At 60.9% G+C, this 230,686-nt stretch carries 170 protein-coding genes, 2 other RNA genes and 3 riboswitches (1 of these 175 only partly in view); of the genes, 84 read left to right on the top strand and 88 right to left on the bottom strand.

What is annotated here, in order from left to right:
• Positions 1–119, top strand: the end of a protein-coding gene (locus GGU46_RS22585) for a GNAT family N-acetyltransferase (RefSeq protein ID WP_183403360.1). The gene continues 139 nt to the left of window position 1, outside the view; 119 of the gene's 258 nt are visible here — the last part of the coding sequence; its start codon lies beyond the left edge, outside the window; the stop codon is at positions 117–119.
• Between the two features lie 128 nt (positions 120–247).
• Here the strand turns inward: GGU46_RS22585 and GGU46_RS09945 are convergent, their stop codons facing one another.
• Both GGU46_RS09945 and GGU46_RS09940 read right to left on the bottom strand, forming a co-directional pair.
• On the bottom strand, positions 248–1,306 hold the full coding sequence (locus GGU46_RS09945; RefSeq protein WP_183403359.1) for a PIN domain-containing protein: 1,059 nt from the start codon (positions 1,304–1,306) through the stop codon (positions 248–250).
• A 56-nt stretch (positions 1,307–1,362) separates the two neighbouring features.
• Entirely contained in the window at positions 1,363–2,751 is a 1,389-nt protein-coding gene (locus tag GGU46_RS09940) for a PIN domain-containing protein (RefSeq protein WP_183403358.1), read from the bottom strand.
• A 511-nt stretch (positions 2,752–3,262) separates the two neighbouring features.
• Here GGU46_RS09940 and GGU46_RS09935 point away from each other — a divergent pair.
• Both GGU46_RS09935 and GGU46_RS22580 read left to right on the top strand, forming a co-directional pair.
• Entirely contained in the window at positions 3,263–3,919 is a 657-nt protein-coding gene (locus GGU46_RS09935; RefSeq protein WP_183403357.1) for a recombinase family protein, read from the top strand.
• An 809-nt stretch (positions 3,920–4,728) separates the two neighbouring features.
• On the top strand, positions 4,729–4,938 hold the full coding sequence (locus GGU46_RS22580; RefSeq protein WP_221297347.1) for a DUF5675 family protein: 210 nt from the start codon (positions 4,729–4,731) through the stop codon (positions 4,936–4,938).
• On the opposite strand, the gene GGU46_RS09930 is transcribed toward GGU46_RS22580, so the two are convergent.
• Positions 4,933–5,673, bottom strand: a complete 741-nt coding sequence (locus GGU46_RS09930; RefSeq protein ID WP_183403356.1) for a hypothetical protein — start codon at positions 5,671–5,673, stop codon at positions 4,933–4,935. The two genes, GGU46_RS22580 and GGU46_RS09930, sit on opposite strands and share 6 nt — an antisense overlap.
• A gap of 766 nt (positions 5,674–6,439) precedes the next feature.
• Here GGU46_RS09930 and GGU46_RS09925 point away from each other — a divergent pair.
• Positions 6,440–6,892, top strand: coding sequence for a nucleoside deaminase (locus GGU46_RS09925; protein WP_281378801.1), 453 nt, complete (start codon positions 6,440–6,442; stop codon positions 6,890–6,892).
• 205 nt (positions 6,893–7,097) lie between these two features.
• Positions 7,098–10,049, top strand: coding sequence for a heparinase II/III domain-containing protein (locus tag GGU46_RS09920; protein ID WP_183403354.1), 2,952 nt, complete (start codon positions 7,098–7,100; stop codon positions 10,047–10,049).
• A 93-nt stretch (positions 10,050–10,142) separates the two neighbouring features.
• Here the strand turns inward: GGU46_RS09920 and ffh are convergent, their stop codons facing one another.
• Both ffh and GGU46_RS09910 read right to left on the bottom strand, forming a co-directional pair.
• Positions 10,143–11,492, bottom strand: a complete 1,350-nt coding sequence (gene ffh, locus GGU46_RS09915) for a signal recognition particle protein (RefSeq protein WP_183403353.1) — start codon at positions 11,490–11,492, stop codon at positions 10,143–10,145.
• A gap of 51 nt (positions 11,493–11,543) precedes the next feature.
• Positions 11,544–12,053, bottom strand: a complete 510-nt coding sequence (locus tag GGU46_RS09910) for a hypothetical protein (protein ID WP_183403352.1) — start codon at positions 12,051–12,053, stop codon at positions 11,544–11,546.
• 109 nt (positions 12,054–12,162) lie between these two features.
• Here GGU46_RS09910 and GGU46_RS09905 point away from each other — a divergent pair, with 109 nt between their 5' ends.
• Positions 12,163–13,482 (top strand): glycosyltransferase family 4 protein, encoded by a 1,320-nt coding sequence (locus GGU46_RS09905; RefSeq protein ID WP_317171892.1) that lies wholly within the window; start codon positions 12,163–12,165, stop codon positions 13,480–13,482.
• A 169-nt stretch (positions 13,483–13,651) separates the two neighbouring features.
• Here GGU46_RS09905 and GGU46_RS09900 read toward each other — a convergent pair whose 3' ends face one another.
• Complete coding sequence (locus tag GGU46_RS09900) at positions 13,652–15,469, bottom strand: hypothetical protein (protein ID WP_183403351.1); 1,818 nt, start codon at positions 15,467–15,469, stop codon at positions 13,652–13,654.
• 249 nt (positions 15,470–15,718) lie between these two features.
• Between GGU46_RS09900 and pseB the strand changes: the two genes are divergently transcribed.
• The 19 genes from pseB (at position 15,719) to GGU46_RS22440 (ending at position 41,831) form a co-directional block, all read left to right on the top strand.
• Positions 15,719–16,738, top strand: a complete 1,020-nt coding sequence (gene pseB, locus GGU46_RS09895; RefSeq protein WP_183403350.1) for a UDP-N-acetylglucosamine 4,6-dehydratase (inverting) — start codon at positions 15,719–15,721, stop codon at positions 16,736–16,738.
• Positions 16,739–16,835: 97 nt separating this feature from the next.
• Positions 16,836–18,008 (top strand): UDP-4-amino-4,6-dideoxy-N-acetyl-beta-L-altrosamine transaminase, encoded by a 1,173-nt coding sequence (gene pseC, locus GGU46_RS09890; RefSeq protein ID WP_183403349.1) that lies wholly within the window; start codon positions 16,836–16,838, stop codon positions 18,006–18,008.
• A 131-nt stretch (positions 18,009–18,139) separates the two neighbouring features.
• Positions 18,140–18,865 (top strand): cytidylyltransferase domain-containing protein, encoded by a 726-nt coding sequence (locus GGU46_RS09885; RefSeq protein WP_215906301.1) that lies wholly within the window; start codon positions 18,140–18,142, stop codon positions 18,863–18,865.
• Between the two features lie 42 nt (positions 18,866–18,907).
• On the top strand, positions 18,908–20,425 hold the full coding sequence (gene pseG / locus GGU46_RS09880) for a UDP-2,4-diacetamido-2,4,6-trideoxy-beta-L-altropyranose hydrolase (protein WP_183403348.1): 1,518 nt from the start codon (positions 18,908–18,910) through the stop codon (positions 20,423–20,425).
• A 149-nt stretch (positions 20,426–20,574) separates the two neighbouring features.
• A complete protein-coding gene (locus tag GGU46_RS09875) occupies positions 20,575–21,318 on the top strand; it encodes a hypothetical protein (RefSeq protein WP_183403347.1) in 744 nt (247 codons plus the stop codon).
• Between the two features lie 117 nt (positions 21,319–21,435).
• A complete protein-coding gene (gene pseI, locus GGU46_RS09870; protein WP_183403346.1) occupies positions 21,436–22,476 on the top strand; it encodes a pseudaminic acid synthase in 1,041 nt (346 codons plus the stop codon).
• 292 nt (positions 22,477–22,768) lie between these two features.
• Positions 22,769–24,058 carry a glycosyltransferase family protein gene (locus tag GGU46_RS09865; protein ID WP_246398819.1) on the top strand — a complete coding sequence of 430 codons (1,290 nt, stop codon included), beginning with the start codon at positions 22,769–22,771 and terminating at the stop codon, positions 24,056–24,058.
• A 71-nt stretch (positions 24,059–24,129) separates the two neighbouring features.
• Positions 24,130–25,593: a DUF7033 domain-containing protein gene (locus tag GGU46_RS09860; RefSeq protein WP_183403345.1), complete on the top strand. Its 1,464-nt coding sequence runs from the start codon at positions 24,130–24,132 to the stop codon at positions 25,591–25,593.
• A 132-nt stretch (positions 25,594–25,725) separates the two neighbouring features.
• Positions 25,726–27,204 (top strand): oligosaccharide flippase family protein, encoded by a 1,479-nt coding sequence (locus tag GGU46_RS09855; protein WP_183403344.1) that lies wholly within the window; start codon positions 25,726–25,728, stop codon positions 27,202–27,204.
• 177 nt (positions 27,205–27,381) lie between these two features.
• The gene (locus GGU46_RS09850) at positions 27,382–27,552 is read left to right on the top strand and encodes a hypothetical protein (protein ID WP_183403343.1); all 171 of its coding nucleotides are present in this window, start codon (positions 27,382–27,384) and stop codon (positions 27,550–27,552) included.
• Between the two features lie 94 nt (positions 27,553–27,646).
• A riboswitch (SAM riboswitch) is annotated at positions 27,647–27,738 on the top strand.
• A 313-nt stretch (positions 27,739–28,051) separates the two neighbouring features.
• Complete coding sequence (locus GGU46_RS09845; protein WP_183403342.1) at positions 28,052–28,837, top strand: phosphoadenylyl-sulfate reductase; 786 nt, start codon at positions 28,052–28,054, stop codon at positions 28,835–28,837.
• 218 nt (positions 28,838–29,055) lie between these two features.
• Complete coding sequence (gene cysD, locus GGU46_RS09840) at positions 29,056–29,967, top strand: sulfate adenylyltransferase subunit CysD (protein WP_183403341.1); 912 nt, start codon at positions 29,056–29,058, stop codon at positions 29,965–29,967.
• Between the two features lie 119 nt (positions 29,968–30,086).
• Positions 30,087–31,373: a sulfate adenylyltransferase subunit 1 gene (locus GGU46_RS09835; protein ID WP_183403340.1), complete on the top strand. Its 1,287-nt coding sequence runs from the start codon at positions 30,087–30,089 to the stop codon at positions 31,371–31,373.
• A gap of 175 nt (positions 31,374–31,548) precedes the next feature.
• Positions 31,549–32,352, top strand: coding sequence for a uroporphyrinogen-III C-methyltransferase (gene cobA, locus GGU46_RS09830; RefSeq protein ID WP_183403339.1), 804 nt, complete (start codon positions 31,549–31,551; stop codon positions 32,350–32,352).
• 50 nt (positions 32,353–32,402) lie between these two features.
• Positions 32,403–34,268, top strand: coding sequence for an assimilatory sulfite reductase (NADPH) flavoprotein subunit (locus GGU46_RS09825; protein WP_183403338.1), 1,866 nt, complete (start codon positions 32,403–32,405; stop codon positions 34,266–34,268).
• A 420-nt stretch (positions 34,269–34,688) separates the two neighbouring features.
• Entirely contained in the window at positions 34,689–37,586 is a 2,898-nt protein-coding gene (locus tag GGU46_RS09820; RefSeq protein WP_183403337.1) for a TonB-dependent receptor, read from the top strand.
• A gap of 82 nt (positions 37,587–37,668) precedes the next feature.
• Positions 37,669–38,445, top strand: a complete 777-nt coding sequence (locus GGU46_RS09815; protein ID WP_183403336.1) for a DUF2490 domain-containing protein — start codon at positions 37,669–37,671, stop codon at positions 38,443–38,445.
• Positions 38,446–38,449: 4 nt separating this feature from the next.
• Complete coding sequence (locus GGU46_RS09810; protein WP_183403335.1) at positions 38,450–40,156, top strand: NADPH-dependent assimilatory sulfite reductase hemoprotein subunit; 1,707 nt, start codon at positions 38,450–38,452, stop codon at positions 40,154–40,156.
• Between the two features lie 160 nt (positions 40,157–40,316).
• Positions 40,317–41,831, top strand: a complete 1,515-nt coding sequence (locus tag GGU46_RS22440) for a TSUP family transporter (protein WP_183403334.1) — start codon at positions 40,317–40,319, stop codon at positions 41,829–41,831.
• A 116-nt stretch (positions 41,832–41,947) separates the two neighbouring features.
• Here the strand turns inward: GGU46_RS22440 and GGU46_RS09800 are convergent, their stop codons facing one another.
• Positions 41,948–43,516: an amino acid permease gene (locus tag GGU46_RS09800; RefSeq protein WP_183403333.1), complete on the bottom strand. Its 1,569-nt coding sequence runs from the start codon at positions 43,514–43,516 to the stop codon at positions 41,948–41,950.
• 359 nt (positions 43,517–43,875) lie between these two features.
• A riboswitch (SAM riboswitch) is annotated at positions 43,876–43,968 on the bottom strand.
• A gap of 358 nt (positions 43,969–44,326) precedes the next feature.
• On the opposite strand from GGU46_RS09800, the gene GGU46_RS09795 reads away from it, so the two are divergent.
• The gene (locus GGU46_RS09795; protein WP_183403332.1) at positions 44,327–44,758 is read left to right on the top strand and encodes a hypothetical protein; all 432 of its coding nucleotides are present in this window, start codon (positions 44,327–44,329) and stop codon (positions 44,756–44,758) included.
• An 89-nt stretch (positions 44,759–44,847) separates the two neighbouring features.
• Here GGU46_RS09795 and GGU46_RS09790 read toward each other — a convergent pair whose 3' ends face one another.
• Positions 44,848–45,603, bottom strand: a complete 756-nt coding sequence (locus tag GGU46_RS09790; RefSeq protein ID WP_183403331.1) for an EcsC family protein — start codon at positions 45,601–45,603, stop codon at positions 44,848–44,850.
• Between the two features lie 395 nt (positions 45,604–45,998).
• Between GGU46_RS09790 and GGU46_RS09785 the strand changes: the two genes are divergently transcribed.
• Complete coding sequence (locus tag GGU46_RS09785; RefSeq protein WP_317171902.1) at positions 45,999–46,619, top strand: LytR/AlgR family response regulator transcription factor; 621 nt, start codon at positions 45,999–46,001, stop codon at positions 46,617–46,619.
• Between the two features lie 32 nt (positions 46,620–46,651).
• On the opposite strand, the gene GGU46_RS09780 is transcribed toward GGU46_RS09785, so the two are convergent.
• The 3 genes from GGU46_RS09780 to GGU46_RS09770 all read right to left on the bottom strand — a co-directional run bounded on the left by GGU46_RS09780 (position 46,652) and on the right by GGU46_RS09770 (position 49,885).
• Complete coding sequence (locus tag GGU46_RS09780) at positions 46,652–47,698, bottom strand: Gfo/Idh/MocA family protein (protein ID WP_183403329.1); 1,047 nt, start codon at positions 47,696–47,698, stop codon at positions 46,652–46,654.
• A gap of 121 nt (positions 47,699–47,819) precedes the next feature.
• The gene (locus GGU46_RS09775; RefSeq protein WP_183403328.1) at positions 47,820–48,629 is read right to left on the bottom strand and encodes a M48 family metalloprotease; all 810 of its coding nucleotides are present in this window, start codon (positions 48,627–48,629) and stop codon (positions 47,820–47,822) included.
• A 92-nt stretch (positions 48,630–48,721) separates the two neighbouring features.
• The gene (locus tag GGU46_RS09770; RefSeq protein ID WP_317171890.1) at positions 48,722–49,885 is read right to left on the bottom strand and encodes a DegT/DnrJ/EryC1/StrS family aminotransferase; all 1,164 of its coding nucleotides are present in this window, start codon (positions 49,883–49,885) and stop codon (positions 48,722–48,724) included.
• Positions 49,886–50,036: 151 nt separating this feature from the next.
• Between GGU46_RS09770 and GGU46_RS09765 the strand changes: the two genes are divergently transcribed.
• Complete coding sequence (locus tag GGU46_RS09765) at positions 50,037–50,963, top strand: hypothetical protein (protein WP_183403327.1); 927 nt, start codon at positions 50,037–50,039, stop codon at positions 50,961–50,963.
• 86 nt (positions 50,964–51,049) lie between these two features.
• Here the strand turns inward: GGU46_RS09765 and GGU46_RS09760 are convergent, their stop codons facing one another.
• From GGU46_RS09760 to GGU46_RS09735, 6 genes are all read right to left on the bottom strand, one after another.
• Positions 51,050–51,940, bottom strand: coding sequence for a glycosyltransferase family 2 protein (locus GGU46_RS09760; RefSeq protein WP_183403326.1), 891 nt, complete (start codon positions 51,938–51,940; stop codon positions 51,050–51,052).
• A 168-nt stretch (positions 51,941–52,108) separates the two neighbouring features.
• On the bottom strand, positions 52,109–52,816 hold the full coding sequence (locus GGU46_RS09755; protein ID WP_183403325.1) for a cell division ATP-binding protein FtsE: 708 nt from the start codon (positions 52,814–52,816) through the stop codon (positions 52,109–52,111).
• Positions 52,817–52,941: 125 nt separating this feature from the next.
• The gene (locus GGU46_RS09750; RefSeq protein ID WP_183403324.1) at positions 52,942–53,145 is read right to left on the bottom strand and encodes a fructose-6-phosphate aldolase; all 204 of its coding nucleotides are present in this window, start codon (positions 53,143–53,145) and stop codon (positions 52,942–52,944) included.
• 91 nt (positions 53,146–53,236) lie between these two features.
• Positions 53,237–53,893, bottom strand: coding sequence for a fructose-6-phosphate aldolase (gene fsa / locus GGU46_RS09745; RefSeq protein ID WP_110977476.1), 657 nt, complete (start codon positions 53,891–53,893; stop codon positions 53,237–53,239).
• 234 nt (positions 53,894–54,127) lie between these two features.
• Positions 54,128–54,224, bottom strand: an RNA gene (ffs, locus tag GGU46_RS09740) — signal recognition particle sRNA small type.
• A 123-nt stretch (positions 54,225–54,347) separates the two neighbouring features.
• Entirely contained in the window at positions 54,348–54,806 is a 459-nt protein-coding gene (locus GGU46_RS09735) for a carboxypeptidase regulatory-like domain-containing protein (protein WP_183403323.1), read from the bottom strand.
• A gap of 414 nt (positions 54,807–55,220) precedes the next feature.
• Here GGU46_RS09735 and guaA point away from each other — a divergent pair, with 414 nt between their 5' ends.
• Positions 55,221–56,753 carry a glutamine-hydrolyzing GMP synthase gene (gene guaA, locus GGU46_RS09730; protein ID WP_183403322.1) on the top strand — a complete coding sequence of 511 codons (1,533 nt, stop codon included), beginning with the start codon at positions 55,221–55,223 and terminating at the stop codon, positions 56,751–56,753.
• A gap of 239 nt (positions 56,754–56,992) precedes the next feature.
• Here guaA and GGU46_RS09725 read toward each other — a convergent pair whose 3' ends face one another.
• The gene (locus tag GGU46_RS09725; protein ID WP_183403321.1) at positions 56,993–58,876 is read right to left on the bottom strand and encodes a DUF4153 domain-containing protein; all 1,884 of its coding nucleotides are present in this window, start codon (positions 58,874–58,876) and stop codon (positions 56,993–56,995) included.
• 68 nt (positions 58,877–58,944) lie between these two features.
• On the bottom strand, positions 58,945–59,265 hold the full coding sequence (locus tag GGU46_RS09720) for a DUF6686 family protein (protein WP_183403320.1): 321 nt from the start codon (positions 59,263–59,265) through the stop codon (positions 58,945–58,947).
• A 205-nt stretch (positions 59,266–59,470) separates the two neighbouring features.
• Between GGU46_RS09720 and GGU46_RS09715 the strand changes: the two genes are divergently transcribed.
• Positions 59,471–62,698, top strand: a complete 3,228-nt coding sequence (locus GGU46_RS09715) for an AsmA family protein (RefSeq protein ID WP_183403319.1) — start codon at positions 59,471–59,473, stop codon at positions 62,696–62,698.
• Positions 62,699–62,713: 15 nt separating this feature from the next.
• On the opposite strand, the gene dgt is transcribed toward GGU46_RS09715, so the two are convergent.
• On the bottom strand, positions 62,714–64,135 hold the full coding sequence (dgt, locus tag GGU46_RS09710; RefSeq protein ID WP_183403318.1) for a dGTP triphosphohydrolase: 1,422 nt from the start codon (positions 64,133–64,135) through the stop codon (positions 62,714–62,716).
• A gap of 77 nt (positions 64,136–64,212) precedes the next feature.
• Here dgt and GGU46_RS09705 point away from each other — a divergent pair, with 77 nt between their 5' ends.
• Positions 64,213–65,070: a restriction endonuclease gene (locus GGU46_RS09705; protein ID WP_183403317.1), complete on the top strand. Its 858-nt coding sequence runs from the start codon at positions 64,213–64,215 to the stop codon at positions 65,068–65,070.
• Here GGU46_RS09705 and GGU46_RS09700 read toward each other — a convergent pair.
• From GGU46_RS09700 to GGU46_RS09680, 5 genes are all read right to left on the bottom strand, one after another.
• Positions 65,065–65,760, bottom strand: a complete 696-nt coding sequence (locus GGU46_RS09700; RefSeq protein WP_183403316.1) for a DUF1361 domain-containing protein — start codon at positions 65,758–65,760, stop codon at positions 65,065–65,067. The two genes, GGU46_RS09705 and GGU46_RS09700, sit on opposite strands and share 6 nt — an antisense overlap.
• Before the next feature lie 167 nt (positions 65,761–65,927).
• A complete protein-coding gene (locus GGU46_RS09695) occupies positions 65,928–67,376 on the bottom strand; it encodes a TolC family protein (RefSeq protein ID WP_183403315.1) in 1,449 nt (482 codons plus the stop codon).
• A gap of 122 nt (positions 67,377–67,498) precedes the next feature.
• Positions 67,499–68,899, bottom strand: coding sequence for an HlyD family secretion protein (locus tag GGU46_RS09690; protein ID WP_183403314.1), 1,401 nt, complete (start codon positions 68,897–68,899; stop codon positions 67,499–67,501).
• A gap of 42 nt (positions 68,900–68,941) precedes the next feature.
• Complete coding sequence (locus GGU46_RS09685; protein WP_183403313.1) at positions 68,942–70,669, bottom strand: peptidase domain-containing ABC transporter; 1,728 nt, start codon at positions 70,667–70,669, stop codon at positions 68,942–68,944.
• A 50-nt stretch (positions 70,670–70,719) separates the two neighbouring features.
• Positions 70,720–71,406: a TetR/AcrR family transcriptional regulator gene (locus tag GGU46_RS09680; protein WP_183403312.1), complete on the bottom strand. Its 687-nt coding sequence runs from the start codon at positions 71,404–71,406 to the stop codon at positions 70,720–70,722.
• Between the two features lie 330 nt (positions 71,407–71,736).
• On the opposite strand from GGU46_RS09680, the gene GGU46_RS09675 reads away from it, so the two are divergent.
• The 5 genes from GGU46_RS09675 to GGU46_RS09655 all read left to right on the top strand — a co-directional run bounded on the left by GGU46_RS09675 (position 71,737) and on the right by GGU46_RS09655 (position 77,605).
• Positions 71,737–73,728, top strand: coding sequence for an ABC transporter substrate-binding protein (locus tag GGU46_RS09675; RefSeq protein ID WP_183403311.1), 1,992 nt, complete (start codon positions 71,737–71,739; stop codon positions 73,726–73,728).
• A 116-nt stretch (positions 73,729–73,844) separates the two neighbouring features.
• On the top strand, positions 73,845–75,173 hold the full coding sequence (gene hemL, locus GGU46_RS09670; RefSeq protein ID WP_183403310.1) for a glutamate-1-semialdehyde 2,1-aminomutase: 1,329 nt from the start codon (positions 73,845–73,847) through the stop codon (positions 75,171–75,173).
• Between the two features lie 246 nt (positions 75,174–75,419).
• Entirely contained in the window at positions 75,420–76,283 is an 864-nt protein-coding gene (locus tag GGU46_RS09665; protein WP_183403309.1) for a hypothetical protein, read from the top strand.
• Positions 76,284–76,362: 79 nt separating this feature from the next.
• Entirely contained in the window at positions 76,363–76,899 is a 537-nt protein-coding gene (gene dcd / locus GGU46_RS09660; protein ID WP_183403308.1) for a dCTP deaminase, read from the top strand.
• A gap of 190 nt (positions 76,900–77,089) precedes the next feature.
• A complete protein-coding gene (locus GGU46_RS09655; protein WP_183403307.1) occupies positions 77,090–77,605 on the top strand; it encodes a hypothetical protein in 516 nt (171 codons plus the stop codon).
• 84 nt (positions 77,606–77,689) lie between these two features.
• On the opposite strand, the gene gldC is transcribed toward GGU46_RS09655, so the two are convergent.
• Together gldC and dnaN are read right to left on the bottom strand one after the other, a co-directional pair.
• Positions 77,690–78,028 carry a gliding motility protein GldC gene (gldC, locus tag GGU46_RS09650; protein WP_110977460.1) on the bottom strand — a complete coding sequence of 113 codons (339 nt, stop codon included), beginning with the start codon at positions 78,026–78,028 and terminating at the stop codon, positions 77,690–77,692.
• Between the two features lie 93 nt (positions 78,029–78,121).
• Positions 78,122–79,246, bottom strand: coding sequence for a DNA polymerase III subunit beta (gene dnaN, locus GGU46_RS09645; protein WP_183403306.1), 1,125 nt, complete (start codon positions 79,244–79,246; stop codon positions 78,122–78,124).
• Positions 79,247–79,486: 240 nt separating this feature from the next.
• Between dnaN and GGU46_RS09640 the strand changes: the two genes are divergently transcribed.
• Positions 79,487–79,930: a BLUF domain-containing protein gene (locus GGU46_RS09640; protein WP_183403305.1), complete on the top strand. Its 444-nt coding sequence runs from the start codon at positions 79,487–79,489 to the stop codon at positions 79,928–79,930.
• Between the two features lie 54 nt (positions 79,931–79,984).
• On the opposite strand, the gene gldG is transcribed toward GGU46_RS09640, so the two are convergent.
• The 6 genes from gldG to GGU46_RS09610 form a co-directional block, all read right to left on the bottom strand.
• Complete coding sequence (gldG, locus tag GGU46_RS09635; protein WP_183403304.1) at positions 79,985–81,703, bottom strand: gliding motility-associated ABC transporter substrate-binding protein GldG; 1,719 nt, start codon at positions 81,701–81,703, stop codon at positions 79,985–79,987.
• A 75-nt stretch (positions 81,704–81,778) separates the two neighbouring features.
• Entirely contained in the window at positions 81,779–82,504 is a 726-nt protein-coding gene (gene gldF / locus GGU46_RS09630; protein ID WP_183403303.1) for a gliding motility-associated ABC transporter permease subunit GldF, read from the bottom strand.
• Between the two features lie 15 nt (positions 82,505–82,519).
• The gene (locus GGU46_RS09625) at positions 82,520–83,083 is read right to left on the bottom strand and encodes a hypothetical protein (protein WP_215906300.1); all 564 of its coding nucleotides are present in this window, start codon (positions 83,081–83,083) and stop codon (positions 82,520–82,522) included.
• A gap of 51 nt (positions 83,084–83,134) precedes the next feature.
• Positions 83,135–84,043 carry a gliding motility-associated ABC transporter ATP-binding subunit GldA gene (gldA, locus tag GGU46_RS09620; RefSeq protein ID WP_183403301.1) on the bottom strand — a complete coding sequence of 303 codons (909 nt, stop codon included), beginning with the start codon at positions 84,041–84,043 and terminating at the stop codon, positions 83,135–83,137.
• Between the two features lie 50 nt (positions 84,044–84,093).
• On the bottom strand, positions 84,094–84,465 hold the full coding sequence (locus GGU46_RS09615) for a four helix bundle protein (RefSeq protein ID WP_183403300.1): 372 nt from the start codon (positions 84,463–84,465) through the stop codon (positions 84,094–84,096).
• A gap of 98 nt (positions 84,466–84,563) precedes the next feature.
• Entirely contained in the window at positions 84,564–85,256 is a 693-nt protein-coding gene (locus GGU46_RS09610; RefSeq protein WP_183403299.1) for an SDR family oxidoreductase, read from the bottom strand.
• Positions 85,257–85,266: 10 nt separating this feature from the next.
• On the opposite strand from GGU46_RS09610, the gene GGU46_RS09605 reads away from it, so the two are divergent.
• Positions 85,267–86,046 (top strand): GIN domain-containing protein, encoded by a 780-nt coding sequence (locus GGU46_RS09605; RefSeq protein ID WP_183403298.1) that lies wholly within the window; start codon positions 85,267–85,269, stop codon positions 86,044–86,046.
• Between the two features lie 7 nt (positions 86,047–86,053).
• Here GGU46_RS09605 and GGU46_RS09600 read toward each other — a convergent pair whose 3' ends face one another.
• Entirely contained in the window at positions 86,054–86,764 is a 711-nt protein-coding gene (locus GGU46_RS09600) for an SDR family oxidoreductase (protein WP_183403297.1), read from the bottom strand.
• A 102-nt stretch (positions 86,765–86,866) separates the two neighbouring features.
• On the opposite strand from GGU46_RS09600, the gene GGU46_RS09595 reads away from it, so the two are divergent.
• Both GGU46_RS09595 and GGU46_RS09590 read left to right on the top strand, forming a co-directional pair.
• Positions 86,867–87,598 carry an MlaE family ABC transporter permease gene (locus tag GGU46_RS09595; RefSeq protein WP_110977447.1) on the top strand — a complete coding sequence of 244 codons (732 nt, stop codon included), beginning with the start codon at positions 86,867–86,869 and terminating at the stop codon, positions 87,596–87,598.
• Between the two features lie 66 nt (positions 87,599–87,664).
• Positions 87,665–88,474 carry an ABC transporter ATP-binding protein gene (locus GGU46_RS09590; RefSeq protein WP_183403296.1) on the top strand — a complete coding sequence of 270 codons (810 nt, stop codon included), beginning with the start codon at positions 87,665–87,667 and terminating at the stop codon, positions 88,472–88,474.
• 259 nt (positions 88,475–88,733) lie between these two features.
• Here the strand turns inward: GGU46_RS09590 and GGU46_RS09585 are convergent, their stop codons facing one another.
• The 4 genes from GGU46_RS09585 to GGU46_RS09570 all read right to left on the bottom strand — a co-directional run bounded on the left by GGU46_RS09585 (position 88,734) and on the right by GGU46_RS09570 (position 92,069).
• Entirely contained in the window at positions 88,734–89,276 is a 543-nt protein-coding gene (locus GGU46_RS09585; protein ID WP_183403295.1) for a YfiT family bacillithiol transferase, read from the bottom strand.
• Between the two features lie 141 nt (positions 89,277–89,417).
• Positions 89,418–90,041 (bottom strand): bifunctional nuclease family protein, encoded by a 624-nt coding sequence (locus GGU46_RS09580; RefSeq protein ID WP_139923010.1) that lies wholly within the window; start codon positions 90,039–90,041, stop codon positions 89,418–89,420.
• Positions 90,042–90,241: 200 nt separating this feature from the next.
• The gene (locus GGU46_RS09575; RefSeq protein WP_139923012.1) at positions 90,242–91,219 is read right to left on the bottom strand and encodes an electron transfer flavoprotein subunit alpha/FixB family protein; all 978 of its coding nucleotides are present in this window, start codon (positions 91,217–91,219) and stop codon (positions 90,242–90,244) included.
• Positions 91,220–91,331: 112 nt separating this feature from the next.
• Positions 91,332–92,069 carry an electron transfer flavoprotein subunit beta/FixA family protein gene (locus GGU46_RS09570; protein WP_139923014.1) on the bottom strand — a complete coding sequence of 246 codons (738 nt, stop codon included), beginning with the start codon at positions 92,067–92,069 and terminating at the stop codon, positions 91,332–91,334.
• A 74-nt stretch (positions 92,070–92,143) separates the two neighbouring features.
• Between GGU46_RS09570 and GGU46_RS09565 the strand changes: the two genes are divergently transcribed.
• From GGU46_RS09565 to GGU46_RS09535, 7 genes are all read left to right on the top strand, one after another.
• The gene (locus GGU46_RS09565) at positions 92,144–92,485 is read left to right on the top strand and encodes a tetratricopeptide repeat protein (protein WP_183403294.1); all 342 of its coding nucleotides are present in this window, start codon (positions 92,144–92,146) and stop codon (positions 92,483–92,485) included.
• A gap of 104 nt (positions 92,486–92,589) precedes the next feature.
• On the top strand, positions 92,590–93,267 hold the full coding sequence (locus tag GGU46_RS09560; RefSeq protein ID WP_183403293.1) for a response regulator: 678 nt from the start codon (positions 92,590–92,592) through the stop codon (positions 93,265–93,267).
• A 112-nt stretch (positions 93,268–93,379) separates the two neighbouring features.
• Positions 93,380–94,729, top strand: coding sequence for a sensor histidine kinase (locus GGU46_RS09555; RefSeq protein ID WP_183403292.1), 1,350 nt, complete (start codon positions 93,380–93,382; stop codon positions 94,727–94,729).
• Positions 94,730–94,982: 253 nt separating this feature from the next.
• The gene (locus tag GGU46_RS09550) at positions 94,983–95,168 is read left to right on the top strand and encodes a hypothetical protein (RefSeq protein ID WP_183403291.1); all 186 of its coding nucleotides are present in this window, start codon (positions 94,983–94,985) and stop codon (positions 95,166–95,168) included.
• Positions 95,169–95,221: 53 nt separating this feature from the next.
• A complete protein-coding gene (locus GGU46_RS09545; RefSeq protein WP_183403290.1) occupies positions 95,222–96,508 on the top strand; it encodes a TolC family protein in 1,287 nt (428 codons plus the stop codon).
• A gap of 122 nt (positions 96,509–96,630) precedes the next feature.
• Positions 96,631–97,725, top strand: a complete 1,095-nt coding sequence (locus tag GGU46_RS09540; RefSeq protein WP_183403289.1) for an efflux RND transporter periplasmic adaptor subunit — start codon at positions 96,631–96,633, stop codon at positions 97,723–97,725.
• A gap of 148 nt (positions 97,726–97,873) precedes the next feature.
• Positions 97,874–101,038 (top strand): efflux RND transporter permease subunit, encoded by a 3,165-nt coding sequence (locus tag GGU46_RS09535; RefSeq protein ID WP_183403288.1) that lies wholly within the window; start codon positions 97,874–97,876, stop codon positions 101,036–101,038.
• Between the two features lie 173 nt (positions 101,039–101,211).
• Here the strand turns inward: GGU46_RS09535 and GGU46_RS22300 are convergent, their stop codons facing one another.
• Positions 101,212–101,343 (bottom strand): hypothetical protein, encoded by a 132-nt coding sequence (locus tag GGU46_RS22300; RefSeq protein ID WP_262890936.1) that lies wholly within the window; start codon positions 101,341–101,343, stop codon positions 101,212–101,214.
• Positions 101,344–101,635: 292 nt separating this feature from the next.
• Between GGU46_RS22300 and GGU46_RS09530 the strand changes: the two genes are divergently transcribed.
• Positions 101,636–104,107, top strand: coding sequence for a M1 family aminopeptidase (locus GGU46_RS09530; RefSeq protein WP_183403287.1), 2,472 nt, complete (start codon positions 101,636–101,638; stop codon positions 104,105–104,107).
• Positions 104,108–104,303: 196 nt separating this feature from the next.
• Positions 104,304–105,149 carry a transporter gene (locus GGU46_RS09525; RefSeq protein WP_183403286.1) on the top strand — a complete coding sequence of 282 codons (846 nt, stop codon included), beginning with the start codon at positions 104,304–104,306 and terminating at the stop codon, positions 105,147–105,149.
• 200 nt (positions 105,150–105,349) lie between these two features.
• On the opposite strand, the gene GGU46_RS09520 is transcribed toward GGU46_RS09525, so the two are convergent.
• Positions 105,350–106,684: a M20/M25/M40 family metallo-hydrolase gene (locus GGU46_RS09520; RefSeq protein ID WP_183403285.1), complete on the bottom strand. Its 1,335-nt coding sequence runs from the start codon at positions 106,682–106,684 to the stop codon at positions 105,350–105,352.
• A gap of 77 nt (positions 106,685–106,761) precedes the next feature.
• Between GGU46_RS09520 and GGU46_RS09515 the strand changes: the two genes are divergently transcribed.
• The gene (locus GGU46_RS09515; protein WP_183403284.1) at positions 106,762–107,232 is read left to right on the top strand and encodes an META domain-containing protein; all 471 of its coding nucleotides are present in this window, start codon (positions 106,762–106,764) and stop codon (positions 107,230–107,232) included.
• Positions 107,233–107,302: 70 nt separating this feature from the next.
• On the opposite strand, the gene GGU46_RS09510 is transcribed toward GGU46_RS09515, so the two are convergent.
• From GGU46_RS09510 to rhuM, 3 genes are all read right to left on the bottom strand, one after another.
• Complete coding sequence (locus tag GGU46_RS09510; RefSeq protein ID WP_183403283.1) at positions 107,303–108,046, bottom strand: hypothetical protein; 744 nt, start codon at positions 108,044–108,046, stop codon at positions 107,303–107,305.
• Positions 108,047–108,111: 65 nt separating this feature from the next.
• Positions 108,112–111,561, bottom strand: coding sequence for a pyruvate carboxylase (locus GGU46_RS09505; RefSeq protein WP_183403282.1), 3,450 nt, complete (start codon positions 111,559–111,561; stop codon positions 108,112–108,114).
• 197 nt (positions 111,562–111,758) lie between these two features.
• Positions 111,759–112,748 carry a virulence protein RhuM/Fic/DOC family protein gene (gene rhuM, locus GGU46_RS09500; protein ID WP_183403281.1) on the bottom strand — a complete coding sequence of 330 codons (990 nt, stop codon included), beginning with the start codon at positions 112,746–112,748 and terminating at the stop codon, positions 111,759–111,761.
• 147 nt (positions 112,749–112,895) lie between these two features.
• Between rhuM and GGU46_RS09495 the strand changes: the two genes are divergently transcribed.
• The 4 genes from GGU46_RS09495 (at position 112,896) to GGU46_RS09480 (ending at position 117,277) form a co-directional block, all read left to right on the top strand.
• Positions 112,896–113,609: an SDR family NAD(P)-dependent oxidoreductase gene (locus GGU46_RS09495; protein ID WP_183403280.1), complete on the top strand. Its 714-nt coding sequence runs from the start codon at positions 112,896–112,898 to the stop codon at positions 113,607–113,609.
• A 91-nt stretch (positions 113,610–113,700) separates the two neighbouring features.
• On the top strand, positions 113,701–115,023 hold the full coding sequence (locus tag GGU46_RS09490; RefSeq protein ID WP_183403279.1) for a cryptochrome/photolyase family protein: 1,323 nt from the start codon (positions 113,701–113,703) through the stop codon (positions 115,021–115,023).
• 188 nt (positions 115,024–115,211) lie between these two features.
• Positions 115,212–115,847 carry a TetR/AcrR family transcriptional regulator gene (locus GGU46_RS09485; RefSeq protein WP_139923043.1) on the top strand — a complete coding sequence of 212 codons (636 nt, stop codon included), beginning with the start codon at positions 115,212–115,214 and terminating at the stop codon, positions 115,845–115,847.
• A 116-nt stretch (positions 115,848–115,963) separates the two neighbouring features.
• Positions 115,964–117,277 (top strand): ABC1 kinase family protein, encoded by a 1,314-nt coding sequence (locus tag GGU46_RS09480; protein WP_183403278.1) that lies wholly within the window; start codon positions 115,964–115,966, stop codon positions 117,275–117,277.
• 132 nt (positions 117,278–117,409) lie between these two features.
• On the opposite strand, the gene phhA is transcribed toward GGU46_RS09480, so the two are convergent.
• The 4 genes from phhA to GGU46_RS09460 all read right to left on the bottom strand — a co-directional run bounded on the left by phhA (position 117,410) and on the right by GGU46_RS09460 (position 121,518).
• Complete coding sequence (phhA, locus tag GGU46_RS09475) at positions 117,410–118,168, bottom strand: phenylalanine 4-monooxygenase (protein ID WP_246398823.1); 759 nt, start codon at positions 118,166–118,168, stop codon at positions 117,410–117,412.
• Positions 118,169–118,693: 525 nt separating this feature from the next.
• The gene (locus GGU46_RS09470) at positions 118,694–119,428 is read right to left on the bottom strand and encodes a phenylalanine 4-monooxygenase (RefSeq protein WP_183403277.1); all 735 of its coding nucleotides are present in this window, start codon (positions 119,426–119,428) and stop codon (positions 118,694–118,696) included.
• 242 nt (positions 119,429–119,670) lie between these two features.
• Positions 119,671–120,990, bottom strand: coding sequence for a gluconate:H+ symporter (locus tag GGU46_RS09465; protein ID WP_183403276.1), 1,320 nt, complete (start codon positions 120,988–120,990; stop codon positions 119,671–119,673).
• Between the two features lie 18 nt (positions 120,991–121,008).
• Complete coding sequence (locus tag GGU46_RS09460) at positions 121,009–121,518, bottom strand: gluconokinase (RefSeq protein WP_215906299.1); 510 nt, start codon at positions 121,516–121,518, stop codon at positions 121,009–121,011.
• A 326-nt stretch (positions 121,519–121,844) separates the two neighbouring features.
• Here GGU46_RS09460 and gndA point away from each other — a divergent pair, with 326 nt between their 5' ends.
• From gndA to pgl, 4 genes are all read left to right on the top strand, one after another.
• Complete coding sequence (gndA, locus tag GGU46_RS09455) at positions 121,845–123,344, top strand: NADP-dependent phosphogluconate dehydrogenase (RefSeq protein ID WP_183403275.1); 1,500 nt, start codon at positions 121,845–121,847, stop codon at positions 123,342–123,344.
• Positions 123,345–123,424: 80 nt separating this feature from the next.
• A complete protein-coding gene (gene uraH, locus GGU46_RS09450) occupies positions 123,425–123,838 on the top strand; it encodes a hydroxyisourate hydrolase (RefSeq protein ID WP_183403274.1) in 414 nt (137 codons plus the stop codon).
• 150 nt (positions 123,839–123,988) lie between these two features.
• Complete coding sequence (gene zwf, locus GGU46_RS09445; protein WP_183403273.1) at positions 123,989–125,503, top strand: glucose-6-phosphate dehydrogenase; 1,515 nt, start codon at positions 123,989–123,991, stop codon at positions 125,501–125,503.
• Positions 125,490–126,233, top strand: coding sequence for a 6-phosphogluconolactonase (pgl, locus tag GGU46_RS09440; protein ID WP_183403272.1), 744 nt, complete (start codon positions 125,490–125,492; stop codon positions 126,231–126,233). The genes zwf and pgl overlap by 14 nt, the downstream gene beginning before the upstream one ends.
• A 145-nt stretch (positions 126,234–126,378) precedes the next feature.
• Here pgl and GGU46_RS09435 read toward each other — a convergent pair whose 3' ends face one another.
• From GGU46_RS09435 to GGU46_RS09380, 12 genes are all read right to left on the bottom strand, one after another.
• Entirely contained in the window at positions 126,379–126,924 is a 546-nt protein-coding gene (locus GGU46_RS09435) for a DoxX family protein (protein WP_183403271.1), read from the bottom strand.
• Positions 126,921–127,331, bottom strand: a complete 411-nt coding sequence (locus GGU46_RS09430) for a hypothetical protein (protein WP_183403270.1) — start codon at positions 127,329–127,331, stop codon at positions 126,921–126,923. Before GGU46_RS09430 ends, GGU46_RS09435 begins: the two co-directional genes overlap by 4 nt.
• A 122-nt stretch (positions 127,332–127,453) precedes the next feature.
• Positions 127,454–128,710 carry a helix-turn-helix domain-containing protein gene (locus GGU46_RS09425; RefSeq protein ID WP_183403269.1) on the bottom strand — a complete coding sequence of 419 codons (1,257 nt, stop codon included), beginning with the start codon at positions 128,708–128,710 and terminating at the stop codon, positions 127,454–127,456.
• Positions 128,711–128,799: 89 nt separating this feature from the next.
• Positions 128,800–129,813, bottom strand: coding sequence for a 3-deoxy-7-phosphoheptulonate synthase (gene aroF / locus GGU46_RS09420; protein WP_183403268.1), 1,014 nt, complete (start codon positions 129,811–129,813; stop codon positions 128,800–128,802).
• 104 nt (positions 129,814–129,917) lie between these two features.
• Complete coding sequence (gene trpA / locus GGU46_RS09415; RefSeq protein ID WP_183403267.1) at positions 129,918–130,697, bottom strand: tryptophan synthase subunit alpha; 780 nt, start codon at positions 130,695–130,697, stop codon at positions 129,918–129,920.
• A gap of 123 nt (positions 130,698–130,820) precedes the next feature.
• Entirely contained in the window at positions 130,821–132,017 is a 1,197-nt protein-coding gene (trpB, locus tag GGU46_RS09410; protein WP_183403266.1) for a tryptophan synthase subunit beta, read from the bottom strand.
• A gap of 104 nt (positions 132,018–132,121) precedes the next feature.
• Positions 132,122–132,751: a phosphoribosylanthranilate isomerase gene (locus tag GGU46_RS09405; RefSeq protein WP_183403265.1), complete on the bottom strand. Its 630-nt coding sequence runs from the start codon at positions 132,749–132,751 to the stop codon at positions 132,122–132,124.
• Position 132,752: 1 nt separating this feature from the next.
• Positions 132,753–133,568 carry an indole-3-glycerol phosphate synthase TrpC gene (gene trpC / locus GGU46_RS09400; RefSeq protein ID WP_183403264.1) on the bottom strand — a complete coding sequence of 272 codons (816 nt, stop codon included), beginning with the start codon at positions 133,566–133,568 and terminating at the stop codon, positions 132,753–132,755.
• Positions 133,569–133,707: 139 nt separating this feature from the next.
• On the bottom strand, positions 133,708–134,721 hold the full coding sequence (gene trpD, locus GGU46_RS09395; protein WP_183403263.1) for an anthranilate phosphoribosyltransferase: 1,014 nt from the start codon (positions 134,719–134,721) through the stop codon (positions 133,708–133,710).
• A gap of 96 nt (positions 134,722–134,817) precedes the next feature.
• On the bottom strand, positions 134,818–135,384 hold the full coding sequence (locus tag GGU46_RS09390; protein ID WP_110977406.1) for an anthranilate synthase component II: 567 nt from the start codon (positions 135,382–135,384) through the stop codon (positions 134,818–134,820).
• 117 nt (positions 135,385–135,501) lie between these two features.
• The gene (locus GGU46_RS09385) at positions 135,502–136,917 is read right to left on the bottom strand and encodes an anthranilate synthase component I family protein (RefSeq protein WP_183403262.1); all 1,416 of its coding nucleotides are present in this window, start codon (positions 136,915–136,917) and stop codon (positions 135,502–135,504) included.
• A gap of 320 nt (positions 136,918–137,237) precedes the next feature.
• Positions 137,238–138,677 (bottom strand): alpha/beta hydrolase-fold protein, encoded by a 1,440-nt coding sequence (locus tag GGU46_RS09380; protein ID WP_183403261.1) that lies wholly within the window; start codon positions 138,675–138,677, stop codon positions 137,238–137,240.
• Between the two features lie 957 nt (positions 138,678–139,634).
• On the opposite strand from GGU46_RS09380, the gene GGU46_RS09375 reads away from it, so the two are divergent.
• From GGU46_RS09375 to GGU46_RS09360, 4 genes are all read left to right on the top strand, one after another.
• Positions 139,635–142,613 carry a SusC/RagA family TonB-linked outer membrane protein gene (locus GGU46_RS09375; protein WP_183403260.1) on the top strand — a complete coding sequence of 993 codons (2,979 nt, stop codon included), beginning with the start codon at positions 139,635–139,637 and terminating at the stop codon, positions 142,611–142,613.
• An 11-nt stretch (positions 142,614–142,624) separates the two neighbouring features.
• Positions 142,625–144,295 carry a RagB/SusD family nutrient uptake outer membrane protein gene (locus GGU46_RS09370; protein ID WP_183403259.1) on the top strand — a complete coding sequence of 557 codons (1,671 nt, stop codon included), beginning with the start codon at positions 142,625–142,627 and terminating at the stop codon, positions 144,293–144,295.
• Between the two features lie 91 nt (positions 144,296–144,386).
• Entirely contained in the window at positions 144,387–145,421 is a 1,035-nt protein-coding gene (locus GGU46_RS09365) for a SusE domain-containing protein (RefSeq protein ID WP_183403258.1), read from the top strand.
• Positions 145,422–145,718: 297 nt separating this feature from the next.
• The gene (locus tag GGU46_RS09360) at positions 145,719–146,570 is read left to right on the top strand and encodes an N-acetylglucosamine kinase (RefSeq protein ID WP_183403257.1); all 852 of its coding nucleotides are present in this window, start codon (positions 145,719–145,721) and stop codon (positions 146,568–146,570) included.
• 105 nt (positions 146,571–146,675) lie between these two features.
• Here GGU46_RS09360 and GGU46_RS09355 read toward each other — a convergent pair whose 3' ends face one another.
• Positions 146,676–149,504, bottom strand: a complete 2,829-nt coding sequence (locus GGU46_RS09355; protein ID WP_215906298.1) for a DUF4961 domain-containing protein — start codon at positions 149,502–149,504, stop codon at positions 146,676–146,678.
• Between the two features lie 241 nt (positions 149,505–149,745).
• Here GGU46_RS09355 and GGU46_RS09350 point away from each other — a divergent pair, with 241 nt between their 5' ends.
• The 8 genes from GGU46_RS09350 to GGU46_RS09315 all read left to right on the top strand — a co-directional run bounded on the left by GGU46_RS09350 (position 149,746) and on the right by GGU46_RS09315 (position 162,566).
• A complete protein-coding gene (locus tag GGU46_RS09350) occupies positions 149,746–150,714 on the top strand; it encodes a DUF2279 domain-containing protein (RefSeq protein WP_183403255.1) in 969 nt (322 codons plus the stop codon).
• A 125-nt stretch (positions 150,715–150,839) separates the two neighbouring features.
• The gene (locus tag GGU46_RS09345) at positions 150,840–151,949 is read left to right on the top strand and encodes a Smr/MutS family protein (protein ID WP_183403254.1); all 1,110 of its coding nucleotides are present in this window, start codon (positions 150,840–150,842) and stop codon (positions 151,947–151,949) included.
• Positions 151,950–152,030: 81 nt separating this feature from the next.
• Complete coding sequence (locus GGU46_RS09340; RefSeq protein ID WP_183403253.1) at positions 152,031–152,945, top strand: metallophosphoesterase; 915 nt, start codon at positions 152,031–152,033, stop codon at positions 152,943–152,945.
• A gap of 334 nt (positions 152,946–153,279) precedes the next feature.
• Positions 153,280–155,142 carry a M1 family metallopeptidase gene (locus GGU46_RS09335; RefSeq protein ID WP_183403252.1) on the top strand — a complete coding sequence of 621 codons (1,863 nt, stop codon included), beginning with the start codon at positions 153,280–153,282 and terminating at the stop codon, positions 155,140–155,142.
• Positions 155,143–155,585: 443 nt separating this feature from the next.
• Positions 155,586–156,070: RNase P RNA component class A (rnpB, locus tag GGU46_RS09330), an RNA gene on the top strand.
• Positions 156,071–156,229: 159 nt separating this feature from the next.
• Positions 156,230–158,797 (top strand): cellulase family glycosylhydrolase, encoded by a 2,568-nt coding sequence (locus GGU46_RS09325; RefSeq protein WP_215906297.1) that lies wholly within the window; start codon positions 156,230–156,232, stop codon positions 158,795–158,797.
• Positions 158,797–161,229, top strand: a complete 2,433-nt coding sequence (locus GGU46_RS09320; protein WP_183403250.1) for a glycoside hydrolase family 2 protein — start codon at positions 158,797–158,799, stop codon at positions 161,227–161,229. Before GGU46_RS09325 ends, GGU46_RS09320 begins: the two co-directional genes overlap by 1 nt.
• Positions 161,230–161,387: 158 nt before the next feature.
• Entirely contained in the window at positions 161,388–162,566 is a 1,179-nt protein-coding gene (locus GGU46_RS09315; protein ID WP_183403249.1) for a sigma-54-dependent transcriptional regulator, read from the top strand.
• Between the two features lie 175 nt (positions 162,567–162,741).
• Here the strand turns inward: GGU46_RS09315 and GGU46_RS09310 are convergent, their stop codons facing one another.
• A complete protein-coding gene (locus tag GGU46_RS09310; protein WP_183403248.1) occupies positions 162,742–163,743 on the bottom strand; it encodes an acyl-CoA synthetase family protein in 1,002 nt (333 codons plus the stop codon).
• Between the two features lie 114 nt (positions 163,744–163,857).
• On the opposite strand from GGU46_RS09310, the gene GGU46_RS09305 reads away from it, so the two are divergent.
• Positions 163,858–164,430, top strand: coding sequence for a hypothetical protein (locus GGU46_RS09305; protein ID WP_183403247.1), 573 nt, complete (start codon positions 163,858–163,860; stop codon positions 164,428–164,430).
• An 89-nt stretch (positions 164,431–164,519) separates the two neighbouring features.
• On the opposite strand, the gene GGU46_RS09300 is transcribed toward GGU46_RS09305, so the two are convergent.
• Positions 164,520–166,943 (bottom strand): thiamine pyrophosphate-dependent enzyme, encoded by a 2,424-nt coding sequence (locus GGU46_RS09300; protein WP_183403246.1) that lies wholly within the window; start codon positions 166,941–166,943, stop codon positions 164,520–164,522.
• 313 nt (positions 166,944–167,256) lie between these two features.
• On the opposite strand from GGU46_RS09300, the gene GGU46_RS09295 reads away from it, so the two are divergent.
• From GGU46_RS09295 to GGU46_RS09280, 4 genes are all read left to right on the top strand, one after another.
• The gene (locus GGU46_RS09295; protein ID WP_183403245.1) at positions 167,257–168,030 is read left to right on the top strand and encodes a DUF1573 domain-containing protein; all 774 of its coding nucleotides are present in this window, start codon (positions 167,257–167,259) and stop codon (positions 168,028–168,030) included.
• A 269-nt stretch (positions 168,031–168,299) separates the two neighbouring features.
• Entirely contained in the window at positions 168,300–169,427 is a 1,128-nt protein-coding gene (gene ald, locus GGU46_RS09290) for an alanine dehydrogenase (protein WP_183403244.1), read from the top strand.
• 156 nt (positions 169,428–169,583) lie between these two features.
• The gene (locus GGU46_RS09285; RefSeq protein ID WP_183403243.1) at positions 169,584–170,180 is read left to right on the top strand and encodes an SMI1/KNR4 family protein; all 597 of its coding nucleotides are present in this window, start codon (positions 169,584–169,586) and stop codon (positions 170,178–170,180) included.
• A 259-nt stretch (positions 170,181–170,439) separates the two neighbouring features.
• On the top strand, positions 170,440–172,335 hold the full coding sequence (locus GGU46_RS09280) for an LTA synthase family protein (RefSeq protein WP_183403242.1): 1,896 nt from the start codon (positions 170,440–170,442) through the stop codon (positions 172,333–172,335).
• A 181-nt stretch (positions 172,336–172,516) separates the two neighbouring features.
• Here GGU46_RS09280 and GGU46_RS09275 read toward each other — a convergent pair whose 3' ends face one another.
• Positions 172,517–172,963, bottom strand: coding sequence for a type I restriction enzyme HsdR N-terminal domain-containing protein (locus GGU46_RS09275; RefSeq protein ID WP_183403241.1), 447 nt, complete (start codon positions 172,961–172,963; stop codon positions 172,517–172,519).
• Between the two features lie 187 nt (positions 172,964–173,150).
• Between GGU46_RS09275 and GGU46_RS09270 the strand changes: the two genes are divergently transcribed.
• Complete coding sequence (locus GGU46_RS09270; RefSeq protein ID WP_183403240.1) at positions 173,151–173,924, top strand: AMP nucleosidase; 774 nt, start codon at positions 173,151–173,153, stop codon at positions 173,922–173,924.
• A 386-nt stretch (positions 173,925–174,310) separates the two neighbouring features.
• Positions 174,311–175,969, top strand: coding sequence for an amidohydrolase (locus GGU46_RS09265; RefSeq protein WP_183403239.1), 1,659 nt, complete (start codon positions 174,311–174,313; stop codon positions 175,967–175,969).
• 92 nt (positions 175,970–176,061) lie between these two features.
• Here GGU46_RS09265 and GGU46_RS09260 read toward each other — a convergent pair whose 3' ends face one another.
• The 21 genes from GGU46_RS09260 to uxuA form a co-directional block, all read right to left on the bottom strand.
• On the bottom strand, positions 176,062–177,351 hold the full coding sequence (locus GGU46_RS09260) for a hypothetical protein (RefSeq protein WP_183403238.1): 1,290 nt from the start codon (positions 177,349–177,351) through the stop codon (positions 176,062–176,064).
• Positions 177,352–177,617: 266 nt separating this feature from the next.
• Complete coding sequence (locus GGU46_RS09255; protein WP_183403237.1) at positions 177,618–178,133, bottom strand: DinB family protein; 516 nt, start codon at positions 178,131–178,133, stop codon at positions 177,618–177,620.
• 129 nt (positions 178,134–178,262) lie between these two features.
• Positions 178,263–179,708: an MFS transporter gene (locus GGU46_RS09250; RefSeq protein WP_183403236.1), complete on the bottom strand. Its 1,446-nt coding sequence runs from the start codon at positions 179,706–179,708 to the stop codon at positions 178,263–178,265.
• A gap of 96 nt (positions 179,709–179,804) precedes the next feature.
• Positions 179,805–180,398 (bottom strand): nucleotidyltransferase family protein, encoded by a 594-nt coding sequence (locus GGU46_RS09245; protein ID WP_262890935.1) that lies wholly within the window; start codon positions 180,396–180,398, stop codon positions 179,805–179,807.
• Positions 180,399–180,531: 133 nt separating this feature from the next.
• Positions 180,532–181,722, bottom strand: a complete 1,191-nt coding sequence (locus GGU46_RS09240) for an XdhC family protein (protein ID WP_183403234.1) — start codon at positions 181,720–181,722, stop codon at positions 180,532–180,534.
• A gap of 154 nt (positions 181,723–181,876) precedes the next feature.
• Positions 181,877–184,216, bottom strand: a complete 2,340-nt coding sequence (locus GGU46_RS09235) for a xanthine dehydrogenase family protein molybdopterin-binding subunit (RefSeq protein WP_183403233.1) — start codon at positions 184,214–184,216, stop codon at positions 181,877–181,879.
• Positions 184,217–184,354: 138 nt separating this feature from the next.
• Positions 184,355–185,338: an FAD binding domain-containing protein gene (locus tag GGU46_RS09230; protein ID WP_183403232.1), complete on the bottom strand. Its 984-nt coding sequence runs from the start codon at positions 185,336–185,338 to the stop codon at positions 184,355–184,357.
• Between the two features lie 104 nt (positions 185,339–185,442).
• The gene (locus GGU46_RS09225) at positions 185,443–186,081 is read right to left on the bottom strand and encodes a (2Fe-2S)-binding protein (protein ID WP_246398826.1); all 639 of its coding nucleotides are present in this window, start codon (positions 186,079–186,081) and stop codon (positions 185,443–185,445) included.
• A gap of 485 nt (positions 186,082–186,566) precedes the next feature.
• Entirely contained in the window at positions 186,567–189,212 is a 2,646-nt protein-coding gene (locus GGU46_RS09220) for a glycosyl hydrolase 115 family protein (protein WP_183403231.1), read from the bottom strand.
• Between the two features lie 106 nt (positions 189,213–189,318).
• A complete protein-coding gene (locus GGU46_RS09215; RefSeq protein ID WP_183403230.1) occupies positions 189,319–190,434 on the bottom strand; it encodes an endo-1,4-beta-xylanase in 1,116 nt (371 codons plus the stop codon).
• A gap of 58 nt (positions 190,435–190,492) precedes the next feature.
• The gene (locus GGU46_RS09210; protein ID WP_183403229.1) at positions 190,493–192,088 is read right to left on the bottom strand and encodes an alpha-N-arabinofuranosidase; all 1,596 of its coding nucleotides are present in this window, start codon (positions 192,086–192,088) and stop codon (positions 190,493–190,495) included.
• A 260-nt stretch (positions 192,089–192,348) separates the two neighbouring features.
• Positions 192,349–193,680, bottom strand: coding sequence for a xylose isomerase (gene xylA, locus GGU46_RS09205; RefSeq protein ID WP_183403228.1), 1,332 nt, complete (start codon positions 193,678–193,680; stop codon positions 192,349–192,351).
• Positions 193,658–195,184, bottom strand: a complete 1,527-nt coding sequence (locus tag GGU46_RS09200) for a xylulokinase (RefSeq protein ID WP_183403227.1) — start codon at positions 195,182–195,184, stop codon at positions 193,658–193,660. Before GGU46_RS09200 ends, xylA begins: the two co-directional genes overlap by 23 nt.
• Before the next feature lie 418 nt (positions 195,185–195,602).
• Positions 195,603–197,477 (bottom strand): endo-1,4-beta-xylanase, encoded by a 1,875-nt coding sequence (locus tag GGU46_RS09195; protein ID WP_183403226.1) that lies wholly within the window; start codon positions 197,475–197,477, stop codon positions 195,603–195,605.
• Positions 197,478–197,729: 252 nt separating this feature from the next.
• Entirely contained in the window at positions 197,730–199,916 is a 2,187-nt protein-coding gene (locus GGU46_RS09190) for a glycoside hydrolase family 3 N-terminal domain-containing protein (protein WP_183403225.1), read from the bottom strand.
• Positions 199,917–200,079: 163 nt separating this feature from the next.
• Positions 200,080–202,038: a sialate O-acetylesterase gene (locus GGU46_RS09185; RefSeq protein ID WP_183403224.1), complete on the bottom strand. Its 1,959-nt coding sequence runs from the start codon at positions 202,036–202,038 to the stop codon at positions 200,080–200,082.
• Between the two features lie 99 nt (positions 202,039–202,137).
• On the bottom strand, positions 202,138–203,892 hold the full coding sequence (locus tag GGU46_RS09180) for a RagB/SusD family nutrient uptake outer membrane protein (protein WP_183403223.1): 1,755 nt from the start codon (positions 203,890–203,892) through the stop codon (positions 202,138–202,140).
• 47 nt (positions 203,893–203,939) lie between these two features.
• On the bottom strand, positions 203,940–207,098 hold the full coding sequence (locus tag GGU46_RS09175) for a SusC/RagA family TonB-linked outer membrane protein (protein ID WP_183403222.1): 3,159 nt from the start codon (positions 207,096–207,098) through the stop codon (positions 203,940–203,942).
• Positions 207,099–207,153: 55 nt separating this feature from the next.
• Positions 207,154–207,966, bottom strand: coding sequence for an SDR family NAD(P)-dependent oxidoreductase (locus GGU46_RS09170; protein ID WP_183403221.1), 813 nt, complete (start codon positions 207,964–207,966; stop codon positions 207,154–207,156).
• 31 nt (positions 207,967–207,997) lie between these two features.
• Positions 207,998–210,106 (bottom strand): alpha-glucuronidase family glycosyl hydrolase, encoded by a 2,109-nt coding sequence (locus tag GGU46_RS09165; RefSeq protein WP_183403220.1) that lies wholly within the window; start codon positions 210,104–210,106, stop codon positions 207,998–208,000.
• 47 nt (positions 210,107–210,153) lie between these two features.
• Entirely contained in the window at positions 210,154–211,404 is a 1,251-nt protein-coding gene (gene uxuA, locus GGU46_RS09160; protein WP_183403219.1) for a mannonate dehydratase, read from the bottom strand.
• A 334-nt stretch (positions 211,405–211,738) separates the two neighbouring features.
• On the opposite strand from uxuA, the gene GGU46_RS09155 reads away from it, so the two are divergent.
• Complete coding sequence (locus GGU46_RS09155) at positions 211,739–212,917, top strand: LacI family DNA-binding transcriptional regulator (protein ID WP_183403218.1); 1,179 nt, start codon at positions 211,739–211,741, stop codon at positions 212,915–212,917.
• A 68-nt stretch (positions 212,918–212,985) separates the two neighbouring features.
• Here GGU46_RS09155 and GGU46_RS09150 read toward each other — a convergent pair whose 3' ends face one another.
• A complete protein-coding gene (locus GGU46_RS09150; protein WP_183403217.1) occupies positions 212,986–213,300 on the bottom strand; it encodes a hypothetical protein in 315 nt (104 codons plus the stop codon).
• Positions 213,301–213,567: 267 nt separating this feature from the next.
• On the opposite strand from GGU46_RS09150, the gene GGU46_RS09145 reads away from it, so the two are divergent.
• A complete protein-coding gene (locus GGU46_RS09145; protein WP_183403216.1) occupies positions 213,568–215,661 on the top strand; it encodes an ExeM/NucH family extracellular endonuclease in 2,094 nt (697 codons plus the stop codon).
• Positions 215,662–215,686: 25 nt separating this feature from the next.
• On the opposite strand, the gene GGU46_RS09140 is transcribed toward GGU46_RS09145, so the two are convergent.
• The gene (locus GGU46_RS09140) at positions 215,687–216,970 is read right to left on the bottom strand and encodes a chloride channel protein (RefSeq protein WP_183403215.1); all 1,284 of its coding nucleotides are present in this window, start codon (positions 216,968–216,970) and stop codon (positions 215,687–215,689) included.
• A gap of 50 nt (positions 216,971–217,020) precedes the next feature.
• Positions 217,021–217,094, bottom strand: a riboswitch (Fluoride riboswitch).
• A 184-nt stretch (positions 217,095–217,278) separates the two neighbouring features.
• Here GGU46_RS09140 and GGU46_RS09135 point away from each other — a divergent pair.
• From GGU46_RS09135 to GGU46_RS09125, 3 genes are all read left to right on the top strand, one after another.
• Positions 217,279–217,830: a fasciclin domain-containing protein gene (locus tag GGU46_RS09135; RefSeq protein ID WP_183403214.1), complete on the top strand. Its 552-nt coding sequence runs from the start codon at positions 217,279–217,281 to the stop codon at positions 217,828–217,830.
• 60 nt (positions 217,831–217,890) lie between these two features.
• Positions 217,891–218,184 (top strand): hypothetical protein, encoded by a 294-nt coding sequence (locus GGU46_RS09130; protein WP_139923193.1) that lies wholly within the window; start codon positions 217,891–217,893, stop codon positions 218,182–218,184.
• Between the two features lie 168 nt (positions 218,185–218,352).
• The gene (locus GGU46_RS09125) at positions 218,353–221,238 is read left to right on the top strand and encodes an FG-GAP-like repeat-containing protein (protein WP_183403213.1); all 2,886 of its coding nucleotides are present in this window, start codon (positions 218,353–218,355) and stop codon (positions 221,236–221,238) included.
• A gap of 97 nt (positions 221,239–221,335) precedes the next feature.
• On the opposite strand, the gene galB is transcribed toward GGU46_RS09125, so the two are convergent.
• Complete coding sequence (galB, locus tag GGU46_RS09120) at positions 221,336–223,825, bottom strand: beta-galactosidase GalB (protein ID WP_183403212.1); 2,490 nt, start codon at positions 223,823–223,825, stop codon at positions 221,336–221,338.
• 484 nt (positions 223,826–224,309) lie between these two features.
• On the opposite strand from galB, the gene GGU46_RS09115 reads away from it, so the two are divergent.
• Positions 224,310–226,109, top strand: a complete 1,800-nt coding sequence (locus GGU46_RS09115; RefSeq protein ID WP_183403211.1) for a glycosyl hydrolase 53 family protein — start codon at positions 224,310–224,312, stop codon at positions 226,107–226,109.
• 135 nt (positions 226,110–226,244) lie between these two features.
• On the opposite strand, the gene GGU46_RS09110 is transcribed toward GGU46_RS09115, so the two are convergent.
• On the bottom strand, positions 226,245–226,787 hold the full coding sequence (locus GGU46_RS09110) for a hypothetical protein (RefSeq protein WP_183403210.1): 543 nt from the start codon (positions 226,785–226,787) through the stop codon (positions 226,245–226,247).
• A gap of 318 nt (positions 226,788–227,105) precedes the next feature.
• Between GGU46_RS09110 and GGU46_RS09105 the strand changes: the two genes are divergently transcribed.
• Entirely contained in the window at positions 227,106–230,576 is a 3,471-nt protein-coding gene (locus GGU46_RS09105) for a class I SAM-dependent DNA methyltransferase (RefSeq protein ID WP_183403209.1), read from the top strand.
• The last annotated feature ends 110 nt before the right edge of the window (positions 230,577–230,686 follow it).

Genomic DNA, 230,686 nt, shown 5'->3' with positions numbered 1-230,686 from the left:
AATCCGTACATACCCATCCCGAGTACTGGAGCAAGGGGTACGCCCGATACGTCCTCGGGGAAGCAATCAGGGAAGCTTACACGCTGGGTAAAACGATTATTGTACTCGGTGCCCACTAAGACAATAAAGCCGCCCGAACCCTATATGAAAGCATGGGGTTTATCAAATACTCAGAACCTAATCAGTGGGGAATAATCGATTACTATCTGGTAATTAACCCAGAACTATTAACAGATGTAACCCGAGATTAGTCCAGAGGAACTATCCGCAGATGCACATCGGATACATAAACTCTTTTCAGGTCTATATTGGTAAGTTTCTCGTTTTCGATGCGGTAACTAATCGGACAAGCAATTCTTAATGTCGTTACGTGCAATTCATATTCACTGTATTCTAAGAAATTTACATCCATAGCTACACTAATACTTAACCATAATGTTCCATTTAGAAAAGAGTAAATATTAGACCTAAATATCTTGGTAGTACCTTCTTTTACAACAGCCTTTTGAAGAACCAAATCAGTAGAATCAAATGGATAGTAATCAAGTTGCGCAAGCTTTTCCCTCAGATTTGAATTCTTCTTCGTGAGTACATATAACGCCTTAGCATTGAGTTCTTGATAATCAAGGTTAGCATGTATCCATTCCAGTGTCAGAGGTTTAACAGGCTCGTAATAGTCATCGAGGAATGACTTTAGAGAAGAATAATACTTGAATAAGTTTCTATTTAATTCATCCTGAACATCAGCTTGCAAGTCAGGGTGTAAGCTATTTCTGTCATTGGGTACATTAGCGAACTCATTAACGTTATCTGATATAAATACCAAAGAATCATACGCACCATCCCTGAGAAACTTCAGGATAGTAAACCAGATGATAGCGTCCCGGAATTCCTCTCCTTTGGCATTAAATGGCTTTTTACGGGCTATTGCTCGCTTCGCTATACTACCTAATGCGTTCTCCGGATAAGGTAGAAACACAGTATCAGGCCACATAATTTTGCCCTCTCGTAACGTATCCCGAAGGAAAGCCTGATATTCTTCTAATAATTGCTGATAGTCAAAACGAGGGATAACAATTCCTGGGGAATCAGGAAAGAATCTTTCAATGTTATCAGCAGTATCATTCAAGGATTTAACCTGAGGCTTCAGCTTCTCTAAGTATTGTCCCGCTACTTCATCCCAAATGACTTCTGGCATTAGGATTATTGCCCCAGTCCTTTCAACAAAGTCAAGTAAGGCACGGTGTTCTAATGATTCGAACTTCCAGCTCTTTTGAATGATGTTGGTATCAAGAATAATATACATACTGAAGAATCTATCAGAAGATAGAATTATAAGGCAGTACCCGAAGTACGGCAAAGTTATTTCTTCTTCTTTCTTGGCGTCCGATTAGAACCTTTGACAGGCTCAGGGCTCAAAGGAGGAAGTTTAACCGCTGGGGGTTCCATAACACTACTATTTAAGCCTTCAATCACTTTATCCGCCCTTTCAATCTGTGAAGTACTATAGAATCCTTTGTTGATGCGCTCAAATTCTTTGAGCATGTCACTAAATTTATTAAGCAATGCAAATTGTTTTTTCATTTCTTCCATAGATTGTGATACGTCACTGGTTTTGTCTATGGCCTTCAATAAAGCACTGATTTGATAACTATTATCAATAGCCAGTTTCTTTTCTCCCGTTAAGCCTACATGTTCAATCTTGATTTCACCCATTTCACCATCCTTGAACTGAATGCTTAAGCTTACCTGATAGGTAGCTATAGCAGAATGAACGCGAATAGATTCTGGGTTATCCAACGGAGCAAAGGTCAACGGAACTTCTATCGTCAGATATACACGACAGAATATCACAATCCGCTTCGTCTTCTCGAAGGTGTACACATTCAACGCGAATACGTCAGACGTATCAGTAACTACGTGCTTCGCTAAATCGGACTCAATTAATGGCAACTGATACTCCGGATTACGCAGTCTGGCAGCATTAGCAAAGTCTACCACATCTTCTTGCAGGGCAATTGCAAAGGCTGATTCTAATGCTGCCTTTTGTGCCCGTAGATACTCTCCTACGGATTCTTCAGTAATACCTTGGATTGGGAGACTGTGAGCGGATACGAAGTCTTCCAAGCTGGTGTAATAGTAAAATCCTTGCGTTTTACCCTTCTGACGTGCTTCCTCCGCCTCAGCTGCTAAATCAGAATGCAGAACCTTCTTTCCCCCACCTGAAGGAACAACACCAAAAGCGTTGCCATCGGAACTGATGAAAACAACTTCATCATGTTCTTTCCCGGCGGCACCGCTGATAACATCAAGAACATTTTCCCATATCAGGGTATCCTTGAATTCCTGCTGGTTCTTATCATTAAAGGGCCTACGCTTCACCAATGCTCGTGCCGCTACCCTTTCCAAGTAGTCCGGTTTGTGCTCTATGAACTGGTAGTCCTCTCGTATCTTCAACTTCTTGCGAAGCCACTCCATATAGGAAGCAACCTCGCTATCTATGTCAATCTTGAGAACCTTAAACTCGGGCATATTGATTAGCACGGCGGCCATGTGCTTGCAGGTTTGCACGTACTGATTCTGCCGGGTTTCCAAATCCTGACGGTAGTTCTTTTCTACCTCCTGCCAGACGATACGAGGGATATATATCACACTCTCGGTCTTCTCTACGAAATCCAGAAACGCCAAAGCCGTATTCGTCCGGAACATGTAGTTCGTCCTGATAGTGTTGGTATCGATAACAATGTTCATATAGCTACAGAAGCTGCTTTCCGTGTCGTTAAACTCGCTCCAAGTTACGGGGAATTACCGCTTATCGGGGTGGAAAAAAGCCTCGAAACTCGTACTCGGGTGAACTGCCCTCCTACCTGACTCCCCTACCTACCCCGTAACGAGGCTTAGGCCATTACCTACCCTACAGAATCTTGTCATACTCACTGGAATCCAAGTTTTCGGGTACTTACCTTCCCACCTACTCCCTACTTCCAGCTCCTAATAACCTTCCTCATAACTACATTATTAGTTATTAGAATCACTCCCTTGCTGCTCTCTACTTCAAAACAGGTCGATTCTCGAAGGCGGTTACCCCCTATCAGCCCCGAGGTAGCTGAAGCATATTCGTCCGAGCGGTTATTGGATTGAACCCATTTTGGTTGTACTAAATTGGAATCAACAATCTTGTTACATTGGAAGAATGGGCGTTGTACCATTGTAACAAAAGGTATATCTTCACGTATTCCCAGCAGATAAAATCCTATTTCTGATGAAGACCTACGTGACCTACCTCCGAGTATCAACCAAAGTACAAGGTGGTGATGGATTGGGTATCGGTGCCCAACGTTCTACCGTGAACCAGTTCGTAGGTAACTCGGGTACCATCCTGAAGGAATTCGTGGAAGTCGAATCAGGCAGTAAGAACGACAGGCCGCAGCTACACGCGGCTATTGCTGAAGCGAAGAGTACCCGTTCCCGGTTGGTCATTGCCAAGCTGGATAGGCTTTCCCGAAATGCAGCGTTCATCTTCACCCTACGGGATACCGGGGTTGATTTCGTTGCCTGTGATATGCCCGATGCAAACACGCTAACAGTAGGCATCTTCGCCGTAATAGCCCAACACGAACGGGAAACCATCAGCCTACGCACCAAGGCCGCGCTGGGGGCTAAACGAGCTAAAGGTGAAACACTGGGGAAGCCGGAAAACTTCACGCAGGTAGGCCGGGACAAAGGCCGGGAAACCCAACAGCAGCAAGCCAAGGAGGCCCTGAGTAACGTTCAGGCCGCACACCTGATACCCCTGCTTCTTCAGCAGAACAAGACCCTGAGGGAAGTAGCAAGCATCCTGAATCAAAACGGCTACCGAACCAGAAGGGGGAAGGAATTCACAGCTACCCAGGTCATGAGGTTAGCAGCAGCAGTATAATTCCGATAGGCTACCACGTATGACTACTGTAACATTCTTGATTGAAAAGGTACCGAACGGAATCATAGCCTATGCCCAGGGCTACAGCTTATTTGTTGATGGTGATACAATAGAGGAAACACGTAGGAAAGCTATTACGGAATTCGAAGACCAATGCCGCTTCTTGAAGGAAGACCCAGCAGACTATACCGTTACATTCCGATTCGATTTACCTACCTTCTTTGCGGCCCACGCATGGCATTAAAAAACCCCCTCGAATCAAACGAGAGGGTAGGCCGCATGTTCTTCCGGATGTAGGTGTAGTTATGCTACCATGCGCTGGTTCCGTTGACTGTCACTACAAGCAAGGCTTTAAAAGAACTATGTAGCCATGTGTCACAGATTCGATATGCGTACCTACCACACCAATCATCATGATGCAGCAATTGGTATAAATCCCTCGCATTTCGCGTAATACTCAAGCAATTGATTTCTCAATTTTATTAAAGTACAACTTAAAAATTATACCTCCCTTAATCAAGATTTACTGTACTATATGGTACTATAACCATACCTCATTAACTCATTCAAAATCATTGTTTCTATCCAAATCATACATATATATATATTAGACTATAAATGGGTCCTAATACTCTTAGTTCTCGCAGATTTGGAGTTGGTTGAGGTCCTTTTTACCCCCTCCCCTGCACCCGTATCCCGTACTTTACCTCCCCCCTCCCCCAAGCGAAGATTCTGTGGCTCTTGTCCACGAAATTTTTTTCAAAAAAATGTACTGCAAACGAATTAACAGCTCTTAGAATAAGGCTATCATGCCCCTTCTGGTAGTTGTTCGCGGCTTTCTGGGTATCCGGATACACTCGGGCAATACTGCTTCCGACAGTGATGGATGTTTGCTACTGGGTTCTACCAGAAGCAAGGACTTCGTAGGCGAATCCCGCAAAGCCTGTGACAAATTCTACAAGCTGCTGGATGACCTGCTGAAGGCTGGTAATAGCTGCTGGATTACAGTTACCTCATGAAGCCGATTGATTTCCTTGGAGTTCAGACAACACACTCTCCGGCATTTGGTCAGTAATATCCTCGAACAGGAAAACTGATGGTAAACCAGTGTTACTATCCCTCATTTGGAAAGAAACCGAATGCTTTCCATCTGGTAAGTGTACTAAGTGATAGTTGAGTAACCCCACTAACTTGTTAGCCCAGCTCTGAAACAAAGCAGGAAAAGGTGTCAAATCGATATCTTCTTTAAAGGAGTTTTGGGCGTGAATCAAGCCGCTACATGTATTGTACATGTCAATTAGCTCATCTTCTGTCATCCATTCCCCATCTGATAGCAGTTGAAGATGTTCTATTTGGTTAATATCCTTTGTTGGGTTCCTTCTGCGTGGACGAGGATAGTAACCGGGATTGATGCCCTTTATACGCTGAATAATTTCCTTTATTCTCCATTCCTGCTGGTACTTCGGGTATAGGTCAGCATACTCTCTCTCATGACCGGCAAGGTTTGCGAAGACAATCACTTCAGCAATCTTTCGATAGCTCAAAGCTATTGCTTCAAAGTTAAGTAGATAATTCTCCCTAAGGGTCAAATCGGTAATCATCGGGCGCAGAGCATCAATGCGTTCCCCGGCCTCCTTCATTAGCTTGTAATAAGCGTTACCGATTCTATGAAATGAGTCAGGGTTTTTTTCCTCCTTCCTTTTTTTCGCTACAGGTTCAACCTTCCTTCCTTTTCGGCTACGGCTCTTAGGCATATGGATACTTGCGGGAGTGATAGACTGAGCTTCAAATATTCACCAAATAGTTAGCACTATCTGAAGCATTTCAACCGAATGCAGAAAAGATTTCAACCCAGAATAATTTTGGCTCCCCTACCTATGCCCAGAATAATTTCCGGCTCTTTCCTTCCCTGATAATTTGGTCAGCCCAGAGAACAAATCAGGTCAGTACAGGTAATAAATCAGGTCAGTCCCGAGTAAATTTGGTCAGTACTGGGGGCTAAATGGTCAGTATTTGTGGCCGTATACTGACCAATTTTACAAATAAGTACTGACCAATTGTGGAGAACGATACTGTGAATAACAATCAAATGTGCCCTAACAACCTCCAAACGCACACTTTGGGCAACAAAAAAAGGGCTGCCAACGACAGCCCCCTTTTCCACAACCAAAACACCTAAAAAACTATTCTTTCGTTTTACAGACAACCAAATACCGGGCCAAATTACATTAGCACCAGTTGATTATCTGTTCGAAGAACAGCATTCGTAGTGTCTACACGATATAGAGTCGGAAGTGGGGCCCTGGGGTTGCATGGAGAAATAAATAAAAGAGAAATCGGGGGTACTAGCCCGCTATAATTTGTGCCGATTGGGGCAGAAGCCTCTTTCCGCGCGGTATGACGACTCGCGACGGAAAGGGTTGAATACTGTATTTTGCGCAGTTTTTGGCCGGTTTCTTCGGCTTTCACCTTTCTTCATTCCCTGACCCTACCCGTATGGAAGCGCCCAACCCTGAGTTTATGCGCGAAGCAATTCGCTTGTCCGTTGAAAAAATGCAGGCTGGCCACGGCGGACCTTTCGGGGCTGTAATCGTTAAGGACGGGCAAATTATTGCCCGAGGCTTCAACCAGGTTACCAGCACCCACGACCCTACTTGCCACGCCGAGGTAGATGCCATTCGCAAGGCCTGCGCCGCCCTGGGCACCTTTCAGCTCGATGGCTGCGACCTGTACACCAGCTGCGAGCCGTGCCCCATGTGCCTCGGCGCTATCTACTGGGCCCGACCCCGCCGCGTGTTTTACGGCAACACCAAGCAGGATGCGGCCGCTATCGGCTTCGACGACCAATTTATTTATGAAGAATTAGAGAAGCCGTTGGGCGCCCGCCATATCCCAATGGTGGAATTATTACGTGACGAAGCCAGAGCCGGCTTCCGGGCCTGGGAGCAGCAGGAAGGCCGTACCGATTATTAAACTTTATTTACATATTCAAGTCGTCGCCCCTTACATCCTGGGAATCCCGTCCTATTTCTGGAATAGGACGGGATTTTGTTTTTGCGGCTTCTTAACGCCCTAGTGGCTGTCGAAATAGAAGGAAACTCTTTTCTAGATAAAACTATTACCCCACTAAGCAGCCGAAACGAGCAGCGGCTTAACTATAATTAAACCAATATAAGTTTTGAATAAAAACTCTCTACTTTCTTTTGTTCTCTTCTGGCTTTTAGCATCTTCAGCATTTGCCCAAACGGGCAGCTGGAGCCCGGCGGGCATTACCGCTACTTACCCCCGCACCCTGCTCACGCCCGCCGCCGTACCGGGCGGCCGGGAGTTTCTGGCCGCACCGCAGAACCAGACGCTCTACGCCAGCTTGTACACCAGCATCTTCGCCGGCCCGGCCAACGGAAATGCTACTGCGGATGAGCGTCGTGGCAGGGCCACTTTTGCGAAAAATACCGCCTTTGTGCTGCTCATGGACCGGAAGCCGATTGGCGCTTCCCTTATTCCTCTACCCGGGCCAGAGCGCGCCCTGTACCAGCAGCAGGCGGTAGGAGCACTGGAAAGCCTGAACCCGGCGGTGGAGGCCTTTGCCAGCTTCTCGGGTACCACATACACCGAGTGGCAGTGGCGCTCCAAGGAGCTTATCGATTACCTGATTGCCTACGACCTACTTCGGGGCGCCGGAGTAACGGAGGCCGAGTTGCAGGTAGGTAAAACAAAGCTCCAGCAGTTCGCTGGTAATCTGTACCGCGAATCAAACCGGCCTTTCCTGGGCGTGTATTTCTTTCGCCAAGTCAAAAACAACCACACCCTGATGACCGCGGCCGCCTTGGGTATGGCGGCCGTGGTGCTGAATGACGCCACCAGCCCCGACGTGAATCAGCAGCCAATAAACTGGATAAACACCGGGCTGTTCCACCTCGATAACGTGCTGTGGGAAGACGCCCAGCGCCAGTCGGACCCAACGGCAGTAGCTGGCTACGCCGAAGGTCCGTATTACTTCAAGTATGCGTTTCTGAACTGTCTGCCGTTTTTTCGGGCTTTGGGCAACTTCGCTCCGGATATCAGTTTCTCTTGCACCTACAACGGCACCACACGCCGCATCCGCAACCCCTACTTTGACCCGCGCTACGACCAGCTATACGAGTGGATAACGGCTATTCTGATGCCGGACGGCCGTTTCCCGGCCTTGGAAGACTCGTACGTGGATATGGCCATGCCCGAGCTGGCGCTTACTGGCAAAAGCCGCTACGCGGTGCCGCTGCACCTGCGACGCCTGTCGGGGGGGCAGTTGAACTCGCTGAACGCCCAGCTCCGCGACGCGACGGTGGACATGCGCGCGGCCTACCTGGCCGCGCAGGTAACGCCTACCCCTCGCTCCCGCCCTACCCTTACCCACCTGCCCCACAGCGGCAACCTGATCCTGCAGGCTGGTCCCGATTCGGTAGCTACCTACCTCCATTTGTACGGTAAAAGCGGTGCGGTGCAAACCAACTCCGGCGGCCATAACCAGGCCGATGCCACCAGCTTCATCCTCCATGCCCAGGGCCAGCTACTGGCCCTCGATGCCGGCTACCTGAGCTATAGCCGCCGGGCGGAAGTAGGCCAGGCCGCCAACCATAACATGGTGCTGGTAGATGGCGCCGGTCCGGCCCTTGGCAACGCCGGCGCTGCTAATGAACCGAATGCTATCCTGCCCCGCGCTTTTGAGGCCGGAGGCCTGGCTTTCGGCGAAGCCCGCACCACGTGCCAGAATGCTTCCGTCACCCGCAAAGCGTTGTTTGTGCGGGGCCGCTACTACCTGCTGGCCGACTTCGTGCAGTCGGCGGGGCCGCGGCGCTACACCTGGCAGCTGCACGGCTACGGGCTAGCGGGAGGTACTGCGCAAACGGGTCTTTTCCATAACAGTCTGGCGCAGCAGGAAGGCTCCTGGGAGAAAAACGGAGCCCGGCTGACGGCGCACGTAGCTACTCCGGGCACTGCCGCTACGTACAGAACGGCAACGGGCGTGCACGAGCTGGCCTACAACTCAACCGAAAACCATACTACCCTGTTGGTTGAGCAAACTGGGGCAGCCCAAACGCAGTTTCTGGCCGCCCTCTACCCTGGCCCTGCTACTGCTCCCCCCGCCCAGATTGTCAGTACCAGCACGGCTGCCACCGCCGGCTTAACCACCACCGCCGATGGCTTCCGGGACGTGGCCTTCACCCAAACCGATACTATCCTGACTACCAGCCCCGGACCGGACCGCTCCATCAGTTCCGACGCGCTGCTGACTTTTCTTTCGGTTGATCAGGCAGGAAATCCCGTACAGGCTTTTCTGGATGAGGGCACGGAGTTGCGCTACGGCTCGGAGGTAGTGCTGCAGTCGTCGCGCCGGGCTACGATCAGCTGGCAGCACATGACGGAAAACCAATTCGATATATACGTGAGCCGCCCCACCACGTTAGCGCTGCGTATGCCCTCGGCTACGGTAGCGGCTACGGGGCCGGGAGTGGCTCACTCAAGCTACGACGCCGCAACGGGGCTGCTCACCATTGAGCTGACCAAGGCCTCATCCGTGGCAGTGCAGTCCATTGGCCGGCCTCTTCCGGTCGTGCTCACCTTTTTCACGGCCCGCCGACAGGCTACGAGCACAGAGCTAAGCTGGCAAACCGCAGCGGAACTGCAAAACCGGGGCTTTACGGTGCAACGCAGCCAGGATGCCGGCCGCACGTTCCAGAACATCGGGTTTGTGCCTGGCCAGGGTACCAGCGCCCAGGCCACCACGTACCGCTTCACCGATAAGGCCGCACCTACCACTGCCGTGCAGTACCGTCTGCAGCAGCACGACCAGGATGGCACCGCGCACTACTCCTCCGTGGTGCAGGTAGCCGCCGCCGTTGCAGCCGCCACGCTAACGGTGGCCCCCGTTCCGGCCCACGACTTCCTGACGGTTTCCTACCCCGATCCGCAACAACAAATCGAGCTGCAGGTCCTGGACCGCAACGGACGGGTAGTAATGCGGGAGCAGTTTCAGCAGCAAACCCGGCTCGACGTGCAGCGCTTAGCGCCGGGGTTGTACTACCTCCGGGCACTGAGCCCAACCGGCCAGCTGGTCACTACTCCGGTCAAGGTTTTGATTGAGAGGTAGGAACTGAATTTTCACCTTGCGCTAAAACCAAAAAGCCCGAACGCTAAAGCATTCGGGCTTTTTGGTGTATAAAGCTACGCAGTTCCTGGCTGCTTAGCGCAGGGGGCCTTTCATACCCATCATGCGGGCCATTTGCTGCATGCCGCCTTTGGTCTGGCTCATCTTGTTCATAGTGCGCATCACTTTGCGCATGTCCTCGAACTGCTTCATCAGGTTGTTGACCTGCTGGATGTCGGTGCCGGAACCTTTGGCCAGGCGGCGGCGACGGGAGCCGTTCAGCAGCTCCGGCTGGGCGCGCTCCTTGGGCGTCATGCTCTTGATGATGGCTTCAATCGGCTTAAAGGCGTCGTCGTCAATTTCCACGTCCTTCAGGGCTTTGCCCATGCCCGGAATCATGCCCACCAGGTCCTTCAGGTTGCCCATCTTCTTGATTTGCTCTAGCTGGGAGAGGAAGTCATCGAAGTTGAACTGGTTTTTGCGGATCTTCTGGTTGATGCGCTTGGCCTCTTCCTCGTCGAACTGCTGCTGGGCGCGCTCTACCAGCGAAATCACGTCGCCCATGCCCAGAATGCGCTGGGCCATGCGGTCGGGGTAGAACAGGTCGAGAGCTTCCATCTTCTCACCCGTCGAGATGAACTTGATGGGTTTCTCCACCACGGCCCGGATGGAGAGGGCCGCACCACCGCGCGAGTCACCGTCGAGCTTGGTGAGTACTACCCCGTCAAAGTTCAGGCGGTCGTTGAAGGTCTTGGCCGTGTTCACGGCGTCCTGCCCCGTCATGGAGTCCACCACGAACAGCGTTTCCGAGGGGTTGATGGCCCGCTTCACCCGCTCGATTTCGGCCATCATCTGCTCGTCCACGGCCAGGCGGCCGGCGGTGTCAATGATGACCACCTTCTTGTTGTTCTTGCGGGCAAACTCAATGGCGTTCTGCGAAATCTCCACCGGATTCTTGTTTTCCGGCTCCGAGTACACTTCCACGCCAATCTGCTCGCCCAGCACTTTCAGCTGGTCAATAGCGGCGGGGCGGTACACGTCGCAGGCCACCAGCAGCACGTTGCGCCCCTGCTTTTTAATGTGGCTGGCCAGCTTACCGGCGAAGGTGGTTTTACCCGAGCCCTGCAAGCCCGAGAGCAGCACTACGGCCGGTTCGCCCTTGATAACGATGTCCTGCTTTTCGCCGCCCATGAGCTGGGTCAGCTCATCATAGACGATTTTGGTCATCAGCTGGCCCGGCGACACGCTGATGAGCACGTCGCGGCCCATGGCCTCGTCCTTGATTTTGTCGGTTACCTCCTTGGCCACCTTGTAGTTCACGTCGGCGTCCACGAGGGCCCGGCGGATTTCCTTTACGGTGGAGGCAACATTGATTTCGGTGATGCTGCCCTGACCCTTAAGGGTTTTAAAGGCGCGGTCGAGTTTGGTACTAAGGTTATCGAACATGGAGTCGCAGATTTGCGCTGATTTTTTTGATTTTGCTGATTACGGCCGACGCTAAGAAGCTTTTCGCAACACGATGTTTTCCAGCACTTCCAGGCGGTGCAGCATATCGGCCTGCGTAGCCTGATTTTGCTCCACCCGCGCCAGGCGCTGGTCAATTTGTTGCACGTCGGTGCGCAGGCCGGCAACTTCCTGCTTCACGTTAGCCACTTCTTCCTTCACGCCTGCTACTTCTTGCTTTACGCTGGCAACTTCTTGCTTCACGCCCGCAACCTCTTGCTTTACGCTGGTTACTTCCTGCTTCACGCTGGCTACCTCCTGCTTCACACCCGCTACTTCTTCCTTCACGCCTTCGATCTTCTTTTCCATCCGGATAAAGCCGTCGGCTACGGCGGTAGCAAAGCGGTCGAAGATGGCTTCGAAACGAGCATCGGACTGCTCCATGCGTTGCTCGAAGCGCAGGCCCAGCTCCTGAATAGCTTTCTTGTTTTCCTCCGTCTGCCGGTCCACGGCACGGAGCACGTCACCCATCAGGGCTAGTAAATCGGTGTAATCGGCAGCCATAGAGAAGTGTACAGAGGAAAGGACCGGGTTCAGCCTCCAAAAGTAACCAGAAAACCCCGAAAGGCCGCAGGTGCTTACCTTCGCGGTTTCATTGCTACCCCCCCGCTTCGTGTCCGTGTCTGCTGCTCGCCCGCTTCGCCTGCTTGTTCTTACGTACTACTGGCCACCTTCCGGCGGCGCAGGCGTGCAGCGCAGCCTGAAGTTTGTAAAGCACCTGCCCCAGTTCGGGGTGGAGCCGACGGTCATTACCGTGGACCCCAGCCAAGGGGCCTACCCCGTGCTCGACCACTCCCTGGCCGCCGACGTGCCGCCCCAGGTGCGCGTAATTCGCACCCGCACCTTCGAGCCCTTCGACAGCTATAAACGCCTGACCGGCAAGCAGGTTCCTTACGGGGGCTTCGTGGGCGAAAGCAAAACCAGCCGCCTGCAGCGCCTGTTCAAGTTTGTGCGCGGCAACCTGTTCATTCCCGATGCTCGTCGGGGCTGGAACCGCTACGCCCTGCAGGCCGTGGCCGATTTGCTGGCGGCCGGCGAGGAGTTTGACGCCGTCCTGACATCTTCTCCGCCCCACTCTACCCAGCTGATTGGCCTGGAGCTAAAAAGCCGCTTCGGCCTGCGCTGGCTGGCGGATATGCGCGACCCCTGGACGGACATTTATTACTACAAAGAGCTGAACCATACCCCACTGGCCCGCTGGCTCGATGCCCGCTACGAGCGGCAGGTGCTGGAGCAGGCCGACGCCGTGCTGGTGACCAGTCCCCATACTAAACGGCTATTCCTGGGCAAATCGGAGCGAATTGCGGCCGACAAAATCCAGGTGGTACCCAACGGTTACGATGAGGATGATTTTCGGGCCTTGAGCATGCCGCCCCCGGATGCGCTGCTCATCACCCACACCGGCACCATTTCCGAAACCTACCATATCGAGCAGCTGCTGGCCGCCTGCGCCGAGTGTGCCCGCCGCCACCCCGCGGTGCCGCTGCGGCTGCGTTTCGTGGGGAAAGTATCGGATGGGCTGCGGCAGCAGGTAGTGGCGGCCGGGCTTGGTGAGCAGACGGAGTTCATTCCCTTCGTGCCGCACGATGAGTCGGTGGGTTACCTGCTGCAAAGCACGGTGCTGCTGATGGCCATACCGGACGTAGCCAACAACCTGGGCATTCTGCCGGGCAAAGTGTTCGAGTACCTGGCCGCCGGCAAACCCATCCTGTGCGTGGGTCCCGCTGGCTCGGATGCCGACCTGCTCCTGCGCGAGTGCGGCGCCGGCCAGGCCCTACCCTACGCCGACTACGAAACCATGCTGGCACATCTGGAAGCCCTAGCCGCGCAGTGGCGCATCAACCCCAACCTCGATTTGCCCGCCGGCCGCGCCACCGCCTACTCCCGCCGCGCCCTGACCGAGCGGTTAGCGAAGCTGGTGGCGGTGCAATAACGAGTTGTCATGGCGAGGGCACCGAAGCCATCCGTCCTGACCAAGGTGCTACCCCCTTGAAACGTGACAAGCCCTTGACGACTGTGTGAGCGTCAGGGGCTTGTCACATTATAGAGCTTGTCACTGAAGCGAGGAAGGATGGCTTCGCTCTGCTCGCCATGACAACTGGCTACTTAAACAACCCGCGCAGCTTGCTGAGCACCAGGCTGGTGGCGCGGGCTTTGAGGTCGGTCCAGGCGGAGTGGTGCAGGTGCTGGCCGTGCCACTCACCGATGGCGGCGGCCAGGCGCTGGGCCAGGGTGCGGTAGTGCTGGCGGTGGTAGTGGCGGAGGTTGTTGGTTACGTCGGCGGGCGTCTGCACAAAGTCGCGCACATCTACTACCTGGCAGTTTTCGGCGGAGGCGGCGAAATCGGCTAGCGCCTGATTCATTAGCTGGTGCCGTTGCTTGGCACCGGTTTCGCCCGAGCCGGGTACTTCTATTTCGGCGCCGTTTAACAGGAAGATGGGAACCTGAGTTGGTACTTGTGCCCGCAGCCAGCGTAGGTTTTCTGTGAATTGTTCAGGCGTTATCTGCCCTACTAGCTCAAACTCCTGCTGAAACCGGCGCAGAAAGGCTTCGTCCATACCCTGAAAACGACGCTGGGCGTACTTGGCGGCCTGCGTGGCGGGGTCCACGGCCGTGAGGTTCTGGTAGCCACCGAACGGAATTTCTAGACCAGAGGTCTTTTCACGGTACAGTTCCTGGGTGTAGTCCATGAGGGGGCTGTACACCAGCACGTCGTAGGTGCCGCTCCAGAGCTGCGTTTCGAAGGCTTCGCGGCCGAGGAAGGGTAGGAAGGACGCCAGGCGTTGCTGCTCGGCGGCGGGCCACTCGCGCCCGGCGCGTAATAGGGCCGTATGCTCCAGGTGGACCGGAATCTGATGCTCGTTGTTGTAATTGAACTCTTCCACTACGTCCAGCTCAAAGGCCTGCAAAAAGGGCGTGAGTTGCCCTAAGTCGCAGCCGCCTTTCAGCAGCACCCGCAGCCGCTCCCCAACCGGGGCGGAGGCCGCCGCAGCCGGAGCTCCGGTTTCAACAGTAATCCAGTCGGGTTTCTCCGTGTTGTTGAGGGTAGTAGCTACCTCGCCCTGCACCTCCAACGCGGGAAAACCGAGGTGGGCGTAGGTGAACTGCTCCACACCCAAATGCAGAATCCGGCAGGAAAACACCAGCTGTTCCAACTGATTAGTAGCCGTGTTCAGGCAATAAATTCCCACCAGGCCGTAGTCGCCGAACCGGTCGTGCACCCGCACGGTGCCCCAGCGGCGGGTGGCATCCGTGAAGCTGGCCCGCAACTCATCCCTGGTAACGCGGCGCTTGGTGAAATTGAGCTGGTTGGAGCGGTTGATCAGCTCCTCGATGCGGTCCAGATCGGGCCCTACCCCCGCTCCTTCACGGAACTCGATGCGCACCTGGGCGTCGCGCAGGAAGGCCAGGTTATCGTCGTAGGCGGCGCGGGCCTGCTGCTGGCGCTCCAGCAACCGGTACTGCTCCAGGCGCGAAAATGTAGGGTCGGGCTTACCGCTGGCGCGCAGCTGCGGGGCCAGCGCGGGCAGGTCGGCAGGGTCGGCTACCTGCAGCTCGGGGTTGTAGTACTGCGCCTCGGCCCGGTTCATGGAGTTATCATCCAGAAACAGGGCATTGGGAGCCCGCAGCTGCATCTGTTCCAGCAGCTGCTTGATAATCTGGCCTTTGGGCTGCCAGCTGATTTGCGGAAACACAAACAGGTCGCGGATGCCCAGCTCCACCAGCTTGGCTTCGGCCGGCGCGAAATCGTTCTTGCTGACGATGGTATGCACAATGCCGCGGGCCGCCGTGTCGCGCACCAGCTGTAGGTTATCTTCCAGCGCCTCCACTGCGCCTTCCGAGAGCGTACCCTTCCAAAACGTGTCGTCCAGGTCCCAGATGATGACTTTAATGGGTTGGATGGGGGTAGCAGCGGCCATAGTAAGCAAAAGGAAAGGCGGTCATCCTGAGTGCAGCGAAGGACCTTCTTACGGTTGAGCTACTACCCCTCCGATGTCGATCTGACGTGAGAAGGTCCTTCGCTGCGCTCAGGATGACAAGCAGGATCTGGTAAGAAGGACAAAAGTACGGAAGCTCCCGGCGGAATGTCTATTTTTGCCAGCCTTACCCCCCGGAGGTCGTGTTTGGGTGATGTCTCACCTGTTTTCCGCCTCCCCTCATTACTCCCAATGGCCCTCGACCTCAATCATAAATCCATTCTGGTAACCGGCGGCACCGGTTCGTTCGGCAAGCAGTTCGTGCAGACCGTGTTCGAGAAATACCCTCAGGTAAAGCGCCTGGTGGTGTACTCCCGCGACGAGCTGAAGCAGTTCGAGATGTCGCAGATTTTCCCCCACTCCAAGTACCCCGCTATTCGCTACTTCATTGGGGATGTGCGCGACGGAGAGCGGCTGAAGCGGGCCTGCGAGGGTATTGACGTGATTGTGCACGCTGCCGCCCTCAAGCAGGTGCCGGCCGCCGAGTACAACCCCATGGAGTGCATCAAAACCAACATCTTCGGGGCCGAAAACGTGATTAACGCGGCCCTGGACTGTGGCGTGAAGGACGTGGTAGCCCTAAGCACCGATAAAGCCGCCGCGCCCATCAACCTCTACGGTGCCACCAAGCTCTGCTCCGACAAGCTGTTCGTGGCCGCCAACAACATGAAAGGCAGTCGGGATTTACGCTTTTCGGTGGTGCGCTACGGCAATGTAATCGGCTCGCGCGGCTCAGTGGTGCCGTTTTTCCTGCAGCGCCGCCACACCGGCGTGCTGCCCATCACCCACCCCGATATGACGCGCTTCAACATTTCCCTGGAGGAAGGCGTGGACCTGGTACTGTACGCGCTGGAGCACAGCTGGGGCGGGGAGATTTTCGTACCCAAGATTCCGAGCTACAAGATTACGGAAGTGGCCAAAGCCATCGGCCCCGACTGCCGCCAGGAAATTGTGGGCATCCGGCCGGGCGAGAAGCTGCACGAGGAAATGATTACCGAAACCGATGCGCTGAGCACCGTGGAGCTGGAGAAGTACTACGTTATTCTGCCCTTCACCCCGCGCTGGGACGTGGACGACTTCATCAAGCACTTTGGGGGCCGCCGCGTGGAAGCCGGCTTCCACTACGATTCCAGCAACAATACCGAGTGGATGGACGCCGAGCAGATCCGGGAGGAGATCCGCCTGCACGTCGATGCCGATTTCACGGTGTAGCATCACGCTGGTTTGATAAAAGAAAAGGCTGCTTTCGTCAGGAAGCAGCCTTTTTTGCTTTTCGAGTTGTTACTGCACCAGCTACCTTTGATCTACTATGTCTGCACCTGCTTTCTCCCCTACCCGCCCCATCGCCTACGGCCGCCAGCACATCACCCCCGAGGATGTGCAGGCCGTAACGGAAACCCTGTATTCCGACTACCTTACCCAGGGGCCCAAAGTGGCGGAGTTTGAGCAGAAGTTTGCCGCTTACGTGGGCGCGAAATACGCCGTGGCCGTTGCCAACGGCACGGCCGCCCTGCACCTGTGCGCTCTGGCGCTGGGTGTGCAGCCGGGCCAGCGGGTTATTACAACCTCCATCACCTTCTCGGCCTCAGCCAACTGCGTGCGCTACTGCGGCGGCGAGGTGCACTTCGCCGACATCGACCCCGCTACCGCCCTCATCGACCTGAAGGCCGTTCGCCGCCTGCTGGAGAGTCAGCCCAAAGGGTACTTCCACGGCCTGATTCCGGTGGACTTCGCGGGCCTGCCCGTGAACCTGGAGGAAGCCCGCCAGCTAGCCGACGAGTTTGGCCTTTGGATGATTGAGGACGCCTGCCACGCGCCCGGCGGGTTTTTCGTGGATAAGGGGGGTAGGGAGCAGCGCTGCGGCAATGGGCAGTTTGCCGACTTAGCCATTTTCAGCTTCCACCCCGTCAAGCACATTGCTACCGGCGAAGGCGGCATGATTACCACGAACCGGCAAGACCTCTACGAGCACCTGCTGCGCCTGCGCACCCACGGCATCACGAAGGAGCCCGCGCTTATGAGTCGGAATGACGGCGGCTGGTACATGGAAATGCAGGAGCTGGGCTACAACTACCGCATGCCCGATATGCTCTGCGCCCTGGGCATCAGCCAGCTCACCCGTGCCGAGGAAGGTCTGCGGCGCCGCCGCGAGCTGGCCGCCCGCTACGATGCCGCCTTCGCCGATGCGCCCGGTGTGCAGCTCCTGACGCCGGCCGAAGGGCACGCCTACCACCTCTACGTCATTCAGGTAGCCGACCGCAAAGGGCTCTACGATTTTCTGCGGGAAAAGCAGATTTTTGCCCAGGTGCACTACATCCCGGTGCACACCATGCCCTACTACCAGCAACTGGGCTGGCAACCCGGCGACTTCCCCCTGGCTGAAACCTACTACGCCCACTGCTTGAGCATTCCGCTGTTTCCCAGCCTTTCTGATGAGGAACAGCTGTACGTGATTGACTGCATCCGGGAGTTTGTGGGGTAATTCGTTCAGACAGTTTTAGCCCGCAGAGGGCGCTGAGGTTTGCGCAGAGGTTCGCAGAGCTGTTCTGGCATAATCACGCCCCTTGCCGGGCAAAGCACCTTTTACCCTCCTACCCTTCTACCCCCATACCCTTGACCAACGTCGGTATTATCTCCCAGGCCCGCATGACCAGCACCCGGCTGCCGGGTAAGGTGCTTCATTTGGCAGCTGGCCGGCCTTTGCTGGACTACCACGTGGAGCGGCTCGCGTGGAGTAAGCTGCCCCTGTACCTGGCCATTACGGCCAACACCCCCGACGATGCCCTGGCCGCCTACGCCGAAACCCACCGCCTGCCCTACACGCGCGGCTCCGAGGACGATGTGCTGGCCCGCTTTCAGCAATGCGCTCAGGAGCACGACCTGGACGTCATCGTGCGAGTCACCTCCGACTGCCCGCTGCTGGATGGCAAGCTGATGGGGGAGGCCGTGCAGGAGTATCTGGCGGCAAAGAACCCGCGCCTCTATCTTTCCAATGTGTTGGAGCGCACCTACCCGCGCGGCTTCGATTTTGAGGTGTTTTCGCGGGAGCTGCTGGAGGAAGCCCACGCCCACGCTGTCCTGCCCGCCGACCGGGAACACGTCACGCCCTACCTTCACCAGAACCGCTCTGGCCGCGTGGAGTTTCGCCACGTCCGCCGCGCCGAGGACCGCAGCGCCTACCGCCTCACGGTGGATACGCCCGACGATTTCACCTTGATTAAAACGCTGATTGAAAACTACGGCGCGGCGAAGTTGTCGGGGGATGAGCTGATTCAGTTGCTGGATGCTCACCCCGAGTTGGTAGCCCTGAACGCCCACATAGAGCAGAAGAAAATCTAGGCCGCGGCCGGGGTATCGGGCGCGGGTGGCTACTTTCGGGCCATGCAAACGCCCGCGCCTACCCCTGCTCCCGTCCGCAACCCCGCCCCCCGCCTCGTGCTCCGGGCCGATGGCAACTCCCGCATTGGGCTGGGCCACGTGATGCGGCTGCTGGCTCTGGCGGAAATTCTGCAGCCTGACTTCAAGGAGCAGCTCTTCCTGATTCGGGAGCCAGACGCGGCGTTGGCGGAGCAGCTCCGGGCGGCCGGCCTGATGGTGCACGAGCTACCCGCGCAACTCCTGACCGAGGAAGCCGCCTGGCTGGTGCGCCACGTCCTGCGCCCTACCGACCTGCTGGTGCTCGATGGCTACGATTTCCGCTACGACTACCAGAACACGGTGCGCGGGGCCGTGGCGCGGCTGGTGTACCTCGATGACCTGCACGCCTACCCCCTCGCCGCCGACCTAATCCTCAACCCCGCCGGCGGCCTCACCCTCCGCGACTACGAGCTGCGCCAACCCGGTGCCCGCCTGCTCAGCGGTCTGGCTTTCGCCCCCTTGCGCGCTGCTTTCCGCACCCAGCTAACGGCTGAATCGGTAGCTCCCACCGATACCGTACTGGTATGCCTGGGCGGGGCCGACCCCACCCACCAGACCCAGCGCGTGGTGGCCGAGCTGCTGGCGCTGCCTTCCGTGCAGCAGGTGTACGCGGTGGTGGGCGGGGCCTACCTGGGCTGGGAGAGCCTGAGCGCCTGGGCCCAGGAGCAACCCCGGCTCCTGCTCCACCGCAACTTATCGGGCCCCGATCTGGCGGCGCTCATGCAAGAATGCGGCGCGGCCGTGTGCTCGGCCAGCACCGTGAGCTACGAGTACGCGGCGGCCGGGGGCGGCCTGCTGTTCCTGCTGCCCACCGCCGACAATCAACAGGATATTGACCGGTACCTGCGCGAAACGGGCCTGGCCCTACCCTACCCAGCCGCCGCCAACGTGCTGACCTCTCCCGAGGCCGGTCGCATTGCCGAGCGCCTGCGCCGGCAGCAACGGCAGGTGTTCGATGGACTCGCGCCCGTGCGCCTGCGCCAGGAGTTCCGGGCCCTGCTGCTGCCTCCGCCGCCGTTTTACCTCCGCCCGGTTGTGGCCGCCGATTCCGACCAGCTGCTGGCCTGGACCAACGAGCCGGCCGTGCGGCAGTTCTCCTTCAACCCTACCCCCGTGGAGCGCCCCAACCATGAGCAGTGGCTGGCCGCCCGCCTGCAAGACCCGAATGCCTTGCTCCTACTGGCTCAAGATGCCGCCACGGGCCGCCCGGCCGGGCTCATCCGGTTTGCCGTCGAGGAGGACAGGGCTACCCTGAGCTACCTGCTGGATGCCGCCTTCCGGGGCCGGGGGCTGGCGCCGCTGCTGCTGCTGGCCGGCACGCGGCGCGTTATGGAGCATTTCCCGCAGGTGCGGCAGGTGCTGGGCTATGTGCAGGAGGCCAATGTAGCGTCGGTGCGGGCTTTTGAGCGGGCAGGGTTTCAGCTGCTGTCCAGTGAAAGCTCCGATACTCTTGGCTTTCTTTGGTATACCGCTGGAGTTTAAGCTTCTTTAGAACTTAGCTTTCTTTAAGCAAAAATTAAAGGTCAAATATCTGACGCTTTGCTATTGAGAATGAAGCGGCCACAGCGGAGGACTAAGAGAGCCGATGTGGAATCAGTTAATCATTATTCCTACCATAACTTCTTACTTAGATGAAGTATATACTCACCGGGATTTTATTCTTCCTGATGCTTGAAGGGAACGGGCAAACTTCTACGGGTTTGATCAGAGTAGGCATTTCGGCTGGAGTAAACAGACAGTTGCTCAATACCTTGAACCACGCCGATTATGGAGAAGGTGAATCTCTTCAGGGCACAGGAACAGTTGGGTTTATCGGCAGTATATACGGGCAAAAAGCACTGGGAAATCGAACTAGCCTCTATGTAGCTCCAACCTTCTCTTATAACCACTTCGATGCTGCGCTTATCCAAACCATTCCCGGATATGCAGAAGTTCGTTACGGGTGGCTAATCAAGCAGTATATCTACTCGGCTGCAGTAGGTGCTACCTACCGGCTGCTGGCTCACAAGGACAAGCAGTTGTATTTGAAAGCCGGATTAATTAATAGTCTAGAATACCACAACACGCGTTATACCGGGGTTAGCTTCTCCTTTTCCAGCAACAGGTATAACTCGATTTATACTATGATGGACTATAATACAGCGCCAACTCCGCAGTGGCTGTCAGGGGCAGAGGCCGGATTAGGCTTGCGCCTGTATGATGGTGTTGACCTAGTTGTAGGATACACGCACAACTTCACGAGTTCACGTATCCTGACTTATACTACTGAGCTGGGCAGCGAACAAAGTGCCGCGGATGTGCGGGATACAATGGGCCGCTTCCAAACTCGCAATAGTTACATCTCAGCTCAGGTAACCTTTTGGCTGAACAAGTAAAGGAGATGGATGTCAATCTAGCTAAGAATAGCGACGAGAGGATGACATGTTGATACTTCATCACCTGCCTCCTAACTCAGACATCCCATTTCGGCGGCAGCTTCGTTTCTTTGCAGCATGAATTTCTCTCTTGGCTCCCGCCTCATCGGCCCCGATCAGCCGCCGCTTATCATTGCTGAGCTCAGCGGCAACCACAACCAAGACCTCAACCGTGGCCTGGCTATTGTGGATGCCATGGCCGCTGCCGGAGCCCACGCCATTAAGCTCCAGACCTACACCGCCGATACCATGACGCTGCCCGGCGCCTACCGCATCGACGACCCCAACTCTCTGTGGTTTGGCCGCGAGCTGCACGAGCTCTACCAGGAGGCCCACACGCCCTGGGAGTGGCATAAGCCCTTGTTCGACCGGGCCCGGCAGCACGGCATGCTGGCGTTCAGCTCGCCCTTCGATGAAACCGCCGTCGATTTCCTGGAAACCCTCGATGTGCCGGCCTATAAAATTGCCTCCTTCGAGAATACCGACTGGCCCCTGCTGCGCCGGGTGGCGGCCACCGGCAAGCCCGTGATTATGAGCACGGGCGCCAGTCAGCTCTCCGAGGTGGCTGAGGCCGTGCAGGTGCTGCGCGAAGCCGGCTGCCGCGACCTGGTGCTGCTCAAGTGCACCAGCACCTACCCCGCCACGCCCCAGAACACCAACCTGCGCACCCTGCCCCACTTCCAGCAGCTCTTCCCCGATGCTCTGGTGGGCCTTTCCGACCATACCATGGGGGTAGGCGCCGCCGTGGCGGCCGTGGCCCTGGGTGCCTGCGTGGTGGAAAAACACGTAACCCTGCGCCGCGCCGACGGGGGCGTGGATTCAGCTTTTTCGCTGGAGCCCGAGGAGGTAGCCCAGCTGGTAACGGAAACGGAGCGCGCCTGGCAGGCCCTGGGGCAGGTGCAGTACGGCGTGCAGCGCGCCGAGGAAAAGAGCCGCCTCTACAAACGCTCCCTCTACGTGGCCCAGGATATTGCCGCCGGCCAGGTCTTCACCAAGGACAACCTGCGCGTGGTGCGCCCCGGCGACGGACTACCGCCCCGCTACTACGACCAGTTGCTCGGCAAACCCGCTCGCCAGAACCTACAGGCCGGCACCCCCCTGACCTGGGACGCTTTGTAGGCTTCTGACAGCTCGATGTATTACCCAGCTGCCCCACGGTAGGGAGCGGGGCTTGCCCCCGCCCGCCACCGGAACGAGTCGTTGCAAGCAGCTATGCATGCAGCGCGGATAGCGGTTGTCCCAGTAAGGAGCGGGGCTTGCCCCCGCCCGGCACCAGCACAAGTCGTTAGAAGCAGCTATGCATGCGGCGCGGATGGCGGGTGGGGGCAAGCCCCGCCCCTACCGTGGGGCAGCTGAGCCGGAAATGGGGCAAATTCTTAGAGGCCAGCTGGGCGCGCTATTTTTGTACCTTATGCCCCATTCTGCCACCGCCCGCCTGCGCGACATCCTGCAGCTGCGTTTTACCGACTTGTTTGCCTCGCTGCCGGCCCACATGCTGGAAGCCATTTCGCCGGCCAGCCCCTGGAAGCGCCTGGCCAAGGTGGCCGGTTATGCGGGGCTGCGGCTGGTGGGCAACATGTTTCGGCCGGTGCGCAACCCCGAGCAGCTGCGCGGCGCGGTGTGGCTATACGTGGTCAGCCAGAACAACTACGACTCCCTGCACTTCCTGCGGGAAACTCTGCCAGGCGCGGTGCTGGTGGCGGGGCAGAGCAAACAGATTGGCCGCTACAACGGGGTAGTAAACCGGCTGTCGTTGCGGCGTAAGCTGCTGTACTACGGGCAGTTTCCTACCCTCTATTGGGGCCTGAAGCGCACGGAAGGCTGGAAAGCCTGGCGCTTTTTCGACTTGATTTTCAACGCCATTGGCTACTACGAGGTGTACGTGCGGGCCCTGCGCCACTACCGCCCCCAGGCCATCATCTTCGCTAACGACCACAACGACGACGCCCGGGCCCTGCTGCTGGCGGCCCGCACCTGCGGCGTGCCCACGGCCTACGTGCAGCATGCCAGCGTAAGCACCAACTTTCCGCCCCTGGGTTTCGACTTCAGCCTGCTGGAAGGCCAGGACGCCCTGGACAAGTACCGGCAGTGCGGCCCCGTAGCGGGCCGGGTGGAGCTGGTGGGCATGCCCAAGGCCGATGCCTTCCTGTCCCGCAAAAACCTGAACCCTACCGTACAGCGCGTGGCCGTGGCCATCAACACCCTCGACGAAACGGAAGCCGTAGCCGCTACCCTCGCCCATCTGCTGCAGGAGTTTCCGAACCTCACGTTCACCTTCCGCCCCCACCCCGGCGACACCCGCGACTTTTCGTTTCTGCGCCAGCGCCACCCGCGGCTGCAGTTTTCCGACGCCCGTCAGCAAACTGTTTTTGAGTTTCTGGCCGGGCACGACGCCCTGATTGCGGCCGACACCAGCACCCATCTGGAGGCTACCCTGCTCAACCTGGCCAGCATTTACTTTCGCTTTGGTACTCACGGCGTGGCCGAAGATTACTACGGCTACGTGGCCCACGGCCTGGTAGAACGGGCTCATACGCTGCCGGAGCTTTCGGCGCTGCTGCGGCGCCATCAGCAGCACAAGCCCACCGATTTGTACCGGCGGGCGGCCTACTACAACGCTACCCTGGGCACTGCCGACGAGGGGTACAGCCAGGAAAGAGCCGCCCGACTGCTGCGGGAGTGGCTGGCCGGGCAGGCGTAGGTTCCCGCAGAGGAGCGCAGAGGATTTCGCGGAGAAACGCAGAGTTGTTCAGGAGGGCGTATTTTGCCCCCATGACTGCCCCTGCCTTCCCCACTGCGCCGCTCCCCGTTTCCGCCGAAACTCGGTTAGCCTACGTGCTCCGGCATTTTCGTATGGCTTACGAGGCCGTGCCGGCGGTGTCCATTGGGTATGCCGGGTTGCAGCCGCAGGTAGAGGTAGCGGAGGCTGCCGGGCAGTTTTTCGGCGGGCAGCAGCCCTACCCCCCGCCGCCCACCCAAAGGCAGTGGCTGGGCCAGGGCATCCCTTTTTTCTTCGACCCCGAGCCCCAGAAGCCGCTGTTGGAGCTACTGCCGGGCGGCCGGGCCCTCATTCGCGCCGATATTATTTCGGCGGCTTTCTACCTGCTCAGTGGCTGGCAGGAGTACTTCTCGGCGGAGCGCGACCAGCACGGCCGCTTCCCGTACTCGGCCAGCGTGCAGCACCGCTACGGCTTCGTGGCGGTGCCGGTGGTGAACTACTACTTCGATGTGCTGAAAACCGCCGTGGAGCACGTCGCGGGCCAGCCGCTGCAGCCGCGCCGCTGGGCTAGCGGGGCCCTCTGGGCCGCCTTCATCACCCACGACATCGACAACCTGTACAGCGCCTGGAAAGCCCCCGCCAAAGCCGCCCTGCGCCAGGGCCGGCTTCTGCGCTTCGGGCGGCACCTGTGGCGCCACCTCACTACCCCCGACGCCTGGGACAACCTCCGGCAGGTGCAGGAAACCGTAGCCAGCTATGGCGCCAAAAGCACGTTCTTCTTCCTACCCGAGCACCGGAAAGCCCCCAACGGCACGCCGAATGCGGATTATAAACTGCGTAAGGTGTGGACAAAAATAGCCGCAGCTATTCAGGATGCAGAGGTAGGCCTGCACGCGGGTCTGGGTACTGCAGTACATGGCGGAAAGTTGAAGATGGATTGGCTTAAAATTCCGGTACCGTGTAGCGGCATCCGGTTTCACTACCTGAGTTGGGAGCCGCGCATTACGTCCACCTTGTTGAGTTTGGATGGTTTCACTTATGACTCCACGCTAGGGTTTGCGGAGCACTTTGGCTTCCGAAATTCCTACTGCCTGCCGTTCTATACTTTCAATTTCGATGCTGATTCTTTTACTGTCAATCCTCCCCACATGAGGCTTTATACCCTACCATCAGAAGCACCAGCTTTCTTCACTCCAGGACCAAAAAACTCTATTCAGACATCCACATTCCTCGAAATCCCGCTCAACGTGATGGATGCTACCCTGCACCACCCGCGCTACCTCCAGCTGGCTCCCGAGGAAATCCTGCCGGCCCTCACACCGATGCTGCAGGAAATTGAGCGGTTTGGGGGCGTGTGCACGGTGCTCTGGCACAACGAGAACTTCGACCCGGCCAACGAGAATACCGGCCCCCGCCAGTTCGCCGAAATCATGGAGTACCTTCGCAGCCGCAACGTGGCCTTTGTCAACGGCCGGGAAATTTGCGAGTTGTTTGTCTGGACCCGCTTGTCATCCTGAGCGGAGCGAAGGACCTCTACCGTGAGTAATTAATTACCGTCACAACGAAGCGGTAGAGGTCCTTCGCTCCGCTCAGAATGACAAACAGCGGGGTTGACCAACTCTCACTTCACCACTTCACTTATTCACCGTTTGGGTATCGTTCAGCGGCAGGGGCTGCGCAACACCATTATTTCCTACATCGGGCTGGCGCTGGGCTTCGTGAGCACGGCTCTGGTACTGCCCAACTTTCTGCAGCCCGAGCAATTGGGCGTTACGGCCACGCTCTCGTCGGTGGCTACGCTCTACGCCCAGGTGGCGGCCTTTGGCTTCGCCAGCGTGGGCATCCGGTTTTTCCCCTACTTCCGCCACCCCGAGTCGGGGCACCGGGGGTTTCTGCCGCTGCTGCTGGGCGTGCCGCTGCTGGGGTTTGCGGTAGTCACGGCCCTGTATTTCCTGGGCGAGCCTCTGTTGCTGCCCTGGTACGGGCATGATGCTCCCCTGCTGGCCCCGTACTACGCCTGGGGCGCCGTGCTGGCGCTGTTTACCATGCTCTACTCGGTGCAGGACGCCTACCTGAAGGCGCTGTACCACACGGCTTTCTCGTCCTTCGTGCAGGATATTCTGCTGCGGGTCCTGATTGTGACGGGAGCCTTCCTGTTTGGCTTGGGCTACCTGTCTTTTTCGGGCTACGTGCTGTGGTTTGTGAGCGTGAACAGCGCTATTGCCCTGCTGCTGACAGCCTACACGGCGGCCATCGGGGAGCTGCACTGGCGGCCCACGCGGCAGGTGCTTACGGTGTGGCCCCTGCGCGAAATGCTGGGCATGGGCGCTTTCACGCTGCTGGGCAGCCTGTCGGGCAGCATCATCATGTTCATTGATACCCTGATGGTGGGCGCCCAGGTAAGCGTGGCGGCGGCCGGCATTTACGTGGTGGCCGGCAACATCAGCACGGCCCTGGCTATTCCGGCCCGCTCCCTCAACAAAATAGCCTTTCCGCTCCTGGCCGACTACTGGAAGCAGCAGGACCTCCCGCGCATGGCCGACTTCTACCGCCGCGCTACCCGCCTCAACACGCTCATCGGCTGTTTGCTATTCCTGGGCATTGCCCTGAATCTGGACTTTATTTATTCCCTGATGCGCAACGCCCGCTACGCCGAAGGTACCGTGGTGGTGCTGCTCTTGCTGGGCAGCAAGCTCTTCGATGGCATCACGGGCGTCAATGGCCTGATGGTCGTAACGTCCCCGCGCTACCGCTTCGACCTGATTTTCAACGTGTCACTGGCGCTGCTCACTATTCTGCTGAACGGGCTGCTGATTCCGCGCCTGGGCATGGTGGGGGCCGCCGTGGCGGCCTGCATTGCGCAGGTCAGCATTAACGTGGCCCGCACTTGGTTTGTGTGGCACAGCTACCGCATGCAGCCCTTCACCTGGCGCATTCCCCTGATACTAGGCATTGCGGCCGTGGCGGGGGTAGCGGGCTGGCTGATGCCAGCTCTCAGCTCGCCCCTGCTTACCATGCTCCTGCGCTCCACCGTGCTGACGCTGGTGTACGGCACGCTGATTCTGGTGACAAACTCGGCCCCCGAAGCAACTGCTTTTCTCAGCAAACTCACACAACGAAAACACTAGTCGTCGTTATATATAGTATTCACTCTACAGACTGATATACGATATTTTATGAACGCGACGAAACAGTTTCTTGGGTCGATTTTAGCCATTGCTTTCTTCCTGTTACTGGTTGTGATTTTCAGGGAGCATATACCCGGAAAAAGAAACCAGCACAACTCTTATCTGGTCCGGGTAGGCATGCCTAAACAGCAGGCAGTGAGGGTAATGGGCGGCGCTCCGTCGCGCAGAATATCGGGCGTTTCTGCTGATTCAGCGTACGTGTATAAGGCCTCGCCGGCCGCCTCCGATAATATCTACCTGGGCATTGGGGCCGATGGCACAATTACGAGCGTCAGCCACGGCCAGTAAGTAGGATTTTTAGCAGACCAGAAAAATAAAATTTGGAAGTATAAAATTCTGGCCGCTACTTTTGCCCCATCAATTCTTTCCCCACAAAGGATTGTTTTTATACAGAGGCGTGGAGAGACAGGCTCGACGAAGCGCCGGCAACCAGCGGACCATCCGAAACGGTGCCAACTCCTGACCATATAAAAACAACTAGCCGTGAACCGCTTGTCTAACTCCGCCGCCGCATCCGCCACCCCCACTGCTCTACAGCATGGGTGTTGTGCTATGATGGGCATGGCGTGTTGTTGTCAGGCGTAACGCACCCCTCCTTTTTTTCCTGGTTTGTGCGCCTGGCCGCTCCGCTGACACGGTTTTTTGTGTAGCTGACTCTGCCCGCACGCCCGGCTTTTCGCCCTTGCCGCTGCTGGCTGCGCCCCCTTATTGGGCCGCCACCGCGGGGTAGGGCCATCCTGTCAGCTGAAGCTTGCGCCTGTGGGCCGGCTTCCCTCCCCTTCTTGTTATGTCCGCAGCAACTGCTGCGCCGGCCGTCCGCGCCTTGCTCGACGACCTGCGCCCCCGGCTGATCCAGGCTACTGCCCTGGAGCGGCTGCGCCTTGTGGCTGAGTTTTTCCCCGAACAGGCCGTTTTCTCGACCTCCTTCGGCCTGGAAGACCAGATTATCAGCCATTTGATTTTCAGCCACCAGCTTCCCATTCAGGTTTTCACCCTCGATACGGGCCGCAATTTCCAGGAAACCTACGCCACCTGGAACAAGACCCTGCTAAAGTACGAGCAGCCCATTGCGGTGTACTACCCCCAGCGGGAAAGCGTGGAGCAGTTGATGCTGGCCAAAGGCCCTAACTCCTTCTACGAGAGCGTAGAGAACCGTAAGGAGTGCTGCCATATTCGCAAGGTGGAGCCCCTGAACCGCGCCCTGGCCGGCCGGGCCGCCTGGGTCACGGGTATCCGGGCCGAGCAGTCGCAGAACCGCCAGACCATGGACCCGGTGGAATGGGACGCGGCGCACAACCTCGTGAAAGTTCACCCGCTCTTCGACTGGACCTGGGACCAGGCCGTGGCCTTCACCCAGGAAAACGGCGTGCCGGTGAACCCCCTGCACCAGCAGGGCTTTGTGAGCATTGGGTGCGCCCCCTGCACCCGCGCCATTCGGCCGGGCGAGGACTTCCGGGCCGGCCGCTGGTGGTGGGAAGACCTCTCGGCCAAGGAATGCGGCCTGCACGCTACGGCCCATCACAACGGCCCCGACCCGGTAGTGGAGCCGGTAACAAGCCCCCTGTCATCCTGAGCTTGCGAAGGACCTTTCTACGCCTGCCCGACTCAGCGAACCTCTGCGCCTGCCCGACTCAGCGAACCTCTGCGCCTGCCCGATTCAGCAAACCTCAGCGCCTGCCCGATTCAGCGAACCTCAGCGGGAAATATCGTTTGCGTGGTTTTCGTGCTGATGTGACCAGGTCCTTCGCTCCACTCAGGATGACAGATAAGAAACCGACATACGACCTTATGATGAGTACCCCTTCTTTCGATTACCTCGACCGGCTGGAAGCCGAAGCCATCCACATTCTGCGGGAAGTGGCCGGCCAGTTTGAGCGCCCGGCCCTGCTGTTTTCGGGTGGCAAAGACTCCATCGTGCTGACGCGCCTGGCGGAAAAAGCCTTTCGGCCCGGCCGCTTCCCGTTTCCGCTGGTGCACGTGGATACCGGCCACAACTTCCCCGAAGTACTGGCCTACCGCGACCAGCTAGCCGAAAGTCTGGGCGAGAAACTGATTGTGCGCCAGGTAGAAGACACCATCAAGCGCCAGCGCCTGCGCGAGCCGGGCGGTAAATATCCCAGCCGCAATCCGCTGCAAACCTACACGCTGCTGGAGGTCATCGAGGAGTTTGAGTTCGATGCCTGCATTGGCGGGGCCCGCCGCGACGAGGAAAAGGCCCGCGCCAAAGAGCGCATTTTCTCCGTCCGCGACGAGTTTGGGCAGTGGGACCCCAAGCGGCAGCGCCCCGAGCTGTGGAACATCTATAACGGCCGCATTCAGAAGGGCGAAAACGTGCGCGTGTTCCCGATTTCCAACTGGACCGAGCTGGACGTATGGCGCTACATTCAGCGCGAAAACATTGCCCTGCCCGACATCTACTTCGGCCACGAGCGGACGTGCGTGGTGCTCCCCACCGGCCAGCTGCTGGGCCTTTCGGAGCACTTGCGCCTCGATGAGGACGATGAAATCGTGACCCGGCAGGTGCGCTTCCGCACCGTGGGCGACTCTACCTGCACCGCCGCCGTGGAAAGCGACGCCGCCACCGTGGAGGATATCATTCAGGACCTGCTGCTGGCCAAAGTAAGCGAGCGGGGCGCCACCCGCCTCGACGACAACATCTCGGAAGCCGGCATGGAAGACCGCAAGCGCAACGGGTATTTCTAAGTGGGGTGATGAGGTGATGCAGTAATGAGGTGAAAAGAATGGTCCTGTAATGGCTTCCTCCCTCTACTCCATCATCCCACAACACATTTCACCTCATCACCTTTCACCTCATCACCAACATGGACTTACTTCGATTTATTACCTGCGGCAGCGTCGATGACGGCAAAAGCACGCTGATTGGGCGGCTGCTCTACGATTCCGAATCGGTGTCGCTGGACGTGCTGGCCGCCCTGGAAAAGCGGCAGGCTTCCAATGGCACCGTGGATTTGGCTTTGCTGACCGACGGCCTGCGGGCTGAGCGCGAGCAGGGCATCACCATTGATGTGGCCTACAAGTATTTTACTACCCCCCGCCGCAAGTTCATCATCACCGATGCGCCGGGCCACGTGCAGTACACCCGCAACATGGTAACCGGCGCCTCCAACGCCGACCTGGCCATTGTGCTGGTAGATGCCCGCCAGGGCGTAATTGAGCAAACCCGCCGCCACACGCTCATTGCCGCTTTGCTGGGCATCCGGCACTTTGTGCTGGCCGTGAACAAGATGGATTTGGTGGGCTACGATGAAGCAGTTTTCGCCCGGATTGCCAACGACTACGCCGAGCTGACCAACCACTTCAACCTGCCCGCGGCCACGGCCATTCCGCTCAGCGCCCTCAACGGCGACAACGTGGTGAAGCGCTCCGCCCTCTTACCCTGGTACACCGGCCCCAGCCTGCTCGAACACCTGGAAAGCGTGCCCGGCGCTTCGGAAACGGCCGCGCCAGGTCGGTTCCAGGTGCAGTACGTCATCCGGCCCCAAACCGCCGAGCTGCCGGATTACCGCGGTTACGCCGGCCAGATCCAGAGCGGGCAGTATCGCCGCGGCGACCGGGTAACGGTGCTGCCCTCGGGTCTGGAGTCAGAAATCGAAGCCATTGAGGTCAATCAGCAAGAAGTAGAATTGGCCTCGGCTCCGCAAGCTGTGGTTATTCGCCTGCGCGATGACGTGGATGTGAGCCGCGGCGACTCCATTGTGCCGCTGGCCGAGGCTCCTACCCCTACCCGCGAGCTGGAAGCCACCCTGTGCTGGATGAGCGAGCAGCCCCTCTGGCCCGGCCGCAAGCTGCTGGTCCAGCACCACTCGGCGCTGGTGAAGGCTGCCATTCCGGCCATTCTCTATAAGGTGAACGTGCACACCTTCGCCCGCAACGCCGCCGACTCGGCCCAGCTCAACGACATCGTGCGGGTGCGCCTGAAAACTGCCCTACCCCTGGCCGTGGATACCTACCTCGAAAACCGGGCTTCCGGCTCCTTTATCCTGGTTGATGAGCTGACCGGCGACACCGTAGCGGCTGGCCTCGTGGAAGCCGCCAACTCCGAGTACTTCACCCTGCCCGTGGGCCCGCCGGTGGCCTATTCTATTTAGTGCGACTGTAGCTGGACGACCTAATAGAATGCCATAAAGCACGGGGCATGCTGAGCGCAGCCGAAGCATCTCTCCCGCTTCGTCCTCATGAATGAGTTAGCCAGAGGGAGAGATGCTTCGACTGCGCTCAGCAGGACGTGCAAATAGTAACCAGATTTTCACTTTCCCTACCCCCATGCTCACCACTAAACTACCGCGCCTGACGGTGCTCGGGGCCGGGCCCGGCGACCCGGAGCTGCTCACGCTCAAGGGGGCGCGGGTGCTGGCCGAAGCGGACGTTATCCTATATGATGCCCTGGCCAATCACGCCCTGCTGCAACACGCCCGCCCCGAGGCCGTGACCGTGCCCGTGGGCAAGCGCCGGGGTATGCGCAGCCACTCGCAGGACGAAATCAACGCCCTGATTGTGAAGTACGCCCACCGCTATGGCCACGTCGTGCGGCTAAAGGGCGGCGACCCGTTTGTGTTCGGGCGGGGCCGCGAGGAAATGCTTTACGCCGAAGCCCACGGCCTGGCCACCGACTACGTGCCGGGTATTAGCAGCGCGGTGGCAGCGGCGGGCAACGTGGGCATTCCGGTTACGCACCGGGGGCTGAGCGAAGGATTCCGGGTGATTACCGCCACCACGGCCACCGGCGAGCTGTCGGGTAGCGTGGCCGAGGCCGCTCAGTCGCGCGCTACCACCGTGCTACTGATGGGCTTGGGCGAGCTGGAAAATATTGTGGCTGTGTTCCGCCAACACGGGCAGGCCGATACGCCGGCGGCCATCGTGCAGAACGGAACCCTGCCTCACGCCCAGTTGGTGACGGGTCCGGTGGCAGCGCTGCCGGCCCTGGCCGCGGCAGCGGGCATCGGCGCCCCGGCCATCATCATCATTGGCGAGGTAGCTCGCCTTGCCACTGCCGGCTGCCTGGCGGCTACGCTGCCGCCCGCCGCTTTTGCCGTTGCTACCCCGGCTTCCTACGCCAAGGTAGCCTGATTGCCCTTCTGTTCAGCCTCGCGCTTTTCACTGCCAGAATCCCTCTCGTCATGTCTTCCTTTTCCAGTACCCTACCCATTGGCTTTGATGAAGCCACGCTCCAGCAGCTGACGGCGGGGCTTTCTGACCGGCAACTGCTCTGGCTGAGCGGCTACCTCTACGGTCGGGCAGGCACCGACCCGGCTACCGCCGCCAGCGCCCCAGCCGCCGGCGCCGCTCCCGTTACAGCAGCGGCCCCTGTTGCGGCTCCCAGCCTCACCATTCTCTACGGCTCCCAGACCGGCAACAGCAAGAAGGCAGCGGGCCTGGTGGCCGAAGCGGCCCGGCAGCGCGGCCTCCCGGCTACGGTGCGCGACATGAACGACTACCCCCCCAAGGACCTCAAAACCGAGCGGCACCTGCTGGTGGTGGTGAGCACCCAGGGCGAGGGCGACCCGCCCATTGCCGCCGAAGAGCTACACCAGTTCTTACTAAGCAACCGCGCCCCCAAGCTGCCGGAGCTGCGTTTTGCGGTGCTGGCCCTGGGCGACAAAAGCTACCTGCAGTTCTGCCAGACGGGGTTTGAGTTCGACCAGCGCCTGGCCGAGCTGGGCGCCACGCGCCTGCTGGAGCGCGTGGACTGCGACGTGGAATTCGAAGCCGAAGCCCGCCGCTGGGCCGGACAGGTGCTGGGGCTGCTTGCCGAATCGTTGCCACAGGTAGCGGCGCCGGTGGCGGCCAGTGCAGCCGCCGCGCCGGTAAAACCAGTGGCGGTTTCGGTCGTGGTAGGCGGGGCGGAAGTGGAGTTGGAGGAACGGGTAGAATACCACAGCCGTAACCCATTCGAGGCCGAACTGCTGGAAAAGATTCAGCTCAATGGCCGCGGCTCCACCAAGGAAACCTACCACCTGGAGTTTTCCCTGGCCGACTCGGGCATCCAATACGAAGCCGGCGACGCCCTGATGGTGCAGCCCCGCAACCGCCCCGGCCTGGTGCAGGAAGTGCTGGATGCCGCCCGCCTGGAGGCTACCGCCCCCGTGCGCCTGGAAACCACGGAGCTGGACCTGACCACGGCCCTCACCGAGCGCCTCGAACTTTCCGTGGTGACCCGCGACGTACTGGAACGCTACGCCGCCCTGGCTCCGCATTACCCCAAGCTACGCGAAATCCTGGCCGACAAGGCGGCCCTGCCTACCTACCTCTACGGCCGCGACGTAGCCGATTTGCTCCAGGAGTTTCCGGTGGAGCTGTCGGGGCAGCAGCTGGCGGCGGTGCTGCGGCCCCTGCCGGCCCGGGCGTATTCCATTGCTTCTTCCCTGCTGGCCCACCCCGAGGAAGTGCACCTGACCGTGGGCGCGGTGCGCTACCAGAGCAACGGCCGCGCCAAGCACGGCGCCTGCTCCAGCTTCCAGGCCGATCAGCTGCACCTCGGCGACACGGCCCGGGTGTGGGTGGACCGCAACGAGTACTTCAAGCTGCCCCAGGACCCGGGCACCGACATCATCATGGTGGGGGCCGGTACCGGCGTGGCGCCGTTCCGGGCCTTTGTGGAGGAACGGGCCGAAACCGGCGCCACCGGCCAGAACTGGCTGGTGTTCGGCAACCCCCACTTCACCACCGACTTTCTCTACCAAACCGAGTGGCTGCAGCACCTCAAGCGCGGCACCCTCCACCAGCTCGACGTGGCCTTCTCCCGCGACCAGCAGGAGAAAATCTACATCCAGCACCGCCTGCTCCAGCAAAGCCGCCGCCTCTACGACCAGCTCGAAAACGGCGCTACCTTCTACGTCTGCGGCGACAAAACCCGCATGGCCGCCGACGTGCAGCGCGCCCTGCTCACTGTCATCAGCCAAGAAAGCGGCCAGGGCGAAACCTACGCCGCCGACTACCTCAAGCAGCTCCGCAAATCGCGCCGCTACCTCGAGGACGTGTACTAGCCTATTCCACTGAAACTAAAGCTAGAGCTAAAACTTAGCTCCCCTCCTCAGAGGAGGAGGGGTTGGGGGTGGTTGACCGCGCGTCTGAACATCCTTTTTAGAAACTAGCCCTAAAGACCGTCCTACCCCTCTCCTCCGGGCAAGGGATACTAATCCTAAAAACCGCCCTACCCCATCAACCACCCCCAACCCCTCCTTATCCAAGGAGGGGAGCCTAACTCTCACTTTTCCTACCTCTCCTCCCAATCTGATGATGCGCCTTCTGCCGAGACGATGTTGTTGTAGCCGGTAACTGCTGCCGCGCTGCCTGACGCGGGTATTCCCGCCTGCGCTTTTCGCGGCCTTTACGTGGGCAGAGTCTTTCCAAGCGCAGACCTGCTCCCTACCCCTTCTTCTTTCCAGAACCTCATCTGATTTGTCATGAAGCACGCATACGCTTCTCTGCTGCCGGCTCTGGTGCTGGCCAGCGCTACCTCCCTGCACGCCCAAGACGCATTGATTTCTGTGAGCGGCACCGTTCGCGAAAAAGGTACTCAGGAGCCATTGCCGGGCGTGAGTATTAGCGTGAAGGGGGGGTCGGCGGGCACGCTCAGCGACCAGAACGGGCAGTTTGCCCTCAAGGCTAAGCTGCGGTTTCCGTTTACGCTGGTGTTCAACATTCTGGGCTACGAGGCCCGGGAGCTGGAAATTGCCAGCGGCAGCCAGCCCATTGCCATGCAGCTGGAATCAAAGGCGGTGGCGATGAACGAGGTGGTGGTGTCGGCCTCGCGGGTGGAGGAGAGCCGACTGAAGTCGCCGGTAGCCATTGAGAAGCTGGATATCCGGGCCATCAAGGAAACGCCTGCGCCCAGCTTCTACGACGCCCTGGAAAACGTGAAGGGCGTGCAGATGACTACCTCCTCCCTCACCTTCAAAGTGCCCAACACCCGCGGCTTCAACATCCCGAACAACTTCCGCTTTATGCAGCTGGTGGACGGCGTGGATATGCAGGCCGCTACCCTTGGGGTGCCGCTGGGCAACGCCATTGGGCCCACGGAGCTGGATATTGCCAGCGTGGAAATTACGCCCGGTGCGGCCTCGGCCCTCTACGGCATGAACGCCATCAACGGCATGGCCAACCTCACCACCAAAAGCCCTTTCAGCTACCAGGGTCTGAGCGTGTACCAGAAGGTAGGCGTCAACCACGTGGATGGCCAGGACCGGGACCCGAGCGTGCTGACCGAAACGGCCGTGCGCTGGGCCCAGGCCCTGGGCGGCGCCCAGCGCTGGGCCTACAAAGTGAACCTGAGCTACCTGCGCGGCACTGACTGGCTCTCTGACACCCAGAACGACCAAAACCCCCAAAACCTGAGCTCGGCCAATCCGCGCTTCCCGGAGCTGAGCGGGACCAACAACCCGGCCGCCGACCTCTGGAACCGCTACGGCGACGATAACGCGGGCAACGTGAGCATCACCATTCCCTACCAGGGCCGCACCGAAACCTTTAACATCCGGCGCACGGGCTACTACGAGCGGGACCTCACCAACCCCATTGTGCGCAACATCAAGGCCGATGCTAGTCTGCACTACAAGCTTACCGACAAGCTGGAGCTGAGCTACGGCTACCGGTTTGGGCTCATGGATGGCGTGTTTCAGCGCGGCAACAAGATTCAGCTGGATGGCGTGACGGTGCAGAACCACAAGCTGGAGCTGCGCGGCCAGGATTTCACGGCCCGCGCCTACCTGCTGGTCGAAAACACCGGCGACTCTTACAACCTGAACCCGCTGGCCCTGAACCTGGACCTGCAAAACGGCTCGAACGCGGCCTGGGGCGCCAAGTTCCGCACGGAACTGCAGAGCCGGTTGAGTGCCGGCGTCCCCCTGGCCGAGGCCATGCGCCAGGCCCGCACCGTGGCCGATGCCGGCCGCGCCGTGCCCGGCACCGCCGCTTTTGATGCTCTTAAAAATCAGATTACCAGCACCAACAACTGGGACAGCGGCGTGAACGTGCCCGGCGCGCCCATTCCGGGCGGGGCCGCCCTCACCCAGCGCAGCCGCACCTACCACGCCGATGCCCTCTGGAACCTGGGCCCGCGGGTGAAGTTCGTGGATGTGGTGGTGGGCGCCGATGCCCGCCTCTACGAGGTTATTCCCGACGGCAACAATTTCGTGGACTTCAGCCGGCCCCTCTCGGAACGCACCCAGCCCGGCGGCCGCAACCAGTACTACCAGAAAATCGGAGGCTTCGGGCAGGCTACCAAGCGGCTGCTCCAGGACCGCCTGAAGCTCACCGCGTCCCTGCGCCTCGACTATAACCCCGAGTTCGACCCCAAGCTGAACCCGCGGGTAGCGGCCGTGTACACCCTGGCGGCCAAGCACAACTTCCGGGCGTCGTACCAGAACGGCTGGCGCTTCCCGTCCCTGTTCGAGGCCTTGTCTTTCGTGAACAACGGCAACGTGCGCCGGGTAGGCGGCCTAGCCCGCGTGAACGAAGGCCTCAACTACCTCGACAACTCCTACACCCTGGCTTCCATTTCGACTTTTAACGCCGCTGTGAATGCCTACGTGGCCGCCAACACCGGTACCACAGCTTCGCAAGCCGCCCTGCGCCCTGAAATCCGCAGCCTGCTGCAAGTCGGCAACCTGCCCACCGAGCAGCCCGAGCAAATCAACGCCTACGAGGTGGGCTACCGCAGCGTGCTGCTGGACAATCGGTTGTCGATTGATGCCGACGCCTACTACAACATCTACTCCGGCTTCCTGGGGCAGGTGGAAGTGAGCGTGCCCAAGAACGCCAGCGGCCAGCAGGTGCCGGTAGGCTCCGATGAGGCCGTGCTGGCCGCCCTGGCCGCCAACCGTGCCGCCCGCCAGGACCGGTACCGCGTGTACACCAACGCCCGCAACAACTACCACAGCTACGGCGCTACCCTGGGCCTGACCTACAACTTCTACCAGAAGTTTACCCTGGGCGGCAACGTGAACTACAACGCTTTGTCCGACAACCAGGAGGCCGACATCTTCGTGACCGGCTTCAACACCCCGCACTGGGTAACCAACGTGACTTTCGGCAACCGCGCAATCGTGCGCAACGTGGGTTTCAACGTGGTGTGGCGCCGCCAGAGCACCTTCACCTGGGAAAGCCCCCTGGCCAACGGCCGGGTGCCCGCCTACCAAACCGTAGATGCCCAGGTGAACGTGCGCGTGCCCAGCCTGAAATCGACCATCAAAGTCGGCGGGGCCAACCTCTTCAACAACCGCTACTTCCAGTACGCCGCCGGCCCCACCATTGGGGGGCTGTACTACGTGGCGTTAACTTTTGATAATACCGTGCTACGGTAGCTCCTTCACCCTTCCTCGTTGCCTCACCCCAACCCCTCTCCTTTTCCGGAGAGGGGTTGGGGTGAGGCGACTAGAACTAGCCATGAAACACCTCCTACCTCTCCTGGGCTTCCTCCTGCTCCTGAGCCAGCACGCAACGGCCCAGAAGCAGTACGTGCGCGAGCAGCAAACCTGGCTGGGAGTGTTCAACCAAACGCGCTTCTCGGACCGCTGGGGCACCTGGACCGACCTGCAGCTGCGCCTGCACGACCACTACGTGCGGGACCTCGCCCAGGGCTTGGCGCGGGTAGGCCTGACTTACTACCTCACCGATGAAGTGCGCCTGACGGCCGGCTACGCCTACGTGCACCACTTTCCCGAAGGCACCCGCACCATCAGTCAGGCGGAGCACCGGCCCTGGCAGCAGGTGCAGTGGTTTACCAAGTTTCCGCGGGCCCGCCTGATGCAGTGGGTACGGCTAGACGAACGGTTCCGGCGCACGATTCAGGGGGGCAATGAGCGTACCGACGGCTTCAACTTCAACTACCGCGCCCGCTACAACGCCGCCCTGTTTCTGCCCCTGACCAACAAGGGCTTTACGCCCGGCGGGCTGCAGTTTCTGCTCAACAACGAAGTGATGATGAATTTCGGCCGGGAGATTCGTCTCAACTACTTCGACCAGAACCGGCTGTTTGCCGGCCTGGTGTACCAGCTCAACCCGCACGCCCAGCTGCACGGGGGCTACATGCACCTGTTTCAGCAGCTGCCGACGGGTAGCAGCTACCGCAATCAGCACACCATCCGGCTGTTTTACTTCCACAACTTCGACCTGCGGCCGACCCCGCCGCCGGTCCCGCCTACCCCTACTACTGCCCCGTAACCTCATGGCTGATATTCAAAAACTGTCCGAAGTTGAGCACGTCAAGCAGGCCAGCAACTACCTGCGTGGCACCCTGGCCGAAAGCCTCGTCAACCCCATTACCGGGGCCCTCTACCCCGACGATACCCACCTGATCAAGTTCCACGGCTCCTACCAGCAAACGGACCGGGACCTGGACTCGGAGCGGAAGCGCCAGAAGCTGGAGCCCCTGTACTCGCTCATGATTCGGGTGCGGGTGCCCGGCGGCGTGGCCTCCGCGGCCCAATGGACGCGCATGGATGAGCTGGCCGACCAGTACGGCAACGGCACGCTCAAGCTCACCACCCGCCAGGCCTTTCAGCTGCACGGCGTGCTCAAGCGCAACCTTAAAAAAACCATTCAGGGCTTCAACGAGGCCCTGCTGGACAGCATTGCGGGCTGCGGCGACGTGAACCGCAACGTGATGTTCAACCCCAACCCGCACCAAAGCCGCGTGCACGAGCAGGTGTACGAGGTGTCCCGGCAAATCAGTGCCCACCTCACCCCGCGCACCTCGGCTTATTGGGAGCTGTGGCTGGATGGGGAATCGAAGTACAGCAGCGCGCCGAACGAGGGCGAGGAAGACGCCGAGCCCATTTACGGCAAAACCTACCTGCCCCGCAAGTTCAAGATTGCGCTGGCCGTGCCGCCCCACAACGACACCGACATCTTCGCTAACGACCTGGGCCTGATTGCCATTGAGGAAAACGGCCGCCTGCTGGGCTTCAACGTGGCCGTGGGCGGCGGCATGGGCATGACCTTCGGGATGCCCGAAACCTACCCCCGCCTGGCCAGCCTGATCGGGTTTGTGCCCGCGGAGAAAGTAGTGGACGTGTGCGAGAAAGTAGTCACCATTCAGCGCGACTGGGGCAACCGGGAAAACCGCAAGTTCAGCCGCCTCAAGTACACCCTGGACCGCGTGGGCCTCGACGTGTTCAAGGCCGAGCTGGACCGCCGCCTGGGATTTGCCCTGGAGCCCGTGCGGGCCTATGAGTTCAAAAGCTCCGGCGACGCCTTCGGGTGGAGCCAGGGCCCCGACGGTGCCCACCACCTCACCTTGTTCGTGGAAGGCGGCCGCGTGGCCGACCGGCCCGGCCACCAGCTCAAAACCGCCCTGCGCGAAATAGCGGCCTTCCACCGCGGCGACTTCCGCCTGACCGGCAACCAGAACCTGATTCTGGCTAACGTAGCGCCCACGGACCGGCTTACTATCGAGGCGATTCTGGCCAAGTACGGGGTAGCCGTGGCAACTTCCTCGGGGCTGCGGCGGGGCGCGCTGGCCTGCGTGGCCCTGAATACCTGCTCGCTGGCTTTTGCCGAAGCGGAACGCTACATTCCGCAACTTATTGATAGATTGGAGCCTATCCTGGCGGCTCACCACCTCACCCACGATGATATCCTGATTCGGATGACGGGCTGCCCCAACGGCTGCGCCCGTCCCTACCTCGGGGAAATCGGGCTGGTGGGGCGGGCCGTGGGCCGCTACAACCTCTACCTCGGCGCCGCTTTCAACGGGGAGCGGATGAACAAGCTCTACAAAGAAATGTTGGACGAAGACGGCATCGTGGCCGAACTCACCCCGCTCTTCGCCGACTACGCCCAACACCGCCAGCCCCAGGAGCGCTTCGGCGACTTCATGATTCGCCAGGGCTACGTGCAGGCCACCACCAGCGGCCTGACGTTTCATGAGTAGTTGTTCGCCTTAAATTAGAACGTCATTCCGAGCGTGCGAGGAACCTCGCGTGCTGACATTGTGGTGCTGTTTCGAGGGTCATCCGAGCGAGATGCTTCCTTCGTCAGCATGACGTTCTTTTACCGCTTCCTACCCTTCCGCCCTCAACCAACACCAACCCATGCCTCTTCCTTCCAACGAACTTCTTCCCCAACCGGAGCCGCCGCCGCACTTGAATAGCAACCGGCTGTTTCCTGTTTTTCTGAAGCTGGAGCAGCTGCACGTACTACTCGTGGGTGGCGGCTACGTAGGACATGAAAAGCTCGCGGCTCTGCTCTCGAACAGCCCGGGGGCCGCAGTAACGGTGGTAGCTACCTGGTTTTCGGCGGAGCTGAAAGCCTTGGCGGCCCGCCACCCGGGCGTGCAGCTGCGCGAGCAGCCCTACCAAACGACCGACCTCGTGGGCCACGACCTGGTGATTGTGGCCACCAACGACAAAGCCCTGAACCTGCGCATCAAGGCCGATGCTACCCGCCAGCGCCTGCTCTGCAACGTGGCCGACACGCCCGAAGCCTGCGACTTTTACCTGGGCTCCATTGTGCAGAAAGGCGACCTGAAAATTGCCATCAGCACCAACGGCAAGTCGCCGACCATTGCCAAGCGCCTGCGCGAAATGCTGACCCAGGCCCTGCCCGACGAGCTGCACGACGTGTTGCAGCGCATGTCCATCATCCGGGACAAGGTAGGCGGCGACTTTGCCCACAAGGTGAAGTCCCTGAACGCCGTAACGGCCGAGCTGACCGGCGGCCCGGCCTACGAGTCGCCGGCGGCGGCGCGGTGGCGGCGCATTGCCACGGCCTCGTTGCTGGCGTTTGCGGCCATGCTGGTAGTTAATATTCTTTCCTATTACTTCACCTGGCAGCAAGTGTGGGGGGCCGCCACGCACGCCGAAATGTTCTGGCTGTTCGTGGCTATCGGCTTTGGCGCCCAGCTGATTGATGGCCTGCTGGGCATGGGCTACGGGGTAGTCACGGCCATTAGTCTGATGAGCCTGAACATTGCCCCGGCAGCCGTGAGTGCCAGCATTCATACCGCCGAAATGTTTGCCAGCGGGGCCTCGGGCTACCATCACTACCGCTTCGGCAACGTGAACAAGCGCCTGTTTAAGGTCCTGCTGATTCCGGGCGTACTCGGGGCCATTACGGGGGCCTACCTGCTCTCGAAGTTCGGCGAAACCTACGCCGGCTACGTCAAGCCCCTGCTGGCCGCCTACCTGCTGCTGCTTGGTATTCGCATCATTTCCAAAGCTTTTACGAAGCAAGCAGCCCGCAAAAAGCACAAGAAACTGGGGCTGCTGGCCGCCGCCGGGGGCTTTCTGGATTCGTTCGGCGGGGGCGGCTGGGGGCCGCTCGTGACCAGCACGCTCATTGCCGGCGGGCGCACTCCGCAGTACGTTATCGGCTCGGTGAGCGTCACGGAATTCTTCGTCACGTTTGCCAGCGCCGTTACGTTTTTTGCCACCCTGGGCATCTCGCACTGGCAGATTATTCTGGGGCTGATTGTGGGCGGGGTGGCCGCCTCGCCCCTGGCCGCCCGCCTGGCCGGCCGCATTCCGGTGCGCTGGATGCTGGTGGGCGTGGGCCTGATGGTCATTGTCTGGAGCCTGTGGGCCCTGCGCAAGGTGTTTTTAACGTGAATCTAAAAAGCTACCACACGAACAAGCCCCGTTGAGTGCTCAACGGGGCTTGTTCGTGTGGTAGCTATATGGCCTAGAAAGTACCTCTCTGCCGTAGAGACCTTTTTGCCGATTACCTAGTAGTGCCCCCCGTTAAATGAGCTTAACACATAAGTTTGCAACAACATATACAGGCCGTACAATACCAGGGGGCTGATAATAAAGACTGATAACCGGGCAAGCGACAACTGTTGCTGGGCAGCACCTGTCAAGCTAAGCTGAAGCTTGCTGTTGCGTTGGCCGTAGATGTAATAGATGAGCAGTCCCAACACCAGCCACACGTACAGCCGCAGCCAGGTTTCCCAAGGCAAGGACACCATCATCACCAGGCAGGTCAGGATGCCCAGGATGGGCACCAGCGGCACGAGCGGGGTGCGGAAGCCGCGGGGGGCGTTGGGCTCCTTTTTGCGCATGATGAGCACACCCAGGCACACCATCACGAAGGCCAGCAGGGTGCCAATAGAAGTCATTTCGCCTACCACTGCAATGGGCACGAAGCCGGCAAACAGGGCAATGAACAGCCCGAGCAGTAGCCCCGACTGCAGGGGCGTGCCGAACCGCTCGTGGACGCGGGCAAACACGGGGGGCAGCAGCCCATCCTTGGACATGGCGAAGAACACGCGGGTCTGGCCCAGCAAATCCACCAGAATTACGGAAGTATAGCCCACGATGATGGCCAGTATGACGGCCGAGGACAGCCAGGCGTAGGGGGTTTTTTCGATGGCAATGGCCACGGGCGCGGCGCTGTTCTTAAACTCGGTGTAGTTGGCCAGGCCCGTGAGCACGTGCCCGAACAGCACGAACAGCACCGTGCAAATCAGCAGGGAGCCGATGATGCCGATGGGCATGTTACGCTGCGGATTTTTGGTTTCCTGGGCCATGGTCGCCACAATATCAAAGCCAATGAACACGAAGAACACAACGCCGGCTCCGCGCAGAATCCCGCTCCAGCCAAACTCGCCGAATACGCCCGTATTCTCCGGGATGTAGGGTTGGTAGTTCGTGGGGTCGATGTACTGCCAGCCCAGGGCAATGAACACGAGCACCACCGACACCTTCAGGCTCACGACCAGGGCATTAAACCAGGCCGAGCTTTTGGTACCCCGCACCACAACAAGCGTAATGCCGAGCACAATGAGCATGGCCGGAATATTGACCAGCCCGCGCACCACGCTGCCATCGGCCAGGGTGGCCGTCTCGAAGGGCGACATCACCAGCTGGGGCGGAATATGCAGGTTATACTTGCTCAGGAACTTCACCAGGTACTGCGACCAGCTGATGGACACGGCCGCCGCGCCCACCGAGTATTCCAGAATCAGGTCCCAGCCGATAATCCAGGCAAACAGCTCGCCCATGGTAGCGTAGGCGTAAGTGTAGGCCGAGCCGGCCACGGGCACCATGGCGGCAAACTCGGCGTAGCACAGGGCTGAGAAGGCGCACCCAATGGCCGCCACCACAAACGAGAGCGTTACGGCCGGACCGGCATTGTTGGCGGCAGCTAGGCCCGTGAGCGAAAACAAGCCCGCGCCAATAATTACCCCAATGCCAATGGCAATCAGGTTAAACCCGTTCAGGGTTCGTTTCAGGGTGCCGGCGCCGGTGGCGGCGGCTTCCTGCCGCAGCAGTTCCAATGATTTTTTTAGCATAAAAAAGCAGGTACCACCCCCGGGGTGGCTGGTAAGTAAAAAGCCCGGTCGTGGTGCTACCCCAGATTCGGGGCAGAAAGCCTGTCCCCGGAGCCCGGTGGGCAGCACTGCAGACCGTTACTTTGAGAAAGAAGAAAGAGGTGGCATACCGCCGGCTCCCGAGCGAGAGCCGCGTCGGAAAAGGGAGAAGGAAAGCGGGGGCCGTAGCCGCCCGGGTGCGTACCCAGGCCAGCCGCGTACTCTCAGTCGCAACAACAGCCGCTCCAACAGCCGGCCGGCCCTGGCCAGGCCATCCGGAAGCGGGCAGCAGAAACTACGGAACGGGTATTACGGCAGGGGCAAAAGTCCACGGCTTGTTGTTTTTATATGGTCAGGAATTGGCACCGTTCCAGCAGTTGCGGATGGTTGCCGACGCGTCAGTGAGCCTGTCTCTCAGCGCCTCTGTATAAAAACAATCCTTTGGGCTAGAAAGAATTGATGGCGCAAAGGTAGGGCCGGAAATCTACCGCTGCAAACGGCCCACCGGAAGCGCACCTCCCGCGCGTTGCGGACGGCGCGCAACGCTGCCAGGCCCCACGGTACGCGCCCCGCTACCCTGTACAACCAGCAGGCAAACAGCACTTTATCATCCACGATGAGAAGGGAGCCCCAAAGTTTAACCTGAAAATTTAAATATTTTCAGAGCGCCTGCGTCCGGAATTTGGCAAAAGTTGGCATCTGAGTTGCCTACTGATCATACAGAAACCCAAAAAAACCTGGTGGACACTGCCGGGCATCTGTTTTCCCGAATTTAACTCTTCCAACATAGCCATGAAAAAGCTTCTCGTTCTTCTCGCCGCTTTCGCCTTCTCAACTGCCGCTGTTTCGGCCCAGACTACCCCCGTAAAAGCCGCGCACAAGCAGCACCAAAAGGGCAGCAAGTCCGCCAAAACGCCCGAGCAGCGCGCTGACCACGCCGCCCAAAGCCTGGCCCGGAAGGTGGGCCTCTCGGCTGCCCAGACCGAGCAAGTGCGCCAGCTGAACCTCGCCCGCTTCCAGGAGCTGCAGGCCAAACGGGCCCAGGTTGCTACCGCCGCCGACAAAAAGCAGCGTCACCAGGCCCTGAAAGCCAGCAAGGACCGTTACGAAGCCCAGCTCAAGCAGATTCTGAGCGCTGAGCAGTACACGAAATACGCCCAGCTGCAGGCCGAAAAGCAGGCCAAGCACAAAGGCCGGCAGGAGCAGCGCAAAGCCAAAAGCTAAGTTGCCACACCCCGCCTACTGCACGCCTCGTTCCATCCGGAGCGAGGCGTTTGCTTTGTTAGTAAAGCCGGGGTTCGTGTTTGTTTCGCTCAGGCGAAAGAGGGTAGCGCTTTATCGTCTTTCTCGGGCGCGTTCAGCCAGCGCAAACGGTAGCAGTTCATGGCCGCGTCGCCGAGCTGCTCCAGCAGGCGGTAATTGGCCACGGCCCCCACGGCGGCCCCAATTACGGGTACTAATTGGGCCATTTTGGCCAGGTCGATGTAGTCGCGGTACTCCTGCTGAAAGGTGCGCCAGTCGAACTCCTGCACATCAGCGGGCAGAGTGTGGCGGTACGTATCCCAGGCAGCTACGCGCTGGTACACCTTATTGCGGGTATGCTGGCTGCTAAAGGCCAGTTGAAAGATGTGGAGCACAAACAGGCGCTCGGTGTAGTCGCGCACATCGTGGCCGTAGAGGGCGGCTACGTCGAACAGGAACTTGAGCTTGAGGCCCAGCAGCAGCGGAAAATCGGCCAGCCCCAGCAGAAAGCCTCCGGCCCCGGTTACGGCTCCTTCGGCCGCGGCCGTGTTGCGGTAGTAGCGCAAGGTAGTCCTGACGGCGGCCTCCCGCTCGGCTAGTGATGCCCTGGCCTCGGGGCGGCGGGTAGTATGGGTAGAGCCAAAGAGCACGCCGCGCACCATCTGCTTAATGGCGGCGGTAATGGCAGTGTGCACCTTTTCGGGTAGCAGGGCGTTCAGCCGCGTTTGCATACGCCGCGTCAAGCTGCCCAGCAAGGTGGGCTTCTGCTGCATGCGGCGCTGCCAGGCGCGCAGTTCGGCCAGAGGTTCTTCGTCGAGGGATGCCATAGTACAGGGCAGTGCGTGGACATAGGTACGAATATCTTTGGGTAAAAGCCGGGGGTAGGCCGTACCGCGCCTGTTGTACCGGCGGTACTGGCTCGGCTACGCTGCTTTTCTGGTGGTGGCCGTCGTAGGGGTGCTGGCGGTGCACCACCAGCTGGAGCGGGTACTAAGGCCACAACCTGACGCCGGCGCCCGTGCCCTGCCCCCGCCCCCCGGGTTGCGCCCTCCGCTAGCCCGCCCGAATGGGTTGCCCCCGGCCGCTTCTCACGGCATGGGGCCACTACGGCCCGGGGGCACCCATCGGTTTGGGCTGTTTAACCCACCTGTTTTTCTTGTCACGCTGCTGGCCCTGGGCCTGGGCACCAGTGTAGCGGCCGTGCAGCGGGGGCAGCGGGAGGCTGCAGGCCGCGCAGCCCATCGACCTGCTGTTTCTGGATATTCAGATGCCCGACCTGAACGGCCTGGAGCTGGCGCGGGTCCTGGACCGCGGCCCTGGGCCCGGCCACCGGCCGCGCGTCATCTTTACCACCGCCTTCAACCACTATGCCCTCGAAGGCTACAAGGTGGATGCGCTGGATTACCTGCTCAAGCCGTTTTCCTACGACGAATTTTTGCGTGCCGCCCAGAAAGCGCAACGCTACGCCGAGCTGCAGCACCCCCCGGCCCTACCCCTCGCCACGCCCCCAACCCCGGAACCGGCGGAAGATTTTCTGTATCTGAAGGTAGAATATCAGCTGGTGCGCGTGCCGTACGATGATATTCTCTACATCGAAGGGCTCAAGGACTATAGTAAAGTGTACCGCCGCAGCAAGCCGCGGCCCTTGCTTTCGCTGCAAAGTCTGAAGGCCCTGGAAGAGCGTTTGCCCCGGCAGTTCATGCGCATCCACCGCTCCTACATCGTGGCTCTCCACCAGATAACCGCCGTCGGCCGGGGCCTGGTGCAAATTGGCGCGGCCACTATCCCCATCAGTGAGGGCTACCGCGAGGCCTTCGACCAGTACATGCGCCGCTGGAAGTAACCCGGGTCCTCTCACCGGTGCGGGGGCCGCGCTTACCGCAGGCTGTAAATCCGCTCGATTATCTCTACCACTTTCAGGCCCTCCAGGGCATTGGTGGTAGCGTAACCGCCGTTGCGGAGGGTTTCTATTACATTCTCAATCACCTGCACGTGGTTGGCGGCGCTGCCCTGGTAGGCGCCGTAGCTGTTGGCTGGGTTGGTGGGGGGCAGCGCGGGCAGCTGGTACTCGTGCAGGTGGCAGTACTCCACCTTATCCAGGTACTGCCCCCCAATGCGCAGGCTGCCGCGCTCGGCCACTACCGTCAGGGAGCTTTCCAGGTTCCGGTCCCACACGGCCGTGCTGTACTGCAGCGTGCCGCTGCCCCCGCGCACGAGGTCAAAGGTTACCAGGCCGCTATCCTCAAACTCAGTGAGCCCCTGGTGATTGAAGTTGTGGAAGCGGGCCGTCAGATTGGTCACCTCCCCGAACACCCAGTAGAGCAAGTCCACGAAGTGGCTGAACTGCGTGAACAGGGTACCGCCGTCCTGGGCCTGGGTGCCGCGCCAGCCGCCGGGGCGGTAGTAGCGGGCGTCGCGGTTCCAGAAGCAGGTCAGCTGCACCAGATACACCTGGCCCAGGCGCCCTTCCTCATAAATTTGCTTAAGCCAGGCCGCCGGGGGCGAATACCGGTTTTGCATCACCCCAAACACTAGGCGGTGGGTGTGGGCCGCCGTGCGCACAATGGCTTCCGCATCGGCCGTGTGTAGGGCTATCGGTTTTTCGATAACGACGTGCAGACCGTGCCGCAGCCCGGCTATGGCCTGGGGCGCGTGCTGGTCATTTGGTGTAGCTATAGTCAGCACATCGGCCTCAGGGCCAGCAGCAAAGTAGGCGTTGAGGGAGGAATACAAGGGCACGCCAGGAAACTCGGCGGCCAGCCCGGGGGCCAGGGCCGGGTCGGAATCTACCAGGGCCACGAGCTGCGCGCGGGCATGCCGGGCCACCAGGGCCGCATGCCGCCGCCCGATATGGCCCACGCCACAAATTACAAACCGAACGGCTCCACTGCCGCCAGAATCAGATACTGCTCGGGATAACACGGCCGCAAGCTGCGAAAAAACCAGCGTTTAATTCCGCCAAAACAAAGCCCGGAGCACCATTTCTGGTATCTCCGGGCTTTGTTTTCCTTCGACCAAGGATGGCGCCTACTACGGGGGAGGCTTACAACAGCCGCTTCAGCTCATTGAAATTGCTGTTGCTGACACTCTTACCCGCGCAGCCCAGCTGCTGGGCGCTGCGCTGAATGTTCTGGATGCGCGAGCCGGGGTTAGGGTGGGTGCTCAGGAACTCCGGCGTGCCGGCCCCACCCTGTTTTTCGGCTTTGATAAAGAAGCCGGCGGCTCCGTCGCAGGAGTAGTAGCGGGTGCCGTTGAGGTAAATGGTGGAGTACTTGTCGGCCTCGGTTTCAAAGCTGCGGCTGAATTTGAGCTGCCCCAGGCCGGCCGCAATCTGCACCAACTGGTTGGAGGAGCGGTTGCCCAGAATCAGGCCCAGCAGCAGACTGGTGCCGTACTGCTGCTGCAGCTGCTGGGTGCTGTGGCGGCGGTCGGCGTGGGCAATTTCGTGGCCGAGCACCCCGGCCAGCTGGTTTTCATCGTCCAGGAACTTAATCAACCCCGAAAACACGTAGATGTGGCCGCCAGGGGTAGCAAAGGCGTTCTGGGTCTGGTCGTCTTTGATGATCTGGACATCCCACGGAAACTGCTTGCGGTACTTGATGTTGCCGTTGTCGAGCACGCGTTTCACTACCCCATCGAGCAGCTGGTAGGCCCGGGGGTTGCGGGAGCGTTCCAGGAGCTGGCCTTTGGCACGGTACAGGGAGTCGGTCTGCTTGGCCACCTGCGCGCCCAGGGCAATATCCTGGTTAATGGAGAACAGATTAAGGCCCTGCGCGGGCTTGTTCACGGCGGCCGTGGTCAGGCCAGCCACCGCGGCCAGCGGAAGAAAGAAGGTCAGGATGGTACGACGCATGAGAAATAAAGAGGGGAAACAGGACGGAACTACTACGCAGAAGAGAAAAAACAGTGCCAGTGTACGTGCAGCTTTTCAACTGTGGCCTGCGCCTAGCCCGCCGACAGGGCCCACTCCTGCACTACCTCCGCCACGTACGCTACCTGCTCGGGGGCCAGGGTTGGGTGAATAGGTAAAGACAAGACCGTCCGGCACAGGCGCTCGGCCACCGGAAACTGCCCCTGCTGGTAGCCCAGGTAGGCGTAGGCCGGCTGGGCGTGTACCGGCAGCGGGTAGTACACGGTGCTGGGTACGCCGTGGGCCGCCAGGTGCTGCTGCAGGGCGTCGCGGCGGCCGGGCTCATCGGCCAGGGTGATAGTGTACTGATGAAACACATGGGTGCTGTGCGGGTCGCGGGCCGGCGCCTGTACGCCGGGCACGGCGGCCAGGGCAGCATCGTACTGCGCCGCTATGCGCTGGCGGGCGGTGGTCCACTGGGGCAGGTAGCGAAGCTTTACCCGTAGCAGGGCGGCCTGCAGGGTATCGAGGCGGGAGTTAAGGCCGATGTGCTCGTGGTGGTATTTGCGGGTCTGGCCGTGGTTGGCCAATTGGCGCAGGGTAGCGGCCCGCGCCGCATCGGGGGTGAATAAGGCCCCCCCGTCGCCGAAGCCACCCAGGTTTTTGCTGGGAAAAAACGACGTAGTGCCTACCTCCCCCACCGTGCCGGCCCACCAGGTTGCACCTTCGCTGGTCGTAAACTGCGCCCCGATGGCCTGGGCATTGTCTTCAATCAGGGCTACCCCATGCTGGTCGGCGAGGGTCCGCAGGGCCTCCAGGTTGGCGCACTGCCCGAACAGGTGGACCACTACAATGGCTCCGGTGCGGGCAGTAAGAGCCGCCGCCACCGCGGCCGGGTCGAGGTTGAACGTCCCGGGCAGCACATCAGCCGGAACCGGGCGCAGGCCTAGCACGGCCGCAGCTTCCAGGGTGGCCACGTAGGTGAAGGCCGGCACAATTACCTCGGCCCCGGCCGGCAGTTGCAGGCTCATCAGGGCCAGCTGCAGGGCATCGGTGCCATTGGCGCAGGGCACTACGTGCGGGCCACCCAGGTAGGCACCCAGCTCCCGGGCAAACGCAGCCACGGCCGGCCCCTGAATAAAGGCGGCTTCCTCCAACGTATCGGCCAGGGCCGCCTGTAGCTCGGCCTGGAGGGGAGCATGCTGGGCGGCCAAGTCCAGCATCTGAATGGAAGGGCGCGAAACAGGAGGTGACGACACGGAAAACGGCTTGGCGTAAAAGAAGCAGGCACCAAAGATAGAAGGCTACCCCAAACCCGCCGGGGCGCAACCAGGCAAGCGCGTGTTGCGTTAAGCGGGCTAACGGCTACATTGTAGTAGTTCTATATTCTCTCCCCTTCACCTATTCGCCATGTTCAGGAAAACCCTCTCCCTGCACGCCCTCACCGCCCTGCTTTTGCTGGGCGGCGCGGCAGTTACTACCTCCGGCTGCAACCAGAATCAGCAAAATGAAGCCTCGGCCGAAGCCGACCAAGCCTATAACGACTTCAAAACCTTCGTGTCGGATACGGAAGCTAAAACCGACGCCGTAGCCTCGGAAGCGGAAGCCGACTACAACCAGGAAACGGCTCAGCTCAAAGCCGATTTTGACGCTAAAGTAGCCGCCGTTGACAAATATGCGGACCGTTACGATGACGCCCGCCGGCAGGAAATTGAGGCACTGCGCACCCGCTATACCACGGCCTACGACAAGCGCGAAATGGCCTGGAAAAGCCGTCCCGGCGCTACCAGCGCCATGTCGGGCTCGGCCAGTACCACAGCCGGCAGCGGCACGAAGATGGGCCAGTACTACAAGCCTACTAACCCGGCAGCCCAGCTTACGGCGGCCAACGCCCGCCAGACCTACGAGGCTTTTGTGCGCGACATCAAGGTCAATGAAAACAAGTACGACATTGACGATTGGCGCAACATTAACGCCGAGTGGCGGGCTCTCGACGAGGCCTACGACCAGGTAAAGAAAGATATTCCGGCCCGCGACCTGGCCGAGATTCAGAAGGAAAAGCTGAAGTACGCGGCTTTCAAATCTTATGACAAAGCGGAAGCCCGCGTAGCCCAGGGCGCCGACGCTACGGAACGCGGCGTCGAACAAGCCGCCGCCGAAACCCAGGATGAGCGCTCGGCCGTGGGCCGCGCTGCCAGCAACACCGCCGCCGATGTAAAAGAGGCCGGCAAAGATGTAGGCCAGGGGGCCGCGAAAGTGGGCAAAAAGGTAGGCAGCGCCGTGAAAGGTGCTTATAAAGAAGTAAAATCGGAGGTTAAAAACACCGATAACGACTAGCCAACATTCTTTTTCGGGCACGGCGCCGGCTCTTCTCTCTGAGGGGCCGGCGCTGTTGGTTTCAGGGAGTGCTGGGGCTTCTGCCGCTAGCGTAACTCGGTCAGCAGCCAGTACAGCTTCAGGGCATCCAGTTGGCGCAGGCTGGGCCGACTGGAGAGCAGATTACGCCGCACCTGCTCACGGCGCAGACTGAAGGCCGCGCGCACGGCCTCGCTTAGTCCCCAGCGTTGCAGGCGCAGGGCGGCCTGCAGCAGCTTGGTGTCGGCCCCCAGGCCCTCGGCGCGGTACAGCTGCACTAGGTTGCGCACGGCATCATGGGTTTTTTGCAAGAAGATGGGCGCCGGGTCCAGGCCGTTGTGCAGCACCGGATTATCCAGGTGCACCACCGGGGCCCCGGCGCGGCGCAACAGCCACCCGAATTTTGTGTCTTCGTGGCCGTAGCGAGTCAGGCTCTCATCGAGGCCCAACTGGCGGAACACCTCCGCCCGGATGAGCAGGTTATTGAGCGTGAGCTGCCCGTGGGGCGCACGCTGGCGCACGGCAGCCGACCGGGCCTCGCGCCGGCGGCCGTAGAGCCAGCGGAGCCGCAGGGCTTCTTCCTGGGGCGGCACCGCCTCGTAAGCCGTTCCGCCAGACAGCACCGGGGCCTTGGTTCGGGCGGCGGCGTAGCGGGCCAAAAAGCGGGCATCGGGGAGCAGGCTGTCGTTATCGAGCAGCAGCAGCCAGGGCTGCCGGGCTTCGGCGGCCAACTGGTTGCGGATGGCGGCGCGGCCTACGTTACGCTCCAGCTCGCGGTATTGCACGCCGGGCAGGCAGGCCACTTCCCGATTTTGCCGCCGGCAGGCTTCCTCCGAGCCGTCGTCGAGGCAGCGAACCTCTACCGGGCCGGGCCAGCCCGCGGTCTGCGCCAGTAATGCGCGCACCAGCGGCCGCACATCGTGGTTGTACACCGGAATCAGCACTGAAAGGCCAGCCATGCTTACTAGAGAAGAATTGGAAAGCAAAAATGCCGAAAGCATTGAATTTTCAGGCATTTTCTCCCGGGACCGAGCAGTAGCCGCATACCGCGACGCGCCCCCGCGCCCTGGGGCGGTACATAACGCTTCTTTGCGGCAGGTAGTGTAGCGGCGGCCCCCGGGCCCGGTTTACAAGGCCAGCTCGAAAGGCGTAACGGCCGAATCCAGCAACTGCCCGCCTTCGCACTTCAGCACCCGCTGCGGATACTGCCGGATAATCTGGTAGTTGTGGGTGGCCATCAGCACGGCCGTGCCCGCGTTGTTTATTTCCACGAACAGGCGCATGATGCTGTCGGCCACGTCGGGGTCCAGGTTGCCGGTGGGCTCATCGGCGAGCAGCAGCAGGGGCTCATTCAGCAGGGCCCGCGCAATCACCACGCGCTGCTGCTCGCCGCCCGAGAGCTGGTGGGGCATTTTGGCGGCGGCGTTGGCCAGCCCTACCCGCATGAGCACCTCCGAGATGCGCTGCTGCTTGCGCGCCTTTCCCGACCAGCCCGTGGCATTCAGCACAAACAGCAAATTGTCCGCCACCGACCGGTCAAACAGGAGTTGAAAGTCCTGGAAGATGATGCCCAGCTTCCGGCGCAGGAACGGTACTTTATCGGTGCTGGCGAGTTTGGGCAGCGGAAAGCCGGCTACCGTGCCCGTACCGGCCGGCAGGGGCAAGTCGGCGTAGAGGGTTTTGAGCAGGGAGCTTTTGCCCGAGCCGGTACGACCCACCAAATAGGCAAACTCGCCTTTCTCCAGCGTAAACGTGACCTTCTGCAGCACCGTGTTAACGTCCTGCATAATATAGGCGTCGTGCAGCTCAATAACGGGGACGGAAGAGGTAGGCATGGCAGTGAAGGTAGGTGAGGCAGATAAATCCCCAAAATAGCGTTCCGGGCAGCACAAGACCCCAGCCCCCCATGAGGTGCCGACAGGTTTCCTGCACTACCCGGAACAACAAGCAAATCAGCCAGCTAGAGGTCCAGCTTTTGCAGTTTGCCGAACTCAAGCCCTGCAATTACCGTGGCCAGCTCGTCTTCCTTGCCTTCCAGCCCGTAGCGGTGCAAATCCTTCAGGGGGCGGTCGGCGCGGAAGTAGGCAATCAGCACGAAGTGCTCATCGCGCAGCTGGATGTAGTCCGGAATCTTGGCCTTGCCTTTTACTTTGATGATGTACATGGTGATAATGTGGGAAATGTGAAAATGTGAAAAATGTGGAAATGGCCTTCCGGCACACTCTTCACATTCTCCACATTTCACACATTATAAATTACCCATTCACCTTCTTGTGGTCAGCCAGGAAGGTAGCGAGGCCTTTGTCGGTGAGGGGGTGGTTGAGCAGGCCGGTAATTACGTTCAGGGGGCAGGTTACCACGTCGGCGCCCAGCTCGGCGCACTGAATCAGGTGGGGCACGTGGCGCACCGAGGCGGCCAGCACCTGGGTGGGGTAGCCGTAGTTGGAGAAGATATCCACGATTTGCTGAATCAGCTGCAGGCCATCGTGCCCGATATCATCGAGGCGACCTACGAACGGCGACACGTAGGTGGCGCCGGCTTTGGCTGCCAGCAGGGCCTGTCCGGCCGAGAAAATCAGGGTGCAGTTGGTTTTGATGCCCTTATCGGAGAAGTAGCGGATGGCTTTTACCCCGTCGCGGATCATGGGCACTTTCACCACAATGTTGGGGTGCAGCTCGGCCAGAGCCTCGCCCTCCCGGATGATGCCCTCGTAGTCGGTGGCAATTACCTCCGCCGACACGTCGCCGTCCACGATTTCGCAGATCTGCCGGTAGTGGGCCATCACGGCATCGGTGCCTTTGATGCCTTCCTTGGCCATCAGCGAAGGGTTGGTGGTTACGCCGTCGAGCACTCCAAGCTCAACAGCTTCCTGAATTTCCTTCAGGTTGGCGGTATCAATGAAAAATTTCATGCGGGTAGATTGGAAACAACGATGCGCGCAAAGCTAATCACGGATTAAACGGATTTTTCGGATTGCGCGGATTTTGTACAGCGGCGGCGAGAATCCCGGGCTATTCTGCCGAAGCGCAGCCGCTTGCCAGGGCCCCTAAACACAGCAAGCGCCTCCCTCTGGGAGGCGCTTGCCGGTACTGAGCAGATACAGAAGCATCCGTAAAAGTCGGACGGCTCACCTGAATCCGTGATAAAAAAAGCGAGCCAAAATCGCACCGCTCAACCACCTACCCTTGCTACCTTCCGGTCCTGGGGGAGTTCAGCAGGAGCTGGTCGTTCTGACTCGCCGGGGCAAAGGTACGCAGCTATTGCGGCAGAAATCATACTTCCAGCAGATATTTTTTCACCCGGGGCAGTAGTAGCAAGATTATCAGCCTATTTAAATTTCTGAGCTCTTTGTTTCAGCTACCGGCTTAGTGCTTCCAGGCTTTGGTGGCAGCTTTGCTGCGCTTCTTCAGGTCGCGCTTGTAGCCCTGCACAGGCTCCAGCTTGAACAACAAATCAGCGGGGCCGCGTACTACCCGCTCGGCACTCTGGTAGCCCGCGAAGCTGACCTGAATAACGGGGGTAGCGGCGGTGGTTGGGAGCAGGTAGTTGCCCTCGGAGTTGGTGCTGACGGAGTGCTCCTTTTCCCCCACCACCATCACGGTGGCCCCCATCAGGGGCTTTCCCCACTCATCTACCACGCTGCCCGTCAGGGTTCGGGAACTGGGTTTACCCGACGTTCCGCTCTGGGGCGGGGCAGGTGGCAGCTGCACCGCTTTGGCCAAGGCCTCGGGGGTAGCATCGGGCAGGCGCTGGGCCACGGCCGGTGGGGGAATGGTGAGGGCACCTAGCAGCGACAAGGCCAGCAGAGGAAGAGCGGAATCCATAAAAAAAAGCAGGTAAGCTAACGGCTATAACACTGCTACAAAGTACTATCGGCCTCGGCGGGGTACAAAGGCAGATCATGCCCTTATTGTGACTAGCACTTGTTAGAGAAAACCATAGGATTATAGGCATACACTCGCACGTTTTCGGGGTTTATCAGCGGTTACAGCAGTTCAGCGGTTTCACTTCAGGCTTTATTTGTGACGTTATAATCAGGTAAACAAGTTATTTACACGCCGCACCGAAGGGCTCCGTGGGCGGTACTGTAACCAACTGGAGTCCAGCCGGAGCCTGTCGGATTTTACGGCCATCTCCGGCGGAAGCGCCCAGGCTTACCAAGGCCGGTCCGCAAGAAAAATGCGGTTACCGCGGCGGCGGGGTGCGGCAGGTCTGAAATCTGCGCCGTACTTTTGCCCATGCCTCAACAGATTCTCATTCTCGATTTTGGGTCGCAGTACACCCAACTCATTGCCCGGCGCATCCGGGAGCTGAACGTTTACTGCGAAATTCACCCTTATACGCACGCCCCGGACCTCACTGAGGACATCCGGGGCGTTGTGCTTTCGGGCTCGCCCTGTTCCGTGCGCGACGCCGATTCGCCCAACCCCGACCTCTCCCGCTACCTGGGCCAGGTGCCCGTGCTGGGCGTGTGCTACGGCGCGCAGCTGCTGGCCCACCAGCAGGGCGGCGAGGTGCTGCCGGCCACCATCCGGGAGTACGGCCGCGCCCGCCTCGCGCGCGTCCACCACAGCTCGCCCCTGCTGCACGGCGTACCCACCGAGTCGCAGGTATGGATGTCGCACGGCGACACGATTAAGACCCTGCCCGCCGGCTTCGACATCATTGCCAGCACCCCGGAAGTAGCCGTGGCCGCCTACCAGATTCAGGGCCAGGAAACCTACGGCATTCAGTTTCACCCCGAGGTGACGCACTCCACCGACGGCAAAACCCTGCTCCAGAACTTCGTGGTGAATATCTGCGGGCTGGACCAGAGCTGGACGCCCGAGCACTTCGTGGACAGCATGGTGGAAACCCTGCAGCGCACCATTGGCGAGGAAGACCAGGTGATTCTGGGCCTCTCGGGCGGCGTCGATTCGTCGGTGGCGGCGCTGCTGCTGCACAAGGCCATTGGCAAGCGCCTGCACGGCATCTTCGTGAATAACGGCCTGCTGCGCAAGAACGAGTACGAGGACGTGCTCCACTCCTACCAGGGCCTGGGGCTGAACGTGCGCGGCGTGGATGCCTCCCAGGAGTTCTACGATGCGCTGGTGGGCCTCACCGACCCCGAGCTGAAGCGCAAAGCCATTGGCCGCACCTTTATTGAGGTGTTCGACCGGGAAGCCCAGAAAGTAGAAGGCGCCCGCTGGCTGGCCCAGGGCACCATCTACCCCGACGTGATTGAGTCGGTATCGGTGAAAGGCCCGGCCGTGACTATTAAGAGTCACCACAACGTGGGTGGCCTGCCCGAGAAAATGAACCTGCGGATTGTGGAGCCGCTGCGGGCCTTGTTTAAGGACGAAGTGCGCGAGGTAGGCCACACCCTGGAGCTGCCCGAGAACATTCTGCACCGCCACCCCTTCCCCGGCCCCGGCCTGGGCATCCGCATCCTCGGCGACATTACGCCCGAGAAAGTGGACCTGCTGCAGCGCGCCGATGCCATCTTCATCAATGGCCTCAAAGACCACGGCCTCTACGACAAGGTGTGGCAGGCCGGCGTGATGCTGCTGCCCGTGCAAAGCGTGGGCGTGATGGGCGACGAGCGGACCTACGAGCGGGTAGTGGCCCTGCGCGCTGTAACCAGCGTGGACGGCATGACCGCCGACTGGGCCCACCTGCCCTACGAGTTCCTGGCTGACGTTTCGAACCGCATCATCAACCAGGTGCGCGGCATCAACCGCGTGGTGTACGACATCAGCTCCAAGCCGCCAGCAACCATTGAGTGGGAATAGAGAGTAGCTGAGTAACGGAGTAGTTGAGTAAAGTGACCTGGCCCCTACCCCTGCTAACTGCCCAAATCCCCGGAGGATCGACACACTGGTAGCAAACACTGGCTACATCGTGCCAAAGCCCCAGCAGGGCGACACCTATCGTTGAACGATGGATGTCGCCCCGTTGGGGCTTTGAGGGTTGCAAGGGGGTAGGAAGGCGGCCGGCGTGCGGCCGTGACGGGACTTTATTCTTTGCTCGTTCAGCGCTTTACCTCTACTATTGCCTGTCCCTCGAAGCTGTACCAGACGCTATCCTGGCGTTGGTGGCGGTTTAGGCCACGCAGGAGCAGCTGCAAACGCAGATTTTGGTTGGCGGCATGCAGGGTCAGAGCCGAGTTGGGCAAATCGACCCCGACGGAGGGGTTGCGGCCGTGGATGCGCACCAGGGAATCGGCGAGGGCGCCGGGTGCGAGGCTGAGCTGGGGCTGCCAGCTGCCGCCGGGGCGCTGTTGCTCCAGCTGCAGCTGGTGGCCGCGCCGCAGGGTGCGGAGCCGGAAGGAGCCCTCCGGCACACTCACCTCGGCCAATGCATCTTCGTTGGGCTCCCTAAACTGATACACATTCAGGTTGGTGAGCAGGTAGCGGCCGTTACCGAGAGGTAGCACATCAGGGTTTTTGACGCCGAAGGAGGCAGATACTTCCTCCTCATCGGCAGCACTGGCGTAGCGGCTGACGCGCTCCAGATTGCTCAGTGCAAACAGGCGGTCGGTTTGCCAGGATGTTTTTCTCCACGGATTATCCTGCAGCAGCGAATCGGGTAGTTGCAGGGAGGCGGCGAACAGGGGTTGTAGCTTATCGACGGCCTCGCGCTTGGCGAAAAAATTGAAAATGGACGTCAGCCGCTGCCTCACCACAAAAGGCAAATCCGGCACCCGCTGGCCGGCGCCGTCCAGCTTACCATCCTTCAGCAGCTTGTACTGGGCACTGATTTCGCGCAGCTGACTGAGCTGGCTGCGCTCGGCCGTAGCAAACGCGCCCCAGGGCCCGGCGACCGACAGCAAGGCTACCACCGCTAATGAAGCCGGAATCCAGATGATACCCTGGCCTTTGCGCACCAAAAAGTAAGTAGCCATTACCAGCAGCCAGGCAGCCAGCACCAGCACGAAGTAGCGCTCTTCGGTGATGCCGTAGGCCCGGATGCGGGTACCAATGGCTACGGCCAGCAGCCCCAGCAGCGGGAACAAAGCCAGGTAAAACCAGCGCGCAAACGTCCGGATCCAGGTGTTTTCGGCGGCGTTGCGAATGGGGTGAATCAGCAGCAGAGCCAGAATGCCGGCCACCGCCAGGGCCAGGACCAGAATGGAAACCCAGCCTTTTGGCAGCTCCCACTGCACCAGAATGCGCCCCAGGTAGGCGTACAGAATGCCCAAGTACAGCACCACCAGCGGCAGCAGCACAAACTGCGTGAACACCTTCAGGCCTTTGGGGTAGGTAGCCTCCTGCTCCAGGGCGGCAAAATTCTGGGGCACGCCGGCCAGGAAAAACCAGGTGTTGAACACCGTAGCCAGTACCGTGAACAGGTAGCCAAACAGGCGCTCATCCAGCTCGACATCGAACAGATTATCAATGGCGACCAACGCCAGCGCGCACCCCGCAAACAGCACTCCGGAATACAGACCCGAGATGAGAATGCGCAGAAACAACGTTTCGTTGTAGCGCCAGAAGCCGGGCGTGTCGGCGTTGCGGCGCAGTTCCGGCAGGTAAGGCACCACCGCCACCAGCAGGTGCAGGGCAACCAGCAGCACAAACAGCCGCAACCCCCAGATCAGATTGAGCTCCGGGGGGCACGCGGCGTACCACAGCCCCAGCAAGGCCACTACCCCCACCGCCGCGGCCAACCTCCCCCAGGCCGGCCAGCGGTACCGCTCGGCCGCCAGCGCCACCGCCAGACTAAAGCTAAGCCCCAGGCCAGCTGCCGACAGCACCGGCAATGTCCATTCCGGCTGAGCTTTTCCCGAGTCGGAAAGGTAAATCAGGTAGATACCCACGCCGCCCAGAACAAAGGCGCAGAGCAGGGTGAGCGGGAAGCGCCGGAGCACGGTGGCTGCCTCGGATACCAGGTGCTGCAGGGAAGGAAGTTTCATGAGTCACACGAAATAGGTGCGCCAAGAAACGGTTTTTCTATTGAGCAGCCTACCCCCTACTGCCGGGCTTACTCGTTTGGCTGCAGTAGCGCTTCTACCTCTAGCAGCAGCGCCGTGTTTTCCAGGATGTCGCGCAGCTGGGTCAGCTCAATCAGGGTGAACACCAGCGCCAGCTTGGCGGCCGACGTGCGCAGGGCAATGCACCGGGCCTCCGGGTCGTGGGTGCACAGGCAGTGCTGCTCCCAGGCCGCGCTTACTACCCCCCGAAACTCCTGAAACTCGGCCCCCGTGGTGGCCATGGCTACGTTGCCGAAGCACAGGTGTAAGTGGCGCGTGCGCGGGCAGCGGGCGCAGTACCCAAACTCGTTGTGATGAAAGAACTGAGCCATAGGAAAGCAGTTGCCTAGGTGATTTAGCGATGCAAGTATAACTATTTAGAATAATTCTAAAATAAGAAGTTTGTTTTGTTGAGCTCGGATAGCGGCGGGTTTTTGTGGGCCTTTTCTTTCAGCCTCAGCGCACTGGTCAGGCGGCCGTGCTACCCGGTTTCTGCGTAGAATGGGCTTCTGCCCCTGTCTTGTTGCGCCTGCTTCTATGAAACGACCCTCTATCCGCCAGCTACTTGCCCTCACGACGTTGGGGTTGCTGCTGGGGGTAGTAACGGGGGCTTGGCTACTGGGTACGCGGTGGGGGCAGCGCCAGCTGGAGCAGCTTATTCGGCAACGGCTGCGCCAGCACTCCGATTTGATGGTGGCCCCGTTTACCGTGGAGCTATCGGTACTGCGCCACTTTCCGCACCTGACGGCCTCCGTGCACCACCTGGCCCTTACCGATACTTCCTACGGGCGGGCGGTGCAGGTGCTGCGCATCAGGCGGGCCGACGCGCGCGTGGAGCTGGCACAAATCTGGCGCGGGCAACTCCGGGTTAGCCACCTGACGCTGCAGGACGGCGAGTTTCGGCAGTTTACTGATGCCCGGGGCCACGACTGGGGTCTGCGGGGAAAAGGGCCGCGCCGCGCTACCCCCCAGGGCCCGCCCGACTTCGACCTGGACTCCCTGGTGCTGATGAATGTGCGGGCCACCGACCGGAATGAGCTGCACCGCAGCGGGTTCTCGGCCTACGTGCGCGCTGGCCGCCTGACGGTGCGCGCCCGCCGGGGGGTAGCCCACACCAGCGGCCGGCTGGATGGGCAGCTGGAGTACCTGCGCAGCGGGCGCGGCAACCTCTTCACCCAGGAGCCTATTGTGGCCCTGATGCGTTACCGCTACGATTTCCGCCGGCGCGAAGGCACCTTCCTCCGGACCCGGGCTACGCTTAACGGCGACACCGTGCTGGTAACCGGTACGCACCGGGGCGCCGGGCCCGGCGAGGCGCGCGGCACCCGCCTGAACCTGCGCTTTCAGGGTACGCAGCCTTTGCTGGAGGTGCTGCACGTGGCCTTGCCGGCCGGGCTGCAGCGCTACCTGAAAGGCGCCCGCAGCCCCAGTCGGGCCAGCATCTGGTACACCATCCGGGGCGTGAGCGGGCCCACCACCCGGCCGCGCACGGTGCTGCGGTTTGCGTTGCGCGGGGCCCAGGTGCAGTGGGCCGACTCGGCCCGCCGGATTCGGCGCTGGGATGCGCGCGGCACCTTCGACAACGGCCCCGAGCACTCGCCCCGCTCCACTTCCCTTGCCTTCAGCCACTGCAAGATCTACTCTAAAGCGGGCCAGCTGGATGCGGCCCTGACGGTGCGCGACTTCACGCGGCCCCACCTGCTAGGCCATGTGCGGGGCCGCACCGAGCTGCAAACGCTGGCGGCCGTGGTGGCGCCCCGCCTCTGGAAAGCCCGCCGGGGCGAAGCCGCGCTCGACCTGCGCCTGGATGGCGCCGTGCCCGAAATTCCGGACCGCCAGGCCCGCCGCACCCTCCGCCCCGATACCCTCCTACCCCTGCTGCGGGCCCAAGGCACGGTGCGGCTGGAGCGGGCTTCTTTTACTATCCCGGGCCGGCAGGCCTCCATGAGCAACCTCAACGTGCTGGTGCGCCTGCACGACAGCATGTGGGCGCTGGAAAACCTGACGGGGCGCCTCAATGGCATGCGGGTGCGGGCCAATGCCACTACCACTTATTTGCTGGCTTACTTCAGTGGGCAGCAGCCCGTTACTACCATCCGGGGGGAGTTTGGGGTTGATGCCCTGGACCTGCGGGAGCTGCGGCGCCTGCTGGCCGCGCCGGGCGGGCGGGCCCGACTGGCCAAGGCCCGACGGCCGGGCTACACGCCGAATCAGCAGCTGGCCGCGCAGGTCCTGAATTTCCTACCCCCCGGGCTGCACCTGAACATCCGGCTGCACTGCGGGCAGCTGGTGGTGGCCTCCGACACCCTGCAGCACCTGGCGGCCACCGTGCGCCACGACGGGCAACGGGTGCAGCTGACGGAGTTACGGGGCCGCATGTGGGGCGGCGACCTGAAGGGGGTCGTCAGCTGGCCGACGGATACGCTGAATCTGCAGCCGGTAGCGGCGCAGCTGGCCGTGCACTTCCGTACCCTGCGCTACCACGAGCTCCTGGCCCGCATCACCCGCCCCTCGCGCCGCGACCCGGCCGCGCCCGCCGCCCCTACCCTGCGCGAAGTGCTGCTGGCCGCCAACGGCCAGGGCCTGATAACTATCGACCGGCTTGTATTCTCTGACAGTGAGCAATTTACCAACCTGCGGTTGCGGCTCGATAAGACCGGGCCCCGCTTCCTGATTCCGGCCCTCACCTTTGGCATCAGTCATGGGGGGAGCGGGCGGCTCAGCGGCAGCGCCGAACTGCGGGGCAGTCAGCTCACCAACCTGAACACCGACATCAACCTGCACTATGCCAGCCTGAATGTGCAGCACCTGCTGCAACTGCTGACGGGGCTGAGCTCCGGGGCTGCTAAACCTAATACCCCTACCCCCTCCCGCCCTGGCAACCCCCAGGACTCGCCGTTTCTGGATGGCACTGTTACCGGCCGGGTGCGCGTAACCGCCAATCAGATGCAGTACGGCAGTCTGCGGGGGCGGCAGTTTCGCCTGCTCAGTACCCTGCAGGCCGGGCAGGTGCAGGTAACCGAATGCAGCCTGCAGGCCCTCGATGGCTCGGTGCACCTGCGCGGCACCCTGCGCACCGACGCCGACACGGGCCGCTACCCTCTGCACACCCAGGTACGGCTGCGCCATATCCATCTGCCCAAGCTATTTGAGCTGGCCACCGCGCTGGGGTTTGATGTGCTAGGCCCGGAGAATATCCGGGGCAGTATGGACTGCGAGGCCGACGTGCACACGGAGTTGGGGGCCACTTTCCTGCCCCGACTGGCCAAAACCCAGGCTTTTCTGCGTACCGATGTGCAGGAGCTGGAACTGATTGAAGTAGAAGCGGCCATGCAGGCCATGAAGATTCTGAGCAAGAAACGCACCGGGCACCTCTACTTCGAGCCCGTGCAGCCCCGCTTCGTTCTGGATGGCAGCCGCCTGCTGATTCCGAGCCTGAGCCTGAGCAGTAACCTGACCGACATGAGTGTTACCGGCGAGTACTACCTCACGGGCCAAGCCAACCTGTACGTGGGGCTAAGCCCGCTGCAGGCCCTGTTCGGCAACAATGAGAGGCGCATTGCCCGCATCCGGAGCGGCGAAGCTGAGCAGCGCCCGAGTCGGGGGCTGGTGTATCTGAACCTGCGCCGGGAGCCGGGTCAGCCCTACAAAGTGCGCCCTTTCCAGAAGCAGGAACAGCAGTTGCAGCAGCAGGAGCTGCTCCGCGAGTATCATCAGCTCCTGCGGCGCCAGCCCCTGGATACTACCCTGCGCCTGCTGCAATAGCCGGAAGCGCCGCCGTTAGAATCCTTTTGGCAGATCAATCCCCCGAATGGTACGGAACAGGCTGATGGCATTCTGGTCCGTGAGGCCCCCAATGTAATCCGTCAGTAAAATAATCTGCTCGTAGGCGGAAACGCCCTGCTGGTGCCCGATGCCGCGAAACTGCTCGGGGAGCAGTTGCACCACTTTCCGGGACCGGGGGCTTTCCTGGGGGTCGAAGGTGGCGTGCAGGAAGGCATCAAGCAGGCCGGCCATTACCTCGAAGCCCGCCGCCTCAATTTCCAGCACCGGCCGGCTGCGGTAGAGGTGCTCCATGGTAAGCTGATGCATGTGCTGGAGCTGCTCCCAGCAGTCGAGCTGCTGCACCAGGGGCTCGTCGGAACGGCCGCGCAGCAGGTCGTCGGCGCGGTCGGCGAACAGGCGGGCGGTTTGCTGCACGAGGCGGTTGATGAGGCGGGCGCGCAGGTAGCCCAGTTCCTCGCGCCAGTCGCGCCACTCCAGGGAGCCCCGGCGACCGGGGGCGTCGCCGAGCAGCTCGCGCAGCACCCGCAGTCCGGTTTCGCACGGAATCAGCCCCAGCTTCAGGCCATCCTCAAAGTCGATGATGCGGTAGCAGAGGTCGTCGGCGGCTTCCACGAGGAAGGCCAGCGGATGGCGGTGGAAGAAGCCCCCGAGCTGGGTACCGGGCGGCTTGGGCAGCAGCCCCAGCTCGCGGGCCACCTCCTGAAACCGGTCGGCTTCAGTCTGAAAGTAGCCGTACTTTTTCTCGCTGGTGCCGCGCGTAAGCGAGGCTTCTTCCACAACGGAAGGCCGCGGATACTTGGTAAACGCCCCGAGGGTAGCATAGGTAAGGCCCAGCCCGGCCGAGCCGCTGCTATGGGCCGCGTAGGTGTGCGTCAGCGTGCGGAAGCCAGCGGCGTTGCCCTCAAACTGCTGCAAATCGGCGCGCTGCGCGGCGTTCAGCACCCGCACGAAGGGCTCGGCGGCCGGGCTGCGGAAGTAGGCCGAAATGGCGTCCTCGCCGGAATGCCCGAAGGGCGGGTTGCCGATGTCGTGGGCCAGGCAGGCGGCGGCCACAATATCGCCAAAGTCGCTGTCGAGGTGGGGCAGCTGCCGGGCCAAGTCGGGGGTTTCCTCCAGCAGCAGGCGCCCGCCCAGCCGGCCCAGGGAGCGACCCACGCAAGCCGTTTCGAGGGAATGGGTGAGGCGGGTGTGCACGAAATCGGTTTCGGGCAGGGGCATCACCTGGGTTTTGCGCTGCAGCCGCCGAAACGGCGAGCTGAACACCACCCGGTCGTAGTCCTGCACGAAGGCCCCGCGCACGGGCGGGGCATCCGTCACGAGGTGAAGCTGGGGCTGCTCGGGGTAGCGGCGGCGGCTCAGGAGCCGTTCCCAGGTCATGGTGGGGGTATCGGGCGAGTCGGGCTGGAGGTGCATCATCAGAAAGGCAAGGTAGGCGAAAAGGTATTTTATCCCTGTATGATGCGCTACCTTGCAAGTGCTTTTAATGTTCTCCTATGTCTTCAAAACCTCAACTTCCTACCTACGACAAGCTCATGAAGCCAGTACTACAGGCGCTTCTTTCTTTAGGTGGGTCCGGCACAATTGAAGAAATAAACGAGCGTGTTTATAATGACCTGCGGTTCACAGATTCCATCTTACAGGTACCACACGGGGAAACTGGACGTAGTGAAATAGAGTACAGGCTTGCCTGGGCCAGAACGTACCTTCGAAAGTCTGGTCTTATAGAAAATTCGGCCCGTAAAGTCTGGTCATTGGCTTCTCCAGACGTCAAAATTGCGACAATTGATGTCAAGCAAATAGTGCGGAATGTGCGTGCCGAATCCAAAAAGGCACAAGAATTCGACTCTCCTGGGCCATCCTCTTCTACTCAAACAGAAGCAGAGGAAATAGCCACTTGGAAAGAGCAATTACTCATAACTCTGCAGGGCATTGCTCCTGATGCCTTTGAACGATTAGCTCAGCGCATCTTGCGAGAAAGCGGCTTTGTTCAGGTCGAAGTGACGGGTAAAACAGGAGATGGAGGCATTGATGGAAAAGGCATCGTCCGAATAAATGGATTTCTAAGCTTTCACGTTATTTTTCAGTGTAAACGATATAAAGGCTCCATATCAGCCGGACAGATAAGAGACTTTCGGGGCGCAATGCAGGGTAGAGCTGACAAAGGCCTGTTTATTACAACAGGAAGCTTTACTAGAGATGCTGCCAGAGAAGCAACAAGAGACGGTGCACCACCAATTGACCTGATTGATGGTGACCTACTTTGCGAAAAGCTTAAAGAGTTACGGCTTGGAATAGAAGTAGAATTGATTGAAACAGTAACATTAAAGAACGACTGGTTCCTGAATCTATAATTCTGACTGTGGCTCCCGCTGCTGCCCCAGCAGCCGCACGGTGGCGTAGCCCAGCAGCAGGAACACCCCGTAAAGCAGAGTTACCCCCCAGGCGTCGCGGTAGGCGGTGGGGTGCAGAATTCGCGTCACGATATCGTAGAACAGCGTGATGGGGTTGGTGAAAATGTCCCAGCTATTGAAGCGCAGGTAGCGGCCCAGATACACCCCAAAGCTGCTCAGCAGCAGGGCTACGGTAGCAAACGCCCAGCCGGCCCACCACCCCAGGCGGCGCGCAACCAGCAGCTGCATATCGGTGAGGGAGGCGTAGGCCAGCATCAGCCCGTTCCAGGCGCAGCTCAGGATCAGGGCCAGATCGTACCAGTAGGGTACCTCGGGACGGGGCTCCAGGTGGAACAAGTCGGTGAGGATGTAGGGGGCGTTAGGGAAGAACAGCAGCCACATGGCCCCCACTGGCAGCAGCACCCGGGCCTTCAGGCGGCCGGCCGTGAGGCCCAGCATCGTGCTTAGCCCGAACGGAATCAGGGCCAGAAACAGGTTCCAGAGCAGAAAGACAAAGGAAATCTTGTGGGTAAGAAAGACCCGAAACGTAATCAGTACCACGCTCAGGGCCAGCGAGGCCCCCAGCACCAGCATCAGATTGAGACGCTGCCGCAGTTGGGGCACAGATAAAGTAGCTACGAACATTGACATAACACTATGTACGAAATTTTAACCAGGGGTAGTAACGGCAGGGTACGGGCCCTCATTGCCTTGCACTCCGGAAACAGTTTCCAGAAACGCTCTGACAGGAAACAAAAACCGTCATTCCGAGCTGATTGAGGAATGACGGTTTAATAATTACGCAAACAACCCCACTTCTATTCCGGCACGCCCCCGGCGGCCCAGCGCAGGGTGGCCTGGGTTTGGGCGTACTTGGATTGCAGCTCGGCCAGCTTTACCCGCGCCGACACCAGACTGGCTTCCCGGGAGTTGATCAGGAACACGGAGCTTTCCCCGTTTTCAAACCGGATTTGCTCGCCGTTGCGCAGTAGTTCCGCGTTGCGCACCACCCGCTCCTGCAGGCTTAGCTGCTCGCGCAGGGCCTCCCAGTCATTGGCCACGCTGCGCACGGTGGTTTGCACTTCGCGGGAATCTTGCTGCAGGTCCAGCTCGGCCTCGCGCGTTTTCAGGCGGTTAAGCTGCAGCTTGGCCCGCTCCTGGCGGAGCAGCAAGGGGTAAGCAAAGCTCACGCCCAGCTTGTAATTGTTTTCGAGGTAACTACCGCTCAGGCTGGCGGCCTTTTCCGGGTTGAAGGGCTGCCCAGCCTGCAGCAGGTTGTAATCGAGGGTCAGCTTGGGCAGGAGCTTGTTGGACAACAGCCGACGCTCCACGCTCAGCTGGCTGATTTTGGCGCGGCTTTTCTGCAAATCCGGATGAATCTGCTGGGCCTGCTGAGCCAGAACAGCCACCGAGTCGGGGGGCAGGGTGCGCCAGTCGGTGGGACCGGGCAAAGGCTGGGGCACGGCGGCCGGGGGCAAGTCAAGCGGCTGCTGCTGCTCATTCCAGAGGTAGTTGCTCAGCAGCAGGGTAGCGTTGCGAAACTGCACCCGCGCCTGGCTGAGCGTAGCCTGGCGGTTCTGCACTTCCGTGAGGGCCTCCACCGAGTCGATGGCCGCCAGGTCGCCGAGCAGCACCCGCTGCCGCACGGCCTGAAAGCGCACACTGGCCAGCCCGGCATTGCGGTCCAGCAGCTGCAGGCGCTGGTAGTTCAGGCTCCACTCCCAGTAGTCTTTGGCCGCCTGCAGCAGCAGCTTGTTCAGGGCGCCGCGTCGTTCGGCTTCGGCCAGGCCCTGCAGGGCCTGGGCCTGGCGCACGGCCGCCCGCCGCTCGTCAATCAGCAGCCCCTGGGCCAGCGGCACCGACAGCCCGATGTAGCTCAGGCCGGCCGGGGAGGTGTAGTTTTCGGGGTTGACGTAAGCGCCCACCCCCCGCTCGAAGCCGGCCTTCACATCCAGCCCGTACCACACCGGAATCCGGAGCTGGGTGTCCCAGTCGTGGAAATACTCCTTGCCCTTGAAGGTTTTGCCGTAGTACTTGCTGGTGGCAGCGGGGTCGAACAGGCCGCGGGCGTAGCGCACTTCCTGCAGGGCCCGCTCGGGCAGCAGCCCGGCCTGCCGGGCCACCGGGTGGCGCAGGGCCACATAGTTCAGTAGGTCGGTGAGGGTGAACACCTGCCCGGAATCGACCGGGGCCGAGGCAGCCGCAGCCCTAGGCTGGGCCTGCCCCGACGCGCTCAGCCACAATAGCAGTAGTGCTCCTACCCCCACGGTGCGCAGAAACCGGCTGAGGCACGCTAGCCGGCCGCGTCCAGGCCGCGCCGTGGCAAGTGCCCAGGCCGGCGGGCAGTGCCCTCCTGGCAACTGGCAACTGATAACTGACGACTCCTGACTCATTTGGCTTCCTCCTCTCCGCCGCTGTCGGCAGTTTTATCGGCTTTCTTGGCTTCTTTTCCGCCCTTACCGCTATCAGTGGGCAACCCCACGAAGTTGGGCGGGAAGCCGTTGAGCTGGCGCCAGAGCTCGTACCAGATGGGCACATCGTCCAGCAGAGCCCAGCCGTACACCCCGGAGCCCACCCGCAGGGGTTTGGGCCAGGGCTCCAGCCCGGGGTCGGGGGTAACCAGAATGCGGTACTGCCCCTGGGAGTCAATGTTATCGATGACGGCCACGCGGCCCCCGAACGTGCCGAAGCTGGTGCCGGGCCAGCCGCTGAATACCAGGGCAGGCCAGCCATCAAACTGCAGGCGCACCTTGCGGCCCACGCTCAGCAGCGGAATGTCCATGGGCTGCACGTACAGCTCGGCGGCCAGGGCCGGGGTGTTGGGCATTACCGTCACCACGGCCTCCCCTTCCTTCACAATTTCGCCCAGGCCTTCTTTCAGGGCCCGCACCACGTAGCCATCCTGGGGGGCTGTGATGTGGTAGTAGCCCGAGCGGATGCTGAGGTTGGCCAGCTCGTTGCGCAGTTTGGCAATCTGCCCCTCGGAATCAAACTGATACGCCACGGCCGAGCGGCGGTCCGATTCCGACTTGGCCAGCTTGTCCTGGTACTCGGCCTGCAGCGAGGAGAGCTCCAGCTGGGCGTTCACCAGCTCCTGGCGGGAGGCGCCCAGCTTGTTTTCCACGGCCTGGCGCTTGGCGGTGCTTTCCTGAAACTTCAGGCGGCGCTGCTCCAGCTCGGTGAGGCTCTTGAGGCCCTGCTGATACAGCGCTTCCTGGCGCTGCAGCTGCTGGCGGGCAATGTCGAAGTCGTTGTTGGCGGCGCGCAGCTCAGCCTCGTCGGAGTTCACCTTCAGCCGGGTCTGGGCTACTTTGTTGCGGGCCTTGTCGAGGCTTACGCTCAAGCCTTGGCGTAGGGCTTCCTGCTGAATGCCCAAGGCTGCGGTTTTACCCCGGTTTTCCTCCAGGGCCGCAATTTTGGCTTCCAGCTGCTCGCGGGTGCGCTGCAGCAGCTCGGGGTCAAAGTATTTTTCCTTGATTTCGGCAATTTCAACCAGCGTGTCGCCCTTTTTCACCTGCTGGCCCTCGCGCACCCGCCACTGCTGAATACGGCCGGCAATGGTGCTGGGCACGGTTTGGGGGCGGTCCTGGGGGCGCAGGGTGGTGAGGCGGCCGGTAGAGCGGATGTTCTGGGTCCAGGGCAGGAAGCCGGCCAGGAAAAGCAGGACGAACAGCCCGCCCAGCCAGCGGGCCAGGGTGCGGCCGGTGCTGGGCGTCTGGACGCGCTTAAACGAGTTAAACTGCGCCGTCAGGGGGTTGGTTTCTTCGAGCGGATGTTCAGCAAAAGGCATAGCAAAGGGTGCTGAGAAGTCGGGGGGAGTGAGACGCGGCGCTTAAATCAGCTCCTGCAAATCGGAGTGTTGCGAAAGGGTAGCAAACGGACCCTCGGCTACCAGGCGGCCTTCGCGCAGTACGGCCAGGCGGGGGCACAGCTGCAGGGCCCGCACGTCGTTGGAGGCCACTACCACCGTCCAGGGGTGCACCGGGTCGAGGAGGCGGGCCAGGGTGCGTAGCCGCTCGCCGGGTTCCACGCCGGGCAGGAAGGTATCGAGCAGCAGCAGGCGGGGGCGGCGCACCAGAGCGCGGGCCAGCAGCAGCTTCTGGCGCACACTGTCGGAGAGCGGCGTGCCAATGCCGATGTGTGAGTTCAGGCCCTGGGAGCGGGTGTAGAGGGCGTCGCGCAGGCCCACCAGCTCCAGGGCCCAGGCCACGTCCTCGGGGCTGATGCTGGCCTGGTCGAGGGTCACGTTCTGCAGCAGGGTGCCCTCAAACAGATGCTGGTGGGAGATATTGTCGCCGACGTGCAGGCCCAGGGCCTCGCTGGAAATGTCCTGCAGGGGCAGGCCGTCGTAGGCAATGACGCCCGTGTAGTCATCGAGCAAGCCGGCCATAATACGCAGCAGGGTGGTTTTGCCCGAGCCATCGAAGCCGGCCAGGCCCAGGTGCTGCCCCGGCTCCAGGCTCAGGGTCACCTCCTGAATGGGTTGCTTGGTGCTGCCGGGGTAGCTGTAGGACAGGTGGCGCACTTCCACGCGCAGCCCCACACGAGTATCAGACAGGGGCAGGGCTACCCCCTGGCGGGCGGGCAAGGCCGGCAAATCCAGTACGTGCCCGATTTTGTCGAGCGAGGTCAGGGCGTCGTACACCACGTCCAGCTTCAGCAGCACTTTTTCCACGGCCGAAATGGTCAGAATAATCACAATTTCAGCAGCCACAAACTGCCCAATGTTGATTTGCTTGCTGATCAGCAGCCAGCAGCCCAGAATCAGCAGGGCGGCCGTAATGAGGGTTTTGAAGGCCACGAAACCCCAGAACTGAGTCACCAGCACCCGGAAGTGGGTCTGGCGGGCCGTCAGGTAGCCTTCCACCAGCTTATCGGTGCGGCTAATGGCCATCTGCTGGCGCGGGGCGTGCCGGAAGGTGTGCACCGTGCGGGCCACGTCTTCCAGCCAGGCCACCACCCGATACTTATACTTCGACTCCGTCAGGCTGGACTCCAGGCCGTTGGGGCCGGTGAAGCGCACCATCAGGGCCAGCAGGAAAATCAGCAGCAGCCCGAAGGCGATGAAGACGTAGTGGTAGAGGGAAAGCAGAATCAGGCCGAACAGAATCTGGATGGCGGCGGCCGTAAACTCTACCAGCAGCGTGGAGAGGCCTTTCTGCAGGGTGGGCGTGTCGAGCAGGCGGTTGACCAGCTCCGGCAGATACTGGCCGTTCAACGACTCGGTGCGGACCCGGGGCAGGCGCACGGCAAAATCGAAGCTGATGCGGGCGAACAGGCGCTGCTGAATGTACTCGACCAAGTGGAGCTGCATCACCTGCAGAGCCCCCACCACAAACGTACCAAACACGATAAAGCCGATGAGCACCACCAGGGAGGTGCTCACGTCGCCGCTGCTCACAAACCCAATTACCGACTGCACGCCCAGGGGCAGGGTGAGGCTGATGAGGCCCGCCAGGGCCGCGTACACGTAGAGGTAAACAATGTCGCGGCGCTCGGCAGACACCAGGCGCAGCAGGCGCTGGCCCGGCGTAAGCGTAGATTCAGAATGATCGGCCATGAATGCAAAAAAGGGTTGAGGTGCAAGGAGGAGGTAGGAACCGAAGCGGGTCAGGCCGGCTCCGGCGGGTGCAGCGCCCCGAACAGCAGTCCTTCCAGAAAGCAGTAAATACACTGCTCGGTAGCGTCGGGCGAGGTATCAGTCAGGGAGGGCAGGTGCCGGGCGAAGAAGAGCTGCTTCTGGGCGGCTTCCACCACGGTACTGATCAGGGCGTGGGGGTAGGCGTAGGCGGGACTCAGCTCCTGCACCACGCGGGCAATATCGGCCACCAGGTACTTGTACTCCCGGAACAGCCCGGCCTGGTTGTCTTCATCCACCTCGTGGGTGAGGTAAGCCTTCGAGGACTCCCGGACCACGATGCGGTAGAGGGCAGCCTCGTCGAGCTCGGTGGTGGTGGGGTCGTCGCGGTGGGCGCGGGTCAGAATTTCCAGAATCAGGCGCAGGCGCCGGGCGGCAGCCGGTACGTTGTGGGTGTGAAACCGGATCTGAAACCGCAGCCAGGCCCAGTACCACGACACCAGGTAGCCTAGCAGCCGATGCTTGTTTTCGAAGTAGCGGTACAAGGAGGCTTCCGTGGACTGCATGCGCTGGGCCAGCTTGCGGAAGGTAAACTGCTCCAGCCCGATTTCGTCAATCAGCCGGACGCTTTCCGCTATCAGCCGACGCCCCAGTTCCGTTTCCTGGGGGTCGCGCAGGTACAGTCTGCAGTTTACTTCTATGCGCAGCGAGGTACTCATACAGGTAGGCAGTTGGCCCAAAGGGAAGCTACTATTGCCGTTGATAGTATTACTTTCATGTAAGGGTAGTATTCAGCCACTCAGGACCAGTTGAGTCCCGTTTTGCTGGCGGCGGATTCTACACTGCAAAGGTAGGTATTGCTCCTACTGCTGAACTTAAGACCAAATTAAATGGAGCTTAAGTTTCGATTAAAAATGCGCGGATCGGTCGCTTTTTCCGCTTTCCAGCCCTTGGTACATCTTCCCCGGCGTATCTGCGTACCTTTGCCCGGCGAGTTGCGGCGTTGCAACTCGTGGTTCCTCCTGCCTACCTGATTTGGCTCCTCACGTATGAGGCTTTACTCTCTCCTGTCTGCTGCCGTGCTCTGCGGCGGCCTTGCCTGGTCGGGGCCCGTGGGGGCCCAGCAGGCTCCCGCCAAGAAGCCGGCCCCTACCCCTGCTGCTACCGGCAAACCCTCTGCTCCGGCGCCTACTACCCGCCCGGCTTCTGCTACCCCAGCTGGCTCCGCCAAACCCGGTCAGGGTGCGGTTGCTAAACCGGGCGCGGCTAAACCGGCCACCACCGCCAAGCCAGCGGCCAAACCGGCTGCACCGGCCGCGACCAAACCGGCCACCACGGCCAGGCCGGCTACCCCCGTTGCCACGCCGAAACCGGCCGCCCCCACGGGACCACCTTTACCGGCCAACCTGGGCTCCGCCGACCCGGCCACCCGCTACCGCAACGGCAAAACCCTGCTCGACCAAACCCGCTACGAGCTGGCCCTGCAGGAGCTGCAGCCCATTACGGCCCCCGGCAGCCAGTTTCAGCGGGCCCCGGAAGCGGCCTACCTCTACGCCGTGGCGGCTAGCCGGGCTAAAAAATGGGCCGAAGCCGAGCAGATGCTGAACCTGCTGCGCACCGAGTACTCCCGGTGGCCCAACCTGCCCGAGGCCTTCTTTCTACAAGGTCAGGTGTCCTTCGAACAGGGCGACTTCGACAACGCCCTGCGCGTGCTGAGCCAGCTTCCGCCCGACCAGCTGACGACGGAGCGCGAGAACATGAAGGCCGTCTATCTGCCCCGCGTCAAGGACAAGGCTACCTTCCAGACGCTGCTAAAAGCCTACCCTCAGGATGCTGCGCTGGCCCGTGCCTACGCCGATAAGCTTGCCAACGGGGGGTGGTACACTGAGGCCGACAAGCCCCAGCTCGACCAACTCATTGCCCAGTTTACCCTCGACCGTACCCGCTACACGCCCCGCCCCCGGGCCCAGAAGAAGAGCACCTACAACATTGGGGTGCTGCTGCCCTTCGAGTTTGACGACCCCAGCTGGGAAACGCGGCGCAAAAACCAGTTTGTAACGGACCTGTACGCCGGCATGCGCCTGGCCCAGGATTCCTTGCAGCGTGAGGGCCGGCCCGTGCAGCTGTTCGCCTATGATACCGGCGCCGATACCCTGCAGCTGAAGCAGGTGCTGACCCTGCCGGAACTGGCGGGCATGGATATGCTTATCGGGCCGGTGTATAAATCGGGCAGCAAGATTCTGGCCCGCTACGCCCAGCAAAAGCAGATTGTGGTGGTTAACCCCCTCTCCCAGGACGGCGACCTGGTGCTGGATAACCCCTGGCACTACCTCTTTGAGCCCAGCACGGCTACGCAGGCCCGGCTGGCGGCCCAGTTTGCTTTTACCCGCCTGGGCGGGGCGCGCACGGCCGTGGTGCTCTACGAAGACAGCAAGGACGAGGCCGCGTTCGGGCAAGCCTACAAACAGGCCTACGAGGCGCTGGGCGGGCGCGTGCTGCAGCTGCGCCGCATCAACTCCGACGTGGAAGAATCCCTGGCCAGCGGCTTTGCGGGCGTTGATCTGAAAACGGTGGGCCACCTGGTGGTTGCTTCCGACGCCAAAAAGGCCGGCCCCTACACCCTCGGGGTACTGAAAGCCCAGGATGCCCGCACCCCCCTTATTACGTACGCTTCCTGGCTGGAAAATAACCGCATTGGTCTGGGCCAGCTGGATGCCCGCGACGTGTACTTCGTGCACCCCAAGTTTGTGGACCGCACCAGCCCCGGCGCGCGCCGGGTGCGCCAGCTTTACACCCAGCGCCAGAACCTGCCGCCTTCGGTGTTTGCCTTGTCCGGCTTCGAGCTGCTGTATTACTTCGCCAGTCAGCTTCACCAGCACGGCCCGGCCTTCCAGCAGCCGCTGGCCACCGGTGGCCCGGTTTCGGGCACCGTATTCCAGGGCATCGGCTACCCCGGCGGCAGCCACGACAACCAGTACGTGCCCCTGACCAAATTGGAGCGCCTGGAGGTAGAAGTGCTGAACCCTGTCGGCATCCGTTAGGTTTACCTTCTGGTCTCAAGCTGCTGTTGTGCCCCGGCACGGGGCAGCTACCGGGGCCGTTTATCCAGCATCATCCACGACTCACGAAGCAGGCGCTTCGCGCTACATCCCCACTTATGGAATCTTCCAACCTCACTACTACCCCCGAGTTGCACCTAAGCACGAGTGATGCTCTGTTTACCCGCGCCAAAAACCACATTCCGGGCGGGGTAAACTCGCCGGTGCGCGCGTTCCGGGCCGTGGGCGGCCACCCCGTGTTCATGCAGTCGGCCAAGGGCGCCTGGCTGACCGACGTGGACGGGAATCGCTACCTTGATTTTATTAACTCCTGGGGCCCCATGATTCTGGGCCACGCCCCGGAGCTGGTGCTGGAGGCCGTGCAGCAAGCCGTGCAGGGCTCCCTCTCATTTGGAGCCCCCACGCGCCGCGAGGTGGAAATGGCCGAGCTCATCAAGCAGATGGTGCCCAGCATCGAGAAAGTACGCCTGGTCAACTCCGGCACCGAGGCTACGATGTCGGCCATCCGGGTGGCGCGGGGCTTCACGGGCCGCGACAAAATCATCAAGTTCGAGGGCTGCTACCACGGCCACGGCGACTCCTTCCTGATTGCGGCCGGCTCCGGGGCCCTCACCCTGGGCGCCCCCGATTCGCCGGGCGTTACCCAGGGCGTGGCCCAGGATACGCTCACGGTCCCCTACAACGACCTGGCCGCCGTGGAAGCGGTTATTTCGGCCAACGAAGGCCAAGTAGCCGCCCTGATTCTGGAGCCGGTGGTGGGCAACATGGGCCTGGTAGCGCCCCAGCCGGGCTACCTGCAGGGCCTGCGCGAGTTGTGCACCCGCCACGGCATCGTGCTGATTTTTGATGAGGTGATGACCGGCTTCCGGCTAGCACGCGGTGGTGCCCAGGAGCTCTACGGCATCACCCCGGACCTGACGACGCTCGGCAAAATCATTGGGGGTGGCATGCCGGTGGGCGCGTACGGCGGCCGCCAGGACATTATGGACAACGTGGCCCCCGCCGGCAAGGTGTACCAGGCGGGCACGCTTTCGGGCAACCCCATTGCCACGGCCGCGGGCATCGCCCAGCTTTCCTACCTCAACGAGCACCCCGAACTCTACGACGAGCTCAACCGCATTACTACCCGCATTGCCGACGGCACCCGCCAGATTTGCCAGGAACTGGGCCTGAACTACACCGTAAATCAGGTGGGCTCTATGTTCAGCGTGTTCTTTACCAGCCAACCCGTTACCGATCTGGAGTCAGCCAAAACTTCTGATACGGAAGCTTTTGGCCGCTACTTCCGGGCCATGCTGCACCGGGGCATCTACCTGGCGCCGGCTCAGTACGAGGCCCTGTTCGTGAGCACGGCCATCACCGACGACCTGGTGGACCACTACCTCACGGCCTGCCGCGAATCCATGCAGGAAGCCCACGGCTTGTAGGTGAGTTGGTGAAATGGTGAAGGTGTGAAACACCGGGGCTGGTTGGAGTTACAAGCCGGCGGGCCCCTACCCTCTCCTTCCCTGACAAACCCTTACTTCCAACGCGGAGGTAGGGGTTTGCTCGTTTATCGGGGGTAGGAAACGGGGGATTGAGCTGGGGTTATGCACATTTTTGGCCTTTCCCGGCACTTCCTTCCGCAGTACATGCCCAAATTCCCGACCTTTGCCCGAAACCATTCTTGCCCTATGCCCCGATTCCGACAGTTGCTACTGCTGTTTCTGCTGCTGTGGCTTGCCGTGCCGGCCGTGTTGCTGGCACAAACCGAGACGCCCGCCGCGGCCAATAAGCGCCTCTTCGACCGCACGGTGGATGAGTTGAACTTCCGGACCATGGAAACCGTGTACGACAAGTCCTTCGCGCGGGGCAAATTCCCGGTGTCGCTGCGCACGGCCAAAGCCCGCCGGGAGTTCGATAACTTTCCCGGTCGCGACGACCTGAAAAAGCTGTTCCAGAACTACAACAGCGTTTCGGACCGCTTCAAAAGCCGCTTCGGCAAGGGCCGTACCGACCTGGTAGAGTTCGAGAAGCAGCTGAATACCATTCTGGTTGACCGCAACTTTGAGTTCTTTATCCGGGTGCTCCCCCGCGACGAGCGCATTGCCCTGATCCGGAGCCTGCAGCGGGCCATTAAGCAGGGCGCCGCCCAGTTCAACGCCTCCCAGGACCCGGCCCCTGAGGAGCTGGCCGCCGACGGCGCCGCCGTGCCGCCCGCCGATATCGACCCCGCCTCGGCGTCCTCGGCCAACACAACCCCGGAGGCCGTAGCCGCCGAAGATCCGCAGCCCGAGCCGGAGGTGGCGCTGGCCTCGCCCGCCACGGGGTATGCCGGGCCCCGCTCCCTCGACACGGCCCCGCGCCACGACTGGATGGATTACCTGAACCTATTGCTTTCGGGTAGCTCCCTGCTGCTGCTGCTCTACCTGGTTACCAGCGTTTTGCCCGACCTGCGCAGCCGCCTCGATGCCCTCACCGAAGACCAGGAACTTCCTGCCCCCCGTACCCGTAGGCCCGCCCCGCTGCCCGAGGACCGCTACGAGGATGAAAATTAAAGAGTAAGAAGCCTGGCCTGCTGGCGCCCGGTTTAGGCCCGGTTCTCACTTTTTAATTCCTAAATTTTTAACTGAACGCATGATCCTTACCGACCAGCAGATTCTCGCCGAAATGGAGCGGGGCAACATTGTTATTGAGCCCTACGACCGGAGTTGCCTCGGCACCAACTCCTACGATGTGCACCTGGGCCGCTACCTGGCTACCTACCGCGACGCCGTGCTGGACGCCCGCAAGCACAACGAAATCGACGTGTTTGAAATCCCCGAGGAAGGCTACGTGCTGCAGCCCGGCATCCTGTACCTGGGCGTAACCGAGGAGTACACCGAAAGCCACGCCCATGTGCCGTTCCTGGAAGGCAAAAGCAGCGTCGGCCGCCTGGGCATTGATATCCACGCCACGGCCGGCAAAGGCGACATTGGGTTCTGCAACACCTGGACCCTGGAAATCAGCGTGTCCATGCCCGTGCGCGTGTATCACCGCATGCCCGTGGGCCAGCTGATTTACTTTGCCGTGCAGGGCGACGTAGAAACCTTCTACAACCGCAAAGCCAACGCCAAGTACAACGACCGCACGGTAAAGCCCGTGGAGTCGATGATGTGGAAAAACAAGTTCTAGAAGCCCGCGTCTGGCCCGGGGCGTTGCTACCTAAAGCGCTGGGTAGCAATGCTCCGGGCCAGACGCTTTTTTTGGGGTGACTAAACTCACTGGCACAGTTTTTCGTTAAGAACAGACATACGGTGAGGTTTCGAGCAATCGGAATCCACTGTCTTTCTGTGACTTCGACCTGTCTTAAGCATCCTTTCCGATGAAAAAGAACCTTGCCGCTGCGGCTGCCTTACTCGTTGCTTCGCTGGGGGCGCATGCCCAGCAGAAGCCCGCCCAGGCCCCGCAGAAAAAACCAACTCCGGCCGCTGCCCGCCTCAACCCAGTGCAGGACCACGCCCGCAAGCTCTCGGAGCAGATGGCCCGCGACCTGCGCCTGAATGGCTACCAGAAAAATCGTTTGCAAGCCATCAACGAGGATAAGCAAGCTAAAATCGTAGCTATCAACCAGCGAAACGCCGGCAACGACAAGCTGATCAAGCAGCAGTGCGACGCCGTGTGCAAGGAGCGCGACAAGGAGCTGCAAGCCGTGCTCAGCACCGACCAGTACAGCGACTACTACGGCTCGCGCCCCACGTACAACGCGTTTAGCATGAACTACAACAAGGCGGCCGATGCTATCTTTGTAAACTCGGTGCAGAACCCGTTGCCGGCCAGCAGTAACGGTACCACCATTGGGCCGGCCCGCTCCGCGGCCCCTACCCCCGGCACTAAGTAGTACCCTTCCCGGAAGCCAAGTCCAAACCAAAAAGCCGCCCTCGGATATCCGGGGGCGGCTTTTTGGTGAGTATTGCTACCAGAACTAGCGCTGTTTGCGTTCTTCCTCTTCGATGTGGTCCATCAGCTGGCGGCACAGGTCGCGCATTTTGGTGGCCATTACCGAGTCGTTGGTGGCGGTTACAATGCTTTCGGCCATGGCGCCCATGGTGTCCACGTAGAAGCGCTTCATTTCATCAACGGGCATTTCCTTGGTCCAGAGGTCAATTTTCATGGTACCACGCTCGTCCCGGTCCCAAAGGGCAATGTTGATGGCTTTGGCAAAGTGAATATCGGGGCCCGCATCGGTAGCCGACCAGCTGATGGCCTCGGGTACCTTCTGATCGTCGAGGGCAATGCTGAAGCGGATTTCAGATTTTTTCATGCTGCGAAAAATTAAAAAAGAACGTCATGCTGCGCGAGTTTTAAGGCTTCGCACAGCATGACGAACTGCTTGGATTGTTCAGTCAAACCGTGATTAAACGTAGTTGTTCAGCATCACGGGCATTACCAGCATCAGGATGCTTTCGTTGTCGTCGGGGGTAGTAGGCATCAGCAGGCCGGCGCGGTTGGGCGTGCTCAGCTCCAGGGTAATTTCTTCGGAGTCGATGTTGCTCAGCATTTCCGTCAGAAACTTAGCGTTGAAGCCGATTTCCATGTCCTCGCCGTCGTACTGGCAGGCCAGCTTTTCGTTGGCTTCGTTGCTGAAATCCAGGTCCTCGGCCGAAACCGTTAGCTCCGAGCCAGCCAGGCGCAGGCGCACCTGGTGGGTGGTTTTGTTGGAGTAGATGCTGATGCGCTTCACCGAGTTCAGAATCTCCTGTCGGCTGATAATGAGCTTGTTGGGGTTGCTCACCGGAATTACGTTCTCGTAGTCGGGGTAGCGCTCATCAATCAGGCGGCACACCAGGCGCATCTGGTTGAAGCTGAAGAAAGCATTGGAGTTGTTGAACTCCACGCGCACGGTCGTCGCCTCAGAAGGCAGGGCACCTTTCAGCAGATTAAAGGCCTTGCGCGGAATGATGATGTTGGCCGTCTGGCCGGCACCCACATCGGAGCGGCGGTAGCGCAGCAGGCGGTGGCCATCGGTAGCCACGAAAGTCACCTGATTATCAGCCAACTGTACCAGAATACCCGTCATGGCGGGGCGCAGCTCGTCGGTGCTTACCGCGAAAATGGTTTTGTTGATGGCTCGCGACAACGAGGAGGACGGCATTTCCACGGGAGCCGAGCCCTTTACCACCGGCACGCGGGGGAAATCGGTGGCGTTTTCGCCGGCCAGCTTGTAGCGGCCGTTGGAGCTGGCAATTTCAATGGTGTACGTTTCCTCGTCCAGGGTGAAGGTCACGGGCTGGTCGGGCAGGTTTTTCAGCGTATCGAGCAGGATGCGGGCCGGGGCAGCAATGCGGCCACTTTCGCGGGCTTCTACGGGCAGCTCGGTCATCATGCTGGTCTCCAGATCGGAGGCCGTAATCGTCAGCTTGCCGTCCTCGATTTCAAAGAGAAAGTTCTCTAGAATCGGCACCACGGGGTTGTTCGTGACCACGCCATTGATGCCCTGAAGCTGCTTGAGCAGGGCGGAAGACGAGACGATAAATTTCATATAACGGGGCGGGTTTCGGTCGGTTTTTTCGAAGAGGACAAAGATAGGGAACGGCGGCGGGTTTGGAAACGGTGCAGGAAAGCAGTACCGACAATCCTTGCCGGTCGCGCACTGCTGCCCTCTATTGCCGCTTATTCCGGGCGCGAAACAAAATATAGTTAAACTCAGCTATTGAACTAAGCGCGGAATAGCTGCTATTTAGCGTCGTTGTATTTTCCGCCCCTGTTTCCACTACCCACTATGTCTTCTCTGCGGCTGCATCATCTTGTCTATCACAGCTCGGCTACTACCCCCATGAGCGAACAGGAACTAGCTGACTTGCTAGCGCAGTCCCGGCATTGGAATACGGCGCACCATCTTACCGGCCTGCTGCTCTACAGCCACGGCAATATTATGCAGGTGCTGGAAGGCCCGGAGCACGAGGTGGAATACATTTTCAGCCGCATCCGCCTCGACCAGCGCCACCAAAACGTGTTGAAGCTGGCCGACGGCCCCATCAGCTTCCGCAACTTTTCGCAGTGGTCCATGGGCTTCAAAGTTGTTGATCCGGCCGCCTTCCAGCAGCTTACCGGCTACCGCAACCTGACCAGTTCCTCCTACCTCTCCACCTACTCCGAAAACGAAAACGAGTCGCTGCACGCCCTGCTCACCAGCTTCGTCACGGAGGATGAAATTCGGCTGTAACTGCGGTAACTGCAACAAAAAAGGAGCCGCATCACGGCTCCTTTTTTGTTGCGGCTAGAAGGAGGCGTACCGCCGCTTCCGGCGCCAGGCGCGCACCAACCCGAATAGGCCCAGCAGCACCAGCGGCGCCCCCAGGTTTAGCAGCTGCCACTGGCGGCGCTCGGCAATGGCGCGCAGCTTGTCGAGGGGGCGCAGGGTGATTTGCTTGCCGCGCACGGCAATCAGGCCTGACTCATCCAGCATGTAGTCTACGGCGTTCAGGACCAGCTCGCGGTTGGCAAATTCGGTGTTAGCGAGGCGGTCGAAGCCGAGGCGGAAGGGCCGGCCGGTTTTGGGGTCCACGTCGTTGCGCACGAAGTCGCCATCGGAAACGACCAGCACCTTGGCCGGACGGGCCTGGGGCGAGGTTTCGGGCTGGAAGCGGGTAGTGCCGGGCTCGGCGCGGTTGGCAAACAAGGACCGGAACTGACCTTCCAGCAAGTAGCCCACCGGCTTAAACTGCGCCGTGTACAGCTTAGGATTGGGCTCCAGGCGGGCGTCGTTGAGGTTGACGGGCACGGGGGCAGGTAGCACCCGGGAGTAGCGCGAGGTGAACAGCAGGGGCGTTTTCCGAATCCCGACAGCCTTCACCGTGTCCATGCTGCTCACGAACTTGGTGTACACCGCATCGAGGTTGCGCGTGACGGGGTGCTGGCTGAAGTTGTTGATGAGCGGATAGAACTGCCAGGGCATGGGCTCTACCTTGGGCTTGTCGCCGAGGCTACCCGTCACGAGCGGAATAACCCCGGAGTTGAGGTCCAGGAGCAGATCGGGGTTCACGCGCACCCCGTACTTGAACAGCATATCCTCCAGGCCCAGCTGGAGCGGAAATGAGAGCATGCCGCCCCGGTTGGCGCTGTCGAGGTTGACGCGCATGGCATCCACGAAGAACAGCGCGTTGCCGCCCTGGGTAATGAACTGATCGAGCTTGAACTTCTCGGGCTCGGAGTAAGCCGTAGCAGGCTTGGCCACAATAATGGCACTGAGGGTTTTCAGGTCCTGGGGGCGGGCCTGGTTCAGGTTTACCCGGAACACGTCGTAGAACTGCTGGAGGGAGCCAATCAGGTCGCCGGCTTCCTGGTTCGACAGCTCGCCGTGACCTTCCAGCACCCCAATGCGCTTGCGCTGGCCGGGGTTCAGCTTACGGATGGCACTGGCCAACTCATACTCCAGGCCTTCAATGCTTTGGTTGAGGCGCACATCGGAGGGGGCGGCCTGGTTGCCGCGCAGCAGCAGTACCTGCTGCTCTTTGCCACCGGCGGCTACCGTGGCCCACGGGAAAATGATTTTCTCAACTCGTTTGCCGTTTTCGTTGGCTCCGAGGTTAGTGGGGCGCAGGCCTTTCTTGAGCAGAGTTGTGTAGTACTCGTTGCGGGCCTTTTCGGTGCCGGCGGCCGAAGGGTCCACGAACACGTAGTGCAAGTTGGCTCCGCCGTACACCTGCATTTCATTCAGGGTTTCGCGCACCGACTGCTGCAGGCGGCGAAAGGCCGGCGGGAAGTCGCCTTCCAGGTACACCGTCACGGTTACGGGCTGCTTCAGATTTTCCAGCAGCTGCTTGGTGGCCCCGGCCATGGTGTAGCGCTTTTCCTCCGTCAGATCGAGGCGGAAGAAAAACAGCCCGCCCAGAAAGTTGAGCAGCAGCAGCCCCAGCACGGCCACCCCAAAGCGCGTCAGGTCGCGGCGTTTGCGGGTGGTTACCGGGGTAGTAGGTTCGGGAGCAGGTGAAGCCATAAGGCGGCGTATTGCAGATCAGATAGTTAGAATTCAGCGCCCGGTTTGGGGCCGAATGAGGGGGTAGGGAAAGGATTACCAGTTGCGGCTTTGCAGCACCAAGCGAGTACCCAGCAATAACCCTACAATCAGGCTACCGAAGTACAGCAGGTCGCGGGAGTCGATGAGGCCCTTGCTGATGTCGCGGTAGTGAGCCGCAATGCCCAGCTGCCCGATGTAGTACGCCGGGGCACCATCAAACACCGAAGCCAGCGAATCGAAGCCTGAGTACACCAGAAAGCAGCCCACTACAGCTACCAGAAAGGCAATAATCTGGTCGCGGGTAAGAGCCGAAGCAAAGACGCCAATAGCCGCAAACACCGCCGCCAGCAGGGTCAGGCCCAGGTAGGAGCCCACGGTAGCTGCCGAGTCGATGTTGCCCTTAGGGTTGCCCAGTTGGTACACTGAGTAGTAATAAAGCAACGTGGGCAGCAGGGTCAGTAGGGCTAGCAGCAGGCAGGCTAGGTACTTGCCGCCAATAATCTGCCCGTCGGTAAGCGGGCGGGTGAGCAGCAGCTCCATAGTGCCGGCCTTCTTCTCCTCGGCAAAAGTGCGCATGGTAAGGGCCGGAATCAGGAACAGAAAAATCCAGGGCGCCATGTTGAACAGCGTCTGCAGATCGGCATACCCGTAGTCCAGCACCGAGCTATCCGGGAATACCCACACAAACAGCCCGGTAGCCACCAAAAACACCCCAATGACCACGTAAGCCACCGGCGAGTTAAGGAAGGAGTTAAATTCTTTGCGAAGAATAGTCAGCATCAGGGGAGGTGACAATTAAAGAAGATTAGCCTTTGTTAGCCGAAACTCACTACATAGATATTTATACAGTAACAAATACTGCAGAAAGCACATAACAAGTGACTTATTAAAATCAAATATATCACCGTGTAGAAAAATAAATCTTTCACTTACTTCATACAAAATACTCACCATCAAACAAAGTATAAATATTTTATTTATGAAGGCATCAGTTTTGGAAAGCAAAAATAAAAGACCTAGTACATTGATGAACACAAATACAAGTGAAACCCATTCTGCAAGAAATGAATTTTGATTCACAGGAATAACTCCGAGTGCAAACAGCAGTAAACCGGATAAAGTAAACACCCAAGAAGTTAGCTTGATTTTAGGAGCTACCGTACGCACTTGCTGCCACAAGACAATTATTGCACCACCTAACAAAATATATCCAAATAGCACAGGCATGAAACGATAATTAATACCATGAATATTATATTGAAACAAATTCAGCACACCTAACTCGTTAAATACAGCTCTGTTACTAGTAAAAAATATAACGAACACAAATACAAACACTACAGGAATTGAAATAGACAAGTAGCGAATTAGTTTTAAATTTTGCATATCAAACTTATATTATCATATTATTCATTTCGTCAGTGACTGGAAGACCTGCTCTAGGCTTTGCTCCTCCTGCCGCAGCCCCAGCAGCACCCAGCCTTGCTGAGCCGCCAAGCGGGAAATGGCGCCGCGCTGGTCGGTGCCGCCTTTCGCCTGAATGCGGTAGATGTTGCCTGCTTCGGCTTCTACCCTATTGATGCCCGGCAAAGCCTGCAGCGGGGCTACCTCAATGGGCTGCTCAAACTCAGCGCGAATAATAGTTTCGCCAGCGGCGCGGGCACCCAGCTCAGCTACCGGCGAGTCGGCCACCAACTGGCCGCGGTTAATGATAACGGCGCGGCTGCAGAGGGCCGCCACTTCAGGTAGGATGTGGGTGCTGAAGATGACCGTTTTGTCCTGACCTAGTTCCCGAATCAGGTTGCGGATTTCGCCAATCTGGTTGGGGTCGAGGCCGGTGGTAGGCTCGTCGAGGATGAGCACGCCGGGGTCGTGAATGAGAGCCTGAGCCAGTCCTACCCGCTGGCGGTACCCTTTGGAGAGGGCCCCGATCTGCTTGTTTTGCTCACGACCCAGCCCTACCCGCTCCACCATCTGCTGTACCCGCTGTCGGCGCTGGCTTCCTTTCAGGCCGTGCACGGAACCGATGAATTCGAGGTACTCGTGCACGTACATATCCAAGTAAAGTGGGTTGTGCTCGGGCAGGTAGCCTACGCGGCGGCGCACTTCCAGGGGGGCCGTCTGCACATCGAAGCCATCCACCACCACCGTGCCCGCCGAGGGGGGCAGGTAGCCGGTGGCAATTTTCATGGTCGTGGATTTCCCTGCTCCGTTCGGCCCCAGAAAGCCCAGGATTTCGCCCTTGCCCGCCGTGAAGCTGATGTTATTCACGGCTGCCTGGGCGCCGAAGGTTTTGGTAAGCTGTTGAACTTCTACCATGGTTGAGTTGCCAATTACCAGTTTTCAGTTGCCGGTTTTTGAGACAAGGGTTACTGGGTACTCGGCGGTAGTTCTTGAAAGTAATTAATGAATCCGCTGAGCATCCGTCGGCACTCCACCAACAGAGCTACGGCATCATCAAAGGCGGCCTGAGAAAGATATTGTTGGTCCAAAGAAATGTAAAGCTGCGTTTCCAACTCATATAAGGAGCCGCGAGCTATGAAGAACAACTGCAGCGAATCACGAGCATGGTTACGACCACATCCCTCTGCCAAGTTAGAGGGAACAGAAACCGCACACCGCCGCATCTGGCTAGCTAACCCAAAGACTTCTTCCCGAGGAAAGTCGCGCGTGAGCTGATAAACCAGATTCGCTAACGCTCGGGCTTTCTGCCAAACACCGAGTTGCTTATAATCCTTCATTTATGCGTTGTCAGTAACCCAGGTTCAAGGCAAATGATTCTTAACGCAACAGCCATACACTCTCTGCTCCTGACAACTCACAACTGGTAACTGGCAACTCATTTAGGTTGGGTGGGCCGCATCTGCAGCTCCGAAATCATAACGGTTTGCGGAGCTTCCAGGGCATGGATAATGGCGGCGGCAACGTCCTGAGGTTGCATCTTGTGGGGGTTGGGCTCCTGGCCGGGGGTAGCCCCGTTGAAGTTGGTTTCCACCGAGCCCGGCATCAGGCAGGTTACCCGTACTCCATCGGGGCGCACTTCCTTGAATAGGGCGTCGGAGAAGCCACGGACGGCATATTTGGTAGCGCAGTACCCCGCCAGATTGGCCGTGCCGGCCGTGCCCGCCAGAGAAGCCACGTTAATAACATGGCCCTCGCGCTGCTTTTTCATCTGGGGCAGCACGGCTTTGGTGCAATAGAACAGGCCGTGCACGTTCGTGTCAAACATAGCGTGCCAGTCGTCGGATGAAAAGCCATCTACGGGGCCAAAATTGCCAATACCAGCATTATTGACCAGTACATGGATTTCCTGGCCCAGCTCGCGCTGCGTGTTCATGTAGGCTTCCTGCACGGCAATTTCGTTGCGGATGTCGCACTCGAAAAACTGAAACCGCTCGTGCTGCAGGCCTTGCGGTGCGGTGCGCCCCCAGCCTGCCACCACCGCTCCGCGCGCCAGCAGCGCCTCGGCCGTAGCCAGCCCAATTCCTTTGCTGACACCTGTGATAATGGCTACCTTGCCGCTTAGGTCCATAGCTGTTGTGATGTCTTGGTTTGAAAGTTGGGCGCAAGTTAGCGCCCCCTGGCGGCTTTTACGTGTCGTGGCGGCCGGAGTGGCGGTAACCCTCACATTATCTGCCTGCCAGAAGGAAAACGAGGCTGGCTGCTTTACCAGCACGGGCAGTATCGTGACGGAGCGGCGCGCCCTACCCCCCTTCCGTGTGCTAACCTCCAACGACAACGTGCGCGTGACCCTGGTGCAGGACTCGGAAACCTATGCCGAGGTGAGGGCCGGTAGAAACCTGCAGGAAGACATCCGGCTGGGTGTGCAGAATGGCCACCTGACCATCCGCAATACCAGCCGCTGCAACTGGGTGCGCCGCTACAACACACCCCGCGAAGTAACCCTGCACACCCCCCGCCTCACTGATATATTTCTGCGTGGGCAGGCCGATATCCAAACGCAGGGCACTTTCAAGGCCGATACCCTATTTGCTCACCTCATCGGCTCCGGCGACTTTCACCTGACGCTGTCTAGTACCTACCTGGGTATGAGCCAGTATGAGCTAGGCGACATCTACCTTAGCGGCACTACCCAGGAATTGCACCACACCATTGGCGGCAACGGCAGTATGTACGCCCAGGACTTTGCCCTACAGGACCTATACCTACAAACTAACGCCGACAGCAACGGCAAAGGTTATGTTGCCCCTACCCGCCTGCTCACCGGCAACCACGCCGGCGCCGGCACGGTGTACTACCATGGCACTCCTAGCGCCGTAACGCTACGTGTGACGGGCAAGGGCAAGCTGACGCGGGAATAAACCAGCCCTACAAGTCGCCTAGTTGGGGCCGGATCAGCAGTTCTTCAACCACAGCTTGCGGCGAGAGGCTGTAGGTGGCAAAAATGGCTTCGGCTACATCTTCGGCTTTGATGAACCGCTCGGCGGGCAGGTCCACGCCTTCCCAGCTGGCGGTGAGGGTAGCCCCCGGCAGCACGGCCGTCACCCGAATGCCGGAGGTTTTCAGCTCTTCCCGCAGATTACGGGTCATACCCAGCAGCGCATGCTTGGCAATGCCGTAGGAGCCGCCGTTAGGATAGGCAGTCAGGCTGGCCGTGGAGCAAATGTTGAAGATGTGGCCCTGCCCTTGTGCCAAGAGGCCGGGTAGCAAAGCGAGCGTCACATCGTAAGCACTCAGCAGGTTCACATCGAGCATCTTGCGCAACTGACTACCGTCCTGGGGCTCGTCTTGCAGGCGGCCCGGAATAAAGGAACCCGTGTTGTTGATGAGTACGCCTACCTCTCCTACGCTTTGCACGAAATCGGTAAAGCGGCTGGTTTCTTCGCGCTGACTTAAATCGGCGGGTAGGGTGTGCAACACGGCGCCCGGAACCTGCTCCGCAGCAGCGGCTTGCAGCTCCTGCAAGTCCGTGGCCGAGCGGGCGCAGGTAACCACGGGGTAGCCAGCCTGCAGAAAGCGCAACACCAGGGCCCGGCCAATTCCTTTGGTGCCACCGGTAACAACGATATTTTTTTGCATTCCTTTGATTCCTGAAACGGTTTTTACGTAAGCAAGTCAGCTCAGCATTCGGCCGGCGGCTAACCGTCGCAAGTTTCCGCTTTTCTTTTCTTTTTCCTCTTTATGGTTAAATCCTTCGGTGAATTCCTGCTCTTTCTGCAGAGCATGCTCACGCGGAAAGAACGGGCCGTGGTATTGTGGCAACGCACACTGGATGAGTGCGTTATCATCGGCATCAACTCTATCTTCATCGTCGCCATTGTATCGGCGTTTATCGGGGCTGTAACCTGCGTTCAGATTGCGTACAACCTTACAAATCCGCTGATTCCCAAGAGCACCATCGGCTACATGGTGCGCGAAATGACCATTCTGGAGCTGGCCCCCACCATTACCAGCATTGTGCTGGCCGGTAAGGTAGGCTCCAGCATTGCGGGCGGGCTAGGCACCATGCGCATCACGGAGCAGGTATCGGCGCTGGAAGTAATGGGCATCAACTCTGCCTCTTACCTGGTACTACCCCGCATTCTGGCCTCTATGCTGATGTTTCCGCTGCTGGTGATTCTGGCCATGGCGCTTTCCATTATTGGCGGCTACCTGGCCGGCTCCCTTACGGGCGCGCTGTCGGCTCAGGAATATATTGAGGGCATTCGCACCGATTTCATTCCCTACAACATCGTCTTTGCCCTGATTAAATCGGTGGTATTTGCTTTCCTGGTGTCGGCCATTTCGTCGTTTAAAGGGTTTTACACCCAGGGAGGGGCACTGGAGGTAGGCGCGGCCAGCACCACGGCCGTGAACAACTCCATCATCGCCATTCTGGTGGCCGACTTCGCGCTGGCGGCTCTCCTCCTCTAATTCCAGACGCCGGAAGCCTGGCCCTACGGTATAGGGCCAGGCTCCCAGCTCTCAGCTTCTACACAGATGATTGAAGTTCATAACGTTCAAAAATCTTTTGATGGCAACCAGGTCCTCAAGGGCATTACCTGCCGCTTCGAGACGGGTAAGTGCAACTTATTGCTGGGGGGTTCGGGCACGGGTAAATCGGTGCTGCTGCAGTGCATTGTGGGCCTGATGAAGCCTGACCTGGGTAGCATTACCTTCGATGGCACCGTGTTCACCAATAACAAGGTGAATATCCGCCAGGAAATCCGGCGCAAAATCGGGATGCTCTTCCAGGGCTCGGCTCTGTTTGACTCGATGACGGTGCACGAAAACGTGGAGTTTCCGCTGAAAATGCTGACTCCCGACATGACCCGCGAAGAGCGCCGCGACCGGGTGGAGTTCTGCCTCAAGCGCGTAGGACTAGAAAATGCGGGCACCAAGATGCCTTCCGAAATTTCCGGGGGCATGAAAAAGCGCGTGGGCATTGCCCGCGCCATTGCGCCTAACTGCACCTACCTGTTCTGCGACGAACCCAACTCCGGCCTCGACCCGCTCACCAGTATTAAAATCGACGAGCTGATCTACGAAATCACGCACGAGTACAACATTACCACCGTGGTAGTTACCCACGATATGAACTCCGTCATCGAAATCGGCGACCATATCATCTTCCTCTACAAGGGCCAAAAGCTCTGGGACGGCAATAAGGATGAAATCCTGAATGCCCAGGTGCCCGAGCTCAAGGAGTTCATCTTCAGCAGCAGTCTGGTGCGCGCCGCCAAGAAAGTGGACGACGAAACCGAAGGCGGCCTCGCCGCCGCCACTACCGACGAAGCTATCAACATCTAAGTGCCGTCATAGCGAGCGGAGCGACGCCATCCTTCCTCTCTTCAGTGACAAGCCTAGTAAATAGACAAGCCCTTGACGTATGGTAGCGTCAAGGGCTTGTCACATTTCAGGGGGTAGGGTGTTAGTCGGGAAGGATGGCGTCGTGCCTCGCCATGACCGCTGGTAAGAGGCTTGTCGTATCTTTTGGGGAAGCACTCTGGTCAGGATTAATAGCTTCGCCCCTCTGATAACTGACAACTCGCAACCGACAACTCGCTTTCTACCACTGCTCCCGTTTGCGCAGTTCCGTGATGTGGGCCAGGTGGTGGCGGCCGTGCCAGGCGTAGAGAACCAGAGCCTGGTCGAGGGTGAACTTGCGCTTGGTTTCGGGGTGGAAGAAGGTGCGCTGCCACTGCTCATCGGTCAGGTTGCGCAGCAGCTTCACCCACCGGATATGCAGTGCCTCCAATAAAGCCAACGACACGGCTACGGGCGTCGCCTCCACGTCGGGCAGTTCGGCCCAGGCGGCCTCGTCGTAGGGCCGAATCGTGGGGTTATCCTCCGTCAGGGCCAGGCGGAAGCGGGTGTAGCTATTCATGTGCGAATCGGGCAGGTGGTGGAGTACCTGCCGCACCGTCCAGCCCTCCGGGCGATACGGCGTGTTCAACTGCTCGGGGCTCAGGCCCAATACCGACGACCTTACCAGATCAGGGAGGGTAGCAACCTGGGCCATGTAGGCGGTGCGGGCGCCGCGGTCCAGGGGTTCATCGGGCAGTACGGGGTGACCAATGGGGTAGCTCAGGTCGGGGGCAGCAGTGTTCATCGTCAGGAGAAAGGAGATAATAAAGAAGGTGCAAGGTACGCCTACCCCTCTATTTCCGGTGAAGGCATAAAGAGTTGGCGACGGAAAACAAAAATGGCTTCCTGGTGCAGGAAGCCATTTTCTGAAAGTGCGGAGGTAGTATTACCCGTTGCGCTTATTGAGTTCGTCGCGGATTTTGGCGGCCTTCTCGTAGTCTTCACGTTCGAGGGCCTGGGCCAGCATTTTGGTCAGCTCATCCAGAGAAACCTGTCCGCTGGGTTCGCGCGGCTCGGCCGGCTTGGGCGTCGGCTGGTCGTTGTCCTCGTCTTCGTCATCATCGGTATCGTCATCGTCCTCATCGGCGTTTTCGTCGAGGTCCGAAAGAATGATACCGGCTTCGCTCAGCACGCTTTCCACCGTAAAGATGGGCACTCCAAAACGCAGGCCGATGGCAATGGCATCAGAAGGACGAGCGTCGAGCTCGAAGGTGCTGGCGCCATCCGAACACACGATTTTGGAGTAGAACACGCCTTCCTTCAGATCCGAAATCAGGACTTCCAGCACGGCTACGTGCATCTGCTCGGCGAAGGACTTGAACAGGTCGTGGGTAAGCGGCCGGTTCGGGCTGATTTTCTCTATCTGGATGGCGATACTCTGCGCCTCAAACATACCAATGATGATTGGTAAGCGCCGGTTGCCGGTCTTTTCGCCCAGAATCAGGGCAAAGGAGCCCGACTGCGACTGGCTGGACGAGAGGCCCAGAATTTCGAGCGGTATCTTTTTCAAAGGAACTAAGGGACTTAGGGTCTTACGATCGGGAGAGGTAGCACCTGACCGCATGAATGGGTTAGGAAGGCAAGGGAACTGGATGCAAAAGAAACCAATGCCCGCGTATCCGTCTGCATACGGCCAAAAAAGACTTAGGGTCTCAGGAAATTTTCGTCGGCCGCAGCCGAGTCATTTCCTGAGACCCTAACTCCTAAGTCCTAGCTGAGTTCTTTAACGGCCTGGGTCAGTTTGGGCAACACATCAAATACGTCGCCTACGATGCCGTAATCGGCAGCCTTGAAGAACGGCGCCTCGGGGTCTTTGTTAATGACCACAATTACCTTCGACGAGTTCACGCCGGCCAGGTGCTGAATAGCGCCCGAAATACCGCAGGCAATGTAGAGGTTCGGCGAAACAGTGATGCCCGTCTGGCCTACGTGCTCGTGGTGAGGGCGCCAGTCTACGTCCGACACCGGCTTAGAGCAGGCCGTAGCCGCGCCCAGGGCCTGGGCCAGGTCCTCGATGAGGTTCCAGTTTTCGGGGCCTTTCATGCCGCGGCCACCCGATACTACCTTATCAGCCTCAGGCAGCAGAATGCCGCCAGCCTGATCCTGCATTACTACCTGCTTGGGAGCATCGGCAAAGTCAGCGTCAGTTAGCTGGGCCGAGAAGGATACCACCTCAGCGGTTTTGCCAGCCTCGTGCAGGGCCTCGATGGAGTTCTTTTTAACGGCAATGATTTTCCGCTCGCCGTCCAGCTTCACATCGGCAAACGCCTTGCCCGAGAAAGCACCGCGCTTTACCGTGAACGAACCGCCCTCGGTTTTGGGCAGCTCTACTACGTTGGTAGCCAAGCTAGCCTGCAGGCGCACCGACAGGCGCGAGCCTACGGCGGCGCCAATGTTGGAGTTAGCCAGCACAATTACTTTGGCGTCTTCCTGCTGGGCCGCGGTGGCAATCAGCTTGGTGTAGGCACCGTTCACGAAATCTTTCAGGCGGGGCTCCTTGTCGTAGAGCACTTTGGCAACGCCCTGTTCACCCAGCTTGGCCAGGTTGGCTTCGGTAGCCTCGCCCACAGCCACGGCCGTAGCCGTGGTGCCGAGCAGCTGGGCTACCTGGCTGCCGTAGGAAGCCACTTCCAGCGAGGATTTCTTTACCTCGCCACCGTCACATTCAACAACTATCAGTACAGACATGATTTTTTCAATTAAGAATTAAGAATTAACAATTAAAAATGGAGCATTGGAACTGCTACTCTCGCTGTTGAGAGCAATTATTCATTCTTAATTGTTAATTCTTAATTGATATTTAGATGACCTTGGCTTCGTTGCGGAGCAGCTTGATCAGCTCGCCGGCGTTTTCGGCCGGAATGAGCTTCACGCCTTGCTTGGCGGGGGGCAGGGCGTAGGAAGCAACCTCCGTACGGGCACCTTCGCCGGTGGGCTCAACTACTTTCAGGGGCTTGGTGCGGGCCGTCATGATGCCGCGCATGTTCGGGATGCGGGGCTCGCACATCGGCTGCTGGCACGAAGCCACGAAAGGCGCATTCACCTCCACGATTTCCTTGCCACCCTCAATTTCACGCTCCAGGGTAGCGGTGTTGCCGCTCATATCCAGTTTCATAGCGGGAGCCACCGTCGGGATGCCGAGCAGCTCGCCTACCATGCCGTGCACCTGAAAGCCGTTGTAGTCGATGCTCTCCTTGCCCATCAGAATTACATCGTAGCTACCTTCTTTGGCAATGGCGGCAATCTGCTGCGCCACGAAGAAAGCGTCCTTCGGGAAGGCATTAACCCGGATGGCATCATCGGCGCCAATGGCCAGGGCCTTGCGGATATTAGGCTCGGTATCCGCCTCGCCTACGTTCAATACCGTTACGGTGCCGCCCTGGGCTTCCTTTAATTCGATGGCGCGAGTGAGTGCATACTCATCCCAGGGATTAATCACGAACTGGACACCAGCCTTGTTAAACTCCTTATTATCAGGAGTGAAGGTGATTTTGGTGGTCGTGTCGGGCACGTTACTTATGCAAACGAGAAACTTCATCTACGGCTACTTATATGAGAAGAACACGGGGAAAGTCCCAAATTTGGGGCGAAGATACTTAAATCTGCCGCCCTATGGAAACAGCACCAAGCCGCTTACAGCAACTCCTGGCCTTCTACCAGGATGATCCGACGGATCCGTTCACGATTTACGCCTTAGCCACCGAATACCGGACCGCGGAACCCCTGCGGGCTATGGAATATTACCAGAAGCTACTTAATGAGCATCCGGAGTACGTGGGTACGTACTACCACGCCGGCAAGATGCTGCAGCAGCTTGAAAAGCCCGAAGAAGCTGAAAAGGTTTACCGCACAGGCCTGACCGTAGCCCGCCGGGCCGGCCAGCTGCACGCCGCCAGCGAGATTCAACAGGCACTCAACCAGTTACTCGGCCTCGATTACGAAGACGAAGACTAAAATGGGGGTAGTACGATAAACGTACTACCCTTCTTTTCGGCCTAACCTCGGCTAAGTAATTAATCACCCGCCTCGCGCTACGTATTCTTAAGTCCCTTTCGGTTATGAAAATATTGCTGGTAGAAGATGAACCGAAGGTGTCGGCCTTTATTCGGCGGGGACTGGAGGAGGAAGGCTTTGAGGTGGAAGTAGCCTACGATGGGCGCTTTGGCCGACAACTGGCCCTGGCTCACGCCTACGACCTGATCATTCTGGACGTCATCCTACCCTATTTCAGTGGCCTGGAGGTGTTGGAAGCCCTTAGAGCTCAGGATCATGAAACGCCGGTACTCATGCTCACGGCCCTGGGCACCACCCAAGATAAGCTGCAAGGCTTTGGGGGCGGGGCCGATGACTACCTGGTGAAGCCCTTCGACTTCCCGGAGCTGGTAGCGCGGGTGCGGGCCCTCACCCGCCGCCGGGGCCAACAGACCAAAGGGGCCGTGCTTTCATTCGAAGATTTGACCCTGGATACCGCCGCCAAAATCGTGACGCGTGCCGGGCAGCCTGTGAAGCTTACGGCCCGGGAGTTTGGCCTGTTGGAGCTGCTGATGCGCCACCCGGGCCGCGTACTTAGCCGCGCCGAGCTAGCCGCCGACGTGTGGGAAGACTCCTTTGATGCCGGCTCCAATGTGGTAGACGTGTACATCAACTACCTGCGCAACAAGGTGGACAAGGCCTTCTCCCAGAAGCTGATTCATACCGTGGTAGGCATGGGTTATGTGCTACGGGTACAAGAGTGAAATTGTGAAAGGTGAAGTTGTGAGCCTGCCTTTCAATAAGGCGTAAGTGGCACTTTGCTTTTCTTCTACCCACTGATTCACCATTTCGCCTTTCACAACTTCACCACCTGCTATGACCATTCGCAACCGTCTGACGTGGCTTTTTCTGGGGCTGGTAGCCGTGATTCTGCTGGCGGCCATGACGACGGTGTACATTCTGCAGACCGACTATACCCATGAGGAATTCCGGCAGCGCCTGCGCGACCGGGCCGAGGTGACGGGCTACGTATTTCTGGAGCAGGATGAGCTGCGGGCCGAAGCGTTCCGTGACTTTCAGCGCCGCTATATGCGCACACTTGCAGAGGAAGTGCTGCAGATTTATGACAGTGACCTGCAGCCTCGCTTTATTGAGCAGGACGTGCGGGTCCGGATTTCCGACCAGATTCTGGCCCGGATTCTACTGGAGAAGGAGGTGTACTTTGAGATTGGACCGCGCCAAGCGGTAGGCATTTTCTACAGCGACAACCAAGGCAAATTCATCATTGTGGCCGCCGCCCAGAACCGCTCGGGCACGGCTCGCCTGGAGTACCTGGGCCTGATTCTGGTCTGCATTTTTGTGGGAAGCCTGCTGTTGATTTACGTGGCTGGGCGGGTGTTTGCCGGCAAAGCCCTGGCGCCCATCGCCGCCGTAAACGACCAGGTGGACCGCATTACGACCCAGGATCTGCACCTGCGCGTGAACGAAGGCATCAGCCACGAGCAGGATGAAATAACCCGCCTGGCTCGCACCTTCAACCGCATGCTGGAGCGCCTCGAAGATGGCTTTGAGACTCAGCGCACTTTCGTTAGTAATGCCTCGCACGAGCTACGCACGCCCCTTACGGCCACCATCGGGGAGCTGCAGGTGCTCCTGAACCGGGAGCGGGACCCGGCCGCCTACCGCGAGGGGGTAGCCTCGGTGCTGCACGAGCTGCAACAGCTCAAGCTCCTGATCAACAACCTCCTGGAGCTGACCCAAACCAACCCCGGCGCCACCGACGACGTTCGGCTGGATGAGCTGCTGTGGGAAGCCCGCGAAGCCGTAGCGCCTGCCCAACGGCCGCGCGTGCACATTATCTTGGGCAACCTGCCCGACGATGCAGAGCAGTTAGAAATTAGGGGCAACCGCCAACTGCTCAGCAGGGCCCTGACCAATCTGCTGGATAACGCCCTGAAATACTCCGCTCCCGAACAGCCCGTAGAAGTACGCTTGGATTATGACCGAGGCCGCCGCCTCATACGGGTGCAGGACCACGGCATTGGCATCAGCGACAAAGCGCTACCCCACATTTTTCAGCCTTTCTTCCGCGCCGATAATGCCCGCGACGTGGTAGGCCACGGCGTTGGGCTGCCTCTGGCCCGCAAGATTATTCAGCTGCACGGCGGCGAGCTGCACATCACCTCCCAGTTTGGCCAGGGCACGCGGGCCGAAGTTGTTCTGTAGGAACGCTGCCTGCGGCGAGGGTTTGAGCCGCCGACGGGGGTAGCAACCAGCGCCCAATAGAAGCCGCCGCTAAAACCTTCCCTGAAAAACGCATTTTCTAATGCGTTTCTAATGGGTTTCTAACTGCGCTCTAATAGGAATGGCGTAGGCTTGCTAAACACTACAGGTTCTTGCTGGAGGTGCCTGCTGCTTTCGGGTAGGCCGCCTACCCCCGGTAGTGGCTCCAACCCTCCTCTTTCCTACCTCTTCCGCCATGCCCTTCCCTACCTCAACTACCTGCTACTGGATGCGCCTGGCCATGGCCACCTCCGTGCGCGAGCTGCAGCTGCCGGCAGCATCCGCCCCGAGCCCCTGCCTTGGTCCGGGCGCCGGCCAAAGGCCCCGCAGAGCCTTTCTGGAGAAATATTTCCGCTCTAATCCGTTTCTAATCTACCTCTAATTCAGGCCTAATACGGGGGGCGTACTCTTGCATATCCTTACCCCTCACCGGATATGCAACGTCCTTTTTTCCTGCTGCTGGCCACCTGGCTGCTCAGCTTTTCTGCCCATACCGCTTCGGCCGCCCCGCTTGGCGCCGATACGGTACGTCTGACTCTTTCGGAAGCCGAACAACGCTTCGTCAGCAACAACCTGAGCCTGCTGGCTCAGCGCTACAACGTATCGGCGGCCGAGGCCCAGATTACCCAGGCCCGCCTCTGGGACAACCCTACCATTTCGCTGGAGCAGAACGCCTATAACCAATACACGCGCAAGGTGCTGGATGTAACCAAAACCGGCAACTCCATTGTGCAGGTAGAGCAGCTGTTTGCCCTGGCTGGCCGCCGCAAAGCGGCTACCAATGCGGCCCGGCAGAATGCGCTGGTAGAGCAATTTACCTTCGAGGACATGCTGCGCACGCTGCGCTACCAGCTTCGCACCACGTTTTATGACCTCTACTTTAAACAGCAGAGCGTGAGCGTGTATGATATGGAAGTAGCCAGCTTCCAGCGCACCGTGAGCTCATACCAGGGCCAGTACCAGCGCGGCAACATTGCCCTGAAGGAGGTAGTCCGCCTGAAAGCTTTTCTGTTTCAGCTGCGCAACGAGCGCCAGGCCTTGCTCAGCGACATTGCCGCTCAGCAGACCGACCTGCGCACGCTCATGCGTGACACCACCGGCACGTACTACCTACCCACTGCCGACCCTAACCGCCTCCGTGCCCTGAGCCTGAACGGCCGCACCGAGCAGCAGCTCATCGACTCTGCACAGGCCAACCGCGCCGACCTGAAAGCCCGCCAGGCGGCCGTGCAGGCCCAGGCCCAGAACCTGCGCCTGCAGCGGGCCCTGGCTACCCCCGACCTAGCCGTGGGATACACCTACGACCGCGCCGGCAACTACATCCAGAACTACAATGCCGTTACGTTGGGTATTGCCGTGCCCATCTTCAACCGCAACCAGGGCAACATTCGCACGGCCCAGAATCAGGTAGAAGTCAGCAAGGCGCAGTTGGGCCAGCAGCAACTGCTGGTGCAGAACGACGTGCAGGAAGCCTGGCGCCTGGCCGGCCAAACCGACGCTCTTTACCAAAGCACCGACAGCAGCACTTCCGATTTCGACCGGCTGATGCAGGGTATTGATGAGAGCTACGCCAAGCGCAACCTCACGGTAGTAGAGTTCCTGGATTTCTACGAGAGCTACAAAAACAATTTGGTGCAGCTGAATAGCCTACGCGCCAGCCGCCTACGTGCCTTCGAGCAGCTGAATTACGCCGTGGGTCGCCCGGTATTCAACGCTGAATAAGTCAGCTGCTACCCCTGCTGCCAAACTGAAGCTTGCAGGAGCCTAAAGCTCTCTTTCTTAGCCAATACCCTAGCCTTGGCCTGCTGCCTGGGCCTCCCTAAGCCTTTACGCACTCAACCAATATGAACCGCATTGCCGCTTTCCTACCCCTAGCCCTGAGCGCAACCCTGCTGGGCTGCTCGAAATCAGAAGACGCCGCTGAACCCCAGAAAGCCAAGGCCGGCTTTTCACTTTCCGATCAGATGATGCGGGAGCTGAAAATCGACACGGTGCGCAACGAGCCCGTGCGCCATGAGCTGACGCTTTCCGGCCAGATTGCCACCAACGGCGACAAAACCGTGAAGGTGTACCCACTGGTAGGCGGCGTGGTGGAACAGCTTACGGTAGAGCTCGGCGACCATGTGACCAAAGGCCAGGTGCTGGCCGTGATTAAGAGCGGGGAAATTGCCGACCTGCAGAACCAGAGCAGCGCCGCCGGCACCGACCTGGATATTGACCGCAAGAACCTGCAGGTGCTGGAAGACCAGTACGCCGCCGGCTTAGCCTCGGAGCGCGACGTAACGCTGGCCCGCAAGGAGCTGCAGAAGGCCGCCGGCAACGTGGGCAAAACCCGCAAGCAGATGAACGTGTACGGCGTATCGGCTGATGGCACCTACACATTGCGGGCCCCGATTTCGGGCTTTATCACGGAGAAAAACGTGACTGACCACATGCAGTTCAACGCCGATAATGTGGGCAACCTGTTTACCGTGTCGAACCTCGAAGACGTGTGGATACTGGCCAACGTGTTCGAGTCCGATATCAGCAAGGTGAAGGAAGGCTACGCCGCCGATGTGACGACCCTCTCCTACCCCGACAAGCACTTCCAAGGCCGCATCGACAAGATTTTCAATGTACTCGACCCTGAAAGCCGGGTAATGAAAGTGCGGGTGCGCCTGCCCAACCCGGGCTACCAGCTGAAGCCCGAGATGTACGCCCAAATCAAAATCCAGAACACCGAAGACCAGAAGATGCTGGCCGTGCCCGCCAAAAGCGTGGTGTTTGCCAAAGACCGGCACTTTGTGATGGTTTTTCGGGACCGTCAGCACATTGAAACCCGCGAGGTGCAGGTGGCCAAAACCGTCGGCGACGTGAGCTACTTGGCCTCAGGTCTGCGCGACGGAGAGCTCATCATCTCCCAAAACCAGCTGCTGGTGTACGACGAGCTGAACGATTAGACTTTTGGCTTCTGGCTGATGGCTGCTAGCTATTAGCTCTTTCCGCTTCTTCCTACCGAATAACCGGGCTGATTTTTCAGCCGATTGGCTGCGCTTTGCCTTCTGAAAAAGTTCCCAGCTAATAGCCATCAGCTAACAGCTCAAGAAAATGAACAAATTCATCCAGGGCATTATTGCCTTTTCCCTCAAGAACCGGGGCTTTGTGTTCCTGATGACGCTGGTCGTGATTGTGGCCGGGGTCATGAGCTATCGGAACACGCCCATTGAAGCCTTCCCCGACGTCACGAACACCGAAATTACCATCATCACGCAGTGGCCCGGCCGCTCGGCGGAGGAGATTGAGAAGTTCGTGACGGCTCCCATTGAAATTGCCCTGAACCCGGTGCAGAAGAAAACTAGCATCCGGAGCACAACCCTGTTTGGGCTGTCGGTAGTGAAGGTGATTTTCGATGACGGCGTGGACGATGCCTTTGCCCGCGTGCAGGTCAATAACCTGCTGGACCAGGCCGACCTACCCGAGGGCGCCGACCCCGACGTGCAGCCGCCTTACGGCCCCACCGGCGAGATTTTTCGCTACACCCTTAAAAGCAAGAACAAAACCACCCGCGAGCTGAAAACCCTGCAGGATTGGGTGGTAGAGCGCAACCTGAAGGCGGTGCCCGGCGTGGCCGACGTGAATAGCTTCGGGGGCGAGGTGAAGGACTACGAAATATCGGTAAACCCCGGCAAGCTCCAGGCCCTGAGCCTTACCCCCCTGGACCTCTACAATGCCATTCAGCGCAGCAACATCAACGTGGGCGGCGACGTGATAAACGCGGGCCAGCAGAACTACGTGGTGCGCGGCATCGGCCTGCTCAACAACATCAACGACATCAACAATACGGTCATCAAGAACGTGAACGGCGCCCCGATTCTGGTGAAGGACGTGGCCGTGGTGCATGAGTCGGCGTTGCCGCGCCTGGGCAAGGTAGGCCGGGGCCTGAACGACGACGTGCTGGAAGGCATTGTGGTAATGCGCAAGGGCGAAAACCCCTCGGAAGTTATTACCCGCCTCCAGGAGAAAGTAGCCCTGCTCAATAATAAGATTCTGCCTTCCGATGTGAAGATCCAGAGCTTCTACGACCGGCAGCAGCTCATTGATTTTTCCACCGAAACCGTCATTCACAACCTGCTGGAAGGCATTATTCTGGTGACGGTTATCGTGTTCGTGTTCATGGCCGACTGGCGCACCACGGTTATCGTGTCGGTGATTATTCCGCTGGCTTTGCTCTTTGCCTTCATCTGTCTGCGCCTGAAGGGCATGTCGGCCAACCTGCTGAGCATGGGGGCCATTGACTTCGGCATCATCATCGACGGCGCTGTGGTGATGGTGGAAGGGCTATTCGTGGCCCTCGACCATAAGGCCCACCGAATGAGCATGGAGCGGTTCAATAAACTCGCCAAGCTGGGCCTGATTAAGAAAACCGGCCGCGACATGGGCAAGGCCATTTTCTTCTCCAAGGCCATTATCATCACGGCCCTGCTACCCATCTTCTCCTTTGAAAAGGTAGAAGGCAAGGTATTCTCGCCCCTGGCCTGGACGCTGGGCTTTGCCCTGCTGGGCGCGCTCATCTTCACGCTCACGCTGGTGCCGGTGCTCACGAGCATTCTGCTGAAAAAGAACGTGGTGGAGAAGGACAACTTCTTCGTGCGCGGCATTAACCGTGGCTCCGAGCGGTTCTTTTCTTTTACCTACGCCCGCAAAACAGCCAGTCTGTTGTTTGCCACCGTCACGGTGGTGCTGGGGCTGGGCTGCTTCCACTTCCTGGGCTCCGAGTTTCTGCCCGAGCTGAACGAAGGCTCCATTTACGTACGGGCCCAGCTGCCGCTGAGCATTTCCTTGGATGAGAGCAATAAGCTCTGCAACGAAATGCGCCGGGTGTTTCTCTCATTTCCGCAGGTAGGCGACGTGGTCAGCCAGACCGGTCGCCCCAACGACGGCACCGACCCGACAGGCTTCTATAACAACGAGTTTCTGGTGCAGCTTAAGCACACGCCCGAGGTGCAGGCCGAGATGAAGCACAAAGACAAGCGCGAGGCCCTGATTGAGCACATGAAGGAAAAGCTGGCCCGCTTCCCCGGCGTGAACTTCAACTTCTCTCAGCCCATCACCGACAACGTGGAGGAAGCCGCTTCAGGCGTGAAAGGCTCTATTGCCGTGAAAATCTACGGCCAGGACCTGCGGCTGATGGAAGAAAAGGCCCGCCAGGTGTACGGAGTGCTGCGCCACATCAAGGGCATCGACGACCTGGGCGTGCTGCGCAACATTGGCCAGCCGGAGCTGCACGTAGAGCTGGATGAGCAGCGCATGGCCAGCTACGGCGTAAGCAAGGCCGACGCCAATGCGGTGCTGGAAATGGCTGTGGGCGGCAAACAGGCCTCCCAGATGTACGAGGGCGAGCGAAAATTCCCCATTCGGGTGCGCTACCAGGAGCAGTTCCGCCAAACCCCGGAGCGCATTGCGGCCCTGATGGTGCCCACCCAAAGCGGCAAAACCATTCCGCTCTCCGAAATTGCTACCATCGGCACCGTGAACGGCCCCAGCCTTATCTACCGCGACGATAACCAGCGCTTTGCCGCCGTGAAGTTCAGCATTCGGGGCCGCGACATGGGTAGCACCATCGAGGAAGCCCAGAAGAAGGTGGAGCAAGTGGTGAATCTGCCCAAAGGCTACAGCATGAAGTGGACCGGCGACTTTGAAAACCAGCGCCGCGCCACCGAGCGCCTCGCCCAGGTAGTGCCCGTGTCCCTGGCCCTGATTTTCTTTATCCTGTTCATTCTGTTCGGCAACCTGAAAGATGCGGGCCTGGTGCTACTGAACGTGCCCTTCGCCATTATTGGCGGTATTGCGGCCCTGCTCATCACCCACACCAACTTCAGCATCTCGGCCGGTATTGGGTTTATTGCCTTGTTCGGCATTTGTATTCAGAACGGGGTGATTCTGATTTCGGTATTCAAGCAGAACATGGCCCGCAGGCTGAGCCTCGACCGGAGCATTCACGAGGGCGTCACCAGCCGCGTCCGGCCCGTGGTCATGACGGCCCTGATGGCGACTATCGGCCTGCTACCCGCCGCCCTGAGCACCGGCATCGGTTCCGAAACCTCCAAGCCCCTGGCTATTGTGGTGATTGGCGGCCTGATTACCGGAACCCTGCTGACCCTATTCATCTTCCCCCTCATTTTCGAAAAAGCCTACCGCGCCGAGCATTCCAAATATGCCGACGACTTTACGCTCCACCCCGAGCGGCACCAGCCACCTGTGCTAGTGCATTAATCAAAGCTGATTGTTTACGGACGAATACAGACGTTTCATCAACCGTGAGGCTGTATTTACGTACACGAAACGTCCGTATTCGTCCGTATTTGTCTACATTTGCAGACCATCTTTTTGAAACGCAGAAAGCAAAATAGCAGGGGCCAGCCCGAAGGCCTACCCCTGCTACTACTCTAAGGCCGGTGCAACCATTCAGTTACCACGGCGCGAACAATGCCGCTCAGAACTGATTTTCCCAGTTCGAGCAGCACGCGAATCAACCCGACTTTGTCGGGCTCATTCGCTTTAACACGCTTTTTCTTCATCGTGAGTAAGAAGATTAGGTGTTTGTCCCACCTGCTTCTTAAAACCCCGGCTGCTACCAACAGTCCGGGGTTTTGCTTTTCTAAAGCACCCGCAGTTCGGTGAGGTGGGTTAACCACCACGCGTTAATGGGACGAAGATAGAGGACCAGAGGCGGTGACTACCCAGGGTGTAAAGCATTAGGCTGATTTTCCCCTATAAGCTCCCTACCCCCTGCCGTGCAACCAAGCCGGTTTCCGGCGCATCTGTGCAGAAAAGTTTGCAACTAGCAGCCCAATCCTTGCTTCTTATTTCATGACGAAAGCTTTTCTGCTGAGCCTCGGCCTGCTGGGTGCTATGCCCGCCCTGGCCCAGTCGCCTGCCGCCCGCCCCGATTCCGCCGCTACCCTCCCCTACCGCGAAACTGCCCGCAAAGTCAATGCCCTGGTGCACACCAAGCTGGATGTGCGCTTCGACTACACCAAGCGCCAGCTGCTGGGCCGCGAGTGGGTGACGTTGCAGCCCGTGGCCTACGCTACTGATTCCCTGCGCCTCGATGCGAAAGGCATGGATATCAAGTCGGTGACGATGGTAAATGGCAACGATACCAAAACGCTGAAGTTCGACTACAACCAGGAGCAGATGCTGGTGCACCTGGACAAACTCTATACCCCCGGCCAGCAGTACACCGTGTACATTGAGTACGTGGCCAAGCCCGATGAGCTGAAAACCAAGGGCAGTGAGGCCATTACCGACGCCAAGGGCCTGTACTTCATCAACCCCGACAGCACCGAGGCCGGCAAGCCCCGCCAAATCTGGACCCAGGGCGAGACGGAAGCCTCCTCAGCGTGGTTCCCCACCATCGACAAGCCCAACCAGAAAACCACCGCCGAAATCAGCATGACAGTGCCCGCCCGCTACGTCACGCTCAGCAACGGCCGCCTCGACTCGCAGAAAAATAACCCCGACGGTACCCGCACCGACACCTGGAAGCAGGAGCTGCCCCACTCGCCCTACCTCTTCATGATGGCCGTGGGCGACTTCAAGATTACCAAGGACACCTGGCGGGGCAAGGAAGTAAGCTACTACCTCGAGCCCAAGTACGCGCCCTTCGCCAAGCAGATTTTTGGCAATACGCCCGAAATGCTGGAGTTTTTCTCTCAGCGCCTCGGGGTAGATTACGCCTGGAACAAGTATGCCCAGGTAGTGGTGCGCGACTACGTGAGCGGGGCCATGGAAAACACCTCGGCAACTTTGCACGGTGAGTTTCTGCAGAAAGATGCCCGCGGATTGCTGGATGCCGAGTACGCCAGCGGCGAATCAGTTATTGCTCACGAGCTGTTCCACCAGTGGTTCGGCGATTTGGTAACGGCCGAAAGCTGGAGCAACCTGACGGTGAATGAGTCGTTTGCTGACTTCTCGGAAGCATTGTGGGCCGAGTACAAGTACGGCCAGGATGCCGGCGACGCCCACGCCTACATGAACATGCGCAACTATCTGCGCAGCCCCCAGGATGCCCAGAAGCACCTCGTGCGCTTCCACTACGCCGATAAGGAGGACATGTTTGACTTGGTGAGCTACCAGAAGGGCGGCCAGATCCTGAACATGCTGCGCAACTACCTCACCGATGACGTGTTCTTTGCCGGCCTGAAAAAGTACCTCACCGACAACAAGTTCGGCAACGGCGAAGCCCACCAGCTGCGCCTGGCTCTGGAAGCCGTATCGGGCCAGGATTTGAACTGGTTTTTCAACCAGTGGTACTTTAGCTCCGGCCACCCGGTAGTTACCATCGACTACGCCTATGATGCCGGCCGCAAGGAGCAGACGGTTACCATCAAGCAAACCCAGCCCGGTCAGGTATTCCAGCTGCCCATGGCCGTGGATGTGTACGTGAACGGCAAAGCCCAGCGCCACCAAGTAGTGATGCGCCAGGCAACCCAAACGTTCCGCTTCCCGGGCGCCAGCAAGCCTAACCTGGTGAACGTGGATGCCGATAAGGTGCTGTTGTGGCAGAAAACCGACAACAAGCCCTTCGCCGAGTACGCTTACCAGTACAAAAACGCCCCGCGCTTCGTGGACCGCCGCGAGGCCGTAGCGGCCGCCGCCCAGCTGCCTCCCACCGATGCCGCCGCCCGCCAGCTCCTGCTCTCGGCTCTCAACGACAAGTACGCCGGCCTGCGCCTTTCGGCCCTCTCGGGTCTGAAGCTCGATGACAAAGCCGTGCAGAAAGCGGCCGCGCCGGCTATCCGCAAGCAGCTGGCCCAGGAAAAGAACACCAACAACCAGGCGGCTATGCTGCTGGCCTTGGGCGAACTAGGCGACAAAAAGGATACAAAAGCCTTCACGCAGGCACTCAACAGCCAGTCGTACGCCGTGCAGGGTGCAGCGCTGCAGGGCCTGGCCTCCGTGCAGCCCAAGCAGGCCCTGGCCAAAGCGCAGGCGCTCCAGAAAGATGCCAATGGGACCGTCGCGGCCGCCGTGGCCGCCGTGTACGCCGAGCACGGCGACGCCAGCACCTGGGCCTACGTCCGCGACCAGTTTGACGCGGCCGGCCCCCAGGGCAAGTTTAATATGCTGGAGAGCCTGGTAGGCTTCATGTCGCGCCTGAACGATGCTACCGTGCTGAACGAGGGAGTAGAGCGTCTGCAAAAACTGGCCGTGCAGTACAAAAAGTACGGGGTAGATGAGCCCATCCTGGCTATGCTGGACAAGGTGCAGCAGAGCAAGTCTGCCGACGAGAAAGCCAAAGTGCAGGCTGCTATGCAGGCCATTAGGCAGGCGCAGTAAGTCCGTAATTTTCTTGATTTCTTCAAAAAGGCCGGAACAGGGTTCCGACCTTTTTCTTGTCCTTATTTTCTGGAATACAGCTTACAGAAGGCTGTTTTCGAGGTAGCATCCAGCCACGTAAATTACTGATCAGGGTTACAGCATCTTCGGAAAATCGAACTATTCTGGCGTGGCTGGCGTCGGAGTAAGCATGCGAATGACCACTCTGCTGACCGCCGGTACGCTGCTGCTTGCCGGCCCGGCCTGCACCCTGGCCCAAACCACTGACCCCAACCTCGGCAATGAGGAGTCGCCGTTTGTGCGCCTCATCCGCCCCGACCGGCCGGGCCAGACCATCACCACCAACATGCTCTACCCAGGCCAGTTTCAGCTGGAAACCGGCCTTACCCGCTACGATGGGGGTAGCAGCACGGGCTACGCGGGGCGCACGGCCTGGGGTAGCACCCTGCGAGTAGGTTTCTTCAACCATATTGAGCTGCGCGCCACCCAGAACTATCTGCTCACGCCTGCTACCCGCCCGCTGACGGCCGAGGGCGCTCCTGCCCCATTTGCCGGCCCGGCGGGCTTCGCGCCGCTGAATGTGGGTGCGAAGCTTCTGGCTTCCACGGTCCAGAATGCCCGTTCCCAGGTAGTCGTGCTCTTCGATATGAACCTGCGCAACGGCGACGCCTCCTTTCAGAACAAGCAGTTCGAGCCCGGCGCCCGCCTGTTGGTGTCGCAGCAGCTGGGGCAGCGGTTCGGATTGGAAGGCAACCTGGGCTTCCGGCAGCAGGGCTTCAAAGCCGAAGGCACCAAACAGGGCCAGTACCTGACGACCCTGGCCCTCAACGGCCCGATATCTGCCAACAACCACTTGGGCTTCTTTGCCGAAACCTACGCCACCTGGCAGCGCCAGCAGGGCTGGCGGCCGGGCCTCACCTCGGGCCTGTTCTTCCGCCCTACCCCCGGTTTGCGCCTGGATGTGACGGCCGCCCACGGCCTGACGCCCGCGGCGGGCGGCTTTAACGTAGGCGCCGGCCTGAGTATGCGCCTAGGGAAGTAGTGAATGAGTGAGGTGTTGTCATGGCGAGGAGGTACGACGACGCCATCCTTCCTCTCTTCCGTGACCAGCCTGATAAACAGACAAGCCCTTGACGCTCGCACAGTCGTCAAGGGCTTGTCACATTTCAGGGGGTAGCACATTGGTCAGGACGGATGGCTTCGTCCTTCGTCCTCGCCATGACACCCTTCACCACCTCGCTGTTACTGCTTCACCGATTCCGGGGCGATGCGCGTGGGAGTTTGCTGGCCGCTGATGATGCCGGCGGCGCTGCGGCCGATGGCGGAAATGACGTTGGTCATGTTCACCAGGTTCAGGCTTTCTACTTCGTCGTCCACGCTGTGGTAGCGCTTATCGTCCGGAATCTGGTCGGTGCTGATGGTGTGGGCCGGCACGCCCAGGCGGGCCAGGGTGGCGTTATCGGAGCGGTAGAACAGGTTTTGCTCGGGGTACGGGTCGGGCTCGAAGCGGAAGGTGGTGCCCTTGGCACCTTCCTGCAGCAGCTTGCCGAAGTCTGATTTATCGAAGCCCGTAATAAAGGCCGAGTTGGGGCCGAACTTCGCCTCCTTGCCAATCATTTCGATGTTGAACATGGCCACCACCTGCTTGGGATTAAGCTGGCGGGAGAAGTGGCGCGCCCCGAAGCCCCCGATTTCCTCGGCCACAAAGGCCACGAATACGAGGGAGCGGGCGTTGTCATTTTTCTGCTTGAAATACTCAGCCAACGCTACCACGGCCGAGGTGCCGCTGGCGTCATCATCGGCACCGTTGGCAATGGAGTCGCCCTGCACGGCCGGCAGCATCCCGATGTGGTCGTAGTGGCCGCTGAAGACGACCTGCTCCGAAGCCCGGGCGGCATCTTTGCCCGGCAGCAGACCCACAATGTTGCGCAGCTCCACCGTCCGGATGGTGGTGGTAGCGGCCACCCGGAATTTCAGGGGCGCGGGCGGGGTAGCACCCAGCACGAACAGAGTCGTGAACGGCGCGGGCTTTTCGGGACGCAGGCCGCCGCGCTGCAGGTAGCCGGCCAGGCGCTTGAAGGCCGCGGCCTGGGCCGGATCAACGAATACGATGGTGTTTTCGTGGGGCTCCAGCAAGGGCCGGGCTTCGCGCAGTAGGTTACCGTCGGCCCCAACGGTTAGGATGCGAGCCGCCGGCTCGTCGGCCTCCGTCCAGTTCAGGTGCGGCTGCCCCGACACCAGCAGCATCTTGTCGGGGCTGAGGTTGGCGCCGTTGATGGTAACGAAGGCCGCCGCCGTGCGCACCTCGTACGTAGGGAAGCTTTGTTCGAACCCTTTCAGGCCGGGCAAGGGCTGCAGGCCGATGCGCTGAAATTCAGCGGCCAGAAACTGGGCCGCTTTTTGCCCACCGGGTTTGCCGGAGGCCCGGCCCTGCATATCATCGGCGGCCAGCGTGCGTACAACCCGTTCTACCGTGGCCGCCGACACGGTGGCTTTACTTACGGGAGCTGTTTTTTTCTGCCCTACCGCCGTGTGTGTGCAATAGAATAAAAGGGAGAGTAAAAAGAAATTTCGCATGGCCCAAAATAGCCAATTTGCTTTAATCACAGTTACTCTTTCCCTGCTTACTCTTCCGCTTTTCTTTAATACCACCTATGCGCAATTCTGCTGTTTGTGTTGCCCTGCTTAGCGGGCTTGGCCTGTTGTCGTCCTGCCAGTCTAACCTGGTCCCTGCCGCTACCCCCACCACCGCCGCTAACTCCGCCGGTACCACACCAACTGCCCTGCGCGGCACGCGCTGGCTCCTGCGCCAGGTTGGCAACCAGCCGCTTACCGCAAGCCCCGATAAGGAAATCTATCTGCAGCTGAACGCCGCGGAGGAGCGGGCCGAGGGCCAGGCCGGTTGCAACCGCTTCCGGGGGAGCTTCACGCTACCCGCCGCCGGCGAACTGCGGTTTGGCCCCCTGCTGGCCACCAAAATGGCCTGCCCCGATCTGAACACTGAAACGGCGTTTCTTACGGCCCTGAACAACGCCCGCCGCTACCGCATCAGCGCCGATACGCTTTACCTGCACGGAGAATCAACCGCCACTGTGCTGGCCACCCTACAAGCGCAGAGACAATAAAAAAATCGGGCGGCCCCTTCCGGCAACTGCCGGAAGGGGCCGCCCGGGAACAGGGCGGCCGTGGCAGGGGCTACTTGTCGGCCGCCGCCAGAACAGCCGACCACTCCGCATCCGTTTTGGCGGCGGAAGATTTAGGCGCGGCTTTCAGGGCGCTGGCCAACTCGGGGGCGGCAGCCTGCAGGGACTTGAGCGTCAGCTTTACGGGCACCAGAGTGCCGTTGGGGTGCCGCAGGTAATAGGTGGTCTTGTCCTCAATTTCATCGTAGCGCCGGTTGGTGCTGTAGGCGCCCTGGAAGTCGGCTTTGCGCAGGGCTTTGCCGTAGCGCTTCAGCAGGGTGTACTTGCCCTCATGCAGCACCTCTACATAATCGGTGCGCTGGGTTGGCTCGGGAGCATCAGTAAAGCGCCGAAATGTGCGTTTGCGGGTGCCGGTAGCTGTAAGGGCGGGCTCTTCCAGCTCGAAACCAGCCAGCAGGCGGTCATCCAGCTGCAGGGAGTCGTTGGGGCGGTTCACGGGCCGCATGAGCAGGCGCTGGTTGAGCACATCGTACTTCAGGGGCACCGGGGCCAGGGGTATTTTGTTGGTCATGCGCAGGCGGGCCGGCAGCCAGCGGTTATCAGCGTAGGGCGAGCCTTTGGTGGCTTCAGCGGAGGCGGTGGGAACTACCGTTGGGGAGCCATTTACCAGGGCGTTAAGGTTGGACTGGGCGGCGGCCCCTACCTGCTCAATCTGAGGCTGCTGGGCATATGCCGTTTCAACGGCGGCTACGGGCAACGCCAGCGCCAGTACTACTGCGGAAAAGCGAAAGGTCATGGACACAAGGAAAAAGAGGGAGCGTTCTATTCCCTAAGCTACTGGTTTCCGCTCAAATTTCGAACCTACCCCAGGGTCAGCACCAAATCGTCGGCATTCACCAGGGTGCCTTCGGGCAGATTCACGGCCTGCACGGTGGTATCATCCTGGGCCGTGATGGTGGTTTCCATCTTCATGGCTTCAATGATGAACAGGGGCGAGTTCTTGCGCACCTGCTGGCCCGACTGCACCAGCACTTTGGAAAGCAGGCCCTGGAGCGGGGCCCCAATCTGCTTCTGGTTGGCCTTGTCGATTTTCGGGTTCTGCACCTTTTTCACCTCCACCGAGTTGTCGCGGATTTCCAGGTTGCGGCCCTGGCCGTTGAGGGTGAAGAACAGGGTGCGGCAGCCGTCTTCGTTTACCGGACCCACGCTCTGCAGGCCCACGATAATGCTCTTGCCGCGGGCAATGTTGATGATGGTTTCCTCGCCCAGCTGCAGGCCGTAGTAGAACACCGGGGTCGGCACCACCGATACGTCGCCGTACTGCTGCTGGTGCTGCCAGTACTGCTCAAACACCTTGGGGTAAAGCAGCCAGGAAAGCACATCGGTGAACTTGCCGCGCTGCCCGAACTTCTCCTCAAACCGCTGCCACTCCCGGTCAAAGTCGATGGGGGCGAGGTGCTCGTTGGGCCGGTCGGTGAAGGGCAGCTCGTCTTTTAGAATGGCTTTCTGCACCTCTCGGGGCCAGCCGCCTTCGGGCTGCCCGATGTCGCCGCGGAACAGCTCCCGCACCGATTCGGGGAAGTTCAGGGTGGGGCCTTTCTCCAGCACGTCGGCCGTGGTCAGGTTGTTGGACACCAGGAACAGGGCCATGTCGCCGACTACTTTCGAGGAGGGGGTTACCTTCACGATGTCGCCAAACAGCTGGTTTACGTCAGCGAAAGTGTGCTTGATGGTTTCGAACTTATCCAGGAGGCCCAGGGCCGCCGCCTGGGGCCGCAGGTTGGAGTACTGCCCGCCCGGAATTTCGTGCTGAAACACCTCCGAAGTACCCGCCTTCAGGCCCGACTCGAAGGGGTAGTAGTGCTCCCGCACCGTGTCCCAGTAATTGCTGAACTCATTGAGCGACTCCTGGTTGAACTCGCGGTGGCGCTCCTGCCCCCGCAGCATTTCCACCACAGAGTTGAAGTTGGGCTGGGACGTAAGGCCCGAGAGGCTACCCAGCGCCACATCAATCACATCAACGCCGGCTTCCACGGCTTTCAGGTAGGTAGCGGGCTGCAGGGAACTGGTGTCGTGGGTATGCAGGTGAATGGGCAGGCTGATGGTGTCGCGCAGAGCGGTAATCAGCTCGGTGGCGGCGTAGGGTTTCAGCAAACCCGCCATGTCCTTGATGCAGAGGATGTGGGCGCCGGCTTCCTCGATTTGCCGGGCCAGGCGCAGGTAGTAGCCGAGGTTGTATTTCTGATTGCGCTTGGGGTCCAGAATGTCGCCGGTGTAGCAGATGGCGGCTTCGGCCAGGCGGTCCGTCTTGTTGCGCACGAAGCCGATGCAGGCTTCCATGCCCGGCATCCAGTTCAGCGAGTCGAAGATGCGGAACACGTCGATGCCGGTTTCGGCGGCCTGCTCCACGAACCGTTCGGTGAGGTTATCGGGGTAGGCTTTGTAGCCCACGCCGTTGGCCCCGCGAATCAGCATCTGCAGCAGAATGTTGGGGACGGCGGCACGCAGCTTGGCCAGCCGCTCCCAGGGGTCTTCGTGCAGGAAGCGCAGGGCCACATCGAAGGTAGCCCCGCCCCAGCACTCCAGGGAAAAGGTTTGCGGATGCTGGCGGGCGTAGCGCTCGGCCACTTTCAGCATGTCGTAGGTACGCATGCGGGTAGCCAGCAGGCTCTGGTGGGCGTCGCGCAGGGTGGTGTCGGTGTAGTGAATCTGCTTGTCCTGGCGCAACCACTGAGCAAAGCCGTCGGGGCCGAGCTCCGTGAGCTTTTGCTTGGTGCCGGGGGGCGGCGGTGTTGTCAGGTCGGCTTCCGGCAGCAGGGGCTTGCGCAGCTCGCGTTTGGGGTCCACGTGACCCTTCACGTCGGGGTTGCCGTTTACGATGACGTTGCCCAGGAAGCTCAGAACTTTGGTGGCGCGGTCCTGGCGGGTTTTGAACTTGAACAGCTCGGGGTGGTCCTTGATGAAGTCCACGTTGGCCTCGCCGGCCATGAACATGGGGTGAGCAATAATGTTCTGCAGGAACTGGATGTTGGTGCTCACCCCGCGCACCCGGAACTCATCCAGCGTGCGGGCCATCTTGGTGGCCGCGCCTTCCAGAGTGGGCGCCTGGGCCGACACCTTCACCAGCAGGGAATCAAAGAAGGGCGAAATGCGCACCCCCGTGTACACCGAGCCCTGGTCCAGCCGAATCCCGAAGCCGCCGGCCGAGCGGTAGGCCGTGATGGTGCCGTAGTCGGGCTTGAAATCCTGCTCGGGGTCTTCGGTGGTGATGCGGCACTGAATGGCTACCCCCACCTTCGGCGGCTTCACATCAAGCCCCAGCCCGATTTCGGGGTCGGTGAGGCGGCGGCCGTCCGCTACGTGGAGCTGAGTTTTAATCAGGTCCACGCCGGTAATCATTTCCGTCACCGTGTGCTCTACCTGAATGCGCGGGTTCACCTCAATAAAGTAAATCCGGTCGTGCTCGGGGTTCACCAGAAATTCCACGGTGCCCACGTTGTTGTAGTTCACGGCCCGGCCCAGGCGCAGCGCGTACTCATATAAGAGGTGGCGCATGTGGTCGGGCAGGTTGAGCGAAGGCGCTACTTCCACTACCTTCTGGTACCGCCGCTGCACCGAGCAGTCCCGCTCGTAGAGGTGGGTAAGGCCGCCGTAGTTGTCGGCCACTAGCTGCACCTCAATGTGCTTGGGCCGCTCCACGAACTTCTCCAGAAACACGGTATCGTCGCCGAAGGCTTTCAGGGCTTCGTTGCGGGCCTCGAAGAAGCCTTTTTCCAGCTGCTCATCATCCCGAATCACACGCATGCCCCTCCCCCCGCCGCCGGCCGCCGCCTTCAGCATCACGGGGTAGCCAATGCGGTGGGCTTCTTCGCGGGCCACCTCAAAGTCGGTGAGGTCCTGCTGGCTGCTTTCAATAATGGGCACTTGGCACTCCACGGCCACTTTCTTGGCGGCCACCTTGTCGCCGAGGGCTTCCATGACTTCCGGCCGCGGCCCCACGAAAATAATGCCTTCCTCGCGGCAGCGCCGGGCCAGGGTAGCGTTTTCACTCAGGAAGCCGTAGCCGGGGTGAATGGCATCGACGCCGTTTTCCTTGGCCGTGCGAATCAGCCCTTCAATATCGAGGTAGGGCTTTAGCGGCTCATCATCGCGCCCAATCTGGTAGGCTTCGTCGGCTTTGTAGCGGTGCAGGGAGTACCGGTCTTCGTAGGTATAGACGGCCACCGTGGTAATGCCCAGCTCGGTGGCGGCGCGCATAACGCGAATGGCAATTTCGCCCCGGTTGGCGACCAGCAGTTTGCGGATGTTCATCGTGGAAAGCGGTGTAGGGAGTAGAAGTGGAAGGCGTGGTGCAAGCTACGGAACGAAGCCCAGAACATGTAGCGAATTTTTGCTAAATCATATTTTTTCGCAGCCAATAGTGTACAACCTTGTCTTCGGCTGGCTGGCGGCGTAAGGCAAACCCAACCGCCTTATAGCACTGATTTACTTAACAGTATCTGTCAATGCTAGTTTTCCTGATTAATCAGATTGACAACGAGCTTCACCATCACTTCTTTGTCTTCCGGCTTACTCTCGGCAATCAGCAGGGTAAGGGCTACCAGCGCATTATCGGCGAGGCGGCGGGAGCCATCAGCTTTGTAGAGGCAGCCGTTTTTATCCATAAACCACACGAACAGGAAAGCCGCGATGCGCTTGTTCCCATCCGAGAACGAATGGTTCTTGACGACGAAATAGAGCAGGTTGGCCGCTTTCTCCTCCACACTCGGGTACAGCTCTACGCCGCCAAAACTCTGGTAAATCGTGCGCACGGAGCTCTGGAACGACTCGTCCTTTTCGCGCCCGAACAGAATGCTACCCCCAAATTGCTCCCGCAGGCTGTCCACGGCTTGCAAAGCGGCCTCGTAGGTTAACTCAAACGGCGTATCGGGTGAAGTAGCAGTAATGCGCAGGCGCTGGTGGTCGTACTGGTCCAGCACGTCGAGGGCGCGGGCGTAGTCGCTGAGTACCCGTAGCAGAGCCGTGGTCTGGGTAGGCGTCAGCTCCTGGCTGTCGGCTATTTCGCCCTGGAGCTGGAGCAGGCGCTTGAGGTCGGCCAGTTGGCGGGCGTCTTCGCGCAGGCGCTGCTCGTTGAGGGCGTAACCCCGCACCAAGTACTGCCGCAACACCTGGGTAGCCCACTGCCGGAACTGCGTGCCTTTCTTAGAGTTAACCCGGTACCCCACGGAAATGATAACGTCGAGGTTGTAATACGTCACCGGTTTGTCCGAAAAAGCAATGTGCATTTTTTGCACATTGCTTTCTTCGTCCAATTCATCAGACTGAAAAATAGCACGCAAGTGCTTGGTAATTACGCTCCTTTCCCGACCAAACAAGTCTGCCATCTGGGCCTGGGTTAACCAGATGGTTTCGTTTTGCAGGTGCACGTCGAGGCGGGTTTGGCCGTCGGCGGATTGATAGAGGATGATATCCGGCGTGGCGGTAGTAGCGGCGGGCATAGGGTTGAAAATCAGTAGCAACCCAGCAATATGCGTAATCAGGCGTCAGTAGCCAAGTCAGCGTTGATATTCGCTACGAAGGCTACGCCATAAACCTTCCCGGCACGGTTGAGTTGAGTAGAAACCTTCTCACCTGATCTTCCTCGAATGGAATTTGCGAACAAAAACATCCTCCTCGTGGGGGCTTCCTCCGGTATCGGGCTGGCTACAGCTCAGCTGCTTCAAAAGCTGAACGCCAACCTGTTCACGGCCTCGCGGCACCTGTCGCCGGAGCTGGCTGAGCTGAACACTACATTTATAGAGCTGGACGTAACCCAGCCCGTAGGTGCTGCCCTGGATGGCCTGCCCGAAGTATTGCACGGGGTGGTGTACTGCCCTGGCTCCATCAAGCTGCGGCCCTTCGAGCGAATTCCGGCCGACGACTTTCGGGCCGACTTTGAGCTGAACGTACTTGGGGCAGTACAAATCCTGCAGGCTACTATGAAGCGGTTGAAAAAGGCCAACGGTGCCTCCGTGGTGCTGTTTAGCACGGTAGCGGCCGATACCGGCATGGCCTTTCACGCTAGCATTGCCACGGCCAAAGCCGCCGTGGAGGGCCTCACCCGCGCCCTGGCCGCCGAGTACGCCGCCAGCGGCATCCGGATTAACTGCGTAGCGCCTTCTCTCACCAACACGCCCCTGGCCGCCGCCCTGCTCAGCACGCCCGAGAAGGTAGAAGCCGGGGCCAAGCGCCACCCCTTGCAGCGCATCGGCGAGCCCCAGGACCTGGCCTACATGACCACTTTTCTACTCTCCGACCACAGCGCCTTCATCACGGGGCAGGTGCACGCCGTAGATGGGGGTATGGGGCGGTTAAAATAGAAGCAGCCTAACGCTTCCGCTTTGCGTACTGCCCGTATCATTTCCGCCGGTTTCACCCTACATGCGAAGCGGAAGCTTCGCGCTACCTCCCATGAAAATTACCCTGTTCTGGCACCGGCGCGACTTGCGCCAGCACGACAACGCGGGCCTGGCGGCGGCTCTGCAAAGCGGCCACCCGGTGGTGCCGTTGTTCATCTACGACCGGGAAATCCTGGATTTACTACCCTCCCGCCGCGACGCAAGGGTGACGTTCATTTATGATGAAGTGGAGCGCCTGGCCCGCCAGACCGAGCAGCAGGGCGGCACCTTCCTGGCGTTTTACGGCCGGCCGCTGGAGGTTTTCGAGCAGCTGCTGAGCCAGCACGAGGTGGCAGCCATCTACACCAACGAGGACTACGAGCCCTACGCCACCGAGCGGGACACGGCCGTGGCCGCGTTGGCCGCCCGCCACGGGGTAGCGTTTCACGCCCTCAAGGATCAGGTCATCTTCGCGAAGAATGAGTTGCTGGGCAAGTCGGGGAAGCCGGCGCGGGTGTTTGGGGCTTACCGCAAGGCCTGGCTGGAAAAGCTGCGCGACGAGCACCTGCAGCCCTACCCCTCCGCCGACCTCTACACCGCCCCCAACCTGGCCCAGCTACCCCAGCCCGCGCCGCGCCCGACCCTGGCGAGCATGGGCTTTGAGGAGTTTCGGCAGCAGGTGCCGGCCAACGAGCTGCCGCCCGAGGAGCTGGTGCGCAACTACCACCTTACCCGCGACTCGCCGGGCCGGGTGGACAGCAGCACCCGCCGCTCGGTGCACCTGCGCTTTGGCACTCTGAGCGTGCGCGAGCTGATGCGCCAGGCCCGCGACCTGAACCCCAAGCTGCTGGCCGAGCTTATCTGGCGCGACTACTTCATGCTGCTGCTCTGGCACTACCCCGCCACGGCCACCGAAAGCTTCGAGCCGCGCCTGCGCCAGGTACCCTACCGCAACAACGAGGCGGAGTTTCAGGCCTGGTGCGAGGGCCGCACGGGCTACCCCCTGGTAGATGCCGGCATGCGCGAGCTAAACCAAACGGGCTACCTGCCCAACCGGGCCCGCATTGCTGCGGCCGGCTTTCTGGTGAAGCACTTGCTCATCGACTGGCGCTGGGGCGACCGGTACTTCGCCGACAAGCTGCTGGATTACGACATGGCCCAGAACGTGGGCAACTGGCAGTGGATGGCCGGCACGGGGGTGGTGGCCGCCCCCTGGTTCCGGGTGTACAGCCCCCAGAGCCAGCTCGACAGCTACGACGCCGACCGGGCCTACGTGAAACGCTGGCTGCCCGAGCTGGGCACCAGCGCCTATCCCCAGCCCATTGTGGACCACAAGTTTGCCCGGGAGCGGGCCATAGAAACGCTGCGCACCGCCTACCGGGCAGCGGGGCAATGAGCGACATTCCAGAAAAAACAGACCGTCATTCCGGGCCCCGCGAGGAATGACGGTCTTTCTTGCTACTCACCCAGCCTGTTCACACAGCCTAATCAGGCAGTCCCATTCGATTATGTTTACACTATAGTACCCCCTTTTCATTCCTGACTGCCCAGCAACTTCCTACCCCTTCAGTTGGTTATACAGGCATGGAAAAGGACCGCATCAAACAAGCCTACCTCGATTACGTGCTGCGCAAGGGCACGCCCCCGGCCTCCGTGTTCAAGCTAACCAAAAAGCTGGGCCTGCCGGAGCAGGAATTCTATCGCTACTACGCCAACTTCGACGTGCTCGATAGGGAGCTGTGGGCTGATTTCGGCCGCGAGGCTTATGATATTGCTTCCAAAGAACCCGTGTGGGCCGAGTACGGCGCCCGCGAGAAACTGCTGGGCTTCTACTATACCCTGCTGGAAGTGCTGAAGCGCAACCGCAGCTTCGCCCTGCAGGCCCTGCGCCGCTCCCTGCACCGCATGCCCGGCCTGACCCCACGCGTGCTCGATGGGCTGCGCCAGGAGTTTGAGGAGTTCGTGACAAACATCCTGCGGGAGGGTCGGCAGAGTGGAGAAATTGCTACCCGCCCACTTATCGAAAACACGTACCCCCGCTTCTTTTGGCAGCAACTGCTGTTCGTGCTGGGCTTTTTCGCCCGCGATGAGTCGGTGAACTTTGAGCGCACCGATGCCGCCATTGAGAAAGCCGTTACCCTGAGCTTCGATTTGGTCGGGCGCAATACCTTCGACTCGGCCACCGATTTTGTGCGCTTTCTGGTGCAGAATCGTCGCTAGTAGCTACGGCCTATAGCCCGTCATTCCGACGCGGCAGGAATCTGAGGTGGCCATTCGACGGTTAAATCCAGATTCCTCCTACGTCGGAATGACGGCTGGCTTTTCAACCTTCTTCCATGCCTGATTCCGCCGAGAATACCCCGCTCAACTCCCTGCCCACCACCAAAGTCGCCCGGGCGGCCCGCTTCGCCAAAACTGGCCTCAACGTGGGGGCCAACTACGTGAAGCACTACGCCAAACGGGCCGTAGGGGCCGACAGCTCCACCGCCGACCTGCACGAGGCCAACGCGGCCGAGCTGTACGGGGCCCTAAGCGAAATGAAGGGCTCGGTGCTGAAAGTGGCCCAGATGCTGGCCATGGAGAAAAACATTCTGCCCACGGCCTACGCCGAGCAGTTTGCCCAGGCCCAGTATCAGACGCCGCCCCTATCGGGGCCGCTGGTGGTGAAGGCCTTCCGGGATGCCTTCGGGAAGTCGCCGTTTGAGGTGTTTGACACCTTTGACCTGAACGCCCGGCAGGCCGCCAGCATCGGGCAGGTGCACCGGGCCGAAAAAGACGGCCGCACCCTGGCCGTAAAGGTGCAGTATCCCGGCGTGGCCGACAGCATCCGCTCCGATATCCGGCTGGTGAAGCCCATTGCCCTGCGCGTGCTGGGCCTCGATGAAGCCACCGTGCGCCCTTACCTGCAGGAAGTGGAAACCCGGCTGATCGAGGAAACCGACTATGCCCTGGAGCTGCGGCGCGGCCAGCAGATTGCCGCCGCCTGCGCCCACCTGGCCAACCTGCAGTTCCCCCGGTACTACCCCGCGCTGTCGGCCCCCCGCATCCTGACCATGGACTGGCTGCCCGGCCAGCACCTCAAGGAGTTTCTGGCTACCAACCCCAGCCAGGAGGTGCGCAACCAACTGGGCCAGGCCCTCTGGGACTTCTACATGTTTCAGCTGAACACCCTGCGCCAGGTGCATGCCGACCCCCACCCCGGTAACTTTCTGCTGCGGGCTGACAACGGCGGTACAGTAGGCGTGCTGGATTTTGGCTGCGTAAAGGAAATTCCGGCCGACGTGCACCAGCTCTTTACAGCCCTGCTCGCCCCCGAAACCCTGGCCAACGAAGCCCGCCTGACCGCTTTGCTGACCCAGGCGGGGGTAGTAAAACCCGAGGACCCGGAGGCGCAGCGCACGTTTTACGTGCGTACCATGCAGGCCTCCCTAGAACTGGTGGGCCGCCCGTTCCGCCAGCCCGCCTTCGACTTCGGCGACCCGGCGTATCTGCAGAGTCTCTACGCCCTCGGCGACGACCTCATGCAGCAGCCCGAGCTACGCCAGCAGCGCGAGCCCCGCGGCTCCGAGCACTTCATCTACCTCAACCGCACCTACGTGGGCCTGTATGCTTTGCTGACTGAGCTGCGGGCGTTTGTACGAACGGCTTAGGGCTTCCATAGACCTGAGCACTTTTCGTTGTCATTCCGAACAGAGCAAGGAATCGGGGTTAATCACCCAACCGCTTAACTCAGATTCCTTGCTCCGCTCGCACTTCACGCCCTCCCTCACGTACTCGTTCACCTATTCCACCAGCCGGGCCAGGAGCTGCTCCAGGGCCTGGGGTAGCTGCGGCAGGTTGCTTAGCACGAAGTACAACTCCTGAAACTTGTCTTTCTCGAAGGCCGTGTTGAGTACCCCATCCAGCGTGAACGGCAGGCGGGTGGGCTGCTCGCCCAGGCTGAATTTCACCTCCCCGTGCGAGGACAGCAGGCCGGCTCCGTAGATGCGCAGGCCATCGGGCTGCTGCACTAGGCCAAACTCGGCCGTGAACCAGTACAGGCGCGTGAACAGCTCCAGGGTGCCGGGCCAGCGGTGGGCGTGGTGCTGGGCCGCCTCGCCCAACTGCTGGAGGAACTGCGCAAACCTCGGGTTGGTCAGCAAGGGCACATGCCCGAATACGTCGTGGAACATGTCGGGCTCCTCCAGGTAATCGAGCTGCTCCAGCTTGCGCAACCAGGTAGTAGCCGGAAACTTGCGCTCGGCCAGCAGCCCGAAAAACTCCGCATCGTCCACCAGGCCGGGCACTACTACCAGCTCCCAGCCCGTCAGCTCCCGCAGGCGCGGGTTCACTTCCCGAAAATCCGGTATAGTTTCGCGGGTAAAGCCAATTTGCTTTACCCCTTCCAGAAAGGCATCGGCGGCCCGGCCGGGAAGCAAGGCCATCTGCCGGTCGAAGAGCAGCTGCCACACGTGCTGGTCGGCAGCGGTGTAGCGGCTATAATCCTGGGTCAGGAGGGGCAGGGCGGCAGATGCGGCGGGGGCGGTCAGAGAAGTCATCATCTGAGAAGAAGAAATAGAGTGAAAAAGAAAAAGCCTGCCTCCGCACGAAGCGGAAGCAGGCTTTTGAAAAGTGTCGGTAGAGAAAGTTGCTATCCTCGCTGACACGCCGTGGCCGCTCCGCTCCGGTGGGGAGCGTAATAAGCGTAGGCGTAATAGCGGGAAGTCAATAGCATCGGGGGCAAATGTACTACAGGAAACGAAATCAGCAAGTCAAAGGAAACTTTCAGCGTGGCCGTTATAACGGCAAGCGACTTGCTTCGGTTTTACAGGGTAGAACAAGCGTTTTTCATGATGCAGAAAACGCGCTGTGTAGAGGCGCAGCCGAGCCGAAGGTCGCCGTAGGCAAACATCTGGCGTGCTGACGTTGCAAAGGTATTCACTCCCCTCTCCCCCTGGAGAGGGGGCCGGGGGGTGAGGCGCCCACGTCCGCAACATCAGCACGCGAGATGTTTCGCCCTGCATGACGATAGTTCAACTCTGCCGTATCATATCCTCCTAAGCCCTACCCCATCAATTTCCCCAAACCTACTCCACGGGCTGCAACTGCCAGCCGGAGGAGAACAGAGCCGCCAGATCGGCCACGCTTTCCGAGAGCTGATCCCAGCTAGTGAGCACGAAGTATTGGTCCTGCAGGTGCGCTTCGCTGTACGGCGTGTGCAGCACCGTAGCCAAATCGAAGGGCTGGCGGCGGGTAACGTCGCCGATGCAATGGTGAATTTCGCCCGAGGAAGAAAGCAAACCGGCCCCGTACATGCGAGTTGCGCCGCCCTCCTCTACCAGTCCGAACTGCACCGTGAAGCCATACAGCCGTTCCAGCCGCTGCAGCGCCACGGCATCGTGGAGGTGACGGGCGGCTACCTGCCCCAGGAAGTGCAGGAAATCGGCAAAGGCCTGGTCCATCAGCAGCGGTACGTGCCCGAAAACGCCGTGGAATAAGTCGGGCTCCTCGATGAAGTCGAACTGCTCCATGGACCGGATCCAGACGGTAGCCGGAAACTTGCGCTGGGCCAGCAGCCCAAAGAACTCCGCATCATTCAGCATGCCCTGCACTGGCTCCAGCTGCCAGCCGGTGGCTTTCTGCAGGCGCTGGTTTACTTCCTCGAAGTTGGGAATAGCGTTGCGGTGAAAGCCTACCGCTGCCAGCCCCTGCCCGAAGGCCGAGCAGGCGCGCTTATGCAGCAGGGCCGTTTGCCGGTCGAACAATACCTTCCAAACCAACTGGTCCTGGGCGGTGTACTGGTCGTAGTGTTGCTGTACCATGAGAATGTGCCGGTTATAGGGCAGAAAAAAAGCCCGGCTCCTGTTTCGGAGTCGGGCTTTTGCTTGATTTTCAGAGAAGTGTCATGCTGTGCTGCTACCTTCTACGTCCGCAAAGTGGCCCGACCTCGCCCTGCACGGGGCGAATATTCATCAGGTTAAAGCACTTCGCGGTTAGGTTCAGCATGATGCTGCAAATATATAGTATTTCAGAAATAACTCGCACAGCCTGAGCCTGGTTTTTCTCAGATGGCCAATATCCAGTCGAGCAGCAGCACCCCCGCCAGCCCCGCCACCGACACGATGGTTTCCATCATGGTCCAGGAGCGAAACGTGTCGCGGGCGCTCAGGTTGAAGTACTCTTTGAACAGCCAGAAGCCCGCGTCGTTGACGTGAGACAGCACTAAACTGCCCGCCCCGATGGACAGCACCATCAGGTTCGGGTTGACGTGGGCCTGCGCTACGGTGGGTAGCATAACTCCGGCCGCCGTGAGGCCGGCAATGGTAGCCGAGCCCAAACACACCCGGATGACGGCCGCAATCAGCCAGCCCAGCAGCAGGGGCGGCAACCCGGTGCCCTGCAGCCCGGCCGCCAAATCGGCACTGACCCCGCTGGCCACCAGCACCTGCTTCAGAGCACCCGCACCGGCAATAATGAGCAGAATCAGGGCCACGTCTTTTATAGATGCCGAGTAGGCCTCCATCACGGCCGGCAGCGGTTTGCCCAGGGCCGTGCCTAAACTGAAGGTTGCTACCCCCACCGATACCAGCATAGCCACCGCCGGCTCGGCCAGGAACGCCAGGGCGGGGGTTGGGGCATTGTTGAGGGGTAGCGCGGCCTGCAAGCCCAGCACGCCCACCAGCAACAGCACCGGCAGCAACGAGGACAGAAAGCTGTTCAGCTTACCGGGCAGGGCGCTTTCCGGCAGGGCTTCTACCTGAAAGCTGGCCAGGGGCACCGACACGATACCGCGCAGGGTACGGCCGTACACCGGCCCGGCCAGAATAATGGCCGGAATGGCAATGAGTAGTCCGTAGAGAAACGTAAGGCCCAGGTTGGCGTGAAACTGCGCCACCAGGGCGGTTGGCGACGGGTGCGGGGGTAGGAAGCCGTGCATCACCGACAACGACGCCAGCATGGGCAGGCCCACGTACACGGCCGGCAGCCGGTACTTGTACACCACCGAGAAGATAAGCGGAATCATGAGCACGAAGCCCACATTGTAGAACAGCGGAATGCCGATAATAAAACCCGCTACCATCATCGTCCATTGAATGTGGCGCGTACCGAAGGCGGAAATCAGGACGGCGGCAATTTGCTGAGCGGCGCCGCTTTCGGCCACCAGCTTGCCCAGCATGGCCCCCAGCACAATCACCAGCAGCACCGAGCCCAGCGTATCGCCCAGGCCCTGGTAGATGGCCGCCATCAGGGGGCCGGGCGCCAACCCGAAAGCCAGCCCTACCCCTATCGTGACCAGCAAAAAGGCCAGAAAGGCGTGCACCTTAGCCCAGCTAATGAGCCCAATCAGCACCAGAATGGCTACCAGCAGAATCAGGAACGTCATGTGGCGAGCGGCTTCCGGTTAGCGGGCACTGCCTTTTTCCTGCTCCAGGTAGGCTACTATCCGGCCGACCAGATCCGGGGGCGTGTTGTCGATGGGCAGGCGCAGGCCGTAAGCGGGTCGCTCCAGGGCTTCAAACTGGGAGGACAGCAGCGCCGAGCCCATATAATGGCCTTCCCGGTTGGTGAGCCGCTGCCGCACCAGCTCTTCAGTCCCATCCAGAAAAACCCACGTTACGGGCCCGCTGGCCATCAGTTGCTGTCGGTAGCTTTCTTTCAGGGCCGAGCAGGCCAGCACCGCCCCGCCGTTCTGGCTCCACTCCCGGATGCCGGCCGCCAAAGCCTCCAGCCACCCCTGGCGGTCTTCATCAGTCAGCGGGGTGCCGCCGGCCATCTTGGCGATGTTGGCGGGCGAGTGGAAATCATCGGCATCGTGAAAAGGCACCTGCAGCTGCTGGGCCAGCAAGGAACCCACCGTGGATTTGCCCGAGCCGGACACGCCCATTACAATAATTACCGGAGCTATAGCCATAGAAGAGCTGGAAGGATTGAGGCGAAAAGCATTGCCAAGAGGCGCTTATGCGCTTACGGCGTCTCAACGGTAACAGCCGGAGCGAATGGCCCGCCCCAGAGGATTATTGGCTCAAGATAGGTTCAACTTTGGGAAAGGGGTAGGCGCAGGCAGGGCAGAAATGCATCTACTTGTAGTCTCCCGCATCAGGCCAGGAGAACAAGCCAGCCATAACCTTCTGCCTCCAGTTTAAGTTGAGCTAGATGAATCATGAACAGGTAGCCGGTGGGCTGCCGGGCTTTTCCTGCCCTTCTTCGCTACGTCTTCACCCTGAAACTACCCGCACGATGAGCGCAACGCCAACTACGTATTCGTTTGGCATGATTGGCCTGGGCACCATGGGCCGCAACCTGCTGCTGAACCTGGCCGACCACGATTTTGCCGTGGCCGGCTACGACAAAGATGCCAGCAAACTCACTCTGCTCGCGGAGGAGGGTGCGGGCCTGCCGGTGCGCGGCTTCGCGGAGCTGACGGATTTTGTGCAGAGCCTGCAGACGCCCCGCTCCATTATGCTGCTGGTACCAGCCGGTAAAATCGTGGACAGCGTAATTGAGGAGTTGCGGCCCCTGCTCGCGCCCGGCGACATTATCATCGACGGGGGCAACTCCCACTTCACCGACACCGACCGCCGCGCGGCCGCCCTGGAAGCGGCGGGGCTGCACTTTTTCGGCATGGGTATTTCCGGCGGCGAAGAAGGCGCCCGCTTCGGCCCCAGCATGATGCCCGGCGGCGACCAGCAGGCCTACGAGGTGATGAAGCCCATGTTCGAGGCCATTGCCGCCCAGGTCGGCGGGGAGCCCTGCGTGACCTACATCGGACCGGGCGCGGCAGGTCACTTCGTAAAAATGGTACACAACGGCATCGAGTACGGCCTGATGCAGCTCATTGCCGAAACCTACGGGGTGCTCAAGCAAGGCCTGGGGCTCGATAATGACGCCATCGGGCGGGTATTTACCCAGTGGAATGCCGGCCGCCTGCAGTCCTTCCTGCTCGATATTACCAAGGACATCTTCGCCTTCCGGGCGCCCGACACCGACCACCTTCTGCTCGACGACATTCGGGACGAGGCCCGCTCCAAGGGCACCGGCAAGTGGACCTCGCAGGTAGCCATGGACCTGGAAGTGCCGCTTTCCACCATCGACACGGCCGTGGCCCTGCGCAACCTCTCCAAGTACAAAGCCCTGCGCGAGAAGCTGGCGACGCAGTACGGTCCCGAAGCCCAGGCCCTGGCCGCCGATAAAGAAGACTTTCTAACCCAGCTGGAAGAAGCTTTCTACTTCAGCATGGTAATTACCTACGCCCAGGGCATGCACCTGCTCTCAAAGGCCTCGGCAGAGTATGGCTACAAGCTGCAGCTGGCCGGCATTGCCCGCATCTGGCGGGGGGGCTGCATCATCCGCTCCGGCTTCCTCAGCGACATCTACAACGCCTACCAGCAGGCGCCCGAGCTGGAGCACTTGCTGCTCGATGAGGGGGTAGCAAAACTGGTGCAGCAGGCCGTGCCCGGCGCGCGCACGGTGGTAGCCGGGGCCATAACGGCGGGCTTGGCCGTGCCCGCCTACGCCGCCAGCCTCAGCTACTTCGACTCGTTCCGCACCGCCCGCCTACCCTCCAACCTCATCCAGGCCCAGCGCGACTATTTCGGGGCGCACACCTACGAGCTAATTGGTAAAGAAGGTCTGTTTCATACCCAATGGACGCCCGAGCACGAGGACGCTGCCAACAAGCAGGATACCCACGTAGGCGAAGAAAACAAGCAGGAGCGGCCCGTGCAGCCCAATCAATAGAGCCTGCGCTTTCTGGTTTTTTTACTTCCGGAGCCCGCTCCCCATAGGCTCCCGACAACCTTTCCCTACCCCCTCCAATTGTGAAAACCCTCCTTATTTGCCTGCTGAGCCTGTTGCCTTTGCTCGGGTTTGCTCAGGCCCCCGCCTACCAGCTCAGCACCCACATTCTCGATATCAGCGCGGGCTCGCCGGCCGCCGGCGTAACGGTGCGCCTGGAAAAGTACGACGACGCTAAGAAGACGTGGACGGCGGTGGCCGAGAAGAAAACCGACGACGCGGGTCGTATCGGCGACTTCCTACCCACGGGCAGCGCCAAAACTGCGCACACCGGCATCTACAAGCTCACCTTCCTAACCCAGCCTTACTTCGCGGCTCGTCAGCTCAAGTCGTTCTACCCCTACATCGATGTGGTGTTTGAGCTGAAGGACGGGGCGCATTACCACGTGCCCATTACCCTGTCGGCTTTCGGCTACTCTACCTACCGCGGCAGCTGAGCTAGCGGCACTACTGTGTTCCTGAAACCGGACCTGCACTATCATCTGAAAAGCCGGTTTTCAGGAATTGAAAACAAGCCAAATGGGCAGATACCGCCAACCTCACAAGGCTCTGTTTTCTGATTTATTCACTTCCGTGACCTTCTTCGCATGAGCGCCAAACCGCAGCTTCCTCCTACCATTTTCGTCATTTTTGGCGGCACCGGCGACCTGAACGCCCGCAAGCTGGCCCCGGCCCTCTACCATTTGTTCCTGGAAGGCTGGCTGCCCGGGCAGTTTGCCATCATCGGGACGGGGCGCACGGCACTTTCCGACGAGCAGTTCCGTGCCCGGCTGCTGGAGGGCATCAACCAGTTCTCGCGCACCGGCAAGGCCGATAAAAAGACCTGGGCCGCGTTTGCCGAGCATGTAGTGTACCAGGCCGCCGACGTAAAGGACGCCGCTACCTACCAGCAGTTCGATAAGCGCATCGGGGCCTACCAGAAGGAATGGGGGGCGCCGGCCAACATCATTTACTACCTGGCGGTGGCGCCGGAGTTCTTCCCCATCATTGCCGAAAACATTGCCCAGAGCAAGCTGGCCACCGATGCCGACCGCACGCGCATCGTCATTGAGAAGCCGTTCGGGCACGATCTGGAATCGTCGCGGGAGCTGAACCAGCTGCTGGGCCGCCATTTTACCGAGCGCCAGATTTACCGCATCGACCATTATCTGGGCAAGGAAACCGTGCAGAACATCATGGCCTTCCGGTTTGCTAATGCCCTGCTGGAGCCTCTCTGGAACCGCAACTATATCGAGCATGTGCAGATATCGGTGACGGAGCAGCTGGGGGTAGGCGAGCGGAGCGGCTACTACGACGGGGCCGGGGCCCTGCGCGACATGATTCAGAACCACCTGCTGCAGCTGCTGTGCCTGGTGGCCATGGAGCCGCCTGTCGATTTCACCGCCGATGAGGTGCGCAACCGCAAGGTGGATGTGCTGCGGGCCATGCGCCGCTTCGCCCCCGAGGATGTGCGCGAATCGGCGGTGCGGGGGCAATACGGGGCCGGCTGGATGGAAGGCGAGCAGGTGCCCGGTTACCGCGAGGAGCCCGGCGCCAACCCCACCTCCAACGCCGAAACCTTCGCGGCCGTGAAGTTTTTCGTGGATAACTGGCGCTGGCAGGGCGTGCCCTTTTACGTGCGCACAGGCAAGCGCCTGCACCGCTCGGCCTCCGTCATTACCATTCAGTTCCGCGACGTGCCCCACCGCATCTTCCCGGCGGAAACGGCGGAAAGCTGGCAGCAAAACCGACTCATCATCAGCATTCAGCCCGAAATGAGCATCCGGCTGCAGGTGCAGGCCAAGCGCCCCGGCCTCGACATGATGCTTAACACCGTGGACATGGTGTTCGACTACCAAGGCACCTACACCAACCAGGCGCCCGAAGCCTACGAAACCCTGTTGCTCGATACCATGCTCGGCGACCAGACCTTGTTCATGCGCGGCGACCAGGTAGAAGCTGCCTGGGACCTGATCATGCCCATTCTGAACTCCTGGCAGCACCGCACCAGCCAGAACTTTCCCAACTATTCCGCCGATTCCTGGGGCCCGGAGGTGGCCGAGGCCCTCATTGCCCGCGACGGATTTCACTGGTTTACGCTCCCGCTCCATGGCAAGAAATAGCAGCCTCCACATTTTCCCTACCCCCGCGGAAAGCCTGAACCGCTTAGCCGATTTCTTTGTGGAGCTGTCCGCGCGGGCTACGCAGGCTAGGGGCCGCTTTTCCGTGGCGTTGTCGGGTGGCAGCTCGCCCAAGAAACTGTATGAACTGCTGGCTTCGGAGGAATACCGCACTCGGGTAGCCTGGGAGAAGGTGTTCTTTTTCTTCGGGGATGAGCGCTACGTGCCGCCCACGGATGCCGAGAGCAACTACCGCATGGCCCGCGAGGCCATGCTGGAGCCGCTGGGCATTGCCCCGGCCCAGGTGTTTGCCGTGGACACGGCCCTCCCCCCGGCCGAAGCCGCCCGGCAGTACACTCAAGCCATTGAGCAGTTCTTTGGTCAGGAGGAGACCCGCTTCGATCTGATGCTGCTGGGGCTGGGCGATAATTCCCACACGGCCTCTCTGTTCCCGCACACGCCCGTGCTGCACGATGCCACCGTAGGCGCCCGGGAGGTGTTTGTGGAAGAAAAGCAGGCCTACCGCATCACCCTCACTGCCCCGCTGCTAAACCTGGCCCGCACGACCGTGTTCCTGGTGTACGGCCCCGATAAGGCCGCCGCCGTGCAGCACGTTTTGGCCGGCGAACGGAATATTGAGGAGTACCCCGCCCAGCTCATTGCGCCCATTTCCGGCGAGCTGCACTGGTTTCTGGACGAAGCCGCCGCTTCCCGCCTACCCCCCGGCCGCTGATGGATCTGGTGTTGAGATGGTTAAGCATAACGGCAACCAGCTCACCCACACCTGAGGTCCGGCGGGTTGGCCTGAGCGGTGCCAGGCAGAGTCTGTGCCCGGTGCCCAGCCACGTGAGCACCGGGCCGACATGTAAAAGGCCTTCTTACCCGGCTACAGGTATGGCCGGCAGCGTTGCAGCTCGGGCGGCAGGTGGATTCAGCCGGGCTGTGGCCCGCTTCCAAATCCAGTAGTCAGCCGAGTAGCGCCCGCCCCCTACCCCGGTTACCAGCACAAACGCCCAGAACAGCAGCTGCTGGTAATACATTCCTAGTAAAGGCTCGGGCTTGTCGTACCAAAAAAACGCAATAACCAGAAACTGCACCGCCAGCTGAAAGGCCGCCAGGCGGGTACCAAGTCCCAGCGCAACCAATAAGCCGCCCGCAAACTCGCCCCAGACCGCCAGCACCGCCCAGAAATAGGCCGAAGGCAGGGTAAAGCCCAGGTCGGCCACCTGCTGCACAAACCAGTCGGGCGGGCTGCCGGCACCGCCAACCATCTTTTCCGCCTCGGTAGCGGTAGTCAGGTTTACCAGCTTAGACCAGCCGGCCCCAATGGCAATGGACAGCCCCAGGTGCAGCCGGAACAACAACCAGGTTACATCGGCGGCGCGGGAAGAAAGCGGGGCAGCCCCGAATAGTAGCTTTTTCATGGCTTGCGGACTGCTTCGAGGGTACCATTGGGCTCGTAGCCCATACTCAGGCGGGTGTCGCCGGTTACGTGCAGGTTCAGGTTGGCAGTTTGGGCCGAAGGGTTGAGCAGCAAAGCCGAGGAGCCGGCTAGGAACCGCAGCGTAGCGCGCTGGCCGGGCGCCAACGTAGCCCGACCGAAGATGCCGCCGCCGCGGGGCCGCTCCTTAAACTCGACAGGTACTTTGCCCACGTTGCGGGCTTCGACCTTGAAGGCCCCGGGCTGCCCGCCTCCCAGCACGAACTGTTTGCCAGGCTCAATAAGTAAATCGGAGTGAAGACCCGGCTGCCGGGCGGCAAGCAAGCCGGTTACAAACAGCAGGCCGGTCAGCAGCAAAAGCCACGTTCCCGGGTGTTTTGGGGTGCGCATAGCGGTAAGGAGTTAGGTGAAACAATGGGCCAAAGAAACCCACCTGCTACCCCTAAAGCGCCTCATTTTGCCGTTTGGCACGTCCCAACTTATGGTTTGGCACCTCCCAATTCGGGGGCCATTTAGGGCTGCCGCGCCACTTCGCTGGGGGTAGCGCCGCGCAGCTTCCGGAACACCCGGTTAAAGGTAGATTTTGAGTTGAAGCCCGACTCCAGCGCTATTGCCAACAGCGTATAGTGCCGGAACTGCGGGTCGCGCAGGCGGCGCTCGGCTTCCCGCACCCGGTACTCGTTGATGTAATCATTAAAGTTCTGCCCGCAGCCCGAGTTGATGACCCTGGACAGCCACGAGGTGTTGGTCTGCAGCTGGGCCGCCAGCTCGCCCAGCGTCAGCTCCGGAGCAAGGTAGGGCCGGTGGGTAGCCATGTGCTGGTTCAGGCGCTCGGTCCAACGCAGCAGCTCCGGTTCCGGCTCAGACACGTGGGTAGGCGGGTTTGCTTCGGCGGGCACAGCGGCAATGGCAGCGGCGGCGGGGGTAGGCGCAGCTAGTGCCTCCGCCGCAACGGGAAAGACAACCGGTGGCGCGGGCTGAAACTGCAGGGCCCGGAGCCGGCGGTTGGTGAGCAGGCCCGCAATGCTGAGGTAGTAAATCAGCAGCCCGGTAAACAGGTAGTCGTACCAGGCCTGGTAGTAGCTGAGCGGCGTTACTACCGCGTCCACGAGCTGAAACCCCAGGGCCACGGCCGCACCAATAAGCACGGCCACCAGCACGTTGCGCAGCCACCGAAACCGAATTTGCTCGGTATCCGAGAAGTTGTTGTTGAGGTAGAGTGAATACGCGCGGTACTCCCGCAGAGTCAGCCAGGCGTAGGCCGCCACCGAGAGGTACCCCAGCAAGGCCACCCAATCATCAACGGCGTCGGCCCGGCAGGCCAGCGCCCCTTTCGTGTTGAAATGGCACGGCAACGGCTGGCCGCGTACGCCGTGCAGCCACCCTACGTCCACGCCGAACACGAACAGCTTCCACCCCAGATACGCCAAGGCCGGTACGAAATGCCGGGCGGCCTGGCGGCTAAACCGAAACTCTTGGTTGGTGAGGCTCCGAAAGTAAAAATAGAACGCGGGCCCTACCGCCAGCCAGTTGCTGAAGGGGAAGTAAAACATGAAGGTGGTGGTGGCATCGTGAGCATCATACCAGCCCGCGAAGCCCAGCATCCACTGCGCCAGGCGCACCGCCTGCAGAAGCAGCAACAAGGCCAGCCACCCATCAGCCGCCGCTTCTTCCCGGTGCCGGCGCACCAGCATTACCACGCCCACTACCATTCCCTGCAAAAAGAACGGCAGCAGCAAACTGCTATACAGGTTGAATGTAAAGGCCATGTCCTAAAGCTACCGGAAGAACGCGAACCGCCCCGCACTCCCCCTTCCGAAAGGGCAGTGCGGGGCGGTTCGGAACAGAAACCCGGAATCTACTCCAGCTCCTGGCGCAGTTGGTACACCTTGCGCAGATTGCGGATCAGGCGCTCCGATTCCTGGAAGTTCAGGGTTTGGGCACCGTCGGAGGCGGCTTCTTCGGGCTTCTCGTGGGCCTCGTAGATAATGCCGTCGGCGCCGGCCATTACAGCGGCCAGGGCCATGGAAGGCACGTAGTCCCGGATGCCGATGCCGTGGGATGGGTCCACGATGACGGGCAGGTGGGTTTTCTCCTTCAGAATAGGTACGGCGTTCAAATCCAGGGTATTGCGCGAGGCCGTTTCGAAGGTCCGGATGCCCCGCTCGCAGAGAATCAGCTTTTCATTGCCGCCCGAAAACACGTACTCCGCCGACGACAGCAGTTCCTCAATGGTGCCGGAGATGCCGCGCTTAATCAGCACCGGCTTATCAACCCCGCCCAGGGCGTCGAGCAGGTTGAAATTTTGGGTGTTGCGCGCCCCTACCTGGAACACATCCACGTAGTCGCGCATTTCTTCTACCTGCGAGACCTGCATGACTTCGGTCACGATTTTGATACCCCGTGCCCGCGCCATCTGGTGAAACAGCTTCAGCCCTTCCATGCCCAGCCCCCGGAACGAGTACGGCGAAGAGCGGGGCTTGAACACGCCCCCGCGCATGATGCGCACGTCGTTATCCACGAGGTGCTGCATAATCAGCTCCATCTGCTGCTCATTCTCGATACTACACGGGCCGGCGGCCAGCGTGAGGCTACCCTCTCCCACCCGCACCCCGTCGCCAAGGTCAAGCACGGTAGGGCGCACGCGCCATTTCCGGGACACCAGCTGGTAGTCGTCAGACACCTGATGAATGTCGAGAATGCCCGGCAACTGCCCAATGGTGCGCAGGTCTATATCGGCTTTGCCGATGGCCACGAGGTAGTGAGCCCGCTGGGTTTTAACGTCGGTGACTTTGTATTTGAGAGCCTTGATGTGGGCTTCAATAGTTGCCTGCGCGGCTTCGCTAATGCTAGGGTCAAGTTGGATGATCATGTTCTTTCGGAGGTTCCCGCAGAGGACGCAGAGGTTGCGCAGAGGGCGCAGAAGAACGACCTCCGCGTCCTCTGCGGAAACCTCTGCGCCCTCTGCGGGAAATCTTAGTTAAGTACTGACTGCACAAACCGAGCGGCGGCGGCCGGCGCATCATCAGTGCCTTCCAGGGCCCGAATCAGGGCCGAGCCGATGATGGCGCCCTCGGCGTACTCGCAGGCGCGCCGGAAAGAACCTTTGTCGCCGATGCCGAAGCCGATGAGGCGGGGGTTGCGCAGGTTCATGGCTCCAATGCGTTCAAAGTAGGCTTCCTGCACCCCTTCGGCCTGGGTGTTGGCGCCGCCCGTGGTTCCGGGCCCCGACACGAGGTAGAGAAAAGAATCCGTCAGCTCATCAATGCGGCGGATACGCTCCGGGGCGGTTTGGGGCGTGATGAGGAATACCGGCCGCAGGTTGTAGCGCCGGAACATTTCCTGGTACTCGGCCACGTAGTCGTCGAGGGGCAGGTCGGGCAGAATCACGCCATCTACGCCGGCTTCGGCAGCTTCGCGGCAGAAATTCTCCACCCCGAACTGCATCACCGGGTTGAGGTAGCCCATGAGCAGAATGGGCGTTTCGGGGACTTCCTGCCGGATGCCTTCCAGCTGCCGGAACAGCACGCGCATGTTCATGCCGTTCTGCAAGGCCGCCGTGCTGCTGGCCTGAATCACGGGACCATCGGCCAGCGGATCGGAAAATGGCATGCCGATTTCGATGAGGTCGGCCCCGGCCTGGGTCAGCGACTTAATGAGCGGCACCGTGTCGTGCAGGCTGGGGTAGCCGGCAGTGAAATACACATTGAGCAGGCCTTTCTGCTTTTTCTCGAAGGCGTTTTTGATTCGGTTCATATCATCAATTCTGTCATCCTGAGCGGGAGCGAAGGACCCTATCACGCCTGAACGAGTTGTCGGTAATAATTCAGATGTGATAAGGTCCTTCGCTTGGGCTCAGGATGACAGACGGTTTGCGCTTTACAGAATGGTATCGGCGTACTTAAGGTAAGTTTCCAGGTCTTTGTCGCCGCGGCCCGAGAGGTTTACCACCACTACGTCGTCGGGGCCGGCACCCAACTGGCCCAGGGCAGCCAGGGCGTGGGCGGTTTCCAGGGCCGGAATGATGCCTTCCAGACGGCTCAGTTCGGCCACGGCGCGCAGCGCGTCCTCGTCCTCAATGCTGATAAACCGGGCCCGACCGGAATCGGCCAGGAAGGCGTGCAAGGGCCCGATACCGGGGTAGTCGAGGCCGGCCGACAGGGAGTACGGTTCGGTAATCTGGCCGTCCTCGTCCTGCATGAGCAGGGTGCGCGAGCCGTGAATAATGCCCGGCTTGCCCAGCACCGAGGTAGCCGCCGAGTGCCCCGAGTTGACGCCGTGCCCGGCCGCTTCCACCGCCACCAGCTTCACCGACGGCTCTTCCAGGAAATGGTAGAACGCGCCGGCCGCATTGGAGCCGCCGCCCACGCATGCTACCACGTAGTCGGGCAGCTCGGAGCCGGTTTTTTCCAGCAGCTGCTTGCGCATCTCCTCACTGATAACCGCCTGCAGCCGCGCCACCAGATCGGGGTACGGGTGCGGGCCGACTACCGAGCCGATGATATAATGGGTATCGACGGGGTTGGAAATCCAGTCGCGGATGGCTTCGTTGGTGGCGTCTTTGAGGGTGCGGCTACCGCTCATAGCGGCCCGCACTTCGGCACCCAGCAAGCGCATGCGGTACACGTTGGGCTTCTGGCGCTCCATGTCGATTTCGCCCATGTACACAATGCACTGCATGCCCATGAGGGCGCACACCGTAGCCGTAGCCACGCCGTGCTGGCCCGCCCCGGTTTCGGCGATGATGCGGGTTTTGCCCAGGCGCTTGGCCAGCAAAATTTGCCCGACGGTGTTATTTACCTTGTGGGCCCCGGTGTGGCAAAGGTCCTCCCGCTTGAGGTACACGCGGGTGTTATACTTCTCCGACAGGCGCTTAGCCTCGAACAAAGGGGTAGGCCGGCCCACGTAGTCGCGGAGCAGCTGCTGGTACTCCTGCTGAAACGCGGGGTCAGCCAGAATATCGAGGTATTGTTGGCGCAGCTCTTCCACGTTGGGGTAGAGCATTTCCGGGATGAAGGCGCCGCCGAATTGGCCGTAGTAGCCGCGCTCCGTGGGTTGTTGATAGGTAGTAGGCATGAGGTTTCTCGCAAGTTTCGGGGTGGGTAGCGCAGGATTTCACACGGAAGGCCCACCGCGAAGCGCGGCGTTTTTTCCATTGCAAGGCTCTGCGCGAAATTTTATCAGGCTCGTAGCTGACTAAACATCTGATGCAGTAAATCGGCGTCTTTCAGGCCGGGCTCCGTTTCAAATTTGCTATTCAGGTCCAGGGCGAACAGGCCAGGGAGCTGCAGGTTGCGCAGTGTATCAGCGTGTTCCAGGGCCAGCCCGCCCGCCAGGAAATAAGGCACTGGCAAGGCGTAATTCTGCAGCAGCTGCCAATCGAAGGCGGTGCCGTTGCCGCCAGGCTGGGCACCAGCCGTGTCAAAGAGGAAGTAGTCAACTACCCCCACGTAAGGCCGCAACCGCTCGAAGTCGAATTGCTCCCTCACTGCAAAGGCCTTAATAACCGCTACCCCCGTAGCGCGCAGCAACCCGCAGGTTTCGGGGGTTTCCGAGCCGTGGAGCTGCACGGCCTGCAGGCCGTACTCGGTGATGCGCTGTTGAATAACGGCCATATCCTCATCCACAAACACACCCACTTTCTGGATACTGGCCGGCACCGCGGCGGCATCAGCGGGATTGAGCGTAGGAGCAGCGTAGCGCCGGGACTTGGGGTAGAAGATGAAGCCCAGAAAGTCGGGGCGCAGGGCGGCTACCGCCCGCAGGTTGTCGGGCCGGGCCATACCGCAGACTTTCAGGCGCACGCTCATTTTAGAGTAGGGTTACGGCTTCAGTGGCGCGGAGCTGCTGCACGAGGGCGGCACAGGCTTTTTCGGGGCGGGAGTGACGCATGAACGTCTCACCGATGAGGAAGCCACGGTAGCCTACCTGGCGCAGGGCCTCCATGTCGGCAGCCGAAGTGAGGCCGCTTTCCGTCACTTTCACAAACTCATCGGGGATGCGCTGGGCCAGCTCGCCCGACGTGTCGAGGCTCACGCTGAAGTCGTGGAGGTTACGGTTGTTCACGCCCACCAGGCTCACCGCGTCGGGGTGCAGGGTCTTATCCAACTCTTCGGCGTTATGGATTTCCAGTAGCACTTCTAAGCCCAGGCTTTTGGCCAGGCGGCCCAGGCGCAGCACTTCCTCACCCGACAACACGGCCGCAATCAGCAGCACGGCATCGGCCCCAATGCTTTTGGCTTCCAGAATCTGGTACTCGTCCACCACAAAATCCTTGCGCAGAATGGGGCAGAAATTGAAGCGACGAGCCGTAATCAGGTCCTCGTTCCTACCCCCGAAAAACTCCGTATCCGTCAGCACCGACAAGGCTGAGGCGCCGGCCTGCATATAGCCCAGCGTAGTGCGCTCTACCGGGGCATGAGGGTTAATGAAGCCCTTGCTCGGCGATTTGCGCTTGAACTCCGCGATAATGCCGCTCAGGTCTTCGCGCAGCAGGTAGCGGCGCAGGCTTAAGGGCTGGCTTTGCATGTACAGGCTTTTTTCCAGCAGCTTTACCGGCACCAGGCTTTGGCGGTCGGCTACTTCCTGGCGCTTGTGAGCAATGATTTGGTCGAGAATCGTAGGCATTGGCGGGCCGCCGATGGATTGCGGCGGGGTTTGAAGGTGAATTCCTACCTGGCGGCAAGGAATTGGGTGAACAGTATTCAGGAGAAAAGAGAGCCAGCTACCACGTATTTCCGTGGCTTAGCCGCTACCCTCCGCAGTGCTATAAGGTAGTTGCGTGGCTGTGCGTGACGGCCACCAGCTTGCGCAGGGCCTGCCGGGCCCGACCAGAATCCAAAGATTCCTGGGCGGCGGCCAGGGCCTCAGCAAAGCTGAACGTGGGCTCCAGGCAACCAATAGCCAGGGCCGCGTTGGCCGTTACTACGTCGCGCTGGGCGCGGGTGGCGCAGCCTTCCAGCACCTCCAGAAACAGCTTGGCCGACTCCTGCGGGGTGCGGCCGCCGGCCAGCTCTTCGGGGCGGGTAGCGGTCAGGCCCAGGTCGGTGGCCGAGAGGAGCTGCTCGCCGGCGGGCGTGGCCAGCTTGGCGGCCCCGGTTAGCGAGAGTTCATCGTAGCCATCGAGGGCGTGCACCACGGCGTAGCGGGTTTCGGTTTGCTGCAGCAGGTAGTGGTAGAGGCGCAGCAGCTCCAGGCTGAATGTGCCGGCCACCTGGTGTTTCGGGCGGGCCGGGTTAATCAGGGGGCCCAGGATATTAAAGAAGGTGCGCACCCCCAGCTCCCGCCGCACCGGGCCAGCGTAGCGCATGGCTGGGTGGAAGGAGGGCGCGTGCAGAAAGCAGACATTAGCCTGTTCCAACTGCTGCTTCAGCACGTCGTTCCCTACCCCAAAATCAACGCCCAACTGGGCCAGCACATCCGACGACCCGCACACCGACGATACCCCAATGTTGCCGTGCTTGGTTACTTTGTAGCCCGCGCCGGCCACCACAAAGCAGGCCAGCGTGCTGATGTTGAGCGTGTCTTTGCCGTCGCCGCCGGTGCCCACAATATCTACCGTGTCGTGGGTACCCAGCTCCGGGTCGCGGCTCAAACTCAGCAGAGCTTCACGGAAGCCGGCCAACTCCGGCACGGCAATGGGCCGCATGCGGTACACCGTCATGAAGGCCGCCATTTCCGAGGCGTTGGCCTCGCCCTGCCCGATGCGCAGCATGGCCTCGTGCGCCTCGGCGTGGGTGAGCTGCTGCTGGTCGAAGAGTTGATTCAGGATCTGTTTCACGTATGAGGGGTAGCTGGCGGCCGGGAGCGTTCAGCTGTTTGGGTGGGAATCGAAAGAAGAGCAGTGGTTGGGCAGGCAAGCGCCTACCCTCGTAGGTCAGGCCAACCAGTTGGCCAGCATCTGGTGGCCGTGCTCGGTCAGGATGGACTCGGGGTGGAACTGCACGCCGCGCACGTCGTACTCGCGGTGGCGGAAGGCCAGCACCTGGCCGTTGGCATCCACGGCCGTTACTTCCAGCGCCGCCGGCACCGACTCCGGCAGCACGCTCCAGGAGTGGTAGCGCCCTACCTTGAATTGCGGGGGCAAGCCGGCAAACAGGCGGTCCTCGGCCGTTACCTGGGCGTCGGTGGCCAAACCGTGGAGCACATCGGGCATATTGTATAGCTCGCCGCCGAAGCTTTCGGCCAGGCCCTGGTGGCCCAGGCACACACCCAACATGCGCTTGGTGGGGGCGTACTGGCGAATGATTTCCGGCATCAGCCCGGCATCAGCTGGTACACCCGGACCGGGGGACAGCAGCACGGCATCGTAGCCGGCCACGTCTTCCACCGCCAGCTTGTCGTTACGAATCACCGTGACGTTATCCGTATGACCCAGTTCTCGCAGCACCTGCACAAGATTGTAGGTGAAGGAGTCGTAGTTATCAATGACGAGGATTTTCATGCTTTTCGGCCAGTCGGCCCAATGGTCCCAGGGCTGAAGCCCTGGGCTAGTGAGGTACTTTTAATTAAATTTCTACAGCGCTACGTAGCCCAGGACTTCAGCCCTGGGACGGCTGCTTTACACCATCTCCGCTTCTTTCAGGGCTTTGCGCAGGGCGGCCAGCTTGTGATGCACTTCGTTGAGCTCGGAGTTGATGTCGGAGGCGGCTACTACCCCCGCTCCGGCCTGGAAGTAGAGCTGGCCGGCCGTGCTCAGGAAGGAGCGAATCATGATGGCGTGGTTGAAGTCGCCGTTGAAGCCGAGGTGGCCGATGGCCCCGCCGTAGTAGCCGCGGGCCGTGGGCTCCAGCGCGTCAATAATCTGCATGGCGCGGTGCTTGGGGGCGCCGGATAGGGTGCCGGCCGGGAAGGTGTCGGCCACTACCTGCAGGGGGCTGGCCTCTTGAGCCAGGCGGGCCGTCACCTCACTTACCAGGTGGATAACGTGGGAGTAGTACTGAATTTCGCGGAACACCTTCACTTTCACCTCGTCGCCGTGGCGGGCCAGGTCGTTGCGGGCCAGATCTACCAGCATCACGTGCTCAGCGTTTTCCTTGGGGTCGTCGGCGAGTTTCTGGGCCAGGGCGGCATCCTCGGCATCGTGGCCGGTGCGGCGGAAGGTACCGGCAATGGGGTACAGGCTGGCCTGGCGCCCTTTAATCAGCAGCTGGGTTTCGGGCGAGGAGCCGAAAATCTTGAACGAGCCGTAATCGAAGTAAAACAGGTAGGGCGAGGGGTTGATGGAGCGCAGCGCCCGGTACACGTTGAATTCGTCGCCGCTGAAACCCTGCTGAAACCGGCGCGACAGCACAATCTGGAACACATTGCCGCGGCGGCAGTGCTGCTGTCCTTCGGCCAGCACCCGCAAGAATTCCTCGTCGGTCTGGTTAGTCTGCTCCTCACCTACCGCCTTGAATTTGAAATCGGGTAAGGAGGGGTTGCGAATCAGGTTTACCAAACGGGTAAGGCCATCTTCGTCTACCGTTCGCCCCGCCAGTGTGTGTTCAAACACATACAGCTCGTTGCGGAAGTGGTTGACGGCAATAACGTAGCGGTAAGTACTGTAGAGGATATCCGGAATCTGGCCCGCAACGGGCTTTTCGGGGTTCAGCTCCAGGTCCTCAAAGTATTGCACGGCCTCGTAGCCCAGGTAGCCAAACAGCCCACCCGTAATGAAATCGTGGCCGGTTTCCTCGGTCTGGAAGCAGCCGGCAAATTCCTGCAGGCGAGCCAATGCTTGGCGGGGCTCGGTCAGCGTTTCGGTTTCCGAGGTATCGTCGGGGTAGGTCAGGGTCAGTTCTCGGCCGCTCAACTCGAAGCGGGCCAGCGGGTCGAAGGCGAGGTAGCTGAAGGCGTTTTGCTGGCCGTGGTAGTCGGAGCTTTCCAGCAGCAGGCAGTTGGCATACCGGTCGCGCAGCCGGAGGTAGAGGCCCACGGGGGTTACCGTATCGGCCAGAACGCGCAGGAAGCGGGTATGCAGTTGGAAGGTTTTCATTGGCTGGTTGTGGTGATTGGAGGGTGACCAGCGCCGGGAAATAAAAAAGCCCGGCGGGGCGGCCGGGCTTTTGAGCTGTTGCGAAGGTAGTGGTTCAGTTGACCTTAGCGCACGCACATGCTGTCCCGTCCGGAATTTCCGTAGGGCCACCACCATGCTTGCTGCGTCATTGAGAAGGTCATTGCCAAATAGGGTTGGGCGTTGAACGGGGCAAAGGTACACTGGGTTTGGATTGGCGCAACAGCCGGCCCGAATTTTTTATCTGAACCACAGGCAGCTTCCGGCAGCGGGCTTCCTCTTCCCTACCAAACCGGTTATCCTTACTCCTTGACGATTTTAACTTCCTCCGCGTTATGCCGGCCGGCCCGCACACGCAGGATGTACACGCCCTTGTCTAGCCGGCTGACGTTCAGCGAGTCGGTGGAACGTACTTTTTGCTCCAGAACAAGCCGGCCATTCAAGTCGCGCATCTCCACTTTTACTAGTCCAACCCCAGGCAAAATACTTAGGCGGAGCCGGTCCTTTACAGGATTGGGATAAGCTCCCAGCAGAATCTTCTGGTACTGACGTCCGTTGGGAGACAGCACCACGGCCGGCTGCAGCAGCCACTGGTAGGCCGCCGCAAACTCCCGCTTCCAGAACCATTCGGCGTGCTGGCCATCTGGGTGGGCAGTTAAGCTCATGTTAGCCGCTGGTACTCCACCGCGGGCCAGGGAGTCGCGCATGGCCTGCATCAGGGGCACCATCGTCTGGCTTTCCTGCGTCCCGCTCACGAAATAAAACCGCGTGGCCGGGTTGGCCGGATGCTGACGCAGGTACTGAAACAAGGGCTTATCCGCAAACCAGAAGGCCGGCGAAAACACGCCTACCTTGCTGTACACCTGCGGGTACTTCAGGGCCGCGTAGGTCGAAATCAGGCCACCCATGCTGCTGCCCGCAATGCCGGTAAACTCCCGGCCCGATAGGGTGCGGTAGTGCTGGTCGATGTAGGGCTTCAGGGTTTGCACCAGGAAATCAACGTACTGGTCGCCCTGCCCACCGCCGTACTCGGGGTTTTTCCAGGGCGAGAGTTCATTGAGCCGCTCGGAGCCGCCGTGGTCCACGGCCACCACAAGGCAGCCGGCCGCGTCGAGGCCCTGCTGCTGCAGCCGGCTCAGGGTTTCATCTACGCCCCACTCTCCTGAGAAGCTGGTGCAGGCATCAAATACATTCTGGCCGTCGTGCAGGTACAGCACAGGGTAGCGTTTGGCCGGGGCCGTGGGGTAGTCGTTGGGCAGATAAATCCACACGCGGCGGGTGCGACCCAGCTGGGGCATCTGAAACTCGGCGCTAATAACCTGCACGTTGGGCTGCCGGGCCGTGCTCTGGCAGGCAGGGGTGACGGGCGCTGCCGATGGGTTTTTCCAGCCTAGCACCGCAAGCGCTACGGTGCCTACCCCCTGGCCGGCCGTAAACTCCCGGTTCGGTATATCGTGGCCGGCGGCATCGGTTTCCACGGTTTCCCAGGTACCGCGGGTTATCTTGCAGGAGAGGCTTCCTGTTATGGAGGCAGGTAGGGTCAGCTGGTAAGTGCCATCGTTGGGGTTGCGGCTGAAGGCGTAGGTAGGGCTACCCGGCTGCCAATTGTTAAACGAGCCCGCCAAGTACAGCGTGGCACCAGCAGGAGTAGTGGAGGGCACCTGGGTTAATCGGACGATGGTTTGCGCGGCACTTCCCCCGGCAAGTAAAAGACCTGTGACTAACAGAACGAGAAGCTTCATAAAAAGACCAGCTAAGAGCCAGGCAAGCTACTACTATTTCTCAGCTGAAGGGCCGGGTGGGCCCAGCTATTGTGTTACTTCTGCTTTCCAAACAAGCAAGCCCGTATAGTGGATAAACCCAACCTGTATTTTTCCTAGAATCTTGTTTAGCCTGTCCGTTTCTTTCCACCTAAGCCAGTAAGTAAGCCCTCACCTAAACAGGCCGGACCTTGTAGGCCGCAAGTGTAAAAGTTCCGCGTGAAGCAGGAAAATTGGGTGTGCGGAACGCCCTAGAATTTATGCAAAAAAATGTCATTACACCTCCGATTTTAGCTACGTGACACTAAGCCTGCATTGACAAACACCTTCCTCCCCGTTCTATACCCTTGCGTTATAATATTGAGTGCTTTTTTGACATTTTTTGGCAATTAAAAACCACTAGTGGTCAATAATTCTGCATTTTTTGCATAAAATACCCCACAAGAACACCACCTATGCTAACCAAAGCAAAGAATGCTTAACCCTATCCTTTTGACGAGCCCCCGTATCCACGGGCAATTCAGAATCATGTTTTGTTAATACAGCATAGGTCTTAGCCCCAGCAACACGCCCCCCTCTCTCCTTCTTCGCAGGCATCCATATCTTGTCTGCTATAGCATTACGCCCCTATTCCGAAGCCGCTGTAACGGCATCTGTACGGCCTGCCAGGCCTTCGCAACTGAAGCATATCCCACCGTCACGCACAAAGTCCAATTATCACTATACCGGCTTACCTCTCCTACCCCATTGTTTTTGTTGTGACCACCACAGTAACTTGCGGTGTTTCTTAACAATTTGGTGATGTTGAACCCAGGCAAATGTGGCGCTAAAACGGGCATCAGCCAGTGCAGTTACCCGGGCCCGTTTGCTTGTATGGACCACTAAATTCCCACTCCGGTTTGTCCGGAAAAATCCATTTCAACCCCTAACATTTTTTCAATGAAACACCCCTATCTAGCGAAACTGGCGCTGCCTCTTCTGTGCGCAAGTGCAGGCGTTAGCAACGCATACGCGCAGGGAATCGGGACGGTGAGCGGCCGCGTACTCGACGAGAAAGGTGAAGGCATGCCCGGCGTAACGGTCCTGATTGAGGGAACGACCGTAGGCGGCTCTACCAACTCCGACGGCACGTTCTCCATCCAGAACGTTCCGTCCGGCCCCCACACCCTGGTGCTGTCGTTCGTGGGTTACACCACCCAGCGGCAGTCGATTAACGTAACCGCCGGCCAGAACACGGCCGTAACCACGCTGACTCTCTCCGAGAACACCACCCTGCTCAACGAGGCGGTGGTAGTGGGCTACGGCGTACAGCGCCGCCAGGACGTAACGGGCGCCGTGGCTTCGGTGCAGGCCAAGGACTTCGTGCAGGGCCAGGTAACCAACCCCGAGCAGCTGGTGCAGGGCAAGATTGCGGGTGTTAGCATTACTACCGGCGGTGGTGCCCCGGGCGCGCCGGCCAGCGTGCGTATCCGCGGTAACTCCTCGCTGAACGCCAACAACGACCCGTTGTATGTAATTGATGGGGTGCCAGTTGACAAAGACGGGATTTCGGGCGCTTCGAACCCGCTGACGCTGATTAACCCCAACGATATTGAGAGCGTGACCGTGCTGAAAGATGCCTCGGCCACGGCCATCTACGGTAACCGCGCCGCCAACGGCGTTATTCTGGTTACTACCAAGAAAGGCTTGCAGGGCGAAAAGCTGACGGTTAACCTGTCGTCGCAAACCTCGGTATCGCGCCGCACGAAAACCTACGACGTACTTAACGCTCAGGAATTCGCCGACATTATTCGCGCCAACGGCTCGACCTCGCAGATTGCAACCCTCGGCACGGCCAACACCGACTGGCAGGACGAGATTTTCCGCACCGCCGCTACCTACGATAACAACGTGAGCCTGACCGGCAGCGCCGGCAAGGTGCCCTTCCGGGTGTCGTACGGTAACCTCCAGCAGGAGGGTATCGTCATCACCAACAAGCTGAAGCGGAATACGGGAGCCATTAGCCTCTCGCCCATGCTGTTTGATGACCACCTGCGCATCGACATCAACGCCAAAGGCACTCAGGTAAACAACCGCTTCATCGACGGCGCCCAGATTGGCAACGCTGTGCTATTCGACCCCACCCAGCCGGTACGCAGCAGCGAGGCTCCCTTCGCTCCCTACGGCGGCTACTTCCAGTTCCTGCAGGCCAACGGCAACCCGCTGGGCCAGGCCATTGGTAACCCGGTAGCGGCTCTTAACAACCGCGAGGACGTCAGCGAGGTGAAACGCCTGATCGGTAACGTACAGCTCGACTACAAAATCCACGGTGTGGAAGGCCTGCGCGCTAACCTGAACCTGGCTACCGACATTTCGCGGGGTGAAGGCTCGGCCGTGAACAACCTGGCTGACTTCGGCAACTTCCTCAACCAGGGTCGCTACACCCAGTACAACCAGAAGAAGGACATGCGCCTGCTGGAAGCCTACCTGGCCTACGGCAAGCAATTTGGCGGTACCCGCTTCGACATTCAGGCGGGTCACTCCTACCAGGATTTCGTTAACAAAGGCGACAACTTCCTGGCTTACCGCTTCGACCGCACGACGCTGGTGAACTCCACCGACGTGCTGACCGTACCGGGCTACTACTCCAAGCTGGTGCTGCTCTCGTACTTCGGCCGCGCGACGGTGAACGTAAAGGACCGCTACCTGCTGACGGCTACCGTGCGGAACGATAACACCTCGCGCTTCGCCGATGGCAACCGCAGCGGTATCTTCCCGGCTATTGGCCTGGGCTGGCGTCTGAAGGGCGAGGATTTCTTGGCCAACAACAACACGATTTCCGAGCTGAAGCTGCGCGCCGGCTGGGGCCGCACCGGCCAGCAGGACATTGGGGGCGTGTACGACTACCTGCCGCGCTACGTGGTGGGCAACGCCGCCGCTCAGTACAACGGGGTTACTACCCTGCGTCCTTCGGGCTACAACGAAGGTCTGACCTGGGAAACCACCACTACGTGGAACGTAGGTCTGGATTACGGTTTCTGGGATAACCGCCTCTCGGGCTCGATTGATGCCTACGACCGGACCTCCGACGACCTGCTCGCGCTGGTAAACGTAGCGGCCGGCTCGAACCTGACGAACCAGCTCAACGCCAACATCGGCTCGTTGCGCAACCGCGGTATTGAACTCAACATTAACGCCGCGCCGGTACGCTCCGAAACCTGGAACTGGGACGTGAACTTCAACGCGGCCTACAACAAAACCAAAATCACGGAGTTGGGCGACCAGCAGCCTGGCTTCGAGGGCTACCTGACGGGTGGCATCCCCGGCGGTACGGGCAGCACCATTCAGGTGAATACCGTAGGTTTCCCCAACAACGCCTTCTACGTGCTCCAGCAGGTGTACGATACCAATGGCCGGCCGCTGGAAGGCATTTACGTGGATCGCAACGGCGACGGCACCATTAACGAACGGGACAACTACCGTTACAAGCAGGCCGCTCCGCTGGTAGTGCTGGGCTTCTCGTCCAACGTGGCTTACAAGAAGCTGAACCTCTCGTTCACGCTGCGCGGCAACCTGGGTAACTACGTGTACAACTCCATTGCCGCCAACCTGGGCAACTTCTCCAACGCTAAGGGCTCGACCAACTACCTGTTGAACCTGCCCTCCGATATCCGGAACACTGGTTTTGTATCTCAACAGCTGTTCTCCGATTACTACCTGGAGAACGGTTCGTTCCTGCGCGGCGAAAACATCACGCTGGGCTACAACGTGGGCAAAATTTTCTCGGAGAAAGCAAACTTGCGCCTCTCGGCTGCTGTTCAGAATGCGTTCCTTATCACCAAGTACAACGGACTTGATCCTGAGATATTTGGCGGTATCGACAACAACTTTTACCCCCGCGCCCGCACGTTCACCTTCGGTCTGAACGTAGGCTTCTAATATTCCCACCCATGAACAAAACGATATTCCGCGGCCTGGCCGTTGCGGCCACCGGCCTGGCCCTCGCTGGGGGTACTACTTCCTGCACCAAAGAGCTGGATCAGACCCCGCGCTACGAGGTTACGCCCGATAAAGTGTATGCCAATCTGGACGGCTACCGTCAGGTGCTGGCCAAACTCTACGGCGGCTTTGCCCTGACCGGGCAGACGGGTCCCGCCGGCGCCGGCGACATCGGCGGCATCGACGAGGGCACCTCTGACTACCTGCGCCAGTACTGGAGCGCTCAGGAGCTTTCTACCGACGAGGCGGCCATTGTATGGAACGACCTCGGGGTGCGCGACTGGCACAACATGAACTGGAACTCCAGCAACCCCCTGATCCGGGGTTTGTACAGCCGCATCTACTTTGAAATTGCGGCCTGCAACGAGTTCATCCGCGAGTCGTCGGACGATAAGCTGTCGGCCCGCCTTTCGGCTACCGAAGCAGCTACGGTGAAGCGCTTCCGCGCCGAAGCCCGCTTCCTGCGCGCCGTGTCGTACATGCACGCCCTGGATCTGTTCGGCAATGGCCCGTTCGTGACGGAAAACGATGCCGTAGGCTTCGCTAAGCCAGCCTACGCTACCCGCCAGCAGCTGTTCGACTACGTGGAGAAAGAGCTGACAGCGCTGAGTTCTGACGCGGACTTTGCCGACGCCCGTACCAACGAGTACGCCCGCGTGGACAAAGCCGCTGCCTGGGCCATGCTTTCCCGCCTGTACCTGAACGCGCAGGTGTACACCGGCACCGCCCGCTACACTGACGCCGCTGCCCAGGCTAAAAAGGTAATCGACGCGGGCTATGCCCTCTCGACTACCGGGGCCGGCACCGTGGCCTCGCCCTACGCCCGCCTGTTCCTGGCCGACAACAATACTGGTCCGGCCCGTAACGAAATCATCTGGCCCATTGCCTTTGACGCCAACACCACCCAGAGCTACGGCGGCGCTACCTTCCTGGTAAACGGTGCCACCGGTACCTCCAGCAAGTGGCAGGCCCTGGTGGGTATGTCCACCGGCTGGCAGGGTATGCGTACTACTAAAAACCTGTTCAACCTGTTCCAGAGCCCCGGCGGCGGGCTGGTGTCCGACACCACCCGCGACACGCGCGGCCGGTTCTGGGTGAAAAAGGTGGACAACACCCTGCGCCCCCTGGAAATCACCGACCTCTATAACTTCGAGGAAGGCTACGGCGTGATTAAGTTCCGCAACGTCAACTCGGCCGGTCAGGCCCAGGGTGGCTCGCAGAACTTCTCCAGCGTTGACTTCCCCATGATTCGTCTGGCTGAAGTGATGCTGAACTACGCGGAAGCCGTAGTACGCGGCGGCACCGGCGACCGGACCCTGGCCCTGAACTACGTGAATGCCATCCGGGCTCGTGCCTTCAATGGTCAGGCAGGTAGCGCCATCACGTCCGCTCAGCTGACGCCGGAGTTTATTCTGGATGAGCGCGGCCGGGAACTGTTCTGGGAGGGTCACCGCCGCACCGACCTGATCCGCTTTAACCGCTTCACAGAAGCTTCGTACCTGTGGCCCTTCAAGGGTGGGGTGCCGGCCGGCCGGGGCGTGGAGAGCTTCCGCAACCTGTACCCAATTCCGGCAGCTGATCTTTCTGTAAATCAGAATCTTAAGCAGAACCCTGGGTATTAATTTGCTTCGTTCGCATCAACCGGGAACTGGTAGCGTCCAGTTTCCGGTTGGGCGGATAACCCAATCAATTCCCACTCATTTCCAGCTTCACATGAATTATTTTACCAAACTGGCAGGGCTCGGCCTGATGGCGACTCTGTTCTTGGCTTCGTGCGACAAAGACGAAGACCGCGCCGTAATTCAGCCCGGTGGTACGGCGGCCCTGAAGGCTTCTACCAGCAGCGTAACGCTGGCCCAGGCCAATGCCTCCGCCAACGCCGTAACTTACACTTGGGAGCCGGTTTCCTTCGGCTATCAGGCGGCCGTGAAATACGTGCTGCAGTTCGATAAAAAAGGCGGTACGTTCGCCTCACCGGTTGAAATTGAGGTAGGCAATGCTACTACCCGCACCCTCACGGTGGCCGAGCTGAACAGCGCCCTGATCCGGCTGAAAATGGCTCCGGGCGTGGCGGGCAACGTAGATGTGCGCGTGAAAGCCAGCGTGGGCGGCACCACCGAGCCGGTGGTATCGGCCGCTTCTTCGCTCACGGCTTCCCCCTACCTGGTATTTATTGAGTACCCGTCCATCTTCGTGCCGGGCAGCTACCAGGGCTGGTCGCCGGAAACAGCTCCGTTCCTGGCTTCGGTGAACAGCAACAAGGTGTACGAAGGCTACATCAACTTCCCGACGGCCGACAACATGTTCAAGTTCACGCCCGCCCGGAACTGGGACAACGACTACGGCACTGACACCGCCCCCGGCACCCTGAAGGCCAAGGGCGGCGACATCAAGCTGGCTGAAGCTGGCTACTACCGCTTCATCGTGGACCTGAACACGATGAAATACACGGCCGACAAAACTACCTGGGCCGTTATTGGATCGGCTACCCCCGGCGGCTGGGACAAGGATACCCCGCTGACCTACGACGCAACCCGCAAAGTGTGGACTGCTACCGTAGCCCTGAAGGCCGACGAGCTGAAGTTCCGGGCCAACGGCGCCTGGGATATTGAGTACGGCGACAACGAGCCCGATAACATGCCCGACCTCAAGGGCAAGAACATCAAGGTTCCGGCCGCGGGCACCTACACCGTAACGCTGGACCTGAGCAAAGGCGCCGGCAACTATTCTTACTCCATCGAGAAATAAGGTCTTACTTCTCGATATCGACTACAAAAAGGGAGCTCCGGCTCCCTTTTTTGTATTGGGTGGGGTAGCCCGGTACGCCAGCCGGGTAGCACGGCTCCGTATGCGTGGTGGCCCCTACGGCTTTCCAACCCGCCCAGGGCGACCAGCCCACCCGGAACGCTGGTTTTAGGGATTTCGGCAGGCATTTTTTTCTGCCGAAATCTTTTCCGTGTTTCGCTGATATTACCCGCGGAATTTGTCCGTGGACCATCGAAAATCTGGCTAACCGCCTTCTTTCCTTCACCTTTCCGACCGGATATGATTCTTATTGCCGACGGCGGCTCGACCAAGAGCAGCTGGTGCCAGCTTGATGAGGCTGGCCACCGCGTGTACTTCAACACCGAGGGGTACAACCCTGATTTTATCAATACCGAAGGCGTAGTGGCTTCGCTGGAGAAGAACCTTCCCGATACCCTACCTCGCCAGCAAGTAACGGAGGTGCACTACTACGGCGCCGGCGTGTCGTCGGCAAAGAAGGCCGAGGTACTGGCCAAGGCTATGCGCCAGGTGTTTCCGCAGGCCCGGGTGGTAGTAGACCACGATTTGCTGGCCTCCGCGCGGGCGCTGCTGGGCCGTCAGCCGGGCTTCGCGGCCATTCTGGGCACCGGCACTAACTCCTGCCTCTACGACGGTACCAAAATCACGTATAACGTGGACTCGCTGGGCTATTTCCTGGGCGACGAGGGTAGCGGCTCGTTTATCGGCAAGCGCCTGCTGCGCGACTATCTGCGCGGCCTACTGCCCGACGGGCTGCAGGAAATCTTTCAGCAGGAGTTTAAGCTCACCCGCGAAGATATTCTGGACCGGCTCTACAACCAACCCCTGCCCAACCGCTTCCTGGCCAGCTTCGCCAAGTTCACCTACGACCACAACAACATCAGCTACTGCCGCGAGATTGTGCTGCAGGGCTTCGAGACGTTCTTCGCCAACATCGTGCGGCACTACCCCCGCTACCAGGACTATACCTTCAACTGCATCGGCTCGGTGGGCTACAACTTCCGCGATGCTCTGAGCCAGGTAGCCCGCGACAACGGCATGGAAGTCGGCAAAATCATCCGCTCCCCCATCGACGACCTGGTTTCCTTCCATGAAGGAGAGCTGAAAAAGTAGCTTAGCCCCTGCTGGGCTGGCACCTCCCCGCTAGCGTATAAAAAAAGCCTTCCTGCATGCAGGAAGGCTTTTTTGTGCTGGCAAGTGGCAAATGCGCCGGCAGAATTACTTCTGCACCACCAGACGGATGGCTTGCTGCTGCTCGCCGGTGGTCAGCTGCACTAGGTACACGCCGTTGGCCAGCTGGCCCAGGGGCAGCTCCAACTCGTGGGCGCCGGCGGCCTGGCGGGTAGCGGGCAGGGTCTGGACGGTAGCGCCCAGCAGGTTGGTTACGGTTACCTGCACGCTGGCAGCCTGCGGCAGCGAGTAGCGCAGTTGCGCCTTGCCAGCGGCCGGGTTAGGCTGGGCCGTCAGCTGGAGCACGGCGGCATCGCGCTGGCGCTTGGTGGTAAGCACGGTACCAGCCGGCACCGAAATCTTGCGCGAGGTGTACACGGCGTACTGGCCGGGGGCCAGGTTCAGGCTCATGCTGGTGTTGGTTACGGCCAGCTGCTCGCCGGTGAGGTAGCTGTACCAAGTGCCGGTTTGCGGGAACGTAACGGTAGCCGTGGTGGCTGTCACGTCGAAGTTACCCACCGAAACCACCGCCAGATCGGCGTTGGCAATGCTGATGGTTTTCACGGCCCCGCCCAGGTTTTGAGTGAAGGACGTGGGAGCCGAGAAGACCGGCTGCTTGCGCAGGGCAATCAGGGCGCGGTACGTGTCGTAGAGGTGGCGGCGGTTGGCATCCTGGTAGTAGTCCCAGCGGATGGGTTTGGCCGCTACCCGGCAGTCGTTGCTGATGGTGGTGCCGTCGGAGCAGGTGTTGATGGAGTAATCGTAGCCTACCTCGCCAAACTGCCAGATCATGCGGGGGCCGGGCTGGGTGAAGAACATAGTGGCGGCCAGCTCGTTGCGCTTCAGGCCGGTAGCTTCGTCCTTTACCGAGTAGCTGCCGCTGGTGTTGCCGTACACCTTATTCTTGAACTGCAGGCGCTCCTCGTCGTGGCTTTCCATGAAGGTAATCAGGTTGGGGGCGCTCCAGCCCCGGCCGCCGTTCCCGGTGCCGTAGTAGCCGTAGCTCAGGTCGGAGCCGCTCAGATAGCCCATGGTGGCCTCGTTGTAATTGTGGTTCATGTTGCCCCACAGCATCATCCCGGCCGCCGACAGAACCTTGGCCTCGTCGTTGGCTACAAACGTTTCCAGGATGGGGTACGACCCGTTGTCGGCCGCCATTTGCGTCGCGTAGTAGTCTTTCCAGATATCCACCCGCGACTGGTCGAAGATGGATTCGTAGGTAGCTTCCGTTTTCTGAATCTGGCTGAAGCCGCCGGCCAGGTCGTAGCGGTAGCCATCTACGTGGTACTCCTGCAGCCAGTGCTTAATGACCTGCTTGCTGAAGTAGCGGGTGTAGGGGCTCTCGTGGTTGAAGTCGTAGCCCACGTTGTAGGGGTGCTTGGCGTCGGCATTAAACCAGGGGCTGTTGGCGGCGGGCTTGTCGCCGTTGAAGTACAGCTGCACCATGGGGCTGCGCCCGAAGGAGTGGTTCAGCACCATGTCCAGAATAACGGCCATGCCTTTGCTGTGGCACACATCCACGAAGCGCTTGAAGTCGTTGGCGGTGCCGTAGTATTTGTCGGGGGCAAAGTAGAACGAGGGGTTGTAGCCCCAGGAGTCGTTGCCCTCAAACTCGTTCACCGGCATCAGTTCAATGGCATTCACGCCCAGGCGCTGGAGGTAAGCCAGCGTATCGGTCAGGGTTTTGTAGTCGTGGCGGGCAATGAAGTCGCGCAGGTGCAGCTCATATACGACCAGGTTGGCCCGGCTGGGGCGCTGGAAGTTGGTGGTCTGCCAGGTGTAGCCCGGAGCGTTACTTTGCAGCACCGATACAATGCCGCTGGTCTTCTCGGCCGGGTAGGCCTTCAGGTTGGGGTAGGTAATGGCCGGAATAAACCGGTCGTTGTCGGAGTCCAGGATTTTCTCGGTGTAGGGGTCAGCAATGCGCTGGGTTTCGTTGACCAGGAACTGGTAGGCGTATTCCTGGCCGGGGGTCAGGCCATCAATCTGCACCCACCATCGGTCGTCGGCGGCGCGGTTGGCGGTAGTCGTGTCGGTGCGCTTCAGCTGGTAAGCCGCATCGGGCTGCCAGTTATTGAAGTCGCCGATAACGTACACCGATTTCTTGAACGGGGCCGTGAGGGCCAGCACTGCCGAGGTGCCGTTGTTGAGGTAGGTGACGCCGTCTTTTTTGGCGCCGGCCGGCAGCGGAGCCGTGGTCAGGGGGGCACGGGCAATAATGCTGAGCGTGCTCGAGGCGGTGGTGCCACCGCTGGTGGCGGTCAGGCGCAGCTCGTTGCGGCCCGCCTGCGTAACGGGCACGTTGGCCGTGATGGTTTTGGCGTTGGTTTGCTGGGCTACCTGCGTGCCGTTCAGCGTGAGGGTGAGGGTAGCCTCGGTGGAGGAAGCACCCGTTACACTAACGCTACCACCATTGTTCACGAAAATGGGGTTGTTATTCTGCACCAGGGGGCTGGTAAACGCCACCGACAGAGCGGCCTGGGCCACATCCACGAAGATATCGGTGTTGCCTTCGCCCTTGCCCTGGGGAGTGCCGTTGGCACCGCGGAACACCATGGCCAGTTTCAGAATGGTTTCGGAAGCGGTGAGGCCGGGGTAGTAGGTGCGGGGCGTGAAGGTGATGCTGTACTTGTTGTTGCCGAGCGAAGTCATTTTCTCGGCCGCCGTAGGCACGTTGAAGTTCGTGCCTTTTACGTGCTTCCAGTCGGCGTTGGACGTGCTCTGGTTGGTGATAACACCGGTCCAGATGTACACGTCGCCGGTGTAACCGGCTAATGCCTTGTTGCCCTGATTGGCATCAAAGGTGAGTGTAACCGCATCTGTGTCGCGGAAGAAGGTAGGCTGAGTCGTGACGACCTGGGCTCGCAAAACCGGCATTCCAGCCAGTAAAGCCACCAGACTCAGCAAAAGTCGAAGTGTTTTCATGAAAAACAGGGGTTGGGAATTTTGGAAAAAGAACAACAAAACCAATGCTCTATTAACCCTACCAGAATCAGAATATTCAAGTAGTGCGCAAGAGGGCATTAAAGATAGGCGAATGTACCGGACCCCACCAAGTCAATAGCGGCTTTTATCGTAGCTTTGATGAGCTTGCCCGGCCGTCGCCTTTCTCTTCTTTATGTTGCTCTCCCTTGCTTTTCCCTCGTGCTTCGTCCGCCTTACATGGTGGCTGGGGGCAGTAGTGGGGGGCGCGGTGCTGGCGCCGGCCGCCGTGGCGCAAGTAGCCCAGGCGGGGCCGGCGGCGGCTTCCCTTCCCTCAGCAGCCCCGCCCGATACCTCCCGGCTAAGCCGGCGCCTGCCCGTGCTGGCGGGTGGCTTGGCCGTGTCGTATTCCGCCACCCTTTATCTGCTCAGCAGCAGCTGGTACACCGGTGAGCGAAGCCGCCTGCACTGGTTTAACGATTTGCCCGAGTGGAAGCAGATGGACAAAGCCGGACACTTTTGGGGGGCCTTTCACGAGAGCCGGGGCGCCGTGGACATGCTGCGCTGGGCCGGCGTGCCCAGCCGCAAAGCGCTCTGGTACGGGGGCCTCGTGGGGGTTCTGCTGCAAAGCCCCATTGAGCTTCTGGATGGCCGCGACCCGCAGTACGGCGCGTCGGCTTCTGACCTGGCCGCTAATTTCCTGGGTTCGGCGGGCCTGATCGGGCAGCAGCTGGCCTGGAACGAGGTGCGCATCATGCCCAAGTACTCGTTTCATACCACCCGCTACGCCGACCTGCGCCCCAACGTGCTGGGCCGCAGCCTGGCCGAGCAGCACCTGAAAGACTACAACGGCCAGACCTACTGGCTGTGCGTGGATGTAGGCGCCTGGCTACCGGCGGCTTCCCGCTGGCCGCGCTGGCTGCAGCCCGCCGTGGGCTACGGCGCCCAGCAGATGGTGTACAACGACCCCGATGCCAACGCCGCCCTGGGCCTGCACCCTTACCGGCAGTACTACCTCTCTCTCGACGTGGACTTGCGCCACATTCCTACCCGCTCCAAGCTGCTCAAGCGGGTGTTCTACGTGGCCAGCATCTTTCACTTGCCCGCTCCGGCCCTGGAGTGGAACCGCAAGCGCGGCCTGGTGGCGCATGGCCTGTATTACTAGGTTTGCCCGGACGCAAGGGGGTAGCAAACCGGCGGCCGCCGCACACTCGTAAAGCACAACGGGCCGGGCTCGTTTTGCCGGTTACCTTTGTTCTTCTATTCCATCCGCAATTTCTTTCTGATCATATGAACGTTGGAGACCGAGTGCGCCTGCTTACCGGGCGCGAAGAAGGCATCATTACCCGCCTGCTCAGCGACGAGCTGGTGGAAGTGGCCATTGATAACGATTTCACCATTCCGGTGCTGCGCCGCGAGGTAGTGGTAGTAGCCGCCGAAGAAACCAAAGCCTTCGGGCAAAGTGCCGCCGCGGTAGCCGCCGAGAAAAAGGCCGCTACCTCGGGCGCCAACCGGGCGGCCAAGGCCGCCGGCGTAGCACCGCCGGCCCCTACCCCTCCGGTTAAAACCGAAGGCCCTACCCCCGTGAAGGCCGACAAAACCGCGCCGCCGAGCGTGCAGAAAGGCTTGTACCTGGCCCTCACTCACCAGTCGCCGGAGCTGCTGGCCCTGCAGATCGTTAACCACACCGACCGGGATGTGCTCTACACTTTCGGGGAGGAGCGTAACGGGCAGTACCGCGGCCTGCGCGCCGAGAAGCTGGCGGCGAAGTCGGCCAGCCCGGCCCTGGGGCACTGGCACCTCAAGGACTTCGACCAGTGGCCCGCCGCTGTGGTGCAGCTCCTACCCTTCCAGCTGAACGGAACCTCGGCCTACGAGCTGCTCACCAAACGTCTGCAGTTTAAGGCGGCCAGCTTCTACACCAGCCGCCAGCCCAACGTGCCGGTACTCCAGCGGGAGGCCTACCTGTTTCAGCTGGATGAGAAGCCCGCCGCGCCCGCTGCCATTGCCCCCGAGAAGCTAGCCGAAACGCTGAAAGCCCAGCTCAGCGGCAACGCCCCGGCCAAACCAGCCGCCGTGGCACCCGCTCCCGAGCCGGCCAAAGCTATTGTGGCCCCGCCTCACGAGGTGGACCTGCACCTGGAGGCTCTCATGCCCGAAGGCGCGGAGGGCATGAGCAACACGGCCATCCTGAAGCTGCAGCTGGAGGCCTTCGAAGATGCCCTGAGCCGCGCCCTGGCTACCAACATGCACGAAATCGTGTTCATCCACGGCTCGGGCAACGGCACCCTGCGCAAGGAGCTGCACAAGCTGCTCAGCCGCAACCGCGACATCAAGTTCTTCGAGGACTCAAAGAAGGAGAAGTTCGGCTACGGCGCTACCCTGGTGCGGCTGAAGTAACCGGTCCCACTCTGTTGATAAGGGCCGGATGGTCTGCACAAGGCAGGCTGTCCGGCCTTTTTCCTGTTATTATTACGCTCTATGTACGACCTCATTGGTGATATCCACGGCCACGCCCAAGAGCTGCGGCAGCTGCTTCAGAAACTAGGGTACACGGAGCAGGATGGCTGCTACCGCCACCCCAGCCGGCAGGCCATTTTTCTGGGTGATTTTGTGGACCGCGGCCCGCACATCCGGGAAACGCTGCAGGTGGTGCGGGCTATGGTGGAGGGCGGCGCGGCCCTGGCCGTGATGGGAAACCACGAGTACAACGCCATCTGCTTTCACGAGGAGCACCCGCGCGGCGGCCACCTGCGGCCCCACATTCCGCGCAATATGTTCCAGCACCTGCGCACCCTAGAAGAGTTTTCGAGCCGGGAAGGCTGGGGGGAGTGGCAGGACTACATTGCCTGGTTCAAAACGCTACCCCTGTTTCTGGAGCTGCCGGGGCTGCGGGTAGTGCACGCCTGCTGGGACCCGCGCCACATTGCCTTCCTGCGCCAGGCCCTGCCCGACGGCCGCCTGACCCCGGAGTTCCTGCTACGCAGCGCCGAGCGCGGCACGCCCGAATACGTGGCCGTGGAAGATACCCTGAAAGGCAAGGAAGTAAACCTGCCGGCTGGGGTGCAGTTTCACGACAAAGACGGCAACCCGCGCACCAAAATGCGCACCCGCTGGTGGACCGACCCGCGCTCCTGCACCTACCTCGACTACTACCTCGAACCCATCGAAGCCCTGAACGCTCTCCCCGTTGCAGTCAATGCGCTAACCGACGTATGGCACTACCAGGACGCGGTGCCTGTGTTCTTCGGTCACTACTGGATGCGGGGCACGCCCCAACTGCTCAGTCCCTACGCCGTGTGCCTGGATTACAGCGTAGCCAAGGGGGGCGAGTTGGTAGCCTACCGCTGGCACGGCGAGCAGAAACTGAGCGCTCAGAATCTGGTCAGCGCCTGACGTAGCAGGCTGTTTGAATGAAGAACAGAGGATAGAAACAGCCCGGTACAACAGCACGTCATGCTGAGCGGAGTCGAAGCATCTCTACCGCTTCGTTGCCAAAGTAACCCTATATAAAGCACGTCATCCTGAGTATTCCGCGCATCAAGCGGCGACGAAGAATGACGTGCTTTTGTGATGTTCTAGGCCAGTCAGTTTGATTAGCTACCCCCACAACATCAGCCCGCGAGATGTCTCGCGGGGCTCGACATGACGTTCCTGCAGCTCACCAACCTAATCCAAGGCAACCCTCGGGCACATCTGGTTACCTTGCGGCCGAAACCTATCCCGCCGCATGAAACTACCCGCGCTTCTCGCCGCTTCCCTCCTCGCCCTTACCGCCTCGGCCCAGCAGCTGCCCGTGCCCCGCAACCTGCAGGCCACCTACGCCAAAGGTACCCGCGCCGAAAGCGGCCTGCCGGGCCCCAACTACTGGCAAAACTCCGCTGACTACAAGCTCAAAGTTGATTTTGACCCGGCCACCCGGCGCGTGGCGGGCACCGTGGACATTGCCTACCACAACCAAAGCCCCGATTCGCTGCGGCAGCTCTGGTTTAAGCTCTACCCCAACCTCTATCAGAAGGGCGCGCCCCGCGCCAGCGGCATCAGCCCCGAGGACGTGAGCGAGGGTGTGAAGATTACCCGCTTGACCATCAACGGCCAGCCTATCGACGTAGCCAAGCTCCGCGCCGATTTCACCAATCTGCCGGTTCCGGTGAAGCGAGCCATTGGGCCTAAGCAAACGGCGCAGGTCTCCGTCACCTACTCCTACATTCTCAATAAAGGCTCCCACACCCGCACCGGCGAGGTAGAGCCCAACGCCGACTTTGTCGCTTACTTCTTCCCGCGCATTGCGGTGTACGATGACATTGACGGCTGGAACCGCACCCCCTACCTCGGAAGCCAGGAGTTCTACAACGACTTCGCCAACTTCTCTGTGGACATTACCGTGCCCCGCAACTTTGTGGTGTGGGCCACCGGCGACCTGACCAACGCCGACAAAGTCCTGACCAAAAAATACGCCCAGCGCCTCCAGGATGCCTCAACCAAGGACGGCATCACCAGCATCATCACCACCGTAGATCTGAAAACCGGCGGCATCACGGCCCCCGCTGCCCAAAACACCTGGCACTTCGAGGCCAAAAACGTGACGGATTTCGTGTTTGCTACCACCGACCACTACGTGTGGCAATCGAGCAGTCTGGTAGTTGACCCAGCTACCAAGCGCCGCACCCGCGTGGATGCCGTGTACAACCCCCAGCACAAGGATTACGAGGAAGTGATTCACTTCGCCCGCAAAACGGTGGAGGCCATGTCGTACACTTTCCCCAAGTGGCCCTTCCCCTACTCCCACGAAACCATCTTCGATGGCCTCGACCAGATGGAGTACCCCATGATGGTGAACGACAACCCCACGGAAACCCGCGAGGACGCCATTACCCTCACCGACCACGAGATATTCCACACGATGTTCCCGTTCTACATGGGCATCAACGAAACCAAGTACGGCTGGATGGATGAGGGCTGGGCCACCATCGGGGAGTGGCTGATTTCCGGCATCATCGACCCCAAGCTGGACGACGATTACGGCATTGCGCCCTACGCCGCCGCCGCTGCCACGGAGGTCGATGTGCCCATTGTCACGCTCAGCACCCAGCAAACCGGCACGGCCTTCTTCCTCAACTCCTACCCCAAGCCGGGCCTGGGCTACCTCTACGTGAAGGACATGCTGGGCGACGAGCTGTTCACTAAGGCCCTGCACACCTACATCCGCAACTGGAACGGCAAGCACCCCATGCCCTTCGACTTCTTCAACTCCATGAACGCCGGGGCGGGCCGCAACCTCAACTGGTTCTGGCAGCGCTGGTTTTTCGAGGGCGGCTACCCCGACCTGGCCATTCAAACCCTCACGAAAACCCCTACCGGCTACGATGTGGTAGTAGAATCCAAAGGCACCAAGCCCGTGCCCGTGGACCTCACCATTACCTTCGCCGATAACTCTACCCAGAAGCTGCACCGCACCATTGCCGTCTGGGAGCAGGGCGCCCGCACCGTCACGGTACCCGTGGCCACCACCAAAGCCGTGAAACAAGTGAAGCTAGGTGCTACCCTCGTACCCGACAGCTACCCGAAGGATAACGTGTGGGAGGGAAAGTAGGGTTTGCTCAAAAGAGTAATTGACATTACGTGAATCGTATTCATGATTAAGAATTGCCTAGCATTCATACTACTGCTTTCGTCGATTGGCTGCATAGGTACAACGCCTCGCAACAGCCAGTATCATGCGCTGAGCACTACTGATTGTGAGCAAATCCCAAAGCTCCCTTCTGAAAGTCCACTAGGTAAATCCCACCTCGTTTCAGGATTCATTCATCATAAAACAGAGCGTATTGCGGACGCTCAAATTCAACTTGAGGGAAGCAATATAGTAGCTCATAGTGACGCGTATGGACGCTACCAAATCAATGCTCCATCAAACGGAATACTTGTGGTAACCATGCTAAGCTACGACTGTAAAAGGGTAATAGTGCCTGAGCATGACACCCTGAATATAGAGTTGATGGAAAGTATGTAAACAGTATTCCCCTACCTTTGCCCCTAGTGATGGGTCGCCCCACCGCGGCGCCCGACGCAAGAACGGCGACGAGGAAAGTCCGGGCAACACAGAGCACCCTGCTTCCTAACGGGAAGGACGGCGTGGCGTAAAGCTGCGCCGGACAGCCAGTGCCACAGAAAAGTACCGCCAGTTTTTAAGGGCAGGCGGGTAAGAAGGTAGGAGGGCAAGGGGGTTACCTCCCAAACTCTTACCCTAACACCGGCCTACCCTGCCAAAACCGGTAAGGGTGAAAAGGTGCGGTAAGAGCGCACCAGCGGCTGGGTGACTATGCCGGCTGGGTAAACCTCAGGGGTTGAAAGACCAAATAAGCTGGCACGTCGGCCCTTTCGGGGGCCGGCACCGGGCGGCTCGCCTGGGCGCCAGCGGGTAGGTTGATGGAGCCTTTCCGCGAGGACTGGCCTAGATAAATGGTGGGGCCGCCGCTGCTTGCAGAGGCGGACAAAACCCGGCTTACAGACTCATCACCACGCATCAAACGGCCGCTGCAACTTCGGGTGCGGCGGCCGTTTTTGTAATTATATGGTGTTACTTCGCGAATTCAAACGTTTGCATTATGTCTGATTCCTTGCGTCACAGTGTGCCTGGCCGGAGTGGCTGGCGGTTGATTCTGGCCGGTCTTGCCTGGCTTTTGCTGCTTGCCATTGCCCCGACAGCCCTGGCCCAAAAACCATCCCCCAAAGCCGCCGACGTGTACGTGGACGCCAAAGGCGTACTGCGCTGGCAGGGTAGCAAGCAGGAGGTAGCCCTATTCGGGGTTAACTACACCACGCCCTTTGCCTACTCTTACCGCGCCCACCAGAAGCTGGGCATCAACCTGGAAAAAGCCATTGACCAGGATGTGTACCACCTTTCGCGCCTGGGCATCGATGCCTTCCGGGTGCACGTCTGGGATGTGGAAATCACCGATACGCTGGGCAACATCCTGCAGAATGAACACCTGCGCCTGCTTGATTACCTGGTGCAGCGGCTTAAGCAGCGGCGCATCAAAATCATTCTGACCCCCATTGCCTACTGGGGCAACGGCTATCCGGAAAAGGACACGGCCCAGACGGGCTTCTCCAGCATTTACCCCAAAGGCCGGGCCTACAACAACGAGCGGGCCGTGCGGGCCCAGGAAAACTACCTGAAGCAGTTCCTCAATCACCGCAACCAATACACCGGCCAGCTCAACCGCGAGGACCCCGACATCATCGCCTACGAGGTTTGCAACGAGCCCCACTACCGCCAGCCCGAGGCTGAGGTGAGCCATTTTGTGGAGCGTATGGTGCAGGCCATGCGCAGCACAGGCTACCAGAAGCCCATCTTCTACAACATTGCCGAAAGCCCCACGGTAGCCAACGCCATTCTCAACAGCCCGGTGCAAGGCTTTACGTTTCAGTGGTACCCTTCAGCCCTGGTGGGCGGGCACACGCTGCAGGGCAACATGCTGCCCCTGGTAAGCCAGTACCCCATTCCGTACGCCCAGGACCCGCGCTTCAGCCGTAAGCCCCGCATGGTGTACGAGTTCGAGTCGGCGGATATTCTGCAGCCCGTGATGTACCCCCTGATGGCCCGCTCCTTCCGCAGCGCCGGCATGCAGTGGGCCACCCAGTTTGCCTACGACCCGCTGGCCATTGCCTTTGCCAATACCGAGTACCAGACCCACTACCTGAACCTGGCCTATACCCCGGCCAAAGCCCTGAGCCTGCTGATTGCGGGCAAGGTATTCCGGGACGTGAAGCGGGGGCAGCCGTTCGGGGCCTACCCCCAGGATTCGGTCTTCAACAACTTCCGGGTAAGCTACCGCGCGGGCCTGAGTGAGCTGAACACGCCCGAGGAGTTTTACTACACCAGCACTACCACCACCCAGCCGCGCAAGCCCACCGCCCTGCGCCGCCTGGCCGGCACCGGCTCCTCGCCCCTGGTAACCTACGAAGGCACCGGCGCCTACTTCCTCGACCAGCTGGCTACCGGCGTGTGGCGGCTGGAGGTGATGCCCGACGCTATTCCGGTGCGCGACCCGTTTGCCACCACCTCCCTGCGCCAGCCCGTGGTGCGCATTGCCTGGAACACCCAGCCCCTGCGCCTGCGCCTGCCCGGTCTGGGCACTGACTTTACCGTGCGCGGCCTGAACGAAGGCAACACCTTCCAGGGCCAGGCCACCGGCGGCACCGTGCGCCTGCAGCCCGGCGTGTACGTGGTAGCGGCCCGGGGCAAAAACACCGCGGCCTTCACGGCCCAAACCCAGGTCGGCGCCATCCGGCTGGGTGAGTTTGTGGCCCCGGCCCCTACCCCCCTCCCTACCCAGGTAGTGCACACCGCGCCCACCCAGCTGCCGGCCGGCCGGCCCACTATCCTGCAGGCTACCGTGGCCGGCGCCGACGCGGCTGACTCCCTGTTTCTGGTGGCCCAGCACTTTTACGGCCGCACCCGCGCCCTGCCCATGCGCCGCCTTACCCTGACCACCGCCGAAGCCACCGTACCCGCCGACCTGCTCTACCCGGGCCTGCTGCGCTACTGGGTGGTCGTGAAGCACAATGGCCGCGCCACCACCTTCCCCGGCGGCTTTGCCGGCAGCCCTCAGGACTGGGACTACGCCCCGCGTGAGCATTGGGAGGCCCCGATTGTGGCGGCCGGCGCGGCTCTGCCCCTGTTTGTGGCAGCTCAGGATCAGCAGCGGGTTGAAGTGGGCGGCGTGAACGGAGCCGGCTGGGCCGATTACGTGACCAGCGGCAACGGCCAGCTGGCTTTGCGCCTGCTCCAGAGCCCCCCGGCCCCTACCCCCATTCCTTTTGCCGATGCCGCCGCTCCCGTGGCCTTCCTGCGCGCCTACTTCGCCGACCGGCTGGCCTCGCGTGCTACGGAGGCGGGCACCTTCCGCGAGCTGGTTATCCGGGGCCGCCGGGGAGCCGGGGCAGGCCGCGCCCGCCTCGTGCTGACCACCCGCGACGCGGCGGCTTACGTAGCGGAAGTGGAGTTCGGCGAGGATATGCAGGAAGTGCGCGTGCCGTTGTCGGCGTTCCGGCCTGGTGCTCAACTGCTGCTGCCCCGGCCCTACCCTAGCTTCCTGCCCCTAAGCTTCCAGACGGCCGGCCCGGCTACCCTACCCCTGGCCCAGGCCGAAGTGCTGCAGGTGCTGCTGGAGCCCGCCGCTACCCCCGCCCCGGCCGCCAACGCCCGCCCCTTCCTCGACCTCGAATCCATCTATCTGCGCTAATGAGTAGTTTTCGTCGTGCTTTTCTCTCGCCCCAGCTGCTGGCCCTGAGTGGGCTGCTGGCGCTGGCCGCCTGCACCCGCCCGGGGGGTACTGCCGGCCGGACCGCCTCGGCTCTGCAGCCCGAGACCTTTAACCAGGACTGGGAGTTTGTGAAGGATGTGGACACGGCCGTGGGCCCCACCTTCTTCGCGCGCACTGCCGATGCCGCCCGGCCCTGGGCCGCGGTGGGCCTGCCCCACACGCCCCGCCTGGAGCCGGTGGTAACCACCGCCCGGCAGTGGCAGGGCACCTGCTTCTACCGCCGCTTTTTCCGGGTGGCTGCCGCTGATACCGCCCGCCGTGTGGCCATCCGGTTTGAGGGAGCCATGCAGGAAGCCGATGTGTACCTGAACGGCCGCCGCCTTGCCCATCACCAGGGCGGCTACCTGCCTTTCACCGTAAACCTGACGCCCTACCTCCGTCCCGGCGCCGAGAACTGCCTGCTGGTGAAGCTCAACAACCAAGACAACCCCGCCATTCCGCCCGGCAAGCCCCTCAAAGACCTCGATTTTAACTACTACGGTGGCCTCTACCGCCCCGTACAATTGGTAGTGCAGGACCGCCTGCGCCTGACCGACGCCGTAGAATCGGGGCGGGTGGCCGGGGGCGGCCTGCTGCTTCGCTACGAAAACGTGAGCGAGCAGCAGGCCACCCTGCACCTGCAGGCCGAAATCCGCAACGACTACCGCACCGACCGGGCCGCCCGCCTGCGCACCGTGGTGCTCGATGCCGGGGGTAAGGAAGTGGCCCGCGCCCTCACCGATGCGCCCCTGCTCACGCCCGGCGGCGCTACCTTGGTGCGGCAAACCCTGCCCCTGACCCAGCCCAAACTCTGGACGCCCACGCGCCCCTACCTTTACCGGGTAGTGACGGAAGTGCTGGACGACAAGGGCCGCGCCCTCGACCGCCAGGAGCTGACCACCGGTGTGCGTACCATCCGCTTCGCGCCCGAAGGCTTCTACCTCAATGGTCAGAAAACGCGCCTGCGCGGTACCAACCGCCACCAGGAGTACCCCTATCTGGCCTACGCCTTATCGGATGAAATGCAGTACCGCGACGCCTGGAAAATCAAGGAAGCCGGTTTCAACTTTGTGCGCTGCTCCCACTACCCGCCTTCGCCGGCTTTTCTGCAGGCCTGCGACGAGCTGGGTTTGCTGGTGATGAACTCCATTCCGGGCTGGCAGTTTTTCGGGGCCGAGGACTTTCAGCGCAACAGCCTCCAGAACGTGCGCGACATGGTGCGCCGCGACCGGAACCACCCCAGCATTGTGCTCTGGGAGGCCGCCCTCAACGAAACCGACATGAGCAAGTCGTTCATGGATCAGGCCCACCAGGCCGTGCACGAGGAACTGCCCTTCCCCACCGACGTGTACACCTGCGGCTGGCTCGACTACGCCTACGACGTGTTCATTCCGGCCCGCCAGCACGCCAAAGCCCCCGACTACTGGCACAAGTACAATAAGCAGAAGCCCATCCTGCTCTGCGAGTACGGCGACTGGGAATACTACGCCCAGAACGCCGGCTTCAACCAAACGGCCTACGCCGGCCTGAAGGAGGCCGAACGCACTTCGCGCCAGTTGCGCGGCCAGGGCGAGCGGGCCCTGATTCAGCAGGCGCTCAACTTCCAGGAGGCTCACAACGACAACTTTATCGGCCCGGCCATCGGCGACGCCAACTGGCTGCAGTTCGATTACAAGCGCGGCTACGCCCCGGATATCGAGTCGTCGGGTATTATGGACATCTACCGCCTGCCCAAGTTTGCCTTCTACTTCTACCAGAGCCAGTACGGCCCCACCCCCGATGCCCAGGGCTTCGGCAAGCCCATGGTGTACGTGGCCAGCTATGCCCAGGCCAGCACCGCGCCCCGGCAGGTGCGGGTGTTCAGCAACTGCGCCGAGGTAGAGCTGCAGCTGAATGGCAAACCCCTGGCCCGCCAGCGCCCCGATCAGGACCGTTATTCCGACCACCTGGCTCACCCTTCGTTTACGTTCACCGTGCCGCCGTTCAGCACCGGTACGCTGCGGGCCGTGGCCTATCTGAACGGTCAGGCAGCGGCCGAGCACACCCGCCGCACGCCCGGCCCGGCCCACCACCTGCAGCTCCGCTTCGACCGGAGCGGCCGCGACCTGACCGCTGACCGCCAGGATGCCGTGTTTGTGTACGCTACCGTAGTAGATGCCCAGGGCACGCCCGTACCGGATGCCGCTACCCCCATCCGCTTTGCCGTAACCGCCGGCGACGCCGAGCTGCTCGGCGACAACCCCGTGGCCGCCGAAGCGGGCATTGCCACGTTGCTGCTACGGGCCGGCCGCACCCCGGGCACGGTGCAGCTTACGGCCTCGGCCGAGGGCTTGCCGGCCGCTACCCTATCGGTGCGCAGCGTTAAACCGTAAACCGGGCCGCTGGTCTAAGCTGTCCTTGAAATCAGCCGGGCTAGCCGTAGCAAGTCACCATTTTCTTCGGCCCCTTCACCCAAGGTTCGGGGGTAGGCTTCATCTTTTGCCGCCGGCTTTTCGTTACTTTGGCTTCCTTCATTTGCTCTTCCTAGCTTATGCCCCGCATCTTAATTATTGACGACGAAAAGGCCATTCGGCACACGCTGAAGGAAATTCTCGAGTACGAAAGCTACCAGGTAGATCAGGCCGAGGATGGCCCCACGGGCCTGGACATGCTCATCCGCGACAAGTACGACGTAGTGCTCTGCGACATCAAAATGCCCAAGATGGATGGCATTGAGGTGCTGGAACGGGCCCGCATTGTGGCGCCCAACGCAGCCTTCATTATGGTATCGGCCCACGGCAACGTAGAAATGGCCGTGGATGCCACCAAGAAAGGCGCCTTCGACTTTCTGCAGAAGCCACCAGACCTGAACCGCCTGCTGGTAACCGTGCGCAACGCCCTGGACCGCACCAAGCTCACGGCCGAAACTACCAAGCTGGCCACTGAGAACAAGACGCTCAAGAAAAAGCTGGCCAAGAACTCGGAAATGATTGGCGACTCGGCGGCCCTTACGGCCGTGCGCAAAGCCATTGAGAAGGTAGCCCCCACCGATGCCCGCGTACTCATTACAGGGCCCAACGGCGCCGGCAAGGAAATGGTGGCCCGCCAGCTGCACGAGCTCAGCAACCGCAGCAGCGGCCCCCTGATTGAAGTCAACTGTGCCGCTATTCCCTCGGAGCTGATTGAATCGGAGCTGTTCGGGCACGAAAAGGGCTCGTTCACCTCGGCTGTCAAGCAGCGCATCGGTAAATTTGAGCAAGCCGATGGGGGCACCCTGTTCCTGGACGAAATCGGCGACATGAGCTTGTCGGCCCAGGCCAAAGTGCTGCGCGCCCTGCAGGAAAACAAGATTACCCGCGTGGGCGGCGAGAAGGAAATATCGGTGAATGTGCGGGTGCTGGCGGCTACCAACAAGGACCTGCTCCAGGAAATTGCCGACCGTAACTTCCGCGAGGACCTTTACCACCGCCTCTCCGTCATCCTGATTCAGGTGCCGGCCCTCAACGACCGCCGCGACGATATTCCGGCCCTCATCGAGAAATTCCTGAAGGACATTGCCGCCGACTACGGCAACAAGCCCAAGCGCATCGAGGAAGCGGCCCTCACCTACCTCCAAAGCCTCGATTGGCGCGGCAACATCCGGGAGCTGCGCAACGTGGTGGAACGCCTCGTTATCATGAGCGACGACACCATTACCGAAGCTGACGCCCGCGCCTTTGCCGGGAAGTAATCTTCTGTCATTGCGAGCGGAGCGAAGCAACCCTTCCTCTCTCTGTGATAAGCTTAGACAAGTGACAAGCCCTTACTTCCGTGCCGGAGGTAAGGGCTTGTCACGTTTTAAGGGGTAGCACGTTCGTCAGGAAGGATGGCGTCGCTCCGCTCGCCATGACGCTCCTAATCAGACTCTACACCATCTGGTTGCACCCTCTGATATCGGAATTATCCAGGCGGCCGAGCACTTCAAACGAGCCATCGGGGTGCAGGCGGGCCAGGTCCTTGGTTTCGATGAAGGCGCAGGAGTCCACGTTGGCCAGGTCGATGACGTTGATGGCGCCGCTGGCCCTGGTGGCCGACACCGAGAATGGGTCCGAGGGGTCGCGCAGGAGCACTTGCAGCTGCGGCGGAGCGTGGAAGCGACCGTCGCCGAAGCTGTAGGCCTGGCCCAGCAGCTCCGTCATGCCGTACTCAGAGTGAATGCCGGCCGGGCCGAAAGCCTGTTGCAGCTCGGCGTGCAGCTCCTCCCGAATCATTTCGCGGCGGCGGCCCTTCATCCCACCGGTTTCCAGCACCGTGAGGCCGTGCAGGGCCGGGTCGCCGGCGTAGGCCGCGGCCAGATCCAGCAGGGCATAGCTCACCCCAATCAGCAGTACGCGGCGGCTGGTATCCTGCTTGGCCTCGCGCAGGGCCGAGAGCAGCGCGGCGTGGTCGTGCAGGAAAAAGGCTGGCTGCTTCTGCCCCGAAACCTGGGCGAAATAATCGACCATGGCTACCAACGACGACTGGCCTTGCTCCAGGTACGAGGGTAGCAAAGCCAGCACCGTCCAGCCCGTCAGCGGTCCGTAGTAGTGCTCGAAGATGCGGGCCGCGTGCCGGCGGTACAGCTGCGGGTCGCGGACGTAGTGGTGGCTGCGCTGCTGCTGGGTAGTGCCGCTGCTCAGAAATACTTCCTGCGGCTCCCACTCGGCTCCGTCGGTGCGCACCTCGTGGGTTTTGAAGAATTCAATAGGTAGGAAGGGGATCTGCTCGAAGCTCTGCACCTCGCTGGGCCGGCGGCCCAACGCGGCCAGATACTCCTGGTAGGGCAAACAATGGGTAGCTTGATACCGGAATAAGCGCAGGGCGGCCGCTTCGGCGGTGGCCGCCGTCAGGAAGGGAAGCTGGTGGAGGTAATCGGTGCGGAAACTCATTCAGCGGGTGCGGGGTTAGCGAAAGGATAGAACAATGCGGGCGTTACTTCGTTCGTTTAGATGTTGTACCTTCCCCCACCAGGTCTGCTTTTCCACCTCGTTCTTTTCCCCCTTATGCTCATACTTCGTACGCTCTGCTATGTGGCCCTGGTGGTCTGTTTCGGACTCGGAATTGCCTCCTGCGTCAGCCCGCCCGACTACCCTGACACGCCGGAAATTTCCTTTAAAAAGATAGAAACAGCCCGGATTGTAAAACAAACCGGGTCCTACGATACCGTATCGGTGACCATTTCCTTCAAAGACGGCGACGGGGACCTGGGCCTCGATGACAGCGACACGGGCTTCCCCTACAGCCGGCTAGACCAGAGCGGCAAGCTCAATAAATACTACAACAACTACTTCATGACCATGCAGGTGCAGGAAAGCAGCGGCAACTACGTGGACCTGCCGCTGGGTACCCTGGACTACAACAGCCGCTACCCCCGCCTCTCGCCCGAGGCTCAGGGCAGCCGCAAAACGCCCCTGCGCGGCGACCTCACCTTCGGCCTGACCATTACCCAAGGCACGCTGCGGGTTATCAAGCCCGATTTGCCGGCCCAGATTATGGTGCGCTTCAAGGTCCGGATCGTGGACCGGGCCCTGCACGAAAGCAACGAAATCATCACCGACCCCATTGCCACCCGCTAAGCGCGGGGTTGCGGCCCGTTTAGCAGCCGGCTCCGGCGCCTACTCCCCGTACGGAGGGTAGGGGCCGGAGCCGGCTGGTTTTTTGCTCCCTAGTAGATAGCCGGGAAGCGCTTGGGGTCGGCTTCCTGCATGATTTCGTACACGGCGTCGAATACGTCCTCGGCGTTGGGCTTGCTGAAATAGTCGCCGTCGGAGCCGTAGGGCGGGCGGTGAGCCTGGGCTGAGAGGCAGCGCGGCTGCGAGTCGAGGAAGCGGTAGGCCTGCTGCTCATCCAGCACCTGCTGCAGCATGTAGGCGGTAGCGCCCCCGGGCACGTCCTCGTCGGCGAACAACACGCGGTTGGTGCGCTGCAGGGAGTCGGCAATGACGTGGTCCACGTCGAAGGGCAGCAGGGTCTGTACGTCGATGATTTCCACGTTGATGCCTACCTCTTCGAGTTGCTTGGCGGCATCCTGCACAATGCGGCACATGGAGCCATAAGTGACAATCGTCAGGTCCTCGCCTTTCTTAAGGGTTTCGGGCCGGCCGAGGGGTAGGGTGAACTCGCCCACGTTGCTGGGGATGCGCTCCTTGAGGCGGTAGCCGTTCAGGCACTCAATCACAATGGCCGGCTCATCACTGCGCAGCAAGGTGTTGTAGAAGCCGGCGGCCTGGGTCATGTTGCGCGGCACGCACAGGTGCATACCCCGGATGGAGCCCAGAATCATTTGAATGGGTGAGCCTGAGTGCCAGATGCCTTCCAGCCGGTGCCCGCGGGTGCGCACAATCAGCGGGGACTTCTGGCCGCCTTTGGTACGGTACTGCAGCGGGGCCACGTCATCGGAGAGAATCTGGATGGCGTAGAGCAGGTAGTCGAGGTACTGGATTTCGGTGATGGGTCGCAGGCCGCGCATAGCCGCGCCAATGCCCTGCCCCACAATGGTGCACTCCCGGATACCGGTATCCGTCACGCGCAGCTCGCCAAACTTTTCCTGCAGACCGGCAAAGGCCTGGTTTACGTCGCCGATGCGGCCCACATCCTCGCCAATGGCGAAGATGCGCGGGTCGCGCTGGAAATTGGCATCGAAGCAGGCCTGCAGCACCTCGCGGGCATCTACCTGGGGCGCGTTGGCGTCGAACTTGGCGGGCACTTCTTCGATGTTGCCTACGGCCTCTTCGCTTTGGCTGAAGAGGTAGGAGTTGTAGCGGTCGGCATTTTCGGCCAGGGCCTGCTCCAACCAGTTCTGCAGGTCGCGGCGGGCGGCGCTACGCTGGCCGCGTACCTGGCGCAGGGCGCGGCGCACAGTGCGCACCAAATCGGCGCGGATGGGGGCCGAGTTGTGCTCCAGGGTTTCTACCAGCTCGTGCAGGCTGTTTTCGCGGCCGGTTTCGGCCACCAGCTTGTTGAGCAGTGGCACTACCTCGTCGCGCTCCTGCTTGATGGGGTTGAAGAACTCGTTCCAGGCGGCCGTGCGGGCCACTTTTACGGTTTCCTTGGCCTCGTTTTCAATCTGGTCGAGCTCCTGCTCGGAGGCGTGGCCTTCCTGCAACAGCCACTCGCGCAGTTTGCGCAGGCAGTCGTGCTCTTCTTCCCAGGAAAGGCGGGTTTTGCTTTTGTACCGCTCGTGCGAGCCGCTGGTGCTGTGGCCCTGGGGCTGGGTAACTTCCTGTACGTGAATAAGTACGGGCACGTGCTGGGTGCGGCACACCTCGGCGGCGCGCTGGTAGGTGTCCACCAGGCCGGGGTAGTCCCAGCCCTTCACCCGGAAAATCTCGAAGCCTTCCTGGCCCTCGCCTTCGCGCTGGAAGCCTTTCAGAATTTCACTGATATTCTGCTTGGTGGTCTGATACTCGGCGGGCACCGAAATGCCGTAGTGGTCGTCCCAGACGCTGACGAGCATAGGAATCTGGAGTACGCCGGCGGCATTAATGGCCTCGAAGAACATCCCCTCCGAGGTGCTGGCATTGCCAATAGTGCCGAACGCCACCTCGTTGCCGTTCACCGAAAACTGCGAAAACTGGTGCAGCTCGGGGTTCTGGCGGTAGAGCTTGGAGGCGTAGGCCAGGCCCACGAGGCGGGGCATCTGGCCGCCGGTGGGCGAAATATCGGCCGAGGAATTCTTGCTCTGGGCCAGGTTCCGGAAGTTGCCGTCCTCATCGAGGTGACGGGTACCGAAGTGGCCGTTCATGGCGCGGCCGGCCGTGGAGGGCTCGGCTTCTACATCGGGGTGGGCATAGAGCTGGGCGAAGTACTGCTGCAGGGTCAGCTCGCCGATGGCCAGCATAAACGTCTGGTCGCGGTAGTAGCCCGAGCGCCAGTCGCCGGCCCGGAACGCGCGGGCCATGGCCAGCTGGGGCACTTCCTTGCCGTCGCCGAAGATGCCGAACTTGGCTTTACCCATGAATACTTCCTTGCGGCCGGCCAGGGAGGCCTGGCGGCTCTCCCAGCCCAGGCGGTAGTCGCGGAGCAGGTCTTCTTTGCTGAGGGAGGCGACGCTGGTTGGCACGTCGGCGGCGGTTTCGGCAGTGGACATAAATAGAAAGGCGGGTGGAGTTAGGAGCCGGGCGCTGGTGGTGGTGGGAAGCTGCCGCCCGGAAAGCAGGCCCCCAAAAGTACGGATTTACGGCTGATGCGGTGACAGGCGTTTTTCTGGCTATCTTTGGGTAGGGTATGCGGGTAGAGAGAGGGTAGGAGGGTGTGGGGGTAGGAGGTGAAAAAGGTAGTGGGTGGCGAAGCTACGCGTCAGGACACGCGCTGCCCAGGTTTACCTCACGACCTCCTACCCGCACACCCCCACACTCCCACCCCCATACCCTCCTACCCTCACACCCTCCTACTCTACTGTCATGAAACACGTATTCTTCTTTCTGATTGCCCTGCTGGCAGCCGTGGCAGCACAAGCTCAGGGCGTACTCAAGTTCGAGCAGGAGCTGCACGATTTCGGCAACGTGCCGGAGGGTACCATGGCCACCCACGAGTTCCGCTTCCGGAACGTGGGCAACCAGCCCGTCATCATCGCCAACGTGCAGGCCAGCTGCGGCTGCACTACCCCCGACTGGACGAAAACCCCTGTGTTGCCCGGCAAAACCGGCATCGTGAAGGCCGTGTACAGCAGCGCCGGCCGCCCCGGCATCTTCAATAAAACCGTGACGGTAACCAGCAACGCCGCTACCCCCAGCACGGTGCTCACCATCAAAGGCAATGTGCTGAACAAAGACCAGATGAAGGCCACCCTGACTCCGGCGCAAATCGCGCAATCGGCCCGCCTGACGGTGGACCGTACCACCCACGATTTCGGCAAAATGGAAGCCGGTCAGTCGTTGGTAGCGCGCTTCACGGTAAAAAACACGGGCAAGCAGGACCTGGTGCTGGGCGCTATTACCTCGCAGTGCTACTGCGTGGGTTACAAAAATGCTCCCGCGCCCATCAAGCCCGGCCAAAGCGCCGTAGTGGAGCTGGTGTACAATCAGCGCAAACTAGGTGCCCAAGCCGAAACCGTCACCATCACCAGCAACGACGTGACCGGCGACACCAAGCTGACTCTGAAAGCCCAGGTAGTGCAGGACCTGAACGCCGGCAGCATGGTCAAGGAAAGCGGCGCGTCGGTTCCGTTTAAGTAGTTTTGACTTTTAAGGGAAGAGGTGAATTGTGACAGGTAAAAGGTCAGTTGGTGGTTATGGTAGCCCCGGTACGACCATCCTGATAAAGAATAAAGCAGCAAACCCTTACTTCCGAGCTGGAGGTAAGGGTTTGTCGCATTTCAAGGGGTAGGCACTTTGGCCGGGAAGGATTGCTTCGGCTACCGCCTCGCAATGACAATTACACCGTATCTTTGCCCCGCCTTTTCCCGGCAACACCCATCCACCCACTTTCACTCTTGCTTCGAGCCATGATTATCGGCGTACCGAAAGAAATTAAGAACAACGAAAACCGCGTGGGCCTGACCCCCGCTGGCGTAGCTGAATTCCGCAAGCATGGCCACGAGGTGTTCGTGCAGGCTACCGCCGGCAACGGCAGTGGCTTCTCCGACGCCGAATATGAGCAAGCCGGTGCTACCATTCTGCCTTCGATTGAAGACGTGTACGCCAAGGCCGAAATGATTGTGAAGGTGAAGGAGCCGATTGCGCAGGAATACCCCCTCATCAAGGAAAACCAGCTGCTGTTCACCTACTTCCACTTTGCTTCGAGCGAAGAGCTGACCCACGCCATGATTGAGCGCAAGGCCGTGTGCCTGGCCTATGAAACCGTGGAACTGCCCTCGCGCGCCCTCCCCCTGCTTATCCCGATGAGCGAGGTAGCCGGCCGCATGGCTCCGCAGGAAGGCGCCAAGTACCTGGAGAAGCCCCTGAAAGGCCGCGGTATTCTGCTGGGCGGCGTACCCGGCGTGAAGCCCGCCGAGGTACTGGTGCTGGGCGGCGGTATCGTGGGAACGCAGGCGGCTAAAATTGCCGCTGGTCTGGGTGCCCGCGTAACCATCATGGACATCAGCCTGAACCGTTTGCGCGAGCTGGACGACATCATGCCCAAGAACGTGGTGACCCAGTACAGCAACGAGTACAACATCCGCGAAGCCATTAAGACTGCCGACCTGATTGTGGGTGCCGTGCTGATTCCGGGCGCGAAGGCTCCCCACCTCATCACCCGCGAAATGCTCAAGACTATGAAGCCCGGTACCGTGCTCGTCGACGTGGCCGTGGACCAGGGTGGCTGCATTGAAACCTGCAAGCCCACCACCCACGAAGACCCCACCTTCATCATCGACGACATCGTGCACTACTGCGTGGCCAACATGCCGGGTGCTGTGCCCTACACTTCTACCCTGGCCCTGACTAACGCTACCCTGCCCTACGCCGTGAAGCTGGCGAACCTGGGTTGGCAGGAGGCCTGCCGCCGCGACGAGGCCCTGCGCCTCGGCCTGAACGTGGTGAACGGCAAAGTGGTGTACAAAGGCGTAGCCGAAGCCTGGGGCCTGCCCCTGGAAACGGTGGATTCGGTGATGGAAGTAGCCGTTGCTTAAGTAGCAACTGATAATCAGGAATTGAAAATTGGGCGTTCTGGCGGCGTAAATGCTACCGGAACGCTCAATTTTTCTTTACCTGGCTGCCTTCTGGTATACACCAGCCAACAGCCAATTTTTCATTGCTAATTACTAATTGTTGATTACCAATTGTCCATGAGAGGCATTCTATATACGGGCGGCGAGCTGACCGACTTGGTGAGCTTTGCCCGCCTGCCTTCCTACCTGCAAAGCTTCCTGCGGGAGCAGAACGGGGTAGTTGCTTACTTCGGCGGACTCCACATCCGGGGCTGCGTGCAGGAGCCGGCCTGGCACTCCCTCACCGAAGCCTGGCAGAGCGAGCGGGCCTTCTGGCGCACCTACGACGAAGTGCAGGAAACCGACGTTCCGTTTGCCCAGGACTGCGCGGGCAACCAGTTTCTGCTGCGCGGCGATGCCGTGCTGTTCCTGGACACCGAAACCGGCGAGCTGGCCGACTTAGAGGTTGACTTCAAGCACTTCCTGTTCGGGGCCGAGAAATTTCCGCTCGATGCGCTGGGCATGGAGCCGTTGCGCGCGTTTCAGCAGCGCGGCGGCATGCTGCAGCCGGGGCAGCTGCTGAGCCTGATTCCGCCGGTGTGCATTGCCACGGCGAGCAGCAAGCCCACGGCTACCGCTGTACCGGCCGCCGCCCGGCTGGCCTGGCTGGCAGACTTCTATCAGCAAATCAAAAACCTGCCCGATGGCCAGTCGGTGCGCCTCAAGCCGCTCTGAGCGTTCCAGCTGCCACTACCCGGTCCGACGCCTTTGGCATCGGACCGGTTGACGTTGCTGACGCCTGCCCAACGGAGTTTGGGCGGAGGAAGTGGGTAGGCAGCTGCGGTTCTAGCGGCGCAGCCGGTAACCGGTCGGATGCTTTCGGCACCGGACCGACGGAAGCAGGTGCACACAACTTTAACCACATAACTTCGGCGCTTTTGCGTTGCCGTAGAGCTAGTGCGTTCCTCGGCCGCTAGTGTAGCTCGTCTTTTCTATGCCTTCTTTGTTTCTGCGCCTGCTTCTGCGGCGGTTTGCGCTGCTGCTCGGTAGTTATGCCTTGCTGCGGCTGGGCTTTTACTGGGCCAATTACGCTGTGTTTCAGGAGGCAGCGGCTGGGCAGGTAGCGTGGGCCTTTGTGTATGGGTTGCGGTTTGATGTGGCGGGGCTGCTGCTGCTGAATCTGCCGTTCGTGCTGCTGTCGGTGGTGCCTTCCGTGGGCCGCTCGTGGCAGAAGCTGGTGCGGGGCGTGTACCTGACGCTGAATGCCACCGGCATTGCCCTGAACCTGATTGACACTCAGTACTTTAAGTTTATTGGTCGGCGCACCAGCAACGAGTTGTTTACCATTACCGGCGACATTCAGCGCCAGGCCGGGCAGTTGGTGGGCCACTACTGGTTTCTGCTGATTCCGTTCGGGGTGCTGTTCGGGTTGCTGTGGTATGCCTACCCCATGCCGCACCGCGCAGCCTCCGCCGCGGTTATGGGAATAGGACCGCGGCGCTGGCTGCGGCCCGGACTGGAATTTGTATTGGTGGCCGGCCTGACGGTGCTCGGCATCCGGGGTGGGCTGCAGCTCAAGCCGTTGCGCACCGGCCACGCCTTCATCCAGAGCCCGCCCATCCTGGGCCACGTGACGCTCAACAGCACGTTTACTTTCCTGAAAAGCCTGGGCTACCAGCCCCCGGAGCGGCGCAGCTACTTCGCCTCCCCCGAAACCCTGCAGGCCGCGCTGGCGGTGCATCAGCCCGCGGTGCGCCCCAACGCCCCGCGCGACAACGTGGTGGTGTTGCTGGTGGAAAGCTTCGCCTCGGAGTACAATGGCATTGAAAACGGGGGGCAGGGCTACACGCCTTTCTTCGATTCGCTGGCCACTCAGGGGCTGCTGTTCCGGCACCATTACGCCAACGGCCGCCGCTCCATTGAGGCCTTGCCGGCGGTGCTGGCCGGGCTGCCTTCCCTGATGGAAAGCCCTTTTATCACCTCCAATTTTCAGACTGATGAGCTGCACGGCCTGGGCGAATTACTTGGCCGCCAGGGCTACGCTACTTCCGTGTTTCACGGGGCCCAGAACGGCACTATGGGCTTCAATACCTTTGCCGGCATCACGGGTATGCAGCAGTACTACGGCCTGCAGGAGTACCCCAAAGGCATGCAAAGTCCCGATTATGACGGGCACTGGGGGATTTTCGATGAGCCCTACCTGCAGTACTTCGCCCGGCAGCTGAGCCAGCAGAGGCAGCCGTTTTTCTCCACGGTGTTCACGCTCACCTCGCACGAGCCGTTCCCGGTGCCGGAACAGTACAAGAGCCGGTTTGCGCCCGGTCAGCTGCCCATTCATGCCTCCATTCGGTACACTGATTTTGCCCTGCGCCGGTTTTTTCAGACGGCCGCCCGGCAGCCCTGGTACCGCAATACCCTGTTCATTCTGCTCGCCGACCACACTTCCCAAACCCTGCGGCCCGACTACCAAAACACGCTGGGCTCCTACAAAACCCCCCTGCTGCTCTTTCACCCCGGCCGGCCGCTGCCGGCCGCTAATCCGGAGCGCATCACCCAGCAGGCCGATGTGCCGGCCACTATTCTCGACTACCTGGGTGTGCCCGCGCAGGGCCGGCTGCTGTCTTTCGGCTACTCCGTGTTCGACACCGCCACTACCGGCCGGGCCCTGTTCCTGAGCGGCGGCAGCTACTTTCTGGTGCATTCCGACTTTGTAACCGAGCTAACGGCAGACAACCAGGTGCGCCTCTACCCTTACGCCAACCACCAGCTTCCCCCTACCCCCCTGACCAACCCCAACCCCGAGAAGCTGCAGCAGTACGGCGACGAGCTAAAAGCCTGCGTGCAATTTTTCCTGAACGGCCTGGCCGACAACAGCTTGTATAAGCAGTGAAGGAGTAAATGTGTCATGGCGAGGACGCAGGACGAAGCCATCCGTCCTGACCAAGGTGCTACCCCCCAACATGTGACAAGCCCTTACTTCCAGCACGGAGGTAAGGGCTTGTCAGGTTATCAGGCTGGTCACAAAAGAGAGGAAGGATGGCGTCGCTCCGCTCGCCATGACAGTCCTTCACTTATTCACCGTACCTCGGCACTTCCGGCAGCCGCTCGTTGGTGCGCTGCTCGAAGTTGACGCGCCAGCAGAAGTGGCTGAGCCCGTTGGAGAGCAGCAGCAGCGGAGCCCCAATGGTCTGGTTGTAGGTAGCAGCCTGCAGGGCTACGGCGGCGGTAATGGGCACGGAGGGGGCCTTGCATTCCACCAGCAAGAGCGGCTGGCCGTGGCCATCCAGGGCTACTAAGTCGGTGCGTTTTTGGCGCTGGTTGTAGCGGTGGCCGCGCTCCAGGCTGAGCAAACCCTTGGGGTAGCCGCGGTGGTTGATGAGGTAGTGCACAACGTGCTGGCGCACCCATTCCTCGGGCGTGAGCACCACGTGGCGGCGGCGCAGAACATCCCAGATTAGCAAATTTTCGCTGGATTGTGTAACTTTGTACTCGAAAGGCGGCAGGTTCAACTCTTGCATCACCTCCAAAGGTACGGCCCTGGGTACTTACTCCCGCTTTTCGCCCCGTACCGTCGCACCCAGGTTTCTGGGTCCCGACGGTTTTTTTGTACCCCAACTTTCCGGCTGTACGTGGCTGGTGGCGGCAACTAGCCGCGGCCGATGCTCGCGCAGCCTTTCCACAAGCAACACATATTTGACATAGCTTATGAAGACCAAAGCCGACATTGTTGAGAACTGGCTGCCGCGCTACACCGGCGTACCCCTGGATGAGTTTGGCCAGTACATCCTGCTGACCAACTTTATTAACTACGTGCACATGTTCGCCGAGCAGTTTGGGGCCGAAGTGCGCGGCCTGGACAAGCCCATGCAAACGGCTACGGCCAACGGCATCACCATTATCAACTTCGGCATGGGCTCGCCCATGGCCGCTACCGTAATGGACTTGCTGTCGGCCATTAAGCCGAAAGCGGCGCTGTTCCTGGGTAAGTGCGGGGGCCTGAAAAACAAAACCAAGCTCGGCGACCTGATTCTGCCCATTGCAGCTATCCGCGGCGAGGGTACTTCCGATGATTACCTGCCCGCCGAGATTCCGGCCCTACCCTCCTTCCGCCTGCAGCGCGCCGTATCGTCCATGATCAAGAAGCACGAGAAGGACTACTGGACCGGCACCGTGTACACCACTAACCGCCGCGTGTGGGAGCACGACGAAAACTTCAAGGAGTATCTGCGCCAGATCCGGGCCATGGCCGTGGATATGGAAACGGCGACCATCTTCACCGTAGGTTTCGTCAACGAAATTCCCCACGGCGCCCTGCTGCTGGTATCGGACAACCCTATGACGCCCGAAGGCGTGAAAACCTCCGAGAGCGACAAGAAAGTAACCGCCGACTTCGTAACCGCCCACCTGCAGATTGGCATTGAGTCGCTGCTGGAGCTGAAGAACTCCGGCGAATCAGTGAAGCACATGCGCTTCGAGTAAGCACTTTACTACCCCACAAAAAAGCCCCAACCCTCCTCAGGTGTTGGGGCTTTTTTGTGAGATGTGCGGAACGGGACTTGTACCTGCTGCCGGGGGTAGGGAGCGGGTCTTGTCCCCGCCCGGTGGCTGGGCCAGTATGCGCTTTGTTATTCTAGTTTTTGGGGTTGCCCTACTGCTTTGCCGCGCCCGGTGGGCAGGGAGCCGAGTTGGTTTCTGCCCACCGGGCGTACCGAATGCTTTCATTTCGGACGACGGCGGGCGGGGGCAAGCCCCGCTCCCTACCCCCACGAAAAAGCGCACGCATCCAACATTCGAATTTCTACCTCAACTTGCAGCCCGCGGCCAGTAAATCCCGACTCTGCCTCACCACAACCGTTCCCATCCATATGACCCCACGTTTCCGCCCGTTGCTGGCGCTGCCCCTGTTGCTCGGGGGCTTCACGGCCTGCCAGACTACCTCCCGCCAGGCCGCCGACCTGCTGGTGTACAACGCCACCGTGTACACCGTCGATTCGGCCTTTAGCAAGGCGCAGGCCTTTGCCGTGAAGGATGGCAAGTTTGTGGGGATAGGCACGGCCGATGAGCTGCGCGGCAAGTTTCAGGCCGAGCAGGAAGTGGATGCCCAGGGCCAGTTTATCTACCCTGGTTTTTATGATGCGCACTGCCACTTCTACCGCTACGCCCTGGGCCTGCGCGACGCGGATTTGGTGGGCACCGGCTCCTGGCAAGAGGTAGTGCAGAAGCTCCAGCAGCAGCGCCAGCAGTACCCGCAGGCCGCTTGGCTTACCGGCCGCGGCTGGGACCAGAACGACTGGCCTAACAAGCAATTTCCGACGAAGGACACGCTGGACGCCCTGTTTCCCAACACGCCGGTCTTTATTATCCGGGTTGATGGGCACGCCGCCCTCGTCAATCAAAAGGCCCTGGACCTGGCCGGCGTTACGGCCCGCACGCCCATCAGCGGGGGTACCATCACGAAGGATGCCAGCGGCAAGCTCACGGGCTTGCTGGTCGATAATGCCGTGCGTCTGGTGTCGGGTAAGATTCCGGAGCCCACTGCCGCCGAAGCTGAAGCTGCCCTGCTGGATGCCCAAAAGCGTTGTGTGGCCGTGGGCCTCACCAGCATGGCCGATGCCGGCCTGGAAAAAGCCAACGTGGACCGCATCGACGGTCTGCAGCAGCAAGGCAAGCTGAAAGTGCGCCTCTACGCCATGCTCGCGCCCACTAAGGAAAACAAGGACCACTACCTCAAGCACGGCCCCGTGTTCAAGGACCGCCTCACGGTGTGCTCCTTTAAGGTGTACGCCGATGGGGCCCTGGGCTCCCGCGGGGCCTGCCTGATTCACCCCTACTCCGACCGGCCCAAGGAAACGGGCTTTCTGCTGTCGTCGGTAGCTGATTTTCGCAACCTGGCCAAAGAGCTGGCGGCTAGCAAATTCCAGATGAACACGCACGCCATCGGCGACTCCAGCAACCGCCTCTTGCTGGATATTTACGGCGAGGCGCTGAAGGGCCAGAAAGACCGGCGCTGGCGCATTGAGCACGCCCAGGTAGTGAGCCGCGAGGATGTAGCCAAGTTCGGGCAGTACGGCATCGTACCCTCGGTGCAGCCCACCCACGCTACCTCTGATATGTACTGGGCCGGGGAGCGGCTCGGTGCCGAGCGGCTCAAAACCGCCTACGCCTTCAACGACCTGCGCAAGCAGTACGGGCAGGTGGCCCTGGGCTCCGACTTTCCGGTGGAAGATATCAACCCGCTGTTTGGCTTCCACTCGGCCGTAGCCCGGCAGGATGCCAAGAACTACCCCGCCCAGGGCTTCCAGATGGAAAACGCGCTGAGCCGGGAAGATGCCCTGCGCGGCATGACCACCTGGGCCGCCCATGCTGCCTTCGAGGACAAGCAGAAGGGTAGCATCCGCCCCGGTATGGCTGCCGATTTTGTTATCCTCAACCTTGACCTGTTGCAGGCCCCCAAAGAGAAGCTGCGCGGCGCCAAGGTACAGCAAACCTGGATTGCCGGTGAGCGGGTGTTTGGCGGCAAGTAATAAACTAGTTCAAGAATAAGCCTTTTACTAGCAGTAGCGTGAGGCAGCACTTCCGAAGGCTGTCTGGCGCTACTGCTTTTGTTTACACTAGCCTAGTCTTGTATTACGATGCGCCGTACCACCGGTCCGGCCTTGGCGTACTGCACTTGCACGTGGTAAACGCCGGGGGCCAGGCCCGTCAGGGGCACGGCCAGCGCCGGTGTAGGCTGTAGCAGTGTGCGAACGGGCCGGCCCAGCGCATCAAGTAGCTGCACCCGTTGAGGCGCACTGGAGGCGTCGAGACTCAGATGAAGCACCTCCCGGCTAGGAACGGGCCATACGCTGGTGCGTGCCTCAGCCGTGGATGAGCTCACCTGCAAAACGTTAGCATCGCGCAGCCGCACCAGGGCCGTGGTGTAATTCAGGCCAGGCTGCAGCAGGGAGCCGGCTACCAGTATGGCCCCATCAGGCTGCACCAGCAGGGCATTGATACCTAGATTGTTATGGGGACTCCTTGCCGCCTGGGGCGCATCCTTCGATAAGAAGCTAGCATCCAGTTCCCCCACGGGCATCATTCTTTCCAGCAGCCGCCCGCCCGCCAGAAGGCGCCCGTTGGGTTGCATCCGCAAGGCTTTTATGGTGTTCAGCTGATTGCCGCGGTAGTCAAAGGAAGCATCGGTGGTGCCGTTGGGCCGCAAGCGCCGCAGAAAAGGATGACCCGTGCCGGCGCTGTTATAGGACCCGGCGGCGTAAATGTTACCGGCCTCATCCACGGCCAGCGCCCTGATTTCTGAGGTGTAGCTATTAGTGAGGCTGGTAAAGCTGTTATCTGGCGCGCCGTTGGGGTGTAGCTGGGTCAGTAGGATGCCTTGCTGGTAAGATGCTACAGCTCCCCCTACCACTATTTTACCGCTGGGCAGCAGCAATAGCGAATAAACACCCGTATTAGCCGGCTGATACGGCTGAAAGTCAGCGTCAGGCTGGCCCGTAGCGCCGTCAAGACGGTCGAGCAGCTGCCTGGTGGCGCCGCCCCGGACACTGAAATACCCACCCAGCAGGATGCGGTTATCTGGCTGTACGGCCAGACTATACACCGTAGAGCCTGCATTGCCGGGGTCGGCCAAGGAGGGCATAAAAGCATTATCAATGGCGCCGGTGGCTAGTAAGCGGCCTACTGCCAGGCGTTTCTGCCCCGATAAAGCTGAAAAGGAGCCCCCTACCACAATTTTCCCGTCGGGTTGCAGGGCTAGCGCCAATACCGGCCCGTTGGCACCACTAGCGGCGGTAAAGGCGGCGTCCACAGTCCCATCGGGTAGTAGCCGGGCCAGATTATTGGCCGGCGTACCGTTGATTTCCGTGAATACGCCGCCTAGTACATAGTTGCCATCGGGTTGGCGTATCACGGCGTTCAGTACACCGCTCACACGCGTTCCTACGGTTTCTTGCCATACCTGCGTAGGCTGAAAACCCGTATCAAGCACTTGCCCCCGCGCGCCGCCGGAAAAAACCTGGCCTAGCAATGTGCAGCTCATGGCGGCCAGAATGCGCCACGTTTGGGTAATTGTCGGCACGGCCATACGCAGGTTTTTTTAACTAGCAGTGTTACATTACTTATTAATATACAATATAACAGTTATATAATGATAAGTAGTACACTCCCTTCATAAAGCTATCCTCGTTGCGGACCTTCGTCGGCGGAGCTGCCGTAGATGGCGGGCACCGGGATATCAAGCAGGCGCAGGTACACCGACAGCTGGCCGCGGTGGTGAATAAGGTGGTTGAGCACCATGGTACGGGCCACGGCGGCGCGTGGCAGCGTCATGAGCACCTGCTCGCCCCGGCGCAAGGACCAGCTGCCGTGGAAGGTGGCGTCGTCAACCTGCTCTATGGCCTTGTGAATGTTCTCGCTGTTCACATCAAAGCGGCTTAATACCGCGTCGGTATTCTCGCCCTGGGGCATTTGCACGGTGGTTACGTCGGTATCCGGACCCGTCAGGGACAGTTCCAGGAAGCCTACCAGGTTGGCCATGTGCGAGGCCAGCGCCCCAATGGTCATGGACTTGGGGTGGGGCTGCCAGCCGAACTGCTCGGTGGGTACGCGCTCCAGCAGGCGGCGGGTCAGTTTCAGCTCGGTGCGCAGCTCCTGGCTGAGGGCAGCTTGCAGGGTGGGTTGGGTGTCGGTCATGAGTTGAGAAAGGGTAATTGAAAACGACGCCAAAGTAACCGTTTCGGGTAAGGTTGATTGGCTGGTTGATGCAAAAAACCGCTTCAGGCATCCGAAGCGGCTTTAGCTCTTGCGAAGGGGTAGCACGAATTAGCGGGCGGAGGCGGGCATGCCCACGTTGGGGGTAGCGGGGGGCGGGCCTAGCGTGGTAGCTTCTGAAGCGTCTGTGTCGCGCAGCTTTTTGCCGCGCAGCTGCAGCAGGAAAATCAACCCCAGAATAAAGAACACAATCAGCGCCAGAATGCTGTAGCGCATGTTGCCGCCCATTAGCTGCGAAATGCCCCCGAATACAACCAGACCGATAACAATACCGACTTTCTCGGTTACGTCGAAGAAGCTGAAATAAGCGGCGGAGTTGGGCGTGTTTTCCGGGATAATCTTGGAGTAGGTGGAGCGCGACAAGCTTTGCACCGCCCCCATGGTCAGGCCAATGATAGCCGCCAGGGCATAGAAGCTCCAGCCGGCCTGCACGAAATAGCCGGCAACACAAATCAGCATCCAGATGAACACGGCCCAGCTGAGGGCGCGCGTGTTGCCGATGCGCTCCGAGAGCTTGGAAAAGAGGTAAGCGCCCAAAATACCCACAATCTGAAGTAGCAGAATAGTGATAATTAGCGACTTGCTATCCAGGCCCAATTCCTCGTCACCGAAGAGGGTAGCGACGTACATCACCGTTTGCACGCCCATGTTGTAAGTGAAATAGGCCAGCAGGAAGCGCTTCAGATTGGGCTGGTGCTTGGTTTCTTCCCACACTTTGCCCAGCTCACGGAAGCCGTTTAGTAGCCAGCCCGACTCTGAAACAGCACCAGCGGGGCGGCCACGGTCGGCGGGCAGGGTAAAAAACGGAATCTGGGCAAAGCCCGCCCACCAGATACCGGTGAGCAGAAAGCTGTAGCGCGTGGCGGTGCCGGCGTCGAGGCCAAACATAGGCGTACCCGACAAGGTAGGCCCTTGGATTAGCATCAGGCACAGGATCAACAGGAGCACGGATCCAATGTACCCCATCGAAAAGCCCCTGGCTGAAAGAGAATCGAAGTTCTCTTCCGAGGAAATATCGGGCAGATAGGAGTTGTAGAACACAATGGAGCCCGAGAAGCCCACCGTCGCCATGATAAACACAAATACGCTAATGGTAAACGTGTTGGGCTCAAAGAAATAGAGACATGCGCAGGAAATAGCCCCGATGTAGCAGAAGATCTGCAAGAACAGCTTCTTCCGTCCCGAGAAATCGGCCAGGGCAGTAAGCAGGGGGCTGATTAAGGCAATAATGAGAAAGGCTGCCGATACGGAATAGTTCTGCAGAGAAGTGCCGGGCACATGCAGCCCCAGGAACTCAACCGGCGTTTTACCGCTGTCCGTGTTGGTGACAGCCTTTACCATAGAACCCCAGTAAATCGGGAAGATGGAGCTGGTAATGACGAGGGGATATACCGAATTGGCCCAGTCGTAAAAGGTCCAGCCGCGGGTAATGCGCTTGTCGTCCTTAGGAATAGTATCAAAGGAGGGGTCCGCCGCGGCGGCCGGGGTAGTGCTCATACAGACGAGGGGAAAAGTGTGCTCCGGCCAAGATAACGGGAATTCCTGGTTGCGGTTGTCGGCTCCGCACTACCATTGTGTTTCCTGCGGCCGGCGCTACTCTTCAGCTAGCAGAGCGGTGTACTGGGCCTCAGTATCTACATCAATAACGCCTTCAGGAAACGGCACTTCAGCTACTAGTGCAGGGTAGCGCTTCAGGAACTGCCCTGCACCGGCTCCATCGGGTAGTTCACGGAGCAAGGGAACAGCTGCCGCGCTGAAGAACACGGGCACTCCTTGTACACCCGCGTAAGCGCAGGCCACTAGGGCGCGGCTAGTAGCGGCGTGGGCCGCGGTAAGCTGCTGCAGTAGTGTTGGACTCACGTGCGGCTGGTCGCAGAGCATAAGCGTCACGCCCGCGCCCAGGGCCTGCAGCTTTTCCAGTGCCGCCAAACCGTATTTTATGGATGCTCCCATCCCCCGCTCCCACCCTGGGCAGTGTGCTATAGTTACTGGCAACTCAGCTAGCTCCGGCAGCAGGGCTTCGTGCTGGGCCCCGGTTACTACCACTACCGCCGCGCCGGCTGCCGCTGCTACGGCCGTTTCGGCGGCACGGCGCAGGAGCGTCTGGCCGCGGTAGGGCAGTAGCTGTTTGGGTCGACCCAAACGCGCGGATGCGCCGGCAGCAAGCAGAATAATGGCGTTTGGCATAGTAGGGTGCGGGGCTCGCCCCCGCCCGTCGTTAGGTTAGTTCCGCTCGTTTACGGCAAGCCTAGTCTTGCTCCCGCCAACGGGTGCGGGCTCATGCACTGGCGCGGACGGCGGGCGGGGACAAGCCCCGCCCCTACAAGCCGCACACGGCATCTACCCGGCCCTCGGCCACCAGTGGCCCATCAGCACGCAGGGGCGGGTGGATGGGGTGCGGGGAGTCGCGGAGGAAGCCGGCGGGGCGCTTGGTCAGTACCGCCTGAATTTCGGCTATGATAGACAAGGCAATTTCCTCGGGCGTTTCGGCTCCCAGGTTCAGGCCGATGGGGCTGTGGATGCGGCCCTGCAATTGCTCGGCGGCATCGGGGGTTTGCTGGCGGAGGTCATCGAGGAGGCGCTCGTATTTCTTGCGAGGGCCTAGCAAGCCAATATAGGTAGTGCTCGGGTCGGGCAGCAGATGGCGCAGCACCGCTAAGTCGTAGTAGTAGTTGTGGGTCATCAGCAGGGCGAAGCTGCCGTCGTAGGGTTCGGTTTCCACCTGGGCCAGGGGTAGCACCCGCACCACATCAGCCTCCGGAAACCGGTTAAGCTGAGCCTGAGCTGGCCGACCATCGACTACCTGTACGCGCCAGCCTAACCCCGAAGCTAGCCGCACCAGGGGCTGCACGTCGTTGCCGGCTCCGTACACGGTTAGGCGCACCGGGGGTCGCAGTATTTCCAGACTTACGCGCACGGTGCCGGCCTCTACGGGGTAGTGCCGGGTAGCGGGCTGACCGGCGGCTAGGGCAGCTTGCGCATCAGCCAGAATCTGGGGGTAGAGTGCGGTTTGTTCCGGCAGGGTGCCTTGGGCAGCGTGGTCGTGGGTGAGCAGCAGGCGCTGCCCTACCCCTACTTCGGAACTTAAACCGGCTACGCCAAACACAGTGGCTACCACGGCAGGTTTTTCTACCCCCTCGGCCCAGCGGCGCAGCAGCTCCACGGGGTTATCGGGGTTCTGAAAATCGAGGGGCTCCAGCAGAATCTGCACAACGCCCTGGCAGCCCAGGGCCGCCCCGAACTGCAGGTCATCGTCGGGGTCGGTCGAGTCGTAGGTAACTACCGTGGGGCGCCCCTGCTGAATGGTGCGGCGGGCCCGTTGGCGGGCATCCCCTTCCAAGCAGCCCCCACTAATGGCCCCGGTCAGTTGGCCTTCATCTGTTACCAGCATACGGGCGCCGGGCCGGCGGTAGGCCGAGCCAGCTACGTCCACCACCGAGGCCAAGGCACAGGCCCGGCCGGCGGCGCGGTGTTCATCATAAGCCCGCAGAAGGCGTTGCAATTCGGTCATAATCGATACATCAGCTCACTGCTGATCAACAAGCACTACGCAGATAGGGAGCCTCAGGCTGCATGCCCGGATGTTCTAACCCGAGCATGCAGCCAACTGTTTTCAGCTTTTCTGTACAGTTCTAGGGTGCAGCCGAAGCATACGGCTCGATAACTTAGGCTTGCACCTTTTTCGTTTCCAGCACTTTATCCGGGGTGATGGGTAGGCTGCGAATACGCTTGCCAGTAGCGTGGAATACAGCATTGGCCACGGCCGCCGATACGCCTACCATCGAAATTTCGCCGATGCCCTTCACGCCCATGGCGTTAATGTAGGGGTCGTGCTCCTCAATAAATTCCACGGTCATATCCGGAATGTCGGCGCAGACGGGAACGTGGTAGTCGGCGAGGTTGGAGTTAGTATAGCGCGCGAAGTTAGGGTCGCGGAAGGTGCCTTCCATCAGGGCGTTACCGATGCCGAAAATGCTGCCCCCGATAATCTGGGAGCGGGCGGTTTTGGCATTCAGAATGCGGCCGGCGGCGTGCACGCTTACCCAGCGCGAGACGCGCACGGTGCCTAGGTCGGGGTCCACTTTCACCTCGCAGAAGTGCACGCCAAAGGAATGCATGGAGTGACCGGCCATGTCGTCCTGGTGGCCGGAATCGGCGGGGCCAGCTGCCAAGCCTGATTCGTAGCCGGCGCCGTACTTGCCGTTGCCGGTGCCCTCAATGTCGGTGGTTTCGTTGCGCTTCATCAGGGTCGCAAAGTCCTCGCCCTTGGCTTTGTTGGCCTTGAGCACCATGCGCCCATTCTCTACCACCACATCAGCGGCTTTGGCCCGATACAGCGGCGACTTTTTATCCTGCGTCGCCAGCTTGATGAGCTTCTGCCACACATCCTGCGCCGCCATGTAGATAGACGACGACACCGTGCCCGCCGCTACCGACCCGCCCGAGTTAGGCGCGGTGGGCAGCCGGGTGTCACCCAGCTCAAAGCGGATTTTATCGGGCGTGAGCCACAAAGCATCAGCCGCTACCTGGGTCATGACGGTGTAGGTACCGGTGCCCAGGTCGGTGGCCCCGGTTTGCACCACGGCGTGTCCATCGGCATAGAGGCGGACGCGGGCGGTGCCTTGGTTGTTGTGCACGGGGTAGGAAGCGGTGGCCATGCCCCAGCCCACCAGCAGGCGGCCGTCGCGGGTGGCACCGGCCTGGGGGTTGCGCTTGCTCCAGCCGAACAGCTCGGCCCCGCGGGCGTAGCACTGCTTCAGGCTTTTGCTGCTCCAGGGTTTGCCGTTGCTGGGGTCCTTCTCGGCGTAGTTGCGCAGCCTGATTTCCAAGGGGTCAATGCCCAGCTGGTAGGCCAAGTCATCCAGGGAGCACTCAATAGCAAAGGAGCCGGGAGCCTCGCCGGGCGCGCGCATGAACGTGGAGGTCATCACGTCGGCGCGGGCCAGCTGGTACGTCGATTCAAACGTGGGGCAGTTGTAGAGCAGGTTGATAATCCGGCTGTTCGGCTCCGCGTAGTTGTCCCAGGGCGAGGTAGTGGAGGTTTTCTCGTGGATGAGGGCCAGGAGCTTGCCCTCCTTGGTTGCTCCCACTTTCAGGGTTTGGGTTTGGTCTTCACGGTGGCCCATGCTGGTGAACATCTGGGGGCGCGTGAGGGCCAGCTTCACGGGCCGACCAACCGCTTTAGCCGCCTGCACCGTTAGCACGGTGTGGGGCCAAGTAGAGCCCTTGCAACCAAAGCCGCCGCCCAGGTATTTCGTTACTACGCGCACCTGCTCGGTGGGTAGGCCCAGCATGGCACTCAGGGCTTTCTGGGTGCGCGTCACCCCCTGGGTCGATTCATATACCGTCACCCGGTCCGGGGCTTCCCAGTGAGCGGTGGTGGAGCCCGGCTCCATGGGGTTGTGGTGGTTGATGGCGTGCTCGTAGGTGTGGGTAAGCTGCACCGGAGCCGCCGCGAAGGCCGCTTTGGGGTTGCCGCGCACCGTATGGCCCTGGGTTTTGCCATCCTGCACTTTCTGCGGATCGAACAGCTCAGCGCGCGGATCGGCGTAGGAAGCCAGGGGCTTTTCGGCAGCAATATTTACCCGCACCAGGGCAGCCGCGTGCTGGGCCCGCTCCAGGGTGTTGGCCAGCACAATAGCTACCGGCTGCCCGGCGTAGTGCACCTGGTCGGTGGTGAGGGGTAGGAAACCCATGGGGGCGCCAATGGCCTTTTTCCCCTCGGGACTATTGGGCGTTTTGGCCAGCTGGGGCAGGTTCTGATGGGTGAGAATAGCTACCACTCCGGGCTCTTTCAGGGCCAGACTAGTATCGATGCTCTGGATGCGGCCTTTGGCTACCTCGCTGGTTTTGAGCACGGCGTGCACCAGGCCGGGCAGGCTGTTGAACTCAGCCGAGTAGCGAGCCTGACCCGTCACTTTGGCCCGGCCATCCACCCGGTCCAGCGGTTGGCCCACGGAGCCGGCCTTGGGGTTGGTTTCAAAGAATGCGGGTTCGGTATCCATGAGGAAGTCTAAACGTTAAGCGGAGAAAACAACATCCTGCTCTGCCCTTCGCGGGCGCTGGGTTCAGCAAGGATTGGGGGGTAGGCCAAGACTGCGCGTCTGAAGCGGCATGAACTTGCCTACCCATTCAGCGGGAGCCTACCCCGCTACTTTCTGCAAAGCCTGCACCAGCGTATTCTGGGCCAGCTCTACCTTGAAGCGGTTATGCTCCCGGGGTTGAGCGCCGCGCAGAGCCGCAGCCGCGGCGGCCCGGAATGTAGCTTCGGTAGCAGGGGCGCCGGTCAGAATCTGCTCGGCCTCGCGGGAGCGCCAGGGCTGGGCCCCTACCCCACCCAGGGCCACCCGAGCCGCGCGGATGGAACCGCCCTGCACGTCCAGACCCACAGCCGCCGAGGTCAGAGCATAGGCGTAGCTGCTTCGCTCGCGCACTTTCAGGTAAGTGGAACGTTGGGTGTAAGCGGCTGCCGGCACCAGCACAGACACAATTAGCTCGCCGGGTTCCAGCACGGTTTCAATGTGCGGGGTGTTGCCGGGCAGCCGGTAAAACTCCGTGATGGGCACCCGGCGCTGCTTGCCCTTCTGGTTTTCCAGGGTCAGGACGGCATCGAAGGCAGCCAGGGCTACGCTCAGGTCGCCGGGGTAGCTGGTGGCAATGCAGGCCTCGCTCACGCCCAGGATGGCGAGGTTGTGGTTGTCGCCCTGCTGGGCGGGGCAGCCGGAGCCGGGCACGCGCTTATTGCACGGAAAGGCAGCGTCGCGGAAGTAGCCGCAGCGAGTGCGCTGCAAGATGTTGCCCCCGATGCTGGCCATATTCCGCAGCTGGGGCGAGGCCGCCAGCAGCAGCGACTCCGAAACGGCCGGAAACTGCTGTTTTACCAGGGCATTTTCGCCTACGTCGCTCATGCGCTCCAAGGCCCCAATGCGCAGCCCGTCCTTGGTTTGCTCAAGGCCCTTGAAGGGCAGCAGGTTGATGTCAACCAGCTGCGGGTGCTCCTCCAGGTTGGCTTTCATCAAGTCCAGGAGGGTAGTGCCGCCGGCAATGTAGGCGGCCTGGGGCTTGTCTTTACGGATGCCGGTGGCTTCCTTGGCCGAACCGGCCTGGGTGTAGCTGAAGTTGTTCATTTGTTGCGGTGACAGGTAGCACGTAACAGGTGACAGGTTTGGGATAGTAAGATGCTCTAGAGCAAGTGACCGGGTAGGACGCCTAACCTGTCACGTGTCACCTGTCACCCTTTGCCGGCTACTTCGCGCACGGCGGCTACAATATTGGGGTAGGCCCCGCAGCGGCACAGGTTGCCGCTCATATACTCCCGGATTTCGGCATCGGAACCGGCGTGGCCCTCGCGCACGCACGCCACCGCCGACATAATCTGGCCGGGAGTGCAGTAGCCGCACTGAAACCCATCGTGCTTGATGAAGGCCTCCTGCATGGGGTGCAGCTCCTCTCCTTTCGCCAGGCCTTCAATGGTAGTTATTTCCTTGCCTTGGTTCATCACGGCCAGGGTCAGGCAGCTCGTAATGCGGCGGCCATCTACGTGCACGGTGCAGGCCCCGCACTGGCCATGGTCGCAGCCTTTCTTAGTGCCGGTCAGGTCGAGATACTCGCGCAGGGCATCAAGCAAACTCACGCGGGGCTCAGCCTGAAACGAGCGCACGGCGCCGTTTACTTTCAGCTGCATAGTCGTTACGCCTTCCACCGTTTTGGAGTAGGCGGCCAGGCGCTCGGCCGGGCCGACAAAGGGCGGCGCCAGGGCCAGCCCCAGGATGCCGCCGGCCTGTTTCATGAAGGAGCGGCGCGTGCCATCCTCGGGGCGGGGCTCCTGCGGAAACTCGCCCGGGTTATCGGTTGAAGAGGTCGTCGACATAGAAATAGAAAGGTGAAAAGCCCGCACCACGTACCACACGCTACTGCAAACAACCGCTTACCGTTGGGCCGGGTTAGCTTCCGTAGGGTGTAACATCTTGGCCTGTCAGGAGGCCTGCATTGTCTTTACGCCGGAACAGGGGTATTGTTCAGATATAGCCACGGGTTTCCTACCCCTCCCCGACTGTTCAAGGCTGGCTATTGCTCCCCTACTAGGCTGTATACACGTTTCAGAATAATGGTCATTACGAACTGGTCGAGGAATCTCGCTTACGTGGTTCGCCTCACCCCCCGGCCCCCTCTCCAGGGGGAGAGGGGGAGTGGATACTTTGGCAACGTCAGCACGCGAGATTCCTCGACCAGCGCGGAATGACCGTTCTGACTTCACCAGCTCTGGTCCGACGGCTCCGCCATTGGGCCGGGACCAGCAAAAACAACCCTGCCCGGCGCCGGGCCGAACAGGGTTGAACAAGATGCTAACAATTACTAGCGGCGGCCGACACTGCCTTTGCCGGCGGCGGCTCCGGCAACCGGGCTTTCCGGTGGGCCCAGGTAGGTAGCCGGCAACGTACCGCGGCTGATGACCAGCTTTTCCAGCACCACGCTGGGGTCCACGCGCCAGAACTTCAGGGTGTGGGTGCCCGCGGCGGCCACGTTGTGCTGGGAGGTTTTGATAATGATGTTTTCGGCTACCGCCCGTTCCCAGGGTCTGTTGCCATTATCAGCCACCATGCCGGTGTGCAGATTGACGAGCTGGGGCGCTTCGTCATCAATGGAAACGGCATACTGTAAGCCTTTGCCAGCGGTAAAATTGAGGGTAGGCGCCAGGTAGGCGTGCACCGTAACGGGGCCGGCCTGCTGCAGCGTGATGGTGTACTGCAGGTGAGGCGACTGGCCGCCGGGGGCTGCCTCCGTCGCCGCCGTAACCGGGAAGGTGGTCATGGCACCCAGGGTGCGGCCCAGGTCGGGCAGGTGCTGCCAAGTAACGGAGCCAGCGTTTACGGCCTTGGTGTAGTGCTCGGCCTCCATGCTCACGTAGCCATCCGCCTCCACGAAACCAGCGCCGGATACGGCGGCGGGCTTGGGCGTGGCGGCGGGGGTAGGCGCGGGCGCAGCCGCCGAAGTGGTGGCCGTAGCCAGAGTTTTTACTTCGGGCATTTTCTGCTCGTTGGGCTGCTGCCAGTAGGTGTAGCCAATGTGGGTCTGGGACATCATGTGGTTCCACTTGCCCCCGGCCAGGGCATGGTAGCGCTTCGTTATTTCGGCATCCTTGGCGTACAGGGCCCGGGCTTTTTCGGCCAACTCATTGGTGTTGGCCTGGCCTTTCTGGGCGGCATCGTGGTTTAGGGCCACGGTGTAGTACAGCTCGTTGAGGTTGGCGCAGGCTTGCACGGGGTGCAGCACCAGCTGGTAGTAGGCGTCGCGGGAAGCGGCCGGAATCTTCTGGTTGATGGCTTCGGCGCGGGTGAGCAGCTGGTTGTACTCGGCTACTACCGTGGCCCACTCGCCGGTAGCGAGGCTGTAGGTTTTCTGGTCGAGCAGCTCGGGCTTGCGGCGGGCGTTGTACTTGGCGTACTTGGCCAGGATGTCGGCAATGTCGGCGGCATGCTTCTCCCCAAACTGCGCGGCGGCCCAGCGCTGGGTGTAGGCGGCCACGTCGGTAACCCTAATCTGGTCGGGGTTCCAGGCGTAATCCAGGAAAAAGCTGATGGGCAGCTCCATAGGCTTCAGGTCGCCCACGTTCACAATCCAGATCTGGTTGGCGCCGTACTCGTGGGCCAGGTGCATTTGCTCCCAGATGCGGGGTAGCGGATTCGTATTCAACCACTTGTAGTTACGCGGACCGCCTACGTAGTCGAAGTGGTAGTAGATGCCGTAGCCGCCGCTGCGGGGCTTCTCGCCGGGCTTGGGCAGCTTGCGGATGTTGCCCCAGTTGTCGTCGCAGAGGAGCAGCGTCACGTCGTCGGGCACGCGCATGCCCCGGTCGTAGTAGTCCTGCACTTCCTTGTAGAGGGCCCAGAGCTGGGGCGTTTGCTCGGCGGGTTTGCCGGTAGCTTCGGCAATAATTTTGCGCTGGTCGGCCACGATGCGCTCCAGCAGGGCAATGTTGCTTTCCTCACTCATGGGCTCGTCGCCGTCGCCGCGCATGCCAATGCTCACGATGTTTTCGCGGGTGCCCATACGCTGCATGCCGCCGCGCCAGAACTCCTGCAGGGCCGGGGCGTTGGTCTGGTAGTTCCAGGCGCCTTTGCCGAAGCGGCGCCATTCGTCGTGGGCGCGCGTGAGGGGCTCGTGGTGGGAAGTGCCCATTACAATGCCGTACTCATCGGCCAATACCGGGTTTTGTGGGTCGTCGGCGCTGAAGGCATTGCCCCACATGGCCGGCCAGAGGTAGTTGCCCTTCAGGCGCAGAATCAACTCGAACATGTGAGCGTACATCTTGGAGTTGACGCCCCCAAACTTCTCCTTCGACCAGTTTTGCAAGGCCGGGGCCTCGTCATTGATGAAGATACCGCGGTATTTCACTTTCGGCTCGCCCTGCGAATGGCGACCCGCCGCCACATAGAGCGACTTCTGCTCCTTCACCGGCACATCGGCCCACCAGTACCACGGCGACACCCCTATCTGCTGCGACACATCATAGATGCCGAAAATGGTGCCGCGCTTGTCGCTGCCGGCAATAACCAGGGCGCGGTCCACGCCCGCCATTGGCTTGTCCACAGTCTGCACCACAAACGTTTCCCACTTGCCCGTCAGGGCCGAGGCATCCAGCTTGCCGGCTTTCACCAACCCGTCAATCAGCGGGCTTTTGCCGAGGGTGCCAATCAGCACTACCTCTTTGCCTTTGGGGTCCTGGTCAGTCGTCAGGGTAGGTTGCCGCTTGGTCACGCGCTGCACGTCGGCCTGCAAATCCTTGGCGGCGCGCAGTACGCCGGGCCAGTCCTGGGCGCTGGCGTAGAGCGGCGCTACCTTGCCGGAAGCAGCCAAGGCAAAGCTGCCTTTGCTCTTCTTAGCCGAAACGTATTGCTCACCCAGGCCAGCCGGGGTGTTGGCCCAGCTTTGCGTGTAGGCCAGTAAGAGCAGCAGCAGGACGAGCGGGAAGCGGGTCAACCTATGGATGGATGGAGACATCGAATAACCGTGAAGATGGAATGAAACTGACCAGGCAACCGTGGCTCAGGCAGCGAGTGTTCAACATTCTGCCGCATCAGCAATCGGTAGCGCCTCCGATTCGGGCTTACTTGCTTGCCCGGAGCACGGCCTGAACCGCCGGCTTGGGCTGGTAATTGCGGTCAAACAGCAAGGGGTAGCTTGTGCGACCTTTGATGGGCCAGTCGTTCAGCCAGGAGTCGGCGTCGGTCACGCCCCAGAGCGTAATCCGGTCGATAACGTCGCGGTGCTTGTGAAACAGGGCAAACAGGTCGGCGTAGCGTTTGGTCAGCTGCTGCTGCACCGAATCAGGCAGGCCGGTGGTGTACACGTTGTATTTGGCATCAGCCGCGAAGGTTTCGGCAATGTCGGCGCCCTGGCGGCGGCTCGGGTTCGGCAGCACGTCGATGTCCAGCTCCGTGAAATTGACCTTACACCCTAACTGCGAGAAGGCTATGATGCTGGCTTCCACATCCTTTAGGCTGGGCTTGGTCAGGCCGTAGTGCCCCTGCATCCCAATGGCGTCCACCTTGATGCCTTTGGCCTGCAGGCTCTTCACCAGCTTGATGACGCCCGCCCGCTTTTCGGGCCGGTAGAGGCTGTAGTCGTTGTAGTAGAGCTGGGCTTTGGGGTCGGCCTTATGGGCATACTCAAAGGCCTTGGCGGCAAAATCCTCCCCGAGGATTTCCAGCCACTTGGTTTTGCGCAGGTCGCCCTGCTGGTCGTCGATGGCTTCGTTTACCACGTCCCAGCCTGCAATTTTGCCTTTGTAGCGCCCCACCACTGCGTTGATGTGGTCCTCCAGCCGCTTCAATAGCAGCTCTCGGCTGGCGGGTTTGCCCTCGGCATCCTCAAACACCCACTTGGGGGTTTGCTGGTGCCACATCAGGGTATGGCCAATGGTGAACATCTTGTTTTGCTGCCCGAAGGCCACGTAGTCGTCGGCGGGCTTGAAGTTGTACGTGTCCGGTTTCGGGTGCACAGCCTCCCACTTGAGCAGGTTTTCAGGGCTGATGGTGTTGAAGTGCTGCTTGACCAAGGCCACCGACCTAGCGTCCTGGCCGCTTATCTGGCGGTTGTTAAGGGCAGCGCCCACGTAGAAATCCTTTTTGAAGGCATCCTTCAAGGGCTGGTCCGCCTTTGGCCCGAAGCCAAGGCCCAGGCCGGCTAGCGCGAGGCACACGAGTACTTTATGAGTTGTCATAAATCGGTTATGAGTAATGGGGCAGCCGGGCACGCGCCGCAGCTGCCCTGAAGAATACTTACTTTACTTCCAGCACCAGCACCGACTGCGGGGGTACTTCCACGCTCAGCTTGTCGCCGCGCTTGCGGGCGCCGTTGAAGGCGGCCAGCTTCACGTTGTTGGGCTTATCGAAGGTGTTGTGGTCGGCCACGTTACCGGAGGTCAGGATGCGGCCCGACACAGTTTTCCAGCTGACGCCGGGCAGGGCGGTTTCCAGCTTCTGGCTTTTCTTCGTGTCGAGGTTTACCAGGGAAATGTGCACGGCCCCCGCCTTATCCCGCGAGGCGGAGGCGTTCAGGGCCGGCAGTTTCTCGCCGTTCAGCACGTAGTCGGGGCTGGTAAACTGCAAGGGCAGGAGTTGGGCATCCTGGTGCACCTGGTACAGATCGAAGACGTGGTAGGTGGGCGTGAGCAGCATCCGCTCCTTGTCGGTCAGGACGAGGGCCTGCAGCACGTTCACGGCCTGGGCCAGGTTGGCCCCGCGCACCCGGTCGGCGTGGTTGTTGAAGATGTTGAGGGTAGTACCGGCCACCAGGGCGTCGCGGAGGGTGTTTTGCTGGTACAGGTGGCCCGGGTTGGTGCCCGGCTCCACGTCGGTCCACACGCCCCACTCATCCACCAGCAGCGCTACCTTCTTGTCCTTGTCGTACTTGTCCATGATGGCCGCGTGCTTGGTTACCACGGCGTCCATTTTCAGGCAGTTGCGCAGGGTATTGAAGTACTGCTGCTCATCGAAGCCGGTGGCCTTGCCCTTGCTGCCCGTCCAGCTGCCGGTGGGCAGGGTGTACTGGTGCAACGTGAGGCCCCACATCTGATTGAGCGGAATGTTCTTCATGCACGTTTCCGTCCAGTGGGCATCGTCGCCGTTGGCCCCGCTCACGATTTTCTTGAGGGGCGGCGAGGCGGGGTAGTTGTGGGCGAAGGTGGCGTAGCGCTTGTACACGTCGGTGTAGTACTCGGCCGTCATGTTGCCGCCGCAGCCCCAGCTTTCGTTGCCAATGCCCCACCACGACACGCCGTAGGGCTCGGGGTGGCCGTTTTTGCGGCGCTCCAGCACCAGCGGGGTGTCGTCGTTGGAGTTGAGGTACTCCATCCAGCCGGCCATTTCCTGCACCGTGCCGCTGCCCACGTTGGCCGCCAGGTAGGGCTCGGTATTCAGCAGCTTGCACAGCTCCAGAAACTCGTGGGTCCCGAAGGAGTTGTCCTCCAGGTTGTTACCCCACCACATGTTCAGCATTTTGGGGCGCTGGGCCACGGGCCCTACCCCATCGCGCCAGTGGTACGTGTCGGCAAAGCAGCCGCCGGGCCAGCGCAGATTGGGCACCTTAATCTTGCGCAGAGCCTCCACAATGTCCATCCGGATGCGGCCCTGCTTGGGCACGTTCAGCTTCTCATCCACCCAAAATCCATCATAGATGCACCGGCCCAGGTGCTCGGCAAAGTGCCCGTAAATGTGCTTGCTGATGACCACCTTGGGGTCGCCGGGCTGCACAGTTACGGGTATGGTTTGGGCCTCTGTTGGAGCAGCCGTTAGCAGGACCAGGCCAGTAGCCAGGCCAAGGGTTTGGCGCAACAGGCGGGGTAGGAAGAAAGGTTGAGAGAAAGGTTGGGACATGGGCGGGAGGTAGGAAACCGTGGGAAAGATCAGGCACAAAAAAACGTCATGCTGAGCTTGCCGAAGCATCTCTACCGGCTTCGTTAGGATAAACCCCGGCGAAGCGGTAGGGATGCTTGGCTATGCCGACCTTCGGTTCGACAAGCTCAGCATGACGTTCTATGTTTTTCCGGTACAAGCAACAAACGATCCTGGCCAGCCTTTCCCCCTTGGGTTCCCACGCCCTTAGGAAGGCCGGCCAGTTTCGTTTGGTAAGTCGCTTAGATGTACTGGTTGATGATGTTTTCCAGCCACTCCTGCTTGCCGCTGCGCAGGGTGGGCTCGCCGTGCTCGTGGGCAATGCGGCGCAGGTCTTCCAGGGTCAGCTGGCCTTTCTCGAAGGCAGCACCCTCACCCGAGTCGAAGGAGGCGTAGCGCTCGGTGCGGAACTTGCGGTAGGCCGACTTCTCCAGAATGTCGTTGGCTACCACCAGGGCGCGGGCGAAGGTGTCCATGCCGCCGATGTGGGCCACGAAAATGTCCTCCAGGTCGGTGGAGTTGCGGCGGGTTTTGGCGTCGAAGTTGATGCCGCCGGGCTTGATGCCACCATTCTCCAGAATGATGAGCATGGCTTCGGTCAGCTCATTGATGTTGTTCGGGAACTGGTCGGTGTCCCAGCCGTTCTGGTAGTCGCCGCGGTTGGCGTCCATGGAGCCCAGCATGTTCGCGTCGGCCGCTACCTGCAGCTCGTGCTGGAAGGTGTGGCCGGCCAGGGTGGCGTGGTTTACTTCCAGGTTCAGCATGAAGTCGTCCTGCAGGCCGTACTCCTTGAGGAAGCCGATGACGGTCGCGGCGTCGAAGTCGTACTGGTGCTTGGTGGGCTCGGCGGGCTTGGGCTCAATGAAGAACTTGCCCTGGAAGCCCTGCTTGCGGGCGTAGTCGCGGGCCATGGTCAGGAAGCGGCCCATGTGCTCCAGCTCGCGCTTCATGTTGGTGTTGAGCAGGGTCATGTAGCCTTCGCGGCCACCCCAGAACACGTAGTTCTCACCGTTCAGGGCAATGGTTGCGTCGAGGGCGTTCAGCACCTGGGTGCCGGCGTGGGCTACCACCGCGAAATCGGGGTTGGTAGAGGCGCCATTCATATAGCGCGGGTTCGAAAACACGTTGGCCGTGCCCCACAGCAGCTTAATGCCGGTTTCCTGCTGCTTCTGCTTGGCGTACTCTACAATGCGCTGCAGGTTGCTCTCGTACTCGCGCAGCGAAGAGCCTTCGTCCACCAGGTCGATGTCGTGAAAGCAGTAGTAGGGCGTGCCGATTTTAGTGAAGAACTCGAAGGCAGCATCCATTTTGTCCTGGGCGCGGCCCAGAATGTCGCCCTGCGCATCCCAGGCAAACTGCTTGGTGCCGGGGCCGAACGGGTCGCCGCCGGTGCCCGTGAAGGTGTGCCAGTACGAAGTGGCGAAGCGCAGGTGCTCCTTCATCGTCTTGCCGGCCACGATGCGGTTCTCGTCGTACCATTTGAACGCCAGCGGGTTATCCGACTCCCGGCCTTCAAACTTAATGGTATCGATGCCCTTGAAGTACTCCGTCTTAGAAAGCGTGCTGAGCGACATGGTGGGAAGTAGTGGTAGGTGAAAGAATCTGTTGGGTGAGGGCCTCATGCCAGCGGGCATAGGCCGAGTGGTATTGCTCCTGCAGCTGCGGGGTAGGCTCCAGCGTCAGGATGCGCTCCAAGCCACTGAAGGCTTCGGCGGGGCTGGCGTAAAGCCCTACCCCGATGCCGGCGCCGCGGGCTGCACCCTGAGCCGCATCGGTGTTATAAAGCTCCAGCTCCACGTTGCCGCTGTTCACGAAGGCCTCGCGGAACACTGGGCTCAGGAACATATTGGCGTTGCCGGCACGCACCTTGCGCACCTGCACCCCCGACTCGCGCATGATGTCCATGCCGTAGTTCAGGGCGAAAACGATGCCCTCCTGGGCGGCGCGCAGCACGTGCGAACGGCCGTGAATATTGAAGCTGAGGCCGCGCAGTTCGGCGGTGGTGGGGCGGTTTTCCAGCACCCGCTCGGCGCCATTGCCGAAGGGTAGAAATTGCAGCTCCTCCGCCCCTACCGGGGCTTGCGCCGCCAGCTGGTTCATTTCGTCGTAGGGAATTTCGCCCACTACCTTACGCAGCCAGCTGTTCAGAATGCCGGTGCCGTTTACGCACAACAGCATGCCGTTGCGGGGCTGGGCCGGGGTGCTGTTCACGTGCACAAAGGCATTCACGCGGGAGCGGGCATCCACCACTGGCTGGTCGCTGATGCCATATACTACGCCCGAGGTACCGGCCGTAGCGGCAATTTCGCCGGGCTGCAGCACGTTGAGGGAGAAGGCGTTGTTGGGCTGGTCGCCGGCGCGGTAGGCAATGGGCGTACCAGCGTGCAGGCCTAGCTCCTGGGCCGCTTCGGGTGTCAGGCGCCCCTGCTCGGCGAAGGTATCCACTACCTCAGGCAGCAGGTCGCGGCTGATGCCGTAGAAATCCAGCAAGTCCTGGGCAATGGCCTGCTCCCGGAAGTTCCAGAACACCCCTTCCGACAAGCCCGACACCGTAGTGCACAGGCGGCCGGTCATTTGGAAAGCAATAAAGTCGCCGGGGAGCTGAATTTTGTGGATTTGCTCGAAAATGGCGGGCTCGTTTTCCTTTACCCACTTAAGCTTAGAAGCCGTGAAGTTGCCGGGCGAATTCAGGAAGTTGCGCAGGCAGTACTCCTCCCCTAGCCCCTCAAAGGCCTGGTTGCCGTACTCCACCGCGCGGCTGTCGCACCAGATAATGGCGGGGCGCAGCACCTTGCCGTTCTTATCTACCAGCACTAGGCCGTGCATCTGGTAAGTAATACCAATACCAGCTACCTGGGTGGCATCGAAACCATAGGTCTGCTTGAGCTCGTGGGTAGCGTTGACTACCTCCTGCCACCACCGCTCCGGGCGCTGCTCGGCCCAGCTGGCTAGCGGCGCCGAAATTTCCATTTCCTTTTTAGGAGAGGTGACGCTGGCCAGGCAGCGGCCAGAATCGGCATCGAGCAGGGCCACTTTAATGGACGAGCTGCCGATATCGTACCCGAGCAGGTAGTTCATGGGTGGGAGTTCAGGGGAGCTACCGGGGTAGCAGGGTGGGAAGTCAGGGCCAGCCGCCGAGCCAGGCAGCAGATCAGATTCGCTTGGAAATATTCAATTTCAACCGCTACAGCAACCGCCTATACAAGCCCGCTACTGGCAGCCGCTGAAATGCTATTCTCAACGATTGGTAGTCGAATATACAGCAATGAAATTTCCGGATGACACTATCAAAACCCTTGTAACGCGCTTATTTTCAAATAAAAATACCGAAAACGTTTCCGAAAACGGTTTCGATAGGCAGACAGCAATAATTTTATTTTCGCAGATTATCTTCGAATAGTAAAACGAACAAAGCGTGCAGGCCAATAGCTGCCCTACACGCTTTGTTCGTGATAATTCTATTTGTCTGGATTCAGGCCTTCACGGCCTGCTGCCGTTATTGCAGAACTAGTTTATAGGAAAGTAATTGCCTACTCTCCTCTACCTGCACTACGTACAAACCGGGGGCTACTGCCAGCTGCAGCTCCTGCGTGGGCAGGGCTTTGGCGCTGAGCTGCTGCACTACCCGGCCCTGCAGATCCAGTACCCGCACCTGCGCGGCTTTGCTGAGGCCACTGAGGGTAATGCGGCCATCGGTGGCGGGGTTGGGGTACACCCGCACTGTGGAGGCCTGGGCGGCTTTGCTGCTGAGCACGGTAGCCTGCACGTAGGTGCGCAGCCAGACCAGGGCCGAGCGCTCGGTATTGTCGGCGTTGGCCAGGTAGGCGCCCTGGGCTGTGCGCCAGTGGCCGGGGCGGTAGCCCCACAGGGTAACGCCCTTCACGGCCGGGTGCGTCCACAGGGTCGGGAACACGCGCTGGTACTCGGCCAGCTGCACGGCGTCATCAAGCTGGTTCGAGGAATTCACGCCGTCAATATCCAGCTCCGTGATGTAGAGCGGCTTACCGGCCGAAGCCAGCACATCGAGGTTGGCCTGCAGGGTAGCGGCCGGAATGTTGCGGGTTTCGAAGGCGTGGCCCTGAATCCCGACCCCGTCCACGAGGTTGCGCTCTTTGAGCAGGTTGATGATGCCCAGGTAGCGCTGAGCGTTGGTATTGCTGGTAATTACGCCGTAGTCATTGATCAGAAGCTGGGCCTTGGGGAAATACTGCCGGGCCAGCTGGAACGACTTAATCACCCAGTCCCAGCCGGTGGTGCCGGCGCCGCCCAGGGCTTCGTAGTAGTTACCGGCGCCGCTGCCGGGCGTATTCGGGCCGTTGTTGCCGGTAGAGCCGTTCAGGGGCAGGTCGTTGGCTGCCTCGTTCACTACCTCAATCTGGTCGAGGTCGGGGTAGCGCTGGGCCACGGCCGCAAACCACTCATTGATTTCCGCCAGCTGCTCAGCGGCGGGCAGGCTTTCAATCCAGACGGGCTGCTGTTGTCCCCAGATGAGGGTATGCATCTTGAAGGGGTAGCCTTTCGTCTTGGCCAGAGCGTAGGCCGAGTCGAGCTCGGTCCAGTTCATTTGGTTGCGGGTGCCTTCCACGCTGCCCCACTTGCCGGCGTTTTCCGGCGTTACCTGGTTGAAGTAAGCGTTGAAGAAGGGCTTCTGGGGCTGACTGTACACGCCGCCCAGGAACTTGGGTTTACCGGCGGCCAGCACCGGACCTTTCGGGATGAAGGTAACCGGCGCGGTAGTGGAGCCCTGAGCCCCAGCATCGAGGTTGGCTACGGTAAAAAACAAACCTGTGGCGCCAAACACCAGCTTATCAATGTCCAGGCCGTCTTCGCGGGCCCCAATCTGGAAGGTTTGGGTGAGGCTGCCGGCGGCCACCGTGAAGTTGATGGGCGCCTCGCCCCCGTTGAACTTCGAGAGGTTAATCCACTTCCAGACGCCATTGGTGGCGCCGCCGGCCCCGTCCACGGCAATGTTGCCGCTGGTGTAGCCCACGGAGTTCAGCTGATTGACGGTAATCCAGTCGGTGTCAGCATCCGGCTGCTTGGTCCCAAAGCCATTGGCGTAGTAGAAGCTGTCGTCGTTGGCGGCAGCGGCTCCTACCCGCACGCGGGCGTAGAGGTCGTAGGAGCCAGCGCCGGGGAACGTCACGGAGTAGGTGATGACGCGCGCGGCCGTGCCGGGGTTCTGGCCGTTGATGGTAGCCGTGGGTTTTATGGTCACGTACTGCACATCGGCCTGAGTGGCGGTGTTCCAGTCGGCGCCCAGGGTGCCGGTTTCGGCCTGCTGCACCACGGGCGCGTTCTGCGCCCAAGCGGCCTCACTGCCAAGGAACGCCAGCAGCGCCCCGGCAAAAAGAGTAGAGGTTTTGAACATGATAAAGAAAGAAAAGTGGGGGGTTAGAAAGCAGCACCGGCGGGCAGCGTGGGAGCCCGCGCGGGCTGTGGTTGAAAGCGGATTAAGGGGGTAGGGAAAGTGGGGTTGGCTGAAGCGTTACTGGTTTCCGCAGCGCTCTAATCCGTTGTAAGCGGCCAAGCCCCTACCCCCTCTTTAAGCTGAAAGGCAAGTGATAGTGAACATCCTATTTCTCAGTAACTTGGCTGTTTTTCCAGAGAGAACTGCTGCGCTTTACTTCACCGCCAGCACGGCAGTGGCCGGCTTGCTGGCCCCGAGGGTTTGGCTGCGGGCCGAGGGTAGGGAGCCGCCCACGGCAATGGTCACGGGCGCGGTGGGCGCTACGCTTTTGCCCTGGGCGTCGATGAGGGCCAGCTGCTCGGGCGTAAGGGTGAACTTAACGGTGGTGCTGGCGCCGGGCTGAAGCTGCACGCGGCGGAAGTTTTTGAGGGCGTAGCGCGGAATTTGCTGGCCCTGGCGGGGGGTGTGGGTGAGGTAGAGCTGCACCACTTCCTCGCCGGCTACTTTGCCGGTGTTGCGCACGGTAGCCTCTACTTCCACCGGCTTGTTGCGGGCTGCTTTCTTGGGCAGCTTCAGGCCGCTGTACTCGAATTTGGCGTAGCTCAGGCCGTAGCCGAAGGGGTACATGGGCTCCTGGCTCATGTAGCGGTAGGTGCGGCCCAGCATGCCGTAGCTTTCGTAGGCGGGCAGCTGGTCGAGGCTCTTGGGGAAGGTAATGGGCAGCTTGCCCGAGGGCGACACTTTCCCGAACACGATGTCGGCCACGGCGTTGCCGCCTTCCTGACCGGGGTACCAGACCAGCACCACGGCATCAGCTATTTCGTGCACCTCCGCCAGGTTCATAGGCGAGCCACCGGTGACGATGGCCACAATGGGCTGGGTGTTGTTTTTGCGCAGGCCGCGCAGGAAGTCAATCTGGTTCTGGGGCAGGTTATAATCGAGCCGGTCGCCGAAGCTCGGCGAGGCAATGGACTCGCCCTCCTCCCCTTCCAGCAGCCCGTTGATGCCCAGCACCACAAACGTAGCGTCGGAGGTGCGGGCCGTGCCGCTCACCCAGTCCACGCCGTTCTGGTTGGGCCTATCAAGCAGGGCGCCGGGGCGATACTGCATCTGGCTGGCGGGGCTTACGCCGGCCACCAGGCCTTCCAGAATGGTTTTCATCTCGGGGTTCACGCCGTAGTAGTTGCCCAGCAGGGCATCGAGGTTGGCGGCGTTAGGGCCGGTCACGAAGTACTTGGGCAGGTCGTTGCGCAGGGGCAGCACGCCGTTGTTTTTCAGCAGCACAATAGACTTTTGGGCCGCCTCGCGGGCCAGGGCGCGGTGCTGGGGGCTGTTGATAATGTCGGCGCCCAGCTTATCGTAGGGGCTGCTGCCGGGGGCATCAAACAGACCCAGCTTGAACTTGGTGCGCAGCAGAATAGCCAGGGAGCTGTCCATCTTGGCTTCCGTGGTCAGGCCTTTCTGCACCGCCTCGGGCAAGGAGGGGTACACGCTGCCGCAGTTCAGGTTTACGCCGCGCTCCAGGGCCATAGCTGCCGCCTCGGCGGGCGTTTTCACCACGTTGTGGCCCTTGTAGAAATCCACCAGCGCCCAGCAGTCTGACACAATATGGCCCCGGAAGCCCCACTGCTTGCGCAGCACATCCTGCAGCAAATACGTGTTGCCGCAGCAGGGCTCGCCGTTGGTGGCGTTGTAGGCGCACATCACGGCTTCCACATCGGCATCCACCAACTGCTTGAAGGCCGGCAGGTAGGTTTCCTGCAAGTCCTGGGGCGAGGCCACGGCGTTGAACTCGTGGCGCAGCTTCTCGGGGCCGCTGTGCACGGCGAAGTGCTTGGCGCAGGCCGCCACCTTCAGGTGCTGCGGATCGGGGCCCTGCAGGCCTTTCACGAAGGCTACCCCCAAACGGCCCGTGAGGGTGGGGTCTTCGCCGTAGGTCTCCTGTCCCCTACCCCAGCGCGGGTCGCGGAAGATGTTGATGTTGGGCGTCCAGAACGTGAGGCCGCTGTACTGCTGGCGGTAGCCCTTGGCCACGGCCGCGTTGTACATGGCGCGGGCCTCGTCGGAAATAGCCGTGGACACGCGCAAGGCCAGGTCGTCGTCGAAGGTAGCGCCCAGCCCGATGGCCTGCGGAAACACCGTGGCGGCACCTGCCCGCCCTACCCCGTGCAGGGCCTCGTTCCACCAGTTATAGGCCGGAATGTTGAGCCGCTCGATGGCCTTGCTGTTGTACATCATCTGATCGGCCTTTTCCTCCAGGGTGAGGCGCGAAATCAGGTCCCGCACCCGCACGTTCACGGGCTTGGTGGGGTCGAGGTAGGCGGCCGGAGCCTGCTGGGCCTGCACCGAGGGCAAGCTCAGGCAGGCCAGCAACCCCGATAAGAGCAGATGTTTCTTCATGCGGTGGGAAAGGAGAAGTCAGGAAACGCAACGCCCTGAGGCCCCGAAAACTCGGGACTTAACAAAGCGGCATTGTGCGGTAGGTGCGGGAAGCCGGCCTGGGGAGCCGACGGGTAGGTAGGGCTGCTTCGGAAGAAAGATTTCAGAAGCAGCAAAAGAGCAGTTACTGCGCCGGAGCAGTTGCCGACACGCTAGCCTGAAACGGCGAAGCGGGTAGTCCTTCCTGGTTGTAGAGGTTGGCGCCCTCGGGGTTATCGGCCCAGGCGTAACGCACGAACACGGGGGTAGCTACGGCATCACTCCACACCACCACCGTGTTGCCTTCCAGCCGGGCCTGCGCCCACACGAATTTCTTGTCGGGCCCCGCCACAGCAAAATATTTCAGCGGGCCGCCCCCCTTGGCCACCAGCCCGCCGCCCACGCTGGTAAAGCGCAGCGTAGCTTGGTTGCCGCTAACCTGCATGGATTGGTAGAGCGGCCCCGAGGCCACTACTTTTTTGTCGCCGTAGGCCACCTGCCGGGCCGCCAGCGCCAGCCGGTGCCCCACGGTTTGCTTGTCCAGGGGGTGAATGTCGTTCCACTCGCCCGCGTCCAGGGCCACGGCCATGGCGGTACGCGGCACGGCCAGGGTGCGGCGCTGGGCGTCGCGGATTTCGGCCCAGCCACTTTCGCCGGGCTCCGGCCGCATGGCCATGAAACTGGCCAGCTGCACGTACAGAAACGGCAGGTCAGGCCGCCGGAACTGGGCGCGCCAGTCGCCGATCAGGCTGGTCATCAGGGCCTGGTAGTCCTGGGGGCGGCTCGCGTTGCTTTCGCCCTGGTACCAGAGCACCCCCTTTAGGGCGTAGGGCAGCACCGGGGCAATCATGCCATTGAACAAGGCACCGGGCTGAAAATGGAAAGACGTGGTGCCCGGGGTGGGCGGCAGGGTAGCGCCCAGCTGGTACTGCCACGGCCCGCGCAGGTCCAGGGTCTGGCCGCCGGCCCGCAGCTCGTAAGTTTTGTCGGGCGTGAAGCCGCCCCGGCCGCCGTTGCTGATCAGGCGCACCACTATGACGTTTTTACCGGCCTTCAGCACGCCGGGCTTCAGCTCGTACTTGCGGGGCGGGTACTGGTAGCCGGTAGTGCCCACCAGCTGCCCGTTGATATAAGTAGAGTCGGCATCGACAAGGGTGCCCAGCTCCAGGCGGGCCGGCTGGCCCACCATGCTGGCGGGCACTTCCACCTCTTTCCGGAACCATACTACCCCGTTCACCGGGCCCAGCGGGGTCTGGTCGGCCCAGTAGCCGGGTACGCCCATGGTGCGCCAGCCGCGGGCGTCGTAGGCCGGGTCCGACCACTTTTGCTGGCCCCGGGCCTCGCCCTGGTCGGCCTGATAAAGGCGCTGGTACCAGCTGGCAACAGCTGCACCTTCGCGCTGGCGCTGCCCGGCCACCTGCACGCTGTCCTGGTATTTGGCGGCCTGCTGCTGGTAGTTCGGGAACTGGCGCAGGGCGTCGGCACTCAGCCAGGCTTCAGCGGGCGAGCCCCCCACGGCATCCTTAATCAGGCCCACGGGCACCTGGTACTTGGCGTTGATTTCCTTGGCGAATAAGTAGCCCACGGCCGAAAACTGCAGCACACTCTGAGGGTCGGCGGCTACCCACCGGCCGCCGGCTACATCGGTGCGGGGCTTCTGCAGGGTAGAGGTCATAGGCACCTCGAACTGCCGGATGCGGGGGTTGGCGGCCTGGGCAATAGCCTCCGGAAACTTGTCGCGCAGGCGCGCCATGGGCGTTTCCATGTTCGACTGTCCCGACAGCAGCCACACGTCCCCGACCAGAACATCCTGCACTTCCAGCTCATTGCTGGCCTTGAAGCGCAGGGTGTAAGGCCCGCCGGCCGGCTGGGCCGGCAGCGCTACCGTCCATTTCCCGTCGGGGCCGGTGGTGGCGGGGTAGGTTTTGTCTTTGAACGTCAGGGCGACTTTTTCGCCCTTGGCGGCCCAGCCCCAGAGGGTCAGTTTCGTATCCCGCTGGAGCACCATGCCGTTGCTCACGAGCCGCGGCAGCCGCACCTGGGCCGGAGCCGCGTGGCTCAGCAATGCGGTTGCTACGGCGAGTGATAGAATGAGTGGCTTCATGAAGAAAAGAGAAGTGACGCTTCCGGGAGAAAAAGCCGGCCAGAAGTAGAAGCCGTGGCTTCCCTTGCGGAAAACCACGGCTTCGGGCACTGGTCAGGCTTAGTTATAGCCGGGGTTCTGGGTGATTTTGCCACCGGTACGGTCGATTTCCGTTTGCGGAATCGGGCGCAGCACGTGGAAGTCGCGCACGTTGCGGGCCGCATCGGAGCCGTAGGGACCGGCCGGGGCGGTAGTACGGTTCTGGCTGACGGGCACGTAGGCCTTCACACGCTCCACCAGCTTGCCCGTGCGCACCAGGTCAAAGTAGCGCATCTGCTCGCCGCACAGCTCGCGGGCCCGCTCATCCAGAATAAAGTCGATGTTGAGCTGGGAGGCCGTGATGTCCATCTGGGCTTTGCGGCCCGCCGCTCCGGCCCGCTGGCGCAGGGTGTTGATCTGGCCAACTGCTGCTGCCGTGTTGCCGAGGTACAGGTTGGCTTCCGCCGCAATCAGGTAGGTTTCCGCAAAACGGAACACAATCAGGGGCCGGTCCGAAGGGTTGTTCACGGCCGTGCGGGTCACGTCGTCAAACTTGTTCATCACGGGTGAGAACAGGTTGCTGTAGCCGGCGGGCTCGATGACGGTGTAGGGGCCATTGGGGCGGGCGGCAATGCGCGCCTTCTCGGCGGCCGACAGCGGCCGGCCGGTGTACCAGGCGGCCGTGTCGCCGATGACGGCCGTGGCCCGGCCCCCGTTGGCGGCACCGGTGCCGGTGGAGTTCACGCGGTACACGGTGGTAAACCACTTGTTGTAGCGCGTGTCGGTGGAGCGCAGGCTGCGGCCCGATTCACCCGGCAGAATGTAGGAATCCAGCAGGAAGGGCGTGGGGCAGAAGCGGCCGTAAGGGCGACCGTTCGGGATGTCGCGCACCATGTTGGGCAGCAGGTCGTAGCGGCTGCGGAAGAAGAAGTTGGTTTGGTTGGCGCCGGTAGGCGAGAACGGATCCTGACCGGTGAAGGTCGGGTCGGTGTTGAACTGCACGTTCATGAGCACCTCCTTGCCGTTTTCGTTGCCCTCGCGGAACACGTCGGCCACGTCGGCTTCCAGGTCCACGCCGTAGCGGGTGCGGTTGCTGATCAGCTCCTCGGCGTACTGCTTGGCCTTGGCGTAGTCGTCGGCCTGCTTGGCCGTGGACGAGGCGCGCGTCAGGTGCACTTTGGCCAGCAGGTGCAGGGCCGTGGCGCGGGTTACGCGGCCGGTGCCGGTGGCCGCGTAGCCGCTGGTGCGGTCGGGCAGGTTGGTCAGCGCGTCGTTCAGGTCGGCAATGATGGCGTTGTACACCTCGGTCTTGGGCGCGCGGGAAATATCCTTGGTGGGCGCATCCACGAAGTTGAGCATCAGCGGCACGTCGCCGAAATACTGCACCAGCATGAAGTAGTAGTGCGCCCGCAGCAGCTTGGCCTGGCCTACCACCTGCGTGATGGTGGTGGGGGCCAGCCCCTGCACGGTGCCGGCGTACTGAATCACGCCGTTGGCCCCGTTGATGTAGCGGTAGATGATGGCCCACTGGTTGGTGACGGCCGAGTTCTGGGAGTTCAGCAGGGCCGGGTTGTAGTCCTCGTAGCCCTGGGTGGCCGCGAAGCCGCGCATCCACTCGTCGGTGCCCTGCACGGCCATGTACTCGGCTTCCTCGTTGCCCATCACGTTGCGCAGGCCCGAGTACACCCCCGTCAGGCCGGCTTGTACGCCCTCGGGCGTGCCCAGGAAGGAGGGAACCAGAATGGAGCGCGGATTTTCGTCCAGCAGATCCTTGTCGCAGCTGGTGGCGGCCAGCAACAGGCCGAGGGCCGACGCGCTTAAGAATACTTTTTTCATATGAAAAGCGGGCGTGGGAAGCCCAGAAAAAGAGTAGAGAGGTGAAACTAGAAGGCCAGGTTCAGGCCCACAATAAAGGCGCGGGTGGCGGGGTAGTTCACGCCCCGACCGGCGGTGGTGCTGTTCACGTTGCCGTTCAGGTCACCCTCGGCGAAGGCAATACCGCTGGGGCCCGAAGCCGAGAAGCGCGTGGAGTACGACAGCGCATCCGGGTCAATGGCTTTGTTTTTCCGGTAGAAGGCCAGCGGCGACCAGATCAGCGGGTTCTGCACCTGCACGTAGAGGCGGGCGCTGCTCACGCGCACTTTCTCCGCGAGGCCCGCGGGCAGGGAGTAGCCCAGGTCGATGCTGCGCACCTTGATAAAGGTACCGCTCACGTAGGCCAGCGTCTGGCTGTAGGGCGGGAAGTCGCCGTTGCCCTGGCGCGGCTGCGGGAAGGCGTTGGTGGGGTTGCTGGGCGTCCAGTAGTCGAGGTTTACCTGGTTGCGGCGGCCCTCAAAGGTGGTGAAGTAGGAGTTGCCGAACAGCAGCGGATCCACGATGGTTGCGCCCACGCGGGTCAGGGCCACGGCCGTCAGATCAAAGCCTTTGAAGCGCAGACGCTGAGTAGTGCCGGCCTCAAACTTGGGCTGGCGCGTACCGATGATCTGCCGGTCGCCGGGGTCGATGGTACCGTTGCCGTTGCGGTCCTGAATTTTGATCTGGCCAACCCGGGAGTTATACTTAGCAGCTTCCGCGGCTTCGTTGGTTTGCCAGATGCCGGCTTTCTTGTAGTCGTAAATCACGTACAGGGGCTGGCCGATGAAGCGCTGGTTGCCCAGGTCGCTGCGCGGGTTGCCGTTCTCGTCGTCGCCCAGGCCCAGGTCCAGCACCTTCTCGCGGTTCACGGTGAAGTTCCAGTCCGAAGCCCACTCGAAGCCGCTGGCCGTGCGCACGTTCACCGTGGTCAGGCTGATTTCCAGACCACGGTTCTGGGTCTGGCCGATGTTGCGGGTGAAGGAGCTGTAGCCGCTGGCGGTGGGTAGGGCGTCGGGCAGCAGCAGGTCGGAGGTGCGCTGCTGGTACACTTCTACCGAGCCGGCCAGGCGGTTGTTGAAGAAGCCGAAGTCCAGACCAAAGTTGGTGGTGGTGGTGTACTCCCAGCCCAGGTTAGGGTTGGGGATGGTGGCCGGTACCACCCCAATCAGGCCCGTACCGCCGGCGTTGTAATACCCGTTACCCAGGGCCGACTGCAGAGAACCCAGCGTCTGGTAGGGGTTCACGGCGGTGCTACCCACCCGGCCCAGGCTGGCGCGCAGCTTCAGGGCGTTCAGCCAGGACTGGCTGCTCAGGAAGCTCTCATTGGCAATATTCCAGGCCACGGCGGCCGAGGGGAAGGCTTTGTACTTGTTGCCGGGGGCCAGGCGCGAGGAACCGTCCACGCGCACCGTTACGGTGGCGGAGTAACGGTTGTCGTAGGAGTAGTTCGCGCGGCCCATGTACGAGATGATGTCGAACTGGCTCTGGTAGCTGCCCGGCGCCGTGGGCGTGCCCGCGCCCAGGTTGTTGGTGAGCTGGTAGTTGGTGGGCAGGTTCTGGGAGCCGGCGTTGAAGCCTTCGGCACGGTATTCCTGGGCGCTGTAGAGAGCCGTCAGGTTCATATCGTGCTTTTCCGCGAACGTGCGGTTATAGGTCAGGATGTTTTCAGCCAGCAGGTTGAAGGCCAGGTTCTGGGAGCGGGAAGCGGCGTTCTGTCCGCCGCCCCGGGCCGGGGTCTGGGAGGCAAAGAACGAGTCGTTGTTTTCCGAGCGGCCGTCCAGACCAATGTTGAGGCGGTAATCCAGGCCCTTCAGGATGTTGACCTGCCCGTAGAGGCTGTTGAACGTGCGGATGCGGCGGCGCTTGTCCAGGTGGGCGTCTTCGGTGTAGAAGGCCAGCGGGTTGCCCAGGGCGGTATCGGTGTTGGGGAACAGCACCGGGTTGCCGTTGGCGTCGTAGGGCGAAGCCAGGGGGCTACCCGTCAGGATGCCGTTGATGATGTTCAGGCCCGGATCGTCCTGGTCGGTGAAGCTGTTGAGCGTGTTCAGGCCGATTTTCACCCGCTTGCCAATCTGCTGGTCCAGGGTGGCGCGCAGGGAGTAGCGCTGCAGGCGCTGCACGGGCACAATGCCCGTTTCGTCGTAGTAGCCCAGGGAAGCCGAGTACTGCGTCTGCTCGGTACCGCCCGAGAGGCCCAGCGAGTGGTTCTGGATGTGGCCGTTCTGGAAGAGCAGATCCTGGTAGTCGGTGGTGCGGCCGGCGGCCAGGTTGGCTTTTTCGTCGTCGGTAAGGAAGCCGGGCGTGTTGTCGGGGTTGGCAATGCCGTTGGCCAGGTAGGCCTGCCGCCGGAAGTTGTAGTATTCCTGCCCATCCTGCAGGTCGAAGTAGCCAATGGCCCGCTTGGTGCCGTAGTAGCCGTTATAGGTGGCGCGGGGGGCGCCGGTTTTGCCGCGCTTGGTGGTAATCAGAATAACGCCGTTGGCACCGCGGGCCCCGTAGATGGCCGTGGAGGAGGCGTCCTTCAGCACTTCCAGCGAGGTGATGTCGTCGGGGTTCAAGTCGTTCAGGTTCCCGTCAAAAGGCACCCCGTCCACCACCAGCAGCGGGTCGTTGGAGCCGGCAAACGAGCGGTTACCGCGAATCCGGATAACCGGGTTCTGGCCGGGCGAGGAGCTGGCGCTGGAGATGTTCACGCCGGCGGCGCGGCCCTGCAGGGCCTGGCCGATGTTGGCTACCGGTACGTCGCGCAGGCTTTTCTCATCTACGGAGGAAATAGCGCCCGTTACCTGGCTTTTCTTCTGCACGCCGTAGCCTACCACCACTACCTCGCTCAGGGCCTTGGCATCCGTGGATAGCGTAACGTTAAAGGTTGTATTCGAGCCGATGGGCCGCTCCACCGACACGTAGCCGATGGCCGAGAACACCAGGGTAGTGCCGCCAGCCGGGGCCTGTACGGTAAAGGAGCCGTCAGTACCGGTAGAAGCCCCCGCGGAGGTGCCTTTCACCAGCACCGTCACGCCCGGAATGCCTTCGCCAGTAGCCTGGTCGGTTACCCGGCCCGTGATGGTACGGGCAGTTTGCGCCTGTACCTGCGTAGGGGCCAGCAGCGCGCCGGTTAGTGGCAGGCCGGCAGCAAGCATCAGCGGCCAACCCAGCCCAAGGGCCGATTTTCGTATAGTTGATTGCATGAGGAGTGGGAACTTTAAATTGTGGGATGTTGCAGGTTATCCGCCGCAGCAGAAGTTAAAAACCGATGGAATTACCACCATCGACGGGTAAGGAGGCGCCGGTGATGTAGCGGGCCCCCTCGGAGGCCAGGAACACGGCCGCGTGGCCGATATCGGAAGGCTGCCCGAACTTGCCCATGGGCGTGCGGCGCATGGCCCGGTCGCGGCGGTCGGGGTCAGAGTTCATGGCCGTGCGGCTCATTTCGGTTTCAATGAAGCCGGGGGCAATGGCATTCACGCGCACGTTGTGCTTGGAGAATTCCGAGGCCAGCACCTTCACCATGCCCTCCACCGCCGATTTGGAAGCGGCGTAGGCTACTACCCGATCAATGCCGTAGTAGGCGGCCATCGAGGAAATCATCAGAATCACGCCGCTTTTGCGCTCCACCATGCGGCGGGCGCACACCCGGGTCAGGGCGAACACGGCGTTCAGGTTGGTATGGATGATGCGGCTGAACTCCTCATCGGTGACATCCAGGGCCGGTTTCTTCATGTTAATGCCGGCATTGTTGACCAGAATATCCAGCGGGCCGTGGGTGGTTTCAATCTGCTCCACCAGGTCCTCCAGGGTATCGAGGGCGCACACGTCGTTGGTGAGATAGTGCACCGAGGGCCCCAGGTCGGCCACGGCCTCCTGCAGCACGGCCTCGCGGCGGCCCGTGATGATGACGGTAGCGCCGGCCGTAGCCATGCACCGGGCTATTTCCAGCCCGATACCGGTACCGCCCCCCGTCACGAGGGCCAACTTGCCTTCCAGGGAGAAGGTACCCGGCTGGTGCTGCCCATTGGGCTGGGTATGCGGAGAAACAAAGGACTCGATGTGTGCCATGCGAGAAGGAATAGAACTGTCTTGTAGGGAGTTAGCGCAGCTGGTAGATATCCACCAGCTCCTTGATTTCGGCCAGGGGGCGGGCAGGCGGCGGGAGGCCGGGGGGCAGGGGCCGCTTGGCGTAGGTCTGGAAGTAGAGCACGCAGGCATCGCGCCACCACAGGGCCTCGCGGTGCTGAATGCGCAGGCGCGCGGCTACATCGGCGTGCAGCTCGGGGTCCACGGCCGGCTTGGCCTGCTCCCACTGCCGTTGCATCCAAAGCACGGAGTCGGCGCCGGTGTAGTAGCGGGTGGTCAGCTCATCCCAGAGGGTGCGGCCGGTGCTCAGCTGCTGCCCCCAGCCCACATGGTGGAACCAGAGCAGGTAGTCGGGGGGGCAGGTGGCGGGGTTGCTCCACACCTGGCGGGCGCCGGGGGCATAGAGGCTCAGGGCGTTGGAGCCGCTGGCGGTGCGGTTGAAACCGAGGCCCTCCGCATCAGCCTTGTGGTAGTACACGGAGGTCCAGTCGGGGCGGGCGCTTTTCTCCAGCCAGGGCTCGGGGCCGTAGTGAATGCTCTGGCCCATGATGTGGTGCAAACCCAGCGGCGTGGTGTAGCGCACATAAATATCCCGCGACTGATTCAGGACCCGGGTTACGCTGGCTACGGCCTGGGGCTCCCGGGTCAGGGTCATCTTGGTCCATTCCTCAGCAATGGCCGCCGAGCTAAGCGTGTGGTCCCAGGCCAGGCGGCCGTAGGCGTACCAGTTGGCTTGCCCCACGGGGTGGCCGGTCCAGTTGCGGTCGGAGCCGATGTTGGCTACCCCCGCAATACCGCTGAGGCTGTGCTTTTCCAGGGAGCCATCTACCACTTTAGCTACCGTGGAGCCGGGGCCTTTGGCGTGCGTATCAGCTTCAAGACATTCCTTAATCAGCGGGCCCAGGTACACGAGGTGGGTAGCAAAGCCCAGGTACTCCTGGGTCAGCTGCACCTCCAGCACCAGGGGGGTGCGCGGCATAGCTCCGAACAGCGGGTGGAACGGCTCCCGCGACTGAAAGTCAATCGGGCCGTTTTTCACCTGCACCAGCACCTTGGGGTTGAACTTGCCGTCGAGGGGTTGAAACTCTTCGTAGGCTTCCTTGAACCGGTCGCCCTTGGAGTTGGCTTTGTACACGAAGGCCCGCCACATGACTACCCCATCGTGGGTGCCCAGGGCCGTGGCCAGCATGTTGGCGCCGTCGGCGTGGTTGCGGCCGTAGTCCTGGGGGCCGGGCTCGCCTTCGGAGTTGGCCTTCACCAGAAAGCCCCCGAAGTCGGGAATGGTCTTGTAGATTTCGTCGGTTTTGGCTTTCCACCACTGCTGCACCTGGGGGTCCAGGGGGTCGGAGGTGGGGAGGCCCCCAATTACTTTGGGCGCGGCCCAGAACACCGAGAGATACACCCGAATGCCGTAGGGGCGCATTACGCCGGCCAGGGCAGCCACCTTTTGCAGGTATTCGGCCGTGAGGTAGCGGGCGCTGGCATTTACGTTATTGAGTACTACCCCATTGATACCGATGGAAGCATTGGCGCGGGCGTAGTCCTGGTAGCGGGGGTCGAGGCGGTCGGGCAGCTCCAGCCACTTCCAGATGGAGGAGCCGGCGTAGCCGCGCTCCACGGTGCCGTTGGGGTTATCCCAGTGGTTGAGCAGGCGGTACTGAATGCGGGGTTGGCTGCTGAGATTCAGCTTTTCAGGCAGCTGGCCGGTCTGCACCTGCCGCAGCAGGGCAAAGCAGCCGTAGAGCACGGCAGCATCGGTGGGGCCGGTAATTTCCAGCCCGTTTTTCTGGCTTGTGATGCGGTAGCCTTCCTGGCCCAGGGCAGGGTCCGGGGCTACGCGCAGCCGAATGCTACCCCTACCGCCCGGCGCCGCCCCTATCGGCACCGGGCGCCCCAGCAGTCCTTGCAGCCCGAGTTGCAGCTCGTGCGCGGCGGTTTGCAGGGTGGGGGTTGCGTTGCGTTCCACCACAATACCCCGCGCCTGGGCCTGCCAGGCCTTGCGCAGGCCGGCCTCGGGCAGCTCATCGTACTTCAGCCACAGGCGGTAGCCATCATCGGCGCGCCCCTGGAGGCCGGCACCGAAACAGAGCAGCGCGAGTAGCAGAAAAAAGCGAGGTAGCATAGGAGGAAACAGGTAGGAAGGTCGGGGTTGGGCGGGAACGGGTTAGGCTAAACGAAGCGGGTAGCGGACGTTTCGGCGGAAAGCTGGGCGCTTGCTTCCGTGGCTTCCAGGCTGCGGCGGATGCCCAGCTCCAGGCCCCGCAGCTCGGCCAGCCCGCGCAGGCGGCCAATGGCGGAGTAGCCGGGGTAGGTGCGCTTCTCCAGATCATCGAGCATCTGGTGGCCGTGGTCGGGGCGCATGGGCAGGCTGGGGTTGCCCTCGCCGGTGCGGGCCCGGCGGCGCTCCTCGCGCACCAGCTCCTGCACCACGGCGTACATGTCCACGTCGCCTTCCAGGTGGTCGGCTTCGTGAAAGTTGCGGGGGTTTTCCTCGCGCTTGGTAGCGCGCAGGTGCACAAAGTGAATGCGGTTGCCGAGGCGCCGCACGATGCCGGGCAGGTCATTATCGGGCCGCACGCCCAGGGAACCAGTGCAAAAGGTCAGGCCATTGGCCGGCGAGTCGTAGGCCTGCAGCAAACCTACCAGGTCGGCCTCGGTGCTTACTACCCGGGGCAGGCCCAGCAGCGGAAACGGTGGGTCGTCGGGGTGAATGCAGAGGTTGATGCCCACTTCTTCGGCCACCGGCCCTACCTCCCGCAGGAAGTAGTACAGGTTTTCGCGCAGGGCGGCGGCGTCAATGGCGGCGTACTCGTTCAGCAGTTCCTGAAAGCCGTCCAGCTCGAACGCCTCCTCGGAGCCGGGCAGGCCCAGCAGCACCACGTTGGTGAGGGTAGTAATTTCTTCCGGGGTCAGGGTAGCAAACTTGGCGCGGGCCGCAGCGGCCACCTCCGGCTCGTAGTCCGCTTCGGCGCCGGGGCGGCGCAGAATGCACAGGTCGAACAGGGCGAAGTCTTCCCACACGAAGCGCAGGGCGCGCGAGCCGTCGGGCATCTCGTAGTGGAGGTTGGTGCGCGACCAGTCCAGCACCGGCATAAAGTTATAGCACACCGTACTAATGCCGCAGGCCGCCAGGTTGCGCAGGCTCTGCTGGTAGTTGCGGATGTACTCGGCGCGGGCGGGCCGGCCTTTCTTGATGTCTTCGTGCACGGGCAGGCTTTCTACCACGGCCCAGTGCAGGGGAGCGTACCGGTCGTTATCAGCTTCCACTAGCTGCTGGCGCGCCCGAATATCCTCCTGGCTCCAGACGGCGCCCACGGGCAGCTGGTGCAGCGCCGTAACCACGCCGGCGCAGCCAGCTTGGCGGAGAGCGAAAAGGGAAACCGGGTCCTGGGGCCCGAACCAGCGCATGGTGTGCAGCATAAACGCGTACTCTTCTAACCAAAAAGTCCTATTAACTATTCAGAAGCAGCCCCGTTGCCTACTTAGTAACCTTTTCGGTTAACGCGGCAGTTAGGGAGTACTTACTACCGAAGATAGAAGAACAATTCAGTGGATTAGCAACCTAAAAACCGGCCTAAATACCTGATTTCTAAATAAAAATATCGAAAACGTTTTCGGAAACGTTTTCGATAGGCAGCAGGAATACCGGATGCAGTAAAAATTTTTCTGTAGATTATCCTTGAACGAAAAAGTACCGCCTTGGCCTTGACTTTCCGAATCATCTGCCCACCTTTGAAATAATTCAATTCCACCCATGATTAAATGCACCAAGTGCCGGTCGGCCGACGCCGTGATGCGCGCCGGCTTCATTCGGGGGCGGCAGCGGTACCACTGCAAGGCGTGTAATTACCACTTCACCGACGAGAAGGCTCTGCCCCTGCCCGAGAAAAAACGCCGCCAGACTACCATCAGCGACGTGGCCAAAGAGCTGGGGGTAGCGCCTTCCACCGTTTCGCGGGCCCTCAACGGGCATTCCGATATCAACGTGAATACCCGGCAGGCTATTCTGGAGGTAGCCCGCCAGCTCGACTACCAGCCCAACCTGCTGGCGCAAAGCCTGAAAAGCAGCGAAACCAAAACCATTGGAGTAGTAATTCCGGATATTGAGCGGCCCTTTTTCGCTACGGCCGTTAGTGGCATTCAGCAAGTAGTCGCCGAGGCCGGCTACCGCGTCATGATCTGCCAGTCGAAGGAGTCCTACGATATGGAGGTCAGCAACGTACAGGCCCTGATTGCCAGCCGCGTGGACGGGCTGCTGATCTGCCACTCCCGCGAAACCGAAAACTTCGACCACGTAAAGCAGCCCGCCAGCCGGGGCATCCCGATTGTGCACTTTGACCGGGTGTGCAACGAGGTTGATACGGCCAAAGTAATTCTGGACGACTGGAACGGGGCCTTCAGCGTGACGGAGCACCTGATTCAGCAGGGGGCGCGGCGCATTGCCATTCTGGCCGGGCCCGAGGGCCTGCTCATCAGCCGCAACCGCCTGGCCGGCTACGTCAGCGCGCTGCAGAAATACGGCCTGCCCCTGCGCGACGAGCTGCGCATTCACATCAACTTCAAGCCCGAGCAGGCGGTAGCCGCCCTGGATTCCTGGCTGGCCCTCCCCCACCCCCCGGATGCCATCTTTGCCATTAACTACACCAACGCCTTCGATTTGCTGGTGGCCCTCAAGGCCCGGGGGCTGCGCGTGCCCGAGGATGTGGCGGTGGTAGGCTTCGGCGACGAGTTTATGGCTTCCATGATTGAGCCCGGCCTGACCACGGTAAACCTGCACCCCTACCGCATTGGGCAGCAGGCAGCGCGGCTGTTTCTGGAGCAGGTGCGCGAAAAAGAGCAGTTCCAGCCCCGCACCTTCGTTATTACCGGCGACCTGGTTATCCGGCAATCCTCGCTGAAAAACAAGGGCGAGTTTTTCAAGCTGGATATTTAACAAACCGGCCGGAACTCCCGCTTTAGTGCGTGAATTCCGGCCGATGTTGGCAGCAGTAGCTGCTTAGTCTAGCGCGTGGTACCGGTGGTGTTGCCGGCTGTGGTGCCCGTAGTGCCGCTGGTAGTACCCGTGGTAGTAACGCCCGACGTGCTACCGGAAGTGCTGCCGGTAGTGTTGGCACCCGACGTGCTGTACGTAGTAGAGCCACTGGTAGAGCCCGTGGTAGCTGAGCCACTGGTGGAGCCGCTGGTAGAGGCATCCGTGCCGGAACCGGCCGGACTATCTGTGCTGGTGGTAGAGCAGGAAGCCAGGGCAACGCCGCCGCAGAATACTACCGCTGCCGCTAAACGGGCAGACCATGCGGAAAGGGAAGTGAGTTTCATAGAATGCAGGTTGGATGGAACAATGTGCTGCTGATAGGCTATCAGCCGATTACTGAGCCTATACGCGGTTCATTGCAAAAAGTCGGTAAACCGTTGATTCTGTCGCGGGGCCGGCCGGGCCTAACCCGTACACGACAGCCTAAGTACTAACCCTGATTAGAGTAGGTAACCGCATCAGCAGGATACATTATATAATTATTTTATTAAATAATATTACTTTTATAAATCTATCTCGCTCTTCCAGCGGGGTTTTGATTTCAGTGACGCATGAAGCTACCAGGACTACTCGCCTGCCAGCTGGCGCTGGCGGGTTGGGGCATGCTTGCCTCCTCCACTCCGCCGCAGGTTTCATACTCCGGTCAGCAACAGGCGGCCATTTCCCGCATCGGCCAGATTCAGGGCAGTGGGGCAGCGGCTACGCCGGGCACCTACACCATTGAGGCTATTGTGACGGCCACGTACAACGGCCTGGCGCCGGGTGGGTTTTACGTGCAGGAGCCTGCCGCCGCCGCCGATGCCGACCCGGCCACCTCGGATGCTCTTTTTGTGGTGCAGCCCGGGGCTACCGTCCGGGCCGGCGACTTGGTGCGCGTGACGGGCACCGTGCTCGAGGGTCCCGCGGCGCCTTCTTCCGGGCAGGCAGTCCTGACAGAGCCTACTGTTACGGTCATTTCTTCGGGCAACCCACTGCCGGCCTTCACGGTGCTGCCGAACGCCACCTTCTCGGCGGCGGGCCTGGAGCGTTACGAGGGCATGCGGGTGCAGTTTTCGGGGCCCCTAACGGTTACCGATGTGTACAACCTACAGCGGCGGGGCGAGCTCACGCTTACCCCCGGCGGCACCCTGTTTCAGCCTACCCAGTTCATCGACCCCAACGACAACCCCGCCACGGGCACTACCAGCACCGGCACCAGCAACCTGGCCGCTATCCGGCAGTACGAGGCTGCCAACCTCGACCGCTCGATTCTGCTCGACGACGGTAGCGCGGCTTCCAATCCCCAGCCCATTCCGTACACCGATGCCACCTACCGCACCGTGCGGGTGGGCAGCACGGTGACGGTGCTGCGGGGCGTGCTGGGCTACGGCTTCAATCAGTGGCGGGTGCAGCCCCTGCCCGGTCCCGAGGCGCCCTTGCTGACGGTGGTGCGGCCGGCCGTACCGAAGTTTGGCCCCCTGGACCTGAAGCTGGCCAGCTTCAACGTACTGAACTACTTTAACGGCAATGGCATTGGGGGCGGCTTCCCGACCAGTCGCGGGGCCAAAACTGTGGCCGACTTTGCCCGCCAGCGCAGCAAAATCATCCGGGCCCTGGTCGCCATCAACGCCGATATCATCGGGCTGACGGAAATTGAGAATGACGGCACGGGGCCGGCCTCGGCCATCCAGGACCTGGTGAACGGGCTGAACCAGGCCGCCGGGGCCGAAGTGTACGCGGCCGTAAACGACGGCGGCGCCACCCAACAGCCCAACAACACCGACCAGATTCACTGCGCCCTGATTTACAAGCCGGCCGAGGTACGGCTGCTGGGGCCCGCTCTGGTGGCGGCGGTGCCGGGCGTGTTCGAGCGGCCCCCGCTGGCCCAGCTTTTCATCACCCGCCGCAAGCCCCGCCCCGATACGGTGGCCGTGGTCATCAACCACTTCAAGTCCAAGGGCAGCGGCACGGGCCTGAACGCCGACCAGAACGACGGGCAGGGCGGCTCCAACGACCGGCGGCGCGGGCAGGCGCGGGCGCTGGTGGAGTTCATCAACACCACCGTAGTGCCGGCCGGCACCCGGCGCGTGCTCTGCCTCGGCGACTACAATGCCAACTACGAGGAAGACCCCCTTGACATTCTGCGGGCGGCCGGGCTGGTGGCCGTAACCCCGCCTACCAGCGCGTCCTACGTATTTAAGGGCCTTACCGGCTCCCTCGACCACTGCATCGTGACGCCTAATCTGGTGGGCTTTATTGATGTGCACAAGTGGAATATCAATTCCTTTGAGCCCCTGTTTCAGCAGTACGATGTAGCCGGCGAAGCCACCGATGCCAACAGCCCCTTCCGCTCCTCCGACCACGACCCGGTGCTGATCGGGCTGAACTTTGCGGGCATCCGGCCGGCCAACCCGGCCCAAGCCCGCCTGTTTGTGTACCCCGCCCCTACCGCCGGCAACCGCGTGTACCAGCTGCTGGCCAGCACGGGGCCGCTTACCCTGGAGTTAGGCCTACCCCAGGGCCCGCCCCTGCTGCACCTGCAAGGCTCGAGGGCTTTGCTACAGGCCGAGCTGAACCGGTACACGGCCCACCTGGCGCCGGGTATCTACGTGGTGCAGCTACGAGGCAAGGGTATCAACCAAACCCTACGGGTCATGAAGGAGTAGGGTCTTTTCCTACCCCCTGCTCGTCCTATACCTTCCCCAACCGCCGGCCCGGGCGCGGGTGCTTGGCCTGCTCAATCAGCTGCGCCGAATAGATGCCCCGGTGGCCCGAGAACAGGTAGGCTACCACGCAGGCCAGGGCCAGATACCCGCCGGCCAGCGTCCCAAACAGCTCCAGCCCCATGAGCAGGCAGGCCAGGGGGGTATTGGCCGCGCCCGCAAACACGCCCACAAAGCCCATGGCCGCCAGCAGCGCTACCGGCAGCGGCAGCACCACGGCCAGGGCGCTGCCCAGCGTGGCCCCCATAAAAAACAGGGGCGTTACTTCGCCGCCCTTAAAGCCGCAACCCAGCGTAAGGGCCGTGAGCAGCAGCTTCAGCAGAAAATCCTGGGGTGGCAGCGGGACCCGGAATGCCTCTGCAATAACGGGTACGCCCAGCCCGATGTAGCGGGTAGTTCCCAGTGCCCACACGGCGGCCACCAGCAGCACTCCGCCCACTACGGGCCGCAGCGGCGGGTAGGAAATACGGGCGAATTGCCGGCTCAGCCAGTGGGTGAGGGTAGCAAAGCTGCGGGCGGCCAGCCCAAACAACGCAGCGGCTAGCAGGGTCCACCCCACTCCGGCCGGGGTAACGGGCAGGGCAGAAAGCTGGGGGTAGTGGGTATGGCCTACGCCCCAGGCCCGCGTAACGAAATCGGCGCTGAGAGCAGCCAGGAAGGCCGGCAGCAGGGCCTCGTAGCGAATGGAGCCCAGCCGGACCACCTCCAGCCCAAACACGGCCCCGGCCAGCGGCGTCCCGAACACCGAGGCAAAGCCCGCACTCATGCCCGCCAGCAGCAGCAGGCGCCGGTCGTGGGGGCGCAGGCGCAGCAGGGGCGGCAGTTGGTCGGCCAGGGCAGCGCCCATCTGCACGGCCGTACCCTCGCGGCCGGCCGAGCCCCCAAACAGGTGGGTCAGCAGCGTGCCGCCCAGCACCAGCGGCACCAGGCGCAGCGGAACGGGGCCGGCCGGCGCCTGTATTTCCTCGAGAATGAGGTTGTTGCCCCGCCCCGCCCGGCTACCGAAGTAGTGGTAAGCCAACCCGATCAGGAAGCCCGCGGCCGGCAGCAAGGCCAGCGCCCAGGGGTGCAGCTCCCGCCAGTTGGTCACCCAGTCCAGAGCCACCAGAAAGAAGGCCGAAGCCGAACCCGCCGCCACGCCTACCAAGCCGCTCAGCAGCACCCAGCGCAGCACAAACAATAGGGTAGCCGGGGTATTGAGCAAACGAAGGCGGGCCGGAAGCAGCCGCAGAAACGCAGGAAGAGGACGCATACGCAAGACGAACAACACGATGAGGCACCCCGGCCGCTACCGCAGCAGCCGGTTCAGCAGGAATCATCAGCGCGGGGCCCGGGGCGCCGGCGGTCCGTGGTGGAAATCCATCACCGTATGCGGGGTAAAGATAGCGCCGCCCCGCATTGGGCACAGTTCCTACCCCCGGAAGGTTGCTGAACCCGCCGGTCTGGCAGCGGCGCGGCCGTAGCGAGGCGCGGGCGGCGGGCAGCCCCGGGGTAGGTTTTACTGAACCACAAACCGACCCTGGCGTAAACAGCTATTTTATAAATCATTACCTGTTTGCCATGCGTCATACCTTCTGCTTTTCCCTGCTGCTGGGCAGCTTGCTTACCCTGGGCCTGGGCGCCCGCCCGGCCGCGGCCCAAACCGGAGAGGCCGTGAATGCCACGGCCAACGGCACCCTGCTGGGTATGTCGAAGCTTTCCCCGGAGCACACGACCCTCATGAAAGCCGTGAAAGCCGCCGGCCTGGAAGATGCGGCCCGGGGCGCCACCAAGTACACCGTGTTTGCGCCCACCAACGCGGCCTTCGACAAGCTTCCCGCCGGCAAGCTCAACGAGCTGCTGCGCCCCGCCAACAAAGGCCGCTTGGCGCAGCTCCTTGGTGCCCATGTAGTGCCCGGCAGCTACCTGGCGGCTAATCTTACCGATGGGCTGCAGCTGCAAACCGTACAGGGCGAAACCCTGACCGTGGTACGCCAGCCCAACAGCATCACGCTCAAAGACAGCAAAGGCACCGTGGCCACCATCATTGACGATGATATTGTGGCCGAAAACGGGGTGATTCATTCCATTGATACCGTGCTGACGCCCGCCGCGGCCCCGGCTCAGAAATAGCCCCGCCCCTACCCCCAGCCGGAGTGCGAAGGCCCCGACGTTCGCCTTACCTTTGCCGCCATGAAACCGCCGCTATTCCACATCGGGCAGGAAGTTATCTGCACCAACGACGACTTTACCCTGCTGCTGGTCCAGAACCCCAACATCCAAACCCCCAAGCGGGGCCCCATCTACACCGTGCGCGGCCTCTACGATACCCACCGCGGCTACGGCATTACCCTCCATGAAATCAACAACGCGGAGGTGGCGCCCGGCTTTCCGGAAGCTAATTTCCATGAGTCGCGCTTTGCGCCGGTGCCCCCGCTGGAGGAAATCAGCATTGCCGAGGCCATAGAGGAAAGTGTAACGGTGTAAACCAAAAGCGCCCACGCAGCGCCGACCCAGCCGGGTCGGCGCTTTTTTTATGGGCTCCGCCCCCGCCGGTTTGTGCGGGCCGGCGGGGGTAGCCGGGAAACTATTTCGCGGCCTTTGCTCCACGCGGCCTTACCTTTAGCAGATTATTTAGCCCCATTTCCTTACTGCATGGCTCTATTCTACAAGTCTTTATTCTTAATGGGCGGATTGTTAGCGGCGGGTGCGGCCCGGGCTCAGGCGCCCTACCTCCAGAGCCAGCTGCCCCGGGCCAATGCCGTAGCGGCCCCGCGCACCGGCCCGCTGCAGCTTACTTTTTCCGAGCCCATGAGCGCCCAGGCGGCCTCGCCCGATGCCGTGCGGGTTGTAAGCGCCTGGCGGGGGCGGTTGGCGGGCACTTTCCAGGGCGCCGGCACCCCTACCCTCTCCTTTACGCCCAACCAGCCCCTGCTGGCCGGCGAGCCGGTGCAGGTGGGCATCAGCACGCAGGCTACCAGCCAGGCCGGAGCGGCCCTGGCCGCGGCTTCGCTCTACCAGTTCACCGCCGCCACCGCCCCCAGCACGGGCCGCTTTCTAGATGAGAATGTCAACCTGGACCTGGGCCCGCGCTACATGGCCGTGGGCGACATCAACAACGACGGCAACCCTGACTTTGTAGCCGGCGGATCAGGGTTCGAACTGGCCGTGCGCCTGGGCGATGGGCAGGGAGGCTTTACCCCGCCGCCGGCCCCCATTCCCGCCACCACCTACAGCGGCAGCACTTCGCCAAGAAACCTGGTGATGGCCGACTTCAACCAAGATAAATTCCTGGACCTGCTGATAGCTGATGGATCAAGTTCGGCAGTGGCTGTTTCCTTGGGCGACGGTACCGGTCGGTTCAAGGTTCCGGTGTCGGGTGGAAATATCTATCCGGAGGGGCGGGAGCTGCGCGGACTAACCGTGGCGGACTTCAATCTCGACGGTAACCTGGATTTCGCCGTGGGGATGAACGGCAGCACGCAAGTGCCCATGTACTATGGCAATGGCAAGGGTGGCTTCACGGCCCAGCCCCTCATTTCCATCGACTCGCCTCCTTTGGAGCTGGCCGCAGCCGATGTAAACGCCGATGGCCGGCCTGATCTGCTTGCCCTGACTACCGGCTCCACGAGTAGCTCCGTGTCGGTGCGCCTGAACAATGGAGCTGGGGGCTTTACGGCCCGCCCCGCGGTAGCTGTGGCGCCCGATGCCTACGCCATTACCCTCGGCGACATCGACAACAACGGCACGTCCGATATCCTGACTACCAGCGGCAACACCAACTCCGTGTCGGTGCGCCTCGGCGACGGTAGCGGCAACTTTACGGCCCCGGCCGTGCCCGAGGTGAAGGTAGGTCCCAGGCCCCGCAACATTGTTCTGGCTGATATCAACCGCGACGGCCGGCTGGACTTTGTCACGGCCAATAATCAGCAGAACAACAACACCGTATCGGTGCGCCTGGGCAACGGGGCCGGCGGGTTCAGCCCGGCCCCCGTACCCGAAGTTACGGTGGGGCTGCAACCCTACGCCCTGGCCCTCGCCGATGTCAACAAGGACGGGCAGCCTGACCTGTTGGCCGGCAATATGGGCATTTACTACTCCTCCACGACGATCAGCTCGTACAGCATGACGGTGCGCCTCGGCGACGGGGCGGGCCGCTTTGTGGTGCCCGCCGGCGAAACGGTGCCCTTGGCCGATGCTGCCATCAAGATGGCCGTAGGCGACCTGAACAATGATGGCCGCCTGGACATCCTCAGCATTACGATGCAGGGCGTAGCCTCCGTGCGCCTGGGCGACGGCAAAGGCCGCTTTGCTGCCCCGCCCGCCCCTACCCCCGCCGACATCAGCAGTATTGGTACCTACCCCGGCTGCCTGGCCCTGGGCGACCTGAACAACGACGGCAACCTGGACTTCGTGACCAACATTACGGTTCAGTCTGCTTCGCGGCTGGCTATTTACCTGGGCGATGGGCGCGGCGGGTTCAGCCCCCTGCCTGCCTCCGTACCGCCCGTGGCTATCCTCTTCGATCTGGTGGATATGGTCCTGACGGACCTGAACGGCGACGGCAACCTGGATTTGCTCGGCTGCAGCCGCAACAGCGGCCAGGTTTCGGTGCGGCTGGGCACCGGCACGGGCACCTTCACGCGGCCAGCCGTACCCGAGGTTCCGGTTGGCAATGCCCCCCTGGCGCTGGCCGCCGGCGACTTTAATCATGATGGCAAGGTGGATTTTGCCACCGCCAACTACAATGAACGCCTGGCGGGCTCGGTTTCTATTCGCCTGGGTGATGGCACCGGCCGCTTTGCTCCGCCCGCCGCGCCCGCCCCGGCCGAGGTGCAGCTGGGCGAAGACCAGCCCAACGACATTGCCCTGGGCGACCTGAACAACGACGGCAAGCTGGACTTTGTCATCTGCAGCGTGGAAGGCCTCAACGGGGGCGGCACCAATATCTGCATCCGGCTGGGCACGGGTACCGGCGCTTTCACTACCCCGGCCGTCGCCAGCCTGCGCGTGGTCCTCGACCCCTCCGGCGTAGCCCTCGGCGACGTGAACGGGGATGGCAACCTGGATGTGGTTACCTCGGCTACCTACCGCAGCCGGATGGCCGTGCGCTTCGGCGACGGCAAAGGTGGCCTGACGGTGCCCCCTGCCGGCGGGCAGGTGGGGGTAGGACCCTCCCCTTCCGATATTCTGCTGGCCGACGTGGACAACGACGGCGACCTGGACGCGCTGCTACCCCACGGGGCCGCGCGCAGCCTGTCGGTGCGTCTGAACGGGCTTTTCACGGGCACCGTGCTACCCGTGCGGCAGCCCACCACAGCCCTGGCTTCGGCTCCGCAGCTGGTGGTGTACCCCAACCCGGCCCGGCAGGTAGTGCGCCTGGAGCATGCTACCCCTCACGCCCCACTGGTGCTGTTTGACGTATTGGGCCGGGAGCAGCGCCGCCAGCCGGCCGGCCCCAGCTTCGACCTGAGCGGCCTTACTCCGGGGCTCTACATCCTGCGCAGCGGCACCCAGTCTGCGCAGCTGATAGTAGAATAGCCTACCCCCATCAACACCGAAAAAGGCCCGGCGCTACGTAGCGCCGGGCCTTTTTCGGTGTATAGCCGAGCCGCTTAGCCCAGGCTTTTGCCAGTGGCTACTTCCCGGCGACTTTGGCGGTTTGCAACTGAATCACACCATCTTTCAGGCCCTTGCCAGAAACCCTCAGCTGAACGTTGCCGGCCTTGTCGGTGGTTTGCACCAGGGCCACCAGCTGGCCCTGAAAAGCTTTCATGCGGGGCTCGTGGAAGGGCTGCAGGTTGGTGGCGTCGCCGTTGGCGACGGCCCGGAACCGGCCCGCGCCGCCCACGCTGAACTGCAACTGGGGGGTAGCCTCGGGGCAGAGGTTGCCCTGGGCGTCTTCCACCCGCGCCGTCACGAAGGCCAGGTCCTGTCCGTCGGCCCGGAGGGTAGTGCGGTCAGCCACCAGCCGGATGTGGTGGGGCTGGCCGGCGGTGCGCACTTCCTCTTCGGCCACGGCCTTGCCGGCGGCATCGTAAGCTACTACCTTCATGCTGCCAGGCTCGTACTTCACCTCGGTCCACATCAGGCGGTAGCGGGCCTGGGGGCTGCCGGCGGTGGTTTTGGTCTGGCGGCCCTGGCTTTTGCCGTTCACGAACAGCTCGGCGGAGGGGTAGCTGGTGTAGCAGAACACGGGCGTGGTCTGGCCCTCGCGGCCGGGCCAGGTCCAGTGGGGCAGCAGGTGCAGGGTAGGCTGCCGGGTGTTCCAGCGGGCCCGGTAGAGGTAGTACCGGTCTTTGGGCATACCGGCCAGGTCCAGAATCCCGAAGTAAGAGCTGTGCGAAGGCCACCGCTCATCGTAGGGCGTGGGCTCGCCGAGGTAATCAAAGCCGGTCCACACGAACTCGCCCAGGGTGTAGGGCAGCTCGTCCTGGGCCACAAACTCGTCGTCGGGCACCTGCGACCAGCTGCAGGCCTCCAGGTCGTAGGACGAGGACTGATTATCGGGGTACCGCTGCTCCTTGGCCTGCACCACCGGAAACTTGTACACCCCGCGCGAGCTGACCGTGGAGGCCGTTTCGGAGCCCAGAATCATGCCCTGGGGTAGTTTGGCCTGGGCCTCGGGGTAGCGGTGGGGCTTGTAGTTGAAGCCCGGAATGTCAATAACCGAGGCAAAGTTGTTTTTCAGGTCGTCGTCGAAACGGTCCATGCCCATGGTCACGGGGCGGGTAGGGTCCTCGCGGTGCACGATGTCCTGGAGGCGCTTGGCAATTTTGTTGCCGCCGGCCGTGCTCTGGTCGGGTACCTCGTTACCGATGCTCCACATAATCACGCTGGGATGGTTCCGGTCGCGGTGCACCATGTTCACCAGGTCCTTTTCGGCCCACTGGTCGAAATACTGGCTGTAGCCGTTCTTCACCTTGGGCGTTTTCCACTCGTCGAAGGACTCTACCATCAGCATGAAGCCCATTTCGTCGCAGAGCTCCACCAGTTCCGGAGCGGGCATGTTGTGGGCGGTCCGGATGGCGTCGCAGCCCATATCCTTGAGCAGCGTGAGCTGACGGCGCAGGGCGGCCGTATTGATGGCCGCGCCCAGGGGGCCCAGGTCGTGGTGGTTGCACACGCCCCTGAACTTGCGCGGCTGCCCGTTCAGGGAGAAGCCCTTCCCGGCCTCAAAAGCGAAAGAGCGAATCCCGAAGCGGGTTTCGTACTCATCTTTGAGCTCTTCGCCGGCGAAGAGTTTGGAGGAAGCCGTGTAGAGCACCGGCGTTTCCGGCGACCAAAGCCGGGGCTGGGGCACCACCAGGTTCTGCTCGAAGGTCTGGCCGTCGGTAACACGGAGCGGGGTAGTAAGGGTAGCTACCACCTGCCCTTGCGCGTCGCGGATTTCGGTTTGCAGGCGCAGGGCGGGCGTGGCGCCGGCCGGGGCTTCTACCTGGGTGCGCAGCTTTACCTTGGCGTAGTCGGCGTTGATTTCGGGGGTAGTGAGGTAGGTGCCCCACACCGGAATGTGCACATCGTTGGTCACGATGAGGTGCACGTTGCGGTAGAGCCCCGCGCCGGGGTACCAGCGCGAAGCCTCCGGCAGGTTTTGCAGGCGCACGGCCAGGGTGTTCGGGCCGGAGGCGTTGAGCGCGCCCGTCACGTCCACGAAAAACGAATTGTACCCGTAGGGCCACGCGGCCACCTGCTGCCCGTTCACGAACACGTGGGCGTCGCTCATGGCCCCATCAAAGAGCAGCACGGCCCGCTTGCCCGGCCCGAAGCCCGGCACCAACAGCTGCCGCCGGTACCAGCCCGTACCAATAAACGGCAGCCCGCCGGTGCGGCCTGCTTTGGTAGTAGCCTGCTGCTCGTTGTTCTGCTCAATCTTCACTTTTTGCAGGTCGTTGGTGCTGCTGAACGGACCGTAAATGGCCCAGTCGTGGGGCACGCTCACCGTCTGCCACTTGGCGTCGCGGAAGCCGGGCTGCTGGGCGGCGGGTTGGTCGCCGCGGGCAAATTTCCAGTCGTTGGTGAGCAGATATTCCTGGCGCGCCTGAGCTGCGGCCATGAAACCCGGCAGCAGGAGCGCCCCTGCGGCCACGCCCCGGAGCGCCAACCGCGCGAAAAAGTCTTTTGTCATAGGTGCAGTAAAAAGGAAGAAAACAGTCAGCCCGCGCTGAACAGGCGGGAATGGGGGCAAGGCAGGAGTAGCGGGAGCCAGCTTTTTCGCGGCGCAACCCTGCTTGGTGAACCACTAGGCCGAAGCTGACCCGCGGGGTAGGGCTACCGCCCCGAACCGGCCGGCCCATTTACCCTGCATAAACGATTGCGTAAGTATAAGGCAAAACAGACTATTTCAGGCGTTCCTACTCATCTGTAGTTTTGCATAGTTCTGTGCGCTGACCTGTTTTATGCCCCTGAGCTTGCCGGAACCAGAGCGAGTAATCCTTGAGCGCAGGTGCAAACGTTTGCATATATTTCCTTTATATTTGGTGGTAGCAGTAGCCCGGCTGTGCGGCTAGCCCGCGCCCCGCAGGGTAGCTTCCGGGGGTTATTTGCCGGCTACGCTGGCTTAGGCCCCGGCCAAGCCTTCCGTTGTCATCCCTTTCTCACTTCTGTTCCCTATGAAACCACCTTTCCTCACTCGTACATTCCGGCGGGCCCTGTTTGTTGGGGTGGCGCTGTGCCTGAACCTGCTCGGCTGCTTTTCCGCTACGGCCCAAACCTTCGCCAAGGGCGGCGACACCAGCTGGCTGCAGCAGATGGAAGCCAATGGCTACAAGTTCTACAACGAGCAGGGCGTGGAGCAGGACTGCTTCCAGATTCTGAAAAGCAAGGGCATTAACTCCATTCGGCTGCGGGTGTGGGTGAACCCCTCCATGGTGGATTGGGTGAACGGCCACTGCAGCCCGGCCGAGGTAGTGCAAATGGCCACGCGGGCCAAAAACCTGGGCTTCCGGCTCATGATTGACTTTCACTACAGCGACTCCTGGGCCGACCCCGGCCAGCAAACCAAACCCGCCGCCTGGGCCAGCCACAGCTTCCAGCAGCTGCAGCAGGATGTGTACGACCACACCTTCAGCGTCATGACGGCCCTGAAAAACAACGGGGTAACCCCGGAGTGGGTGCAGGTAGGCAACGAAATTCCCAACGGCATGCTCTGGCCCGAAGGCAACGCCACCAACTTCGCCCAGCTCACCCAGCTTATTAACCAGGGCTACGAGGCCGTGAAAGCCGTGAGCCCCGCCTCCAAAGTAGTAGTGCACCTCGACAAGGGCCACGACAACGCCCGGTTCCGCTCGTTTTTCGACCGCCTGACCGCCAACGGCGGCAAGTACGACGTAATCGGCCTCTCGTACTACCCCTACTGGCTAAACCAGGATTACAGCGTGTCCATCAGCGGCCTGCAGCAGAACCTCACCGACCTGGCCAGCCGCTACGGCAAGCCGGTGATAGTAGCCGAAGTGGGCGCCGACTGCACCAACCAGCCCCAGAACGCCTACGACATGCTGGTGGCCGTGCAGAATGCCGTGGCGGCCGTGCCCAACGGCCAGGGCCTGGGCGTGTTTTACTGGGAGCCCCAGGGCTACCGCAGCTTCAGCGGCTACCAGCTCAGCGCCTGGGGTAATGATGGCAAGCCTTCCCCGGCCCTGAACGCCTTTCTGGTGACGCCTACCGCCCCGCCGCCCACGGCGCCCATTACCAACCTGCTGGCCAACCCCAGCTTCGAGGCCAACGGCGCCACCACCCAAAACCCTACCGCCTGGTCCACCTGGGCCAACAACACCGCCAACCAGGCCGCCGACAAAACCGAAACCGGCGGCCAGCACGGCACCTACCGCCTCACCCACTGGCTGGGCACGCCCTACCAGGCCAGCACCTTCCAGCTGCTGAACGGCCTGCCCAACGGCACCTACACCCTGCGGGCCTGGGTGCTGAACGGCGGCGGCCAGAAAGCCTGCCACCTCTACGCCCACAACCTCAACGGCGTAGAAAAGACCGTGGCCCTACCCGTCACCGAGGCCTGGGCCCAGATTCAGATTACGGGCATTCAGGTCAGCAAGGGCCAGTGCGAAATCGGGCTGTGGTCGGATGCCAACGCGGGCAACTGGTGCAGCCTCGATAACGTGGAGTTTTTCCAGACCTCGGCTCCGGCCCTGAGCAGCACTGGACCGGCTGCGGCCGTCACCAGCCGCCTCTACCCCAACCCCGTAACCGATGTGCTGACTCTGACCCTGCCCACGGGGGTAGGCGCGGCTACCGTGCGCATCTACTCCGCCACCGGGCAGCCCGTACTCACCCGCACCCTCACCAGCTCGCCCGCCGGCCAGCGCCTCAATGTATCGGGGCTGGCGGCCGGCCTCTACCAGGTGCGCCTGGAGGGCGGAGGCCGCCTCGAAACCCACAAGTTCATCAAGCAGTAGCCTTTCCCAGCTACCGGCGCTTACCTCATACGGCCCGCGCTGCTTCCTGCCCCGGAAGTAGCGCGGGCCCTGCTGTTAGCAAGCAGGCAGGTTACGGCAGCCAGTGCGGCCCCACGACGCGGGCGGCCGGTCTTGCTACCGGCCGTCCGGCGGGCGGGCCGCAAGGGTGTCCAGCTTCAGAATGACGTTTTTCCGCTCGGTGGGCAGGTAGGCAATGCGCACCCGCAGGCCCGCCCGGATGGCCCCGCCGTGCGAGGCGGTGTGGTTGTAGCCGTAGTCGGTTTCGTCGTAGTCGGAAAAGGCGAAGGGCACCCCGGCCACGGTAAAGGTTTCGTGGCGGTGGCCCCCGTAGGGCATGGGGTCGAAGTCGGCCACCGCGCCCTCCACCGTTTGGTATTGGCGCTGGGTGTAGGCCTGCCGGGTGCGCGTGTACTCCAGCAGCTGGCTGGGAATAACAATAAGAGCTATCAGCCCCGCAAAACCCATCAGGATGCGGCCCATGAGCATTTGATAGCGCCGCTTCGTGATGCCAAAAACCGGCATCAGCGTCTCATCCGTGGAGGCCTTGTGGTGCTGATAGAGCCCGAACCCGCCCGCGGCAAGCAGCAGCGGAATAGCCATAACGCCGAAGTTGGGCAGGCGGTCGGCGAAATCATAGACGGTGCGCCAGGATTCCATGTAGCAGGTGAACGGTAGCGGTGCAGTAGCCGCCGGGTAAGGCAGATGGCCCGCAAGGTATAGAAGCTGTTTGGAAAGTCTAGAACGTCATGCTGAGCGCAGTCGAAGCATCTCTACCGCTTCGCCAGGTTCGTTCAACGAAGCGGTAGAGATGCTTCGACTGCGCTCAGCATGACGTTCTGATACCTGTCGCTGACTTTCCAAACAGCTTCATAGCCTCCCGCACCGGTCAGAGCTCTGTAACGCGGTTTTTCCGGCAAATCCTCGCCTTACTGCCTATCTTCCCCGCCCGATTTCTACCCTAGCCTTATCCGCTCAGTGACTTACCCCGAATTTGAAGCCCGCTGGAAGAACTCCGGCGGCGCGGAGCGGGCCAACTACGGCCTGTTCCTGCAAGACCTCTGCGACTTACTCGACGTACCCCGCCCCGACCCGACCACCGACGACCCCACCCAGGACCAGTACGTGCTGGAACGGGCCGTGCAGTTCAACGACGGAGCCAGGAAAAGCACCGGCCGCATCGACCTGTACAAGCGCGGCTGCTTTGTGCTGGAAACCAAACAGGGCACCGACACCGCCGACCAACAGCAGAAGCAGGCCCGCGCCGAGCTGGGCCTGGAGCCCAGCAAGCGCCGCAAGGGCCACGCCGTGCGCGGCTCGGCCAAGTGGGCCGAAATGATGCAGGCCGCCCGCCAGCAGGCCCTGGGCTACGTGCGCGCCCTACCCCCCGACGAGCCCCGCCCCCTGTTTGTGCTGGTGGCCGATGTGGGCTACTGCCTGGACGTGTACAGCAACTTCGCCGGGGTAGGCGACTCCTTCGTGCCCTTCCCCGACCAGACCCGCTTCCGCCTGCCCCTGGCGGCCCTGGCCGATGAGAAGACGCGGGCCATGCTCCGCCAGATTTTCCTGGAGCCCCGGGAGCTGGACCCCAGCCGCCGCGCCGCCCGCGTAACCCGGGAGCTGGCCGCCCGCCTGGCCAAGCTCTCGGAGCAGCTGGAACGGGCCGGGCACGCCCCCGACGTGGTGGCCCAGTTCCTGATGCGCTGCCTGTTTACCATGTTTGCGGAGGATGTCAACCTGATTCCGAAAACCAGCTTTACCGGCATGCTCAGTCAGTACGGCACCCCGGAGCTGCTGGAGTTCCTGCCCGATGCCCTCACCAACCTCTGGCGCACCATGGACACCGGCGGCTTCTCCTCCGACCTGAAAGCCCGCCTGCGCCGCTTCAACGGCAAGCTCTTCCACGATGCCACCGCCCTACCCCTGAACGCGGCCCAGGCCGAGCTGCTGCTGCAGTCGGCGAAGGCGGACTGGACGGAAGTGGAGCCGGCCATTTTCGGGACGCTGCTGGAACGCGCCCTCGACCCCAAGGAGCGGCACAGCCTGGGCGCCCACTACACCCCGCGCCGCTACGTAGAGCGGCTGGTGCTGCCTACCGTGCTGGAACCCCTGCGCCGGGAGTGGGCCGCCGCCCAGGCCGCCGCCGCCCGCCGCCTCGAGGAAGGCCAGCCCCGCGAGGCCCGTCAGGAGCTGGTGCGCTTCCTGAGCCGCCTCACCAGCATCAAAATCCTGGACCCGGCCTGCGGCTCCGGCAACTTCCTGTACGTGACGCTGGAACACCTCAAGCGCCTGGAAGGCGAGGTGCTGGCCGCCATCAACAGCTACGGGCAGACGGGCCTGCTGGAGCTGGGCGGCGGCACCACCGTAAGCCCTCACCAGCTGCTGGGCCTGGAGTTGAACCCGCGCGCGGCGGCCATTGCCGACGTGGTGCTGCGCATTGGCTACCTGCAGTGGCACCTGCGCACCTACGGCCCCTCCGAGCTGCGCGAGCCCCTGCTGGATGAGTACCAGAACATCCGCCAGCAGGATGCCGCCCTCCAGCACGACGCGCCCCTACCCCGCCTCGATGCCCAAGGCCTGCCCGTAACCCGCTGGGACGGTACCACCAAGCTGCACCCGGCCACCGGCCAGCCCGTGCCCGACGAAACCGCCCGCACGCCCGTCCTCGACTACCCCAACCCCCGCCCCGCCGAGTGGCCCCAGGCCGATTTCATTGTAGGCAACCCGCCGTTTGTGGGGCCGGCCCGCATGCGCGAGGCCCTCGGCGACGGGTACACCGAAGCCCTGCGCAAAGCCTACAAAGGCAAGGTGCCCGATTCGGCCGATTTGGTGATGTACTGGTGGCACAACGCCGCCGCCGCCGTGCAGCGCGGAGCCTCGGAGCGGTTCGGCTTCATTACCACCAACAGCCTAAAACAAACTTTCAACCGCCGGGTAATGCAGCCCTTCCTGGAAGGCGACCCGGCCCCACTCACCCTCACCTTCGCCGTGCCCGACCACCCGTGGGTAGATTCCGGCGACGGGGCTGCCGTGCGCATTGCCATGACCGTAGTTGAACGCACCCCCACCGTGCCGGTGGCAGGTCAATTATTGACGGTGAAAACAGAAAGCGCGGCGGAAGATGATGACGCGGCTGACGTGACTTTTGCAGAGCAGCAAGGTCAGATTCTTTCTGACTTAACAATAGGAGCCGCATTGGATTCTACAAATCCTCTGAAAGCAAATGACCAAATCGGAAACCGAGGCTTAGAACCAGGCGGAGCCGGCTTTATTGTAACTCAGGAAGAAGCTCAAAGTATCGGCTTAGGTTCAATTGAAGGACTGCAACACCATATCAAACCTTATAGGAATGGACGCGACCTTACAGATAGACCTAGAGGCGTTTACATCATTGATTTGTTTGGCTTGAATGAGGCACAGGTTTTAACATCTTTTCCGACAGTTTATCAATGGCTGTCAGAAAGAGTGAAGCCTGAACGGGAGCAAAACCGTGACCCAAAGCTCAAAGCTCAATGGTGGCTTCATAGAAGAAGCCGTGCAGATTTTAGGGCTGCAATTGAAGGGTTGACGCGTTATGTTTCAACCCCGAGAGTTTCGAAGCATAGCTTCTTTACCTTTTTCGACGGAGAGGTGCTGCCCGACGATAAGGTAGTCGTTTTTGCTTCGGATGATGCCTACCATCTTGGCGTATTGTCAAGCAGAACCCATGTGGTTTGGGCATTAGCCACAGGTGGCAGATTAGGTGCAGGCAACGACCCGGTGTATGACAAAACCCGCTGCTTCGACCCGTTCCCCTTCCCGGCGGCCACGGCGGAGCAGCAGGCACGCATCCGGGAGCTGGCCGAACAGCTCGACGCCCACCGCAAGCGCCAGCAGGCCCAGCACCCCACCCTCACCCTCACCGACCTCTACAACGTGGTAGAGAAGCTGCGCGCCGGCCTACCCCTCACCACGGCCAAAGAGCAAACCATCAACCAGCAGGGCCTAGCCTCCGTGGTCCTGAGCCTGCACCAGCAGCTCGATGCCGCCGTAGCCGAAGCCTACGGCTGGCCCCACGACCTCCCCGACGCCGACGTCCTCAGCCGCCTGGTGCGCCTCAACCACGAGCGCGCCCGCGAGGAAGCCGGCGGCCACATTCGCTACCTCCGCCCCGCCTACCAGGCCCCCGAGCTGCAACAGGCGCAGCTGGCCCTCCCCGCGGCCCAGGCCGCAGCCGCTACCCCCTCGGCCCTGCCCGATGCCACCGGCCCCCAGCCCTGGCCCACCGAGCTGGCCCAGCAGATGCAGGCCATCCGCGACGCCGTGCAGCAGGCGGGCCAGTCGGTAACGGCCGCCCAGGTAGCCGCCCGCTTCCGGCGCACCAAGCCGGAGCGCGTGCAGCCCCTCCTGGACACCCTCACCGCCCTCAGCCTGCTCCGCACCACCGAGGAAGGCGCCTACGCGGCGTAGCAGGCTCCTCGCCTGGCCGCTACAAGCTGACCGGCGACGTGCGGGCCCGGCCGGAAAACCCAAGCCCCACCGCCGCCCTTAGTAGCGCGCAACGCCAGCTCCCCACCTTG

Origin of the sequence: Hymenobacter latericoloratus (genome assembly GCF_014199535.1) — a bacterium.
GTDB classification, from domain to species: domain Bacteria; phylum Bacteroidota; class Bacteroidia; order Cytophagales; family Hymenobacteraceae; genus Hymenobacter; species Hymenobacter latericoloratus.
Note: the sequence above shows the minus strand (reverse complement) of the source record. Positions and strands in the feature narration are given on the sequence as shown.

Coding starts and splice junctions, on each gene's coding strand:
- GGU46_RS09655 (WP_183403307.1), top strand. CDS start 77,090: ATGAAAAAGAACCTTGCCGCTGCGGCTGCCTTACTCGTTGCTTCGCTG.
- GGU46_RS09705 (WP_183403317.1), top strand. CDS start 64,213: ATGTCTTCAAAACCTCAACTTCCTACCTACGACAAGCTCATGAAGCCA.
- rhuM (WP_183403281.1), bottom strand. CDS start 112,748: ATGCCCGCCGCTACTACCGCCACGCCGGATATCATCCTCTATCAATCC.
- GGU46_RS09470 (WP_183403277.1), bottom strand. CDS start 119,428: ATGGTACAGCAACACTACGACCAGTACACCGCCCAGGACCAGTTGGTT.
- galB (WP_183403212.1), bottom strand. CDS start 223,825: ATGACAAAAGACTTTTTCGCGCGGTTGGCGCTCCGGGGCGTGGCCGCA.
- gldC (WP_110977460.1), bottom strand. CDS start 78,028: ATGAAAAAATCTGAAATCCGCTTCAGCATTGCCCTCGACGATCAGAAG.
- GGU46_RS09300 (WP_183403246.1), bottom strand. CDS start 166,943: ATGTCCACTGCCGAAACCGCCGCCGACGTGCCAACCAGCGTCGCCTCC.
- GGU46_RS09945 (WP_183403359.1), bottom strand. CDS start 1,306: ATGTATATTATTCTTGATACCAACATCATTCAAAAGAGCTGGAAGTTC.
- GGU46_RS09795 (WP_183403332.1), top strand. CDS start 44,327: ATGAAAAAGCTTCTCGTTCTTCTCGCCGCTTTCGCCTTCTCAACTGCC.
- gldF (WP_183403303.1), bottom strand. CDS start 82,504: ATGCTGACTATTCTTCGCAAAGAATTTAACTCCTTCCTTAACTCGCCG.
- GGU46_RS09665 (WP_183403309.1), top strand. CDS start 75,420: ATGCCCCGATTCCGACAGTTGCTACTGCTGTTTCTGCTGCTGTGGCTT.
- GGU46_RS09725 (WP_183403321.1), bottom strand. CDS start 58,876: ATGAAACTTCCTTCCCTGCAGCACCTGGTATCCGAGGCAGCCACCGTG.
- GGU46_RS09275 (WP_183403241.1), bottom strand. CDS start 172,963: ATGCAAGAGTTGAACCTGCCGCCTTTCGAGTACAAAGTTACACAATCC.
- dcd (WP_183403308.1), top strand. CDS start 76,363: ATGATCCTTACCGACCAGCAGATTCTCGCCGAAATGGAGCGGGGCAAC.
- cysD (WP_183403341.1), top strand. CDS start 29,056: ATGAGTACCCCTTCTTTCGATTACCTCGACCGGCTGGAAGCCGAAGCC.
- GGU46_RS09200 (WP_183403227.1), bottom strand. CDS start 195,184: ATGAACTACCTGCTCGGGTACGATATCGGCAGCTCGTCCATTAAAGTG.
- dnaN (WP_183403306.1), bottom strand. CDS start 79,246: ATGAAATTTATCGTCTCGTCTTCCGCCCTGCTCAAGCAGCTTCAGGGC.
- GGU46_RS09910 (WP_183403352.1), bottom strand. CDS start 12,053: ATGGCTGCCGATTACACCGATTTACTAGCCCTGATGGGTGACGTGCTC.
- GGU46_RS09280 (WP_183403242.1), top strand. CDS start 170,440: ATGCCTTCTTTGTTTCTGCGCCTGCTTCTGCGGCGGTTTGCGCTGCTG.
- GGU46_RS09640 (WP_183403305.1), top strand. CDS start 79,487: ATGTCTTCTCTGCGGCTGCATCATCTTGTCTATCACAGCTCGGCTACT.
- GGU46_RS09235 (WP_183403233.1), bottom strand. CDS start 184,216: ATGGATACCGAACCCGCATTCTTTGAAACCAACCCCAAGGCCGGCTCC.
- GGU46_RS09775 (WP_183403328.1), bottom strand. CDS start 48,629: ATGCGTCGTACCATCCTGACCTTCTTTCTTCCGCTGGCCGCGGTGGCT.
- trpB (WP_183403266.1), bottom strand. CDS start 132,017: ATGCCTACTACCTATCAACAACCCACGGAGCGCGGCTACTACGGCCAA.
- GGU46_RS09820 (WP_183403337.1), top strand. CDS start 34,689: ATGAAGCACGCATACGCTTCTCTGCTGCCGGCTCTGGTGCTGGCCAGC.
- GGU46_RS09195 (WP_183403226.1), bottom strand. CDS start 197,477: ATGTTCAAAACCTCTACTCTTTTTGCCGGGGCGCTGCTGGCGTTCCTT.
- GGU46_RS09225 (WP_246398826.1), bottom strand. CDS start 186,081: ATGTCGACGACCTCTTCAACCGATAACCCGGGCGAGTTTCCGCAGGAG.
- pseC (WP_183403349.1), top strand. CDS start 16,836: ATGTCTGCACCTGCTTTCTCCCCTACCCGCCCCATCGCCTACGGCCGC.
- GGU46_RS09190 (WP_183403225.1), bottom strand. CDS start 199,916: ATGAAGAAACATCTGCTCTTATCGGGGTTGCTGGCCTGCCTGAGCTTG.
- GGU46_RS09860 (WP_183403345.1), top strand. CDS start 24,130: ATGACTGCCCCTGCCTTCCCCACTGCGCCGCTCCCCGTTTCCGCCGAA.
- GGU46_RS09560 (WP_183403293.1), top strand. CDS start 92,590: ATGAAAATATTGCTGGTAGAAGATGAACCGAAGGTGTCGGCCTTTATT.
- pseG (WP_183403348.1), top strand. CDS start 18,908: ATGCAAACGCCCGCGCCTACCCCTGCTCCCGTCCGCAACCCCGCCCCC.
- GGU46_RS09350 (WP_183403255.1), top strand. CDS start 149,746: ATGTTGCTCTCCCTTGCTTTTCCCTCGTGCTTCGTCCGCCTTACATGG.
- GGU46_RS09220 (WP_183403231.1), bottom strand. CDS start 189,212: ATGTCTCCATCCATCCATAGGTTGACCCGCTTCCCGCTCGTCCTGCTG.
- GGU46_RS09460 (WP_215906299.1), bottom strand. CDS start 121,518: ATGGCTATAGCTCCGGTAATTATTGTAATGGGCGTGTCCGGCTCGGGC.
- GGU46_RS09735 (WP_183403323.1), bottom strand. CDS start 54,806: ATGGATTCCGCTCTTCCTCTGCTGGCCTTGTCGCTGCTAGGTGCCCTC.
- pseI (WP_183403346.1), top strand. CDS start 21,436: ATGAATTTCTCTCTTGGCTCCCGCCTCATCGGCCCCGATCAGCCGCCG.
- phhA (WP_246398823.1), bottom strand. CDS start 118,168: ATGATGACTTCTCTGACCGCCCCCGCCGCATCTGCCGCCCTGCCCCTC.
- GGU46_RS09875 (WP_183403347.1), top strand. CDS start 20,575: ATGAAGTATATACTCACCGGGATTTTATTCTTCCTGATGCTTGAAGGG.
- GGU46_RS09925 (WP_281378801.1), top strand. CDS start 6,440: ATGCGCGAAGCAATTCGCTTGTCCGTTGAAAAAATGCAGGCTGGCCAC.
- dgt (WP_183403318.1), bottom strand. CDS start 64,135: ATGATGCACCTCCAGCCCGACTCGCCCGATACCCCCACCATGACCTGG.
- pgl (WP_183403272.1), top strand. CDS start 125,490: ATGGCAAGAAATAGCAGCCTCCACATTTTCCCTACCCCCGCGGAAAGC.
- GGU46_RS09690 (WP_183403314.1), bottom strand. CDS start 68,899: ATGCCTTTTGCTGAACATCCGCTCGAAGAAACCAACCCCCTGACGGCG.
- ald (WP_183403244.1), top strand. CDS start 168,300: ATGATTATCGGCGTACCGAAAGAAATTAAGAACAACGAAAACCGCGTG.
- GGU46_RS09615 (WP_183403300.1), bottom strand. CDS start 84,465: ATGAAGGATTATAAGCAACTCGGTGTTTGGCAGAAAGCCCGAGCGTTA.
- GGU46_RS09575 (WP_139923012.1), bottom strand. CDS start 91,219: ATGTCTGTACTGATAGTTGTTGAATGTGACGGTGGCGAGGTAAAGAAA.
- GGU46_RS09385 (WP_183403262.1), bottom strand. CDS start 136,917: ATGAAAACCTTCCAACTGCATACCCGCTTCCTGCGCGTTCTGGCCGAT.
- gndA (WP_183403275.1), top strand. CDS start 121,845: ATGAGCGCAACGCCAACTACGTATTCGTTTGGCATGATTGGCCTGGGC.
- GGU46_RS09815 (WP_183403336.1), top strand. CDS start 37,669: ATGAAACACCTCCTACCTCTCCTGGGCTTCCTCCTGCTCCTGAGCCAG.
- ffh (WP_183403353.1), bottom strand. CDS start 11,492: ATGTTCGATAACCTTAGTACCAAACTCGACCGCGCCTTTAAAACCCTT.
- GGU46_RS09335 (WP_183403252.1), top strand. CDS start 153,280: ATGAAACTACCCGCGCTTCTCGCCGCTTCCCTCCTCGCCCTTACCGCC.
- GGU46_RS09825 (WP_183403338.1), top strand. CDS start 32,403: ATGTCTTCCTTTTCCAGTACCCTACCCATTGGCTTTGATGAAGCCACG.
- GGU46_RS09360 (WP_183403257.1), top strand. CDS start 145,719: ATGATTCTTATTGCCGACGGCGGCTCGACCAAGAGCAGCTGGTGCCAG.
- GGU46_RS09590 (WP_183403296.1), top strand. CDS start 87,665: ATGATTGAAGTTCATAACGTTCAAAAATCTTTTGATGGCAACCAGGTC.
- GGU46_RS09320 (WP_183403250.1), top strand. CDS start 158,797: ATGAGTAGTTTTCGTCGTGCTTTTCTCTCGCCCCAGCTGCTGGCCCTG.
- GGU46_RS09375 (WP_183403260.1), top strand. CDS start 139,635: ATGAAACACCCCTATCTAGCGAAACTGGCGCTGCCTCTTCTGTGCGCA.
- GGU46_RS09545 (WP_183403290.1), top strand. CDS start 95,222: ATGCAACGTCCTTTTTTCCTGCTGCTGGCCACCTGGCTGCTCAGCTTT.
- GGU46_RS09585 (WP_183403295.1), bottom strand. CDS start 89,276: ATGAACACTGCTGCCCCCGACCTGAGCTACCCCATTGGTCACCCCGTA.
- GGU46_RS09340 (WP_183403253.1), top strand. CDS start 152,031: ATGTACGACCTCATTGGTGATATCCACGGCCACGCCCAAGAGCTGCGG.
- GGU46_RS22440 (WP_183403334.1), top strand. CDS start 40,317: ATGCCTCTTCCTTCCAACGAACTTCTTCCCCAACCGGAGCCGCCGCCG.
- GGU46_RS09565 (WP_183403294.1), top strand. CDS start 92,144: ATGGAAACAGCACCAAGCCGCTTACAGCAACTCCTGGCCTTCTACCAG.
- GGU46_RS09150 (WP_183403217.1), bottom strand. CDS start 213,300: ATGAAACTCACTTCCCTTTCCGCATGGTCTGCCCGTTTAGCGGCAGCG.
- GGU46_RS09285 (WP_183403243.1), top strand. CDS start 169,584: ATGAGAGGCATTCTATATACGGGCGGCGAGCTGACCGACTTGGTGAGC.
- trpA (WP_183403267.1), bottom strand. CDS start 130,697: ATGAACCGAATCAAAAACGCCTTCGAGAAAAAGCAGAAAGGCCTGCTC.
- GGU46_RS09305 (WP_183403247.1), top strand. CDS start 163,858: ATGCTCATACTTCGTACGCTCTGCTATGTGGCCCTGGTGGTCTGTTTC.
- GGU46_RS09520 (WP_183403285.1), bottom strand. CDS start 106,684: ATGCGAAATTTCTTTTTACTCTCCCTTTTATTCTATTGCACACACACG.
- GGU46_RS09210 (WP_183403229.1), bottom strand. CDS start 192,088: ATGTCCCAACCTTTCTCTCAACCTTTCTTCCTACCCCGCCTGTTGCGC.
- GGU46_RS09495 (WP_183403280.1), top strand. CDS start 112,896: ATGGAATTTGCGAACAAAAACATCCTCCTCGTGGGGGCTTCCTCCGGT.
- GGU46_RS09530 (WP_183403287.1), top strand. CDS start 101,636: ATGACGAAAGCTTTTCTGCTGAGCCTCGGCCTGCTGGGTGCTATGCCC.
- GGU46_RS09295 (WP_183403245.1), top strand. CDS start 167,257: ATGAAACACGTATTCTTCTTTCTGATTGCCCTGCTGGCAGCCGTGGCA.
- gldA (WP_183403301.1), bottom strand. CDS start 84,043: ATGGTAGAAGTTCAACAGCTTACCAAAACCTTCGGCGCCCAGGCAGCC.
- GGU46_RS09175 (WP_183403222.1), bottom strand. CDS start 207,098: ATGCAATCAACTATACGAAAATCGGCCCTTGGGCTGGGTTGGCCGCTG.
- GGU46_RS09380 (WP_183403261.1), bottom strand. CDS start 138,677: ATGAAGCTTCTCGTTCTGTTAGTCACAGGTCTTTTACTTGCCGGGGGA.
- GGU46_RS09265 (WP_183403239.1), top strand. CDS start 174,311: ATGACCCCACGTTTCCGCCCGTTGCTGGCGCTGCCCCTGTTGCTCGGG.
- GGU46_RS09365 (WP_183403258.1), top strand. CDS start 144,387: ATGAATTATTTTACCAAACTGGCAGGGCTCGGCCTGATGGCGACTCTG.
- GGU46_RS09155 (WP_183403218.1), top strand. CDS start 211,739: ATGATTAAATGCACCAAGTGCCGGTCGGCCGACGCCGTGATGCGCGCC.
- GGU46_RS09930 (WP_183403356.1), bottom strand. CDS start 5,673: ATGCCTAAGAGCCGTAGCCGAAAAGGAAGGAAGGTTGAACCTGTAGCG.
- GGU46_RS09550 (WP_183403291.1), top strand. CDS start 94,983: ATGCCCTTCCCTACCTCAACTACCTGCTACTGGATGCGCCTGGCCATG.
- GGU46_RS09490 (WP_183403279.1), top strand. CDS start 113,701: ATGAAAATTACCCTGTTCTGGCACCGGCGCGACTTGCGCCAGCACGAC.
- GGU46_RS09140 (WP_183403215.1), bottom strand. CDS start 216,970: ATGCGTCCTCTTCCTGCGTTTCTGCGGCTGCTTCCGGCCCGCCTTCGT.
- GGU46_RS09680 (WP_183403312.1), bottom strand. CDS start 71,406: ATGAGTACCTCGCTGCGCATAGAAGTAAACTGCAGACTGTACCTGCGC.
- aroF (WP_183403268.1), bottom strand. CDS start 129,813: ATGATCATCCAACTTGACCCTAGCATTAGCGAAGCCGCGCAGGCAACT.
- GGU46_RS09940 (WP_183403358.1), bottom strand. CDS start 2,751: ATGAACATTGTTATCGATACCAACACTATCAGGACGAACTACATGTTC.
- GGU46_RS22300 (WP_262890936.1), bottom strand. CDS start 101,343: ATGAAGAAAAAGCGTGTTAAAGCGAATGAGCCCGACAAAGTCGGGTTG.
- guaA (WP_183403322.1), top strand. CDS start 55,221: ATGCCTCAACAGATTCTCATTCTCGATTTTGGGTCGCAGTACACCCAA.
- GGU46_RS09255 (WP_183403237.1), bottom strand. CDS start 178,133: ATGACCGACACCCAACCCACCCTGCAAGCTGCCCTCAGCCAGGAGCTG.
- GGU46_RS09230 (WP_183403232.1), bottom strand. CDS start 185,338: ATGAACAACTTCAGCTACACCCAGGCCGGTTCGGCCAAGGAAGCCACC.
- pseB (WP_183403350.1), top strand. CDS start 15,719: ATGGCCCTCGACCTCAATCATAAATCCATTCTGGTAACCGGCGGCACC.
- GGU46_RS09835 (WP_183403340.1), top strand. CDS start 30,087: ATGGACTTACTTCGATTTATTACCTGCGGCAGCGTCGATGACGGCAAA.
- GGU46_RS09245 (WP_262890935.1), bottom strand. CDS start 180,398: ATGCCAAACGCCATTATTCTGCTTGCTGCCGGCGCATCCGCGCGTTTG.
- GGU46_RS09865 (WP_246398819.1), top strand. CDS start 22,769: ATGCCCCATTCTGCCACCGCCCGCCTGCGCGACATCCTGCAGCTGCGT.
- zwf (WP_183403273.1), top strand. CDS start 123,989: ATGAGCGCCAAACCGCAGCTTCCTCCTACCATTTTCGTCATTTTTGGC.
- hemL (WP_183403310.1), top strand. CDS start 73,845: ATGGAATCTTCCAACCTCACTACTACCCCCGAGTTGCACCTAAGCACG.
- GGU46_RS09270 (WP_183403240.1), top strand. CDS start 173,151: ATGAAGACCAAAGCCGACATTGTTGAGAACTGGCTGCCGCGCTACACC.
- fsa (WP_110977476.1), bottom strand. CDS start 53,893: ATGAAATTTTTCATTGATACCGCCAACCTGAAGGAAATTCAGGAAGCT.
- GGU46_RS09765 (WP_183403327.1), top strand. CDS start 50,037: ATGTTCAGGAAAACCCTCTCCCTGCACGCCCTCACCGCCCTGCTTTTG.
- GGU46_RS09555 (WP_183403292.1), top strand. CDS start 93,380: ATGACCATTCGCAACCGTCTGACGTGGCTTTTTCTGGGGCTGGTAGCC.
- GGU46_RS09935 (WP_183403357.1), top strand. CDS start 3,263: ATGAAGACCTACGTGACCTACCTCCGAGTATCAACCAAAGTACAAGGT.
- GGU46_RS09540 (WP_183403289.1), top strand. CDS start 96,631: ATGAACCGCATTGCCGCTTTCCTACCCCTAGCCCTGAGCGCAACCCTG.
- GGU46_RS09425 (WP_183403269.1), bottom strand. CDS start 128,710: ATGGCCTTTACATTCAACCTGTATAGCAGTTTGCTGCTGCCGTTCTTT.
- GGU46_RS09215 (WP_183403230.1), bottom strand. CDS start 190,434: ATGACAACTCATAAAGTACTCGTGTGCCTCGCGCTAGCCGGCCTGGGC.
- GGU46_RS09715 (WP_183403319.1), top strand. CDS start 59,471: ATGAAACGACCCTCTATCCGCCAGCTACTTGCCCTCACGACGTTGGGG.
- GGU46_RS09180 (WP_183403223.1), bottom strand. CDS start 203,892: ATGAAAAAAGTATTCTTAAGCGCGTCGGCCCTCGGCCTGTTGCTGGCC.
- GGU46_RS09125 (WP_183403213.1), top strand. CDS start 218,353: ATGGCTCTATTCTACAAGTCTTTATTCTTAATGGGCGGATTGTTAGCG.
- GGU46_RS09505 (WP_183403282.1), bottom strand. CDS start 111,561: ATGAACATCCGCAAACTGCTGGTCGCCAACCGGGGCGAAATTGCCATT.
- GGU46_RS09595 (WP_110977447.1), top strand. CDS start 86,867: ATGGTTAAATCCTTCGGTGAATTCCTGCTCTTTCTGCAGAGCATGCTC.
- GGU46_RS09250 (WP_183403236.1), bottom strand. CDS start 179,708: ATGAGCACTACCCCGGCCGCCGCGGCGGACCCCTCCTTTGATACTATT.
- GGU46_RS09515 (WP_183403284.1), top strand. CDS start 106,762: ATGCGCAATTCTGCTGTTTGTGTTGCCCTGCTTAGCGGGCTTGGCCTG.
- GGU46_RS09800 (WP_183403333.1), bottom strand. CDS start 43,516: ATGCTAAAAAAATCATTGGAACTGCTGCGGCAGGAAGCCGCCGCCACC.
- GGU46_RS09675 (WP_183403311.1), top strand. CDS start 71,737: ATGAGGCTTTACTCTCTCCTGTCTGCTGCCGTGCTCTGCGGCGGCCTT.
- GGU46_RS22580 (WP_221297347.1), top strand. CDS start 4,729: ATGCCCCTTCTGGTAGTTGTTCGCGGCTTTCTGGGTATCCGGATACAC.
- GGU46_RS09900 (WP_183403351.1), bottom strand. CDS start 15,469: ATGGCCGCTGCTACCCCCATCCAACCCATTAAAGTCATCATCTGGGAC.
- GGU46_RS09130 (WP_139923193.1), top strand. CDS start 217,891: ATGAAACCGCCGCTATTCCACATCGGGCAGGAAGTTATCTGCACCAAC.
- GGU46_RS09310 (WP_183403248.1), bottom strand. CDS start 163,743: ATGAGTTTCCGCACCGATTACCTCCACCAGCTTCCCTTCCTGACGGCG.
- GGU46_RS09790 (WP_183403331.1), bottom strand. CDS start 45,603: ATGGCATCCCTCGACGAAGAACCTCTGGCCGAACTGCGCGCCTGGCAG.
- GGU46_RS09170 (WP_183403221.1), bottom strand. CDS start 207,966: ATGGCACACATCGAGTCCTTTGTTTCTCCGCATACCCAGCCCAATGGG.
- GGU46_RS09110 (WP_183403210.1), bottom strand. CDS start 226,787: ATGGAATCCTGGCGCACCGTCTATGATTTCGCCGACCGCCTGCCCAAC.
- GGU46_RS09700 (WP_183403316.1), bottom strand. CDS start 65,760: ATGTCAATGTTCGTAGCTACTTTATCTGTGCCCCAACTGCGGCAGCGT.
- uxuA (WP_183403219.1), bottom strand. CDS start 211,404: ATGCTGCACACCATGCGCTGGTTCGGGCCCCAGGACCCGGTTTCCCTT.
- GGU46_RS09370 (WP_183403259.1), top strand. CDS start 142,625: ATGAACAAAACGATATTCCGCGGCCTGGCCGTTGCGGCCACCGGCCTG.
- GGU46_RS09750 (WP_183403324.1), bottom strand. CDS start 53,145: ATGTACATCATCAAAGTAAAAGGCAAGGCCAAGATTCCGGACTACATC.
- gldG (WP_183403304.1), bottom strand. CDS start 81,703: ATGGCTTCACCTGCTCCCGAACCTACTACCCCGGTAACCACCCGCAAA.
- GGU46_RS09145 (WP_183403216.1), top strand. CDS start 213,568: ATGAAGCTACCAGGACTACTCGCCTGCCAGCTGGCGCTGGCGGGTTGG.
- GGU46_RS09685 (WP_183403313.1), bottom strand. CDS start 70,669: ATGGCCGATCATTCTGAATCTACGCTTACGCCGGGCCAGCGCCTGCTG.
- GGU46_RS09135 (WP_183403214.1), top strand. CDS start 217,279: ATGCGTCATACCTTCTGCTTTTCCCTGCTGCTGGGCAGCTTGCTTACC.
- GGU46_RS09720 (WP_183403320.1), bottom strand. CDS start 59,265: ATGGCTCAGTTCTTTCATCACAACGAGTTTGGGTACTGCGCCCGCTGC.
- GGU46_RS09345 (WP_183403254.1), top strand. CDS start 150,840: ATGAACGTTGGAGACCGAGTGCGCCTGCTTACCGGGCGCGAAGAAGGC.
- GGU46_RS09760 (WP_183403326.1), bottom strand. CDS start 51,940: ATGGCTGGCCTTTCAGTGCTGATTCCGGTGTACAACCACGATGTGCGG.
- cobA (WP_183403339.1), top strand. CDS start 31,549: ATGCTCACCACTAAACTACCGCGCCTGACGGTGCTCGGGGCCGGGCCC.
- GGU46_RS09240 (WP_183403234.1), bottom strand. CDS start 181,722: ATGACCGAATTGCAACGCCTTCTGCGGGCTTATGATGAACACCGCGCC.
- GGU46_RS09315 (WP_183403249.1), top strand. CDS start 161,388: ATGCCCCGCATCTTAATTATTGACGACGAAAAGGCCATTCGGCACACG.
- GGU46_RS09510 (WP_183403283.1), bottom strand. CDS start 108,046: ATGACCTTTCGCTTTTCCGCAGTAGTACTGGCGCTGGCGTTGCCCGTA.
- GGU46_RS09435 (WP_183403271.1), bottom strand. CDS start 126,924: ATGAAAAAGCTACTATTCGGGGCTGCCCCGCTTTCTTCCCGCGCCGCC.
- GGU46_RS09845 (WP_183403342.1), top strand. CDS start 28,052: ATGTCCGCAGCAACTGCTGCGCCGGCCGTCCGCGCCTTGCTCGACGAC.
- GGU46_RS09165 (WP_183403220.1), bottom strand. CDS start 210,106: ATGCTACCTCGCTTTTTTCTGCTACTCGCGCTGCTCTGTTTCGGTGCC.
- xylA (WP_183403228.1), bottom strand. CDS start 193,680: ATGTCGCTCAGCACGCTTTCTAAGACGGAGTACTTCAAGGGCATCGAT.
- GGU46_RS09480 (WP_183403278.1), top strand. CDS start 115,964: ATGCCTGATTCCGCCGAGAATACCCCGCTCAACTCCCTGCCCACCACC.
- GGU46_RS09610 (WP_183403299.1), bottom strand. CDS start 85,256: ATGGACCTAAGCGGCAAGGTAGCCATTATCACAGGTGTCAGCAAAGGA.
- trpC (WP_183403264.1), bottom strand. CDS start 133,568: ATGCCTACGATTCTCGACCAAATCATTGCTCACAAGCGCCAGGAAGTA.
- GGU46_RS09525 (WP_183403286.1), top strand. CDS start 104,304: ATGACCACTCTGCTGACCGCCGGTACGCTGCTGCTTGCCGGCCCGGCC.
- GGU46_RS09465 (WP_183403276.1), bottom strand. CDS start 120,990: ATGACGTTCCTGATTCTGCTGGTAGCCATTCTGGTGCTGATTGGGCTC.
- GGU46_RS09810 (WP_183403335.1), top strand. CDS start 38,450: ATGGCTGATATTCAAAAACTGTCCGAAGTTGAGCACGTCAAGCAGGCC.
- GGU46_RS09850 (WP_183403343.1), top strand. CDS start 27,382: ATGCCTAAACAGCAGGCAGTGAGGGTAATGGGCGGCGCTCCGTCGCGC.
- GGU46_RS09485 (WP_139923043.1), top strand. CDS start 115,212: ATGGAAAAGGACCGCATCAAACAAGCCTACCTCGATTACGTGCTGCGC.
- GGU46_RS09405 (WP_183403265.1), bottom strand. CDS start 132,751: ATGAGCGTGCGCCTGAAAGTCTGCGGTATGGCCCGGCCCGACAACCTG.
- GGU46_RS09430 (WP_183403270.1), bottom strand. CDS start 127,331: ATGCGCACCCCAAAACACCCGGGAACGTGGCTTTTGCTGCTGACCGGC.
- GGU46_RS09535 (WP_183403288.1), top strand. CDS start 97,874: ATGAACAAATTCATCCAGGGCATTATTGCCTTTTCCCTCAAGAACCGG.
- GGU46_RS09600 (WP_183403297.1), bottom strand. CDS start 86,764: ATGCAAAAAAATATCGTTGTTACCGGTGGCACCAAAGGAATTGGCCGG.
- GGU46_RS09355 (WP_215906298.1), bottom strand. CDS start 149,504: ATGCCGGTTTTGCGAGCCCAGGTCGTCACGACTCAGCCTACCTTCTTC.
- GGU46_RS09605 (WP_183403298.1), top strand. CDS start 85,267: ATGTCTTGGTTTGAAAGTTGGGCGCAAGTTAGCGCCCCCTGGCGGCTT.
- GGU46_RS09390 (WP_110977406.1), bottom strand. CDS start 135,384: ATGAAAATCCTCGTCATTGATAACTACGACTCCTTCACCTACAATCTT.
- GGU46_RS09755 (WP_183403325.1), bottom strand. CDS start 52,816: ATGCCTACCTCTTCCGTCCCCGTTATTGAGCTGCACGACGCCTATATT.
- GGU46_RS09115 (WP_183403211.1), top strand. CDS start 224,310: ATGAAACCACCTTTCCTCACTCGTACATTCCGGCGGGCCCTGTTTGTT.
- GGU46_RS09570 (WP_139923014.1), bottom strand. CDS start 92,069: ATGAAGTTTCTCGTTTGCATAAGTAACGTGCCCGACACGACCACCAAA.
- GGU46_RS09185 (WP_183403224.1), bottom strand. CDS start 202,038: ATGAAGCCACTCATTCTATCACTCGCCGTAGCAACCGCATTGCTGAGC.